Below are 230,686 nucleotides of genomic sequence, written 5' to 3' on the forward strand. Positions count from 1 at the left end.
CTGAATTGGGCATCGAGGCTATTGCGCCGACGACCTCCGTGGTGGCCGCTGAGAAGCGCCCGCCGCGCACCGCCGGCGAAGTTATTTCGGAGCCCAACCCGCAGGACGCAGCGAAGAAGATCGCTGACTTCCTGTCCGCAAAGAACTTGATTTAGGAGTAGATATGTCGCACGTTTACGTACTAGTTGAGCACGACGCGGACAACCTCCTTCCCGTTACCGGCGAGCTGATTACGGCCGCGCAGGAATTGGGTACGGTGTCCGCAGTGGTCGTCGGCAAGCAGGCGGATAAGTTCGACGCCGACCTTGCCGCCCTCGGCGCCGCACAGGTAGTTCAGGCAACGGCCGAGGATTATGACCAGCGGTTCCTCACCCCGGAGGTCGATGCCCTGCATGCGCTTGGCGCTGCGAACCCAGCGCCCATCGTGCTGGCCGCAACTCCGGCCAATAACGAGATTGCCGGCCGCCTCTCGGCTCGCCTCGCCTCTGGCGCGCTGGTCAATGTCAATGGCATCGCCGCCGATGGCTCCGCCAAGATGAGCATTTTCGGTGGTTCCTATGAGTCCACCTCTACCGCCGCTGGCCAGTGCCCGATTTACACCCTCCGCCCAGGCGCGGTTGAGGCTGCACCACAGCAGGTGGAGGCGCAGCCGGCGCCGATGCCGTTGCCGGCCGCCACGGGCAAAGACGTCAAGGTAACTTCCTTTACTCCGGCACAGAAGTCCGCACGACCGGAAATTACCGAGGCTAAGGCAGTCGTCGCCGGCGGCCGTGGCGTGGGCGACGAGTTCGGCGCCGTTGTCGAGCCGCTTGCCGACGCCCTCGGGGCCGCAGTCGGCGCCACCCGCGACGCCGTCGATGAAGGCTTTTATGACGCCGCCTATCAGATCGGCCAGACCGGTGTTACCGTCTCACCTGACCTCTACATCGGCTTGGGTATCTCTGGCGCTATCCAGCACACCTCTGGCATGCAGACTTCCGGCACCATTGTGGTGGTCAACCAAGACCAGGATGAGCCGTTCTTCCAGATCGCTGATCTCGGCGTCGTGGGTGACCTGCATGAAATCGCACCAGCCCTGACCGAGGAACTGAAGGCGCGCCAGTAATGCCGTACTACTTTGACTATGCCGCTACCCAGCCGATGCGCCAGAGCGCGATTGACGCGTGGGTGGCGGCGGCCGGCTCCCTCAACTCCGGCGCGCAGTATGGTTCCGGCCGCAAGGCTCGGTCCGTACTGGATGATGCCCGCGAAAAGGTCGCTTCCCTCCTCGGCTGCGAGCCCATCGAAGTCATCTTTACCTCTTCTGGCACTGAGGCGGACAATATCGCCATTCAGGGTCTCTACGCGGCTGGGCAAACAAACCGCATTATTTCTACCGATATTGAGCACCCGGCCGTGCGCGATACCGTCTCTAAGCTGGAGAAAACCGGAGCAACTGTCGATATCCTTCCCGTCGACCGTTCCGGGCACATTGCAGATCTGTCGGCCCTAGACACGCTTGCCGACGTCGCTACCTGCATGTGGGCCAACAACGAGACCGGCGCCATTCAGCCCATCGAAGAGATAGCCACACGTGCGAATGCGACAGGCACACCCGTGCACGTGGATGCGGTGCAGGCCGTGGGCAAAGTTCCCATCAATTTTTCCGATCTAGGGATCACCAGCCTCGCCGCCAGCGCCCACAAGTTCGGTGGCCCTCGCGGCATCGGTCTGCTTTTGGCCAAGCGCAGTCCTGCGCCCCAGCCGATTGCCTACGGCGGTGGCCAAGAACGGGGCATCCGCCCTGGCACCGTGGACGTGGCGGGCGCTTCCGGTCTAGCTGCGGCGTTGGAGGAATCCGTCTCCGAAATCGCCTCCCAGGGTGAGCGAATTGCTGCTCTCCGCAATAAGCTGCGCGACGGAATTCTCGCCACCATCGACGACGTAGTGGTCAACTCTGCCGAGCCGTGCTTGCCTTCCCACCTGCACGTCTCATTTCCCGGTGCTGATGGCGATAGCCTCATCATGCTGCTGGATTCCTTGCAGATCGAGGCCTCTACCGGCAGTGCTTGCAGCGCTGGCGTAAACCGCATGTCTCATGTCCTCGAGGCAATGGGCGTAAGTGAGGCGGAAGGAATCGGTTCCCTGCGTTTTACTCTCGGCAGGCTTACTTCGGAAGAGGATGTTGACTACGTCTTGGCTCATCTTCCGGAGGTTATTTCCCGAGCCCGTTCCGTCTAGCTATCATTCCTTTCTTTCGCCGCAGCTCGCCGGGCGGCGATAGCTTGGCCTACCGTTAGCGCCCAGTTCTTGTTCCTGGGCGCTAGCGGTCCTTGGGGCTCATCGTATTCCCAGCGGCCATCGTCAAAGAGCCATACTATGTCTCCAGTATGTGGATCCATGATGTAGAAGGCGCCACCATCAGTCTTGATGTTGTGATGGTGCTGGCACAGTGAGGCCAAGTTGCTTCCCGCCGTTTTTCCTCCCTGTGCATGGTCAATTCGGTGGTCCTTTTGGCAGTTCTCTGCCGGGCGATTACAACCTGGCCAGCGGCACACGCCATCGCGGCCTTCCACGTAGGCGCCAATGAGCGGGGGAGTAACGTAGCTTTCGCTTTCCATCCTTTTTGCAAGGTCCATATCCCGCGTCTGGGTGGGACGCAGACTGTCAGCGGTCTCAGGGCTTACCCATCCGAATCCCCGGATAAATGCGGGAGCAGCCTCCTGGTCGTGGGCTCGGTACATATGAAGAACCACTTTGGCCCGCGACTCAATTTCGCCCAGAATCAACTTGGCTAGGGCTTCAGCTTTCGTGAGGTTATGCTCTTCGGCTGCCTTACTAACGTGTTCATCGATGGCTAGCATGGTAACTTCATCGAATTCCACTGCTAGCCCGGCCTTCCCACCGAAACTGTGGTAGGTGAAATAGGAGTCGTTCCCTGCATCAGGCTCTCTATCTTCATTGGGGTGTGGGTCCTCTACAGCGATGAGGCCATTTAGTTTTCGCCGCAAATTCGTATTCGAAGGCAGTACCTGGCCGGGCTTGGTAGGGGTCAGGTAACGCGCAAGCTCTTGATCTATCCGCTCGAGAATTTCGGTCGGGATGTCGCCCAGCTTGCTAAGCACGGCGTCGATAGTAATAAGACGAGAGAAATCCAGGAAGTAATAGGTTTCCTGGAGCGCCTTTGTGAGTGGTAGCTCTGCGAGTCGATAAAGGGCCATGGTTATGTCCCGCGTGCGCCGCTCGCTTAAGCCCGTCCGAGCAGAAAGTGTGTGGCAGGAGATATCGAAATCGTCTTCTAGATCTGGCTTGACCTCTCTCCAGAATAGGTATTCTTGTTTCCTGATTTCTGTGGCTTTTACTGCTATCGGATCGTTGGTGTCATTGACTATGTAGTAGGCGTCCAAGATTAAATCCCCCGAATAGTAGAACTAGTGTGCGTAATTTCATGGTGTTTATTTTAAGTCGTGCCCTGCCGCTCCGCAAGGGTTATGGGCAAATATGTGTTCTAAAGGGATGTATTCCAAGAGGGGCGAAATGGAAGTAAAGAAAATTATTTCAAGTGGTGCGTGTTAAAGATGTGACAGAAGTGAAGGCGTTGCTAAACTCACGCGCATGACTTCAAAGAAAGCACTCCGAAAGAGCATTACTGCGGTAGTCACCGTGGCTGCACTAGCTGTAAGTGGTACCGCCATTGCCCAGGCGGTGAGCTTTGGTGCACCTAAGGGCATTGACGTGGCGGCGCACCAGCATCCGGGCGGTACGCCCATCGATTGGTCTAAAGTGCGTTCCGACGGACAGTCCTTTGCATTTGTGAAGGCTACCGAAGGCGGGGATTGGGTAAACCCCCACTACGTACAGGATATTCAGGCGGCTAATGCTGCTGGACTCAAGACCGGTGCATACCACTACGCACGTCCGGCTGGCGACGCCAAGACTCAAGCAGCGAACTTTGCCGCGCAGATCGCCCTTGCCCCGAATCAGACATTGCCTCCTGCACTTGATATCGAGGTGACGGAAGGGAAGTCTGCGGCACAGCTGGAGCAGTGGATTGAAGAATTTACTAGCGAGCTCAAGCGTCTTACTGGACGCACGCCAATGATTTACACTTACAAGTACTTCTGGATGGGGCAGATGAATAACTCCCAGAAGTTCTCGGATATGCCACTGTGGCTCGCGGCCTATCAGGACCAGGCGCCTGAAGCGGTGGGCGGATGGAACGAGCTATCTTTCTGGCAGCGTTCTGGTTCTGGCAAGGTAGCAGGCATTTCTACCGATGTTGACATGAACCTGTTTAATGGTTCCAAGCAGCAGCTGCGGTCTTTTAGCGACGGCAATTACGTTGACGTCGGCGGCGCGCTAGAGCAGCTGGTTGTGAGCGATGGGCTTGACTTGAGCTCCGATAGTACGCCGCTCATCGGCGCTATTTTGGCCCTGGCGGCGGGGCTGATTGCGATTCCGCAGCTTGCCGACGCCGCCGAAAAGTCCGGCCTCGATCCCGAAGCAGCGGAGGGCTTGGCTGCCTTCGTAAAGACCCTGCAAGACAAGGATGCCCTTCCAGTGGAGGACCTGGGTGATATGGCCAAGGGCAACTTCTCCGTCAGTGACCTAGCTATCCTGCTGGACAATGCCGGTCACGTGAACAACGTTAAGTCAGGCAACGTCTCCGAGTCGGAGGTATCGGAAGCTAAGAATGCCGCCAAGAACGCCGGCGCTGACGTACCCGATTTTGATGCGGGTCAGGTGGCTACGCTGCTTAATCGCGTACTGCAGTAGCACCGGTGAAAAACGCGCGGGTCCAGGCCTCGTCTTTGTAATGGGCGGGCACGGCCCCGCCAAGGAGTGTCTTTGCCAGCTGGGCGGCTTCGACGGAGCCCTCGGCTGGCATTTCTGTATCTGAGGCTACCAGGATGATGTTCCCGTAGCGCCGCCCCTTGAGCATCGGTGGGTCCGCGATGACGGCGAGGTGGTCAAATACTCGATCGAGGCCCGCCAGCTCGCTCTTTGCCAGCTGTAGATCGGAATGGTCGCCGCAGTTGGCTACGTAGAGACCACCCGGCGCCAGCGACTGCTTTGCAGCTTGAAAGAATTCCACGGTGGTGAGGTTGGCTGGTGTCTTGTCGCCAGCAAAGACATCGCGGATGATGATGTCGCGGCTGGACGAAAGGAACCCCTCGGTTTCTGTGCGGGCCTCGCCGGCACGGATTTTGACGGTGGGGGAACGGGGGACGTCGAAAAGCGTACGCACCAACTCGCCCAACTTGGTGTCGAGTTCGACCACCGTGTGGCGGCTGCCTGGAAGCTTGCTGGCGAAGTAGCGCGGAAGGGAGCATCCCGCGCCGCCTAGATGGGTCACGCGAAGCTTATTCGCGGGCCGAGAATTGAGGTGCTCTACCGCTGCCGCAATCCAGCGCATATACTCAAACTCCAGCTCCTCCGGCTCACCGAGCACAATGTGGCTGCTCGGCACGCCATTAACGTTGAGAATATAGGCGCCGTCGCGAAACTCATCCGGCACAACCTCGGCTGTGCCGGTAGAAATATCGTAGGTGCCGGTAATTCCCGGATCAGTGGAAGCTCGCTTTCTGCCCATGTCACACAAGCTTAGGGAATGGATTCGATTTAAACCGCGTTGGGGCTAGGGAGTAGACTTTCGGGCCTGTAGTCAAGGTGAAATGGGGAGCACAATGCGAGTATTGGTTGCCATGTCCGGCGGCGTGGACTCATCGGTTGCCGCCGCGCGTGCAGTAGAAGCCGGCCACGAGGTGATTGGCGTTCACCTCGCCCTGCACAAAGACGCGCAGCAGACCAGGGAAAAAGCCCGCGGATGCTGCTCATTGGAGGATTCGGCCGATGCCCGCCGCATCTGCGATAAGCTGGGCATTCCCTTTTATGTCTGGGACTTTTCGGAAGAATTCAAAGAAGAGGTCATCACGGACTTCGTGGATTCCTACGCCCGCGGCGAGACGCCCAATCCCTGCCTGCGCTGCAACGAGAAGATAAAGTTCCGGGCGCTGCTGCAAAAGGGCATGGCGCTTGGCTTCGATGCGGTTGCGACGGGCCACTACGCCACTATCGACGAGGACGGCTATATGCGCCGCTCCTTGGATGAGAAGAAGGATCAGTCTTATGTGCTCGGCGTGATTTCGGCCGAGGAGTTGGAGCACTGCTTTTTCCCCATCGGCGATACCCCCAAGCCGCAGATCCGTGAAGAGGCTGCCGCGCACGGTTTTTCCACCGCGAAGAAGCCGGATTCCTATGACATCTGTTTCATTCCAGACGGAAATACGCAGGCCTTTTTGGGCGCACGCATTGGGCTGCGCCCCGGCATGATCGTGGACCAAGAGGGTACGGAGCTCAAGGAGCACGATGGCGCGTGGAACTACACCATCGGCCAGCGTAAGGGCTTGGACATTAAGGCGCCGGCTGCCGACGGTCGCCCTCGCTACGTCACCGATATTGATGCTGCTACCGGCACGGTTACCGTCGGTGCCCGCGAGGACCTGGCCGTGACCTCTATCCAGGCCGATCGCCTGAAGTACCTCCACCCAGGCATGGATGGGGATTTCGAATGCGAGGTTCAGGTGCGCGCACACGGCTCCGTGGTGCCCTGTACCGCCCACGTTGATCGCGAGGCGGACGAAATGCGCCTCGAACTCAAGGAGCCGCTATCTGGTGTTGCCCGCGGCCAAGCGGCGGTGCTGTACTTGCCTTCGCCGGACGAGCTGGGAGACATCGTCATCGGCTCCGGCACCATCTGCGGAACTAATTAAGCACGCAGTTGGCGATGAGCCGATCTAGCGCTCGGACATCGATATTGGGTCCAATATTGATTTTGAATTCGCCGGCCTTGGTCCACAGCTGCAGTTCGGCATTGAAGTCAAGGAGCTTTCCGGCGTTTTCCGTGGACCACATGGTGATGGAGGAATAGGGCAGGGAGTACATCTCCACCTTTTTGCCTGTAAGGCCTTGCGCGTCGCGGATGATGAGGCGCCTATTGGTAAATACGGCGGCATCACGGACGGTCTTGAAGGCGCAGACAGGATATTCCTGTTCGGCCAAGACGGTGGAAATGTCCTGAGGGATTTCGCACTCGTTGTAGAAGGTCCAGCCGGAGTATTTTTCCACGCCCATAGTAAGGTTCCTTTCCAAGTGATACTTCGCGTATCGAATAGATAGTTCTGAGAAATAATACTAGCGCCGAGGTGAATATGGACGCTTTTGGCTTAGGCCCTATGCCGGGATACTCCATGAGTGAGGCTGCGGACATCGTGATGGGGGAGACGGGTGGTCTCCCGCACCTTCCGCAATTGCCGGACCGCGGGATTCACGCTGGGGCCATTGGGCGAACAGCGGGCTTGTTGGAAGCAGTCTCCATTGACCGCGGACCACGATCGTGGGTACTCAGGGATCGGCCGCAGCTCATCTCGCATCGGATCGGTGACCAGATGAGCCGGGACCTGGATGAGATTCAGGAGGTGTGGGGCGAGTCAGTTCCGCGCGTCAAGGTCCAAGCGGTAGGCCCGTGGAGTTTGGCGGCCGCTGTGGAGCTAGGAAACGGGCACCGCGCGATTACTGATTCGGGTGCTTTCCGGGACCTGTGTGGTGCACTATTGGCCGGAATTCAGGGACACAAGGCACAGGTGGCACAGCGCTTTGGGGCAGACGTGCGAGTGCAGCTGGACGAGCCCCTGCTTGCCGACGTCCTTTCGGGCACCCTTCCAGGCACCACCGATTTCGATACGATTAGGGCTGTTCCCGCAGACCAGGTCAATGCGACACTGGCGGAGTTTGGCGCGGACTACCTTCGGCTTCGCGATCCATTATGGGAAGTGGCGGCGAAGACGGTGCTGCTCGATTTTGCTGGTCTAGCCTCGTCCGAGCATCTCGATGGCTTGGGGCAGTGGATTGATGGCGGAGCTCGCGTCGGATTGGGCGTGGCAGGGCAAGACGCTCGCACGGAGGCTATTTCTATTGCACAGCACTTCGACCGCATGGGATTGTCGCGGGAGCGAATCCCAGGGCAGGTTGATATCTTCCCGTGGCCGGTGGAAAAGGCCGCGCACAGCTACTCCTTTGCTGCTGAGATGGCGGGCATCCTCATCCGCGACGCCGGCGATCTTTAATCAACGCGACCGCGGCTATCCGTGGTGGTGAAGTATTCGCCCATATAGGGGATGACGTAGCGCAGCTTGCCATGTGCGGTGGGTTCGATGAGGTCGGCGTCGATAAGCCGCTGGCGGGTGGCCGATAAGGAGCGCACCGTCCGGTCCATGTGGCCCGCGATGTCTGCGATGGCGGCGATGCCTTCGACTTCGACTGCGGCCATCGCTTCCAGGAACTCCCGCTGCGCCGGCGGCAGGGCTAGCGTCGCAGGTTGGTGCACCTGCGCGCCCATGATCGATATTGCATCAGGGGCGATGGTGGCAATTGTCTGCTGGGAAATGCCGCTTTCCTGGTTCCGGCGACTGCGCTCCCAGGCCAGCGAGCCCACCAATTGCACGAGGTAGGGGTAGCCGCGGGTGAGCGCGGCGGCGTCCGTAATCGCTTCGTGGCTAAACTCCAGACCTGAGCCCGAGGCTGTATGCTCGAGCGCCCGCTCGGCATTGGCCGGCGACAAGGGGCCGAGCACGAATTTCTGGGCCCGGCGCAGGAAGGTGACCCCGGGCAGGTCCAGCAAGTGGTTGACCCCCTGCGGCAGGCCAGCGGCCACCAAGGCGATATCGATTTCATCGCGCACCAAGTCTTGGTAGGCCACGGCGATGGTGGTGAGCTCTTCGACGTCGGCGTCTTGAACCTCGTCGATGGTCAGGAGGATTCCGGTTCCCCTTAGCTCGGCGGAAAGCTCGCGTAGGCGAGTATTCAACGTGGGGGTGAAGCGGTCTTCCTTCTGGTGGTCGAAGCCAATCGATCCTACGCCGCCGATGCCGATGCGGCTGACCTTCTTCTTATCGCTGGGCGAAAGCCGCTCGAGAAGCCTCGGAATCGTGGTGTTGACCAGTTCCTCCACCATGGTGGAGCGCCCGGAGGCGCGTAGCGTTACCCAACCGCGCGCTTCAGCAATGTCTTCCAACTCGTTGATGAGGACCGTTTTGCCGATGCCCCTAGCGCCGCTTAGCACCATGGAACGGGAGGCATTGCCTGCCGAACCATCGAGGGCGGTGCGGAAACTATCGAGCACGACGCCGCGGCCGACCCAGAACAGGGGAGGGGCGCCGAATGTCGGGCGGAATGGATTGTCCATGCGGCTAGTGTAACCGGTCTTGTCGGAGATTTGGGAGACTTTCGGCTCAATGTGGAGATTTGGGAGACTTTATCCGATTAGCGGCCACGCGGTCGAGACATCCGAGGCATCGCGGCCCTTGCCTTCCAAGTACTTTTTGAAGGCGACGCGGTCCTCGTACCACTTGACGGCTTGGAACTCCATGAGCTCATTTTCATCCATCTGCGCCAGGTTGGGGTAGTGCTGGCGAACCTGCTTCCAAGCCACGCGGGCGGCCGCGAGGGCGTCGGCAGTAGCTTCGTGAGCATTGCCAAGCTCAACGCCGTAGTGCTCGCACACGGCGCCGAGGGTGCGTTTTCCTTTACGCCACTTATCGCTGACACGGTCAATCACGTATGGGTCATAGACCGGTCCGGTCACCGTAAAATCTCCGGTCAGGCTGCGCAAGACGGTGAGATCAAATGCTGCGTTGTAGACGATCAGCGTGAGGCCATCCTCCCATGCGGCCTTGATTGCGTCGACCGTATCCTTCAGCACCTCCTCGTGCGGGCGGCCCTCGGCGCGAGCCTTTTCCGTAGTAATTCCATGGACATTGGTCGCTTCCTGCGGAATTTCGATTCCGGGATCGGCAAGGTGCTCTACTTTTTGCACATCGCGGCCGTCAATGCGGACTAGGGCAGAGGTAACAATGCGAGCTTCTTTAGGGTTGGCCGAGGTGGTCTCAAGGTCGAAGGCGAGCATGCGGGAGGCGTCGAAATTCATGATCCATACCTTAGTAGCTAGCCCCGACACGAGGGATAGCTACACTTGGGCAGCGTGACTAATCCAGTTGATCTGCACCGTGAATGGAATGACCTCGCGCAGGAAGTGCGCCGCCACCGCAACCTGTACTACAACGGTGAGCCGGCTATTCCCGACGCCGACTTTGATGCACTTTTTCAGCGCCTTCTTGCGCTAGAAGAAGAGCACCCAGAGCTTGCCGTGCCTGATTCGCCCACCCAGCAGGTGGGTGCTGCCCCGAGCGCCGGCGAGGATATTGAGCACCTTGAGCGCATGATGAGCTTGGACAATGTTTTTAGCGCTGGCGAGATGCAGGATTGGTTGGATAGAACACCGGCAAAAACTTATCTCACCGAGCTCAAGATTGATGGCTTGTCTATCGACTTGGTTTATCGCAATGGGCGCTTGACCACCGCTGCTACTCGTGGCGACGGCACGGTGGGCGAGGAGATCACCGCCAATGCCCGCGTAATCGAGGATATTCCGCACGAGCTTACGGGAACTGCTGAATACCCTGTCCCGGAGCTTATCGAGATCCGTGGCGAGGTATATATGCGCCCCGAGGATTTCGAGGAGATCAATGAGGAACGCGCGGCTGATGGCAAGGATAAATTTGCCAACCCGCGTAATGCCGCGGCCGGTGGACTTCGCATGAAGGACCCCGCCGAGGTGAAAAAGCGCCGCCTGAAGATGGTGTGCCACGGCTTGGGCGCGCGCGAGGGATTTTCGCCCACCTCACAGCACGATGCCTATAAGGCGATTGCGGCTTGGGGACTGCCCGTTTCCCCGTATACCAAGCAGGTGTACTCGGCCAAAGAGGTTCAGGACGAGGTGGCGCACTGGGCAGAACACCGCCACGACGCCATCTTTGAAATGGATGGTCTCGTGGTCAAGGTGGATGATTTGGCGTCGCAGCGAGCGCTGGGTGCGACTTCCCGCGCACCGCGCTGGGCCATTGCCTACAAGTATCCGCCGGAGGAAGTGACCACGAAGCTCAAAAACATTGAGGTGGGTGTTGGTCGCACCGGGCGAGTAACCCCGTACGCAGTGATGGAGCCAGTCTTCGTTTCCGGATCTACGGTGGAGATGGCTACCCTGCACAACCAATCCGAGGTCAAGCGCAAGGGCGTGCTCATCGGGGATACCGTCATCATCCGTAAGGCGGGCGAAATTATTCCGGAGGTCCTTGGGCCGGTGCGCGAGCAGCGCGATGGTAGCGAGCATGAGTGGACCTTCCCGGAGAACTGTCCTGCGTGCGGCACGAAATTGGCCCCACAGAAGGACGGCGACGCCGATTGGCGTTGCCCCAATACACAGTCCTGTCCGGCGCAGCTCTCGGCACGCCTGGAGTATCTGGCTTCCCGCAAGGCGCTGGATATTGAGGCCTTGGGCGAAAAGGGCGCGATGGATCTGATCGACAACGGCATCCTCGTCGATGAGTCGGAGCTTTTTGAGCTCACCGCGGAAAAGCTATTGGCCTCAGATGTCTATACCGCAAAGAAGGACACCAAAGACAAGCGCTCCAAGAAGGAGGGCAACGTCAAGGTCAATACGGCAGGTCAGAACTTGCTAAACAACCTGGAGGAGGTCAAGGGTCGCGACTTTTGGCGAGTCTTGGTCTCGCTGTCCATACGACACGTGGGCCCGATTGCGGCTCGGGCGCTTGCCTCCCGCTATGGATCCATGGATAAGCTGCGCGCTGCGAAGACGGAGGAGCTTGCAGAGGTCGATGGCGTCGGCATGACCATCGCGCAATCCTTCCACGATTGGTTCGAGGTGGATTGGCATCGCACGATTGTGGACAAATGGGCTGCTGCGGGCGTGGCCATGGAGGTAGCGGCCGAGGACCACAAGGAGCAGACCCTTGAGGGCTTGACCATTGTGGTTACCGGCAGCTTGGAAAACTTCACCAGGGATTCCGCGAAAGAAGCGATTGTCTCTCGCGGCGGCAAGGCTACCGGTTCGGTGTCGAAGAAAACTTCGTACCTCGTTGCCGGCGAAAAGGCTGGCTCGAAGGAGGATAAAGCTCGTGAGCTAGAAATCCCGATTCTCAACGAGTCGCAATTCCAGCAACTACTGGAGACCGGAGAAGCCTAATTCGCTTCAGTTACTTGAGGAAGCTGCCCAAGATAGTGCCGATGTGGCCCAAGTGCTCGACCTCGGAGGCGAGGTAGTCAGGGCCGCCGGTTCGCCCCATGGCGATGACCAATCCGGTATCGCCGAGTGGGGCGGCGGCGAGTGCGGAGTCAAGCAGGGACCAGCTTTCTGGCACCCACTCGTCGCGCTCGGGGTGGAGGACGCGGGCGCTTTCGACCTCAATGTCGTGAGGAACGGTGCCGTCATCTTCCGGGGCGGCGTTGGAGGAGGCCAGGCGGCGGATAGGCTCGTTATTATCAATGACGATGCACCAGGTGGAGGTGAGTGCCTTCGGGATGGCCGCGACGACCTCTTCCATGGCCGCAGTGACATTGGTGGCATTAGCTACACGCGCGAGCAGCTCGATCTGGCCGCGGCGGTCTACCCGGCCGCTAAACGGGCGGATGGAGTCAATTTCCACACCGTCGACGGAGGAGGCGGCGGTGATAAGCACATCGGCCATGGCGCCTTGGGGTAGCTCAATGACGATGTCATCCATAACGGTACCATCGGGGAAGTTTTCTACGATGTCGACCGATTGGATATTGCCGTCGACGAGTCCAAAGGCGTCGGCAAGCTGGCCCAGGCTGCCAGGGGCATCGGGGAGCAGTACACGGATCAAAAAGGACATGGTCTCGCACGCTTTCGGTAGCTTGTAGTCCCAAACATGATACGTGCGTCACAATGCGGGCTTCAAGCAACGCAAATTTGGGGTGACGCGGCAGCCGTCTCGGTAGGTGCAGTACCATGGGTCGTTAGCAATTCACATAGTACATGCATGGTGTGAATATTTTTCACCCGCATGTCGATTATGCAGATAAAGGATGGAGTTCGCGTGTCTGAGATTTCGCGTGATGAGGTAGCCCACCTCGCCAAGCTTTCCCGCCTGGCCCTCAGTGAGGAAGAGCTAGCCCAGTTTGCAACGCAGATTGATGAAATTGTTGATTCCGTTTCCGCTGTAGGAAACGTGGATACCGAGGGTGTGGAGCCGATGAGTCACCCGCACTCCGTGGACGCCCCGATGCGCGAGGACGTTATTGTGCGCACCCTTACTGCAGAACAGGCTTTGGATCAGGCGCCGGCCGTAGAAGATGAGCGCTTCGTTGTGCCACAGATTTTGGGAGGAGAATAAATGTCTAACCTGACCGTTCCTGCGGAGGGCTTGATCTCCCTGACCGCCGCCGAGTTGGCGGAAAAGATTCACTCCCGCGAAATTACCTCCCGCGAGGTTACTCAGGCCTTCCTGGATCGCATCGCAGAGACCAATGAGGAGCTTAATTCCTTCCTGCACGTGGGGGCGGAAGAAGCCCTCGCGGCTGCCGACGCCGTGGATAAGGCCCTCGATGCCGGCGAAGAGCCTGCTTCTGGTCTGGCAGGCGTGCCCCTGGCGCTGAAGGATTTGCTCGTTACCACCGATGCGCCGACCACCGCAGCGTCCAAGATGCTGGAAGGCTACGTTTCTCCCTACGACGCCACCGTGACCAAGCGTCTGCGCGAGGCCGGAATTCCCATCCTGGGCAAGACCAACCTGGATGAGTTTGCCATGGGTTCTTCTAATGAGAACTCTGCCTTTGGTCCGGCTCATAACCCTTATGACACCGAGCGCACTCCGGGTGGTTCTGGTGGCGGCACCGCTGCCGCACTCGCCTCCGGGCAGGCGCCACTCGGCATTGGTACCGATACCGGCGGCTCCATCCGCCAGCCAGCCGCGCTGACCAACACTGTGGGTGTAAAGCCCACCTATGGCACCGTGTCTCGCTATGGCCTTATTGCTGCCGCATCCTCCCTGGATCAGGCTGGCCCCTGTGGCCGTACCGTCCTCGACACCGCGCTCCTGCACGAGGTCATTGCTGGCCACGATGCTTTCGATGCGACCTCCGTGGATAAGCCGGTAGCACCGGTTGTCGCCGCCGCACGCGAAGGTGCCAACGGTGACCTCTCTGGTGTCAAGGTGGGCCTCATTAAGCAGTTTGAGCGCGATGGCTGGCAGGAAGGCGTGATGGAGAACTACCACGCCGCCGTTGAGCAGCTGCGCGAGCAGGGTGCGGAGATCATCGAGGTAGATTGCCCGCATTTCGATGACGCCTTGGCAGCGTACTACCTGATCATGCCGTGTGAGGTCTCGTCCAACCTGGCACGCTTCGATGGCATGCGTTATGGCCTGCGTGCGGGCGATGACGGCTCCCACTCCGCGGAGCAGGTCATGTCCCAGTCCCGTGCGGAGGGCTTTGGCCCCGAGGTCAAGCGCCGCATCATGCTGGGCACCTATGCGCTGTCCGTTGGCTACTACGACGCCTACTATTTGCAGGCGCAGCGCGTGCGTACCCTCATTGCACAGGACTTTGCCCGCGCCTTCGAGCAGGTCGACGTGCTCGTTTCCCCGACCACCCCGACTACCGCATTCAAGCTGGGGGAGAAGGCCGAGGATCCGATGGCAATGTATAACTTTGACCTGTGCACCCTGCCGCTGAACCTGGCCGGCCTGTGTGGCATGTCTGTGCCCTCCGGTTTGGCCAGCGATACCAACCTGCCCACCGGTTTGCAGATCATGGCTCCGGCTTTCGAGGATGACCGCCTCTACAAGGTGGGCGCTGCCTACGAGGCCGGCCGCGATAAGTAAAACGCCGCCTGTGGAGTCCCTGACGATTCCATAAGGATTTCTTTACCCCCGTTGAATTTATATTCGGCGGGGGTAAATTCTTGGGCATGCATTTCAAAAAGACCGCACTATTTTCGTTGTCCGCCGCTGCACTGATGGGCGCTGGTGCCGCCAACGCCGCGCAGGTCCCCGACATCGATCCGGGGTTTAGCATGACCGCGCCGACTCAGTCTGACCTGATTTCTTCGCTCCCAGAGGGCGCCGAGAAGCTGGAGCCTCACGTGGAGGGCCAGACTATCACCGGCGAGCTCCACTCCGTCAAGGAAGATGGCAAGCTGAGCGTCACCTTTGCCAAGGACCGCACCTTGGTAGTCAATGATGGTTGCAATATCTACACCACTACCTACGAGGTGGCTAAGGACGGCACTATCAGCGTGGGCGAGTTCAACTCCACCCGTGCGGCCTGCGACGAGCATACGCAGCAGCTTTCCGACGCCCTTCGTGGCCTCCTCGACTCCAACCCCTCCTTCTATAACCTCCCCGGCGGCACCGTTGCCTTGGGTAGCGAGGATGCGGCGGTTGAGTTCACTGTGGCCAAGTAGGAACCAACGGCAGTCAGGATAGAAGAAAGCGCACCATGTCGAGGGACGTGGTGCGCATTGGTGTGGGTGGGGACTATTTGGCGTCGGAAAGCGCATAAGCCGCGCCCGCCGAAGCTGCGGTGACGCTCAGTACCGCCGGCCACGCACCGATCTTCTTGGCCAGCGGGTGGGAGGCGCCGAATGCGCCCACGTAGAGTGCGCACAGGCCGGCAGTGGTAGCCGGGGTGGTTTTCTTGGCCCAAGAGCGACCCGCCCAGACACCGGCAGCGGCGAGGATTACGCCGCCCAGCGGGCGAATGCCGGTCTCGCGGGCGGTGACCCAGCCACCGATAAGGCCGAGGGTGACAGTAGTGGCGGTAGAAACGTCTTGGGGCTTTTTAATATCGATCATGGACATGTGACCAGTCTAGGTCGACATTTTTCGGCCCGCTAGACTCTAAGGCCATGACTGTGGAGACGCATCTGCCGCCCGAGCGCCAAGCATGGCGCGCCATGTTTGCATTGTCCCTCGGATTCTTTGTATCCCTGCTGGACCAATCCATGGTGGCGGTGGCGCTGCCTGACCTGCAACGCGAGCTGAACGCGGGGGTAAACCACACCATGTGGGTATCCGCGGCCTATTTGTTGGCTGTGGTGGTGCCGCTGCTCTTTTCCGGCCGCTTGGGTGATGTTTTGGGCCAGCGCCGGATGTTCTGTTTGGGTGTGGGAATTTTCGGACTCGGTGCGGTGGCGTGTGCCGTGGTGCCCACTGTGGAAGTGCTTATCGCGGCGCGTGCCGTGCAAGGCGTGGGTGCGTCCCTCCAGATGCCACAGACTATGTCCGTTATCAATCGCATCTTTGCGCGTGAGCGCCGTGGGCGCGCACTGGGCGTGTGGGGCGTCATCGGCTCGGTAGCTGCACTTGCCGGTCCACTCGCCGGGGGCTTTCTGGTCGGGCACTTTGGGTGGCAGGCTGCCTTTTGGGTACACGTTCCCTTCGTGGTGCTAGCCATTGTCTTCGCGCTGATGTGGGTACCTGAGCTCCCCACGACCGCGCAGTCCATCGATGCGCCCTCGGCCATCGTGTCGCTCATCGCCTTGGCGGCAATCGTCTTTGGTATTCAGCAGGGCCCGGTGCTTGGCTGGGGATGGACCATTTGGCTGATCCTGCTCGCCGGAGTTGTCGCTAGCGTCTGGTTTATTCGACTGCAGGCAACTGCCCAGGCCCGCGGGTCGAGTCCGCTGGTGCCGCTGGCGCTATTTAGTGACCGCAATTACCTGGCGGGCTCGGTAGGCATCATCGCAATGGGGTTTATGGCTGCCGCGGTGATGCTGCCCATCATGCTGTGGTTGCAGACCATGCAGGGCGTTCCTGCGGGCGAAGCCGGCATCATCGTGGCTCCTATGGCGCTGGTATCCCTCCTGATATCCCCGCTGGCTGGAATCATGGCGGATCACGTCAATCCGCGGATTCTTGGGGTGATGGGATTTTCTATCCTTATATTCTCGCTCCTTGCGGCATGGTGGGTCATGCAGGTCGACGCCCTTCCGTGGGTACTCGGGCTGCCCATCGCCGGCCTAGGTGTGGGACAGTCCTTCATTTGGGGTTCCAACGCAGCTACCACCTTGCGTGATATCTCACCGGAACTTATGGGCGCTGCCTCCGGTGTGTACAACACCTCCCGCCAGGTGGGATCCGTGGTGGGAGTTGCCCTGGTATCCGCAGTTATGCAAACGGGAAGCCCAGAGGCGGCAATTATTAATTCGCTGCTCGTCATTGTGGCTGCGCTGGTGGTGGGCCTGGTTTCTGCCCTAGGTTTTAGGGACACTCTGCAGGCCTAAAAATCGCGCGCTAGATTGGTAGGTATGCGTCTAGGTGTTTTAACGTCCGGCGGCGATTGCCCCGGTCTCAATGCTGTAATCCGTGCGGTAGTGCGTACCGCGTCCAATGAATTTGGAGATACCGTTGTAGGTTATGAAGACGGCTGGGTGGGCCTGATGGAAGACCGCCGCCGCGATCTTTATGACGATGCGGAAATCGACCGTATTTTGTTGCGCGGCGGCACCATCCTGGGCACCGGCCGCCTGCATCCGGATAAATTCAAGGCCGGCCTTGACCAGATTAAGTCCAACATGGCGGATGCCGGGGTAGACGCCCTTGTCGCCATCGGTGGTGAAGGTACCCTCAAGGGCGCAAAGTGGCTTTCTGATAACGGCGTGCCGGTAGTGGGCGTGCCGAAGACCATTGATAATGACGTTAACGCCACCGACTACACCTTTGGTTTCGATACCGCCGTTTCTGTGGCCACCGATGCTATCGACCGTCTGCACACCACCGCGGAGTCCCATAACCGCATCCTGATTGTGGAAGTTATGGGCCGCCATGTGGGATGGATTGCCCTGCATGCGGGCATGGCCGGTGGTGCGCACTACACCGTGGTACCGGAAGAGCCCTTCGATATTGCGGAGATTACGAAGGCGATGGAACGTCGCTTCCAGATGGGCGAAAAGTACGGCATTATCTGCGTGGCAGAAGGCGCCCTGCCAAAGGAAGGGACGATGGACTTCGAGGCCGGCGGCGTCGATCAGTTTGGGCACCAGACTTTCAACGGCATTGGCCAAGTAATCGGCGATGAAATCAAGGCACGCACCGGGTATGACGTGCGTACGACCGTGCTGGGGCATATTCAGCGCGGCGGCACGCCGACTGCCTATGACCGCGTGCTTGCTACTCGCTACGGCGTGCACGCAGCGCGCGCCATCCACGAAGGTGAGTCTGGCATGTGTGTTGCCCTCCATGGTGAGGATATTGACCTCGTCCCGCTGGAAGATGCTGTGGGTACGCTCAAGACGGTGCCGGAATCGCGTTATCGCAACGCCCAGGCGCTCTTTGGCTAGAGGCATTCCGCGTTCCGAATATTAAGATAGCGCTCCCACTGGGTGGGAGCGTATTCTTTTGGCTATGAGTATCGATAGCATGACAGATAATCGGGTGGAGGCGCCCGCTGCGCCTTCCTCAGCGCAAGACCGCCAAGCGCTCATTGCAGCGCTCGGCTTTCCCGTGCTGGTGATTATCGGCGGCGTGGTGGGATACCTCGCGCCAGAGACCGCAGCTTCCTTCGCCCCGCAGGTCACCCCGCTGCTGGGTATTGTCATGTTCGGTATGGGCCTAACCCTCAAGCCGGTGGATTTTGCCCTGGTAGCACGCCGTCCGCTGCCTGTTCTCATCGGAGTAGTAGCGCAGTTTGTCATCATGCCGCTAGTGGCGCTCCTGGTAGTCGCGGTGATGGATCTTCCCGATGCTGTAGCTGCCGGCGTTATCTTGGTGGGCTGCGCGCCCGGCGGCACGAGTTCCAACGTGGTGTCTTATCTTGCGCGCGGTGATGTGGCTTTGTCGGTGACCATGACGTCCATTTCCACCTTGTTGGCGCCGGTCCTCACGCCGTTGCTGACACTGTGGCTGGCAGGGGAGTATATGCCGGTCTCCGCCTCCGCCATGGCGTGGTCCATTGTGAAGGTCGTGCTCATTCCGGTAGTCGCCGGCATTCTCATCGGCATGCTGGTTCCGCGCGTGGTGGCAAAGATTAACGCGGCGCTGCCATGGATCTCGGTTGCGGCCATTTCGGCCATTGTGTGCATCGTGGTCGGCGGAGCGCACGACACCATCGCTACCGCAGGCGTACTCGTCTTTGCCGCAGTGGTAATCCATAACGCCTGCGGCTACGGCTTGGGCTACCTGGCCGGAATGCTGACCAAGCAGCCGGTTACCGCGCGGCGCACCATGGCCGTCGAGGTGGGCATGCAAAATTCTGGCTTGGCCACCTCCCTGGCATCGACCTATATGAACCCATTGGCCGCCCTGCCAGGAGCCGTCTTTTCGGTGTGGCACAACCTTTCTGGTGCGGTGCTGGCAGCCATCTGCCGCTATTCGGATTCCCGAAAGTAGGGGGATTCCGCTAGAAATTAATCGTGACCGCAGGATAGGACTCGTCTACAAACCAGGGCTCTTTCTGTACGGTGAGAGGTGGCTGGCCTTGCTCGAAAGAGAGGGTGTCGCCGTCTTTGACGGTGGCGCCTTGGAGCACGTGGTCTGCGATATTGGCCAGCTTGTAATAGAGATCGGTGGGATCCATGGATTTGGTGGCCGCCTGGATTTCGGGGTGTCCGGCTTGGACCAGCCCAACGGTATAACCCAAGATCTTGTTTTCTTTTTGGGTAAGCCACACCGGAGCGATGTGCATTGGAGCAAGGTTATCCCGAACGGCCTCGAGGAAAGTATTCGGCGCAATGGATACGTTTCCGCGGGGGTTGTGGACTATCAGGCAGTCGGGGTGCTCGGCTACCACCGCGGTGGCCTTGGAGAGCAGTTCAAGGTGTTCGCGGCGGGCCTCGCGGAATTGCTTCGCGCGATCATCTTCGGTCTCTTGGGGAAGCACGGATACGAGGATTTGTGCGGTGGCGGAATCGAGGCCGCGGGAATCCGCGCTCAAAATGGGGTGGAGGCCATAGCTATCGCGAGTGGGAGGGGTATCGACGGCTTGGTAGTGCAATAGGAAGGAATCATCAAGCTCGACCATGATGCTTCCCGGATTCTTGCCCGGCATGATATCTCCCAGGCGATCGCCAAAAGTGGTGGTCAGGCGTTCGCTTACCTCCTCAGGGGTAGGGGCAGTGCGGAAGACTGCGATGTTGATCAAAGGGGCATCGATAAGCGCGGCATCAACGCTATGTGGTGTAGTCATAATATTCAGCTTAGGGGCGTGAGCGCGCGGGCGCATCGACGTATTAAGATGGCACGCATGACTGCTGCGATGTATGACCTGATGGACTTCGATGAGGTCCTAGAAAAGTTCGAACCGGTAATGGGCATGGAAGTCCACGTAGAGCTGGATACGGAAACCAAGATGTTTTCTACCTCTCCTACGAACTTCAACGCAGCGCCTAACTCCAACGTTGACCCGGTCTCCCTGGGCCTGCCCGGTGCGCTGCCGGTAGTTAACTCCAAGGGCGTGGAGGGCGCCATCAAGATTGGCCTGGCGCTTAATTGCTCCATTGCGGAGTCCTCTCGCTTTGCCCGCAAGAATTACTTTTACCCGGACCAGCCGAAGAACTATCAGATTTCCCAGTACGACGAGCCGATTGCCTATGACGGCTACCTGGACGTAGTGCTGGAAGACGGCACCGAGTGGCGCGTGGAAATCGAGCGTGCCCACATGGAGGAAGACACCGGCAAGCTGACCCACCTCGGTGGTGCAGACGGCCGTATTCACGGCGCCACGGCGTCCCTGGTGGATTGCAACCGTGCGGGCATTCCTCTCATTGAGATCGTTACCAAGCCGATCATTGGCGCCGGTGAGCGCGCGCCGGAGGTGGCTAAGGCCTACGTTTCCGCGCTGCGTGAGCTCGTTGCAGCCTTGGGCGTTTCCGACGCCCGCATGGATCAAGGCTCCATGCGTGTGGACTCCAACTTGTCCCTGCGCCCGGTGGGCCAGGAAGAGTTTGGTACCCGCACCGAGACCAAGAACATTAACTCCCTGCGTTCCGTGGAGCAGGCGGTTCGCTTCGAAATGCAGCGCCAGGCGCAGGTGCTCGAAGACGGCGGCACCATTGACCAGGAAACCCGCCACTATCAAGAGACCGACGGCACCACCTCCAAGGGTCGTCCAAAGGAGACGGCGGAGGACTACCGTTACTTCAACGATCCGGACCTGCCGCCGGTCATCGCACCGCGCGAGTGGGTAGAAGAGCTGCGCCAGACCCTTCCGGAGCTGCCATGGGTTCGCCGTGCGCGCATCCAGGAAGAGTGGGGCATCAAGGATGAGGAGATGCGCGACTTGGTCAACGCCGGCGCCCTCGACCTCATCGTGGATACCGTTGAGGCCGGCGCGAAGCCGGACGAGGCGCGCTCCTGGTGGGTTTCCTACCTGGCCGGCAAGGCCAACGAGCAGGAGACCGATCTTGCTGGTCTGTCCATTACCCCGCAGCACGTGGCGCGCGTTATCGCGCTCGTCAATGAGGGCAAGCTGACCACCAAGCTCGCACGCAAGGCCGTTGATGGTGTGTTGGCGGGCGAGGGTGACGTCGACGAGGTCGTCGAAAAGCGCGGCTTGGAGGTCGTGCGCGATGACGGCGCCATCGAGAAGGCCGTAGATGACGCGCTGGCCGCCAACCCGGACATCGTGGAAAAGTACCGTGCCGGCAATAAGAAGGTCACCGGTGCCATCGTGGGTGCGGTCATGAAGGCCACCCAGGGCAAGGCCGATCCGGGCCAGGTCAATAAGCTCATCGCAGAGAAGCTGAACTAAGACCCCCACATAGCCAGCCGCGTTCATCCCTCTTCAACCGAAGGGACGTGGCTGGCTTTTTGGTTTTCCTCCCCTGTCGGAAACGGTGATAATTTTCGTTAGGCGAGGTCAGTGGGGTTAAGCGTAGGGTCGTGGGCATGACAATTAAGAGCAAAGTATTGCAAAAGGAAAGCCCTGAAGCTCCATTCAAGGTCGTAGAAATTGAGCGCCGCGATCCGCGCGAAGACGACGTGGTCATTGATATCAAGGCTGCGGGCATCTGCCACTCCGATATTCACACCATCCGCAACGAATGGGGTCAAGCCCACTTCCCGCTGACGGTGGGCCACGAGATTGCCGGCGTCGTGGAAGCCGTGGGCGATAAGGTCACGAAATTTAAAGTCGGCGACCGCGTTGGCGTTGGCTGCCTGGTCAACTCCTGTGGTGAGTGCGAACAGTGTCGCAACGGCCAGGAGCAGAACTGCATGAATGGCAATGTGGGCACCTATAACTCCGAAGACGTAGACGGCACCATTACCCAAGGCGGCTACGCCCAGAAGGTAGTCGTCAACGAAAACTTTGTGTGCACCATTCCGGAGGGTATCGACTTTGATGTCGCAGCCCCGCTGCTGTGCGCCGGAATCACCACCTATTCGCCGCTGGCTCGCTGGCAGGTCAAGGAAGGCGACAAGGTTGCCGTAGTGGGCCTAGGCGGCTTGGGTCACATGGGTGTGCAGATCGCTGCGGCAAAGGGCGCGGAAGTAACCGTGATTTCCCGCTCCCTGCGCAAAGAAAAGGAAGCCTATGAGCTGGGTGCGAAGCATATTCTGGCCACCGGTGAAGAGGAAGACTTCTTTGCCAACCACCGCGGCGAATTCGATGTCATCCTGTCCACCATTTCTGCCCAGTACTCCCTCGATGACTATCTGCAGCTACTGAAGCCGCGCGGCATCATGTCCGTTGTCGGACTTCCGCCGGAGGAGCTGGGGATCCATATGAGCAGCCTCGTCGGCGGCGGCAAGGTGCTTACGGGCAATAACATCGGCGGCATTGCAGAGACCCAGGAGATGCTGGACTTCTGTGCCGAGCACGGTATCGGCGCCGTCATTGAAAAGATCGGCGTTAACGATGTTGATGACGCCTATGAGCGCGTGGTGGCAGGCGATGTAAAGTTCCGCTTCGTGATTGATACCGCGACCTTCGACGACTAAAGCGTTAGGTTGATTTCGCCTAATCACCAAATGTGATTTATCACAACATCGGTATGTGTCAGTAGGTGTTTAACGGGTCACTTACGTACCATTCCTTAAGGAACGCATACCGGTGTTGTGGGACCCACGTGCTGGGGAGTGGGGGACAAGGGGCCGCGCGCACCAGTATGCGAGAGATATTCGCTACAAAAGTTAGGCAACCGTGTCTTCTAAAAACATTATCGCCATTGCCATGTCCTTCGTGGGCTTGTTGGTGGGCGCCGGCTTTGCCACGGGCCAAGAGGTGGTGCAGTACTTCACTGCCTTTGGTTCCTGGGGTATTCCCGGCATCATTATCGCCGCACTCATCATGACCCTTGCCGGTACCGTGTTCTTGCAGCTGGGCAGTTACTTCCACGCTTCTGAGCACAACACCGTTTTCCGCAATGTCACCCACCCGATCGTCTCCAAGTTGCTGGACATCGCGGTCATCATCACCCTCTTTGCTATTGGCTTTGTGATGTTGGCTGGCGCGGGTTCCAATATGGAGCAGCAATTTGGCTGGAAGACTTGGATCGGCTCCACGCTCATGCTGGTCTTGGTTTTGATTGTCGGCATGCTCGACGTGGACAAGGTATCCAAGGTTATTGGTGCCGTAACGCCGACCATCATCATTGCGGTCATCGGCGTGGCCATCTACACCGGCCTCAATATGCCGGATGACATCGGCGCAGCTATGGATGCCTCCAGCCAGATCGACACCCCGATTGGTAACTGGCTCATTTCCGCACTCAACTACAACGGCCTTGCCCTGATGCTCGCCGTGTCCATGTCCCTGGTCATCGGCGGCGACAATATCAGCCCGCGCGAGGCCGGCTGGGGCGGCGTTGTAGGCGGCGTCATCTACTCCATCATGATGGGCCTTGCCGGATTCTCCTTGCTGATGAACTCGGATAAGGCACAAGGTTCCGATATTCCGATGCTGTCCTTGGTAGATGACGTTAACCCGACGCTGGGTGCCATCATGGCGGTCATCATTTACATGATGATCTTCAATACCGCTATCGGCATGTTCTACGCGCTGGGCAAGCGCCTATCTGCCGGCCATGAGAAGCGCTTCCCGGTTATCTTCGTTATCGGCTGCTTGGCTGGTTTCGCCGTGTCCTTCGCCGGCTTCAAGACCCTGATGAACTACATCTACCCCGTCATCGGCTACATGGGCATCCTGATGGTGGCCATCCTGGTCTTTGCTTGGTTCCGCAGCCAGTCGCAGATCCAGGATGAGGCCGTGCGCCGTGAGCGCGTACGTGCCCTCATGCACCTGAAGCTGCACCCGGACAAGGCATATGATGCTGAGCGCTATGACGATGAAATTGGCCAGCACATCGAGGACTCCAATATGGACAATGAGGCCCTCTACGATGAGCTGGTGGAGGAAGTCACCGAAGAGCTCGATAGTGACGACGACGTGGACTTTGACAAGGAAAAGTACGAAGAAAATCGCCGCGACCACTCCTACTACACCGAGCGTGACGCGGTAGAAACTGACCGCACCCCGGAAGAAATTGAAAAGTGGGTCGAAGAAACCGGCGCATCCGGCGACCCGGAAGAAGATGAGGAGCTGCCAAAGGCTGACAATTCCAAGAATTAAGCGGACAATGGGTGTCATGAGCATTTATGCACCCGCATCTGAACGTTATGATTCGATGGAGTACCGCCGAGTAGGCAACTCTGGGCTGAAGCTGCCGGCCATTTCCCTTGGCCTATGGCAGAACTTCGGCGATGACCGTCCCCTGGCCACGCAGCGCGAAATCCTGCGCGCGGCGTATGACCGGGGGATTACTCATTTCGATTTGGCCAATAACTACGGCCCTGAACCAGGCGCCGCAGAGGACAACTTCGGACGCATCTTCGCCCGTGATTTTCGTCCCTTCCGCGATGAAATGATCATCTCCTCCAAGGCCGGCTGGGTAATGAATGATTCGCCCTACGGTTTCGGCGGCTCCCGCAAGTACCTGGTGAGCTCCTTGGACGCTTCTCTGAAGCGCATGGGCTTGGATTACGTGGACATCTTCTACCACCACCGTCCGGACCCGGATACCCCGCTGGAGGAGACCCTGTATGCACTGCGCGATATCGTAGCCTCCGGCAAGGCCCTGTATGTGGGCATTTCTTCCTATGGCCCGGAGCTCACCGATGAGGCCGTGGAGTTTATGGAAGATGAGGGCTGCCCGTTGCTGATTCATCAGCCCAGCTATTCCATTCTGAATCGCTGGATTGAGCGCCCGGGCGAAGACGGCGAGTCGCTGCTTGATGTCACAGCGCGCAGCGGCCTAGGCGTCATCGGCTTCGGCCCGTTGGCGCAGGGTATGCTGACGGACCGCTATATCGACGGCATCCCCGCAGATTCGCGTGCGGCGAAGAATAAGACCCTGGAAAAGGACTGGCTCAATGAGGAAAACCTTTCCATGATCCGCTCGCTCAACGAAATTGCAGGCCAGCGCGGTCAGTCGCTGGCCCAGATGGCCATCTCGTGGGTGCTGCGTGACCAGGGGGATCGCACGCTTACCTCGGCGCTGTTGGGTGCTTCTTCCGTGGAGCAGCTCGAACACAATCTGGGCGCGCTGGATCACCTTGACTTCAGCGCGGAGGAGCTGGCTGCGATTGACGACGCCGCCCATGACGCCGGCATCAACCGCTGGGCCGGCGCCACCGCCTCCCGCGTGCGAGGAAACTAGGCGGGCTGAATCCCGGCCCTAGAGCAGGAGCAACTTGAGCGTTAGGCCAATCATGATGACGCCGATGCCGAAGTTGATCCAGCGCCACACTGTGGGCCGGGACAGCACGTGGGAAAAGCGCGCGGCGCCAAAGCCAATAAAAGGGAACCAAGTGAAGCTGGCGCAGATTGCACCGACGGCGAAAAGCCAGCGCCCCGATTCGCCATATTGATTAGCAATGCTGCCGAGCATGACCACTACGTCCACGTAGGCGCCTGGGTTGAGCCACGTTAAGGCCAGGGCGGTCAATAGCGGCTTGACCCAGGAGGGGGATCGCTTGATCTCGACGCGAGTTGCGGTCTTGGTCGTGTTGCGTGCCCGAGAGCCATCGAAGGAGGCGACTTCCTGCGGTACCTTTGGCTGCGTGGATTCGACCTCGATGGCCTCGCCTTTGGTTTTGAATGCATCGCGGAAGCAAGTGAAGGTGAAGTACGCCAGGTAAGCGGCGCCAACATATTTCAGAACCTGCAGGGCGTTGGGGAATTTTTCAACCAAGTAGCCCACGCCGGCCGTGCCGGAGGTGATCAGGATGACGTCGGAAAGCGCGCAGACGACAATGATGAGGCCGATGTGGTCGCGGCGGATGCCGTATTTGAGCAGCATGGCATTTTGCGGGCCGACGGCCACGATGAGCGATAATCCCAGGAAGAAACCAGCAAGCACGATGGACATGCCTTCTAGTGTGAATTCCCGGCCTGAATTAGTCCAGTTAATGAATCTACAGTTGGTTTAGAATAGCTTCATGAACCCGGTGCACTTAGAAACATTGCTCGCCATCGTGGATGAAGGCAGCTTTGATGTCGCCGCTGCCGTACTCGGCATCTCGCCGTCTGCGGTAAGTCAACGCATCAAGGCGCTAGAATCGAGCACCGGTCGAGTGCTCCTTCGCCGTGCCACTCCGGTAACCGCGACAGAAGCGGGGGAGATCCTGGTGCAATCCGCACGCCGCATGGCGTTAGTACAGGCCGAGACGGACGCCCGCCTAGGCCACCGCCTAGCCCGCGTCCCGCTCTCAGTCGCAGTGAACTCGGATTCCCTAGCGACATGGTTTCGTAGGGTCCTTAGCGATACCGCGCGGCGGGGCGATGTCGCCCTGCGCATCCGGATTGAGGATGAGGCGCGCACCTTAGCCATGCTGCGGCGGGGCGATGTGCTTGGCGCGGTGACGAGGGAAGCCACACCGGTCTCTGGCTGCGAGTCGAGCTTTTTGGGCACGATGCGCTACTTCCCGGTGGCGGCACCACATATTGCAGAAAGCTTCCATAATGGCCACCTGACCTGGGAAACTATGCCCCTTGTTGGCTATGGTCCCAACGATCAAGTACTGGATGATGCGATGCGGGAGCGCTTCATTGATTCGGCCGTGGTCCGTGCGCGGGTGTCACAGATTCCCTCTTCCGAGGGCTACCTGGAGGCCGTACGTGTTGGCCTGGGGTGGGGGTTGCTGCCCCAAGCCCAAGCGCTGCCCCTATTGGCGGCGGAAGAGCTGGTGCTTCTCGACGACTCCCCGCTCGATATCGACCTCTACTGGCAGCGGTGGCGCTTGGAATCGGAGGTCTTGAGCGAACTAACGCGTTCGGTTCTCGAGGCTGCGAGCGACTTGGTGGCCACATAGCGCGCAAGCTCGTGCGGCGCGCCGTGGTGGGTACCACAAAAGTGCAGGCACGTGCCCTAAGTTGGAGCTATGAGCGATAAGCAGCAACCGGATAAAGCCAGCCCGTTTGATGAGGATATGGACGTGCCTACCTACAACGCGAAGCCCGCTAGTAAGGATTCTGTCTCCGGCCAGAAAAAGTCGAGGCCCGGCCTTTTCGAGCGCGCCGGCCGCGCTGAGCCGCAGGAGATCAAGCCTTCCCAGGCGCAGCAGGACCACCCTGAAACCGAGGTGCTGTCCTATTCCAGTGCCAATGAAGCCGCACGTCAGGACAGTGGCGCCGGCGAAGAGACCGTAGCCTTCGCGCAACCGGAGTCCACCACGCCGGCTAGCGTAGAGCAAGAAACGGCACTTGCTACTGCCGACGCCCCCGTGGACAGCACCCTCAGCACCGAAACCGCAGAGGAGCGCGAGGCGCGCCTGCAGGCGGAGCAGGAAGAAAAGGAAGGCTATCAGCGCTATGGTCGCCGCGGCACCATCGACTTCGGCCTGCTATTTATCCGTTTGGCGCTGAGTGCTTACCTCATCGTCGCGGGAGCAAAGACCTTCTTCACGCTTGGCGATAGCGAGGGCTTGTCCGGCCTGGAAGGCGATTTTGCCAACTATGCTTGGGATACTGCATTGTCCATCGCGGTGCCGACCATGCAGCTTATCGCTGGCGTGTTCTTGCTGCTCGGCCTCATTACGCCACTGGCGGCCATGATTGGCCTGGTAGTGACCGGCTTTACCGCCGTCCACGAGCTCGCCCAGGCCGATGCCGGCCTGGATGTCTTTAGCTGGCCGGAATCCGTATGGCTTTCCTTGGTCCTCTTTGTCATCGCAGTGGGCCTGCAGTTTACTGGCCCAGGCTTTATCTCTCTAGACTTCAAGCGCTCGTGGGCACGCCGCCCGCTGGGTACTTCCTGGGCCTTTGTGCTCATTGGCGTAGCTATCCTCGTCGCGCTTTGGTTCTTCGGCGCAGGCGTTAATCCGTTGAACTAGGCGCTAATAGATTGTCCGTCGCAATAGCGGCGGATTTTCTTTTCCCCTTGCTTTCTGGGGTGGAAAGTATGATACTTTCTAAAGTGGAAAACAACGAAAAGTCGAAGGCGAAAGGAACGGCGATCATGGACGAAAGCGTGAACGAGGCACTGTCCTTCAACGAGGAAGTGGAGAAAGGGCAAAACGGCAAGAGACGGACCGTGATTAATGCCTCGCTCGCAGTAGTTCTTGCAGGAAGCTATTTCGTTATGAGCCAGTGGGAAGATGATATTCCTCTGTGGGCGTTCCTCGGCTTCATGATGTTTGGCCTCGGAGCGGCAATGTGGGTGGGTAGCCATCAGGGTGATGTGCGTCCGAGCTATAGGCAGGATCCATTCAACCAGCCGGAGCCGGATAAGAAATACTATTTCGGAATTTTTCTAATGTTTGCCCCTACGTTCTTCCAGACCTTTCTCGAAGGGCACATGGTAATTGCGGCCATCGTATTCACGCTGTGGGGCGTGGGCGTGTTTTGGGCTCTCAATTCGGGAGCAATGGATATGTCCACGCGTGGCCATGAAGACGGCAAGCAGGCGAGCGGTGATGAGTGAGCTTGATCCAGTAATTCACCCGCTCAACCGATTTAAAATTTGTGCGGTGCTCAACGCGGCTGGCGCAGTGGAAGGCGCCATCAACAAAGAGATGCGCTTTGCTGCGATTCGGGACAAGGTGAATCAATCCGATGCCACGCTGTCTAAGCAGCTAAGCGCACTGGAAAAAGAGGGGTATGTCAGTCGTTTTCGTGAGTATGGATCCTCGCGTGGCAAGGACACGGTATGGGTGATGCTCACGGCTAAAGGTAAGGCCGCATTCGATTCGCACCTTGCGGCGCTTAAGACGCTAGCGGGGCAGGAGTAGCGGTATTCGCGTTCCGGCTATTGCGCTGGGAGGCATAGAAAGCGGCTGCGAAAAGTGCGACGGCCAGTATGGTTAGCCATACGAAGTCATCCACCCAGAACTTTTGGTAGCGCTCCATGGCGTGGACATCGACTTGATCGCCCCACCACCACTTAGGCGGAACTGTCAGCAGCATGGCTGCCCAGGCGATAAGGACGGTCAGGAGGCTGCCTGCAGCCCAACCTGACGGCAGCCAGGTCCAGGCGCGGTAGACAAAGACCGGGATGATGAGCGTGAGCCAGACCCAGTGGTGCGACCAGGAAACAGGGGAGATGAGGAGGAGGGTGAGGGCGGTGACCAATTGGGCGTCGACAAGCAAGTGCTCCTCGCACAGTCGCTTGATAAGCCACGCGGCAAAGACGATGACCACGAGGGAGGCTGCGAGCCACGCAAGGTTGATGGTCAGTCCATTGGCGTCCATGGCTTCCGTAGAGGAATACATGCGCTGAATGGCTCCCTTGATGGAGCTATTGGACTGGTAATCGGTTGCCACGCCGAAGTCGCCGCCAGAGCCCATATCGAGCAATTTAGAGCTGAAGAACTCCACGAATGCGTCCCAGCGGAAGGCTGCGGCGAGGAGAGTGGCTGCGACTGCGGAGAGGAAAGCCGTGGCAATCTGCTTCCATTCCTTGCGCACGAGGAAGTAGAGCAGCATCGCCAGTGGGGTAATTTTGATAGCTGCGGCCAAGCCAATCAGGATTCCTTGGGGCAAGAAGCGCTTGCGCGGAACGAGGTCGAGGATAACCAGCGCCATCACCACGATGTTGATCTGTGCAAAACCATTGTTGAGATCAACCGGTTCGAAGCGTAAGGCAATGGCCCAGGCAATGGTGGTAATTGGCAAGAGAAAATCCGGCTTCTTTAGCACCGCCTTGAAGACAAAGTAGAGGCAGACGAGCAGGAGTAGATCGGACAGGACGACCATGATGTCGCCCGCCATATCGTGGTCAATGCCGTCAAAGGCCGTGAGCGGAACCATGACGAGCGCGCCAAAGGGTGGATAAATGAAGGGAAGTTCAATGTCCCCGGCCAGCATGGGCTCGCTATAGACGGATCGGTGCTCAAGGAAGGCTTTGACGCCCTCGCGGTAGACCACCATGTCAATGGGAAAGTCCGTGATGCGGGTGTCTTGAATAATCTTGCAGGCGCCAAAAATGAGGCCCAGCAGAGCTAAGGCATAACGAAAAAGTGGGGTGCGCGCGAGTTTCATCGCAGTACACTTTATGCGATCTGCAGGTAAACGGGTGCGCACCCCACCGGGGTCACAGGGAGTTAGCAGTTAATCCTGGCTAATTCACATGGCCATCGACCGCGCGCACCGCGCCGCGATCGGCAGAGGTGGCCATGGCTGCATACGCGCGCAGCGCCTTGGTGATGGGGCGGTTGCGGTTCACCGGAGTCCACGGTTGCTCGCGCTGTTCCTGGGCGGCTCGGCGGCGCTCCAGCACGTCCTCGTCCACATCCAGGGTGAGTTGGCGCTGGTGGATGTCGATGGTGATGGTGTCGCCATTTTCGATGAGCCCGATAAGGCCCTGGTGGGCCGCCTCGGGGGAGATGTGGCCGATGGAGAGGCCGGAGGTGCCGCCGGAAAAGCGGCCGTCGGTAATCAAGGCGCATGCCTTGCCCAAGCCGGCACCCTTGAGGAAGGAGGTGGGGTGGAGCATTTCCTGCATACCCGGGCCGCCGGCCGGGCCTTCATAGCGAATGACCACCACGTCGCCCGGCTGAACTTCCTTGTTCAGGATTATCGATACGGCCTCCTCCTGGGATTCCACCACACGAGCAGGTCCAGAGAATGTCCACAGCTCTTCATCAACGCCCGCTGCCTTGACGATGGCCCCGTCTGGAGCCAGGTTTCCGCGCAGGACAACTAGGCCGCCGTCGGAAGAAAAGGCGTGATCGGCGTCGTGAATGCAGCCATGAGCGGCGTCGGTATCGAGCTCGTCCCAGCGGTTGGATTGGGAAAAGGGTTCGGTAGTGCGCACGCCGCCCGGCGCGGCGTAGTACAGTTCGCGAGCCTCATCCGTGGCGTGCGGGTTGCGGATATCCCAGTCATCGAGCCACTGCTCGGCGTTGTCATAGAGCGCCGTATGCACCTTCAAGTTCAGGTGCCCGGCGCGGCGAAGCTCTCCCAAGATAGCGGGGATACCGCCGGCGCGGTGGACATCCTCAATGTGGTAGGTGCCATTGGGCGCGACCTTGGACAGGCAGGGCACGCGGTAGGAGATGTCATTAATGTCATCGAGGGTGAAATCCACCTCGCCCTCCTGTGCGGCCGCGAGCGTGTGCAGGATGGTGTTGGTGGATCCGCCCATGGCCATGTCAAGCGCCATGGCATTGGTGAAGGCTTCCTTGGTAGCGATATTGCGGGGGAGAACGGATTCGTCCTCCTCGCCGTAATAGCGGCGGCACATATCGACGATGGTGGAGCCGGCCTTTTCAAAAAGGCTGCGGCGAGCCGTGTGGGTGGCCAGGGTGGTGCCGTTGCCGGGCAGCGCCAAGCCGAGTGCCTCGGTCAGGCAGTTCATGGAATTGGCGGTAAACATGCCAGAACAGGAGCCGCAGGTGGGGCAGGCGGATTCCTCCACCTGGGTCAAGCCTTCATCGGATACCGCGTCATTGGCAGAGGCGGTGATGGCGGTGATGAGGTCGGTGGGGGCGTGGGCTACGCCATCAACCACGACGGCTTTGCCGGCCTCCATCGGTCCACCCGAGACGAAAATGGTGGGAATGTTCAGGCGCAGTGCCGCATTGAGCATGCCCGGGGTGATCTTATCGCAATTGGAGATGCATACTAGGGCGTCGGCAGTGTGGGCATTGGCCATGTACTCGATGGAATCGGAGATGATTTCGCGCGAAGGCAGCGAGTAGAGCATGCCGCTGTGTCCCATGGCGATGCCATCATCGACGGCGATGGTATTGAATTCCTTGGGCACGCCGCCAGCCTCGCGCACGGCGTCGGCGACGATATCGCCAACGTTTTTGAGATGTACGTGGCCGGGGACGAATTGGGTGTAGGAGTTGGCGATGGCGACGATCGGTTTGCCAAAGTCATTTTCCTTGGTGCCGGTGGCCCGCCAGAGGGCGCGGGCGCCAGAGGCTTGGCGGCCGACGGTAGTTACTTTTGAACGCAGCGGGAACATGGTTTTCAGTCACCATTCCTTCAAGGATGTGGGGGGAGTGTAGGCGGCGTATTTAGTTTTCGGCCGAAGGCTTGAGCTCGGGGTGGCGCTCGAGGTAGTCCTCATACTCTTCTTTGCTGAGGAGGACTTGTTGGCCGTCACGGTGGACAATTACCACCTTGTCATCTGCCGCTTCACGGCCCTGGGTAAGGGCGTCAGGGATGCGGCCGCGGGAGGCCTCCGAAAGTCGCGGGAGCGAGTTAAAGGTAACGCCGGGCAGGCTGTGCTCCGCGCCGGCCTTGGTGCGGGCGAAGGTGCGGGCGCGTTGGAAGCCGATTCCGGCAAAATCGTCCCATGCGATCTGGATATTTTTCCGGAATGCGTAAGAGATAGCGATTCCAGATTCGGAGACTTTGGTGCGGGATTTTATGACCCACCACAATCCGAGGATGGGGATTATGAACAGCCATGCGAGGTATTTGGGGGCCCATCCGATGCTCAGCAGAGCAATGGCGGACAGGATGAGGATGCCCAAGATGTGGTCGCGGGATGGCTTGAAAACCTCTGCCTGGGTGGTGGACTGACGAGGTTGGTTGTCCTTAGGTGGTGGAGTCATAGTGTGCAAGCCTAATTCACTAAGGCCGGCAAGGGCGAACCTATTTTTCAGGCGTGTCCCACCAGGTGGGAATCGGATCCCAAAAGGGGGTAATTACCACGAGTGCAATACCTATCAATGTATAGTCAGGCCCATGATCATTATTCGACTTCAGGCAGTACCAACGCGGTGGTGACCGCGACGCTTCATGACGTCGACGCATTTCGCCTCCGCAGACAGAAAAGCCCGCGGGGGCTTTGTTCATATCTGGAGCCGGTGCCAATGATGATCAGGACCTGTAATAGACCATTCCAAGGAGCACATTAACCGTGGTTACGACAACTTCGCCCACGCCCGCTTCGGTGGCTGCAGCCTCACGCGCCCACGCTCCGGAGCGGATGAGTGGTGCCCACGCCATTGTCCGCACTCTCGAAGACTTGGGAACCGATCTCGTCTTCGGCATTCCAGGCGGTGCCGTGCTTCCTCTATACGATGCCTTGCACACCTCGACCAAGCTGCGCCATGTGCTCACCCGCCATGAACAGGGTGCCGGCCACGCCGCCGAAGGCTACGCTCAAGCTTCCGGCAAAGTAGGCGTATGCCTTGCCACCTCCGGGCCGGGTGCGACCAACTTGGTGACAGCGCTTGCCGACGCCAACCTGGACTCCGTTCCCATCGTTGCCATCACCGGCCAGGTGGGCAGCAACCTCTTGGGAACCGATGCCTTCCAAGAGGCCGATATTCGCGGCGTGACTATGCCGATTACCAAGCACAACTACATCGTGACGGAACCGAGCCAGATTCCAGCTGCCATTGCAGCCGCATTCCATCTGGCGTCTACGGGCCGTCCGGGGCCGGTCTTGGTGGATATCCCGAAGGACGTGCAAAACGGTGAATTGGAGTATTCCTTCCCGGCTACGTTTGATCTGCCTGGATATAAACCGACAACCAAGCCGCACCATCGCCAGATCGCGCAAGCGGTTGAGCTCATTGCACAGGCAGAAAAGCCGGTCATCTATGCCGGCGGCGGTGTTATCAAGGCGGAGGCGGCAAAAGAACTGCGCGAGTTTGCGGAATTTACCGGAATTCCTGTGGTGACCACGCTCATGGCCTTGGGCGCTTTTCCAGAGTCTCATCCGCTGCACATGGGCATGCCGGGCATGCATGGCACCGTCCCTGCAGTTGCGGCCATGCAGCGAGCTGACCTGTTGATTACTATCGGCGCGCGATTTGATGATCGAGTAACCGGCGATACCTCCACTTTTGCCCCTGGGGCCCAGGTAATTCATGCTGATATTGACCCGGCTGAAATTGGGAAAATCCGCGAGGTTGCCGTGCCAATCGTGGGCGATGCGCGCAACGTGTTGGCAGGTCTCTTAAAGGAGTACCGCAAGAACTCCGCGGTGAAATCTCCGGAATTAGGCCCATGGCGGGATTACCTCGATGGGGTCAAGGAACGGTTCCCCCGTGGCTATGATCCCACTCCGGATGGGCATCTCAATCCCCAATTTGTGTTGGAAAAGCTGAGTGAAACCGTAGGTCCTGAGGCTATCTACTGTGCCGGTGTGGGACAGCACCAGATGTGGTCGGCACAGTTCATTGACTTTGAACACCCACGCTCCTGGATTAACTCCGGTGGTGCCGGAACTATGGGCTATGCCGTCCCGGCGGCCCTTGGTGCCAAGGCAGCATGCCCGGATAAGGAGGTGTGGGCGATTGACGGTGACGGTTGCTTCCAAATGACCAACCAGGAGCTCACCACCGCCGTATTGGAAGGCTTTCCGTTTAAGGTTGCCGTCATCAATAACGGCAACCTCGGCATGGTCCGTCAGTGGCAGACACTGTTCTTTAATGAGAACTACTCCAATACCAAGCTGCGAGAACGAGATGTCTATACCCCCGACTTCGTCCGCCTGGCAGAGGCGCTGGGGAGCGAGGCTATCCGCGTCACCTGTGAGGAAGAAGTGGTGCCGGCCATTGAACGGGCCCGCGCAGTCAATGACCGCCCCGTGGTTATTGACTTCATCGTTGGTGAGGACGCTCAAGTCTGGCCAATGATCGGTGGTGGGGCGTCTAACGAAGAAATTCAATATGCCCGCGGCTTGCGCCCGCTGTTTGATGAAAATGAATCGGCAGCAGAAACTCCTGCCGATATCGACGAGACTATCCAGGAGGTATAGGCGTGGCCCCCAGTGACGTTTCCCGGCATACCCTGTCGGTCCTGGTAGAAGACGTAGAGGGAATCTTGTCGCGCGTGACCGGCATGTTTTCCCGGCGTGGTTACAGCATCATTTCGCTGGTTTCTGCACAAACGGAAAATCCAGGGATTAACCGGCTGACCATCGTGGTCGATGCTTCCGAAAGGATTATGGAACAGGTGACCAAGCAGCTCAACAAGATTGTGCCGGTCATTAAAGTGGTGGAGCTCGAAGCAGACTCGACCGTGGCGCGAGCCCTGATGCTGGTCAAGGTGGCTGCGAATAATGCCAACCGGCCGCAGGTGGTCGATGCCGTTAATATCTTCCGTGCCCGCGTGGTAGACGTGGCACAAGAATCAGTGGTGGTGGAGGCTACCGGTACCCCTGGAAAGCTGGCGGCGCTTCTCGATGTCCTGGAGTCATTCGGTGTGCTCGAGCTGGTGCAGTCTGGTGACGTGGCCTTAGGACGTGGTCCCAAGGCGATGGCACCTCCGCGAAATTAAATCCCACTATATGGTCACCGTGTCTCGCACAGTGGTATAGTGCTAGGTGGGCCGTTGATTCATTGAACTTACAATTATTACAGAATTGAGGACTACGAAATGGCTATTGAAACCTTCTACGACGATGATGCGGATCTGTCTATCATTCAGGGTCGCAAGGTAGCCGTTATTGGCTACGGCTCCCAGGGGCACGCGCACTCGCAGAACCTGCGCGATTCCGGCGTCGAGGTTGTTATTGGTCTGCGTGAAGGCTCCAAGTCGGCGGCGAAGGCCGAGGAAGCCGGTTTTGAGGTCAAGACCGTTGCAGAAGCTGCCAAGTGGGCAGACGTAATCATGCTGCTGGCACCAGATACCTCTCAGAAGCAGATCTTTGAAGATGAAATTGCCCCCAACTTGGAAGGCGGCAATGCGCTGCTGTTTGGGCACGGCTTGAATATCCACTTTAAGCTGATTGAACCACAGGCCAATGTCACCGTCGGCATGGTTGCCCCTAAGGGGCCTGGCCATCTGGTTCGCCGCCAGTTCGTTGACGGCAAGGGCGTTCCGTGCCTCATCGCTACCGAACAGGATCCTAAAGGCGAAGGCCATGATCTGACTCTGTCTTATGCTGCAGCCATCGGCGGTGCGCGTGCCGGCGTTATCCCGACGACCTTTGAAGCAGAGACGGTTACTGACCTCTTTGGCGAGCAGGCCGTCCTGTGTGGTGGCGTAGAGTTTCTGATTCGCACCGGCTTCGAGGTTCTGACTGAGGCTGGCTACGAGCCAGAAATGGCCTACTTTGAGGTGCTGCACGAGATGAAGCTCATCGTGGACCTGATGTTTGAGGGTGGCATCGCCAACATGAACTACTCGGTATCTGATACCGCCGAGTTTGGCGGCTACATTTCTGGCCCTCGCGTTATTGATGCCGATGCCAAGCAGCGCATGAAGGATATCTTGTCCGATATCCAGGATGGCACCTTCACCAAGCGCCTGCTGGCCAATATTGAGGGCGGCAACAAGGAGCTGGAGAGTCTGCGTGAGGAATTTGCGCAGCACGACATTGAAAAGACCGGCATCAAGCTGCGCGATTTGATGAGCTGGGTCAAGAACCCGCTGGATGCTACGGCCTAGGAATAAAAAGCGGCGTCTGCAGCGCACACCCACGGTGAACAGGCATGTTTACCGTGGGTTTTGCCTTATTTGTGTCAGGTAAAACTCCGGTGCGGGGAGTAGGATGAGGGCCATGGGCTTTACGACGCCAAGCTATGATCTCAAAGACCTTTTTGCACGAATTGATCGCGGGGATATCCAGTTACCTGACTTCCAGCGCAGCTATGCCTGGGATGAAGATCGTATTCGATCTCTTATTGTTTCCGTGCTGCGCGGTTATCCCATCGGCGCGCTCATGGCTCTTGACACCCGAAACGAAAAGATGCGCTTTCGTCCCCGTGCCCTTGCGGGCGCACCTGACACTGGCGTCGACCCCGGCTTGCTCCTTTTAGACGGGCAGCAGCGCCTGACCACCCTGTTTCACTGCTTCAACGGCGAGGGCTTCGTAGATACCACTGACTTCCGCAAGAAGAAGATTCACCGCCGCTTCTTTATCGATATTCGCGCAGCCGTACGCGGCAATCTTATGCCGGATGATGCCATCTTCGCGGTCAATCAAGACGGCAAGATTTGCTCGCACTTCGCACCGGCAATCGAGAGCGAAATCCTAACGCGCGAAGATGCGCTAGAGAATATGTGCATTCCCGTGGCTTCTCTGCTCAGTGAAGACGGCGTCGGTATGCTTTTTGAACTTGCGGCGACCAAGCAGGAATACAGCGCGGAACTGGCGGCCTTTAATAATCGCATCATTCGGCCATTGTCCGGTTATGACCTGCCAATGATTCGACTTTCCCGCGAGACGGAGCGAGCCGGCATCGGCTCGATTTTTGCCCAAGCGAACTCGGCCGGCTTGCAGATGGACGTATTCGATCTGCTCACTGCCGTCTTTGCCTCTGAGGACCCCAGCTTCCACTTGGCCGCTGATTGGCAAGAAGTGGAAAAGGATCTGCGTAAGTCCCCAGCCTTGGATGGAATTGGGCGCACCGAGTTCCTCTCTGCAGTATCGCTTCTGGTCTCCGGTGAAAAGGGCTGTGCAGGTGGCCAGCGCGAGGATATTTTGAAGTTGTCATTGGCGGAGTACAAGTCGGCAGCCAACGATCTGCGCATTACCTTCCGTGAGGTATCAGAGTTCTTGGCGGAGCGGTGCATCCTCAGCATGGATCAGGTTCCGTTTAATGAGCAGATTGTTCCCCTGGCAGTCATTATCGCCCGCTTGGCCAAGCGCGGGGGAGCGCTTTCTACCGAGCAGTCCTGGAACCGTATCAACCAATGGTTCTGGTGTGGCGTCTTTGGCGAGCTCTACGGCTCTTCTGCAGTGCAGCTGCGTGCAGCTCGCGACGTAGATGAGGTCACCGAATGGGTAGCCGGTGCAACGGACGAGACGCCGAAGACCGTCGCTGATGCCACCTTCCGTGAATCCCGGCTGCTTTCCGTAGATGGCAAAGATGGCGTATGGCACGGACTCTATGCCCTCCTTATGGCGCGCGGCGCGAAGGACTGGCGCACTGGAAAGGCCTTCACTCGGCATACCTTTGAAGAGCTCAAGCCAGGCTTTTTCCCTGTGTTCCCGCTAAATTGGTGCAAGCGTCACGGAGTTGATCCCGTCTTGGCTGAGTCGGTGATGAACTACACCCCGATGGGCAAACGAACCGAGGTAGTGCTCGACGGTTTCGCTCCCAACCGCTACCTACCTCGCGTTCAGTCCAAGTCCATCATGGAAGATGCGCAATTTGATGAGGTGCTAGCATCCCACGAAATGAACCTGGAATATCTGCGCGCATCGCAGCCGCGTGAATTCCTTGCGGACCGCCGTCACCGATTCTTGGGCATTGTGGAATATGCTTTAGGTAAACCCGTTATCCGCGATGTGGATGAAGCAAACCTTTTTGGTGGAGAGGAAGGTCCGCAAGCTTTTGATCGCTAAATCTGTGCGCTTGGCCGCTACAGTGCTTGTTGCTTCTCTTGCGCTAGCAGCCTGTGGCACTCCGGTCACAGAATCCAAGCTGGTCAGGCGTGGTCTGTCCGATCTGGATGAGTCCGAAATCGATCTCAGCAAGGCCAAGGCGGAAAACCAAAACCGTCTTATTGATCCGAAATTTGATGGCAAGTTGGTCATTGTTAATGACCCCATTGGAATTGAAGCCAGCCGACTATTTTTTGAAGATTCGGATTCGCTTGTCCTTTTTGCCCCGGACGATAAATCGATTCTTCGTGCAGCAACCTTGGCGGTAAACCAGCATTTGCCAGCGGTGCAGTATGACGATGCTAGGCGTTTGGAGATCCATAAGTTGCTCACGGACTTGGGAGTAAGTCGCTTGGTGGTAGTAGGTGACGTGCCGTGGACGAAAACCTCTGGTGAATTCAGCGTGATCAAGGATCCAGGAACGCATAAGGCACTAGGGGAGTTCACGGCATTCCAATATGGTTCTAAGGTGGTAGCTTCCCCGGAGCAGATGGTGAAGGATATTGCCCAGCTAGATAAGACTCCCCATATGGAGCTGCGTCCTGCCTGGGTGCCGTATGAAGGCGAACTTGATGCCGGAGAGGAAAAGAACCAACCCATCCCAGCACAGTCCCGCAGGGACGGCCAGATGGCGCCAAATATCGTTGCCACTAAGGATAGTCCCATCGCGAACGTTATTACTGCGGCAGCCTACGGTGGAAGAGTTTTGGTCGTGCCGACTGCCGATCCGCTAGCGGATAAGCACAGTATGGCTGCTGTAGCGGGCCTTGAGGACGGCGCCTTAGTAGCTTTGGGGCCGGAATTCGGTCGAGTGAAAGAATTTAAGGCAAAAATCAAGCAGGGCACTCCTGACTGAACTACACTTCCTTGACACGCGGGCGACTCGCGTGCACCGCATTTCACTTAAGCGAAGGAAGATATGTCGAAGCCGGTAGTCCTTATTGCCGATAAATTAGCCCAGTCCACGGTTACGGCCTTGGGGGATTTTGTTGAGGTCCGTTGGGTGGATGGGCCGAATCGTGCCGAGCTCCTCGCCGCGGTTCCGGAGGCAGAGGCTTTGCTGGTGCGCTCTGCCACAACCGTTGATGCAGAGGTATTGGAGGCGGCCACAAAGCTCAAGATTGTGGGCCGTGCCGGGGTGGGACTGGATAATGTCGATATTCCGGCGGCCACCGACAAGGGTGTCATGGTGGTCAATGCGCCAACATCGAATATTCACTCTGCGTGTGAACAGGCAATTGCACTGCTCTTAGCGACGGCGCGCCAGATACCAGCGGCCGACCAGTCCCTGCGCGAAGGGGAGTGGAAGCGCTCTTCTTTCAAGGGCGTAGAGGTCTACGGAAAGACCATCGGCATTGTTGGCTTTGGACACATCGGCCAGCTCTTTGCCCAGCGTCTGAAGTCCTTTGAGACAACTATTATCGCGCACGATCCGTACGCCAACCCGGCTCGCGCGGCAGCGTTGGGCGTGGAATTAGTTGAGCTAGAAGAGCTGATGTCGCGTTCGGATTTCGTGACCATTCACCTGCCAAAGACTCCGGAGACAACCGGAATGTTTGATAAGGAACTTTTGGCCAAGGCGAAGCCAGGACAGTTTCTCATTAACGCAGCGCGAGGCGGTTTGGTAGATGAAGCGGCTCTGGCTGAGTCTATCGAGTCGGGACATCATCGAGGTGCGGGCTTTGACGTTTATGCCACGGAACCGTGCACTGATTCTCCGCTCTTTAAGTTGCCGCAGGTTACCGTTTCCCCGCACCTAGGAGCCTCCACTGTAGAAGCGCAGGATCGTGCGGGAACGGATGTCGCGGAGTCTGTGCTAAAGGCACTCGCGGGAGAGTTCGTCCCGGATGCGGTCAACGTCTCCGGCGGGCCAGTGAGAGAAGAGGTTGCTGGTTGGTTGGACCTCGCCCGCAAGCTAGGACTCACTGCTGGCCGCCTTTTGGGACAAGCCCCCGTTGCCGTCGAGGTGGAGGCCTGTGGCGAGTTGTCTACCGAAGACGTGGAAGTGCTAGGACTTTCTGCCGTCCGGGGACTGTTTAGCGCTGTGACTTCGGAACCGGTGACCTTTGTCAATGCAATGCAGATCGCTAATAGTCGCGGGGTAGAGGTGGAGGTGTCTACCAATGCGGAGTCCAAGGGGCACCGCTCTTCCCTGCAGGTGAAGGTTATTGGTGCCGATGGCGAGACGTCCTCGCTCACCGGCGCGCTTATCGGCATCGATGGAACCGAAAAGTTCATTCGCATCAACGGCCGTGGCGTAGATATGCGTGCTACCGGCCGCAATCTCTTTTTCCGTTACGCGGACGCCCCAGGTGCACTAGGAACGGTGGGCACCAAGTTGGGTGCTGCGGGAATCAATATCGTCGCGGCCGCACTTACGCACGGTAAACAGGAATCTGATGCTGTGCTAATTCTGCGCGTGGAAGCCGAGGTGCCAGAGGAGCTCATCGCCGAAATTAATGCGGCCTTGGGCGCTGAATGCGAACAGCTGAACATGGATGCATAAGGCTGCGGACTGCAACAGAATCTCACCCCGCGTGGTGCTAGGTAACTTCCTGCGCCGCGCGGGTTTCTTTTGCTAAGGTAACTTGATATCCACTCTGTGAGAAAGGAATCCTACATAATGAAACTTGCGGTGATTGGCGGCGACGGAATTGGACCAGAAGTGACGGCCGAGGCGCTCAAGGTTCTTCGCGCCGTTCGCTCCGATATTGAAACCACTGAGTATGACCTGGGCGTGCGACGTTATCTGCGTAACGGAGAACTTCTCACGGATGCAGACTTGAAGAGCCTGCGCGAACACGATGCGATCCTGTTGGGGGCGATCGGCGCCCCAGGTGAGGTGCCGCCGGGCGTGCTGGAGCGGGGGCTGTTGCTTAAGATGCGGTTTGCGCTGGATCATCACGTGAACCTGCGTCCCTCTAAGCTCTATCCCACCGCTTCCTCGCCGCTCGCTGAACCGGGCGATATCGATTTCGTTGTGGTGCGCGAAGGTACCGAGGGTTTGTACTGCGGAAACGGCGGCACTTTGCGGGAAGGTACTGAGCATGAGGTAGCCAGTGAGGTATCGCAAAATACCCGCTTCGGCGTGGAGCGTGTAGTGCGCGATGCGTTTGCGCGAGCAGCGCAGCGCCATAAGCATCTGACCTTGGTGCACAAGAAAAATGTCTTGGTCAATGCTGGTGGTTTGTGGCAACGCACTGTTAATGAAGTCGCCGCCGAGTTTCCAGAGGTTGAAGTGGATTATCAGCATATTGATGCTGCAACCATTTATATGGTGACCGATCCGGCGCGCTATGACGTCATCGTGACCGATAACCTTTTCGGAGATATTCTCACCGATTTGGCGGGCGCGGTAACCGGCGGTATCGGCCTTGCTGCCTCCGGAAACATCGATGCCTCTGGCGCGAATCCTTCCATGTTCGAGCCGGTGCACGGTTCTGCGCCAGATATTGCGGGAAAGGGGATTGCAGATCCAACGGCGGCAATCTTGTCCGCCGCCATGCTGCTTCGCCACGTGGGTGATGAGTCCAACGCCCAGCGGATTGAGGATGCGGTGGCACAAGACGTTGCGCGCCGCGGTGCTGAACCAATAGACACCGTCGAAGTCGGTGACCGAATCGCCCAGCTTCTCGTCGCATAGAGACTGGCTTCTTGCGCTGGGCGCTTGCCGACGTCCTGAAACCTCCAGTGTTTCCTGGCGTAGTCCGCACTGGGGTTAGCAACGGTGATTAAAGGACAATGGGAATTTACTCAAATTAACTAATTAACACCGTACCCTTTGCACACATGTGAAGGAAGCGATTGAGTAGGATTGCCGCTATGCGTTTAGGACGAATTGCACACCCAGAAGGAATCTGTTTCGCCATTATCGATGGGCCAAAAGACGCCCCACTGGAAGAGCTAGTAGCCAAGGAAATCGCCGGCACGCCCTTCACCCCGCCGGAGCCAACCGGCCGTGAGTGGAAGCTTAACGAGGTTCGCCTCTTGGCACCGACCCTTCCCACCAAGGTGGTAGCGCTTGGACGCAACTATGCGGACCACGTTGCCGAGGTTTTCAAAAAGTCTGCTGATAGCCTTCCTCCCACCATCTTCATCAAGCCATCTACCGCGGTCATTGGCCCGGATGCTGCAATCAAGATTCCGGACTACGCCACCAACGTCGAGTTTGAGGGCGAGCTTGCCGTGGTCATTTCTAAGCCGTCGAAAAACATCAAGGCCGAGAACTGGAAAGACCACGTGCTGGGATACACCATCTGTAACGACGTTTCCTCCCGTGACCTGCAGTTTAAGGATGGCCAATGGGCTCGTGCCAAGGGCATTGACACCTTCTGCCCGCTCGGCCCGTGGATCGAAACCGATCTGGATAGCTTGAATCTAGACGATCAGAAGATTAATGCGTATCTGACGCACGAGGGTTCTCGCGAGCAAAAGCAGGATTCCAATACGGACCAGATGATCGTGAAGATGGGCGGCATTTTGGAGGAGATCTCCGCTGCCTACACTTTGCTGCCCGGCGATGTCATCACCACCGGCTCCCCAGCTGGTACCGCTCCTATGGTCCCAGGTGACACCATCGAAATCGAGATCCCAGGCCTCGGCACCCTGCGCAATTCCATCCACCGTGCATAACCCAAGCCACTAGGAGCACCGCGCCTGCGTACCCACCTCCGAAGAAATGGGGGAACACTACCAGAGTTCTGGGCGGGTGTGATCGGGCAACCCCAATGAGACCCTTGTCGAGTACGCCGCGGGACTTAACCCCGGCACCGCCCTCGGCATTGGATGTGGGGAAGGCGCGTGTGCGCACCACCAAAGCGATGTCGTGCTCGTCGCCAAGCGTGTGGGCTAGAGGCTAAGTGCCTTCAAAATGGTGCGCAGCTTGGCCGTGGTTTCTTCCAGCTCGGCATGGGCATCGGAATCGCCTACGATGCCACCGCCGGCCCACGCGCGCGCGGAAAGACCATCGCCGGCTACTTCTGCGCAGCGGATGGCTACCATGTACTCGCCGTCGCCGGAGCTATCGCACCAGCCGACCGCTCCGGCATAGAATCCACGGTCCGTTTCTGCAGTCTCAATGAGGGCTTGGGCGGCCTCTGCAGGGGTGCCACAGATGGCTGGTGTGGGGTGTGCTGCCAGGGCAAGCTCAAGAGCGGTCAAGTCTTTATCCTTGAGTGTTCCGGAAATTGGCGTGCCAAGGTGCCACATCTCATTGGTGCTAATAAGTTGCGGGGTGTCCGGAATGTCTAGCCGCTCGCACAGTGGGCTAAGCACTCGGCGCAGGTGTTCCACTACGAAGGAATGCTCGTGGAGATCCTTGGCGGAATGCAAGAGATCTTGACCTGCGATGTGGTCCTCAGCCGCTGAGGTGCGGCGCGGAGAGGAGCCCGCCAGGGGGAAAGCAGAAACAGTCGAGCCCTGACGCTTGACCAAAACCTCTGGGGAAGAACCAACCAGCATCGCGCCCGGCCGGCCAGCGGGGGAGAGATCGGCAATGAAGCCATCGCGGTTGGCGGAAAGATCGATAAGGCGCGCCGCCACGAGGCGTGGATCAATAGCCTCAGGGAATTCGATATCTACGGCGCGGGCCAAAACCACCTTGTCCAGTTTGGAGGTCTCGATCGTGCCGATAGCCGCCTCTACGCGGCGTAGGTGCTCTTCGGGTTCCGGATCGAATCCGACCACTCGCGAGTTTAGGCTTTTATTGCGGTAGTAGGCGTGCGGCTCCAAGGGGCCCTCTTCGCGGATGATGGCCTCCGGCACCGTCAGTGCAGCGGGCGTGTCAGAGTCGAACGGAATCGCGCCGACCACCATGTCTACATCCTTGCTACGCAGGGCGGAAATTGCCGCGTCGGTGTCATTAAAAGTGTGGCGCGCACCTTGGGTACGGACAGACCCCGTTGCTCGCGAAAGCAAAAAATCGGGGGCGGTGCTTGGTCTGTCTTCGTGCATGGGGATCTAGCTTAGTGCCTTGGGCTTTTCTTACAGAATTGAGTGTGCACTGGGCGTGTAAACAGTGAATCAAGTGAAGGATGTGGTTAATTTTAACCTTGTGGCTAATGTTACTAAGTTTCTTTATCGTTCCCTATACCTGATCCTCGCTGCTGCGCTGGCTAGCGCTGCGCTTGTGTGCGCCGCTCCTGCCCATGCTCAAGAAGGGCCACCTCCCGCACCCGCCCCTGGCCCTGAAAATGCACCACAGCCAGCACCAGCTCCAGCACCTGCTCCCGAAAATGCAAAGCCAGTTACCCCGCAGCCTGATGGGTCCCACCTAGTTCCAGAAGGTGTTAAGGAATCCACCCCGGCACCAGTAGAAGGTGGCAGCAGCGATGACAATGCAGCGCCTGGTCCTGAGGGATCGTCTCTTCCCGAGCCAGCGCCGCGGCCGCCAATGGTAGATACCAGCATCAATCCGAACCCGCCGTTTGCGCCGGGTTCCATGCAGTCCCTAGAGATGGAGCACGAGGGTAAGACTCGCAGGTACTTGTTGCGTATTCCAAACCACTATTCGCCGGAAAAGGCGGCGCCCGTTCTCTTCGGCTTTGGTGGGTGGGGAGATTCCCCGGAGAACTACTCCGGCTATGCACGCATGCAGACCACTGAGGCCAATAACGAGGCCATCATCGTCTATCCAGAGGGATTCGAGCGCGCCTGGGAGGCGGCGCCTTATGCTAAGACGCGCGATGGGGAGGATATCCGCTTTATCAAGCGCATTCTTGATTCGGTAGACAAGGACTACCACGTTGATCGAAACCGCGTATACGCCATGGGTATGTCTAACGGAGGCGGCTTTACCTCGGTGCTTGGCTGCCACGCACAGGACACCTTTGCCGCTGTAGCTATGGTTTCGGGTGCCTTCTACAACCCAGTTGAGGTCAACTGTGCTGATGCGCCGATGAATACCCTCATCATGCATGGCGTTAACGACAAGATGATGACCTATGAGGGCGGTGACCGGCACGAGGCTGGATACCTCCCTGTGCGTACGGTGCTCGGCGGCTACCTTAAGCGCAATCGCTGTGATATGACCTTTCAGTCCACTCCGGAAGCTGGCGGTTCAGAACGCTTGAGCTTTAACGGCTGCCAAAAGGATGTGCAACTGGTTAAGGTTCCGCAAGACCACACCTGGTTCTGGCAGCCAGATACGCCGAACGTGGTCTGGGACTTCCTGTCGTCTAAGACTCGGGTATAGAAGCATTAGCTCTTAGCCACCGCTAAAGCCCAGAGGAGAGATCCTCTGGGCATTTTGTTTTCTTAAGCCGGGCCTGCGCTAATCGACGCCCGGTATGTTCGCCGTGGCATCGTTGGTCTGGTGCTGGTGTGGTGTCTTCTTTTTGCGGAAGAACTGGACATAGACCAACAGCCCGATGCCGAGCGCTAAGGCGAATGCGCCCAGTCCGGCCAGGATCCCCGCCCAGAAGCTGCTTTTTGCGAGGGTAGAGGTATAGGCAGCGGCATCGGTCAGCACATTCTTGCTGTCCTTGTTCTCTGTGTCTGTTGCATCTGGAACATGCTGTGCACTGCGGGCGTCGGCGGACTTTGCTTTCGCACGGGACGAGGATTTTGTGCCCTTCGTACTGGCGGACTTCTTCGCAGTCGAGTGGGAAGAACCGCTGGTGGAAGCGGAGCGGTGCGAGCCAGATGACGTGCTCTTGCCTGATTTTGCGGTGGAGGCAGATTCGTTGACACGGCTAGCCGAGTGGTGGGTCGTAGTTTGTGAACCAGAACTGGACTTTTGCGCAGGGGCAGTGGATCGGGTTGATGTCGGAGCGTGGGACTTTTGTGGCGCTCCAGACTTTTCAGTATTCGCCGGCTTTTTGTGCGTTGAGTGCTTGTCCTTTTCGGTATCGTCAGGTGCTCCGCCGTCAAGGAATTTTTGGCCTTCCTGCAGGGTCTTCTCCAGTTCCTTGTCCAACCCGGCGATGGATTTGTCTACATCTTTGATGTCCTTTTCCAGTTGCTTGGGGCGGCTATCCGCGCCGTTGCCAGAACCAGTGGCCGCATCCGCTTCGGAATAGTCCACGTCGCACAGGTCCTTCGCCTCAGCCTGCTTTCCTACGAGGAAGCCGGCATGGAGGTGGTGGCGGGAGCCGTCGGGAAGCTCAAAGGTAAAGCTCACCGCGTAGGTTCCGGGCTTGGTAAACGCAAATGCCGGGTGGGAATGCGAATTGCCTGGGTAATCCCAGGCGGATCCATCTTCAGTGTCCATGAGCACCGTGGGTTCGCCTAGCTCCGCCTGGTAGGCCACAATGCGCCCATCTTCCGGGCCCTGTGCGATCGCCATGCTTAAGGTTGCGGTGTCATCAGCAGCGAGTAGGTCTTGGGATAGCTCCTGGGTGTTAAAGCCCAGCCAGGGAGCGGTGGGGTCTTGGGTTTGAGGCAGCACCCAGCCTTCTTCAGGAAGGGAACTATCGCCGAGCCCAGATAGTGGCTGTTTCAACCCATCGGATACCTCGATAACAAAGGTCTCAGAGTCATGCTTGATTCCCTTGTCATCGTCTTTGACCGTGAAGCTGAGGTCGCCGGAATCGCCGCTAAGCGCCATGTCTTGGTGGCCCTTGGTAATGAGATCGAAGTCGCTGGCGGAGCAGGCCGCGGCGGACTCTTCTGCGTGGGCGGAGGCGGGGGCTAAGGCAGCTACGCCCGTCCCTGAAAGTGAGCCGAGGCCGATGAGACTGGCAGCGCCTAGGGCCACCGTGGTGCGGCAGACTGGTTTCATGAGGTAACGGATTCCTTTCGTGGGGTGTCGGGACGTGGGGCGTCGGGACGTGGGGCGTCGGAAAGCGAGGCACCGGCGTGCTTGCGGGCGCCGAGGAGTGGATGGATGGCCCAAACGCTTAAGAAAATAACGGTGAGCGTGAGCACGATCGTGGCGCCGGCCGGAAGATCAATGGCCCATGCCAGGTAGATGCCGAAGAAGCTCGATAGCGCGCCGATGAGGGCGGAAAGCCACATCATGGTCGCAAGATGCGTGGTAAGCAGGCGTGCCGTCGCGGCCGGGGTGATGAGAAGCGCGAGGACCAAGATATTGCCAATGGTGCTCACAGAAATGACCACGGCGGCGGTGACACACAGGTACAACATGATGTCGAGCACAACAACGGGAAGCCCCATGGCGCGGGCGGTTTCCCGGTCCAGGCAGGTGGCGTTGAGCTGGGGGCCAAAAGCTACGACGACGGCGATAACCAGTGCGCACACACTGGCCGCGACGATGATATCGCTGCGGGATACGCCGGTGAGCGAGCCGAAGAGAAAGCTGGTCAGCGAAGCACTATAGCCATCGGTGCGCGAGATGATCACCATGCCTAAGGCAAAGGCAGCGGCGAAGAAGATGCCGATGATGGAATCTGCCCGTACGTGGCGGCGCTGCGAAAAGGCGGCGATGAGCAACGCCACAACCGCACCGGCCACCGCGCCACCAACGAGCACGGAGGCTTGCAAAGCGAAGGCTATGGCCAAGCCGGGAAAGACCGCGTGGGAGACGGCGTCGCCGATAAAGGCCATGCCGCGCAGCACCACGTAGCAGCCGACGACGCCGCAGACGATGGCCGCAAGCACAGAAATACCTACCGCGCGGGCGAGAAAATCGAGGTGGGGGTTAGCCAGGTCGCGGAGGAAATCGAGGAAGGAAATTTCTATCATGCGGAGACTCCAATGGCAGAAAGCAGGGGAGAACCGGCGCGTACGCCAAAGGTTTGCGTCCACGGAGCGGTCTGGTGAAGAAGGCGCGGAGCGGAGTCATCGGCCACCACGGTGCCGTTAAAGAGGACCAAGCGGTGGCAGGAGTGCGCCGCTTCAGACAGGTTGTGGGTGGACATGAGGATGGCCTTGCCGCGCTGGGAGAGCTCTTCGAATAGCTCGAGTAGTGATTCGGTATTGGGGGCGTCGAGGCCGGTGAAAGGCTCGTCGAGCAGCAGCACGTCTGGTTGCGTGGCGAGCGCTCGGGCGATGAGGACGCGTTGGCGCTGACCACCGGAGAGCTCCTCGATGGGGCGGGTGGAAAAATTCTCCATGTTTACCAAGCGAAGAGCCTCTGTCGCCGCGGCGTGGTCCGCGGCACGCGGCCGCTTGAGCCAGCCGATGATGCCGGTGCGCCCGCTGAGCACGGTGCGGTAGACATTGATGGGAAAGCCCCATTCCACCTCGTGCCGCTGGGGCACGTAGCCTACGATTCCCCCGATCTCTCGGGTACCGGAGGACGGGATGAGCCCTAAAATGGCGCGCATAAGCGTGGTCTTGCCCGCGCCATTGGGGCCTAAGAGCCCAATGAATTCTCCCGGGTGGACCTCTAGGTTCGCACCGGTGATTACGCGCCGGTGGGATAGCGATACGTCCAGGTCGGCAACGGAAATGAGCGGTTTAGCCACGGCTATCGCCCCGCTTGGAAGAGCGCAGTACTAGGCCAAGGGCCAGCAGGAGTACGACGGCACCCACGCCGGCGAGGATAAAGACCCAAGTGGGGATGGAAGAGCCTGTGGTCTGGGCATCGTCTGGATTCCAAGTAGTATCTTGGGCCGCTTGGACATCGGCATCATCGCCCACGGCAAAGGTGAGCACGCCATCGGTGCTGAAATCGGCGCCATCTTTGGTCTTGCCTTTGACCCTGATACCTACCTGATGGGTGCCTGGCTCTGTAAACGTCCAGTTGGCATGGGTGTGGGTATTGAGGTCTACCCAGAAGTCTTCGTCGCTTTTTTGCGCGGTAGACCACAACAGCTGTGGTGCTTCAAAACCGCCGTTTTGCAGGAAAAGGGAGAAATCGCCGGGCCCGGAGTGGCCGAGGAATTCCATGGTGACTCCGCGATCGGCGGCATCGACAAGCGAGGGCGCTTGGGTATTCCAACCCAGCCAGGGAACCCCGACCTGCTCGGTTTGGGGAACTACCCAGACCTTTTCGCCGGAATCGGCGCCTACAAAGCCAAAGTCATCGGTCTCCGGTAGGGTTTGCTGTGCCTTATCGCCCACGGCAAAGACAAGATCATCTAGGTGGCGCCAGACGGGCTTGTCGCCGGCATCATCGCGGGCCATGAGTTCGGAATCGGTGCCGTTGAGCAAAGCGCCAACGTCAACGTGGCCGGTGTCGATGACCTTGTCCTCGCCCTGTGGGGCGACCTGTTCCTCGGCGCCGACGACTTGTGCGAGGTCGCCGGCCCAGGCAGGGCTCGTAGAAAAAGCAAGGCCGGCAGTAAGGGCGCAGGCGGCGGTGCGAATAGCGGTACGGGTAGCGAATTTAAGCATTGTTTTCTCCATTAGTGGAATTGGGGTTCAGGCAACGCTGGAGTGAATCAGCGTTGAACTTCATGAGGTCGATATAGGAGCCGACGGTGTCGTCCAGCGTGTCGCCATAAATGGGGCACAGCGCCACGCCTTGTTCCGCGGCGGCCTGGGTAAGGGTGTCGGCGCTGGCCTGTTGTACGGGCTCGACAAAAACAGCAGGCAGATGCAGGTTCTCCAGCGTGCGGCGCAACGCTATGACCTCCCGCGGGGAAGGCTCGATGGCCGGGTTGGGCGTGACGAATCCTGCCACCGAAATGTCATAGCCCTGCTCGAGGTAGGCGTAGCCATGGTGCGTGGTCACTAGATGCCGGTTTTCAGCAGGGATAGAGGCAATGGCGCGGCTTACATAGTCATCCGTGTCCCGCAGGCGCTTGGTATAGGCCGCTGCCCGCTGCCGGTAGGCGGCACCGTGGGAGGGATCTGCTTGCGCCATCTCCTCCGCAATGACATCCACGTAGGCGATAGCGTTGTCCACGTTGTGCCATAAATGCGGATCCACCTCGCCGTGGATGTGCTTGCCCAGCACGGCCTGCGGCAAGAGGTAGGTATCCGAGCCCGGCGCGCCGAGGAAGCGGTAGGCAGGATCCGGCGGGATGGGCTGCAGCACTGACGAGGGGATAGATACCGCGGTGGTGGCGGGGTCAAAGCGCTTGTCTTGGTCGCGCAGGTCAATGCGGTGCTGCGCCAGGTTTGCCTCAGTATCCAGGTGCCCGGAATCAATGGCCTGCATTCCTTTAGGTGGGTTGACGCCCACGGCCACGGTGAGGTGCTGGACTTCGGTGCCGTCGGCCTGAAACCCAAGGCGGTAGATCCCAGGTTGGGAAAAGCCCCAAGAGACGTGGGTGTGGGCGTTGGCAGGAAGGGTTACTGCGTCTTCCTTGCCATCGACGCCATCGGCCGAGTTAAAGAGGACCTCCGGGGTACCGAAGGCGGAGACCACATAGGCCGCCACGTCGCCCGGCCCGTCGGCTGAGACCATGCGAAAGTCTACCCCGGAGGAGTGTTGCGCGGCGCCGCTGATGCGCAGTCCTAGCCAAATGGCATCCAAGGATACATCTTCTACCAGCGGCACCAGGGTGGCACCGCGGGTGGAGGCAGCGTCGGCGACCTCCACCACGGGAGCGTCGGTGGACTCGTGCAGCGTATCGATAAGAGCTTGCGGTTCCAGCAGGTAGCCGTTGCTAAGCGCCAGGTTGGCATTGGCAATATCGCGCACCGTGCGCAGCGTTGGCTCGAAGGTATGCGGATCCTTGCCGCTGGGGATGAGGCTTTTGACCTGGGCATCTTCTCCTGCCACGTTGCGCGCTAGGTCTGCCAGGATTGGGGTGGTGGCCACCACGCTGAATCCTTCTCCGGTCCCAGCATCATGTGCGGCTGAGGACGCACAACTAGCGGTGAGCAGGCAACTGGCCAAAAGTGCTCCTACGGTAAGGTGCCGGCGATTGTGGGAACATGAACGCCCCATTAGTCCGCTGCCTTAGCTACGGCCAGCCGCGCAATGCCCAGGCCGAGGAAGAGCATGCCAAGGCCCAACACCCCGATGCCGAGGGGCACGATGGGGGTCCCAGTATTGGCTAAAGAACCGCCCGTGCCTTGTGCCTGCGCCGACTGACCGTTGCTGGATCCGGTGGGTGAGGTAGAGCCGCTAGCGCTTGCCGACGCCCCACCTGCCGCCGCGCCATTCCCACAGTCGCCGCCGTCTGGATTCACGGCAGCTCCCAGGTCGAAGTGCCCGTTATCAAACGCCTTGGCCGGTTCATCGCCGCCGACGACGAAATGGAGAGTTGCCTCACCGGCAACCTGTTTTCCCTCACCGGTTTGAGCCACTTGGCGGATGGTGACGTCATAGGTTCCCTGGGCGCCAAAGACCCAGTTGGGGTGCACGTGAGTATTCGGGGCGATGGAATGGGTGCCTTCCGCCGCATCAGCGTTGCCGCGGAACCACTCCTCGCCAACGACCTTGCCCAGCCCGCCCTGGGAGTAGACCATCATCGGGCCGGGGCCCTTGAAGCCCACCAGCTCCCAGGTGACATCGCCGGGGATATTTTCGCGCATCGATGGGCTTTGGGTATTCGCCCCTAACCACGGAACACCGTCGACCTGGGTAGAACCAATCATCCAGGCCTTTCCTGCTGGCACTGGTCCTACTTCTTGGGGGAGATCCACGCTGGATTTATCGGAGAGGTAGAAGGTGGCACCATCGGCATCGCGCCACTCGGAGGGCGAGACCGTATCGTCCTTGATTTGCGGGGTCATGCCCGGGGTGCATTCTTCGCCTGTTGCTGCGCCGGACGTGCCCGAGCCTGCCGCGTCGCTCTTGCCTGCAGGTCGCTTTGTATTTGTATCTCCCTGGTCAGTGGTGCCATCGCCGGAGTCAGCCGCGCGATCCGCGGTGGAGGCATCGCCGCCGTCGCCTACCTCCCAGGTGTAGGTCACCGCATTGCTGGACTCGCCATTGGAATGGGCGCGCACCGTCATGGTGTAGGTGCCGGCCTCGCTAAAAGCCCAGTTGACATGCCGGTGAGCGGGATTGGGCTGGTTGATGACCTCACCGCTGGTGAGCTCCATGGAACCGGAATCGGTCACGGCATCGATGCCACCAAAACTGCTGGTTTCAAAGACATACACAGTGCCCGGGCCGGAGACCTCGGCAAATTCCAGATCAACGCTTTCGAAGCCGCCATCGCGGGCGGGTTGAGTATCCCAACCCGGCCAGATGATGCGCTGGTCTTGGGCCTGTGGCAGGAAATAGGTGGGTTGGCCGATTTCTGGCACGCCCTCGGTGGCATCGGACCAGGCATCCTCGACGACTTTCAGCACTACGTCATCGCCAGAGCGCGGAACGGCAGACCCCGTGATGTCTTCCTTCATCGAAAGGTGCAGCGTGCCATTAGGAGCCGTGACATAGAAGGCGTCGACGTGCCCAGAATCAAAGACCTCATCGAAGGCCAGTGCCGCGCCGGGGGAGAAGAAGGCTAAAGCTGCGGCAAAGGCAGCCGCAAGTACCGACATGAACCGACGCCACTGTGGAGCGCGCCGGGAGGCGGAAGTGTGGGATTGGTGCATTGTGGTGTCCCGTCTAGTCAGTTGGGTTGGGGTGGGTTAGAACTTGAGGCCGAAGCGCCGGCGGATGAGGTCTTCGTTATCGCGGAAGAAGTTATAGAAGGCCTTGAAGACCACCACGAGGACCGCTGGGAGGACTAAGCTCCACGGGCTTAACGAGGATCCCGTTGGCTCTTCGGGCTTAGCGGCATCGTCCGGCTTATCGGTCGGCCTCTCGCTGGGGGGCTCGCCCTCGGAGTCGTTAGGCTTGTGCGAGGAACAAGAATCTAGGGTTTTATCGCCCACGGCAAAGGTCAGAGTTTGTGGCTCGGACTTAAGTTCCTTGCCGTCCTTCCCCGTGGCCGTATAGGTGGCCTCGAAGGTATAGACACCGGGCTTGGAAAAGGCCCAGTGCGTGTGGGTGTGGGCCGCAAAGTTGGTCTCGATGGTGTAGTCCTCGGCCGCGGAGTTCGCTAAGACCGAAAAGCCCTTGCCATGGGAGGCGTCGATAAAGGCGCCCCACTCGGCCCCGTCTGGGGTGGAGGTGGGCTTCAGGTTGAGGTTGACGGCATTGTCTTTGGTCGCGGAATAATCCAAGTCCTGAGTGTTGTAACCCGGCCAGATAATGTGTTGATTCTGTGTCTGCGGCAGGTGATAGAAGCGCTCACCGGGTTTTCCGAGGAAATCGAACTCCTTGCCCGCAAGCTTCTCGTTGCGCCGGGTGAGCGCATTATCGTGTACGCCGAGCACCACGTCATCGAGTTTGCGGTCGACAGACTTCTTATCCACCTGTGCCGTGTCATCGCGCAGAACGGTAGTAAAGCCGCCTTCGGCAGGCTGAGCCTTGATGTCCACGTGCCCACGGTCCAGTAGGTATTTCTCGCTGCACTGGTGAGTGTCGGCTTCCGCTTCATTTGCGCCAGGCTGCGGCGCTTGCGATGGCGAGTCTTCCTTGCCGGGAGTGGTGTCCGGTTCCTCATTGGAAGTGGAGAACCGCCCCGTGGTTTCGTAGTTTTCGCCGAAGGCAAAGGACTCGGTAATTACGCTGCTTGCGTGCCCAGCTTTCACGGTGGAATGAGGAAAGAGATTGACCTTTGCATAAGAGCCCGTGAAGTATTCGCCCTCGTCAAAGGAAACCTCGCCGTGCCCGTTAGTAATAGGGGTTTCCAGATCCACGGTGGGGTATTTGGAATCCTTGGCATCATAAAGACCGCCGGTGAGAAGGCCGTTGAAGTTCTTATCGTCGGTATCGACCACAATCTTGGTGCCGCCCTTGCCCTGCTTGCGCATCCGGATGGTATAGCCCAGCTCCTGCAGCTCGGTTTCCTGGGTGGGGGCAAGCTGGCGCGGGTGGGAGGCTTCCTGCCACGTCTCGGCAGCGGAAGAAGAATCTGTCTGGACGGACGCGCCAGGCTGGACGTCAAGGGGATTAGAAATCCAGCGCGGGGCATCACCCTCTGGGGTAAATACGGCCTGGACCTTGGACGGATCTGGTCCCATGTACTCGTCCCACTGCGCGCGGCCATTCTTAACGGGGAGGTCGGTGAGGAAGTAGCCGTCGATAAGCAGCGTCAGGGTACCCTGCGCCTTATTTTTAGCGTCGAAGGAAATAGTGGTGAGCTTGTCATCGCCGTCTTTTTCGGGATTGTGCTTAGGGGCCATGCGCAGGCTGTAGCCGGCAGCGGCGGCGTCGCCAGTCGCGGACTGGGCAAAGCGTTCCTTGAGGCTTGGAGTCTTCTCATCCTTGGGCTTCTGGCCGCCTACTTGAATCGTTGTGGTCTGCGGTTCATTGGCGATGAGCTGGCCGTCTTTGCCGCGCGCACTGGTGCGGTAGGTCAGGCGGTAACGGCCAGGTTTGGTAAACAGCGTGGAGTTGTGGGTGTGCGTGCCGGCAACGAGATAGGCCGAATGCGGTGAATCAGGGAAGGAGCCGAGCATACGGTGCAGCTGGGTTCCGTCCTCATCATCTTTATTGGTGAAAAGCTCGACCTCGCCGGGGCCATCAACGCTCAGCAAGTCGAGGAAAGCTACGCCATCGCGGAATTTGTCAGTGGGCAGGGAGGTATCGGCGCCAAAGCCCAACCAGATGGGTGAAGTATTGCCGGACACTTGGTGCGGTGCGGTGTAGTACGTGGTGCCGGGCGCCCCAATATAGTCCTGAGTGCCATTTTTCGGCAGCGTATAGAGGTACTGATTGTGGCCGTCCATAGCGCTGTAGCCCCTGCCCACCCAGGCGACGGTGTCAGAGATCGGTGGTTCCTGGCCGCCAAATTCAGACTTCAGCACGAAGTCGTTGTTCTCCCAGAAAGACTTAGGGGAGTCAACATGGGTATCGGTGGCAATGTGCTTGCCATCATCGGGGCCGGCGACGGCCGTGGCGGGCGTGATAAGCGCTAGCGTGCTGAGCGCGGCAAGGAAGCGGATGCGTGGGGAAGCCACTGTTGGGGAGGCCTTTCTACAGTTCTCACAAGTTCACCAGAAACTATAGAAAATGAATCCCATAACCTGCTAGCCGTAATGGAAACCGATTTCACCGACCAGTAGCTTTGTAGTGAAACCCGTTTCCAATTACCCCAATTTGCGTGTAGGAATAGACTGCAAGCCGCTGCGCGCCGGGCAGGATTCAGGGGCGCTTGGGCTGGTGCGGACTGGAATCGGCGCCTCCACTACGATGGTGGGCATGACTGAAGTACGCGTTAGATTCTGTCCGTCCCCAACCGGCACACCGCACGTAGGCATGGTGCGCACCGCACTATTCAACTGGGCCTACGCCCGCCATACCGGCGGCAAGCTGGTATTCCGCATCGAGGACACCGATGCCGCCCGTGACTCTGAAGAGTCCTACCAGGCCATCATTGATTCCCTGACCTGGCTTGGGTTGGGCTGGGATGAAGGCATCGATGTCGGTGGCCCGCACGAGCCTTACCGTCAGTCCCAGCGCATGGACATCTACAAAGAGGTCCTAGACAAGCTTATCGACGGCGGATTTGTCTACCCGGCATACTCCACGGCTGAAGAGGTAGAGGAGCGCCACAAGGCTGCTGGCCGTGACCCGAAGCTGGGCTATGACAACTATGACCGTGACCTCACTCAGGAGCAGATCGACGCTTTTGAGGCGGAGGGCCGCAAGCCTGTCTGGCGCCTGCGCATGCCGGAGCAGGATTGGACCTGGACCGACCTGGTGCGTGGCGAGATGACCTTCAAGTCTGAGACCCAGCCGGACTATGTAGTAGCTCGCTCCAATGGTGCGCCCCTCTACACCCTGGTTAACCCGGTTGATGACGCCCTGATGCGCATCACCCACGTGCTGCGCGGTGAGGACCTACTTTCTTCTACTCCGCGTCAGCTCGCGCTTTACGACGCCCTGCAGAAGATCGGCATCGCCGAGTTTACCCCAGAGTTTGGCCACCTACCCTTCGTGATGGGCGAGGGCAATAAGAAGCTGTCTAAGCGCGACCCGCAGTCCAACCTGTTTAATCACCGCGATAACGGCATTATCCCTGAGGGCATGCTCAATTACCTGTCCCTGCTGGGTTGGTCCCTGTCCGCGGACCAGGACATCTTTAGCATGGATGACTTGGTAGAAAACTTCGACGTCCACGACGTGCTGGGTAACCCCGCACGCTTTGATCAGAAGAAGCTCGAGGCCATCAACGCGGACCACATCCGCCAGCTGGACCCAGAAGAGTTTGCCTTCCGTCTGCGTAACTACTTGACCGAGTACACGGACTTCCCGGCCGACTATGACGGCGAGAAGTTCGCCTTCGCCGCTGACCTTGTACAAACCCGCATCAAGACCCTGTCTGATGCCTATGGCCTCATGAGCTTTTTGGTGACCCCGGATGCCGACCTAAAGCTTGATGAGAAGGCAGCGAAGAAGAACCTCAAGGAAGAGGCCATTCAGCCGCTCGAGGTGGGTATCGAGACCCTCGAGGGCGTTGCGGAGTGGAAGACCGAGAATATCGAGGTGGCACTATCTAAGGCCCTTATTGAAGACCTCGAGCTGAAGCCTCGTAAGGCCTACGGAGCACTGCGTGTAGCCATTTCCGGCGCCCAGGTTTCCCCGCCGCTCTTTGAGTCCATGGAGCTGCTGGGCAAGGAGTCCACCCTGGCCCGCCTTCGTGCGGCCCGTGAAGTGACTCCCTACGTGCCGGCGGCACAGTAGGGGGAGTGCCTCCCGTGAGGCGGCGATAGATGTCTAATCCCGCCCTTCGATGCGGCGAATGGCAGCTGAACTACAGCGCTGTCATTCGCCGCATTTTTATTAACCTTCTACTGGCCTGAAAATGGGTCGTGCGCTGGCGATTTGGCAGTTTACGCGATGATCATTATAGTTATTACACGTTGCAGCGAGCAAGGGAGAACAGCCGAAAGGCGGTAAGCTTCCAGCGCAAGTTAGCAAATGGCCTATGGTGTAATTGGCAACACAGCGGTTTCTGGTACCGCCATTCTAGGTTCGAGTCCTGGTAGGCCAGCAGTGAAAATGCTTTAAACGGCAGGCTCACTAGTTCTAAGCCCCGTTCGTCTAGCGGCCTAGGACGCCGGCCTCTCACGCCGGTAACACGGGTTCAAATCCCGTACGGGGTACAAAGACCTCCAGCCCAAAGGCTGGAGGATTTTTCATATCCGGGGCAATGTCTTTTCCAGCGTCAGTCTGGGTTCCGACCACGACGCGAGCAAAACTGGTTATAACCTACCCCCAGACCATTAGCCTTATCTGCGCAGGCCGCAGCCTGCTGCCAATGAGACCAGGGCTAAGACCACCGCGAAGTTGTGCAAAACCCTTCCTGTCCTGCATGCGTAGGCATAGACTGCAAGTACAGCAGAAAACAAACAGAAAGGAGAGCGGGTGACAGAAAGCGAAACGCACCACAGCCAAGGCGCACAGCCCGAAAGCACAGCCAGGTAGTAACGCTATAATCCACAACTTCCTTCCCACCAACGTTTGTACGAAGTATAGGAGCCTGCAGCATATGCACTTCGACGCACAGCGCCATCCCGAGTCCTACTAGCACAGCGTTCTCGGCCACGGACTATCCACAGATTGCTTGCGGAATAACCACTGATTCGATCCGCACCTCGGCCACGAAGAACCCTCACTGCAGTACCGGGCTCGGGAATTTTTGCGTTTTCCTTCGCCTTCCCTCAAAACCGTCCTTGACCGTGCGATTTGTGCTGAATTAACCCATCGTTTACTCTTAACAAGTCCGCAACGCACAGTGTGCGATTGCTGCGAACGCGCCCCGTTCGTCTAGCGGCCTAGGACGCCGGCCTCTCACGCCGGTAACACGGGTTCAAATCCCGTACGGGGTACCAACGGAAAGCTGCGAGCCAGATGGCTCGCAGCTTTTTCTTTATTCAAAACCTGTGCGGTTTAGCGGCATGTAGGGGAGGCCTCGACGTCCAAGGGCTAACCGTCCTGCCCTCGGGACGGTTTGGGAGCCGAAGTAAACTGGGACGCAGACTCCCGTAGCGGTCTTTTAGTAGGGGCTCAGGTGGGCCGTAAGTGGTTTCGTGCTCGATAGCCGCGTTCGAGCGAATCTCTTAAGAAGGAGCTAGACCTAGCGATAGGAAGGGTATCCGAGTCCCTTTAGTGGATGCATATGCGGCTTTCTCTGCCCCTTCTAGGTCCTTGGGGCACTAGCGTGGGACCCGAACCATGAAAGAAGCCCACCAAGCCGTGAAAAAGGGCTTGGTGGGAGGTGTAGGAAGGGCGGAAGGGGAGACGTCGCCAAGCGCGGCTACGCCATGACCTTCGTCTTCTTAATCGCCTTCTTGAGGCGCTTGTGATAGGCATCCATTGCGCGGCGGAGAATGAGGCCGACGATGAGTGCCGGGATGGTAAACAGCAGTAGCATGCCCAACTCGCGCCAAATGTCACCGTGATAGATGCCCGCAATGGCGCTGCGGAAAGCATCAATGGCGTAGGTCGCTGGCAGCCACGGGCTCACGTTCTGGAACCACTCAGGCAGCAAGGGTAGCGGGTAGGCGCCGCCGGAGCCAGAGACTTGTATCACGAGCAACAACACCGCCAAGGCCTTGCCGGCACTATCGAGTGTGATGACAAGTGAATAGATGATCAACATAAACACCAGCGAGACTATCCATGCGGCGAACATGAGCATGAATGGGTGCGCGGGCTCGATCTGGACAAAGAAGATGAGGCTGAGGACCACCAAGGTGGCCTGCGCGAGGCCGACCAGGCCGAGTGTGGCAAAGCGGCCGAAGAACGCTTGACCACGGGTGAATTCGCTCTCGTCGTACTTTCCGTTTTCGTCCTTGCGCAAGTATTTACGCTCGGCGTTGGTATGCACCAGCACGCATGCCAGAAGGGCGCCTACCCATAGGGACAAGGCGAGGTAGAACGGCGTCATACCCACGCCAAAGGCAGCGACAGGGTAGACCGGCTGGCGGTCTACAGCCACGGGAGCGGCGATGCGAGAGGCAAGCAGTTCTGGATCGTTGCCGACGATATCCGCTAGCTTGTCTAAATCGCCGCCACGGCGCGCCTCGTCGATCTTGCGGCCCATGTCAGCAAAACGGCCGCTTTGCTCCCGCAGGGTGCTGGCAAGGCCGGCGGTGGTATCGCGGACGCGCGCCAGGCTTTGCTGTGGCGACCCGTCATCCTGAGAGACCGAGGAGCGAATGCCTGCGATGTCCTGCTTGACAGCATCAATATCGTCCGCGACCACCGAGACGCTCTGGTTGAGCTGATCTAGCTGCGGCTTGAGGTTCTCGTTATAGGAATTGCGTGCCTTTTCAGCAGCCTGCTTGGCATTGGCGATGGCATCCTTGGTGCGCTGGCGGGAGTCTTGGGACGTGCCACGGCCTTGCTCAAGGTCAGCGGCGGTAGATGCCAATGAATCATGCAGTGCGTTGCTCTGCGCAATGGAGGCATCAATCTGGCCCATCATCGCCTTATATCCACCCGCGACTGGAGCTGGTAGAGCTACCTTATCGGCTTGGTCCTTGATGGAAGCGCGAACTCCCTCAAAGGCCTTTGTCTGCTCGTCCACACGCTCAGCTGCGGTGCGGTACGTCTGCGCCGTTTGTGCGCTGGTGGTGCTTGCATTATTGAGCAACTCATCGACCTGAGCAGAGAGTGCATCGTAGCTTTGCGTTGTAGCCGCCAAGGAAGCATCAAGCGAACCAGCCGAGTCATTGAGGGTAGAGCGCAGAACGTCGATGGGGTTTTCGCCTTGGGCATTGTCGGTCTCCGTAGCCTGGCGGCCAGCCTCGGCGAGGATATTGTCCGCAGCCTGCGTAAGCGGCAGGGTGGAGTCGACCAGATTGCTTAGTGCACCTACGGTGCCAGCCGCAGCATCGAGGCGAGTGCTGACGTTATTGACGCGGTTGTGCAGGTTATTGAGTGCAGTCTGGGTATCGTCCTCATTAAGGTATTTATCAAAATCCGAGACGACGCCAAGGCCGACATTGGATACCACGCGGGTGAAGGACTCGTTGATTTTCTGGATGACGCCGTCCGCACTCTTTTGCGTGATGATGGTAGACAGCGCATTCTTCTTCTCATTGGTATAGAGGTTGAGCTTGCTTGGCTCGGTTCCTTCTACATAAAACGTGAGCAAATCCGCGCTGAAGTCCTTGGGCAGAACAATGCCGGCATAGTATTCGCCAGACTTCGTTCCTTCGACGGCATCGGCGCTATCAGTAATGACCCAATCGATATCTTGATTTCGGCTGAGCTGTGAGAGCACCTTATCGCCCAAATTCAGTTTCAGGGAGGCGAGGTCGCTTTCGTGGCCTTCATCCTCGCTGGCCACAGCGATCTTGAGTTGGTCGGTATTAGAAAAGGGATCCCAGCTGGCCAACACGTTGAAGGAAGTGAAAAGCAACGGGATGATGGCAAGGCCAAAGATGATGACCGCGGTCATTACATTGGTGCGAATGGCGTGGAGGTCATCGCGGAGAATGGTCAGGATGTTTTTCATGACTTACTCGCCTCCCTTTCCGGAGTCATCGCCATCAACGGCGGGCATTTCCTTGGTCTCGCTGGCATTAGAAAATGTGGATTCCTCGTCTAAGTCCTCTAGGAGGTAGCGGTTTGGGTGTTCCTGTCGGTGCTCGAGGTGCTCCTGGATTTCCTCATCACTGAGATCCGCCAGGCGGCTATCGTGCGCGATGCTCTGCTTGACGTACTCAAGGGAGCAGATAACGCCCACCGAAATGAGCGTCACCAGGCAGGCCAGGCCGAAGATGATGGCCTTTTCTTCAGGGTTAATGCGTGAGTAGATGCCCAAAGCGACGACTAACGCTAGGCCTACCGCGACGGTAATTTTCATCAGCTGGGAGTAATTCCTGCGGGCCATGCTCCACTTATCCTCCAAGCTTTGTTGGTACGCCTCGCGGTCATTCAAGGCATAGAGGAGGTCGGTAAAGCGGTACCGGCTGCCGACCAGGTGGACCTGCTCATTGATAACGAGACCGCCCTTATGCAGTTCGTCATTGACCAGCATGTTGACGTTGGACAGGCCGCGGCGCATCACAGTACCGATGAGGTAAGCGATCGCGGCCATGCCGATGAGCGCGGCAAGGTCGCGCGCATAGTGGTTGCCGTAGAAACCACCGACGGTCTCGCGCATGGCATCGATGCCGTAGGTAAAGGGCAGGAATGGATGCACCGCGCGGAAGAAGTCCGGCGTCATCTCAATGGGGTAGAGGCCGGATGCGCCCGGAATCTGGATGAAGGCGAAGACCACCGCGATGCCGCGGCCTACGTGTCCAAACGTAGAAACCAAGCTATAGGTAATGCTCAGGTAGCACAGGCCCACGATAACCGCGGTAGCGACGTAGGCCAATGCATTGGCATGTTCAACACCAATGGCCAGGTTGCCGATGGACACGATGAGTGCCTGGGCAATGGCAAAGAAGGAAAGCAAAAGGAAGCGGGCAAGGTAAGCCTTGGTAATGGTGAGGTCCTTGCGGCCCTGCGGGTCTACCTCAGCACGGAAGATGATGAGCAGCATGAACGCGCCGATCCACAGCGTGAGGTTGATAAAGAGCGAGGACATGCCGGAACCATAGTGCTTTACAGGGAATACGGCGTGGCTTTCCATCTCCGCAGGGGAGGCAAGGAAGGAAGACACCTCATCGGTGTTAAGGCCCTTGACAGACTGCAGGATGGAATTGTTATTGGCAGTATTGCTCAGCGCAATCACGTCGCTGCGGGAGGCACGAAGCCCCTCCTCAATGCCGTCGAGGTCCACAGAAAAACGCTCAACTACTTGCTGGGCCTGGCTTAGCTGCTCGTCGACGCCCCCCAAGAGCCCATCGGTTTGCCCGACCAGTGCCTGCTGGCTTTCGAGCGAGGCGGAAAGCTTGCCGGTGGTAGCAGTGACGTCGGAAAGCGCAGCGTTGAGCTTGGGTAGGCCTTCGGCTACATTATCGCGCAGCGCGTGGGAATCATCGCGCGTTTGGGCAGCCATCTCTTCCAGCATGCCCGTGGTCTTATTGAGCGAATCGATGGTGTCGTTCGTATCGCCGTTGAGAGTATCTAAGTCACCGAGAACGGCCTTATTTTGATCATTGCGTTTGCGGAGGTCTCCTACCTGATCCTTAATCTGTTGGGAAACCTGTGGGGGCAGGGCTGGTGAAGACGCAAGCTTATCGAGCTGATCGATTGCCCGGTCAGCTTCACCGACGATTCCTGACGCGCCCGCAGATGCGGCACCTACGCGGTTGAGTGCGCCGCGCAGCTTGCCGGAGACCGAGCCTACGGTGGCATTGGCGGAGGCGGTGCCGTCCGCCATGGCGGTCGTGCCTTCTACATAGGCGGCGGTGGCATCGTCCGAGAAAGAAGTGACTTCCCGCTGGACCTCTGCGGTTATAGCGTTCAGCTCATCCAAGGCGGTCTGGGCATCGTCGATGGTCTTTTGCACCGTGCCCAAAGACTTGCGGGCTTGCGCGATAGTTGGGCGCGCATCCTCGATGGTGGAATGCACGTCAGCAAGTTGGCTGCGGGAGTTAGCTACCGTATCTGCGGTCTCTGAAAAAGAATCCGCGGTCTTGCTTGCGGTACTGTTAATCTTCTGGCTCAAATCGCCACCGGAGTTCTTTAGCTCCGTAGCCACCGAATCCGCTACCTGCTCATTGAAGGTCGAGCTGATGGTGGTGTCTAGTGTCGAAGCGCCAGTATCAGTAATCTTCGGTGCAATGGCGTTGAGCTTCTCATTGACGTGATATTCCAGCGTGGGCTGAGAATAGGTACCTTTAAAAAGGCTCACGAAATCTGCCGAAAAGTCTTCGGGGACAATCACCGAGGCGAAGACGTCACCCTTCTTAACGGCGTCTTCGGCTTCCTGCCTGTCCATGAACTGCCAGCCCAGCTCGTCATTGTCATGCAGCTTGTCAATCATCTGCCCGCCGACGTCTAAGTGGCCAGTCATTTCCGAGGATGCGCCTTTGTCCTCATTAACTACGGCGACCTTGAGGTGTTCTGTGTTTCCGTATGGGTCCCAGAAACCGGAGATGTTTACCCAGGAATACAGGGCTGGGGTGATCATCAAACCAATGAGGATCACCCAGACCTGCGGGGTCCGCCACAAGCGGACAAAATCTTGAAGAAAAATCTTCCAACTAGTAATCACTCGAAAAATCGTAACACCCAACCGGAAAGAACTAATAGCCTGACTGTCAGTTTTAACAGAAATGAGAGAGCGCGTCCCGTCGAGCTTGCAGATATGTTTCTGGTGTGAATTTCGGGGACGATTTCAGCAGTAGGGTGGGCATAGAAAAAGCCGCCTGGGTCCTCAGTTCAAGGGACCTAGGCGGCAAGCACGTGGGGCTGGGCCCCGATAGGCGCTTAGTGCTCGTCGTAGTGATCGCCGTGGGCGGCGTGGCGGTGGCCGTCGTGCAGGTAGTCCACGTGGTCGCCGTGAGGGATTGCTACGTGGCCGCAGCCTTCACCATGGGTGTGGTCGGCGTGTGCCTCGGCTTCAACGTGCTCGGTGGTCTCGCACTCATCCCAGTGGCCATCATGCTCACGGTGAATGTGGCCCTCGTGGAGGTAGTCGGTGTGGTCACCGTGCGGGAAGGAAACGTGGCCGCAGTCAGCGCCGTGGGTGTGGGTATGGTCTTCGTGGGTGGTGTGGGTCATGATGCCTGATCCTCTCTGGTAGGGGACGTTCCCCGTCGTTTTCAGTGTGTTTTCATTAAACCGTATTTTCATTTCGGTTTCAATAGGTGTGGGTGTGTTTCTCTAATTTTTCCGGTTTGGAAATAAAAAGGGCCCGCCTCCCTGGGGCTAGGTGGAAGCGGGCGTCGTAAAGCTAGGGAGGGCCTTAGAGGCGGTTGCTCAATTCGCGTGCGGCGGAAGTGAGCATGTGGGCGTATTTCTGGGCCGGGGAAGGTTGGAAGCGCTCGGCAGATCCGGAAATCGACAATACTGCGAGGAAGGTGCCGGAACCATCGAAAACCGGCGCGGAGATGGAGGCTAAGCCGGCTTCGCGTTCCTCAATAGACTCGGAGTAACCTTGGTTTCTGGCCGCCTCAATGTCTTCTTGGGTAAACGAGGCATCTTCGATATTGATGTCTACATATGCGGCAATGATGCGCGCGGCAGAGCCGGAGCTAAGCGGTAGCTGGCGCCCGACTGGTACGACGTTGTGGAGGCCGGATTCCGGCTCCCTGGTGGCAATGCAGGTACGGGTATTTCCGGTGACCTCGTAGAGCTGGATGGATTCTCCGGTGTCTTCGCGCAGTTTCTCCATGATTGGCCCGGCTGCCTCGAGGAGATGATCGCGGTTGCCGGGGAGGGCAGGGTCGGCCTTCCACTTTCCATCGGGGGTGCGAACGAGGATGCGGTGCGCTTCGAGCGCGGTTGCTAAACGGTGTGCTGTCGCCCGAGGTAGTCCTGTGGTTTCGCATAATTCATTGAGGGTGGAGGGGTGGTTGGCGGCGGCCATCATAATGGCCATTGCTCGATCCAACACCTTGATTCCGGAAACTGCGCTATACTCTCCCATACAATGAAATCTACGTTCCAACTTATGAGATTTCAAGTGTGGAGAGACGTTTATGAACCAGAAGCTGACATTGGCAGAAAAAGTGTGGCGCGATCACGTCGTCCAACAGGGCGATGCTGGGGCGCCAGACCTCATCTTTATTGACTTTCAGCTACTACATGAAGTTACCAGTCCGCAGGCATTTGATGGCTTGCGGCTGGCCGGCCGCACGTTGCGTCACCCTGAGCTGCACTTGGCCACCGAGGACCATAACGTTCCCACGCAAGGCATCAAGTCCGGCAACCTCTTGGAAATCAAGGATGAGGTTTCACGCACCCAGGTATCGACCTTGCGCAAGAATTGCGAAGAATTTGGAGTGCGTTTGCACTCTATGGGTGATGTTCAGCAGGGCATTGTGCACACGGTTGGCCCGCAGCTGGGGATTACCCAGCCGGGTATGACAATCGTGTGTGGCGACTCGCATACCTCCACGCACGGCGCCTTTGGTTCAATTGCCATGGGTATTGGCACCTCTGAGGTAGAACATGTCATGGCCACGCAGACGCTTTCTTTGAAGCCATTTAAAGCCATGGCTATTGAGGTGACTGGCGAGCTGCAAGAGGGGGTATCTGCCAAGGACCTCATCTTGGCCATTATCGCCAAAATCGGTACCGGTGGCGGGCAGGGCCACATCATTGAATACCGCGGTGAGGCCATTCGCAAGATGTCCATGGAGGCGCGCATGACGATGTGCAATATGTCTATTGAGGCAGGGGCCCGCGCTGGCATGGTCGCTCCCGATGAGACGACCTTCGAGTATGTCAAGGGGCGCGAGTTCGCCCCCACGGGAGCAGACTGGGATGCTGCGGTTGAGTATTGGAAGACGCTTCCCACCGATGAGGGCGCGGAATTCGATACCGTTGTGGAAATTGATGGCTCCTCGCTGACCCCATTTGTTACGTGGGGAACCAATCCTGGGCAGGGCCTTCCGTTAGGGGAGAAGGTCCCAGATCCGGAAGACTGTGGTGACGATAATGAAAAGGCCACTGTGGCAAAGGCATTGCAGTATATGGACCTGCAGCCAGGTACTCCACTGCGTGATATCAAGATCGATATCGTCTTCGTCGGGTCCTGTACCAATGCCCGCATCGAAGACCTGCGTGCTGCGGCCGACGTGGTGAAGGGACGCACCATCGCTGCCGATACGCGGATGATGGTCGTGCCGTCCTCCACCCTGGTCAAGGCCCAAGCGGAGGAGGAAGGCCTCGACGAAGTCTTCCGACAGTTCGGTGCGGAGTGGCGTACCGCCGGCTGCTCGATGTGCTTGGGCATGAACCCAGATCAATTGGCTCCGGGCGAGCGCTCCGCCTCCACCTCCAACCGCAATTTCGAGGGCCGTCAAGGTCCTGGTGGGCGCACGCACCTTGTCTCCCCGCAGGTGGCTGCCGCGACTGCTGTGACCGGTTACCTGTCTAGCCCTGCAGACCTGGATTAAGCGCTAAGAAAGGCATTGACAATGGAGAAGTTTATTACCCATACGGGAACGGGCGTGCCCCTGCGCGCTTCCAATGTGGATACCGATCAAATCATCCCCGCGCGTTACTTGAAGTCGGTCAAGCGTACCGGCTTTTCAGAAGGCCTATTTTCAAATTGGCGCTCCGATGACCACTTTGTGCTCAACCAGGCGCAATTCAAGGATGGCTCAGTGCTTTTTGCAGGCAGTGATTTTGGCACCGGCTCCTCCCGGGAGCACGCAGTGTGGGCGTTGAGTGAATACGGCTTCCGCGCCGTGTTTTCTTCCCGCTTTGCAGATATTTTCCGCGGCAACGCTGGAAAGTCTGGACTGCTTACTGGATTGATGGAGCAAGAAGATATTGAGCTCATCTGGAAGCAACTGGAAGCGGGAGAAACTCAGGTCACCGTGGACCTGGAGGCGCGAACGGTCACGGTGGGAGAAAATGCCTACCGCTTCGATATTGATGACTACACCCGTTGGCGGTTGATGGAAGGCCTGGATGACATCGGCATTACCCTCCGCAATGAAGAGGCAATTGCTGCATACGAATCGCGTCGCCCCAGTTTCAAGCCCGCTGTTCACGCTCAATAACAGAAAAACCGCTTGAAATCGGTGGGCCAGCAGCGCCCCTACAGTCCTGCTACGCGAAGCGGCTGTAGGGGCGCCGTGCGTTCATACGTGAACCTCAAGCTTCCGCCTTGGGGTAGAGGTGGGGGTACAACTCCGTAACGTATAGGTAACAATTGCTTGCTCCAGTTTCCTGCAACAAAGTATCCCCCTAGCTTTAGACTTATGAGCAATCCCTATTCGAATAATGATGCCTTCAATTCAGGAAACAACGGGGCAGAGTATCCCGGAGCCGGCAATGAGTCTGCTTCTCATGGGCACGATGCGAATGGTCAGCCTGGCTACGGCCAACAGCACTTTGGTCAACAGCAGTTTGGCCAGCAACAGTATGGACAGCAGCAATACGGCCAACCCGGATATGCCGGAAGCCCGTATCCGGGAGACGATTCCCTGTTTGGGCGCGACGTAGACGCCATTCAGGTCATCGCGGATAGCTTCCGCTACTTCGGCCGCGGTTGGGCGCAGTGGATTTTCGGTCCACTGGTGCAGATCGTAATTGTCTCCATTCTCTATTTGCTGTTGACCCTCGTCCTAGCAGGCAGCGGTACATCCATTGATGCCCTAGCCAATAGTGGCTCGGGTTCCGATGCCGCACTTACTGGTGGGTTAATTGCGGTAATGTTCTTAGCTATTATCGCCATGTTCCTAGTGTTTATTTGGTCCATTAGCACCTGGTACAAGGCTGCTAATAAACAGGTTGATACCGGGTTGCTGGAGATAAAGGACTTTCTGAGCTTTAAAAATGTCGCCGGTCTCATGGCGGTGAATGTGCTTTCGTGGCTGGTTATTTCCCTGGGCTTCGTTCTCCTGATTATTCCGGGACTCTTCGCCGCCTTCTTCTTTACTTGGATGCCGGCTGTTAAGGCCGTACGTCCTGAGCTATCCGTTGGCGAGACCTTTGGGGCTTCCATCGAGGTAGCGAAGAAGAATGTCGGAGTGACCATCTTGGTAGTCGTCCTGAGTGCCGTCCTGTACGCAGTGTTGAGCTTTACCCTAGTCGGCATGTTTGTGTACCCAGCACTGAACACCCTCATTTTGGTCCTCTTCGTCCGTCGCACGCTCGGCTTGCGCGGTTAGAAAACCCCGCAGCCGCACGATAGTTGCGCAAATAAGGCCCTGCTCGTCCACCGCATGAGATGGAAGGCAGGGCCTTAATTGTTGGTCGGCGAGGAACCAGAAAACTAGCGCACCGGCAGTGGGCTAGCCAGGTAATCGGCACCGGTGAGCTCGCCATTGTTGAAAGACAAGACCCACACAGAAGCCTTCTTAAACTTCAGCTTGTCCACCGGCTTTTTCAGGAACTTTGGGGCGAGGTCTTCAATGATGCCAGGAATGGTGGCGCCTTGGCTGACGATGACGGGCACCCCGCCTTCGTTGACCACGCGGTGGAAGGCTTTCTTGGCCGCTTCTGGGTCGTTCTCCCAGGCCTCGTCGCCAAAGTTTTTGTTGATGGAAATGTCCTTGCCTAGTTCGTCGGCGAGCGGGGCAGCCGTCTGCTGGCAGCGCTGGGGCAAGGCCGAGTAAATCGCGGTGGGGTGGAAGGCACTCAGCATCGGCACCAGCATCTCTGCTTGGCGGCGGCCCTTTTTATCCAGTGGGCGCAGGTTGTCATCGCCTTGCCAGCTCACCCTGTCATGCGCGCGTGCGTGGCGCACATAAAGCACGCGGGTAGCGGGCGCGATGCGTAGGCGCTTAGCCGCCTTGGCCACTACCGCGGTATCAACGTCGTAGGACAAAAGGTCTTGCGCTTCGTCGATGGGCAGCCACCGTAGCTCATCGGTTTCACTATTGGCGGAATAAGTTCCGCCCAGGTACTTGGCCACCCAGTAGTAGACCACCTTAGTGCGGCCCTGGACTGGGTACGTTACCTTGCCGATGAGCTTGCCTAGACGCACGCTAAAGCCGGTCTCCTCCTGGATTTCCCGGGCTGCGGTTGTGGGCAGGGATTCGCCGGGATCGACCTTGCCCTTGGGCAGGGACCAATCATCGTAATGGGGGCGGTGGATGAGCGCGATTTCTGGGTCCTGCGGGGATCCGCGCCAGATTACGGCGCCGGCGGCAAGGGTAGTGCGGTGGAATTCCTTGGCGGGGTCCACCGGGATTTCTTGGTGGCGGCCGGAAATAAACTCCTCGTGCTGCTGATCCTTGTCGGTTTCGTGCATCTTTTTAATATTGGGCATCGTCTGCCTCCACGGGGCCTTTCCACAGAAATTGGGTGTTTGAAAACAACGTCTAAGCGCCCATTGTCCCACGGGTGAGGCGCGTTGTGCATCCTCGCCCCACGGGGGACGGGCATGCTTTAAGGTTGGGGCTATAGATTTGCACGTTTGGAGGAGACACCATGGTTAATGTTGCCGTGATGGGTGCTGGTTCTTGGGGCACTACCTTGGCCAAGGTCTTTGCGGACGCCGGAAATGACGTTCGCCTGTGGGCGCGCCGCGCGGAATTGGCGCAGGCCATCAACGAGACCCACACCAATCCGGACTATTTGCCTGATACCCGGCTGCCGGCCGCAGTGAGGGCCACCCACAATGATGCGGAAGCGCTGGCGCTTGCCGACGTCGTCGTGTTTGGCGTTCCCTCCCAAACCTTGCGCGCCAACGTGGAAAAGTGGGCGCCGCACTTGCCGGAAGACGCCACCTTGGTCTCCATTTCTAAGGGTGTAGAGACCGCCACGCTCAAGCGCATGAGCGAGGTCATTATGGATGCGGCCGGCGTGCCAGCAGACCGCGTGGCGGTACTGTCTGGCCCGAACTTGGCCAAGGAGATTGCTGCCGGCCAAGTGGCCGCCACGGTGATTGCCTGCTCCGATGAAGACCGCGCTCAGCGCGTGCAAGCAGCGGTCGCCGCGCCGTACCTGCGGCCCTACACCAATACCGATGTTATAGGCGCGGAAATCGGCGGCGCCTGCAAAAACGTCATCGCCTTGGCCTGTGGTATCGCCTCCGGCAAGGGGCTGGGCAATAACACTATGGCCACCATCATCACCCGCGGTCTGGCGGAAATTACTCGCCTGGGAGTGGAGCTGGGGGCGGATCCATTTACTTTTTCCGGCCTCGCAGGCATGGGCGACTTGGTGGCAACGTGCACCTCGACATTGTCGCGCAACCGCACCTTTGGCTACCGCCTGGGCCAAGGCGGCACGATTGAAGAGGCCAAGGCAGCCACCAATGGCCAGGTCGCGGAGGGCGTCTACTCCTGTGACTCCATCTATCGCCTCGCCCAGCAGGCCGGGGTAGAGATGCCTATCACGCACGCGGTTTATGGCGTGTGCTACGAGGGCATGGCGGTGGAAGATATGATCATCGCTTTGATGGGTCGGTCCAAGAAGTCGGAGTAGGTCGAGGGTAAAATCTGCGGGCATGACTGAAAAGACCCGCGTGGCCGTTATCTATGGCGGCCGTAGCACCGAGCACTCCGTATCCTGCGTATCCGCAGGCGCGATCATGAACCACCTCGACCCAGAGAAATTCGAGGTCGTGCCCATCGGCATTACCCGTGAGGGCACGTGGACGCCCGGCACCACGGAGGGCTTAGAAATTGTCGATGGTGTTATGCCGGAGGTCAGCCCAGGTGCGGAGCTGACCCTTTCTCTTGATCCCAATGCCAGGGGACAGTTCCACAACGTCACCGACGGCACGCTCTTTGCAGAGGTCGACGTGGTATTTCCCATTCTGCACGGCCCCTTCGGTGAGGACGGCACTATCCAAGGCCTCTTTGAGCTTTCCGGCTTGCCCTATGTAGGCCCAGGGGTCTTGGCGTCCTCGGTGGGCATGGATAAGGAATTTACCAAGAAGGTGCTGGCGGCCGCAGACCTGCCAGTAGCGCCCGAGGTCATCCTCAAAGGCCGCACCGAGCTAAGCGAGGACGAAAAGCAGCGACTAGGCCTGCCCGTCTTTGTTAAACCCGCACGCGGTGGATCCTCCATTGGCGTATCCAAGGTCACTACCTGGGAGGAATTCCCCACAGCCGTCGACCTGGCGCTAGAGGATGACGAAAAGATCCTGGTGGAGCCGGAAATCGTTGGCCAAGAGGTAGAAATCGGCGTGCTCCACTATGCCGATGGCACCTTGCTGGCCTCCGTCCCGGCGCTGCTCGCCGGGATCGATGATTCCGATGAGGGCTTTTATGGCTTCGACACCAAGTACCTCGACAATGTGGTCACTGCCGAAATCCCTGCGCCTTTCGCACCTGAGCTGACCGAGAAACTACGAGGCATGGCAATCCGCGCCTTCGAGGCTCTTAACTGTGAGGGCCTGTCCCGAGTCGACTTCTTCGTCACCGAGGACTCCGTGTACATCAACGAGATCAATACCCTGCCGGGCTTTACCCCGATCTCCATGTACCCGCAGGTGCTCGCGGCTTCCGGGGTGGAATACCCGGCACTACTTGAGGCGCTTATCGAGCAGGCCCTAGCCAAGTAGTCCTAAGCGCTGCCTACTTTTCGGTCGTGTGCTTTGCGAGAACGTCGCCGATTTCCACCAGTGCCGCCTGCGCGGCATCTTGTGGGGCGTGTAGCGCAAGGTAGTCCTCGCGGCCGAGGGCAAACCACGTGCCTGCGGTCGTGCCATGGGCCAAGGTGGTGTCCTCGAACCACGGAATATCGTTAACCTGCTGGAGCTTGACTCCCGCCCGGTAGTTCTCCGGCTTGGCTACGCCGCATCGTGCAACGATGTCTTCGCGGCCATCGGCGCTCCACACATAGGTATTCTTTTCCTCTACCTTGCGGCGGTTGTAACCCTCAGCCACCGAATCGGGCAGGGCCTTGTCCACCTCGGCGCACATCTGGTCATTGCCCGCCTTGAGCGCCTTGAGCGGCGCCTCGTGCGCGGTGGCTGGCTTTTCTTCGAGGGAAGAGAGGGCGTCGTTAAGCTCGCCCGGCTCTGCATCGGTGGAGGCAGTGACCGCGACAACGGGGAAGCGCTGCGGCGCATACCAAGTGGTGAGGTTCGAGCCAGGGGTGGCATCACGCACCTGGAACCACTGTTCGCCCTCGACGTCCTGGGTCTGGGAGTACTCGGTGTATTGGAAAGGCATATCCACGCCACAGCGCACGGTGACCTTATCGTCTGAGGTAGCGGCCCAAGCCGCGACACCGGAAGGTACGGGCTCGGCAATGTCTGCCCGCGGTTTATCCATCACCTTGTCCGGCAGGGCGTCGATAAAGCTGCGGCAGGCGTGCGAGTCTGCCTCCTTTGACTCCACGGGGGAGACCGCCACGGGTGCTTTGGCGACGTTATTGAATACGTATTTTGCGCCGAAAAGGACCGCCAGAACCATCACTATGGACAACCCAAGTGAAATGAAGATCGCGGTGCGGTTAAATTGGGATGTCATAAGGGCTCATAGTATCGAAAGGAAGCTGGTGAACTTAACTCAGACCCTCGCAGATGTGGGAGAACGCGCCGCCATCCGGGAAATTACCTCCGTGGCCTCGAGTAGGCTCAATGGAGACGATGCCGCGGTGCTGCCTAGTGCGCCGCCGAATTCCCGCACCGTGGCGGCCACCGATTTGATGGTGGAGGGGCGTCATTTCCTGCGCGAGTGGTCTACCCCGCGCGAGATTGGCAAGAAGGCCATCTTGCGCAATTTTGCCGATGTGGAAGCTATGGGTGCCCGCCCGGTTGCCGTCCTCCTTGCAATCGCCGCACCAGGCGATACCCCGGTGCCCTTCGTGCGCGGCATTGCTGAGGGAATTGCGGAGCATAGCTCTTTCTATAACGCCGAGTTGGTAGGCGGCGACCTTACGAAGTCCGATCTTTTGGTCATTAATATCACGGCCGTAGGCTTCCTGGGCGGCAGCCTTCCCGCCTTGACCTTGGACGGGGCGCGGGCAGGTCAGCAGGTGGTAGCGCACGGCAAGATCGGCCACTCGGCCGCCGGGCTGGCCTTGTTGGAGCGCTTCGGCCGGAACCTGCCTGCAGGGCATGAGCACCTGCAGCCGCTTATCGACGCCCACTGTGCCCCCTGGCTCAACCCCGGCCGCGGCGTCATTGCCCGCGCCGCCGGGGTCACCGCCATGACTGATAACTCAGACGGTTTGATTCAAGACTGCACGACGATGGCCGAGCACTCTTGCGTGCACATGGACTTGGATCCACAGGCCTTGCAACCAGAGGAATTGCTGTGCCAAGCCGCGGATTTACTCGACTGCGACCCGTGGGAATGGGTACTCAGCGGCGGCGAAGACCACACCCTCATTGGCACGACGGCAAAGGAAGCCCCCTCCGGATTCCGAAAGATTGGCACCGTAACCCGCGGCTGCGGGGTTACGCTGGGAGGCACGACACCGAGCTATCAGAAAGGCTGGCTGAGCTTTTAACCATGCACCCCACTTACCACCCTTCCTGGGAGCCGGTACTGGCGCCGGTAGTTGAAAAGCAATGGCCACAGATCTCCCATGCTCTTGAGGGGCAGGACTATTTGCCCCCGGCTGAGGACGTCTGCCGCGCGTTACAGATGCCGCTGGATGAGGTCCGCGTGCTCATTGTGGGCCAAGACCCTTATCCCACCCCAGGACACGCCATGGGCATGGCCTTCTCCACTCGCCCGGGTGTGAAACCGCCGCGTTCCTTGGTCAATATTTACCGCGAGCTGCACGATGATCTGGGTATCGACGGCCGGGAAGACGGGGACCTGAGCGCCTGGGCGGACCAGGGAGTGCTGCTGCTTAATAGGGTGCTTACCGTAGCCCCAGGCCAAGCCGGTTCGCACCGCCGCATCGGTTGGGAAGAGATCACCGAGGCTGCCATTCGCGCGCTCAACCGCAGCCCCATGGTCGCGATTCTCTGGGGCCGGGATGCGCAGGCGTGTGAGCGCTTTCTTCCCGACGTCCCCTGTATCAAGTCCCCACACCCCTCACCGCTTTCTGCCAGCCGCGGTTTCTTTGGCTCGAAGCCCTTTTCCCGGGCAAACGCCCTTTTGCGGGACCAAGGCGCACAGGAAATAGACTGGCGCTTGTAAACTATTGCGCATGTCCTACCCCAGCACGCTGGATTCCCACGGAATGCGCAATTGGGCCACCCGCGCCGTGGGGGAACTAGCCCATCGCCGCGATGAGATCAACGCGCTCAATGTTTTTCCTGTACCGGATTCCGATACGGGCTCGAATATGGCGCACACCATGGAGGCAGCGGTTGCGGAGCTCGACAACGGTGGCGATGTCGCCGATTCACTCGCGCTCGGGGCGGTGCGTGGTGCCCGCGGAAACTCGGGAATGGTGTTGTCGCAGGTTCTGCGCGGCGTGGCCGAGTCAACGGTGGACTCAGTTATCGACGGTGTCGTCTTTGTCCGTTCCCTCAAGCAGGCCGTGGAGCTGGTGGACCGGGCTATCGCCGAGCCGGTGGAAGGAACAGTTATTACGGTTTTGAAGGCAGCAGCCGAGGCTGCCGACGACGCTCAAGCGCAGTCAGGCGCAACCTTGCACAGTATTGTCAGCGCCGCAATCACTGCCGCGCGAATGGCCCTCGAGCGCACTCCTTCGCAATTACCAGCCCTGCGCGAGGCAGGAGTGGTGGATGCTGGCGGCGCCGGCCTCGTCATCCTTTTAGAGTCTCTCCTCGCAGAAATTGAAGGCTCGGCCGGACACACAGGCCTGCCTGAACCGGAGCCGGAAACTGAACTGGAAGTTGTCTTTTTCTTTGCGGGAGATATAGACACGCTCCAGGCAGCAATCGAACCGTTGGGAGACAGCCTCGTTATCGCTCGGGCCACCGAGGACAGCGCTAATGTACATATCCACTCCCGGCAGGCAGGCAAAGTCATTGAAACCGCCTTTGGTACAGGAAAGGTAACCAACCTCCACCTGGAGGTGTTGCCTCCTCACACCGAACCTGCCTCCGAAGAGCCGATTTCTCGTAGAGTGTTTGCCGCTGCACCAGCCGGGCCCATCAGCGATCTTCTGGCATCTGCGGGGGTTAGCGTTGTGTCTCCGGATGATCCCATTGCGGCTAAAGACGAGGACATCGTTCTTGCTACCGGCGTGAGTTCGCAGACCGCTGCTGGGCGAGTAGTGCCCGCGCAATCTCTGGCTGCAGCCTTAGCCGCGATCTCCGTCTATGAACCGGATAACCCAGATACTGGTGCCGTCGTTGCTGCCATGCGTGATGCTGCCAAGTCCATGCGGGTGGCTTACCCGAGCCAGGAAACCCCGCAATCAATCATTGCCACTTGCCGCGATCTCTTAGCAGAAGGCGGTGAGCAGGTCACAGTCTTAAGCGCCCTTGACCTAGACCAGGAGGACCTAGCTCAACAGCTTCGCGTGGACGTTATGGCACTGAAAGTACCGGATATCGCAACCGAAATCGGAGTGGAATAGCAATGCTCGGCTGGCAGGACAATCGCCCTTTGACAGAGGTGCTTGCGGCGAAAGACGCCGCGAAGATTACCAAAGCACTGGGGTATGAGACCTGCGGCGAGCTCTTAGCTCACTATCCGCGAGACTATATCCGCCACAACAAGGACGTCGGACTAGGAGATGCTGCGGAGGGCGATATCGTCACGGTTACCGGAACTATTACCGGATTCACCCGCCACGACTCGGGCAAGACCACCATCATCAATGTGCAGCTCGATGGCAGCATCATTGCGACTTTTTTCAATGCCAATTACGTGATGCGGATGTTGCACCGCGGACAGCGCGTCATGATGAGCGGCAAGCTCAAATTCTTCCGCAACCAACCTCAATTACAGCAGCCGGACTTCGTAGAGATCGATGCGTTCGGCCGCCCCGATGGCGAACTGGATGATTACCGCCAGCCAGCGGCCGAATCCGGCAAGAAGCACCGCCCAAAGGCCACCGGCTCGCTGCGGAACCTGTCGCAGTTTGGCAGGCTCGACCAGCTCCTCTTGGAACGTGAATGGATACCGGTGTACCCGGCCACGTCCAAGGTGACCTCGTGGTACATCATGGGCGCTATCCACTACGTCTTATCTAAGACCCCGCCGATTGAGGAACCGCTGGATTATCAGATGATCATCAGCCTCGATAAGGCAGTGCGGGAAATCCATGAGCCGGGGGAGGCAGGCCCGTACCGTGCGATTCAGCGGCTGAAGTACAACGAGGCTTTGTCTATTGGTTTGGTGATGGCATTACGCCAGCGAGATGCCGAAGCCCGCACCGCTTCTACCATGCCAGCTACCTTAGGCGGCTATCGCGAAGAATTGGTGAGCCATCTGCCCTTTGATCTGACTGAAGGGCAGCGGCGCGTCATCAGCGAGATTGAAGACGATCTGGCTCGTCCGCTGCCCATGATGCGCTTGCTGCAAGGTGAGGTTGGCTCTGGCAAAACCATGGTGGCTACCTGCGCTATGCTGCAGGCTGTTGACGCAGGAACGCAGGCCGCGCTGTTGGCGCCTACGGAAGTGCTCGCCTCCCAACACGCTGCCTCCATCGGGACCTCGGTTCCCGAAGGGGTCAAGGTGGTACTCCTGACCGGCTCCATGCGTACGGCGGACAAGCGGCAGGCATTATTGGATATTGTCTCCGGTGACGCGGACATCGTCATTGGAACCCATGCGATTATCCAAGACAGCGTGGAGTTCTTTAACCTGGGATTGGTCGTCGTGGATGAGCAACACCGGTTTGGTGTAGAGCAGCGCGATAGCCTGCGGTTAAAGGCGCGTGAGGGACTTAGCCCCCACGTGCTGGTGATGACAGCAACGCCGATTCCGCGCACCATTGCGATGACCGTCTTTGGCGACCTCGCCGTATCAACGCTGACCGAGCTGCCCGGTGGTCGCAAACCTATTCAGTCAGCAGTGGTGGCCGAGTGGCGGCCGACCTGGGTGCTGCGCGCACTCGAGCGGATACGCGAGGAGGTTGCCCACGGCCATCAGGCCTATATCGTTTGCCCGCGCATTGAAGGCAAAGGCGGAGTTCTAGAGCTTGCACAGCAGTTAGAAAACGGTCCCTTCAAGGGACTACGGATCGCCATTTTGCATGGGAAGATGCCCAATAAAGACGAGGTAATGACGTCATTTGCCAGGGGAGAGATCGATATCCTGGTCTCTACCACGGTCATTGAGGTGGGCGTGGATGTTCCCAATGCCACGGTGATGCTCATCCGCGAGTCCGAGCATTTCGGCGTTTCCCAGTTGCACCAGTTGCGTGGGCGTGTGGGACGAGGCGGCAATGCCTCCGTCTGCCTTTTGCACACGACGGCAGCCGATAACACTCCGTCCTTCCGTCGTATCACTCAGATCGCCCAAACGTCCTCGGGTTTTGAACTGGCCGAGCTTGATTTGCGCCAGCGCCAAGAGGGCGACATCTTGGGCACCATGCAGTCCGGAACGCACCGCACCTTGCGGCTACTGAACTTGGCGGATGACCAAGACATTGTGGAGCGCACCCACACGGATGCGCGCGCCATGGTGTTGCGCAATCCCGAGCTGGCTGAGGAACTCACGCGCAATTTGAGCGAAAGCGAACAGGAATACTTGGAGAAGAACTAAGACGGGTTAACCTAGAAGCATGAAAATTTACGCCCCCTTCGCGGGCATCGTCCGCTGCCATGTGAATGTGGGAGACACTGTTGATACCGGAGTACCGCTTGCGACCGTTGAAGCCACGAAGCTCGAGGCTCCCGTAGAAAGCCCGGGACCAGGAAAGGTCCACCGTATTGTGGTCTCTGACTTTAGTGACGTGGTGGGCGGAGACCTTTTGATGGAGATTGGAGAAGCATAAATGACGCGCATTATTGCCGGCGAAGCCCGCGGACGCACCATTAAAGTGCCTGCAGAAGGAACTCGGCCTACCGCAGACCGCGCCCGCGAAGGGCTGTTTTCGTCCCTCACTGCACGGTGGGGCTTTGCTGGATCTTCGGTGCTCGATCTTTTTGCTGGCTCTGGTGCCCTGGGCCTAGAGGCGGCGAGCCGAGGGGCAGAGGAAGCAGTACTGGTGGAATCTTCGGCCGATGCAGTGAAAATCATCCGGCACAACATGGGCGTCGTCAAGCATCCCGGCGTGCGCGTGCAAGAGATGAAGGTAGGCACCTACCTGGCTAGTGCCCCGCGCAAACACTTTGACCTGGTGCTTGCGGACCCGCCCTATGCTTTTGATGAGGTGGATGCACTCATTGCTGCCATCGAACCGGTGCTTACTGATCACGCAATGGTAGTAATTGAGCGCCACGTCGATTCCGCGGATACGGTGTGGCCTGCTGGTTTTGAGCCCACCGGCCAGAAGCTGAAGAAGCGCACCTTTGGCATCGCACGTATGGATATGGCGGTTTATACCCGTCCCGGCAGCGAGGACGCCGAAGACTAAACCCCTGAAAAGAAAGCGAAAGTAGCATGACTAAGGCCGTCTGCCCTGGATCCTTCGACCCCGTCACCTTAGGTCACGTCGATATCATCAATCGCGCTAACCAGATGTTTGATGAGGTCACCGTGTTGGTAACCGGTAATCCCGACAAGCCCTCAGGGCTCTTTAGCGTGGAGGAACGCATGGAACTTATCCGCCAGAGCGTGGATTCTTCCATCAAGGTGGATTATTGCTCCGGGCTGTTGGTGGACTACACCACGGAGCATGGGGCAGACGTCCTAGTGAAGGGACTGCGTAGCTCTCTGGATTATGAATATGAGCTGCCCATGGCGCAGATGAACCGGCGCCTTTCGGGAATCGATACTGTCTTCCTACTCACGGACGAGAAGTACGGCTATATCAGTTCCTCGTTGTGTAAGCAGGTAGCAAAGTTTGGCGGTGACGTAACGGGTATGTTCCCCGAATCCGTAGGCCGTGCGGTAAAGGAGAAATACCGGCAGTGAGCCTCGCACTGGTTATTTTCCTCGTCGTTGTCGTTGGTTCGACACTGCAGCGGGTATCCGGAATGGGGCTCGGTCTCATCGGCGGTCCCATCCTCATGCTCATTATGGGGCCGGTCGAAGGAATCCTCGTCATTAACGTTCTGGCCTGCATAAATGCGATTCTGACCACCTATTCCGTGCGTGAGAATGTGAGCTGGAAGAAGTTCGGACTTATAGCTCCAGTTATGGTGATTGGTTCCTTGGCCGCGGCGTTGCTCATTAGGCGTATGGACACGGCAGGGCTCATGATCGTAGTGGGCGCTGCGCTTCTGGCCGCATTGGCCGTAGTGACATTTGGAAAGAAGTTTGTCCCGCCGATGGAGGGCAAAGGCCCTGCCATCTCCGCCGGTATTCTCGGCGGCTTTACCAACACCTTGGCCGGCGTGGCCGGCCCGGTTATTACCGTCTACGCCCAGGCGGCAAAGTGGCCTCAACATGTCTACGCAGCTACGCTGCAGCCGATTTTTGTCGTAGGCGGATTCTTTTCCGTGATGACCAAGACGCTTACTGGTGCGGCGCATTTTGATGGCCTGCCTTGGGTGATGTGGCCCGCCGGAGTATTAGGTATGTTCGTCGGCATTTGGGCCGGCACCCGGATTGCTCGGCGTGTTCCACGAGAAAAGGCCCGCGTGCTCTCATTAAGCGTTGCCGGGTTGGGCGCGGCCAGCGCACTGATTCGGGGTATTTTGACGCTTTCGTAGGCGCGTGAGCCACGACAAAGCCCGCCGGTCCTCTTTGCTGAAGAGGCGGCGGGCTGAAGGCACTCTGCGGAGTGTAGTGGGGGCTATAGCAACGAAGCCAAAAAGTCCTTGGTGCGTGGTTGTTGCGGGTTATCCAAAACCTCAGCTGGGCTGCCGGACTCGATGACCACGCCGCCGTCCATGAAGAAGACCTTATCGGCTACCTCGCGCGCAAAACCCATCTCGTGGGTGACGACGAGCATGGTCATGCCTTCAGCTGCGAGGTCCTTCATAACGCGCAGCACTTCGCCGACGAGCTCGGGGTCGAGGGCGGACGTAGGTTCGTCGAAAAGCATAAGCTTAGGATCCATAGCCACCGCACGAGCGATGGCAACGCGCTGTTGCTGTCCGCCAGAGAGCTGCACCGGGTAGTTATTGGCCTTGGAGGCCAAGCCAACGTCCTCCAACAGCTCCATAGCGCGGGCGCGGGCGGTCTCTTCCGGAATCTTTTTCACCTGCACCGGTGCCTCGATGATGTTTTCAATCACCGTGCGGTGGGGGAAAAGGTTGAAAGACTGAAAGACCATTCCGATATCGGAGCGCTGTTCTGCGGCTTCCTTTTCGCTGATCTCATACAGGGTGCCGTTCTTTTCGCGGTAGCCAATCAGCTCGCCGTCGACGTAGAGTCGGCCGGCCGTCGCCTTATCAAGGTGGTTGACGCAGCGCAGGAAAGTGGACTTGCCGGAGCCCGAGGGGCCTAGTAGGCAGGCCACTTCGCCGGGCTGGACCTCAAGGTCAATGCCTTTGAGGACCTCGAGCTGTCCGAAGGACTTATGGACGTTCTGGGCGGAAATCATGGGAGTAGCCATTAGTTTTTAGCCTCCGAAATCACGGATACGTTGCGGGGGATGGTTCCTTCAGCGTCTGCCAGCGCAGCAAGTTGGCGGCCGGTGAGTTCGCGGGTGGCACCGCGCTCAAAGCGGCGCTCCAGGAAGTACTGACCCACCATCAGCAGGGAAGTAACCACGAGGTACCAGGACGCTGCGACCAGTAGCAGCGGGATGGGCTGGAAGAGGGCGGCGGAAATATCCGTGGAACGGCCGAAGATTTCCTCGGTATAAGGAATGGCCACCACGAGGGAAGAGGTCTTGAGCAAGGAAATGAACTCATTGCCTGTGGGCGGAATGATAATGCGCATGGCCTGCGGAAGGACGGTGCGACGCATGGTCATCCACCAGGACATGCCGAGCGCCTTGGAAGCTTCCTTCTGCCCCTCGGGAACGGAGGTGATACCGGAGCGCACAATCTCGGCCATATAGGCGGCTTCATTAAGCCCCAGGCCCATCACCGCAAGGAAGAAAGCGTTGGTGAGGATCGTCTGCAAAGATACCTCGGTAAAGCCCAAGTTGATGGATTGGTAGATGGCGGAGAGTAAGCCCCAGAACACCAGTTGCACATAGATCGGCGTGCCGCGGAAGACCCAGAGGAATATCCAGGAGACGCTGCGCAGCACCGGGTTGGGGGACATGCGCATAACCGCAAGTATGGCACCACCCACAACGCCGATGATCATTGACAAAATGGTGATGGCAATGGTGTGCAGGGAGGCAAGCGCAATGCGCTTATCAAAGAGATACTGGAAGTAGGTGTCCCAGCCAAAAGCCTCGTTGCGGGCGGAGGCGATGATGAACCACACGGCGAGCACGATAAGCAGGCCGGCGAATACCCAGCGCCACGGGTGGCGTAGAGGTCGCGCCTCGATCTTGGCGGGCTTTTCCTTAGGCTCTGCCGTAGCTGGCGTCGCCGCATTTTCATTAACCATTGATCGGCCTTTCATTAATCATTGCCTGGTCTATTAAGCCATCCTCGATGCCCCAACGGGACAAAATTTCTGCATACTCACCGGTTTCGATGAGGTGTTGCAGTGCCGCAGCTGAGGCCTTGCCCAAATCGGAATCCTTGGGTACGGCAAAGCCATAGGGCGATGCTTGGAACATATCGCCTACCTGCCGCATCTTTCCTTCGGAGCGATTGACCGCCCACGCCGTTACTGGGGAGTCTGCGGACAGGGCATCTGCGCGTCCCATAAGTACCGCCAGCGCGGCGTTGTCACCGGTGTCATAAGACAAGACTGTGAGATCGCCGTTGCACGCATCCTTCTTGGGCCGCACATCGTCGGTTTCAGATACCGTGGTGCGCTGCACCGCAACGGTCAAGCCGCAAGGATTATCCGGGTCAACCTTTTTAGGTCCGTCTACTCGTTCGGCCCACTGGATGCCGGCGTAGAGGTGATCTACAAAGTCGAATTCATTGCGGCGTTCGGGGTTATCCGTGAACCCGGATGCGCCCATATCAATCTGGCCCGATTGCACGGCCGGCAGGATCATGGAGAAGTCCTGTTCCACGGGCTGGAAATCGAGTCCCAAGACGCCGGCAACGGCGTGCGCAAGATCGAGTTCAACGCCCTGGAGCGCCCCGTGGGAATCCTTAAGCTGAAATGGGGCATAGGGTGGGTTAGTTCCGGCAGTGAGGACGCCATCGTTGTCGTCATACATGGCGGCAATTTCCGGCACCATTGCGGAATGGGGTTCTTCCCAGCCGTCCGGAGTGGAATCTTCCTCGTTGGTGACGCAGGCGCCCAGGCTCAACGTGGGGACGAGGACCGCGGCGAGAATTGTGCGGCGAGAAAACGAACGCGGCATTACTCTTGCGCCGTCCTTTCATCTATAGCGCGGGCTTTCTTCATATCTGCGAAGATGAACGCGGAGACGATGAGTGCACCGAGGATGAACATGCCGATGATGATGCCGCTAGAGGCATCCTGGTCAGCTCCCCACGGCCATAGGGCGCGCAGAGAACCGAGCATGAAACCTGCCATGGCCATCAGCGTGGGGGCGCGGTGGTGATCCAGCAGGAAATTTAATGCCTTGATGAATGCCGCGAGGCCACACAGGGCACCCAGCGCGAAGACGGCGATAGTGCCTAGGTCACGATCTGAAACCGCGCCAATGATGGGCTGGTAGAGGCCCATGGTCAGCAGGATGAGCGAGCCGGAAATGCCTGGCAGGATGAGTGCGCATACCGCGATGGCGGCGGCGAAGAAGACCACGATGAGGCTGGGGTTCTCGTGCGGTTCGGAGGTGAATCCGGTGATAAAGAAGATCGCAATCGTGGCAACGACGAACGCGATGATGGACGAGGGGCGCAGCCGTTCCTGCTTGGAGAGCATGGATAGCGGTACAAAAATGGACACAGCCACCATGCCCAAAAAGAGCGCTCCGGAAGCCGATACGTGATTTTCCACGAAGTTAGAAAGCACGGTGGACATCCCGAAGACGGCGATGAACATACCGATAGCTACGGAGAGGAGGAAGCTCCATTCGACCTTCTTGAAGCGGCCGGAGATGAGATCGTTGGCGTTGTGGACTGCGCGTTCATAAATGCCCACGATGAGCGCCACGGTGCCACCGGAGATGCCGGGTACGAGCTCGGCCATGCCGATGAGGGCACCGCGGATAGCGTTCAAAATGTACTGCATAAAATAAAAATTTACCTGGGAGGGGACTGGTGCGGAGGGCGACTGGCCTAGCAAGGCGGCAGAAAAGTGCCGAAGAGGGAGGCTAGGCGAACCACAGTGAAGCGTAATGCATATCTTTCATTAGAGGGCGGTTAGCTACCTGCCGCGGCAGAGGGGGATCTTCTCCCTAACCGTAGAGGTAAAACCGTATTCACGAATATTCTGTCAGTTTAATGCACCCCAATGCAACTATGCAGTTTGGGGCAGGATATACGGACTTGGCTCCAGGGGGATAGTCCATTCAGAGGAAACCATAAGTTTCCCATTATTCAGTCTCCTGTTTACGCGGGCGTCAACTAACTGCAAGCTTCGCACCCTAGAATTTCCCGCGTATTCCCGCTATTTCCCCTGTGCAAGCATTCCTTTCCAGTCTTAAAGGACTCTCTATGAAAAATCGTTTCGTCCTGCCTGCGCTAACTGCAACCGCGGTGGTGGGAAACCTCGTTGTTGTACCGGCCGCAAGTGCTGCGGATTTTGGGGCCGAGGGGGCGTCGCCAAGCGAGGGCTCTCGTTTCAGTATCGGCGTCTTACCGGATACCCAGTTCTACTCGCGCTATTCCACCCCGGAGACGGGCAACTTGGCCCAAGCTCGCTACGGAAGCGAACCCTATTTGGCCCAAACTCAATGGTTGGTAGATCACCAAGACGAGCTGAACATGGATTTTGTCACCCACTTGGGCGATGTCGTCGACCAATGGAACGTGGAGGGCGAATGGCAGGTAGCCGATAAGGCCATGCAGGTCCTCGATGATTCTGACCTGAACTACTCCATCCTGCCCGGCAATCACGACATGGACGTCGAGGGTGCGGCGGCTCACCCGTATGACAAGTGGTTTAGCGCCGATCGTGCCAAGAACGCTAATCCGGAGACCTTCCAAGAGCGCTACACTGCGGTCAATAATGACTCCGAGGCTCACATCTTTGAAGCCGAGGGGCAGAAGTACCTCAACCTTGCGCTGGGCTGGCGCGCCGATGAGAAGGCCCTTGCGTGGGCGCAAGGCATCATCGATAAGCACCCCAACCTTCCGGTCATTGTGACCACCCATGAGGCCCTCAACATCGACGGTGAGGGTAACGTTTTCTATTCCGATGACTATGGCAAGGGCCTGTGGGATAAGTTCATCAAGCGCAACGACCAGATCTTCCTGGTGATGGGCGGCCACCACCACGGTGCGGGCTACCGCGTGGATAAGAACGATGCCGGCCACGATGTCGTTTCCATCTTGCAGGACTATCAGATGGCCTATCAGGGCGGAAATGGTCTGCTGGGCGTGCTCGAGTTCGACCTTTCCGGCAAGCAGCTGGAGATGACCGCGCTCTCGCCGTGGGTGGCGCAGAAGCCGCACGAGGAGCTGACGCAGTTCGATAAGCTCACCCTGGATGATCAGGGCGATAGCTACGCCATTCCGTTCGACTTTGAGCAGCGCTTTTCCTCCTTTTCCCCGGATTTCACCGTGGGCGAGGGCCACCAGCCGGACCTAGCTCAGCGTGCGCGCGACATCGCCGCGGAAGGCTATAGGCCCTATACCATCGCGGAGGATGAGCTGCCCAAGGGCGCGGATGACTTTGCTAAGAACGACCACACGGTATTCCACTGGCGCCCGGGCCAGGCCCAGGACAAGGACGGGCATGCGCTTGCCGACGGCGCCCCTGCCGGCCGCGGCACCACCGTCCCCGATATTGCCAGCGATTCGGGCAGTGACCTGCATCGTTCTGGCGCCATGCTAGGTGATCGGGTGACCTATAGCTCCGATCACCACCCGCTATCCTCTGATTCCGGCTCGCTCTTCTGGTCTGACCCAGCGGGCAAGGTTGGCAATGCCGAGTTCCGCACCGACAAGGGCGCGGCGGCTAATAACGTGGATACCACCAAGGGGTACACCTTCGAATCCTTCGTCAAGATTCCAAAGGACTTCAATGGTGCCCAGCATGGCTGGGGAAGTGCGCTTAGCCGCGACTCTGCCATCAATAAGTTGGTTGACGGCTCCGAAGACACGGATCCCACCGTCATGTTTGGCATCTCTAACCTCCGCGAGCTGCGCTGGTGGGCGGAGCCGAAGCAGGGAAGCGGTTCTACCGTATGGTCCCACGAGGTGCCCAAGGACGAGTGGATGCACATTGCCGTGGTCAATGATCCGGAGCGCGATAGCGTGGAGATGTTCATCAACGGCGCACCCATCTTGCGCAATGCCGTAGGCGCCGAAGGCCTTCTCCCGCGCGACTTGCAGTGGGTCATGGGCGGTGGTTTTGATAACCAGCGCCCGCAGGACCCGTGGTATGGCTGGATCGGCGAGACCCGCCTGACCCAGGGTGTTCTGGGCAAGGAGGAATGGCTTACCGCCCGTGCACACGGGGACGGCAAGCCGGCCGATACTACGCAGCCGGCCGCGGGCAGCTCCGCATCGAGCAACGGCGCGAGCTCCAAGCCCGCCGTTCTGGGAGCAATCCTCGGCATCGCGGGCGTGGCTGGACTCATCGGCCTAGCCCTGCCGCAACTGAAGGCCTCGATCCCGCAAATCAACGCGCTGCTGCGCAAGTATCACCTGCCAACCCTGCCTGAACTGGGCTAAAGCAAAGACCTCGGTTTCCCTTATTTAGTGGAAACCGAGGTCTTATCTCGTTGTGCCCCTGGTGAGACTCGAACTCACACTGGACGGGTTTTGAATCCGTTGCCTCTGCCAATTGGGCTACAGGGGCGCACAGTGTAAAGGCGGACTGCCTTTGACTGTGAAAATAGTAGCGCAGGCACTAGGCGAATTCCTAATTGGGTTGGGGCAGTGGGGGAATGCGCACGTCATCCACAAAATCTGCACCGGGGTGTTCGGATGTCGGTGTGCTTCTCTAGGATGGGGCAGGTGACTACTAATCAGCCTCGACTTCTGCTCATTGACGGCCACTCTATGGCCTTTCGTGCCTTCTATGCCCTGCCGGTGGATAATTTCTCCACCTCAGGAGGTCAGCACACTAATGCCGTGTATGGCTTCTTATCGATGCTCTCTAATATCGTGGCGGAAGAGGCCCCCGACGCCATTGCGGTGGCATTCGACGTGGGGCGCAAGACCTTCCGCACTGAGATGTTCCCGGACTATAAGGCCCAGCGCGAGGCTGCACCGGAGGAATTCAAGGGTCAGGTAGACCTCATTCGCGAGGTGCTCGAGGTACTAGGAATTACCACCCTGTCTCGGGAGAACTTCGAGGCCGATGACATCCTGGCCACTCTCGCAACCGAAGCGCAGGACTATGAGACTCTCATCGTCACCGGTGACCGTGACTACCTCCAGTTGGTCAATGAGTCCACGACGGTGCTCTATCCCATGAAGGGCGTATCCACGCTCCACCGCTTCACTCCCTCCGCAGTAGAGGAGAAGTACGGTCTTACCCCCGCGCAGTACCCGGACTTTGCCGCGTTGCGTGGCGATCCTTCCGATAATTTGCCGGGCATCCCAAAGGTAGGCGAGAAGACGGCCACCAAGTGGATAGTCAAGTATGGAGACTTGGCATCCTTGGTAGAGCACGCCGAGGAGATTAAGGGCGTGGTAGGCAATAACTTCCGCGAGCGCATCGAGCAGGTGCAGATGAACCGCAAGCTCACCCAGATGATTACGGACATGGACCTAGGGGTCGGTCCAAATGACTTGGCCTTTAAGGAAGCCAAGGTCGCCGACGTTGCCGCCAAGTTCGACGACCTGGAGTTCGGTACCAACCTGCGCGATCGCGTACTCGCAGCCATTCCCAATGATGGTGCTGAGGCAGCCGAACAGACCGAGGAAGTCCAAGAGCTAGAGACGGTCATCGATGACGAGCCATTGTCCCAGTGGTTGCCCGGCCGAGAGCATGTCGCGGTGTATGTCCAAGGCGAGGGAAACCCGGGACAGGGCGATGCGTCTGCGATTGCTTTCGTGGACCAGGAACGCCACGGCCTGCAAGTGGAGCTGGGCGATCTTTCTGCTGAGGACGATAAGGCCCTAGCCCAGTGGTTGGCATCTGATGCGCCGAAGTATTTCCACGAGGCAAAGGCGGCCTTTCATATGCTTGCCGGTCGTGGGATAGAGCTGGCCGGCATTGCCCATGACACGGCCCTTGCTGCCTACCTGCTTCGCCCAGGTCAGCGCACCTACGCGCTTGCCGACGTCTACCAGCGCCACCTCCAAAAGACCCTCAGCGCCGCCACGGAGCAGCTGTCTCTCCTGGATGATTCCTCCCTGGTTGATCAGGCCGCGGCAATTATGGAGCTGGCAGAACGGCTCACTGCGGAGCTGCAGGAGATTGACTCTTTCGAGCTGTATACCGAACTAGAACTGCCGCTCGTGACAATTCTGGCGCGCATGGAGGCTACCGGAATCGCCGTAGACGTTGACATTCTCGAAACGCAAAAGGATGCCTTTGTTGAGCAGGTTGCCGAACAAGAACGCGCCGCCCGCGAGCTTGCCGGCGATGACAAGCTCAACCTTAACTCGCCAAAGCAGTTGCAAACCGTGCTCTTTGAGACCTTCGAGCTGCCCAAGACTAAGAAGACGAAGACGGGCTATTCCACCGCGGCCAAGGAGATTGAACAGCTCGCGGCTAAGAACCCTCACCCTTTCCTCGATCATCTCTTGGCACACCGCGAGTACCAGAAGATGAAGACCACCTTGGAAGGTCTCATCAAAACCGTGCAGCCTGACGGCCGCATTCACACCACGTTTAACCAAACCGTGGCCTCTACCGGCCGCTTGTCGTCCACCGAACCCAACCTGCAAAACATCCCCGTGCGCACCGAAGCCGGCCGCCAGATCCGTTCTGCCTTCATCGTGGGCGATGGCTTCGATGAACTCATGACTGCGGACTACTCCCAGATTGAGATGCGTGTCATGGCGCACCTCTCCGCCGATCCAGGCCTCATCGAGGCCTATAAGGAAGGCGAAGACCTGCACAACTATGTTGGCTCCCGAGTCTTTGACGTTCCCGTTGACCAAGTGACACCCGAGCTGCGCCGCCGAGTTAAGGCCATGTCTTATGGGTTGGTATACGGACTTTCCGCTTTCGGCCTATCCCAGCAATTGGGCATTCCGGCCGGGGAAGCAAAGTCCATCATGGAAAGCTACTTTGAGCGCTTTGGCGGGGTGAAGAAGTACCTCGATGAAGTCGTGGTCCAAGCCCGCAAGGATGGCTACACGGCAACGCTCTTCGGCCGTCGCCGCTACTTGCCAGAGCTCAACTCCGATAACCGCCTAGCACGCGAGAACGCGGAGCGCGCAGCACTTAATGCGCCCATTCAGGGCACTGCCGCGGACATTATTAAGGTGGCGATGATTCGCGTGGACCGCGCACTGCAGGGAATGAAGTCTCGCGTGCTGCTTCAGGTGCACGATGAATTGGTAGTCGAAGTCGCCCCCGGTGAGGCCGACACGGTTCGAGAGGTTCTCGAGCGAGAGATGGACTCAGCGATCGAGCTGAACGTGCCGCTGGAGGTCTCGGCTGGTGCCGGCAAGGACTGGGATGCCGCAGCCCACTAGCTCGGTTACTTTCTCCCGCCGAGAAAGGGCGCGCCTTAGGCTCGCCTCGCAAGGCCTAACCGTGCCGCGGTGGGAGAGTGCTGAGGAGGTGGTCCGCGCTTTTGGCCTCACGCAAGGCCAGGACCTGCATTCTGTGCACCGGTCGCTGGCTTTGCGGGCGAAAGACCACTCAGATGCCGGAAATATCGTGCGTGGATATCCCATGCGCCATACGCTTTTTGCAGCTTCTATCAAGGATATAGGCTGGATAACCGAACTGTGCGCTAAAGGGCGCAAGGGTGACGCAGAGTTGCTGGCAGCGGTTAACAAGCTCATTGATCGTCCCCTTTCGCGTGCCGAGCTTAAGGAACGGGCGACCACAGTGTTGCCTGAAGTGCCCTTCTGGCATGTTGTGCGTGTAGCAATGGAAAGCGGTCACGCCGTCTACTGTGGAGCCGAGCAGCTCATCACACCAGTGGAGCTGCCGGGATTAGACGAAGCTTTCAATGGAGACAAGGTCGCAGCTACCGCTGACCTAATGGTCCGGTATTTTCGCACTCATGGCCCAGCGACGCTGCAGGACTTTGCTTGGTGGACAAAGCTACCGCAAAGCCTAATAAGGCCAGCAGCTGAAAACCTTCCGCCGGATATCGTGCGGTGTGGGGAAGAATCCCAGGACCTTGTTTCGGCTGAGGTAGTGGAAATGGCCGAAGCACGAAAGAAGCAATCGGTATTGCTGCTGGGGGCATTTGACGAGTACATCTTGGGTTATCAAGACCGTCTATTTGCGATGACGAAGGAAGTCCACGAGACACTCGTTCCTGGAAACCGCGGGGTATTTCGCCGCGCCATCGTGGTGGATGGACAGGTCCGCGGAACGTGGAATAAACAAGCTATTGAGGACCTGGGCATGCCTGACTATGCAGTGCGGAAGGTTCAGAAGTTATGGCGGGATGAGAACTAAGTTTTTAGGTAGCCTCTTCTGTGCAGAAAAAGTTATGTGTGTAAGCCGAAAAGCCAAGAAGGGAATTGCCGAGCGGTGACCTTAGAAGACAAGACGAATAAGTGGACACTTCGCATTTTTGAAAGCCTCTGGGCCATTCAAGTTAACTTTCTTGCCATCGAGATAGCTGACCTCGGCCTCGAACAGTTCCTTGCAGAGAATAAGGCCTATGCCATCGTGTACGGAATGATTGCGGTGGGGTATTTTGTGGGCGCCATGACTCTCGCCAGTGTGGTGCCTAACTCGAAAATCAGGAGACTAACGGCCGCTGCGGTGATGGTTGTAGCTACGGCACTAGCATTCCTCTTCCCATCGCAGTGGATGTTTGCCGCGTTGGTTATTTTCGCACTTGCTTATTACCTCTGGCCACGCAAAGAAGGCGTATCCATCTGAGGTCGGCGCTCCACTAGGCAATTGGCCAGCATGTCGAAGGGCGTCTGGCCGAAAGCAAGGACGCAGAGACTTAATGCGCCGAGTAATAACGGCATGACTATCGGCAAACCGGTCAGCGTGAGCATGGAGAGTAGCAGCCAGGAATTGCGCAGGCTGGCTGCGCGCACGCCGGGGTGGGTAACGATGATCTCCAGCTTGAGCGACCATTTTCCCAGCGACGTCGCCTTGGTGGCTTCTGCCCATACGCGGTAGACGTAGAAGACTAGGGCGAGGGCCACGGCGTTGTACACCTCGAGGGCTTGGCCGGTTAAGGGGGCGTCGGCAAGTGCATTAATGGCCCAGCGCGCCACAACGATGACGGCCGCTGCCATGAAGGCGTCGATCCACCAGGCAAGGCCGCGGCGCAAGAGTAAGCCAATTCGATCCAAGACCATGCCCATAGATTAGCGGCAATTTCGGCAGACGAAAATAATCGTTCCGGGGAAGATATCGCCACGTTTTGGCGACCATTGGCCCCACGTAGTGGTGAGCTCCCTTGGCCATTCGGGCTCGATGATGCGCTCGATGAGGTACGGACCTTCACCCTGTAAGGCCTGAAACCAGTCGGCGATGGTGCGGTGGAACTCCGCATAGGTGAGGTTGCCATCGTGGTCTTGCTCCAGATAAGTGCGATCGAAATAGCTGATATCGGCGGTGAGATCGGTGGGATCATCAGGGAATATCCAGCGCATCGGGTGGTTGGCCGAAAGGACAAAGCGACCGGTTGGTTTAAGAACGCGGGAGACTTCACTTAAGGCTAAGTCAAGGTTGGCAAGGAAGGGAAAGGCTCCGAACGCCGAAAATGCGGCGTCGAAGGAGTCGGTGGCGTAGGGGAGTGAAAGCGCATCGGCCTGCGTTAAGGGGAGTCCGAGTGCAGCGTGGTTGAGCATGCCGCGGGAAATATCGAAGCCGGTGGCGAAGCGCGCGCGTGTCTGGAGCCATTGGGTACACGGGGCGGAGCCACAGCCAATTTCGAGGACCGAGGAATTCGAGACGTCGCCAAGCAGGTGCGCGTGGTCCTCGTGGAGCATTTCTGGGCACCAGTAAAAGGAAGAAAGGTAGTCGGGGTGCTCGGCGTGGTAATTGGCGGCGTCGCTATCCCAGTAGGCCTGGTTTGCGTGCGAGGGGGAAGTCACGGTGGAAGAAATTCCTTTGCGAAATAGTTGGTCCGTGTATTTGCCCTTTTAGCTGGACAGATGTAGTGTTGAACGGGCGTGTCTATGCCACGGGTTGTTCTAAGCCCCTGTAGGAAGGCTTTAAGCAATCACGAGGCGGGATCGATTATTTCTCTTTTTAGCTGCATTTGCGCAGCTTAGCAAGCTTTTTTCGAGAGACGCGCAATTGTCCAATTTCGATTTCCTACATTTATTCGGAGCATTTTTCAATATGCCATCTTCTAACACCCCGCAGGTTGCGATTAACGATATCGGAACCGCAGAGGACTTCCTCGCAGCTGTAGACGCCACCATCAAGTACTTCAACGATGGTGACATTGTCGAGGGTACCGTCGTCAAGGTTGACCACGACGAGGTACTGCTGGACATCGGATACAAGACTGAAGGTGTTATCCCTTCCCGCGAGCTGTCCATCAAGCACGACGTCAACCCGGACGAGGTTGTTGAGGTCGGCGATGAGGTTGACGCACTTGTTCTCACCAAGGAGGACAAGGAAGGTCGCCTGATCCTGTCCAAGAAGCGTGCGCAGTACGAGCGCGCATGGGGCGCCATCGAGGAGCTGCAGGCCAAGGAAGAGCCTGTCACCGGTACCGTTATCGAGGTTGTCAAGGGCGGCCTCATCCTGGATATCGGCCTGCGTGGCTTCCTGCCTGCATCTCTGGTTGAGATGCGTCGCGTCCGCGACCTGGAGCCGTACATCGGCCAGGAGCTGGAAGCAAAGATCATCGAGCTGGACAAGCAGCGCAACAACGTTGTCCTCTCCCGCCGTGCATACCTCGAGCAGACCCAGTCCGAGGTTCGCTCCGAGTTCCTGCACCAGCTGCAGAAGGGCCAGGTCCGCAAGGGCGTTGTTTCCTCCATCGTCAACTTCGGCGCCTTCGTCGATCTCGGCGGTGTCGACGGCCTGGTTCACGTTTCCGAGCTGTCTTGGAAGCACATCGACCACCCATCTGAGGTTGTCACCGTTGGTGACGAGGTAACCGTTGAGGTTCTGGACGTCGATCTGGACCGCGAGCGCGTTTCCCTGTCCCTGAAGGCTACCCAGGAAGATCCGTGGCGCGTATTCGCCCGCACCCACGCTGTGGGCCAGATCGTTCCGGGCAAGGTCACCAAGCTCGTTCCGTTCGGCGCCTTCGTTCGCGTCGAGGAGGGCATCGAGGGTCTGGTTCACATCTCCGAGCTGGCTCAGCGCCACGTCGAGGTTCCGGACCAGGTTGTCACCGTTGGCCAGGAGGTTATGGTCAAGGTCATCGACATCGATCTCGAGCGTCGTCGTATCTCCCTGTCCGTTAAGCAGGCAGACGAGGACTACACCGAAGAGTTCGATCCGTCCAAGTACGGCATGGCTGACTCCTACGACGAGCAGGGCAACTATGTCTTCCCTGAGGGCTTCGACCCTGAGACCAACGAGTGGAAGGAAGGCTTCGACGAGCAGCGTCAGGCTTGGGAGGCACGCTACGCAGAGTCCGAGCGTCGCTTCAACCTGCACACCGCTCAGATCGAGCGCAACCGCGCCGCAGCCGCTGAGGCTGCTGAGTCTGCAGAGTCCTCCAACTACTCCTCTGATTCCTCCGATGCAGCTCCGGTATCCGAGACTCAGGCAGAGGTTGGCGGCTCCCTCGCTTCCGACGAGCAGCTCGCCGCACTGCGCGACAAGCTTGCTGGCAACTAAAGCTTCCGCTTAGTTTCAACTAAGCCTTAGGGCTTTGCTCACCGCCGCGCCCACTTCATCACCTAGATGGGGTGGGCGCGGCTTTTGTGATCTTATAGACAATTTGTGCAAACGTTTGCCAGATTGTTTCCTGCCTCTAGGCGGTTGACCAGCGGTCAAGCAGAAGCAGGTAGGAAAAGTCCCTGGAAAGTCCACAAAACGGGCTTTTGTTCATGTGGGAATCCTCTTATACTCAAACGTGACGTTATAGCCAGTGCAGTACTGGTTATAAGTGGTATTGAATTGAGGAGTAAGAAGTGGCATCTATCAAGGACACTTCCACCCACATCGTTGAAAGTATTGGCGGCGCCGACAACATCACGTCGCTGACGCACTGTGCGACGCGCCTGCGTTTCCAACTTGTTGATGCGGGGAAAGTTGATCAAGAAAAGCTCGACAGCGACCCAGCGGTGCTAGGCACCGTGCCACAAGGCGCCCACGGCTACCAAGTAGTCATGGGCGGCGGCGTTGCTGACTACTACAACGAAATCATCAAGCAACCTGGTGTACACGCTTCCGGTGAGAAAACGGCGTCCTCCAAGAAGGAGTACGACGGTGTTCGCGGAAAGTATGACTGGGTAGATTACTGCTTCGAGTTCCTTTCTGATACTTTCCGTCCCGTCCTATGGGCTTTGCTGGGCGCCTCGCTCATCATCATGCTTCTCATTCTGGCGGACACGGCACACATCCAGGATTTCCGCGCACCGCTGGAGGAGCAACCAGAAGGCTTCCGTCTGGCTCATGCCATGTTCCAGTCGGTCTTCTATTTCTTGCCCGTAATGGTCGGTGCGACCGCGGCGCAAAAGCTGGGCGCGAATATGTGGGTCTCCGCAGCTATTCCCGCGGCACTTTTGACCCCCGAATTTATGTCGCTGGGTGAGCAAGGCGATACCGTCAACGTATTTGGCCTGCCGCTGGTCATCAATTCCTACGGCTCCCAGGTATTTCCGCCCATTTTGGCCGCAATCGGCCTGTACTGGGTGGAAAAGGGACTAAAGAAGATCATCCCGAGTGCAGTTCATATGGTCTTCGTGCCGTTCTTCTCCTTGCTCATTATGATTCCGGCAACGGCCTTCCTGCTCGGCCCGTTCGGCATTGGTGTAGGCAATGGCATTTCCTGGGTCCTGTACCAAATCAATGATTTCTCGCCTTTCATCCTGGCTATTGTCATTCCGCTGCTGTACCCATTCCTCGTTCCGATGGGCCTGCACTGGCCGCTGAATGTCATCATGATTCAGAACATCGCAACCTACGGCTACGACTTCATCCAAGGCCCGATGGGCGCATGGAACTTCGCCTGCTTCGGCGTTGTTGGCGCAGTCATGGTTATCTCCTTCAGGGAAAAGAACAATGCCATGCGCCAGGTTTCTATCGGTGCCTTCGCAGCGGGCATCCTCGGTGGCGTGTCTGAGCCTTCCCTCTATGGCATCTTGTTGCGCTTCCGCCGCAGCTACTACCGGTTGCTGCCAGGTTGTGCGGTAGGCGGCGCAATCATCGGTATCTTCGATGTCCGCGCTGAGGCCTTCGTCTTTACCTCTGCGTTGACCACTGGCGCTATGACGCCGCAGCTGGGCTACGTCCTTGGTATCACGGCTGCATTCCTTACCTCTTTCTTCCTGACCCTGTTCTTCGGCTACCGCACAGCAGAAGAAAAGCAGGCGGACTTGGAGCGCATTGCACAAGAACAAGGCGAGTCTGTTGAAGACGTAGCTGCTCGTTCGGAGTTTAAGTCCACCAAGGCCGACAACGGAGAGTCCTCGAATGCGGGTGGCGCCGTTGCTGCCAGCGCTGCGGGCACGGCTGCTACTGGTGTTGCCGCCAAGCAGGCTGGCAAGGCCGACATCGTGCTGGATTCCCCTCTAGAGGGCGAGGCAGTTGACCTTTCGGAAGTCCCAGATCCTATCTTCGCAGGTGCAAAGCTGGGGCCTGGCATGGCAGTGCAGCCAACTGGCAATACCGTCTATGCGCCTGCCGACGGCAAGGTGCTCACCGTGCAAAAGTCCGGACATGCGGTAGGCCTTAGCCTCGACAATGGCGTGCAACTGCTCATCCACGTAGGTCTCGACACCGTAGAGCTGGGAGGCGAAGGCTTCGAAGTTCACGTGGAAAAGAAGCAACGCATTTCCGCGGGCGATAAGTTGATTAGCTTTGACCCGGATTTCATCCGTTCCAAGGGCTATAACCTGATTACTCCGGTTGTGGTTACTAACGCCACCAAGTTCGGCGCGGTCTCCGGTGAAGCCGGCCCGGTTACCCCGAGTGATGACTTGCTCCGCATTCCGCCGAAGCCGGAGGAAGCAGCGGAATAAAGGATCGCTGACACTTATAATCGACAGAGGGGCCCACACCGTTTCATATGGTGGGGCTCCTTTTCGCGTAGGGTGGCTGCCATGAAACTCATTGGCCTTACAGGCGGGATTGGCAGTGGCAAGTCAACAGTTGCAACGCTCTGCCGCGAACGAGGGTGGCGTGTGGTTGACGCCGATGGCATTGCGCGCGACGTCGTCAAGCCCGGGCGGCCTGCGTTAGCGGAGCTGGCGGCAGCATTCGGAGAAGACATTATGCTGGCGGACGGCAGCCTCAACCGCAAGGAATTGGCTCGGCGAGCCTTTGCGGACAAGGAACACACTGAGTTGCTGAACTCCATTACCCATCCACGCATCCAAGCGGAAACGCAGCGCCAATTCGCGGAGGCACGTGAAGAAGGCTATGACTTTGCCGTTTACGATATGCCGCTTTTGGTGGATAACGGTTTAGACAAAGACATGGACTTCGTCATCGTGGTCGACGTGGCGGTAGAAGAGCGCGTCCGTCGCCTCGTAGCTTTACGCGGGCTGGAAGAGGACGATGCGCGCCGTCGCATAGCAGCGCAGGTAACGGATGAGGTGCGATTGGCCGCAGCCACGCACGTGATCGACAACAATGGCACGTTGGAGCAGCTGCGCTCGCGAGCGACCGAGGTCATGAACCGTATAGAAGCGGAGTCATAGACGCGGGGTCACCCAAACTTTAACCGTTGGGTGGTTAGAGTTTACGCAGTTTCGAAGTTGCGTTAACTTTCGCGTCTTAAGCTACTCGCCGTGGGAACGTGGGATACTGGGCCTTTTGATAATCACGCGGCGCGAGAACTGCTCGCTAGCTTGCGTGATGGCTCTTTCGATCTCAAAGCCTTTCAGAAGTCATGTGCCGAAGAGCCCATGGACTCCGATGACGCAGAAACCATGATCGCACTGGGCGCCTTGTTGAAGCTGAAAGCTGATGCGCTGCCGGAAGGAATCCACCGCGAGGATCTTGCGCCCCTGTATACGCCGCAGTCTAAAGCATGGCTGCGCCGTCGCATCAATAGTGCGATGCGCCCAGAGACGTCTTCTGTTTATGCGCTGTGGGAGACCACCGGCGAGCTGGAAGAGTGGCTGCGCACCGCGCAGGACTCCTTGCCGTGAACATAGCTAGCCGTGCCATATAAGCAGTAGAGTAGTGGGCATGGCTTTTGCTGCTGAACATCCTCTTATTCCAAATTCCGAGCACCGCGTCGTCAGCGAGGTCGAGCGCACCCCAGGTGAGTTTCAGGTTGTCTCTGAATACGAGCCGGCCGGAGACCAGCCAGCTGCTATTGCAGAGCTCAATGAACGCCTCAACCGCGATGAGCGCGATGTAGTACTCATGGGTGCTACCGGTACAGGTAAGTCCGCCACCGCTGCGTGGTTGATCGAAAAACAGCAACGGCCCACGCTGGTAATGGCACCAAATAAGACTCTGGCAGCGCAGCTAGCGAACGAGCTACGTCAACTCTTGCCGCATAACGCGGTGGAGTACTTCGTCTCTTATTATGACTACTACCAGCCAGAGGCTTATATTGCGCAGACGGATACCTATATTGAAAAGGACTCGTCCATCAACGAGGACGTAGAGCGCCTGCGCCACTCGGCTACCTCGGCCCTGCTGTCCCGCCGGGACGTGGTGGTTGTGTCCTCCGTGTCGTGCATTTATGGCTTGGGTACCCCGCAGTCCTATTTGGATCGCTCAGTCATTATTTCCGTGGACGAGGAGCTGGATCGTGACCGCTTCCTCCGTTTGCTGGTGGATATCCAATACGAACGCAACGATGTGGGATTTACCCGCGGTACATTCCGCGCCAAGGGCGACACAGTCGATATCATTCCGGCTTATGAGGAGCGCGCAGTGCGCATTGAATTCTTTGGCGATGATATCGATTCCCTCTACTACATTCACCCCGTCACTGGCGATGTCATCGAGGAAGTAGACGAGGTGCGTATCTTCCCCGCGACTCACTACGTGGCAGGACCCGAACGCATGGAAAAAGCTGTGGCTGCCATCAAGGAGGAATTGGCCGAGCGCCTGGAAGATCTGGAAAACCGCGGCAAGTTGCTCGAGGCACAACGACTTCGCATGCGCACCGAATACGATCTAGAAATGATCGAGCAGGTAGGTTTTTGCTCCGGCATCGAGAACTACTCCCGCCACGTCGATGGCCGTCCGGCCGGCTCCGCTCCGGCAACGCTGCTGGACTACTTCCCAGAGGATTTTCTCACCATCATTGACGAGTCCCACGTCACGGTCCCACAGATCGGCGGCATGTTCGAGGGCGATATGTCCCGCAAGCGCAACCTGGTGGAGTTCGGTTTCCGGCTGCCCTCCGCAGTGGATAACCGCCCGCTGACCTTTGATGAGTTTGAACAGCGTGTGGGACAAACCGTTTACATGTCCGCCACCCCTGGCGACTTTGAACTTACGTCCTCGGACGGTGAGTACGTGGAGCAGGTGATTCGCCCGACCGGTTTGGTGGATCCGAAGGTTACTGTCAAACCCACTAAGGGCCAGATTGATGACCTTATTGATGAGGTACGCACCCGCATTTCGCAGCAAGAGCGAGTACTGGTGACTACGCTGACTAAGCGCATGGCAGAAGACCTCACCGATTACCTGCTGGAGCAGGGGATTAAGGTGCGCTACTTGCACTCGGATATCGATACCTTGCAGCGCGTCGAGCTTTTGCGGCAATTGCGCCTTGGCGAGTTTGATGTCCTGGTGGGCATTAACCTCCTGCGCGAGGGACTTGACCTCCCCGAGGTATCGCTCGTTGCCATCTTGGATGCGGACAAGGAAGGTTTCTTGCGCTCTACCACCTCGCTCATCCAGACCATCGGCCGTGCTGCCCGTAACGTCTCTGGCGAGGTGATTATGTATGCCGATAAAATCACCGATTCGATGCAAGAGGCAATCGAGGAGACGGAGCGACGCCGCGAAAAGCAGATAGCCTATAACAAGGAACACGGCATCGACCCGCAGCCTTTGCGGAAGAAGATTGCCGATATCCTTGACCAAGTCTATGAAGACGGCGGGGACGAAGAGTCCAACTCTGACCCCTCTGCAGTGGTGGAGAAGCGGGATATTTCCAGCATGGCTACCGATGAGGTGCAGGCGCTTATCGACGACCTCTCGGCCCAAATGGGGGCCGCCGCACGCGAGCTCAAATTCGAGCTGGCTGGTCGTCTGCGCGATGAGATTGCTGATCTAAAGAAGGAATTGCGTGGATTGAAGGAAGCGGGAATTTAGTTTTCTCCCCCTGAAAGTGATGATTGGCTCCGCGGGTACTTCTCTTAAGGGCTGCGCTAGTTATACTGGATAAGTGCCAGAAGCGCCGTTTAGTTGTCACTGTGAAATAGTTCAACTGCAAGGAGAATAATGCTTACTTATAAAAACATTGCCGTCGGCACCGATGGCTCTGAAACCTCCCTGCGCGCGGTCCGCGCTGCGGCGTCCATGGCACGGGCGTACGACGCTAAGCTGATTATTATCTCAGCTTTTTATAACCACGCTGGATCCATGCTTGGTGCTCCGAGGGGCGACGAAGCCGGTCTGCCCGTTGTAAGTGAGGACATGGCCGGTACCTACCTAACCAATGCCACCCGTATCGCCGAGTCGGAGGGTGCGGAACACATTGAAATCGTAGGGAAATCTGGAGACCCAGTAAAAGCCTTGTTGGAAGTAGGTCAGGACTATGACGTGGACCTGTTCGTGGTGGGAAACCGCGGCGTGAATTCCGTTCGTGGTCGAGTCTTTGGTTCTGTCCCAACGGAACTAACCCACAAGTCAAAGGTAGACGTCGTCGTAGTTAATACCAGCGAGAAACGTTAATCTTTTTTCGTTGTTACACTGGCAGTAATGCCTCTGTAGGCTAAATAAACACTCCGGGTACACACCCACAAAGAAAGGTCATCATGAGCGACTACAACTCGATCGTTGTCGGTACTGACGGTTCTAAGTCTTCTCTCCTCGCTGTAGAGCGAGCAGCTAAGATCGCCGCCGCATTCGATTCCAATCTGATTATTGGTTGTGCTTACTACGAAAACCAGGAGCAGGCTTCCAAGACCCTGCGCCAGGATTCCGTAACCATTTTGGGCGATGAGAAGGCGGAGGCAAACCTCAAGGATGCTAAGGCACACGCTGAGAAGTTCGGCGCTTCCAAGGTCGAAACCGCTGTTCGCCCGGGCACCCCAGTGCAGGCCCTGATGTCCATCGTCAACGACAACGATGCTGACCTGCTTATCGTGGGCAACCGCGGCATCAACTCCCTGACCGGTCGCCTGCTGGGCTCCGTGCCGGCAGACGTTGCTCGCCAGTCCGACTGCGATGTAATGATCGTTCACACCGTCAGCTAAATGCGGTGATTAAAACCCGCCTTGGTCTTGTTGGAAGGCCAAGGCGGGTTTCGTCGTTAAGCGCTGTTTACTCCGCTGGGTGTGCAGCGTTGAATGCGGCGGCAATGGCGTCGCCGTTCGCGCCCTGAATCAAAGGGATAGAGAAGTGGCCCTCCTCATTTGCATCGGCCAAAGGGCTCAGGGAGCCGTGAGAGAGCAACTGCTCTTGCGGGCTCAGATTGCGGATGAGCACAGAGTGGATCCGGTCCGGATGCTCGTTAGCCACATCGCCGTAGGTGAGCGGATCATGCTGTCCGTCATCGCCAATGAGAATCCATTGCATATCCGGGTAGGCAATGAGTAGATTGCGCAGTTGAACACGCTTGTGCTCCTGCCCGCTGCGGAAAAGTCCCGTTTCCGTTGGGCCCCAGTCCGTCAGCAGCATGGGACCCGCGGGGAAACCATGGTGGGACAGGAATTTCTTGAGCGAGCCAAAGGTATTCCAAGCGCCCGTAGATAGATAAAACACTGGGGCTTGGGGGAAGCGTTGCTGTAGCTGAGCATAGAATTCAGCCATTCCGGGAACGGCCTGTCGCTTGCTAGGGCGCTTGGCCCAGGAATTCCACGCCGCCGTGAGCGCACGCGGCAGCCACGTGACAAGCACCGTGTCATCGATATCGCTAATGATGCCGATCTTGGCTGCCGGATCAACGATAAGCAGCTGAACCTCTACGGCTTTCGCGTTTGCGGCCTCGATTGTTGCCGTATGCCACCCGGGCTCTAGTTCGTGGTCATGGACTAGTAAGTCAATGTATCCGTTTCGATCGGTGGTGCCGGTGACAGTCTTTTCCCCAATAGTTACCGAAACATCGTGGTGTCCTACTTGAATGGTAAGAAACTGCTGGTAGCCGCGCTGACCCCACGTATCCTTCTTGCCTTCATCAGGATCGTGCATGAGTACGCGGCCGAAGATTCTCACCTGATCGGTGGTGCCATAGCCTGTATATCCCACAACCAGGGGCTGCCATCCACGCCGTTGGGAGCGCTTCAAAGTAATGAAGTTAAGTGAGCTTTCAGCTTTGCGCATGATGTCAGATAAGGCCATGGCATAAAGCTTACGGGAGCCTAAAGAACTTCGCCGCAGTCACCAACGAGCGTGAGGGATTGAGTGGCACGAGTGATGCAGACATAGAGGTTCTGCAATCCCTGTGGGGAGGCATCCACGATGCGCTGCGGATCGAGCACGACCACGTGGTCAAACTCGAGGCCCTTGTAGCGCTCCGCCGTGGCGGCGTCAATAACCGCTGTGAGCCTGCCGTCCTCTTCGCTGTGTACTCCAGGGACGTAGTTGCCCTGCTCAAGCCGGCGCACCTGCACCCCATCACGGATGGCTGTCGCCGGGATGGCATCAGGGTTAATCATTTCCAACAGGCCATTGGCCAATTCCGTAATGGGCTGCGGGGTGCGATAGTTGACGGTTAAGAAGTGGTGACGGAAGCGTTGGGCCACGAAGGGCTCGAGGGCCTCGCCCCAGTCATCAACACCTGCCGGGGAACCAGTCTGGGAGGTATCACCCACCAAAGTCATCCACCGCGAAGGGCAGCGGCGGAAGAGCATACGCCACTCCATAGGTGTTAATTCCTGGGCTTCGTCCACGATGATGTGACCATAAGCCCACGTATGATCTTCGCGGGCGCGTTGGGCAGTGGTGCGCTTATCGCGTACCTCCTGGCGGTGCGCCAAGGTTTCGGCGTCGATGACATCGTGGGCAGAGAGGATTTCTGCTTCAAACATGTCATCGTCATTATCTGTGGACTCGGAGGAGGACAAGATATCCAATGCGTCTTCCGCATCAGCCACTTGGTCGCGCCACGCCGCATCATCGGCTGCCTTCTTTTCTTCAGGGTTGGGTAGGCCGATGAGGACGGCAAGCTCGTCTAGCAAGGCCGCATCCGAACCCGTCCATGCTCGCCCCTCTGCGCGGTAGAGCGCTTCTTGGGTTTCCTCGTCATATCCGTGGGCGGCAGAAGCGATGCGCTCGCGTGAGGAGACTAGAGCAGCAAGTACATCGGTGGGGTGTAGTTCGGGCCAAAATTCATCGATCAAGGCTGTAACGGCCGCGTCCTCAGCAAGGTCATCGTGGAATTGATCGATATCAGCGCGCGAAAGAAGATTCTTTCCGCCAAGCGGATCGGCACCTACCTTTTCTGCCATTTGCTGGGCTAGGTCCTCTACGAGGTGCTCAATGAAGGCACCACGCGCTTCATTGTGTGGCTTGCGCGAGCGGCGTGCACGTGTGCGGGCGCTTTTCACCATCCTTGGCGTGACGCTTAAGGTAAGGCCGTCGACTGCTAGTGCGCGGGGGGCGTCGGGAAGCAGCTGGTAGTCCTTGACCGCGGTGGAGAGGATTTCCACCATGGCGTCGCTGCCCTTGATTTCCCGAGCCACGAGGTCTTCTTTGTGTTCCGGTTCGATTCCAGGGAAGAGTCCGCCGATGGTGGAGAGCACCACGCCGGTCTCGCCCAGTTCTGGGAGCACGCGCGAAATATAGTCCAAGAAGCTGCTATTGGGGCCAACGATGAGTACACCGGTGGTAGAAAGCAGCTCGCGGTGGGTATAGAGCAGATAGGCAACGCGGTGCAGCGCAACTGCGGTCTTGCCGGTGCCGGGGCCGCCTTCTACCACCATTACGCCGCGGGTGTTATCGCGGATAATCTCGTCCTGCTCCCGCTGAATGGTCTCCACAATGGAAGCCATGTGACCCGTGCGGGCTCGCTGCATAGCGTGGTAGAGAGCGGATTCGCTCGCTACGCCGGCCTCTTCTTCACGCACGCCGGGACCGGCAAGGACCTCATCATGAATGCCGGTGACGGTGCGCCCCTTGGTGCGGATTTGGCGGCGGGTGTGCACGCCTTCTGGTTGGGCGGTGGTAGCGAGATAGAAGGGCCGTGCCATGGGGGCACGCCAATCTAGAAGGAGCGTGCGATAGTCCTCTTCACGCGCATCGAGTCCCATGCGGCCGATGTAGCGGCGATCTAGGCCTTCCGCGGTGGGATTGTCACCGGGGGCGTCAATATCGATGCGGCCAAAGACCAATCCCATTTGGGCCACATTGAGACGATCCAGCTTGGCTTGGAGCCCGTGGTATTCCGTTTCGCGGCGTACCAAGGCATCTGCGTCCGGGGTGGAGGGATCTACGTCCGCCTGCACCTCATTGAGCCGTTCATTTGCTGCAGCCACCTCATCGTCGAGGCGGGAGAAAAGGCCGTCCACATAATCTTGCTCCGTAGCGATGGCTTCGCGCTCCGAGGAACCTGCGGCCGCCGCGTGCTTTTGGGATGCTGAGTTCACGTGACTCCTTGGTGATTGGACGTTGATGGGGTGGAAGGTGCCGGGCACGCTGTCCGGCGAGGGGGAGAGATGAGTTTAGACCCTGCTGTGACAAAGAACAACGGCCCAGCATAAGGCTGGGCCGTTGAGTCATCGCCGAGATACTCGGCCAAGGAAGATGTGGCTACTTAGAGCGCTTTTCCAGCTTCTTGATAGCTGCCTCAATCTTCTTATTTGCCTCCTGCTGCAGCTTGTCAGCGTGCTTGGAAGCCTTCTTGTTTGCGCGCTTGGACTTGGCGCCATCCAGCTTGGCGACGGCCTTGTCGGCACGTGCCTGAGCCTTGGTAGCTGCCTTCACAGCACGGGTACGGGCGATGTCGCGATTAGCCTGTGCGGTCTCGAGCCAGTCACCCTTATTGTCTTCAACGTAAGTCTTGGCGTTGTCGACCGAGTCCTCGATGAAGGACTTGGCGTTGCCCAGCAAGCCGCGGCCAGACTCCTGCCAATCGTCCTTGTTGTCCTCTACGTAGGTCTTCGCATCGTCAACATAGGACTTGGCGGTATCCAGCAGACCGCGGCCGGTGGACTGCCAGTCATCCTTGTTGTCGTCTACATAAGCCTGTGCCTTGGCAGAGGTCTCGTTGATCCAGTCGCCGGCCTTGGAAGACAGCTCGTTAGCACGGGCAGAGAGCTCTTCGCGTTTCTGCTCGGATTCAGATTTAGTAGGCAGCGCCTGCTGAATCTTCTTATTCGTGCGCTTGCCGGCCTTCTGTGCGCGCCAACGCAGGGAAGGCTTGCCCTCGGTGTCCTGGGTAGCGATAAATAGGGCGCCGAGCAAAGCGGTGTTGGTAACGAATCCGTTGCGGCGGGATTCCTTGTCTTCCTTGTTGTCTGCTGCCCAGAAGTTATTCTTGCCAATCAGGTTAGGCAGGGTTGCGGCGGCCAGTACCGCAGCGGAAGTGCGCGGTGCCTTGCCCAGAGCCAAGGTGGAGCCGGCGCCTACCTTAGCGCCGCCAATGGCGCGGGTAACTAGTTCTGGGTCATTGGGGATGTAGCCCTGGTACTCAGAAGGAACGGCCTTGCGCACGGTCTTGAGGAAACCCTCGGTCTCCTTGACATGCTCGGACGCGTTGCGCAGGTTGTCTACGCCTTCCCATACAAATACGGATGCCAGCATGGGGCGGGCAAGCTTGCGAATCATAGTCCTTAAAGCTCCTTAGCTCGTTGTTCTAGACCTATCGTGTGCTAGACCATTGTACGCGGAAAACCGCCTTTGGATCACCAGCGGCGTTCCCACCAGTCACCAAGCTTGGGTCGCTCCTCGCCCAAGGTCGTGGACTTGCCGTGTCCCGGGCGCACGATCGTATTGTCGGGGAACTCATCAAAGATGCGCGCGGTGACGTCCTTATATAGACGGACGAAGTCTCCCTCAGAGGTAGTCTTGCCCAGGCCACCGGGGAAGAGGGAATCGCCTACGAAGAGATTGGTGACGCCATCGATGCTTGCAACTAGGGCTGCACCGCCGGGGGTGTGGCCGCGCAAGATGATGACTGGCAGCTGAAGACCCGCGAACTCGATGGAATCGCCCTTGCGCAGCTCCACGTCTACCTCAGCCGGGATGGCGGGGGAATCAAGGAAGGAGGCGTAGTGAGTAGCACCCGTTTCGGACAAAATCTCCTCGAGTGCGCGCACGTGGTCCCAGTGGCGGTGGGTCGTGAGCACCGCGGTAATTTTCACTCCGGCCTTGCGGGCCATGTCGAGGATTGCGGGCGCGTCATCGGCGGCGTCGACAAGCAAGCCCTCTTCGCCCGCCTGAAGGAGGTAGCAGTTATTGTCCATCTCGGACACGGAAATCTGATGTAGCTGAAGCTCGTTAGTCATGTGTCCCAGCCTACGGGTACATTCGAGGGAAGATTGCAATCCCTAGTACTGGAGGTCTGAGCACAGTGGCTGATCGTTTGGTGGTGCGCGGTGCCCGCGAGCACAACCTCAAGGGCGTGGATATCGATATCCCCCGCGATAAAATGGTTGTTTTTACCGGCCTATCCGGCTCCGGTAAATCTTCGCTGGCCTTTGACACCATCTTCGCTGAAGGCCAGCGCCGCTACGTGGAATCCTTGAGTTCTTATGCCCGCATGTTTTTAGGGCAGATGGATAAGCCCAACGTGGAATTTATTGATGGCCTGTCACCCGCGGTGTCCATTGATCAAAAATCCACCAACCATAATCCACGCTCCACGGTGGGCACGATCACGGAGATCTACGACTACCTGCGCTTGCTCTTTTCGCGCGCCGGAACGCCGCACTGCCCAAAGTGCGATGCGGTGATTGAGCGCCAAACGCCGCAGCAGATCGTGGATGCGGTGCTAGATTTGGAAGAAAAGCTGAAGTTCCAGGTGCTTGCACCGGTAGTGCGTAAGCGCAAGGGCGAGTTTGTGGATCTTTTTCAGGATCTTTCGGCGCAGGGTTATTCCCGCGTGCGAGTGGATGGAGAGACCCATCAGCTCAGCGATCCTCCCAAGCTAAAGAAGCAGATCAAGCACAACATTGAGGTAGTGGTTGACCGCCTGCAGGTCAAGGCCTCGCAGAAGCAACGCTTAACGGATTCGGTGGAAACTGCCCTGCGTTTGGCCGATGGCCTGGTCACCATCGAGTTCGTAGATAGGGAAGAGCTCACCCACACGTACTCGGAAAAGGCCGCCTGCCCCAATGGCCACACCTTGACCATTGAAGAGTATGAGCCCCGTGCCTTTTCCTTCAATGCTCCGTTTGGTTCTTGCCCGGTGTGTGATGGTTTGGGTACCAAGCTGGAAGTCGATGTTGACCTGCTTATTCCGGATCCGGATGCCCCGGCGGTTGATGCGATTCAGCCGTGGCACTCCTCTCCCAACTCCCGCTACTTTGTCAAGCTAGTGGAGGGGCTGGGCAAGGCAATGGGCTTTGACCCTAAGACGCCAGTAAGTGAATTGACCAAGGAGCAGCGCCATGCGCTCATCTACGGCACGGACGAGGAGGTGCAGGTTCGGTACAAGAACCGCTATGGGCGCCAGCGCAATTGGACCGCGCCGTTTGAGGGTGCCACCGGTTTCATTCACCGCAAACTGGAAACGACCGATTCTCAGTCCCAAAAGGATCGCCTGCTGCAGTACACCCGCCGCGTGCCGTGTAGCACCTGTAAGGGCACCCGCCTGAAACCGGAGATCCTGGCCGTCCGCTTGGCCTCTACTACTCACGGTGAGCAGTCCATTGCGGGGCTGTGTGCGCTTTCGATTGAAGATGCCTCTGAGTTCCTGGACTCTTTGGTGCTGGGGCACCGCGAGGAAATCATTGCCGGTGCGGTACTCAAGGAAACCCAGGCTCGGTTGCGCTTCCTTCTGGACGTCGGTCTGAATTACCTGACCCTGGATCGCGGCGCATCCACGCTTTCGGGCGGCGAGGCACAACGCATCCGTTTGGCCACGCAGATTGGTTCCGGTTTGGCCGGTGTACTTTATGTGCTCGATGAACCTTCCATTGGTTTGCACCAACGCGATAACCAGCGGCTTATTAAGACGCTGCAGCGTTTGCGCGATATTGGCAATACCCTCATTGTGGTCGAGCATGATGAAGACACCATTCGGGAGTCCGATTGGCTCGTAGATGTGGGCCCGCGTGCCGGTGAATATGGTGGCGAGGTGGTCTACCAAGGCGAACCGGCGGGAATTGAAAAGGTAGAGGAGTCCTTGACTGGCCAGTATCTATCTGGCAAGAAGGTGCTCGCCGTCCCGGATCACCGCCGCGAGATCGACAAGGACCGCACCCTGAAAGTCGTGGGCGCGCGCGAGAATAACCTCAAGGGCATAAACGTCGAAATCCCGCTGGGAGTGCTGGCGTGCATTACCGGCGTTTCCGGCTCGGGTAAATCCACCGTGGTCAATGAGATTTTGGCCAAGACCTTGGCCAATAAGCTCAACCGTGCCCGCCAGGTCCCCGGCCGTGCCAAGCGCGTCGAGGGCGTGGAGCACCTAGATAAGCTGGTCCAGGTAGACCAGAGCCCGATCGGGCGTACCCCGCGTTCCAACCCGGCGACCTATACGGGCGTCTTTGACAAGATCCGAAACCTTTTTGCCGAAACCCAGGAGGCCAAGGTCCGCGGCTACAAGGCCGGCCGCTTCTCCTTCAACGTCAAGGGTGGGCGCTGCGAGGCATGCCAAGGCGATGGCACCATCAAGATCGAGATGAACTTCCTGCCGGACGTGTATGTTCCGTGTGAGGTGTGTGAGGGTGCTCGCTATAACCGCGAGACCTTGGAGGTGCACTACAAGGGCAAGAACATCGCCGAGGTTCTCGACATGCCAATTTCTGAGGCAGCGGACTTTTTCGAGCCCATCAACTCGATTCACCGCTATCTTGCCACGCTTGTCGACGTCGGCTTGGGCTACGTTCGCCTCGGCCAAGCCGCTACCACGCTTTCGGGCGGTGAGGCGCAACGCGTTAAGCTCGCCTCGGAGCTGCAAAAGCGCACCAACGGTAGGACCATCTACATCTTGGACGAGCCGACCACTGGTCTGCACTTTGAGGACATTCGCAAGTTGATGTTGGTTATCCAAGGCCTCGTAGACAAGGGCAATTCGGTGCTTGTCATTGAGCATAACCTCGATGTCATCAAGGCTGCGGACTGGATCGTGGATATGGGGCCGGAAGGCGGCGCCGGCGGTGGCACCGTAGTCGCCCAGGGCACCCCGGAAGATGTTGCGCAGGTGGAAGGCTCCTATACCGGAAGGTACCTAAAGGAAATGTTGAAGTAGGGACACAGTGAATAGTTACCGCCTCGGCGCCAGCCTGCTGGCAGCGCTCACTCTGTTTACGGTGAGTGCCTGCTCTAGCGATCCTGAGTCCGAGAACGTCTCAGCACCCGCGACGTCCTCTCCAGCGCCCGACCCAGACTTAGTGCGCACTCAGCTTGATCGTGCAGTAGACAAGACCGCAAAGAAGTACCACGCCAAGGTTGGGGTTGCTATTTCGGCCGGCGATGACACCATTGCTGTGGGCGATAAGGGCAAAGGCCCTGTTTGGTCGACCATAAAGGTCCCTATCGCCATCGCGGCGCTGAAAGACGGCGCAGATAAGAGCTTGGTCGACCTGGCAATCAAGGAATCCGATAACGATGCCGCCTACGCCCTATGGTCGCAGGTGAAATGGCGCGAAGGCTCCGCCGATAAGGCAGTAGAGGAATTGCTCGAAGACTATGGATCACACGCGGATATCCATGACACCGCTTTTGGCTACTCCACGTGGTCATTGAAAGACCAAGCAGTCTTCGGTGCTGAATTGCCTTGCATTGAGGAGGCGGACTACGTCCACAAGGTGCTCAAAGACATTGTGTCCTGGCAGAAAATTGGCCTGTCGAAAGAGAAACGAACCCGCGCTAAAAGCGGCTGGGGCTTGGACGAGGACGACAATGAGTACACCTACCGCCAATTTGGAGTTCATGAGGTTGCCGGCAAGCGCGTCGGCGTCGCGTTATCTGTGGTTACAGATGGCGAGGATTATGCCAAAGCCGAGCCAGCGGTAAAGTATCTCGCCCATGAGTTAGTGGACATCGTTGATAAAGGGGTAGAGAAGGGCAACATTGAACCAGTTGCTCAATGCAAGGACAGCTAGGCGAGTTGCGATTTGGTGGAAAGGGTAGAAGCTGCTATCCTCAAAGCCACTACCGCCCATGACGCCTTTTCGAGGTGCGTGGGTCACAAGCGGAGTCTCTCCCACCCGATGCCGCGAACACCGTTCGTAGGATAAAGGTAAAGGTAACCAAGCACTCGTGCTTGGCACTGTGAGAACTCCCGGCTGTCTTTGGCAGACCGGGTTTGATTCGTTTGTGGTCCCGGTAGGTGAACTACTTACTCATACACCCCCTAATCGAGGAGAACCACAATCAGCGCTGAAGCTCGCATCAATGAGCGTATCCGAGTACCCGAGGTCCGTTTGGTAGGCCCCGGTGGTGAACAGGTGGGCATCGTCCGTACCGATGATGCTCGCAAGCTTGCATACGAGGCTGACCTTGACTTGGTTGAGGTAGCCCCGAAGGCAAAGCCCCCAGTGGCCAAGATCATGGACTACGGCAAGTTCAAGTACGAGCAGGCTCAGAAGGCTCGCGAAGCCCGTAAGAACCAGCAGCAGACCGTGGTTAAGGAACAGAAGTTCCGCCCGAAGATCGATGATCACGATTATGAGACCAAGAAGGGTAACGTAGTTCGCTTCCTCGAGAAGGGATCCAAGGTCAAGGTGACCATCATGTTCCGTGGTCGTGAGCAATCGCGTCCGGAGCTGGGTTTCCGCCTCTTGGAGCGTTTGGCTGATGACGTCGCTGAAGTTGGCGTTGTTGAGTCCCGCCCCAAGCAGGATGGTCGCAATATGACCATGGTCTTGGGTCCGGTTCGCAAGGGCAAGAAGTAGACCAGATTCCACGTAGGATTTAAGGACTTAATACTCATGAAGCAGAAGACCCACAAGGGCACCGCAAAGCGTATCAAGGTGACCGGTTCCGGCAAGCTGCGCCGTGAGCAGGCTGGCCGCCGCCACCTGCTGGAGGGCAAGCCGTCCAAGCGTACCCGCCGTCTGAAGGGCACCGAGGCAGTCGCACAGCCTGACACCAAGCGCGTCAAGCGCCTGCTCGGCCGCGCATAATAGCGCCGAATCAACCCACATCCGCCATCACAATTTGAATTAAGGAAGTATCACTGTGGCACGAGTAAAGCGCTCAGTTAACGCAAAGAAGAAGCGTCGCGCGATTCTGAAGTCCGCTAAGGGCTACCGCGGCCAGCGTTCCCGCCTGTACCGTAAGGCGAAGGAGCAGTGGCTGCACTCCATGACTTACGCTTACCGCGATCGTCGCGCTCGTAAGTCTGAGTTCCGTAAGCTGTGGATCCAGCGCATCAACGCTGCTGCCCGCATGAACGACATCACCTACAACCGTCTCATCCACGGCCTGCGCCTGGCTGAGATCGAGGTTGACCGCAAGATTCTGGCTGAGCTTGCTGTCAATGACTTCGAGGCATTCTCCGCACTGTGCGAGGCTGCTAAGGCTGCTCTGCCTGAGGACGTCAACGCTCCTAAGGCTGCCTAGTTACTAGGAATACAACGCCCGTTTCTCCGGCTTATGTGCCGGGCGAAGCGGGCTTTGTTCGTTTTACACTCTATCTGTCTAGTGAGCTCGGTCTCGCATGCTACATTGAGTCCAGACCACGAGTGACCCCGAGACCAAGGAGCAGATTCCCTGTGACAAACCCAAATGGTAGCTACCAACCAGAAAATGGCGAGTATTCTAGCCAGTCCTATGACAACAACCAGGGGCAGCAGTACAACCCCTATAACCAGCAGGCCGGTTACCAGCCGCAGTACAACCAGGGCTATGCACCACAACCGAATATGGGTTCCTATCCGGTGCAGCAGCAGTATGTGGCGCAGGGACAGCAAAAGTCTTGGATCGCGACTTTGCTTCTGTGCTTCTTCTTGGGCTTCTTCGGCGCGCATAACTTCTATACCGGTCGCACGACCTTCGGCGTAACGCAGCTGGTGCTTAATATCTTGGGCTGGGCTACTTTCTGGTTCTTGCTTGGATTCGCATTTTGGGCCATCGTCGGAATCTGGGTCTTCATTGAGTTCATCATGATCATTGCCGGCGCCGGTGATTACGATAAGGACGCCCGCGGCGTGCCACTAGCTAAGTAGCACTCAACATTGTGATCCTGTTGCCATACCGGCAACAGGATTTTTTGTTTTGCCTACGCAGCTGGGTCTGAGTCTGGGGCTAGGCAACTAGTAGGTAGGGTAGGAGCCATGAATTTGGATTTTGACTCTGCCTTTACTGAACGCACCCCGCGCATTGTTAATGCAGCCAAGCTGCACCGCGCTGCTAACCGGAAGAAGGCGAAGCAATTCCTGATTGAGGGAGAAAACGCCGTAGATGCTGCGTTGTCTACTGGCGCTGCTGTCGATGTTTTCGTCACTGAAAAGGCCGCAGAACGCTTCGGTGACATTATTACCGCCTGTGGATACATGGGAGTGTACGTACATCCCATCACCGATAAAGCGGCTAAGCATTTATCTGATACCGCCACCACCACGGGGCTTTTCGCGCTGTGCAAGCCGGTCCTGTGGTCCGCGGGCAAAATCCTTAACGGCAAACCAAGCTTGGTCTCTGTTCCCGTGCTCACTTCGGAGCCGGGCAATGCAGGCACCTTGATTAGAACTTCCGACGCCATGGGAGCAGATGGAGTAATTTTTGCGGGCGAGACGGTCGATCCCCTCAGCTGCAAGGTAGCGCGCGCTTCGGCCGGCTCGCTGTTTCATGTCCCGGTAGCGCGAGACCCCAATATTAAGGACGTCTTGGGGCAGCTGCGTAAATCGGGCATGCAAATTGTGGCGACGGCCGCTGATGGCGAGGTAGACCTTGCCGAGGCAGACCTATCTCAGCCAACGGCGTGGCTTTTTGGCAACGAGGCCCACGGGTTGGGCGAGCTACTGGAAGAAGCCGATATGCGGGTGCGTATTCCGCTGCGTGGGCGAGCAGAGTCACTCAACCTGGCAACAGCCGCCAGCATTTGTCTTTATGAGTCCGCGAAGGCCCAAGAGCACAGCTAAGCAGATCTCCGAATGAAAAGGGGGTCCCTGGGGCGGTCGGGCTAGCCGGGACAGAGTAAGATTGCACGCGTTAGTTTTCGCGCGAGAAGAAGGTACGAAGTACGTGTCCGATACACCGCAGATCGAATTGACCGAAGAGGCTCTCGGGGCCGCGGCCGATAAGGCTATCGCAGCCTTCAACACAGCCGAAACGCTCGATGAGCTGGCTGCAGCCCGCCGCGAGCACCTAGGAGATGGCGGCTATATTCCGCAGGCGCGCCAGTCATTGGGGCAGCTGCCCAAGGATCAACGCAAGAGCGCTGGTAAGGCTGTCAACATGGCCCGCGGCAAGATGGAAAAGCGCTTTGCTCAGGTTAAGGATGTCTTGGAGCAAAAGGCTCGCGAGGAGCAGTTGCGAGCAGAGACCGTTGACGTCACCATTCCCACCACCCGCACCCAGACTGGTGCCCTTCACCCAATTACCGCACTCTCTGAGCGCATTGCGGATATTTTCGTCGGTATGGGCTGGGAAATCGCGGATGGCCCCGAGGTTGAGGCGGAGTACTTCAACTTCGATGCTTTGAACTTTAAGCCGGATCACCCAGCACGTACCTTGCAGGATACGTTCCACGTCTCCGGCGAGGGCTCTAAGCAGGTGCTACGCACGCACACCTCTCCGGTACAGGTGCGCACTATGCTGGAGCGCGATGTGCCGCTGTATATCGCTTGCCCAGGTCGCGTATTCCGCACCGATGAGCTGGATGCCACCCACACCCCGGTTTTCCACCAGGTAGAAGGTTTGGCCGTGGATAAGGGCCTGACCATGGCCCACCTGCGAGGCACCCTGGAGCACTTGGCCAAGGTGCTGTTCGGTCCGGAGACCACGACGCGCATGCGCGTGAACTACTTCCCGTTCACCGAGCCTTCTGCCGAGGTTGATGTGTGGTTCCCCAATAAGAAGGGTGGCGCTGGCTGGATCGAGTGGGGCGGCTGCGGCATGGTGAACCCCAATGTGCTGCGCGCCGTAGGCGTTGACCCAGAGGAATACACGGGCTTTGCCTTCGGTATGGGCCTCGAGCGCACGCTGCAGTTCCGCAATGGCTTGACCGATATGCGTGACATGGTCGAAGGCGATGTCCGCTTCACCCTGCCGTTTGGCGTACAGGCCTAAAACCCAGAAAGGATAGACACACTAATGCTTATTTCCCAAGACTGGGTCACCCGCATCCTGGGCGCTAAGAACCCTGGTTGGAACGTTTCCGCTGCCGATATGGACTCCGGATTCGTGCGCGTCGGTTTTGAAACCGAGGGCTATGCTGCCGTTCCGGAGAGCACCGGTCCGCTGGTCATCGGCCAGGTGGTAGAGATCGAGGAACTTACGCAGTTCAAAAAGCCCATCCGCTACTGCCAGGTAAATGTAGGCCAGGCTAATGGCACGGGCGAGCTGCAGGGCATCATTTGCGGTGCTCGTAATTTCCGTTTGAATGACTATGTCGTTGTGGCGCTTCCGGGCTCGGAGCTTCCTGGCGGCTTCAAGATTGCGGCGCGCGAGACTTACGACCACATCTCTAATGGCATGCTGTGCTCTGGCGCTGAGCTCGGTTTGGGCGCACAGGCTAACGGAATCATCGTCTTGGGCGATGACGTCGCCGATAAGGTGGGCGAGGATGCTTGCCCGATTATTGGGCTGCATGATACTGACTTTGACGTCAACATCACCCCGGATCGCGGATACGCCCTGTCCGCGCGCGGTTTGAGCCGTGAGATCGCTTCGGCTTTCGACTTGGACTTTGCCGATATTGCCGAGGATCCGTCAGTCGCTGGCATTGATACCTCTGCTGTTCCAGCGGCGCAGGGCTCGCTTATCGACGTCACTCTCACCCCCGAGACCAAGGCGCAGCGTTTCGGGCTCCGCAAGGTCAGCGGCATCGACCCGCAGGCACGCACCCCGTTCTGGCTAGAGCGCGAGCTCATGCTCTGCGGCCAGCGCAGCGTAAACCTGCCCACGGACATTACTAACTATGTGATGTTGCTTTTGGGCGCCCCAATGCATGCCTTTGACGCCAACGTTATCCAAGGAAATCTCGTTGTCCGTAATGCGGACGAAGGCGAGAAGTTTGAGACCTTGGATCACGTAAAGCGGGAGCTTTCTGCAGAAGATGTGGTCATCTGCGATGACAACGGCATCCAGTCGCTAGCCGGTGTCATGGGCGGTACTACCTCAGAAACCTCGGCGGAGACCACTGATGTTGTCTTCGAATCCGCTATCTGGGATCCGATCACCGTGGCGCGCACCTCCCGCCGCCATAAGTTGTCGTCCGAGTCCTCCCGCCGCTTCGAGCGCGGCGTGGACCCTGCGATTGTCGAGGTCGCTCTAGACACCGCATGTGCGCTCTTGCAGCAGCTGGCGGGCGGCACCATTGAGGAAGGCCGGACGCTTATCGGGGACGTCGCCAAGCGCGAGCCCATTGCCCTGCGCACCGCAAAGGCTAGCGAGTATGCCGGCGTAGACTACTCCCGTGAGACCGTTATTTCCCGCCTCGAGGAAGTCGGCTGCACTGTCGCCGATGAGGGTGACATGCTGCAGGTAACGCCCGCTACGTGGCGCACCGATATCTCCATGGATGTAGACCTCATTGAGGAGGTCCTACGTCTGGAGGGCTTGGAGGACATTCCCACCGTCTTGCCTACTCCGGCCGGCGGTCGCGGTCTGACCCCAGCGCAGAAGCGTCGCCGCGCTATTGGTCACGGCCTCGCCTATGCCGGTTATGCAGAGGTATTGCCGGCCCCGTTCGTAGCGAACGACACCTTTGATGTGTGGGGCTTGGACAAGGATGATGCTCGCCGCCGCACCGTAGAGGTGCAGAATCCGCTTGAGGCAGATAAGGCCATCTTGTCCACGACTCTGCTTCCGAACATGCTGGAGGCCATCGGCCGCAATGTTGCGCGTGGCCGCAGCGACCTCGCCCTGTATGGTCTGCAGCAAGTGGCATTCAAGCGCGCCGCGGCATCGCCCATGCCTTCTGTCGAGCAGCGACCTTCCGAGCAGGTTGTTTCCGAACTTCTAGATACCCTTCCTGAGCAGCCGCTGCACGTTGCAACGGTGGCCACTGGCAATATTGAGCATGAGGGACCGTGGGGCGAGGGTCGCGCATATAGCTACGCCGACGCTATCGAATCCGCCCGCCAGGTCGCTCGCGCCGCCGGCGTGGATATCGAGCTGGAGGCAGCGAACGTTCTTCCCTGGCACCCAGGTCGTTGTGCTGCCGTGAAGGTGGCAGGCACTGATGTGGTTCTGGGCCATGCCGGTGAGCTTCACCCGCAGGTTCTGGAAGCGCTGAACCTGCCGGCGCGTACTTGCGCTATGGAGCTGGACGTTACCGCTATGCCATTGGAAGAGAAGTTTCCTGCACCGGTACTATCCTCCTTCCCAGCATTGCACCAGGACATCGCGCTCGTGGTGGATGAAGATGTCCCAGCAGAGCGCGTGCGCGCCACCGTGGAAGAGGGGGCGGGCGAACTCATCGAGTCCGTCGAGCTCTTCGACATTTTCCGTGGTGAGCAGTTGGGTGAGGGCAAGAAGTCCTTGGCCTTCCAGCTTCTGTTCCGTGCAGCGGACCGCACGTTGACCGATGAGGAAGTCAACGAGCACCGTACGGCGGCAGCGGAGCTGGCTAAGCAGCGCTTGGGCGCAGAGATGCGCGCATAGCTTTCCCAAAAAAGGGGCGGTGAGATTTAGCTCACCGCCCCTTTTTCATACATTTTTCCGCTCCTGACGAAGCTTTAACCAGGCATTTTTCTAAATTGTATGAATAACATACGGTCGAGTGTATTTATTGCTATAGTCACCCCTATGACGATTTCAGTAGCAATTGCAGGCGCCACCGGATACGTGGATGCGGAATTTCTTGCGGAAGTTACCCATAAGGGTGACTATCTGCGGCAAGAGATTGAAAAATTGCCGCTTGTAGAACGCGTACGCGGCCGCGGCCTGATGCTCGGCATTGTTTTAGCACAACCGGTGGCTAAGCAGGCCGTGCGCGACGGGCTTGCACAGGGGCTCATCCTCAACGCACCCAGTGAGAATGTACTCCGCCTTACCCCGCCCTTGGTTATTTCCCACGATGAACTAGACACAGCACTGACAACATTCCGGACGATAGTGGAGGAACTGGCATGAACCTGCGACACTTTCTGGCTGACGACGATCTCAGCCCACAAGAACAAGTAACCGTTTTGGACCTAGCTGAAAGGCTCAAGAAGGATCCCTTTGCGGAGCGCCCACTAGAGGGGCCTAAGACTGTGGCGGTGCTCTTTGATAAAACGTCTACGCGGACCCGCTTTTCCTTTGAAACCGCAGTAGCGAATATGGGCGGCAAGGGCATTACCGTCGATACTTCTACGACTCAGATGGGCAAAGGGGAGTCCTACCAAGATACGGCCGCGGTGCTTTCGCGGTACGTGGAGGCAATCGTGTGGCGCACCTTTGACCATGACAACCTCCTCCAGATGGCGGAGACTGCGACCGTTCCTCTGGTCAATGCGCTTTCCGACGACCTGCATCCCTGCCAGATTCTGGCTGACCTGCTAACCTGTCGCGAGAATTTGGGTGACCTCAAAGGTAAAAAGGCCGTCTACTTGGGCGATGGTGATAATAATATGGCTAACTCCTACATGATTGGTTTCGCCACGGCCGGCATGGACGTCTCTATTATCGCGCCCGAAGGATTCCAGCCGCGCCAGGAATTCGTCGACCGCGCGCGCAAGCGGGGCAACATCACCATTACTGATGACGTGGATGAAGTTGAAGGTGCAGACGTAGTCATCACCGATACTTGGATCTCTATGGGGCAGGAGAATGATGGCCGCGATAGGCGTACGCCGTTCCTGCCATATCAGGTTGATTCGACCATAATGAGCAAAGCGCATAAGGATGCAATATTCTTACATTGTTTGCCGGCGTACCGTGGAAATGAGGTCACGGCTGAGGTAATTGATGGACCACAGTCGTGCGTCTTTGATGAAGCGGAAAACCGCCTGCATGCGCAGAAAGCGCTTCTCGTCTGGTTGCTCGAAATAAATAAGGAGATCAACTAAGTAATGAACACCCCGACCACCCGCAATGCTCGGCAGGCCAAGATCTTGGAGATTTTGGATCGCAATCGCGTCACTAGCCAGGTGCAACTATCCGAGCTTCTTCTCGCAGACGGCATCGACATCACGCAAGCCACTTTGTCCCGTGACTTGGATGAGCTGGGGGCGAAGAAGGTAAAGCGCGATGGTGGCCGTTCCTACTACGTGGTCGGCGGTGAGCTGGAGCAATTTGAAGACCAGGTGGGCGGCCCCCGTGAAAAGCTGCGCCGCATGCTCGATGAGCTGGTGGTATCCCATGATTCTTCCGGCAATATAGCTATGCTGCGCACCCCAGCCGGCGCGGCCCAGTACCTTGCCAGCTTTATTGACAGGGTGGGGCTGCACGATGTCATCGGTTGCATCGCCGGAGATGACACCATCTTCGTCTTGGCGCGCGAGGGCGTCTCGGGTGCAGATCTGGCAGTGACACTTACCACGCGGAATATTTAGACGGTGGTGGTGGCAATTCCCACCACCAGCGTATATTATGTACTTAAATGAATTGTTTACAATAGAACAAGGAGCTTAACCATGTCCGCACGCGTAGTCTTGGCTTACTCTGGTGGGCTTGATACTTCCGTTGCCATCCCATACCTAGCAAAAATGACCGGTGGTGACGTTGTCGCCGTTTCCCTGGATTTGGGCCAGGGTGGCGAAGATATGGAATCGGTTCGCCAGCGTGCACTTGACTGCGGTGCCGTAGAGTCCATCGTTATCGATGCCAAGGATGAGTTTGCAGAGGAATACTGCGTTCCCACCATCAAGGCAAACGGCATGTACATGAAGCAGTACCCGCTGGTATCGGCTATTTCTCGTCCCCTCATTACCAAGCACTTGGTGAAAGCGGCGCAGGAATTCGGCGGAACCCACGTCTCTCATGGCTGCACCGGCAAGGGTAATGACCAGGTACGCTTTGAGGTTTCCTTCCGCGCCCAGGATCCTTCCCTTGAAATCATCGCCCCTGCACGCGATTATGCGTGGACCCGCGATAAGGCCATCGCCTTCGCGGAAGAGATCAACCTGCCGATCGAGCAGTCCGCTTCCTCGCCATTTTCTATCGATCAGAACCTGTGGGGCCGCGCGGTAGAGACCGGTTTCCTTGAAGATCTGTGGAACCCGCCAACAAAGGATCTTTACGCCTATACCGAGGACCCAGGCCTGGGTAATGCCCCGGATGAAATCATCATCTCCTTTGAGAAGGGCATCCCGGTGGCAGTCGATGGCCAGAAGATGTCCCCGCTGCAGATTATTGAAGAGGTCAACCGCCGCGCCGGTGCGCAGGGCATTGGCCGTCTGGATATGGTGGAGGACCGCTTGGTAGGCATTAAGTCCCGTGAGGTCTATGAGGCTCCGGGCGCCATGGTCCTCATCCAGGCCCACGCGGCGCTGGAGGATGTCACCGTGGAGCGCGAGTTGGCTCGCTACAAGCGCTTGACCGATGCCCGCTGGTCCGAGGAGGTCTACGACGGCCTCTGGCACTCGCCGCTGAAGCGTTCCTTGGATGCTTTCGTTGAGGAGTCCCAGGAAAACGTCACCGGCGATATCCGCCTGAGCATGCATGCCGGTACCGCCACGGTCACCGGTCGCCGTTCCGGCCAGTCGCTGTACTCCTTTGACCTGGCTACTTATGACACTGGCGATACCTTCGACCAGACCGCAGCTAAGGGCTTTGTGCAGCTGCACGGCCTGTCCACCCAGATCTCCAACCAGCGCGACCGCGACGGCGGTTTCCCCACCAGCGCGCAGAAGTAGGAGCACATGGAACCGCATAAGACTAATGAGGGTGCCCTTTGGGGTGGCCGCTTCTCCGGCGGCCCGTCTGAGGCAATGTTTGCCCTCTCTGTATCCACTCACTTTGATTGGGTGCTGGCGCCATATGACGTACTAGCCTCCAAGGCGCATGCCAAGGTGCTGCACAAAGCGGGCCTGCTTTCCGACGTCGACTTGGACACCATGCTCTCCGGCCTCACCGAGCTAGGGGAGAAGGTGGCCTCCGGTGAGTTCCGCCCAGCACCAACGGACGAAGACGTCCACGGTGCGATGGAGCGCGGGCTCATCGAGATTGTAGGCCCAGAGGTAGGCGGTCGCCTGCGCGCTGGTCGTTCCCGTAATGACCAGGTCGCGACCCTGTTTCGCATGTGGGTACGTGATGCCATTCGCGATACCGCGGCTCAGGTGAGTGACTTGGTGGATGCCTTGGCTGATCAGGCAGCAGCACATCCGGACGCCATTATGCCGGGCAAAACTCACTCGCAGGCGGCACAGCCAATTCTGCTGGCGCACGAGCTTTTGGGGCATGCACAGCCACTTCTGCGCGATATTGAGCGTCTGCAGGACCTGGATAAGCGCTTGGCTGTATCGCCCTACGGTTCTGGCGCTCTAGCCGGTTCCTCCTTGCAGCTAGATCCGGAAGCCATTGCGGAGGAACTCGGCTTTGATGCCGCCGCGGAGAACTCCTTGGATGGCACTGCGGCTCGTGACTTCGCCTCCGAGACGGCTTTCGTCTTGGCGCAGATTGCCGTCGACATGTCCCGACTTTCGGAAGAAATTATCTACTGGTGCACGCCGGAATACGGCTACGTCACCCTGGATGATGCATGGTCGACCGGCTCGTCCATCATGCCGCAAAAGAAGAATCCGGACGTTCCGGAGCTTACCCGCGGCAAGACTGGACGCCTTATCGGTAACCTCACTGGCCTCCTGTCTACGCTGAAGGCACAGCCGCTGGCCTATAACCGCGACCTGCAGGAAGATAAGGAGCCCATCGTTGATTCGGTGGCGCAGCTTAACCTGCTGCTGCCGGCAATGACCGGACTGGTGTCCACGCTGACTTTCCACGAGGACCGCATGCGCGAACTTGCCCCGCGCGGGTTCACGTTGGCTACCGACTTGGCCGAATGGATGGTTCGCCAAGGCGTTCCTTTCCGCGAGGCGCACGAAGCGTCCGGCGCCTGCGTGCGCATCGCTGAGGAGCGGGGAGTTGACCTAGTGGAGCTCACCGATGAGGAGTTGGCGGGCGTCGACAAGCGGCTGAAGCCTAGCGTCCGTGAAGTGCTCACTATCGACGGGGCAGTGGCCTCTCGTGCCACCAAGGGCGGCACCGCTGGTGTCCGCGTGGCTGAGCAGCGCGAGACTGTCCGCCAGCGTGCCGCGGCTGCTCGCACGTGGGCGCAGAAGCCGCTGCGCTAGTTCTCGGTGCGCTTTAAGAACCGCATGGTCTACGGCCATGCGGTTCTTTTTTGTCTCGCTGCGGGGGTGGGAGATTGACCCCCATTCCCAACCTGTCAACTGGGTTGTTGAACACAGTGGGGGTAGTGGTGACATGGGTAACAGTGTGGTGCGTTAGTATTCTTGCAGGGAATGTGACCTAACAGACTCATTCACCGTAATGAAAGGACGATCTCTCCTATGACAGTAAATTCTCCGCCCACCCCAGCTGGGCCACACGAGAATGAAAAGGCGGTCTACGCCTCGGAAGACCATGGCTTGCAAAAGGGAATGGGCAATCGCCAGTTGCAGATGATTGCCATCGGTTCCGCAATCGGTACCGGCCTTCTCCTGGGCACCGGCGGCCGCCTGCAGGACGCAGGCCCCTTCCTCGCCGTGCTGTACCTCGTATGTGGCTTCTTCGGCTACATCATCTTGCGCTCACTTGGCGAGCTCATCGTCTATCGCCCCAGCTCCGGCTCCTTCGTGTCTTATGCTCGCGAGTTTTATGGCGAGAAGACCGCTTTCGTCACCGGTTGGTTGTACTGGGGAAACTGGGCCATGACTCTAGTGGCGGATGGCACGGCCGTCGCCATTTACATCAAATGGTTTAGCCAATACACCGCGTGGCTCGATTCCGTCCCGCAGTGGCTACTTGCGCTCGTGGTCATCTGCGGCATCCTCGTATTTAATATGCTCTCGGTGAAGATCTTCGGCGAGCTGGAGTACTGGTTCTCCTTGATTAAGATCGTCGCGCTGATCATCTTCATGTTGGTAGCCATCGGCGTCCTCATCTTTGGCCACCCGAGTGGCGACCCGACCGGCTTTAGTCTCATTTCTGACACCGGCGGCTGGTTACCTAATGGCTTGATGCCAGCCGTGATCGTCGTCCAGGGCGTCGTCTTCGCCTATGCCGGCATTGAGCTCGTTGGTACCACCTCCGGCGAGACCAAGAATGTAGAAAAGCACATTCCGCGTGCAGTCAACAACGTGCTGCTGCGCATCCTGATTTTCTACTTCGGCTCCGTGCTGCTGCTCACGCTCGTGCTGCCGTACACCGACTACGTCGCTGATGTTTCCCCATTCGTGACCTTCTTTGAGTCCCTTGGCGTAGGAGCGGCAGCGCCGATTTTCCAGCTTGTCGTTATCACCGCTGCGATTTCCTCGCTCAACGCCGGCCTGTATTCCACCGGCCGCATTATGTACAACATGTCCACTTCCGGCTCCGGCCCGAAGTTCGGCGCTCGCATGTCCAAGTCTGGCGTGCCCTACGGCGGCATCGTCATGGCGGCCATGGTGGGCTTGGTAGGCGTCTTCCTCAATTATGTGGTGCCGGAGATGGCGTTTGAAATCGTGCTCAACCTGGCAGCCTTGGGCACATTGGCGTCCTGGGCGGCAGTTGCGCTCTCACACCTCAAGTTTGTGCGCCTGGCCAAGAGCGGAAGCTACACCCGACCGGGATACCGCTCGCCGTTTGGCGAAGGCGGAGACTGGGCAGTGCTCATCTTCATTGGCCTAGTCATTATCTTGATGGCCTTTGATTATCCAATCGGCACCTTTGCACTTGCATCGACCCTGCTCCTCGTTCCGGTCTTTATGGCAATGTGGTACGCATGGCGCGACCGCATTCGCGCCATCGCGGAAGAGAGGAAGGCCAAGCACCTGCCAACCTCCAGCTTCCCGGCTGCACCGCAAACAGACCTTCACCCAAAGAAATAGAAAGGAACTTTTATGAACCACGCAGTTAAGTTCGTAGATGTAGAGAATATGGCGCGCTGGATTCAACGCGAAGGCGTAGAAAACATCATTACCGGAATGGTTGACTACCTCGAGGCCGACTACCGCGAGTGGGAGCGCTTTGACAAGATTCCGCGCGTTGCCTCCCACACCCCGTTCGGCGTTATCGAGCTCATGCCTACCTCCAATGGCAAGGAGTACTCCTTCAAGTACGTCAACGGTCACCCATCCAACCCTGCTCGCGGCTTCCAGACCGTTACTGCCTTTGGCGTGCTTGCCGACGTCGACAATGGTTACCCCACCTTCGAGGCCGAGATGACGCTGCTTACCGCACTGCGTACCGCCGCGACCTCCGCCATGGTGGCAAAGCACTTGGCACGCAAGGACTCCAAGCGCATGGCCATGGTTGGTGCGGGCTCCCAGTCCGAGTTCCAGGCGCTTGGCTTCCGCGGCGTTATGGGAATTGAGGACATTACCATCTATGACATCGACCCTGAGGCGGTAGAAAAGTTCAAGCGCAACTTGGAGCCACTGGGCTTTAATATCACTGCTTGTTCCAGCGTCGACGAGGCGGTTTTGGGTGCAGACATCATCACCACCTGTACCGCAGACAAGGCTCAGAACCAGATTCTGGCTGAGCGCCACGTCGCCCCGGGCGTCCACCTCAATGCCGTTGGCGGTGACTGCCCGGGCAAGACCGAGCTGGAGAGCTCCATCCTGGACAAGGCCAAGGTCTTCGTAGAGTTCCCAGAGCAGACCCGCATCGAAGGTGAAATCCAGCAGAAGCCGGAAGACTTCCCGGTTGTCGAGTTCTACCAGGTGCTCACCGGTCAGGCCACCGGCCGCGATGATGACGAGCAGATCACGCTTTTCGACGATGTCGGATTCGCTATCAACGACTTCTCCGCCCTGCGTTACCTGCGCGATTCCGTCAAGGGCACCGACTTGGAGTCCGAGATCGACATCATCGCCAACCCGGATGACCCGAAGGATCTCTTCTCCCTGGTTGCAAACGTTCCATCCCTGCTCTAAGTCGAAGGTGGGGTAGAGGGATCCAACTTCTTCCTCTACCCGCTAAGATAAGACGCATGAGTCTTGACCCGAAGTTGCTAGAGGTCCTTGTCTGCCCGCAAGACAAGGGCCCTTTGACATATCTGGAAGATAAACAGGTCCTCGTCAACGAGCGGCTGGGCATTGCCTATCCCATTGAGGATGACATCCCAGTCATGCTTGTAGACCACGCCCAGAAATGGCCAGCTTAACTTCGACTTTTAGAAAGACCCCCATGAATATCATCGATGAACTGCAATGGCGCGGACTGATCAATCAGTCCACCGATCTTGAGGCCCTGCGCGAGGCATGTGAGAACCCCATCGCGCTGTACTGTGGGTTCGACCCCACGGGCGACTCCCTCCATGCAGGCCACTTGGTCCCACTTATCATGCTGCGCCGCTTCCAAAACGCCGGCCACCACCCAATCGCATTGGCGGGTGGCGCAACTGGCTTTATTGGTGATCCGCGCGACGTCGGCGAGCGCTCCATGCTGAGCGAGGAAGACTTGGCCCATAACCTCGAGGCCATCAAGGGGCAGCTGCGTCGGTTCATCGATTTCGACGGCGAGCAGGCTGCCACCATGGTCAACAACGCCGATTGGACCATGAACATGTCCGTCATCGACTTTTTGCGTGACGTAGGAAAGAACTTCTCCCTTAATACGATGCTGGATCGCGATACCGTCAAGCGGCGCCTCGAGGGCGACGGCATTTCCTACACCGAGTTTTCCTACATGCTCCTGCAGTCCAATGACTTCGTGCAGCTCCGGCGCGAGCGCGATTGCGTATTGCAGATCGGCGGCGGTGATCAGTGGGGCAACATCGTCTCTGGCGTCGACCTTAACCGTCGTATCGATGGCGCCAAGGTACATGGCCTTACGGTGCCGCTGGTTACCGACGCCTCCGGACAGAAGTTCGGCAAGTCCACTGGCGGCGGAAAGCTTTGGCTCGATCCGGAGAAAACTTCCGCATACTCCTGGTACCAGTACTTCCTCAATGCAGGAGACTCTGTAGTCATCGACTACCTGCGCTGGTTCACCTTCCTGACGCAGGAGGAAATCGCCGAATACGAGCGTGCGGTAGAAGAAGAGCCTTATAAGCGCACCGCTCAGCGCCGCCTGGCGCAAGAGATGACCGATCTGGTTCACGGTGAAGAGGCAACCAAGGCTGTCGAGCTTGCCGCTCAGGCGCTATTCGGCAAGGCCGAACTTTCCGAGCTGGATGAGAAGACCCTTGCCGGCGCGCTCTCTGAAACCACTGTCGCCGAAGTTGCCGCCGGCGAACCGCGCACCATTGTCGACCTGCTGGTAGCTAGCGGCTTGGCCGATTCCAAGGGTGCTGCCCGCCGCACCATTAAGGAAGGCGGTGCCTATGTGAATAACCAGCGTATCGAATCAGCAGAGTGGGAGCCGTCTGCAGAAGACCTCCTGCATGGCAGCTGGCTGGTGCTGCGCCGAGGCAAGAAGAACTTCGCTGGCGCTAAGTTGAGCTAAAAAGCTGTAGATGACGTCCGTTCCATTTGTTGGAAGGGCGTCATTTTTCATTTTTGTACGCTGTCCTGCGGGTTTGTGTTGTTTGGCGGAGTTGGACTACATTAATCCAAGTCGCCGCGAGGTAGCCGGGAGGTTACTTCCTAGCGAATTTTGTACGGACTTGGTTCAATGATTTGACAGGGTTCATTGAGTTGAGTAAGTTTGTACGAGCCGCCAACGAGAGGTTAACGGTAGGTTAATTTTTTGTGGTGTGTGGATGATGTTTGAGAACTCAATAGTGTGCCAATGTACTTTTTATTTTTTGTGTGCATGGTTGTGTGTTGATTGGTTTGTCTGCCAATAGACCTAGGTGGTTTGTTGGTTGGTGTGTGCCGGTTGGGTATGTGAAACGCGTACCTATTTGAATGCTGTTTGGTGTTTCGGCTGCATTGAGATGGATTGGTTGGCATGTGATTGTGTTCAACTTTTTTGGTTTCCTTATTTTTGACCCCGTCGGGTTGAGGGAACTGTATTTTTTCTTTGTAGTAATTTTTTGGACGCCAGCACAGGCTTTTGTGGTTTGTGGTGGTTTGTTCTTTTGTTGGGTTTCGGGCTTTTCACGGCCTGTTTCGGATTTGTTCTGAAATTTTTTTTGTGGAGAGTTTGATCCTGGCTCAGGACGAACGCTGGCGGCGTGCTTAACACATGCAAGTCGAACGGAAAGGCCCTGCTTGCAGGGTACTCGAGTGGCGAACGGGTGAGTAACACGTGGGTGATCTGCCCTGCACTTCGGGATAAGCCTGGGAAACTGGGTCTAATACCGGATAGGAGCCATTTTTAGTGTGATGGTTGGAAAGTTTTTTCGGTGTAGGATGAGCTCGCGGCCTATCAGCTTGTTGGTGGGGTAATGGCCTACCAAGGCGGCGACGGGTAGCCGGCCTGAGAGGGTGGACGGCCACATTGGGACTGAGATACGGCCCAGACTCCTACGGGAGGCAGCAGTGGGGAATATTGCACAATGGGCGCAAGCCTGATGCAGCGACGCCGCGTGGGGGATGACGGCCTTCGGGTTGTAAACTCCTTTCGCTAGGGACGAAGCTTTTTGTGACGGTACCTAGATAAGAAGCACCGGCTAACTACGTGCCAGCAGCCGCGGTAATACGTAGGGTGCGAGCGTTGTCCGGAATTACTGGGCGTAAAGGGCTCGTAGGTGGTTTGTCGCGTCGTCTGTGAAATTCCGGGGCTTAACTCCGGGCGTGCAGGCGATACGGGCATAACTTGAGTACTGTAGGGGTAACTGGAATTCCTGGTGTAGCGGTGAAATGCGCAGATATCAGGAGGAACACCGATGGCGAAGGCAGGTTACTGGGCAGTTACTGACGCTGAGGAGCGAAAGCATGGGTAGCGAACAGGATTAGATACCCTGGTAGTCCATGCCGTAAACGGTGGGCGCTAGGTGTGAGGGTCTTTTCACGACTTTCGTGCCGTAGCTAACGCATTAAGCGCCCCGCCTGGGGAGTACGGCCGCAAGGCTAAAACTCAAAGGAATTGACGGGGGCCCGCACAAGCGGCGGAGCATGTGGATTAATTCGATGCAACGCGAAGAACCTTACCTGGGCTTGACATACACCGGATCGGGCTAGAGATAGTCTTTCCCTTTGTGGCTGGTGTACAGGTGGTGCATGGTTGTCGTCAGCTCGTGTCGTGAGATGTTGGGTTAAGTCCCGCAACGAGCGCAACCCTTGTCTTATGTTGCCAGCATTTGGTTGGGGACTCATGAGAGACTGCCGGGGTCAACTCGGAGGAAGGTGGGGATGACGTCAAATCATCATGCCCCTTATGTCCAGGGCTTCACACATGCTACAATGGTCGGTACAACGCGCAGCGACACTGTGAGGTGGAGCGAATCGCTGAAAGCCGGCCTTAGTTCGGATTGGGGTCTGCAACTCGACCCCATGAAGTCGGAGTCGCTAGTAATCGCAGATCAGCAATGCTGCGGTGAATACGTTCCCGGGCCTTGTACACACCGCCCGTCACGTCATGAAAGTTGGTAACACCCGAAGCCGGTGGCCCAAACTTGTTAGGGAGCCGTCGAAGGTGGGATCGGCGATTGGGACGAAGTCGTAACAAGGTACCCGTACCGGAAGGTGCGGGTGGATCACCTCCTTTCTAAGGAGCTTTTATTTTTCGGGTGCAGTTGCACCCTTGGTTGGTTGAGTATGCGAGTGTCATACTGCCAACTTTTATTATTGAAAATTGTCCGGGTGAAACACACACCTGATGAGACAAGACCAAGTGTTTGAATGGCGCTTTGTGACACACGTTGTCCATGCACAGTTGAACAAGAAATAATGTTGTTTGTATGTTGGTGCATTGTTGGGTGTCTGGGGCATTATCCCCTTTTTTGTGCCTGACCATAAGGCTTGTTGACACGGTTCGTGTTGGCAGGGTGTGGTTGGGGTGTTGTGTGAGAACTGTATAGTGGACGCGAGCATTAAACACAGATGAATGGGCCGTGTGGTTTGTTTGTGTGTGTTTGTGTGATTTCTTTTTTCTTTAATCAATTTTTTGTCAAGTTCACTTGTGTGGCCACCCGCATGTTTGTGTGTGGTGGTTTGTGTGTTCGTTATTAAGGGCGCATGGTGGATGCCTTGGCATGCTGAGCCGATGAAGGACGTGAAAGGCTGCGTTAAGCCTCGGGGAGTTGTCAATTAAGCGTTGATCCGAGGATGTCCGAATGGGGAAACCTGGCCCTGGTTATGTGGGGTTACCCTTCAGTGAATTCATAGCTGTTGTGGGGGTTTACGCGGGGAAGTGAAACATCTCAGTACCCGTAGGAGGAGAAAATAATAATGATTCTGCTAGTAGTGGCGAACGAACGTGGATGAGGCTAAACCGTGTGCATGTGATACCTGGTAGGGGTTGTGTGTGCGGTGTTGTGGGCCCCAATTGACGGTGACTACCATCATCGTGCTCGTGTGTTGTTGTTAGGTGAAGTGGTTTGGAATGGCCTGCCGGAGAAGGTGAGAGTCCTGTAGTTGAAGACAATGGCATGTGGGTTGTTGGGTTGCCCGAGTAGCAGCGGGCTCGTGGAATCTGCTGTGAATCTGCCGGGACCACCCGGTAAGCCTAAATACTCAGTGTGACCGATAGTGTATGAGTACCGTGAGGGAATGGTGAAAAGTACCCCGGGAGGGGAGTGAAATAGTTCCTGAAACCATGTGCTTACAATCCGTCAGAGCACCGTGTGTGTGTGTGATGGCGTGCCTTTTGAAGAATGAGCCTGCGAGTCAGCGGCATGTCGCGAGGTTAACCCGTGTGGGGTAGCCGTAGGGAAACCGAATCCTAATGGGGTGCAAAGTGGCATGTCCTGGACCCGAAGCGGGGTGATCTACCCATGGCCAGTGTGAAGCAGCTGTAAGAGGTTGTGGAGGCGCGAACCCACGTAGGTTGAAAACTGCGGGGATGAGCTGTGGGTAGGGGTGAAAGGCCAATCAAACTCCGTGATAGCTGGTTCTCCCCGAAATGCATTTAGGTGCAGCGTCGTATTATAGCTTGGTGGAGGTAGAGCGACTGGTTGGTTGAGCGGGACTACAATCTTAGCAATGTCAGCCAAACTCCGAATGCCACTAATTGTGTTGTACGGCAGTGAGACTGTGGGGGATAAGCTTCATAGTCGAGAGGGAAACAGCCCAGATCGCCGGTTAAGGCCCCTAAGGGTGTACTAAGTGGAAAAGGATGTGGGATCGCGAAGACAGCCAGGAGGTTGGCTTAGAAGCAGCCATCCTTGAAAGAGTGCGTAATAGCTCACTGGTCGAGTGGTTCTGCGCCGACAATGTAGTGGGGCTCAAGTACACCGCCGAAGCCGCGGCAAACATTTTTTGTTTGGGTAGGGGAGCGTCGTGCATGGGTTGAAGCGTTACCGTAAGGAGGCGTGGACTGTGTGCGAGTGAGAATGCAGGCATGAGTAACGAATTGATAGGTGAGAATCCTATCCGCCGGATGACTAAGGGTTCCTGGGTCAAGTTCGTCTTCCCAGGGTGAGTCGGGACCTAAGGCGAGGCCGACAGGCGTAGTCGATGGATAACCAGTTGATATTCTGGTACCCGTACATGCGCGCCCATGATAAAGCACTGATACTAACCACCGCGGATGCACTGCTAGTCTTCTTTGAAGACTGGTGGTGCTGATGTCGTGGGGCCTGATGTGTGGTTCAAGTGATGGGGTGACGCAGTGAGGTAGCCACGCCACTTATTGGATTGGTGGTGTAAGCGTGCAGATCGTGTGGTAGGTAAATCCGCCACACATTTGGTTGAGACGTGATGCGTAGACCCACAAGGGTTGATGGTGGTGATCCTGTACTGTCGAGAAAAGCCTCTAGCGATGTGTGTGTATGGCCCGTACCCTAAACCGACACAGGTAGTCAGGTTGAAAATACTAAGGCGTTCGGGTGAACTGTGGTTAAGGAATTCGGCAAAATGCCCCCGTAACTTCGGGAGAAGGGGGGCCTCACGACGTGAAGGTCTTTACGGCTGGAAGCGTTGTGGGGTCGCAGAGAATAGAGGGAAGCGACTGTTTATCAAAAACACAGGTCCATGCGAAGACGTTAAGTTGATGTATATGGACTGACGCCTGCCCGGTGCTGGAAGGTTAAGAGGACCGGTTAGTAGTCTTTGACTGCGAAGCTGAGAATTTAAGCCCCAGTAAACGGCGGTGGTAACTATAACCATCCTAAGGTAGCGAAATTCCTTGTCGGGTAAGTTCCGACCTGCACGAATGGCGTAACGACTTCTCTGCTGTCTCAACCACAGGCCCGGTGAAATTGCACTACGAGTAAAGATGCTCGTTACGCGCGGCAGGACGAAAAGACCCCGGGACCTTCACTATAGCTTGGTATTGGTGTTTGGTTCGGTTTGTGTAGGATAGGTGGGAGACTTGGAAGCTATCACGCTAGTGGTGGTGGAGTCGTTGTTGAAATACCACTCTGATCGGATTGAGCATCTAACCTTGGCCCATGATCTGGGTTGGGGACAGTGCCTGGTGGGTAGTTTAACTGGGGCGGTTGCCTCCCAAAATGTAACGGAGGCGCCCAAAGGTTCCCTCAGCCTGGTTGGCAATCAGGTGGTGAGTGTAAGTGCACAAGGGAGCTTGACTGTGAGACAGACATGTCGAGCAGGGACGAAAGTCGGGACTAGTGATCCGGCACCTACTTGTGGATGTGGTGTCGCTCAACGGATAAAAGGTACCCCGGGGATAACAGGCTGATCTTCCCCAAGAGTCCATATCGACGGGATGGTTTGGCACCTCGATGTCGGCTCGTCGCATCCTGGGGCTGGAGTAGGTCCCAAGGGTTGGGCTGTTCGCCCATTAAAGCGGCACGCGAGCTGGGTTCAGAACGTCGTGAGACAGTTCGGTCTCTATCCGCCGCGCGCGTTGAAACTTGAAGAAAGCTGTCCCTAGTACGAGAGGACCGGGACGGACGTACCTCTAGTGTGCCAGTTATCCCGCCAGGGGTATCGCTGGTTGGCTACGTACGGAAGGGATAACCGCTGAAAGCATCTAAGCGGGAAGCCTGTTTTAAGATGAGGTTTCGTTAAGGTCCCCTAAAGACGATAGGGTAGATAGGCCAGACCTGGAAGCACTGTAAGGTGTGAAGGCTACTGGTACTAATTGACCACAACAAACACCAACACACATTGGTGTAACTCAACAAAAAAGTAAGAAGAAGAAACAGTCACTGTCGTGACCGCGTCCACTATGCAGTATCTGACACAACACCCGAAAGCACACCTAAGGGTTGGAATGCTTCGTATGTTTGTCGGTGGTCAATAGCTGCAGGGAAACGCCCGGTCCCATTCCGAACCCGGAAGCTAAGCCTGCACACGCTGATGGTACTGCAACCGGGAGGTTGTGGGAGAGTAAGTCACCGCCGACACCAAACAAAACAAACAACAAAATACCGTAATGATGAAGCCGTAGAAGACAGCGCACCACTAAGTGCCAAAGCCTCTACGGCTTCATTTGTCGTTTTACCGCGATTGTCTGTGAGGCCATCTTGAAGGCTATTCCGAATGGTGTCCTGAAGAGCAAACTTTTTCATTGCATCTTCGCTACACTTATCCACTCAATAGTTTGGGAGGAAACTCATGTGGTTCGACGGCTATCATCGGCAGTTTGGAAAACGCCTAGAAGAGTTTCACGCGGTTGCGATTCCTTCGATGCTCGCGGAGCTATCGCCGGAGCAGGAAGAACAAGTCACCCAGGGCTCTAAAGAGTTTCCGTTCGACGCGGTGCTAGACGTCTTAAATTCCAAGGACAGCTACGAAGACAAGGTGTCCCGAATACTGGCTATCAGCGGTACATGGATGAATGCTGCTTCCGGTAGCCAGTGGGCTCTAGGCCCATTGAGCAGCACAGCTTACTCTGAACGGGTAGGCATAGGCGTTAGATGGGGTGAGATTGCATTCTCACCACTATTGAATGTCGCAGAGAACCTTATTGATGCGTATCCGACTTGGCCGGGTGTGCTCAAGGAATTCGCTGACAAGCAAGAATTTAACCGTGACTATTTTTCGCAGCGGCTTAAGGAGATTTAGCGGTGTCTTCTTTCTCTTCTGAAAGACCGTTAGATGTTTCTGGAACTAGGGTCTTATTCGGTATCGGCACTGCGCTGCCGGGATCTTTGCTCTTGTCTATTTCGTGTGAAGGTGGCAGTGAGGGCTGGTGGGACGCTGCGACTGGCGCGGTCTTGATTCTGATCGCAGTGATTCTTCTCGGTTGGGCTGCATTGAGGAAGGCGGTGCGTCGTCAAGCGCTGTGGGGCCTGCTATTTGTTGTCTACGGGGCTCTAGGCGCGCTACTTGTTCCTGGTGGTAGCATCCGGTTCGTCACGGTGTGCCTCTGGGTTGGTTTGATGAGTAATGTTTGGGTAGCGCTGCGGCAGCCCGTCAGGATCTAAATTCCGGCTTTTGGTTTGCGGGTTGTAGAATAGGGCCGGTATTTCTGTGCTAGTTCCAACCAAGAAAGGGTAGGGCTGAATGTCGGAGCGCAATCACAATGGGCGAGGCGGACGTGACCGTAAGCCACGCAATAACAAGGGCCGTGATTTTAAGGGCGATTCCCGGAAGAAGAAGTCTTTTTCGCCGCAGCGCTCCGGTTACCGTGAGGAACGCATTAACCGTCGCATGAGTGACCCAGACATCCCGGCAGAGGTAGATGTCAACGACCTGGACCCGATGGTGCTGCAGGACCTGAAGTCGCTATCGAAGGAGAACTCCGAGGCCGTCGCTAAGCATATGATCATGGCTGCGACGTGGATGGAAGATGATCCTAAGCTCGCATTGCGGCATGCGCGTGCCGCCAAGGACCGCGCTGGCCGCGTCGCAATTGCTCGTGAGGTCAATGGCATTGCTGCGTATCGTGCGGGCGAGTGGAAGGAAGCCCTTGCTGAGCTGCGTGCCGCGCGACGCATTTCCGGTGGCCCCGGAATGCTTGCAGTAATGGCTGATTGCGAGCGCGGTTTGGGCCGCCCGGAGAAGGCGCTGGAGCTAGGTCGTGCGGAGGAAGCATCGGAACTTGATGAAGAGTCCAAGATTGAGCTGGCGATTGTTCTGGCCGGCGCCCGCCTAGACATGGGGCAAGCCGAGTCCGCGGTTGTCACCATTCAGCGCGCACATCCTGATCGCGATGCCCGCGGGGTAAGCGCGTGCCGTCTTGCTTATGCCTACGGTAATGCTCTGCTTGAAGCAGGCCGAAAGGACGAGGCTCGGGACTGGTTTGAGCACGCAGTTTCTATTGATGAAGGCGACTGGACTGATGCTGCCGAGCGCCTTGAGGAGTGCAAGTAGTGACGGTTCTCAGCAAGCACGACGCTCTTCTTCTTGATCTCGATGGCACTGTGTGGGAAGGCGGTCGCCCGCTTTCTAACGTGGTGGACGTCATCAACACCTGCGGAGTGCCGGCAGTGTATGTGACCAACAATGCTTCGCGCAGCCCACAGGCAGTGGCGAAGATGCTAGCGGACATCGGTCTCACCGCGGGTACGGAACAGATCGTTACCTCTGCGCAAGCGGTTCTACAACTAGCAGCCGAAGAGGTCCCAGCTGGGGCAAAGCTGCTTATCATCGGTGCCGATTCCCTCCGTGACTTGGCCCGGGAGATGGGCTTCAAGGTAGTCTCCAGCGCCGATGACAAGCCTGCTGCCGTTGTGCAAGGCTTTGACCGCTCGGTTGGCTGGGAACACTTGACTGAAGGTGCCTTGGCCATCCGCCAGGGAGCCAAGTTCTTTGCCTCTAACCTTGATACCTCTCTGCCAATTGAGAGAGGTCTTGCTGTGGGAAATGGTTCTCTGGTTGCTGCCATCCAGTCAGCCACTGGTGTAGAGCCGGTATCTGCTGGCAAGCCTGAGCCGGCCATGTTTACTTTTGCCGCAAAGCAAATCGGCGCGAAGAAGCCACTTGCTGTGGGCGACCGTCTGGATACTGATATTGCAGGTGGCAACTCTGCAGCAATGGATACCTTCCATGTGCTCACCGGCGTTTCTGGTGAGTTGGAGCTGATTGAGGCACCCGTGGAGGCACGCCCTAACTTTATCGGCGCAGGAATGCACGAGCTGGCCCTTCCTGTCTCTGTCGCTCGTCCTGGAGCACAGGGTGGATTTACGGCGCGGTGCGATGGCCATGACCTTCTGCTCGAGGGCGGCGACGAAAAGTCTACCTCCGTTCAGGCATTGCGCACCGTGTTGGAAGTTGCATGGGCCATGCCGTCGCCGCCGCGCTATATTCAGCCGCGTAGCGAGCGTGCGGAAAAGGTTGTTGCGCAATGGCGGTAAAGCCGCACGACTTTCGAGCCGTCAAGGAGCCGGCAGAGATCGATGCGGAAGTAGCGGAGATCCTTGGAGAAGATGCAGCGGATTTGGCCGCTGAAGTAGAACAGCTTGATCGCGCTCACAATGTGCTGCGCGATGCATTGCAGGAGAATTAATGCCCCCACAACGTCGTAGGTTAGATGCGGAGCTGGTGCGCCGAAAGATTGCGCGGTCACGTGAGCAGGCTCGGGAGATGATTAAATCTGGCCGTGTCACGGTTGGTGGCTTCAAGGCGCAAAAGCCGGCGTCGATTGTAGAGCCCGAGGTTTCCATCAAGGTAGAGGAAGCCGAAGAAGACAAGTGGGCTTCACGTGGCGCCCACAAGCTTTTGGGCGCCTTGGCGGCGTTCGACGTTGACATGAACGGTCGCATCCTCGATGCCGGCGCTTCTACCGGTGGCTTTACGGACGTGTGCTTGGAATATGGTGCGCAGGAAGTGCTGTCTGTCGACGTGGGCTATGGGCAGCTGCTCTGGCGCCTGCAAAACGATGACCGCGTAACCGTTTTAGACCGCACCAATATCCGGAATTTAACGCTGGAGCTTACCGACGGCCCCTGCGACGGCATGGTAGGTGACTTGTCCTTCATTTCCCTCCGCTTGGTATTGCCGGCCATTGTGGATTGCCTGAAGGACGGCGCTTGGTTGTTGCCTATGGTGAAGCCTCAGTTTGAAGTGGGCAAAGAGCGCCTTGGAAGCGGTGGCGTGGTTCGTTCACCGGAGCTGCGCAAAGAAGTAACCAAGGAAGTCGCTGAATTTGCGTTGTCGCTGGGGCTTAGTATGCATGGGGCTGTGGCATCACCGCTGCCTGGGCCAAGCGGCAATGTGGAGTACTTCCTGTGGCTGAAAAAGGACGGCCAGTCCACAGATCCGGCTAAAGTGGAAGAAATGATTGACCGCGCAGTCGAGGAAGGCCCGCAATGACACGTGAGATCCTGTTGGTGCCTCATGCCAACCGCCAGCAGAACCTGGAAGCGACCTCGCGTGCGGCAGAGCTTTTGCAAGATGCGGGAATTACCGTACGAGTGTGCGCGGACGAAAAGGTACTGCCGGGATTGAAGCATGTACCTCACACCGAAGATGCGGCCGCGGGCTGCGAATTGGTACTGGTTTTAGGCGGCGATGGAACCTTCCTCCGCGCCGCCGACATGGCGCGTGCCGTAGATATTCCGGTGCTTGGCATCAACCTAGGACACGTGGGATTCCTCGCCGAGTGGGAGGTCGAGTCCCTCGACCAGGCCTTGGTGCGCGTGATTGAAAAACGCTACCGCATTGAAGATCGCCTCACCATTGATGTGTCCATCTTTGATGAGGAGGGAACCCTTCTTAATCGCAGCTGGGCTTTGAATGAGGCTTCGGTAGAAAACCAAAACCGCTCCGGCGTGCTAGATGCAATCTTGGAAGTCGACCGCCGGCCAGTGTCGTCCTTTGGCTGCGATGGGGTGCTGATTTCCACGCCCACTGGATCGACCGCCTATGCGTTTTCCGCAGGTGGTCCGGTGTTGTGGCCCTCTCTGGATGCAATCTTGGTAGTGCCGAATAATGCGCATGCGCTGTTTACCAAGCCATTGGTTGTATCGCCCAATTCTTTAGTAGCCGTCGAATCGACGATGCGCACGACTCCCGCCACCGTGATATTAGATGGCTTCCGCGAATTTGCGATGCCAGCAGGGGCACGTGTGGAAGTAGTGCGAGGCGAGCGTCCGGTGCGGTGGGTACGCTTGGATGACCAACCTTTTACTGACCGTTTAGTCTCGAAGCTGCGCCTGCCCGTAGAAGGGTGGCGCGGGCCGAAGGAGAAGTAGTGCTCGTCGATATTTCCATTAATGATCTTGGCGTCATTAGCCAGAGCTCTGCGGAACTATCCGCGGGCCTTACCGTGCTTACCGGTGAAACCGGTGCGGGTAAGACCATGGTGGTTACTGGTTTAAGGCTCTTAGCCGGTGGTCGCGCGGACGCCTCTCGAGTGCGCGATGGCGCGAAGAAGGCTGCAGTGGAGGGGCACTTTTCTTCGTCGAAAGAATCCATCCGTGAGTTGGTGGAGTCGGTCGGCGGCGATGCTGACGAAAATGGCGAGTATATCGTTTCACGCACGGTCTCTGCCGCCGGAAGATCGCGGGCCTATTTAGGCGGCCGTGCGGTGCCGGCTGCAACTCTGGGCGATTTCGCGCGCGAGCTTATAACGGTCCACGGGCAAAATGATCAGCTGCGTTTGCTCGCGCCCGAGGAACAACTGGGTGCGGTAGACCGTGCGGATCCGAAATTGGCGCGTGTGCGAGAGCGCTATACCGAGGCCTTCAAAGAGTGGCGCAGCCTTGCCAAGGACTATAAGCGGCGCACGGAGCAGCGCCGCGAGCTGGCGCAAGAGGTTGACCGCCTGCAATTCGCTGTCGATGAGATCGATGGCATCGCCCCAGAACCCGGCGAGGATGAAGAACTGGTGCAGCTGGTTCGCAAGCTGCAAGACGTCGATGGGCTGCGCGAGTCCGCGGAAGTTGCGTTGGCTTCCATCGACGGCACCGAGGAACTGGAAGAGGCTGCCTCGGCACTGCTAGGCCGGGCGGTTTCTGCCTTGGCGGGGTCCACCGATAAGGAACTGGCGGCCTTGGGCGAACGGCTCAGCGAGATCTCGACGCAGTTGGGCGATATCTCCGGCGAGCTCGGTGGGTATCTAGCCGGGCTGCCGGCGGAGCCACACCTGTTGGAAAAGTCCCTCCAGCGGCAGCAGGAATTGCGCACGTTGACCAGGAAATACGCCGGGGATATTGATGGCGTGCTCGCCTGGCGCAATGAGGCAGCGGCAAAACTGGAGTCCATGGATACCTCCACAGAAGCCCTGGAGGAGCTGAAAAAGCAGGTCAAAGACGCTGAATCGGTGATGATTGAGCGGGCAGGGGAGCTGACAAGGGGGCGTCGGAAAGCGGCGAAGGCCTTGGGCGAGCAGGTAACGCAGGAGCTCCACGGCTTGGCCATGCCGAATTCGACCTTGACGGTCGAGCTTACGCAGGCGAAATATTCTAAGTCCGGCGCAGACGCGGCCGAGCTGCAGTTGAATGGTAAGCCGATTGCCTCTGCTGCCTCGGGCGGCGAGCTTTCCCGTGTCATGCTGGCCTTGGAAGTCGTGCTGGCGGACGAGGACGGCGCCACCTTGGTCTTCGATGAGGTCGATGCCGGCGTGGGCGGGCGCGCAGCGGTAGAAATCGGCCGCCGCCTGGCGCGCTTGGCGGTGCATAATCAAGTGATTGTGGTAACGCACCTGCCGCAGGTGGCCGCGTACGCGGATGCGCACCTACACGTATCGAAGGAGAAATTTACCTCTGGCGTGGCCGAGCTGTCACAGGAGGAGCGCGTAGAGGAATTGGCTCGCATGCTGGCGGGGTTGGACGATACCGAGACCGGCCGCGCGCACGCGCAGGAGCTTTTTGACCGCGCACAGGAAGAAGCTTCCGCGCGCCTCACCCACTCGAAACCATAATCACGCCACAATAGGGCCCATGGCTCTGTTTTCCCGTAACCCCGAGCAGCCTGGTGCACTGCGCGATTGCACTCCAGGCGCTAAGGGGATGAAAAAGTTTAGTGAAGGCGACGTCGCCGTAATTGATGCGGCCAATATCTCTCGCCACGAGGCTCAGACCCTCGTAGACCTTAAGCCCTCCGCAGTCATTAACGTGGCGGAATTTTCTACCGGCACGGTCCCTAATTATGGCCCGCACATGTTGCTTGACGCCGACATTACCCTCCTTGAAGGCGTTGGCCAGTCCTTTGTTTCCGAGTTCAAAGAAGGCAAGAAGGCGCGTATCGGGGAGGACGGCACCGTCTTTAGCGGCGATAAGGCGCTCGGTACCGGCCGCGTGGTAACCCGTGAGCGAGCAGAAAAGAACTTCACCGCGGCGCAGGGCGCACTGATTGACCACATGGAATCCTTCTTTGGCAATTCCATCGATTTCATTAACTCGGAGGGGCCTCTGCTTATCGACGGACTCGGCGTCCCCGCCTCCGGCTCCGAAATCGCCGGCCGCAAGGTTGTCCTCTTTTCGCCTACCGATAGGCACCGCGAACAGCTCAAGCAGCTGCGCAACTTTATCCGCGAGTATGAGCCGCTGCTGATTGCAGTGGGAGCAGCAGCAGATTCCTTGCTGGCTCAAGGGTATAAGCCGGATTTCATTATTGGGGATCCCAATAGCGTGAGCGATGAAGCTCTGCGTTGCGGCGCCCGCGTAATCGTTCCTGCGGACCCGGAAGGTGAGGTAGAAGGCCTCGACCGCATTCAGGACCTGGGCATCGGTGCGATGACCTTCCCCGCAGCAACGCATTCCGGTACCGACTTGGGCCTGCTCTTTGCCGATTACCACGGCGCGGACCTCATCGTGCAGGCCGGCGGTGGGGTAGACCTCGATGACATCTTTGCTGACCGCACCAACCCCTCGGCCGTGCTGTCCCGCCTCAAGGCCGGTACCAAGGTGGTTGACGCTGATGCGGTGATCAATCTCTATAGTGCGCCTTCCTCCAACCTCGGCTGGCTGTGGGCAGTACTGGGAATCCTCGTTGCCATTGCGGCGGTCATCCTCATCGTCGGCTTCGGCGGCAGCCAAGACTTTGCTAGCAACCTTAGCGAAACCTGGTCTAGCCTCTTTGGGGGCGCATAAGGCATGGCAAAGACTGAGCTTGTAGCAGGCTTGGGCTTCGGCGCGGCCGTGGGCGTAGCCTTAGGTGCCTTGGTGATCGCGCCGAACCTGACCACCAGCATGGCAGACGACGATCCGATCCGCGAGGAGCACCGCAAGGTGGTCCAAGACAATAAGATTCTGCAGACCCAAAATGACGCCAGTGACAAGATCGTGGCCGATTCTGGGGCGGAAATGGTTGATGGAGCCTTGTCGCAGCGCCCAGTGCTCATTGTGACCACCGATGACGCCAACGGCGGAGACGTGGACGCGATCCGGAAGCTCTTGAAGTCTTCCGATGCCACCGAGGCCGGCGAGATTAAGCTGACCAAAGACTTCTTGCGCCCCGAAACTAAGGACAAGCTGCTTCCCATCTTGAAAGATACTGCGCCTAAAAAGGCAGATATCAAGGACTTGGATTCGGCCGGAGCCCTTGGTGGTGAGGTGCTAGGCACTGCGCTGTCTATGGATCCTGAGAGCACGAAGCCTTTGGCCTCGGTAGACGAGCGTGCAGACGTGCTCCATAAGCTGCGCGACGAGGGCTTTATTGATTACGAAGATGGAACCATCGTTCCTGCCCAGGCCATTATCGTGGTCTCTGGCAATGGCCTGCGTGGTTACCCGTCCAGCGCGCTGGCGGAATTTGCCACCGGGTTGGATGATGTCAATGGGTCCGTGGTGTTAAGCGGGCGCACCAAGCAGACTCAAGATGATAAGGCGCTAGCCCAGGTGCGGGATCAGGACGCGGAGCTGTCTACGGTCGATAGCACCGAACGGGCAGTGGAGCGCATTGCGGTCATTCTGGCCACCCAGGAACAACTTGATGGTGGCCAGGGCGACTATGGCGCCACCGAAACTGCTGACTCCGCCTTGCCGGGAAAGGAATAGCCCATGGCGCATGATTTCAAGGTGCTTGATTCGCAGCTGCTTGTCGAAGCCCCCATTCTCGCCCTCCGCCGCGACGAGGTAGTCATGCCCGGCGGCGTTTCTGCCTCCCGGGAAGTAGTCGAGCACCTAGGTGCTGTGGCCGTCGTAGCAGTGGACTCAGACGAGCGTATTGCGATGGTGTATCAGTACCGCCACAGCGTGGGAAAGCGCCTGTGGGAACTGCCGGCGGGATTGCTCGACGTTCGCGGTGAGGATGAGCTAACCGGCGCGCAGCGTGAGTTGCAGGAAGAGGCCGGTTTGAGCGCACAGACCTGGTCCGTGCTGACGGACCTTGTCACCTCGCCGGGTTTCTGCGAAGAGGCGGTTCGCGTATTCCTTGCCTCGGAGCTTTCCGACGTCCCCCGGATGGAGGCTACGGGGGATGAAGAGGCCGATATGGAAGTCGCCTGGGTGGGCCTCGACGAGGCCGTCGACAAGGTGCTGCGCGGTGACATCGTTAATTCCATCGCCTGCAGCGGCATCTTGGCGGCCTACGCTGTGCTGCGCGGCGGCAAGCAGACCCGCAGCGTGGAGGAGCCGTTCGACCTTCGACCGACCTCGATGAGCTCCCGCCGCACGGGCGCGGACCTAAAGCAGCTGTGAGTGCGCTAGAAAACATAGCGCAGACCTGGCTTAATCACCTAGCAGTCGAGCGCGGCGTTTCTGCCAATACCTTGAGCAACTATCGCCGCGATGTCCGCCGCTACCTTTCGTGGCTGGGGGATAACGGGGTAGAGGATCTGCGGTCGGTGACGCGACCGATGGTGGAGGCTTATCTTAAAGACCTGCGCTCACACATGGCTGTGTCCTCAGCCAACCGAGCGCTCATCGTTGCTCGCGGACTGCATAAATTTGCCGTGTCAGAAGGCGTAGTGGACGTCGATGTCGCGGTTGAGGTAACCCCTCCGTCAACCGGGCAGCATTTGCCGGAGACATTATCGGTAGATGAGGTCACCGCCCTCATTGAAGCGACTCCTACTGAAACTCCAGTAAATGTGCGCGACCGTGCCCTGCTGGAGATGCTCTATGGCACCGGCGCGCGAATCTCGGAAATCATCTCTCTGAACGTTGATGACGTGTCCTCCGCGCAGGAGGTAATACGCTTGCGGGGCAAGGGAGACAAAGAACGGATTGTGCCAGTGGGCTCGCATGCCCGCCAGGCTCTCGATGCCTACTTGGTGCGGGCGCGACCGGCGCTGAGCAAAGGTAAGACGCCGGCGTTGTTTCTCAATACCCGCGGTGGGGCTCTATCGCGTCAAAGTGCGTGGACTGTGTTGAAGACTGCAGCGCAGCGGGCGCAATTGGGAAAGTCCATTTCTCCGCACACCTTGCGGCATTCTTTTGCGACGCACCTGCTTGAAGGCGGCGCAGATGTGCGCACCGTGCAAGAATTACTGGGACATTCTTCGGTGACGACAACGCAAATATATACTCACGTCACTGCCGATTCCTTGCGCGAGGTCTGGCGCACTGCGCACCCCCGTGCCTAAGAAAGGACCTATATGTTTTCAACTCGTGTAGCTGGTGCGGTGCTATCTACCGCATTGATTTTCCCAGCGGTGGCACACGCCCAGCTGCCGCCGGAAGTAGAGGCTGCTATTGCCGCTCCCATTTCGGTTCCTGCCGGCCAGACCACGACTGTAAGCTTGCCCGTGCCGGCCGAAGCCAACTACTCCGGCGATGGGTGGAACGTGTCTGCCTCAGGTACCTCCGCTACCATCACCGCCCCGGCAGATGGCGGCCAAATCTCGGTTCCTGTCTCCGCCCAAGGCATGAATGCAACCCTGACGCTGGTAGCCGATGGGTCGGTCGCACAGGAGGACATTCAGGAAGAAATTGACGGCGCGGAAGGCGGCCCGAACCCAGCGCCAGCGCCGGATCCGGGCTCGGATAAGCCGGCACAAGGCGACAAGGCGCCAGCCGGAAACGATGCCGAGGGCGGAGATGACAGGCCCGTGCCGGCGAAAGAAGATAGCAACTTGCCGGTTGTTCCAGGTAAAAAGCCGGAGCGCAAGCCTGCTGGGGAAGCCAACCTTGAAGGTGCGGAATACGTCAATCTCGAATCCAAAATCGAAGGCAATACTATTACCGCGAAGATGGGCCTCAAGCAGGCCTATGACCTCTACCAGCAGTTCAAGGACACGCAAGAAAATGACGTCACGCTGCGCTACCTCGATGGCGAGGGCAATATTATCCAAGGCGTAGAGCGTGACGTGGATGCCTCTTCTCGAACCCTCACCTTGACCTATCCGGAGGGCGAGGCGCCTGATAATCCCTTCATCATGCAGTTGCTGCGCAATGACGGTTCCGGGGCCGCACTCATCGTCACGTTGCAGGACCCTAACTATCAATCCGCCGCGGAAAACCTCGATGAGCGCCAGCAAAAGGACCCCAAAGAAGAAGACGGCGGCTCACATTTGGGCTGGATTATTGGAGGGGCAGCCGCGGCGGTACTCATCGCACTCATAGCCCTGGTGGCAATTCTCAAACGCCGTTTTAGTCAACGCTAAACGCTTGATATAGGCTAAGTCTCGGTACTTTTAACCTGTAACGGGTACGCTTTAATGACAACGTTGTAATCAACCCTAAGCCAAGTGTCATGGTCCGGAACTTGGCGTCAAGGAAGCAGGTGTGACTGTGAGCGAAGAGGGTCTATTTTCTGCCTCTGACGTAGAGGTGGGGCTGACCGGTCGTCCTATCCGTGAGCTACCGGAACCCGCACCCTTGGAAAAGCATGGGCCGGCCACCATCATTTCGATGTGTAACCAAAAGGGTGGCGTAGGTAAAACCACCTCAACCATCAATATGGGTGCCTGCTTGGCCGAGTACGGCCGTAAAGTCCTCTTGGTTGACCTTGACCCCCAGGGTGCGCTTTCGGCGGGACTCGGGCTCACGCATGACGATATCGAGGACACCATCTATGACGTGATGCTCGATAGCCACACCTCTATTCATTCCGCTATCCAGCACACCGGGGTATCGGGCTTAGATCTGGTGCCGGCGAATATCGACCTTTCCGCTGCGGAAATACAGATGGTCAATGAAGTCGGTCGCGAGCACACCCTTGCCCGCGCCCTGCGTCCCGTGCGCCGCGATTATGATTTCATCATTATTGACTGCCAGCCCTCCTTGGGCCTGCTCACCGTCAATGCCCTTGCTTGCTCACAGGGTGTGATCATCCCTATGGAGTGCGAGTTCTTCTCTCTGCGCGGTTTGGCGCTGTTGACCGATACCGTGGAAAAGGTTTCTGATCGCATTAACTTTGACCTTGAGGTCATGGGAATTCTAGTGACCATGTTTGATCGCCGGACCAAGCACGCCCGGGAAGTTATGTCCCGAGTGGTGGACTACTTTGGCGATAAGGTCTTTGACACCGTCATTACCCGGACCGTTCGGTTCCCAGAGACTTCGGTAGCCGGCGAGCCGATTACTACCTGGGCGCCAAGCTCCCCGGCCACGCAGCAGTACCGGAACTTGGCCAAAGAGGTCATTGAGCGCTCGACCGTTTAAGGTATCGTGACCCAGCCGGAGATTACGGGCTTTCGCATTGCACTGCGGAATTTTGAAGGCCCTTTTGACCTGCTTTTGCAGCTTATTCAGTCCAAGAAGATGGACGTGACTGACGTTGCGCTGTCAGAAGTAACGGACGAATTCGTGGCGTATACACGCCAGCTGGGAGAGTCCGCTGATCTGGATGAGACCACTGATTTTCTATTGGTGGCAGCTACGCTTTTGGATTTGAAGGCAGCGCGGCTTTTGCCGCGCGGTGATGTCGACGATATTGAAGACTTGGAACTGCTGGAGTCGCGCGACCTCCTTTTTGCCCGCCTGTTGCAGTACAAGGCTTATAAACAAGCAGCGGACCAATTCGCCGTGTGGCAGCGCGAGGCGCAGCGGAGCTATCCGCGGGCGGTTTCCATCGAGGAGAGGTTTGCTGAGCTTTTGCCTCCAGTTTCGCTCGGTCATACGCCGGCCAGCTTTGCCGAGCTAGCGGCGGGCGTGTTCCGTCCCAAGCCACCGGAGGAAGTGGCAACCGGCCACGTGCACGCCGTAGCAGTATCGGTGCCAGAGCAGGCCGGCAAGATTTTGGAAACACTCAAGCTTCTCGGCGCAGGTCAATGGACCAGCTTTGGTGCACTAACCCGCGACTGTACGGTTTCTATGCAGGTAGTGGGGCGTTTCTTGGCCCTGTTGGAGTTGTACAAAGCCAAAGCGGTTGATGCACAACAAGAAGAAGCGCTGGGTCAGCTGGACCTATCGTGGACAGGCCTGGATGTTGACCCAGCGGTAGTTGCCGCAGCGAACTGGGACTAAGGGCGCTGCTGGATGAATTTCAGCGTCTCGGGGGAGAGCTCGCGGTCGGAGTAGACGCGTACGTCTGGTTCCTCGGGGTTGTCCTCGGTGCCTATGCGGCGCCCTTCCCATACCTGATTGAGCCCTTGCTTTTCGATGACCCGGATGGCCGCCGGGTGATTTGTTGTCACGCGAGCGGTAATGGGGGAGTTGGGGTCCACCTGGCGGATGCTCTTCACCGCCTCGGAGGTGATTTCGGTGGCAAAACCGGCACCCCAATGGGCGGGGCGCAGGCGGTATTTGATGTCCCAGAAGTTTGCCTCGTCGACGAAGATGGCACCACCGACGCCGACGAATTCCGAAGGGTTGTGGCGCATATACGCGGCCCAAGGGCCGAAGTGGTGAGCGTCCCACGACTGGGAGGATGCTTGTGCGAGTGCACGCGTGGTGCGGATATCGGCAAAGCGCCCATTGGGACGGTGGCTCCAGATGCGTCCGTCGCTGTAGACCTTGTGGGTCTCTTCGGTATTAGCGGCGGACAGCGGGATGAGGATGAGTCTGTCGGTGCGAGTGATGGTTTCCATGACAATATGTTAGACGAGTCACAGTGGTGAGCGAAAGTGATTTGGGAATTTTCTGCGACTTTTTCCTCTGCAGTAAACTCGGGCGCTATGGATCTTCCCCTCATCTCGCAGCTGCGCTCCCGTCTTGAGTCCATATTGCTCGTGCTCGACTCCCCGGCCTCTGTGGAGGCTTTGGCGCGTGCGCTAGGGGCAGAGAGGGACGTCGTCAGTGATTGCTTGCGTTCTATTCAGCGGGAGTTGGATAGTCGCGGTTCTGGTATTGACCTGCGCGAGACTCAAGAGGGGTGGCGCTTTTATACGCGCACCGACAATGCCGGCGCGGTAGAAGAATTTCTCTTGGATGGCGCCCAAACCAAACTTTCTCGCGCCGCCCTGGAGACTTTGGCGGTAGTGGCCTATCGCCAGCCCGTTACTCGCCAGCAGGTGGCGGCGGTTCGCGGCGTCAATGTCGATGGCGTAATGCGAACCCTTAACCTGCGCGGATTGGTCCGGGAGCTGCCGCAGGATGATTTTGAGGGCGCCGCGCACCGGTATGAGACGACGGAATTATTCCTCGAGTTATTGGGGATCGATTCTTTGGAGCGCCTGCCAGACTTGGCGCCGCTGTTGCCTGACGTCGAGGCGATCGACGAAGAGTACTAGCGTGGGGTAGGATTGCCCAGGTAATTTCATATCTTCGAGAGAAAAGGACACGTACGTGACTCCTCCCGCTCGCCGTGACGGCACACCGGATAAGAAGCAGCGAGACAGTGACATCATTGTCTCCAATGCCAAGCCGGCCCGTCACCAGCATGTGTCAAAGAAAAAGCAGAAGGCTACTGCAGAATCCGTAGCCCGCGAATTGGGTGCCGATTGGCTGGTCGATGAAGACAAGCCCAAGGGAGAGCGCCTCCAAAAGGTGCTCGCCAAGGCAGGGGTCGCTTCCCGTCGCCACGCAGAAATCCTCATCGATGCCGGCCGAGTTGAGGTCAACGGCAAGATCATCGCCAAGCAAGGCGTCAAGGTAAACCCCTCCGTCGACGTCATCCGAGTGGACGGCGTGCGCGTCAACGTCAATGAGGAGCACGAATATTTTGTGCTCAATAAGCCGCGCGGCATGCAGTCCACCATGTCCGATGACCTGGGGCGCCCGTGCGTGGGTGACGTGGTGTCAGAAAAGGTCGCAGCTGGCCAACGACTCTTCCACGTCGGCCGTCTCGACGCCGATACGGAAGGCCTGCTCATCCTCACCAATGATGGCGAGTTGGCCAACCGCTTGATGCACCCTAAGTACGAGGTGACCAAGACCTACCTCGCCACCGTATTGGGTGAGGCCGATAGGAAGCTCGTGCGACAGCTCAAGGAAGGCATCGAGCTGGAAGACGGATTGGCAAAGGCCGACTTTGCACAGGTAGTTGATACCAACCAGGGTTATTCCTTGGTGCGTCTTGAACTGCATGAAGGCCGCAAGCATATCGTGCGCCGCATGTTGAAGGAGGCCGGCTTCCCCGTGCAGCGCCTGGTGCGCACCAAGCTGCATACAGTCCAGCTGGGCGATATGAAGCCTGGAGGTCTGCGTGCCCTTAATTCCAGCGAGCTGACTAGCCTGTACAAGGCGGTGGAGATGTAATGATTTCTAATATGCCGAATGAGGGTCTCATCCTCGCCGTGGATGGCCCATCTGGAACTGGAAAGTCGACCACGTGCCGTGCGCTGGCCAAGCAGCTGGATGCAAAGTACGTCGACACTGGTGCTATGTACCGAGTGGCAACGCTTGCTGTGCTGCGTGAAGGCGTCGACCCTGCTGATACCGCCGCGGTTATTGCGGCTACGGCCAATCTGCCCTTGGGAGTATCCGATGACCCGGACTCCACTGAAGTTCTCCTCGGCGGCGAGGACGTCTCGCGCGTTATTCGCGAAGACGAAGTCACCCGTAATGTTTCCGCCGTATCAGCCATTCCGGAGGTGCGCGAGAATCTGGTAGCGCTGCAGCGCAAGCTTGCCCGCCAAGCGCACCGCGCGATTGTAGAAGGGCGCGATATTGGCACTGTGGTGCTTGCCGACGCCCCCGCTAAGGCATTCATGACTGCCTCTGCCGAGGTCCGCGCGCAGCGCCGCCAAACCCAGAATGAAAAGGCGGGCATCGCTTCGGATTACGAGACGGTGCTCGCAGATGTCCAGCGCCGTGATGCGGCGGATTCTTCCCGCAAGGCCTCACCTTTGCGCCCAGCGGAAGACGCAACCCTAGTCGATACCTCCAATATGAGCCCAGAGGATGTGCTGGAAGCTCTGATTAACGTGGTAAAGGAGTCTGTCAATGACTAATCACGATCCCCAGGAAGAGTCGGAGACTCAGTTCCATTACCCAGCCGGTAAGTTCGATGACGAGGTGGTAGAAGCCTCTCCTGGTTGGGCCGCCGATGATTTCAATACCGAGGAATTCGACTATGACTTTGATGACTCGGAATTTGGTGAGGCAGATTATAGCGACGATGCGCACGCAGAAGAGCCTCTGAGTGAAGAGGAGTGGGAAGAACTCTCCCGTGCCTTCGGCGTGGAATCCGATGATCACACCGAAGAAGCTTTGTGCACGGTGGCCGTTGTCGGTCGCCCAAATGTGGGTAAGTCCTCCTTGGTTAACCGTTTCCTTGGCCGCCGTGAAGCGGTGGTAGAAGACCACCCAGGTGTTACCCGTGACCGAATTTCCTACGTTGCAGACTGGAACGGTCAGCGCTTTTTGGTACAGGACACCGGTGGCTGGGATCCCAACGTGAAGGGTATCCATGCGGCGATTGCCCGCCAGGCAGAAGTAGCCATGGAAACCGCCGATGTCATCGTTATGGTGGTGGACACCAAGGTGGGCATCACGGAGACGGATGAGGTCATGGCCCGCCGCCTGCAGAAATCGCCTGTGCCGGTGATTTTGGTATCGAATAAGTTCGATTCCGATAATCAGTACGCGGATATGGCGGAATTTTATGCCTTGGGCTTGGGCGATCCGTGGCCCGTATCCGCCCAGCATGGTCGCGGTGGTGCGGACGTGCTCGATGAGATTTTGCGGGTCTTCCCTGAAGAACCCCGACAGACCGCGATTACCTCTGGCCCTCGCCGCGTCGCTTTGGTGGGCAAGCCTAACGTGGGCAAGTCCTCGCTGCTGAATAAGCTCACCAGCGAGGAGCGCTCCGTGGTCGACAACGTCGCGGGAACCACCGTGGATCCGGTGGACTCTCTAGTGCAGCTGGATGAGCAGCTGTGGAAGTTCATTGATACCGCGGGCCTGCGCAAGAAGGTAAAGAATGCGCAGGGGCATGAGTACTATGCGTCCTTGCGTACCCGCGGCGTTATCGATGCGGCCGAGGTCTGCATTATGCTTATCGACGCCTCTGAGGAAATCTCCGAACAAGACCAGCGCGTGCTCAATATGGTGCTCGAGGCGGGTAAGGCCCTGGTGATCGCGTTTAATAAGTGGGACCTCATGGATGAGGATCGCCGCTACTACCTGGACCGAGAGATTGATCAGCAGCTGAGCCACTTGCCGTGGGTCACGCGCGTGAATATCTCTGCGGAAACGGGCCGCGCGCTGCAGAAGCTGGAGCCGGCCATGATTGAGGCACTGGAAAGTTGGGATCAGCGTGTGTCCACGGGCCAGCTGAATAACTGGTTGCGTGAGGCTATCGCGGCTAATCCGCCGCCGATGAAAAATAACCGCCTGCCGCGCGTATTGTTCGCCACGCAGGCCTCGACTCAGCCGCCGACCATCGTCTTGTTTACGACGGGCTTCTTGGACGCGGCATACCGCCGCTACCTTGAGCGCAAGTTCCGCGAGCGGTTTGGTTTCCACGGAACGCCTATCCGCATCGCAGTGCGAGTGAGGGAAAAGCGCGGCAAGAAGCGCTAGCAGTATGCCCGTTACGCTGGGATTATAGCACTCAGGCGAGCGATCATTGCACCGGACACGGTGTGAGAATTCGCTCGCCTTTCCGTTTATGTCCGGTCATGTGGGTCTGGATAGGATATAACCAGTCAAATATTCTCTCGTGATGGAAGGCTCAGCATGCTAGCCAGCGTAATTGCGCCAGATTCAATTCTGGCCATCGTGCTCCAGGTCATCATCATCCTCAGCGCCCTGCTATTGGGCACTCGCTATGGTGGTATCGGATTAGGACTTATTTCCGGCATCGGTTTGATGCTCATGGTCTTTGTCTTCGGCCTCGCCCCGGGTGAGCCGCCGGTATCCGTGATGCTGACCATCATTGCGGTCATCGGTTGCGCCGCCACCTTGCAACAGGCGCGCGGCCTAGAAGTGATGATGCAATTTGCCGAGAAATTTCTCCGCGCCCACCCAGAGCGCATTACCATCCTCGCGCCGCTAACCACTTGGTTCCTGACGGTCCTGTGCGGTACGGGCCACGTGGTCTACACGATGTTTCCGATCATCGAGGACATTGCCCTGAAGAAGGGCATCCGCCCAGAGCGCCCCATGGCCGTGGCATCAACGTCGGCTCAGATGGGTATTACGGCCTCGCCAGTATCTGTGGCCACCGTATCCCTAGCGTCCATCATCGCGGAAAACGCCGGTGCTATCGATCACGCCTATTCCATTCCGCAGATCCTCATGGTGGCTATGCCCGCCTCGCTTGCCGGTGTCATTCTTGCCTCGCTGTGGTCGCTGCGCCGCGGTAAGGACCTGGACGAGGACCCGGCATTCCAGGAGCGCATGAAGGATCCGGAGTTTGCAGAAAGCATTCACCAGTCCACCGGATCGCTGATGGATGAAGAATTTTCGCCGGAAGCAAAACGAGCAGTGGTTATCTTCCTCGTGGCTATCGCCAGCGTGGTCGCGCTCGGTGCGTTCGAATTCCTGCGCCCACTCGTCCCAGGCGATGATGGCGAGTTGAGCCCGCTGTCGATGAACCTGGTTATCCAGATGGTCATGCTTGTTGCCGGCGCAATCATCTTGCTTAGCTGCAAGGCTGACCCGAAGAAGATCGCGTCCACGCCAGTCTTTAAGGCCGGTATGACCGCAGTATTCTCGGTCTTTGGCGTGGCATGGATGGCAGATACCTTCTTCGAAGCCCATATCGATGTCCTAGAATCCAACCTCGGGTCCGTGGTCGAGGCCGCCCCGTGGGCCTACGCGGTGGTACTGGTCATCGTGTCCAAGCTGGTTAACTCCCAGGCCGCCGCCCTGGTTGCCATCGCTCCGATTGGCCTGCAGCTCGGCATCGATCCCGCTATTATCGTCGGTTTCTACGGCGCAGCGTATGGCTACTTCATCTTGCCAACCTACCCTTCGGACCTAGCCTGCATCGGCTTCGACCGCACGGGCACCACTCACATTGGCAAGTTCGTCATCAACCACTCCTTCCTTGTCCCTGGCGCCATCTCGGTGTTCACCTCCTGCGTGGTGGGCTCGCTACTGGCGCAGGTCCTGCTCTAATCCGAATCCCGTACCAGCACGAAGGCATCCGTGCGGTACGGGATGCGTAGTTTTTGCCCCGGCTTAAATCCCATGTGCTCGTAGAGGTACCAATCCAGGTTGTGGGTCATACGCTCATGGATGGCTTCGCCATTGCGCAGCCAATAGGAGCGGGTATGCATCAATTGGTGAAGCTGCTCCGGGGTAAGTTCGTTCTCCCAGGTCAAGCGCAGCTCTCGGTCCAAAGACCACGGCGCCGTATAGTCCGGGTAAAAGCCTGGCTTATGTACATCGCCGGAGTGCATGATGCGAGATAGCCGCAGGATCCAGGGGTCCGCGTTGACATCGAGCGTGTTCCACACCAGGAGAATCTTCCCGCCCGGCGCGAGGACGCGGTCAAGCTCTGCACAGGCGGCTGGCACGTCGACCCAGTGCCAGGTTTGGGCGAGGCAGGCGGCGTCTAAGGAGGCGTCGGCAAGCGCGGTGTTTTCGGCCGTAGCACGAAGGACGGGCAGGCGGAGGTGGGCTGCGAGGATTCCGGCCATATCAGCGGAGGGCTCCAGAGCCACAACCCGGGCATTGGGTAGGGACTCGGTGAGTTTTCCAGTACCGGCGCCAATATCGGCAACGGTATGGGCGTCAGCAATAAGGGCAGAAACCTCGTCCGGATAGCCGGGGCGCACATCATGATAGGTGCTCGCGCCGCGGCGGAAGGCCTGGGCGGAAGCGGTGCGTTGCGCGGCATCGCGGAAGCCGGGGCCTTGTCTAGTGGAGGCCTTGCGGTAGCTAGGGAAGTGGCTGGGATCGGGGTGGCGAGTCGACATAGCCCATCTAACCTACCGCGAATTAGAATGGCAGCCTATGAAGACACTTCCTGCACCATCAGATCCCAGGTGGCTGCTAAAGACCGTCTTTTCTCGTCCATCCCTCACTGTGCCGGCCGCGCTCTGCATGGCTGTCTCTTTTCTGCTTAACGGATCGACTCCAGTGATCGTGGGACATGCCATTGATGAAGCTGTGTCGAAAGGATCCGTTGACCGACTAGGCATGTGGCTGGTGGTATTGGGGGCAGCTTTTGGTCTGAATACCATAGCCGCATGGTTCGGACGCGGCCTCAACGCGCGAGCCATGCTAGTAATTGGGCACGATGTCCGCATGGCCATCACGGATAGGATTCAGGATCCGCGGGGCCTTGCGGGCAGGCCTCGCACCGCCGGCGAGCTACTGGCCATCGCCTCCACGGACGCACGGCGCGTGCAGAATGCCGTCATGATGACGGTCTTTCCCGTCGCTGAGATCACCGCCATTGTGTATGTGGCGATTATGGCTAGCCGTATTAACCTGCCTTTAGGCATAGCCATTTTGTGCGGCGGGCCGCTCATGGTGTGGGGCTCAGTGCGCGCGGCAAAGCCTCTGCGTACGCGTTCCGGAATCCGCCAAGCGGCGTTGGCCAAAGCCAGCTCCATGACCACCGATGTGGTCCAAGGCCTGCGGATCCTTAAGGGCCTGGGCGCTGTAGCCACAGTGAGTAGGCGTTATTCCGCGGTGTCTGGTGACGCCTATGCGCGAACGGTAGAAGCCAATGGTGCCCAAGCCCGACTTAATGCGACTACGGAGATTTTGGGCTCGGTATATGTCATTGCAGTGGGTATTGGTGCAGGAATGATGGCTATGCGCTCCATGATGAGCGTAGGTGAACTCATTACGGTCATCGGCCTTACGCAGTTCATTATCACCCCGATGACGATGCTGGGCCGAAATATTGCCTCGCGGTGGGCGGCAGCACAGGCAAGCGCTGAGCGCATTACCGCCCTCCTTGCCGCCCCCGGGGTGGAAAAGAGCGAACCGCAGGTTCCAGCCCCCGCTCCTGGGGTCAACGTGGTACCCGAACCTGTTCCAGAGGATCTCGTCTTTTTGCCGCGCGAGCGATTCCTGGTTGTTCCACACGAAACTATGCTTTTCGAGGGGACCGTGCGGGACAATATTCATCCGGATAGCGCGAGTGCACAACGAGCCCTCTTCGTAGCTGCAGGGGAAGATATCCCGGGCGGGTTGGACCGTGAGGTGGGAGAAGGCGGCCGAAACCTTTCTGGTGGACAACAACAGCGCGTGGCGCTTGCACGAGCCATTGCTGCCGACGCAGAAATTTTAGTTTTGGCCGACCCAACTACCGCGGTGGATTCGGTGACCGAGCAGGAAATTGCCCAGCGGGTGGCGCATCACCGCGGTTCTAAGCCCACGCTTGTCTTCACCACTTCGCCGGCGTGGGCAACAGTGGGGGCGGAGCTATGATGCGTTTTCCCACGGCCTCTTGGCCCCAAGTGCGTAAGGAAGTGGGCCGCCAGCTTTCCGACGTCCCCGGTGCCCGCCCCCAAGCCGCAGCGGCCTTGGCCTTGCTTACCGCAGGCGCCGGCAGCAATGTAGCGATCCCCATCCTATTGGGAAAGATCGTTGACGCTGTCATTGATCACGGCGACATTGTGCCCATCGGTATCTCGCTGGTGCTGGTGGCTGTGGTCTCCGCGCTGTTTTCCGCGACGGGGTTCTATGTCCTTTCGCGCCTGAGCGAGCGCGTGATCTCCGCTTTGCGGGAAGATATGGTCTCTACCGCTCTCCGCCTGCCTACCCACCGTGTGGAGGAAGCCGGCACTGGGGATTTGGTCTCTCGCTCGACCGACGACGTAGCAGAACTATCGGCAGCCGTAACCGAGACCGTTCCTGTGCTGGCGAAATCCGTCTTCGCCATCGCAACCACCGGGGTGGCACTAGTCAGCCTCAATTGGCAATACTTACTGGTAGTAGGCGCAGTTACGCCGTTATATTTCATTGCTGCGCGCCAGTACCTGCAGCGCGCTCCACAGCGCTATACCGACGAACGCGCTGCCATGGCGGAACGGGCACGCAGGCTCCTGGAGGCAATTCGCGGGCGAGAGACTGTGCGCGCCTTTGGCATGGAAGACCAGATGCATGCCGGTATTGAACGTGCCTCCGCACAGGTGGTGGACAAGGGCTACGCTGCGCGAAGGACAATGATGGTCCTGCAGCTATGGATGACGGTCATTGAGCTAGTCATGCTGGTCTGCGGTCTGGTCGTTAGCTTTTGGGTGGTGCAGTCTGGGGCCCTCACCGTTGGCGCAGTCACCGCGGCCATGCTCCTTCTTATTCGCTTGCGCGGTCCGCTCATGGGATTGATGCGAGTCATCGATACCGTTCAATCCGGCTATGCCTCCCTGTCACGGATAGTTGGGGTGGTCATGGATCCGCCACGGGCGGTGCCAGACTTCGGCGCCCCGACCCCAGGTGGAGTTGCCGAATTAAAAGAAGTGAGCTTTCGCTACGATGACGGCGGCTGGGCTGTGCAAGACGTAAACCTTAAGCTTCCCGCTGGACACACCGTAGCTTTAGTGGGAGCCTCTGGTGCGGGAAAGACCACGGTCGCTGCTCTTCTAGCCGGACTGCGGGTGCCTGCTGCCGGAACAGTCGTGGTCGATGGAGTAGAGGTATCGGCCCTTTCTGATTCCGAACGGGTGGCGCGTTTAGCGATGATTTCCCAAGAGGTTCACGTATTCTCAGGAACCCTGCGCGAAGATTTGTCCTTGGCTGCCCCGCAAGCCTCAGACGCACAAATGGAAGATGCACTACAGCGCGTCGGCGCACAGTGGTATGCGCAGTTAGAAGAGGGCCTAGATACAGTCATTGGCGCTCGGGGGATCCACCTAGACCCAGTAGCAGCGCAGCAACTTGCGTTGGCGCGAATATTGCTTTTAGATCCCAAGATCGTCATCATGGATGAGGCCACCGCAGAGGCCGGATCGGTGGGGGCAGAATCTCTGGAAGAAGCCGCCACAGAGGTCACCCGTGGGCGTACCGCACTGGTAGTGGCGCACCGACTAGACCAAGCCGCACGAGCCGATAGCATCGCCGTGATGGATAACGGGCGGGTGGTGGAGCAAGGCAGTCACCACGAACTGTTAAATTATGGTGGCCGCTACAAGCAATTATGGACCGCATGGCAGAAGGGACGACAAAGATGAACGCGAGGTCGCTACGGGTCGTGTTAGGCGCAGTAGCAGTGAGTTTCCTTGCGGTTGCCGGCGCATCATGTTCGGCCGATTCGCCGGACTCCGCGCCTCAAGCAGTCCCAACTGAGACGAAAAACCTAGGTATTCCAACCTCCGCACCGCTGAGCGGACCCGAGCCGGGAAGCTATACAACAGTTAATCTGCCCTCGGGGCGTTCCTTTATCCTCAGCGTGCCCAAAGACTACACTGGGGAGAAAAAGTGGCCCATCGTCCTGGCCTTTCCAGGCTGGGGACAATCTGCCGAAAATCTCCGCGGCTATTCTCGCCTCGATGCCGCTGATGCCATCACCGTTTTCGCAGAAGGCAAAAAGAAGGCTTGGAGCCCTGCTCCCTATGCCAAGACGTCAACGGCAGAAGACAAGAAATTTGTTCGCGACATCATTGATGCCGTTCGAGCAACGTATCGGGTAGATGACTCCCGGATTTTTGCTACCGGGATGTCGAACGGTGGCGGGTTTGCCGCCTACCTGGCTTGTCAGATGCCCGATGTCTTTAAATCCGTGGCTACAGTTTCCGCCGCCTACTACAAAGATATTCTCAAAGACTGTGCTCATTCACCCGTGGGCCGATTGGATATGCACGGCACTGTGGACCCCGTGGTGGGCTACTACGGTGGAACGCGCCATAAGACCAAGTACTATTCCGTGGAATCCGTGCTGGAACAAGACCGTAAACGCAATGGTTGCTCTACCAATGTCGATACGACCCGCCTGGTCAACAATGCACTCGATATGAAGTGGAGCGGCTGTACCGCACCGCTTGAACACATCCGTATCGCCGGAGGCTCACACGTATGGCCCGGTGGTACAGCAGATGCACACAATGAGGTAGGAAAATTCTTCGCTACCGACCGCGTCCTAGACTTCTTCGGCATTCCCGGTCGCCCGTCTGGTACCGCACAGACTTAGTCCTGGCGATAGACCTGAAAGTTAGCGCCTGGAACCTTGCGCACCCTTTCAATGCAAATATCTGCAATGGTAGAAAAGCCCGCGCGATGAGCAGCGCTACGCGGGGAGGTTGGCTCTGGAATTTGCACAAGGTGAAAAGACCGAGTGCCCCCATCGTCGTTATTGAGTTCCACTACCGCCTGGGCAGTGGTGCCGGAGCCCGCAAAAAAGTCAAGGACGCGCGCATCCTTTCCACCCGCAATGGAAATGAGGTGCTTTATCAAGCGCACCGGCTTGGGAAACTCGAAAACGCCCTCTATCCCCATGACGTCTTCAGCATCGCGCCTGCCAGTGCGGGTGACCCCAAAGCGCTCCCCGTCCAAAATTGAGCGCGGGCGTGCACCAACTTTCTGATAGTTCTTGGTGTAGACAAAACCTCGCCGGAAGACGAGCTCATCGAAGCGCTGTTCAACCTTATCCCGGCCCCAGCGCCAACGGGCGACCTTTTCTTTTCCCACCGGCTGGTCCGGCCAATATTCCTTGCCGTCGGGCCCAGAGATAGGGAAGTCGAGGGAGGGAAGATACCCAAGGGTCTTAGAGTCCAAACGCACCAAGGAGTACTTCCCTTTGTCATCCTCATGGTTGTATTTGGTAGAAGTGTGACCTTGGAGATCGACATTGAACCCCGGATTGTCGGGAGTACGGGCGTAACACAGAATATATTCGTGTTCTACCACCGCGTACTTAGAATCGTTCTTGCCGGTGCCGGCCTTTTTCCAAATCAATTGGCCGGCAAAGCACTCCTCTCCAAAAACTTCATCGAGTACCTTGCGCGTATTGGCCACTTCGTCTTCTCCAATGGAGACAAAAATGAAACCTTGTGCGGAAAGTACGTCTCGGGCCAAGATGAGTCGGGGAAGCATCATCGACAGCCATTGCGAGTGCCATTCTGCATAGCTTCCGGAACGCATCTGGCGGCGCAATCGGTAGTTATCGCGGTAGACAAAGTCTTTGCCCGTGTTATAAGGCGGGTCGATATAGATAACGTCAAAGAGTTCTCCGCGGGAGGCGAGCCTTTGCAGAACCGGAAGATTATCTGCCGCAATAATCGCGTTGTCCGTGTCGCAGGCTGTGCTGAGCGCGGAATCACGCGTGAAACGTCGGCTCAGCGGCGATCTGGCAGCTGCTCGGGCAGCCTCTTTACCTGGCCATACTAAGCCAAAGAATTCCGTGCCCGGTTCCGGGGTGGACGGTGGCACTGAGGTAGGTGAAGCCATGGTGCGAAGCCTTCGTTGGTAAATCGTCGATACCGTCTTACGCTATCACTTGCAAGATTGAGGAAATTTGGCCTGAAGCTAAATTGTGCACCCTGATTTTGCTTATACTTCGCTAGGGTAGGGCTAAAGCGGCAGGCCTTATTGGGTGCTCGATAGGCTGCGGGGGTGTCTGGATGCCCCTGAGAACAATCGCGGTGCGGGGCGGTAAAATTTGTTTGGTCTAGTGACCGAAGACTTGGGCCTGACCCCCGGAAAGTGGACACGTCGGGGGTTAGCTATGCTGCTCTAGTCAGTGTAGCTGAATTCTCGGCTTCAAAGACGTCAGGAGCTGAAAGATTGCACCAGGAGTGCCGTCGGCGTGTGTTGTAGCGCATGCACCACCGGAAGACTTCTTGGCGGCAGGAGATCGGATTGTCAAAGACTTTCCTGTCACGCAAGATTTCCCGCTTGAGCGTGGCGTTAAACGATTCTGCTAGGGCGTTATCAGCACTCGTTCCTACCGCTCCCATAGACTGGCGCACACCCAACGACGAGCAATAGTTCCTAAAGGCTTGTGAGGTGTACACGCTGCCGTGATCAGAATGGAAAATTGCCCCTTTAAGGCTTCCGCGGACTTTCCTGGCATGGGACAAAGCTTCGATAACCAGTGATACCCGCATGTGATCGGCGAGTGCATGTCCGACAAGTTTGCGCGAGTAGACGTCGATGACCGTGGCCAGGTACATGTTCTTGCCGCCCTTACACGGCAGGTACGTAATGTCGCCTACATAGACGTGGTTTGGCCTGTCAGCTGTGAATCTGCGGCCTACTAGATCTGGCATGACGCGGTGACCAGGCTTACGCCTGGTAGTGACGCATCGGCGGCGTTTGGTAAAGCCTTTAAGTCCCATGGATTTCATGATTCGTGCGACTTTCTTGTGATTTATCGGGCCAAAGCTCGTATCGGCTTTAAGGCTTGCAGCGATGCGTTTAGCACCATAAAGCCCGTATTCATCATCGAAGATGGTCTTGATTCTTGCACCAATAAGAGCATCCGAACACGTCTTTAACCTGCGTTCTTCGCGGGTTTGCACCCATTTGTAGAACGAGGAGCGATTGAGCTTTAACACCTGGCACATCCGCTTAACCGAGAATTCGGTTCGGTGGTCATAGACAAACTGGAAGCGGATCACCAGTGAGTCTCTTCGGCAAAATATTTCGCGGCCTTGCGCAGGATGTCACGTTCTTCGCGCAGCTTTGCGTTCTCTTTTTCTAACTGGCGGATCCGTTCGGAATCATTCGCTGCTTGGACCTTGTCGCGCATGCTTTTTGTGCGGGCACGTTTGCCGGTGCCGTACTTCTTGATCCAAGAATGCAGCGAGGCACGGTTGATACCGAGCTCTGCTGATGCTGAGTTCAGTGAGAGGTCCTCATTGTTTTCGTAGAGGGCCACGGCATCGCGTTTGAACTGTTCGGAGTACCTGGACATGGTGGTAGATTACCTTTCTTCCAGCCCGACTGGGCTGGATATCAGGTGTCCACCAAACAGGGGTCAGGTCCCTTTTCGGTGGCATGTTGGCTCAATTGTCGGTACGTTGGGGTGTGTTGCCGGACACGGCAGCTTTTAGATAAAGCTAGAACTAGAAGAAAGGATAACCACATGGGTATCTTCGATAAGGCAAAGGACGCACTGAACTCCGACAAGGGCGAAGAGCTCAGCGACAAGGGCTTGGACAAGGCAGCTGACGCAGCTAAGGGCAAGCTCGGCGAGGACAAGGCTGACCAGATCGACAAGGCTCGTGACGCAGCTGACGGCAAGCTCGGTAACGAGTAAATAGCTTCGCCCGCTTGAAGGGTGAATGGCTACTTTCTATTTTGGCCCCCAGCCCGTAAGGGCTGAACTGCTCCCCATTAGTTGGACTGAGAAATCAGTTTCCGATTAGTGGGGAGTAGTTTTCATTGAGAGCTCGAAGTTTGGTGAGTGAGCATCAGCGGGAGCAGTTGGTTGAACTATTTGAGCAAGGCGTGGGCTATCGTGCCGCTGCTACTGCTCTTGGTGTCTCCACATACGCCGCCCGTATGCTCTGTCGTCGGTTTAAGCTGCATGGCAGACTATGTCTTGTGGAAAAACCGACTAAGCAGCAGTATTCGTTCGAAATCAAGACCGAAGTTGTCCAACGCCACCTTTCTGGTGAGACAGCGATGGATCTTGCGCGCGAGTTTGGCCTGTCATCAGAGCACTTGGTCGGCGGATGGTCGAGGAAATGGCGTAAAGGTGGCGATGAGGCACTAAAACCGAAGCCGAAGGGCAGGCCCAAGGGTTCGGGCACGCCGAAGCCGCTTTCGGAGGAAGCGAAGCTGCGTCGCCAGATCGCGCGGTTGGAAGCGGAAAACGCATATCTAAAAAAATTGCGGGACTTGAGGAATCAGGGACACGCCTGAAGGTCCAGGCGATTGTCATCCTCAAGTCACGGCATCGTCTGCACTACCTTTTGGATGCGGCCGGCATGGCACGGTCGACATTCTTCTATCACCAGAAACGACTCAGCGATCCGGATAAGCACGCTGCGCTCAAAGACGCGATCTGGGAAAGCTTCGAGCGCAACAAGCATCGCTATGGCTACCGACGAGTGCTACTTGACCTGCGCAACCAGGGGTGGGTGGTCAATCACAAGCTCGTCTACAAACTCATGCGCGAGATGGGGCTTCGAGCCAAGGTCCGCCAGCGCAGGCGATATGTTTCTTATAACGGGACGATCAGCCACATTGCCGACAACACACTTGACCGCAAGTTCACTCCAGATAAGCCAAATACCGTCTTTGTTAGCGACGTCACCGAGTTCAGGGTCGCAGGCCGCAAGGTCTACCTGTCACCGGTGATGGATCTGTTCGACCGTTCAATCGTTGCCCACACCGTGGCTACATCGCCGTCGACAGCGTTTACCGCCGATTCTTTAACTAAGACGATTAAAACGTGTGCGCCTGAGCCTGGGTGGATGATGCATACCGATCAAGGTTTCCAGTACAAGCATTCGTCCTGGCGCAACCTGATTCATGACAACGGTGGTGTTCAGTCAATGTCGCGTAAAGCCAACTGTTACGACAACGCGGTCATGGAGAATTTCTTCGGGCACTTGAAAACCGAGATGTACCACGGAGAAGTCTTCGACACCGTCGCAGAGTTCAACCAGGCCATCGACGAGTACATCCAGTGGTACAACACCGAACGCATCCAACAACGACTCAAGGGTCTGACCCCGATGCAATATCGAAATCAGACCCTTGAAGCCCTAACCGCCTAGAATTAAACCAGTCCAACTTTCGGGGGCCAGTTCAGGCAGGGGGCCAAAGTTATATGAAGACCAGTGGTACAACGCCGGGAAAGGTCTATATTGGTGCTCCCACCTGTTTGTGGGTGACTCAACTAATAAAGTGAACGTATCCCAAGCAAATTTGCATGAAATCGCTAGGATTATATTTGTGAACAATCTTGAAGGCACCGTTTCCCCTGCGGGCTCCACTAAGCAGCGCTTGCTGGAGCAGAGTGCCCGTATCCTGGCTAAGGGTGGGCGCGACGCTTTAAAGGTTTGTGCTGCGGCGGAGCAGATCGCTGTTCCAGTCGATGAAGCTAAGTCTTTCTTTGAAGATGACCACGACCTTTACATTCAGACCAGCCGGTTCTTGGATGAGCGTCTCCGAGTAGCTGCCTACGAGGCGCTCGATAAACTGCCAGATGACGCGACCGCGATTCAGAAACTTCGCGAGTCTGCCAAGGTCTACTTCAACTTGGCTCTTGATAACCCCACCTACTTCGCCGCCTATAACAACTGCGAGACGGCAACGAGCTTTCCCAACTTTGAGGACGGCATCGAAGAGTCGAAAAGCTTTGATGCCTTCCCACCCACTTTCCGCTGGATGCTTGAACACATGCGGGAAGCCGCCATTGCAGCACGCGGCGATTTTGATCACCGTTTGGTAGTGATCCAAGCACTTACTTTCTTGTCTGAGTTGCAGGGCATTACTCACTTGGCCACGTTCGGCATTATGCGTCATCTCTCGCCCACGGCGAAGAAGCAGACCTTTAATGCTTGCATTGAGACTTTGTTCTCTGGCTTGGAAGATAGCTTGCGTGACGGGGAGATTGCGCCCTTTGAACCACAAGCACTCGTTGGCGATCCAGCGGAACCGTTTACTACAGCAGCAAAGGACATGCCAAAGTCTACGATTGAGGAAAAGCGTGCAGCCATCTTCCGTGGTGCGGCCGAAGAGATTGTCTATAACGGTCTTCCTAGCTTGCATCTCGGCTCTGCTGCTGCGCGAGCGGGCGTAGATTTGGCAGACGCGGAGCATCTTTTCGACGGTAATTCTCACCTGCTGCGCTCTTTGGAAGAGTCTTTGGATGAAGCCAATACGCTAGCAATCATGCGCCAGAACCAGGCCGTGCCGGAAGGATCCCACGGGCTGGCTTATATTAAGGCAACCGGCTTCGGGTATTTGGAGTATGCGCTAGAAGACCCCGTCGGCTTTGTCGCCCTCATTGAGGTTTCGAGCCGCTCGATCGTGCCCGTCTCTTTCGATGAGTCCGGCGATAGTGAGCAGCCATTTGATATGGGTAAGGCCTTTACCTTCATCATGAATCTGGTGCGCGATGCCATTTCTGAGTCGAATGGACCTCGATCGCCATGGATTCTTTTTACCCAGATTGCGGCGCTGTGGGCCTGCATCCACGGCCTCTCGCAGTTGAGTACTGTAGGAGCCCTGCGCTATCACTCGGCTAATTTCTACTTCAACCTAGCTTCCAAGGTGATGGACGTGGTTCTTCAGGGCATGGTCAATGTCCTTGAGCTAAAGAAGCCAGAATAGGAAGTCAAGCAATAAAGGGGACCCGCAGCGGGCTCCTCTTTTTTCTATATCCACCCTTGTGCCTGCGCTGTGGTTGCTGCCTCATAGCGGTTCCCAGTTCCTGTCTTGGCGATGAGCGAAGAGACAATATTGCGCACTGTGCCAGTGCTCAGGTGAAGGTGCCCGGCAATCTGGCGGGTGTCGCTCCCCTCCAAGACATGACGTGTGACCTCCTTTTCGCGTGTGGTTAGTGGATTGTCCGGCGTGAAAATAGTCTCCTGGGCCAATGCAGGGTCGATGACCTTTAGACCGGCGTGCACTCGCCTAATGGCTTCGGCAAGTTGTTCGGGTGGGGTGTCCTTGACTACGAAGCCAGCTACGCCCGTTTCCAAAGCACGTTTGACGTAGCCACTGCGCCCAAAGGTCGTGACAATCAGGCTGCGGCAACCCGTGCCCTCTAGTTCAGCGGCCGCATCAAGACCGTTCTTAACGGGCATTTCAATATCGAGTAGGGCAACATCGACGCCATGCTTGGCGACGAGCCCTGCAACTTCCGCGCCCGTTGCGCACTCAGCCACAACGCTGATATCCGGCTCTGTGTCCAAGAGGGCAACTAGCGCCCCACGCACCAATGATTGGTCCTCAGCAATGAGAACTCGGATGGGATCAGTCATTGCCTGAGCCTCCGACGGTAGTAAGAGGAAGAAAATCCGTGTCACCATTCATAGTAACCAAGGCCAGAGTACAGCCATTGCGGCGCGCAAAGAGCAGCTGTCCGCCAGCATCTATTATGCGTTTGCGCAAACCGACAATCCCACCGTGGGCACGAGAAAGGCTTTCGTCAGCGTCAAACCCGCAGCCATCGTCCACCACCTGGAGTTGGTGGTCTGTCACCTGGACCCAACAGTGCGCTGCGCCTGAGTGGCGGACTACGTTTGTGGTCAACTCGCGCAGCGCCCAGGAAAATTCGGCGTCGTAAAGCCCAGCGCTTTTGGCCGCTGGGGGCAAGTACGACACAATGCCGGCAGTGTCGAGAGCCCTGTAAGCCGCGTGGATTTCCCCTTCAAAAGTGGGCATGCGCATCCGGGTTACTGTGGAGCGGACTTCCGCCAAGCCTCTCCGAGAAAGCGCGCTCACCTCCTGGAGCTCCTGCTGCGCCCGTTGCGGATCCGAATCTATTAGACGGCGGGCAAGCTCTAATTTGAGGTTGATAACGGTTAAAGAGTGGCCCAAGAGATCGTGAACATCGGTAGCGATGTCCTCGCGTTGGCGTGCCAAGTCCAATTCATGTTCCAATTCAGCGCGGCTATCTTCGCGCTGGGAAAACGTACCTAACAGTACTAGTAGTATCGGCCAGGCGAAAAGGACTATCAGGGCCCAGCCGGTGCTTTCAGGAGCGAAGAACCACGAGGTGGTGGCGAGCACGGTCCCCATTAGCAGGGTGAGCGCTAATGCTCGGCGTAGCGGAAGGTTAAAGCCGAGCAGCGCCGCCAGGTAAGGCACAAACGTGACGGCTATAATCCCGAAGAAACCAATTGATGTCGCTGCGATGGCCGCGAGTGACACCCAATAAAGCCCGATCCGCTGTCCTAACCGCCATCCGCGTGGGTAGTAGCCCACAGCGCCAAAAGAAAAGAAGTAGACAGCACTAAACGCTAGAACGCACGCAGAAGCCCCAATTCGTCCAGCGAGCGTCGTGCCCGGCGCGGCAAAGGTCATCACCAACCCGGGAATGAGGAAGACCAACCATACGCTGGCGAAAAGCGCGCTATTGAGGCTAAAACCGCGCCACGGCTCGTGAAAGGGGCCCATTAACGGCGCGCCTTGTCGCGGGAGCGCAGCACCAGGCAAGCGGTGAGAAAGATGGTCGTCCATACCGCGAAGTTTAACCATGCGGCCCACATGGGGTGCGACACGGTGCCTTCCTCCCCGTTAAGAAACTGCATGCCTTCTGCAAGGGGCCACTGGGCGAGCACAACCGGGCCAAAGAGGGGAGTGAAGCGGCCCAATTCCATCAGCGGCTCGGTAAGGGGAGTGAATACATTGGCGGCAAAGAGGAAGAGGACAACGGAGGTCGAGGCGATTGCGACAGAATTGTCGGTGGGCAAAGCCATGGCCCACACCAAGCCATAAAAGCCAAAGGGAATGGAAACTAGGACGCAGGCGATAATGGCTAAAACCCATTGGTGTGGTTGCATTGCAGCTTGTGTCATGGCACCGGCGATAAACACCGCGGTGATGGGAAGCAGTGCCTGAAAGCCGATGGATATCAGGTTTGCCCACAGAATCTGCCGTGGATGCAGGGGAGTAAGTGCTAATTGGCGCGCCCACCCAGTCTTGGTATCTGTCACGGCGGAGCCAGCGGCGGAGACGGAACCAGCGACGCCGCCGTAAAGGGCCATGCTGATCATCTCTAAGGCGGCGAAGTTTCCGCCTTTAAAGGAGGCATTACCAAAATCCATCATGGTGCCAAAGAGCAGGTAGAAAAATACCGGCAAGAACGTGCTGAAAAACAGCGGGGTAAGGTTACGGCGAAGGCGCAACAAGTTATGGATGGCAAACCCGAAAGTGCGCGCACTGGTTGTTGCTGACTGTGCAGTCATTGAATATTCCTTTCACGAAGTAGCCAACGGAGAGACGGGTTAGGACTGGGATGACGTCAAAGCAAGAAATGCGTCCTCTAAGGAATGTGTGCGAATAGTCAGGTCATGGGCCGAGGTGTGATTGAGAAGATAATTCGCAAGTACATCGGAGTCACGGGTGGTCATCCGGACGTAGCCGTTAGACAAGGAAACCTCGGTGACGGTGGGTAGCTCTTTCGCATTTAAAGGTGTGCCGTCGAATTTCGCCTCGACTATGCGCTTGCCCGACTGTTCGCGTAGTTCTGTGGCCTTAGCATCTGCGCGCAGCTTTCCTTCATGCAGGAGAATTATTCTTTCTGCAAAATTGTCTGCCTCTTCGAGGAAGTGCGTAGCGAAGACAATGGTGCGTCCCTGGTCTGCTTGTCTGTGCATGGTGGACCAGAACTCGTGGCGCGCTTGAGCATCCATGCCAGCTGTTGGCTCATCGAGCAATAGGATTTGGGGATTGCCCACAAGAGCTAGGGCGAATCGCACACGTTGTTGCTCGCCACCAGAGCATTTGCCCACTGGGCGGTGCAGGATAAGGTCTAGGCCGGCCTGTCTGGAAACTTCCTCGACAGGCAAGGGTTCAGGAAAGATAGAGGAAATCATCTTCAGGGTGTCCAGGACTGTGAGCTCAGGTAGCAGGCCACCGGTTTGCAGCACGGCTCCAATCTGCGCCGCGCGGATCGCAGCGTGCGGTGTGTGTCCGAGCACGGAAATGTTGCCGGAGGAGGGTGTGGTGAGCCCGAGGATGAGATCGAATAGGGTGGTTTTGCCTGCTCCATTGGTGCCTAATAGGCCTACGATCTCGCCTTGGGCGATGCTGAAGGAAATATCCCTGAGCGCATGGACGGGATGGGAGGATCTCGTGGCAAAGGCTTTACTGACTCCGGATACGTCTATAGCTGGCGGTTGTCCGGTAGATGGATCTGTAGTTCTCATACCTGGAAAGTATCCGTAGCCAGCAAAGATGATGAATAGGATCTGTCAACACATTTTCATGACAAGTGTCATGCCGCGATAAGGTAGGAAAGTGCTTACTACTCTCGCAGCGGCTACTGGACTATTCGTGGCCACCAATATCGATGACATTGTGGTGTTGTCCCTCTTCTTCGCCCGTGGTGCTGGGCGCAAGGGCACGACGCCCGCGATTCTGGTAGGTCAGTATGTGGGGTTTCTCGGCATACTAGCGGCCTCTGCCATTGTCGGACTGGGCTTTAATGCTGTTTTACCTGAGGATTTGATTCGCTACTTTGGTCTCATTCCATTGCTTTTAGGCCTATGGGCAGCGTGGCAGGCATTCCGGGGTGAGGATGACGATGAGGACGTTTCGGGCAAAAGGCTGAGCGCACTTGCGGTAGCCGGGGTGACCTTCGCCAACGGTGGCGACAATATCGGCGTCTATGTACCAGTGTTTACCACCTCTGCGCCGGCTGAGGTAGCGATCTATTGCGTGGCCTTCTTAATCCTCGTGGCGCCCCTAGTGTGGGCAGCGCGGTTTGTGGCCACGCGGCCGGGCATTGCAGAAGCACTGGAGAAATGGGAAAGCGTACTGTTTCCCGCGGTTTTAATTCTGTTAGGAATTGCGATCTTGTTTGCGGTGTAAACCGCAGAATAGAAAAAGCCGGCACCTTCACGGTGCCGGCTGAACTTTTTGTCGGGCTAACAGGATTTGAACCTGCGACCCCTACACCCCCAGTGTAGTGCGCTACCAAACTGCGCCATAGCCCGCCGTCGAACTGTGCGACTTGTCTAGATTACATCAGTAGGATTCTACTGTGAAATTTGGGGTGTAACCTGCGCTAAAACTCGCCGCTGGAGTAGACCCAAGCGCCGCCCACGCGGCGAAACGAAGAACGCTCGCGTTGTGAGCCAACGGCCGCGCCTTTATAAAAGGCCTCAAACTCCACCACGCCGGAATTATCGAGCAATCCGCCTGCTTGGGTGTCTAGGATATCAAGGCGGTAAAACCGGACGGGAGAATCAGCCAAGTCGAGTGTTGCAGGGCGAGTATCGGGATCCCACGTACGGAGCAGATAAGCTTCGTCGCCAGTAACAAAGGCGCTAAAGCGCGAGCGCATGAGCGCCTCAGCGGTAGGCGCATTGGTGCCGGCATGGTACTTGCCGCAGCACTCTCCGTAGGTCAGGCCGGTGCCGCACGGGCAGCGGCGCGAGGAATCAAAGGCTGCCATTAGTGCGCGTCCACGTCCACGATGGTGACGTTGCCGATCATGCGCTCCACATCGGTGTCCTTCGCGGCAGAGCGCAGCGTGGATTCTTCTGATGCAGACAGGTTCCCTTTAAGCTCGATGCGGCGCTCAAAGCTGGCGGGGCCGGTTTGGGTGATGCTCACGTGGACGTCGTCAAGCGCAAGCTTCTTGCCGGCATCCTTGATTGCTTGGGTCGCGGCCGTAGCCAGAGCAGACATAATAAGACCCTCGGCGGTAAAGCCCTTACCCTTGCCGCCATTCTTCTTCGTGCGGTCGGCACTGAGGCTGTGGTCATTGTGGCGGACGACCACGCCGAATCTGGTGCCGGTGGCCGGCTGCGCAACGGCGGCGTCGGTTCCTACTTCTTCTGGCCGGTAGTCAGGAACGATGAACTGCTCGGCCCACGCACCGATGAGATCCGCAGCGCGGGCTGCCGTGCCCTGCTTCGTGAGCAGATGATCGGTCTTGTCCAAAGAAACCAAGGACTTGGGGTAGCGCGTGAGCAGGAAGATATTTTGCGCATTGTCAATACCCACCGTCTGGTCAATGGGCGAGTGCAATACCATCAATGGCTTGCGGAGCTTGGGCAGGTATTCCTCGGGGTTAGTATCCGCCAAGTCCTCGAGGAACTTGCGGGAAATGATAAGGCCGCGGCCGCCGAGGATGACTTCCACCTCGCCGTTGGCGTCGACCTCGCCGATCTTGTCCGCATAGTGAAGCACGGAGTGGGCAGGATCAAAGGGGGCGCCAATGGTGGCTACAGCCTTAAGAGATTTCATGGTAGTGGCCGCCTTCAACGCAGCGGCGCCACCCAGCGAGTGGCCCATGAGCAATTGTGGGGCAGAGTAATTCTCCGTCAGCCAGGCGGCAGCGGCATGGATATCGTCAACGTTTTGGCTAAAGGTAGTATCGCCAAATTCACCGGCGGACTGGCCAAGGCCGGGAAAATCGAAACGCAAAGTGGCGATGCCGAACTCGGTGAGCTGCTTCGCGGTGCGGGCAGCACCGGGAGTGTGGCGGGAGCCGGCGAAGCAATGGGCAAAGATGGCGTAGGCGATCGGGGGAGAGTCCGGGAAGTCGATGGTTCCGGCCATCTCGGTACCCCGGCTCGAAGGCAGCTTAACGTTGACGGATTGCATGAGAACTAGAATAACGGGCCTCTTACCCGCAAGCCATACCAGGTTGACTACAGTCGATAGGAGCAATCCAAATAAGGAGGATGAGGTATGGGCGCGTTCGATTGGTTCTGGAAGGCAATGGGCTCGCAAAGCGAGCGTAACGATAAGAAATCCAAGGCCATCGTGGGTTCAGCCGATGAAGCGGCCAGGGCATTGGGCCAGCAGGACGACGCAGCTGTAGCCCAAGCCGCACGCGATGCCGTAAAAGGCGGCGAGATCGCCGATAAGGCGCAGTTCCTCGCGGCCTTAGCAGTAGCGTGTGAGCGCACCTTGGGCATGAATCCCTTCAACGTGCAATCCCAGGCAGTCCTGCGCCTGCTCACCGGAGACGTCATCCAAATGGCAACCGGCGAAGGCAAGACTTTGGTGGGCGCCATGGCGGCTACAGGTTTCGCGTTGACTGGCAAACGCGTCCACGTTGTCACCGTCAATAACTATCTCGCCGCCCGCGACGCCGAATGGATGCGCCCTGTCGTGGAGTTCTTTGGCTTAAACGTTGCCTCGGTAACAGAGGGCATGACACCGGACGAGCGCCGCGCTGCCTACGCGCAGGATATTATCTACGCACCGGTCAACGAACTGGGCTTTGATTTGTTGCGCGATAATCAAATTACCGACCGCTCCCACACGGTGCAGGCCGCTGGCGACGTTGCCCTCGTAGATGAAGCCGATTCCGTCTTGGTGGATGAGGCCCTTGTGCCCCTAGTGCTGGCCGGTAATCGGCCGGGTGAGGCCCCCACCGGGCACATCACCAATGTGGTTTCCCGCCTGCGCGAGAAGCTGGACTACTCCATCTCTGAGGACGGCCGCACCGTTCAGCTGACCGAGACTGGTGCACGCCGCGTGGAGCAAGAATTGGGCATTGATTCACTCTATTCGGAGGAGAATATCGGCACCATCTTGGTGAAGGTCAACCTCGCCCTGCATGCCAAGGCCCTGCTCATCCGGGACATCCACTACATCGTGGTCGATGGCAAGCTGCAGCTTATCGACGCCTCCCGGGGCCGCGTTGCCGACCTCCAACGCTGGCCCGACGGGCTCCAGGCGGCAGTAGAAGCCAAGGAAGGCCTAGAGGTTTCCGAAGGCGGGCGCATCCTCGACACCATCACGCTGCAAGAACTTATGCGGCGTTACCCACTCGTGTGCGGCATGACTGGTACCGCGGTGGAGGCGACCGATCAGCTGCGGCAGTTCTATGGTCTTCATGTATCCGTGATCGACCGCAATAAGCCGCTGCAGCGCTTTGACGAGCAAGACCGCATTTTCGCGACAGTCGATGATAAATCCGCCGCCATCGTGGAGGAAATAGCCACCATTCACGCCACGGGGCAACCCATCCTCGTGGGCACGCAGGATGTAGCTGAGTCGGAAGATCTGGCGGATGCCTTGCGCGAGCGCGGCATTGACGTCAATGTGCTCAACGCCAAAAATGATGAGCAGGAGGCACAGATCGTCGCCGAGGCCGGCGATATTGGACGCGTCACCGTCTCTACCCAGATGGCCGGACGCGGCACCGATATTAAGTTGGGCGGCGCTAACGAAGCTGACCATGATGCAGTAGCGGAGCTGGGTGGCTTGGCGGTTATCGGTACCTCCCGCCACCGCACCGCCCGCTTGGATAACCAATTGCGCGGCCGTGCAGGCCGGCAAGGTGATCCGGGCCTGTCCCTATTCTTCGTCTCCCTTGAAGACGATGTAGTCCAGCAAGGCGGCGACGGCGAGACAGTGCGTGCCCAACCAGCAGAAGACGGGCGCATTGAATCCAAGCGAGTGAGCGATTTCGTGGCCCACTGCCAGCGCGTGACCGAGGGCCAACTACTCGAAATTCATGCCCAGACCTGGAAGTATAACCAGCTTCTGGCGGATCAGCGCATTATTATTGATGAGCGCCGAGCCAAACTATTGGATACTGATCAAGCCTGGCAGGAACTATCCCAACGCGCTCCGGAGCGCGCAGCAGAGCTACGGGAGGTCCCTGAGGAAGCACGCATTAAGGCCGCGCGCGAAGTTATGCTCTATCACCTGGACTTGGCCTGGGCCGACCACTTGGAGCTTATGGACGATGTGCGCGAGTCGATCCACCTGCGCGCCATCGCACGTGAGACGCCGATCGACGAGTACCACCGCATTGCGGTGAGGGAGTTTAAGGACTTGGCTCAGCGGGCCGTCGACAAGTCTGTGGAGACTTTCCGCACGGTGCTTATCGACGCCGCTGGGGCGCACCTCGATGACGCCGGCCTCGCTCGTCCGAGTGCTACATGGACCTACATGGTGTCCGATAACCCCCTTGCGGGCAAGGGAAATTCCGTGCTGAGCGGCATCGGAAACATTTTCCGGTGAAATTATTCCCCGCGAAGGGGCCACGGACTCACGTGAGTCGCTAGTATTGTTATAAGTAACTCGTAACTAATCCCCGGAGGTAACAATGAGCGAGAACACCGGAACCCCGGAACCACAGGTAGAGACCACATCTGTATTCCGCGCAGACCTGCTCAAGGAGATGGAAAACGGCGCGAATGGCAATGATGCTACCGCTGCCGGCACCGACAACTTGGCGGAAGGTCAGGCCCTCCTCGTGGTAAAGCGTGGCCCGAACGCGGGTGCCCGCTTCTTGCTGGATCAGGCGACTACTACCGCCGGCCGCCACCCTGAGGCAGACATCTTCCTCGATGACGTTACGGTGTCCCGCCGCCACGCGGAGTTTCGCAAGAATGATGACGGCAAGTTCGAGGTAGTTGATGTGGGATCCCTCAACGGAACCTACGTGAACCGCGAACCCCGCAACTCCCAGGTGCTCGAGGTAGGAGACGAAATCCAGATTGGCAAGTTCCGCCTGGTTTTCATCGCTAACCAGAGCTAATTATTTTCGTAGACTAGCCGCACTTCCTTACAAGGAGGGGCGGTGTCGTCTACTTATGTCACGATAAGAACTTTCAGTACCCCTAAGAGATAGACACAGTGAGCGCAGCAGATTCCTCGGCCGCAGCAGTACGCCGCACCAGCCCTAAAGCTAAGAAGCCAAAGACCATGTCCATTGGCGTGGTTTTGGAGACGCTGAATCAGCAATTCCCTGACGTCACGGTGTCCAAGATTCGCTTCCTCGAATCTGAGGGGCTCATCAGTCCACAGCGCACGGCCTCGGGCTACCGCCGCTTCACCCAGGAGGACGTGGACCGACTGCGGTATATTCTCACCACTCAGCGCGATAACTATACGCCGCTGAAGGTTATCCGCGAGCAGCTAGAAGCCATGGATTCCGGCCAGGTGACCGCCATCGTTTCCGCAGGAAATGCGGAAACCCTGCTCTCGCCGCAGCAGTTTAAGGCCCCTGTGGTCACCCGCCTGACCGATGTAGAGGTGGCTACCCAAGCTAGTGCCAGCGAAGATGATGTAGCCTCCTTGGTTAAATATGGCCTCATCCGCCCGGATGTCGCAGGCTTTTTCAATACCGACGACGTAGCCATTGTCTCGGCCGCGGTGGCACTTAAGGCATTTGGTTTCGGCTCCCGTGAACTCAAGTCCCTGCGCAATAACGCCCGCCGACAGGCAGACCTGATCTCCCAGGCAGCGGCTCCAGTGGCGCACTCAAATTCCGATACCGCGCATCAGAAGGCGGAGGAAATCTCCCAGCAAATGACCGCGCTCGTGGTGTCCTTGCACGCAACTCTGGTGAAATCGGATCTGCGCGACGAATACCACTCCTAATACACACACGCTCCCGTCTTTGTGGGAGAGTGGTAGTTATGAGTGATGTATCCCTAGAGTTCCACGGTATCCACCAGGTCGGCCCCGAAGACGATGTGTGCGCTTTGCTGCGCTGGCCGGAAGAGAACCGGTTGATCCCCGTGTGGATCTCCCCGATTGAAGGCATGCAACTAGCTGCCGCTTTAGACGGCCACCAGCCAAATCGTCCCACCTCGCACGATCTAATCTGCGAGGTACTAGAGGGCACTGGCGGGGTAGATGCGATTGAAATTGCCAATTACCACCAGGGAACCTTCATGGTAGATATCAAGGCTCCGAACGGAGAGGTTTATGACTCTCGGTTAAGCGACGCACTTGCAGTGTCCGAATATTTCAACGTCCCGATTTCAGCCGAAGCAGATCTCCTTGCCCAGGTGTCCGTTTATGCCAGCGATGCGGATGTGAAAGAGTACTTCGACCTGGAAATTTCCACCCCCGCCGCAGGCGATAATCTATCGACCAGCGAAAACAATGATTCCTCGACCTCGGCGTCAGGAAATGCGCAGGCAGATGCAGATTTTGAAGCCATGATGAGGTCTTTGGGTATGGACGAAAAGGATTTCCTTTCGGGGGATGACGACGAAAAAAGTTAATGACACGCGTGTGACTAATGGTGACAATGGGGTTTGAGAAGTCTAAAGTTGTACTTGACAGTTGAGCAAGCAGCGCTTGACGGGCGTATGTGCTTGGCTTTTAATTGATCTTTAGAACTTCCAACAAACCCCATTGGAGTAATTACGTGAGCATTAACGAGGACTCCCAGTCCGAAACCACCTACGTACAGGAATCGCTTTTCGACGTCGGACCCGACGAAGAGGTGGGCTACCGCGTTCCCATCGCTTGCCAGGTAGCCGGCATCACCTACCGCCAGCTGGACTATTGGGCTCGCACCAACCTGGTCAACCCTTCCATCCGCACGGCGCGCGGCTCCGGCTCCCAGCGCCTGTACTCCTTCAAGGATGTGCTGGTACTCAAGATCGTGAAGCGCCTGCTGGATACTGGTATTTCCCTGCAGAATATCCGTTTGGCAGTTGAATCCCTGCGCGATCGTGGCGTAAATGACCTGGCAAAGCTGACCCTTGTCTCCGATGGCACCACCGTGTACGAGTGCCGTTCCAACGATGAGGTCATTGACTTGCTCGCTGGCGGCCAGGGCGTCTTTGGCATTGCGGTTCCGGGCATCTTGAAGGAGCTGTCCGGCACCATTTCTTCCTTCCCTTCGGAGCGCATCGATGACTTCGCCGAGGACAACGTGGTCGGCCTCGACGAGTTGGCTGCTCGTCGCAAGCGCAAGAGCTCCTAAGCTCGACCACATAGAATCCACCCTCCTTCCCAGCTCACGGGGAAGAAGGGTGGATTTTTGATCTCTATCGTCTTGAGACAACAATGCAAGACAGTCCTTTTCCGCGCTGTGTGGCTCGCGGGATCGAGGTCGAGCTCTGCCTTAGAACCCGTGCCGGCCTTGAGCTTAAATTGGGTGGAGTGCCCGTGGGTGGGCTGTGTATGAGAGCTCTAGTCTTTTTAAGGGCAAAAAATTAAAGCACCGTACGAGACTTCGTACGGTGCTGGGAAAAATCGGTTCCTCGTTAAATGCCGACGGCCTTGTTGATTGCTCCCGAAAGCTGGGTCTCATCGGTGGAATCAACGGAAGTGAAGCTATCAGCCGCGGACTTCAGTGCGGCATCGACATTGCCTTCACCGACATGAACGACGCTGAGAGAAACGTCCTTGGAGGCGGCGTCGTCAAGAGCGGACGTGAATTGAGCATCATCCATGTCTTGCTCGGTGCCAGTAGTTACGACGAGCACGCGTGCCTTATCGCCGCTGCCTGCAGCTTGGTCGGCGGCATTGGCTACTGCCGCTACCACTGCGCTGCGCGTTTGCGGAACACCGCCAGTTCCAAAGCCACTGAGCGTGCCGGATACAGCGTTGCCATCGCCAAAGCCCAGGTTTTGTCGGAACCCAACCGTGGCGGTTTCAGAGATAGGAGAGGAGTAGTTCCACAAAGAAACTGCTCCGCCGTCAGCGGCTAGGTCAGAAGCAGTGGTGCCCAAGGCTTTGGATACAGGGCCGTACATCGGCGCCATGGCCGTAGAGGTATCCAAGAGCAGGAGCGTATTTGCCGCCATCGTCACATCGGGCTTGGGAGCTGCTGCGGAACTCGTCGCTGGAGCGGAGCTCTTCGAGGAAGAAGAGCTCGTGGGCGCATCGGACGTGGAAGCACTGGAAGCAGCTGCCGTGCTGGTTTCCGGTGCAGCCTCGGTGCTGGTTTCCACTGCGGCGGGTGCGGCGGAGTCTTCGCCGTCGTCGTTGCCCGCGCCGCGTAAAAGGAAGGTAACCAGGGCGATTATGGCCAGCAGCGCGATAATAGCCACCGCAATAACCCATCCCGCTACTGCGAAGCTATTTTTCCCGTTTGAATGCCGTGCCATGTGGTGTTTTCCTCCCAAGCAAACTGCCGTTGTTAGTGGCTCATTCTAGCGGGGCAAGTGCCTGATCTATCACAGCGACAAGCCGTTCTCGCAGTGGTTCAGCTTTGTGCGCCAGCGTTCTTTGCCTCGAGACGTATTCGGCCTTGCCCTCAGGTGTTTCGATGGGCACGACGCCAAGTCCCCAATCACGGCAGTCATAAGGGGACGCCTCCATGTCAAGAATGCGCGCTTCAATCGCCAGATCCAGGCACTCAAGGAAAAGTTCGCCTGGAACCAGTGGTCCCAGCTTCCAGGCCCACTTATATAAATCCATTGTGACGTGTACGCAGCCTGCCTGGTCATTGTCGGGCTGATCCTCACGATGCAGGACAGTGAGGTTAAGAGGGCGAGCGGGAGGAGTAAAGAACCGGAAGGCATCATAATGAGAACACTTAATTGAGTGCTCATCGACAACCCGATTGGTCCCGTCCGCACCAAGCCGCAAGGGCAGCGAATGTCGCGGGGAATCCGTGTGGTAGACCATTGCCCATTCATGCAGACCGAAGCAGTCAAAGTGGGCCGGATTGGTAGCGGAACGCCGAAGCAGATTAGAAATATACCGAACCGAGTCACCACGACGCTCTAGAAAGCTGCCGATGTCGACGGTGATGCCGTCTGAGGTGGCGTGGTAATCCCGCCATTCAGCGTGCGGAGGAGTGCCCGTTAGCGCAGTTCCTACACCTGGGTGCCAGCGCTTTAGGTGAGAAGGGCGTACGGGGTAGTACTCAAAGAGAAAATCGAAAACAGGGTGGTAGCTGCCAGGATGTCGGAAGCGCTCCAAGCGGTCGGTGGCTTGCTTTTCGTGTTCATGCTGTTGAGCACTCCATTCCTCAGGGCTCAAGATACGCATGAGAGTTAACCTCCTTGACTTAGCGGCGTCGGCGGCGGGCGACTTTGCCGCCTGAGCGACGGCGTTGGAAATTGGATTTCTTGACAGATTTCGCTGGTTTCTGGGGTACGGCCTGCCCGGGCGGGGGAAGGGCAGGGCCATTGGGCTTGCGAGCACCCGTAATCTCCTTAAGTACCGGCGCACCTGCAGGATTGTCACGGTGAGAAATATCGTGCTCCGTAGCTGTGACCCCGGCTTTCTTAATTAGAGCGTCTACTTCTTTGCGTTGTTCATCCATGACCAAAGTGATCACGGTACCCGCAGCACCGCCGCGTGCCGTGCGGCCGGCGCGATGGAGATAGGCTTTGTGCTCCGCGGGCGGATCGACGTGAACAACGAGTGAAACGTCCGCAATATCGATGCCGCGGGCGGCAATATCGGTGGCGACCAAGACTGGGATGCTGCCATCGGCGAAGCCTTCGATTGCGCGGGTACGGGCGCCTTGGCCTTTATCGCCATGCAGCGGGTACGCGTTGATGCCAGCGCGCCGCAACTTCTTGACCTGCCTGTCCACGCCGTGCTTGGTGCGCATGAACATGATGGTTTTGCCTTGGCGGGCAGCGATGCGCAGCACCACCTCGTTGCGGGCGGGGCGATCACCAACGAAAAAGAGGTGATGGGACATGGAATCCACTGCAGCTTGCACCGGCGCAGTGGTGTGGACCACCGGTTCGTGGAGGAATTGCTCCACCAGCTTGTTGACGTCGCCGTCAAGCGTCGCCGAAAACAGCAAGCGCTGGCCTTTAGCCGGAGTTAGGCGCAGCAGCTTGCGTACCTGGGGCAAAAAGCCCATATCGGCCATCTGGTCGGCTTCATCCAGTGCAGTAATCTGGACCGCATCCAAATGCAGCTTGCCCTGGTCAATTAGATCCTGGGCACGGCCAGGGGTAGCGACAAGTACATCAACGGGGCGGGCGAGGGAGCGGATATGGTGATTGATATTTACCCCGCCCACGACAGCGAGCACTCTTAAACCCAGCGTTGCCGCTGGTTCATCAAGGCGCAGGTGAATCTGAGTGGCCAACTCACGGGTCGGGGCGAGGATAAGCGCACGGGGATGAGCAGGCTTGGATGCACCTGTTCCGGCAAGGCGGGCAAGTATGGGCAAGCCAAAGGTATAGGTCTTGCCCGACCCGGTAGGGCCGCGGCCGAGTACGTCTTTGCCGGCGAGGGCGTCGGGAATCGCGGCTTTTTGAATAGGAAACGGGTCGGTAATGCCTTCGTTGTGCAGAACGTGCACCAAGCGCTGGGGAAGGCCGAGATCGGCAAAGGTAGTCATCGTTTTCCCATCTTATCGGCAGCGAGTCGAATCGCCGCATTCGAATCAACACGCCTGTTAGAAAAGTGAAAGGGGCCCCGAAGGGCCCCAATCAAGTCAATGCGAACCTAGTCGGTCTGGGTCAGGCTGCGGTCACCGGACCACTCAATGTGGAAGGTACCTGGTTTGTCGGTGCGCTTGAAGGTGTGGGCGCCGAAGAAATCGCGCTGGCCCTGAATGAGAGCGGCCGGCAGGCGCTCGGCACGCAGGCTGTCGTAGTAGGAGAGGGATGACGCAAAGACCGGTGCCGGCAGTCCCAGCTGGGTAGCGGCGACGACCACGCGGCGCCAAGGGTCGATGAGGTCTTCCAGCTCGCCCTTGAAGTAGGGATCGAGGATGAGGGCGGGCAAGTCCGCATTATTGTCATAGGCTGCGCGGATGCGATCCAAGAACTTGGCGCGGATGATGCAGCCGCCGCGCCAGATGGTTGCTAGATCGCGCGGGTCAACGTCCCAACCGAATTCTTCGGACCCAGCCTTAATCTCGTCAAAGCCCTGGGAGTAGGCAATGAGCTTGGCAGCGTAGAGCGCGCGGCGCACATCCTCGATGAACTCCGCCTTGTCCACGTCCAGCTCCTTGATGGTGCCGGCTGGCAGCTGGCCTTCTTGGGCGGCAGCGCGCTGCGCGGTGGAGGAGGACAGCGCGCGGGCGAAGACGGATTCGGCAATACCAGTAATGGGAACGCCGAGTTCCAATCCATTGATGGCAGTCCAGCGGCCGGTGCCCTTCTGGCCGGCGGCGTCCACGATGATGTCGACCAGCGGGGCGCCAGTCTCCGGATCCTTTTGGGCCAGAACCTCGGCGGTGATTTCAATGAGGTAGGAATCAAGGTCGCCGGAGTTCCATTCGCGGAATACCTCTGCGATTTCGGCCGGTTCCATGCCCGCGCCATAGCGCAGCAGCTGATAAGCCTCGCCGATGACCTGCATATCGGCATACTCGATGCCATTGTGGACCATCTTGACAAAGTGGCCGGCGCCGTCTGGACCAATGTGGGTGACACACGGAGTGCCGTCCACGTTGGCGGCAATGGACTCAAGAATCGGGCCGAGGGTCTCCCACGATTCCTTGGGGCCGCCAGGCATGATGGCCGGACCGTTGAGCGCGCCCTCCTCGCCGCCGGAGATTCCGGCGCCGACGAAGTGCTTGCCGCGGGCGGCTACGTCCTTCTCGCGGCGAATGGTGTCAGTGAACAAAGCATTGCCGCCGTCGATGATGATATCGCCCTCATCCATGGCCTCGGCCAGCTGATCGATGACGGCATCGGTGGCCTTGCCAGCCTTGACCATGATGATTGCCTTGCGCGGGCGCTCCAAGGAAGCCACAAAGTCCTCGATGGTTTCCGAGGGCACGAAGTTGCCTTCCTCACCGTGGGCCTTAATGAGCGCATGAGTCTTTTCAGGGCTGCGGTTATACACCGCTACGGTATTGCCGTTGCGGGCAAAGTTACGGGCCAAATTAGAGCCCATGACCGCCAATCCCACGACGCCAATCTGAGCAAGTTCATTCTTATCAGTCATGCTGCCTATACTACGTCACTAGCGCGCAGCGCTGGCATCAACCGTTAGGCTGGTGGACTATGTCGGATACGCAAAAACTCAATGACTTGCTCCACGTCGCGCATACGCGGGTGCTCAACGCAGAAGAACTGGAGTCTCTCAATGCCTTAAACGGCGGCCTTGCGGAATTGCTAGGACTGCAGTTCACCCACGTGGGCCCGCGCGAGGCCCGTGCGAAACTGCAGGTGCTGCCGGAGCATCACCAACCCTGGGGAGTAGCCAACGGCGGGTTGTATTGCTCAATCGCAGAAACCGTGGCCTCCATTGCCAGCGTTGCGGCTGCCGACGCCCCCGCAGTCGGCGTCAATAACTCCAGCGACTTCATTCGCTCCACAGGTGAGGGCGAGTTAGAAGCCGTGGCTACGCCCGTGCAGCTAGGCGGCCGCACCCATCTGTGGAGCGTCGAGATGCGGCAAGGCCGCGAGCTTATCGCCCGCACCACCTTGCGCACTATGATTCTGCGCTAGTTCATCCGAGCGGCGGTAAAAGACATGCCGTGGGCGGAAAGCCGCTGCAGATAGGGCTTTCCAAGTCCGGTGGCCGGGGTGAGTACGCCGCCTGCGTGGCTAGTACCGGAGCGCGAATCGAGCAAGCAGAGAGCAGCCTGGCTCAGCATCATTGCGGTGACTTCATAGCCTGGGTCGCCTTGTGCCGACACAGTTGCTCGCCAGCGTTGGCCATCTTCGGTAATGCCGTGGTGGCTGACCTGGAAATGTGCACCGCTAGGTCCGGGGGTGGGCAGGACCTTTTCCACCAGTGGGCGCAGGCGCGACTGAGTGCCATCAAAAAGTAGCTTGGTGGCGAGCGCCAGCCCATAGGCGCGTGCGCGACCGGAAAGTCCGGTGCCAGCCCACCATGCTTCCTTGTAAAACAGGCGTGTGCCCCACGCGCGCCCTAGCAGAGCGTTAGAGCGGCGCACCACGCGGGTATTGAACATGGACATGAAAAAGGGGCCTACCCAGCCCACGCCGTCGACTTCTTTAATTTCGAAGTCTTTTTGGAGGCCGTCTAAGCGTGGCCCGGCCTTGGGATCCGGGTCCAGCGAGTAAGGATTGTGCAGGTTACGGGCTACCTCTTTGTCCGCGTGCGCGGCATGCGAGACCTGCAGGGAAGACTCGATGGTGCCCGGTGAGATTCCCCCTTTGAGCTTGTCGACGACCATCTGCACCCGTGCAAACGGCTTTCCTGCCGCCTGATAGAGATTAAGCATGCCCATATCCGAGGGCACGGAATCAAAGCCGCAGGAGTGAACGATGCGCGCACCCGTGGATTGGGCAGTGGCGTGGTGGGAGTCGATGCTCCGGCGAATAAAGGGAACCTCACCGCAGAGGTCAACATAGTCCACACCATGGCGCGCGCAAGCGGCAACGACGTGGCCACCATACAGGCTGTAGGGGCCGACCACGGTGATTAGCACCTTGGTACCTTCCACCATGCGCTCCACAGCGGCGGCATCATCGGCGGCGGCGATGGCGATGTCCCAGTGCGGATTGAGTTCATCGCGCAGCGCGGCTAACACCGGTCGGTTCCGGCCGGCCAGAGTCACAGAGGGCGCGTTAATCGAGGCAAGGTAGCGCGCCACCAATTGGCCGACCAGCCCGGTAGCGCCGTAAACAGTGATATCGCTCATAATGCACGAGCGTACCGGAGGGATTAGAGCCAGTGGTTCTTTCGGAACCAAGCCCACAGGCCCACAACGACCAAGATCATAATGATAATCGCCGTGGGGTATCCCAGCGCCCAGTGCAGCTCCGGCATAATGTCGAAGTTCATACCGTAGATACCCGCCACCAGGGTAGGCGCGGCCCACATACCAACGACCGCGGAAATGGTGCGCATATCCGAGTTCTGTTGCATCGTTACCTTGGCCACGGAGGCGTCGATAAGCGAGGTAAGGCGCTCATCGAAGCTGGATACTTGGTCCTTGACCACGAGCTCATGGTCGTTGACATCGCGCAGGTAGGAGCGCAATTGCTTGGAAATTAAATCCTTGTGGTCAGAGACCATGGATTTCAGTGCCACCGAAAGTGGGTCAATGGCATGCTTCATCTCCAGCACCTCACGCTTGAACATGTAGATGCGGTCTACATCAAATTTGAGGTTCGGGGTGAAGATTTCTTCTTCCAGCTCATCGACCTCGATGCTGATAAGACGGGAAATCTCCGAGTAGCGGTCCACCATCATATCCAGGATCTTCCAGGCCATGGCCACCGGGCCAAGCTCTACCAAGTCCTGCTCATCTTCTACCGTATAAGCCAGGTTGGGCAGCTTTGCGCCGTGGCGGACGGTGATGATGAAGTTGGAGCCCATGATCATCTGGATCTCGCCGGTGGAAATGATCTGGCGCTTATCCGTGACCTCATCATGATCGCGGTAGTTCACGGAACGCGCGACCACGAAGAGCTGATCATCGTAGCGCTCGAGCTTAGGGCGTTGATGGGCCATAACGGCGTCTTCCACGATAAGTTCGTGGATGCCAAACTGGGAGGCCACCTTAGTCATCTGGGATTCATAGGGCTCATGCAGGCCCACCCAAATAAATCCGCGGCCGTACTCCTCAATGGCTTCCAGCGCGGAGCTGGTGGAATACTCTCCAGGAAGCGCCTCGCCATCCACAAAGACGCGGCAATGTTCAATGGCTCGCTCCGGTGGTACCGGCAGGGAAGTGGGCTTACTAGGAGGCTCGGGTTTCTTGCGGCCCCTAAAGGGTGAAGGTACGGATGGCATCTTTTCAGCCTCCTTTGCGCGGTAGTGCGGGTATTTTCCCAATGGGCAGGCGGCGATTTTACGCAGCGGGTAAATCTTACACCGAAGCCGGGTAATATAATCGAATCTATGCCTACGTGGAAAGAAGTAACCGACGCTAATCCCGAGCACTCCCATAACTTTGCTCGCAAATGGAAGGTGCTGGCCGCACAGGGTAAAGACATCAACGGCGAGGCCCGGCTTATCGACGCCATGGTGGAACGCAACTCCACCATCCTCGATGCCGGCTGTGGCACCGGCCGCGTGGGCGGCGAGCTGCTTCGCCACGGCCATAGCGTTGTGGGCGTCGACGTAGACCCCATTCTTATCGAGCACGCTGAGCACGATTTCCCAGAGGGGCAATGGTTCGTGGGAGATCTGTGCGAGGAAGAGGTGCCAGAAGGCCCCTTTGATATCGCCGTATCCGCAGGCAATGTCATGGGCTTTCTAGCAAAGGAAGGCCGCGAGCCCGCGCTGCGCAATATCTATAATTCCCTCAAGCCCGGTGGCCGCCTCGTCACCGGCTTTGGCGAGGGCCGTGGGTGGGAATTTTCTGATTTCCTCGACATGGCGCAGAAGGTGGGCTACCGAGTCGACTTCACTTTCTCCTCGTGGGACATGAAGCTCTTCTCGGAGCATTCCACCTTCCTCGTCGCCGTTCTTTCGCGCCCTGGGTCAGACTTACTGGCCTAAAAGCGCCTATCGGCTTGGTCGAAGAAGTCGACCTCATGGTGGCTGGCGGTGATATAGGCGCGCTCGGCCCGCAGGCGAGTGCGCTCATCCGCCTCGGAGAGAGCTTGTTCGACGATGTCGAGGCTAGCGCGAACCCCGTTGAGGAAGTCCTCGCCGCCGTACATGGAAAGCCATGAGTGATAGGGGTGTTCGGGGGAATCAAACTCTGCGAGGTGGAGGCCTACCTCTGCATATAACCAGTAGCAGGGCAGTACCGCCGCAGCGCCCACCACGTAGTCATCCGTATGCGTCGAGCGGATCAGGAAATCCGTATAGGCGCTGGTTACCCGGGAGGCTGCGGTCGTGATATCGCTTTCGAGCCACCCGCGGTGCAGCTCGGCCTCCACCGCCAAGCAATCATGCGCGCCTTCGGCCCAGTGCAGCTGCTGTGCCGCTTCTGGGGCTTGGCTGGCGAGGCGAGCCAACGCCTTGGAATAAGCGTTCAGGTACTGGGCATCTTGGTCGAGGTAGAAGCCAAAGGCATCCTTTTCCAACGCCCCCGTGCCCAAGGCCCGAATAAAGGGCAGAGCCTTGATGGCCTCCCAGTGATCCCCAGCTAGGTTCCACAGGCGTTGCGTGTGTGGGCCGGCCGCGGGAACGCGGGGCTGGTCGACGTTTTCCGGTTCTACCAGGTTGCCGGATAAGTACGGCTGGGGCAGGGTAGAGGCAGCCTGCATGAGGCGCTGCGAGCGATGCAGGTGGTCCACGGGTCCGTGTCCCTTGCCCACGTGAAGCGCATCCGCATTAGCAATTGCCTCATGCAGCCACTGGGTTGACCACGTTAGAGCTGCCGCGGGACTATCGCCGGCTCCCAGGCGAGTGGCTAGGGCAGAGGAAAGGGAACAGCCAGTACCATGCGTATTCTTCGTGTCCACACGGCTGGAAGCAACGCGGTGCACAGCCCCATCCGCATTAACCACCGCATTGTCGGCGATGTCAGCATCGAGGTGCCCGCCCTTGACGACGACCGCGGTACCAGCACCCTTCGCCCATTCCTTCGCCGTGGCAATGGCCTCTTCTAGGTCGCTCGCCTCGTCCGTCTGGGTAAGGACTGCCAATTCCTTCAAGTTGGGAGTGATGAGGTCCACCTGGGAGCAGAGATCGCGCACGGCCTGTTCTGCTTCCTTTTCCAGCAGGCGATCCCCGCTGGTAGCCACCATGACCGGATCAAGCACCACGGGGACATCCTCCGGCAGGTGGCGCAGGAAGTCTGCGACCTTGGCGGTAATGGCGGCGTCGGCAAGCATGCCAATCTTTACCGCATCAATCTCCACATCATCGATGACGGAGTCTAGCTGCTCCTGCAGAAAGTCCACCGGCGGTACGTGGACGCTGCGAACACCCTGGGTGTTTTGAGCCACCAACGCCGTCACGACGCTCATTCCGTAGCCGCCTGCGGCAGAGATGGATTTCAGATCGGCCTGAATTCCTGCTCCGCCGGTGGGATCGGTTCCGGCAATGGACAGTACTCGAGGATAGATGCCTTTAGCCATGGAAAGCCTCCTTAAGGTGGGCGGCGGCTGCTGCGGGGTCCTCGGCCGCCATGATGTCGCTGACTACGCAAACTCCGGCAAAGTCGCTGCCCGCCAGCTCGTGCGCATTATGGGTCTTGATTCCGCCGATGGCGACGGACTCGATGCCACGCTCACGTGCGGCGTGGGCGAGTGCTGCGGCCGCAGCCGTACCCATGCCGGCTGGGGCGTTTTTCTTCGTTGCGGTCGAATGCACGGGCCCGATGCCGATGACATCCGGCAGTGCATCGTCCGCAATAGCAGCAAGCTCCTCGTTACTGCCGATGGATAAGCCAATAAGCTGGCCCTCACCTAGCTTCTCCCGGGCCTCGCGAAAGGCCATGTCATCCTGCCCAATGTGTAGGTGGCAGCCGAGTTTTGCGGCCACTTCTACGCGGTCATTGATGAATAGCGGGACATCGCCTAATACGCCAAGCAATTCGCGGGCCGTGCGCTCAATCTGTTCATCGCTAGCTTCCTTGTCCCGGAGCTGGACGACGGTAACGCCGCCGCGTACAGCCTCCTGCACGATGGAGACCACGTTGTCTCGCCCGCCAGCCAGATCTGGATCGGTCACCAGGTAGAGCGTCCAGTCAATAGCCATCTAGATCCCCTCCACGTCAGTGAGCTTGACCAGGCCCTCAATATCCGCCGTCGGGACATCGTAGAGCGCATCCAGCCATGCAACGGCAAAGGAGCCGGGGGCGTGGTGCTTCTCGGCGGCCACGCTACCCGCCGCGCCAACGTGCGCGTGCGCAGCGATGATCGCTTCGAAAGGATCCTCCCACGCGGCCAGATATGCGGCGCAGATAGCGCCAAGCGAACAGCCAGTACCAATGACGTTCTGGAGCATCGGGTGCCCCGATTCGAGGTAGACGGCACGCGTTGTATCGCCGACGTGGACGATAAGGTCCCGCGGGCCGGAAATGGCCACGACGGCGCCGGTATCCCGGGAAAGCACCACTGCCGAATCCAGGGCGGCTTCCACGCCATCGGTGGATTCGACGCCTCGGCCGCCCTGCCCGGTACCTGCGAGGGCAATGATTTCTGACGCGTTGCCACGAATTGCGCCCGGGCCAAGTGGCAGCACCTCGCGCATGAACTCCGTGCGGTGGCTCAGGCCGCCGGCGCCTACCGGATCGAGTACCCAGGGGGTGTGGGCGGAGTTCGCCCCGGCGATGGCCTCGCGCATGCCGCCGTATTGCTCGGAGCTGGGCGTACCGCAATTGATGAGTACGCCGCTGGCTACCTGCGCGAATTCGCGCGATTCCTCCGGCGTATCGACCATCGCCGGGCTGGCCCCGATAGCCAGCAGAGCATTGGCGGTGACGTTGCTGACGACCTTATTGGTCAAACATTGAATAAGCGGCGTGGACTCGCGCACAGCGTCGTGTGCGCTCAGAAAAGCATAATCCACAACTATCCCTTCGCTAGTTCTAACTGAGTGCAGGTTCGATGGGTATTTCTCAGCCGCACCGCGTGCGGCACCCCATGTTGCGTGTCTCAGCCTAACAAAGGTCACGGAAACTATGTGCGAAAATCGACGTTCGGGCTCCCCAGTAGCGGAATCGCCGGCGCTAGCAACAGGTAGCCAGGGAAAATAAAAATCGCCGCCCAGAGCCTGCTTTCCAGCAGGTGGGGCGGCGATGTGAGCGAGGAGGTATTACTTCTCGTTCTTGTTAATGATATTGCGTGCGATGCGCTGCTGGGTGGTGATCTCAAGGTTGCCGCGATCGCGGGAGAGGATATTGGTTGCCCAGTTAACCAGCACGGCCAAGCGGCTGCGCAGACCAATGACGTAGGTCAGGTGCAGGCCGAGCCATGCAACCCAGCCTGCAAAGCCACCGAACTCGGTCTTGCCCAGCTTAACGACGGCGTTGAAGCGCTTCACGATGGCCATGGAGCCCTTGTCAAAGTAGTCGAAGGCTTCTTTCTCATTTGCGGTCGATTCCTCGTCCACCTTGGCCTGGATGAGCTTTGCGACGTGCGCGCCACCCTGGATAGCAACCTGTGCCAGACCCGGCAGGCGGTTGAGGGAGATCATGTCACCGACCATGTAGACGTTGTTGTGCTCGCCCACGGTCAGGTCCTCGTTGACGGAGACGCGACCTGCGCGGTCGGCCTCGACGCCAGCCTGCTCTGCAACCATCTTGCCCAGTGGGGAAGCGGCCACACCAGCGGACCAGATCTTGGTAGCACCCGTCAGGGTGGTTTCCTCCTCGGTCTTCATGTCCTTGTAGGTGACGGTGTCCGCGGTTACATCGGTCACCATGGCGTTCAGGTGAACCTGTACGCCTTCCTTTTCCAAGGTGCGCTGAGCCTTGCGGCCCAGGCGCTTGCCAAATGGCGGCAGTACCTGTGGGGCACCATCGAGCAGGTAAATCTTGGCCGAGGTGGTGCCGTAGTTGGAATAGACATCGTTGAGGGTACGGTTTGCCAATTCGGCAATCTGGCCGGTGAGCTCAACGCCGGTTGGGCCAGCACCAACGATGATGAAGGTAAGCAGGCGCTCGCGCTCCGCGGGGTCGTCGGTAAGCTCTGCCTTCTCAAACGCCGAGATGATGCGAGAGCGCAGCTCCAGGGCATCGTCCAAGGTCTTCATACCCGGGGCAAACTCAGCGAAGTGGTCGTTGCCAAAGTAGGACTGACCGGAACCCGCGGCGACAACCAGAGAGTCATAAGCATAGGTACGAGAGAACTCGTCCTGCTCAGCGGTAACCGTCTGATCCGCCAGGTTGATATCAGTAACCTCAGCGTTAACGAAGTGGACGTTGTCCTGATCGCGCAGCAGCTGGCGGGTGGAAGGGGCAACCTCACCGGCGGAAATCATGCCGGTTGCTACCTGGTACAGCATCGGCTGGAACAGGTGGTGGTTCTTCTTATCGATGAGGGTGATTTCCACATCGGCGTTCTTCAGCTTCTGAACGGTGTTGAGACCACCGAAGCCGGCGCCAACCACGACGACGTGGTGGCGGCCACCGTTGGGGCGATAAGGGGTATCAGTCATGGATTTAATGCGACCTTCCTTAAGAAAGCTAATGTTTAGTACCCGTACAGTCTAAACACTTCAAACAGAACGCGCATACTTAATGACTGATAAACTTCCGCCGCTGCGTTGCGGTTTTCGTGGGAAGAACCGGCGCGGCTGTCCGGAGCGCCTCAACCGGGGTGCGCACAAAGCTGACTAAGGTTGTTCCGGATAGTGACTTCCTCCGCCCATCAAGGAGCGCACCTGGCATTATGACTTTTACCCGCCCTGAGCATTTGAGCTCTATCGATGCAGAATCCTGGCCCAATGTGGCTACGGTTCCCGCACCTCGTTGGCCTGGAATGAAAGCCCGCCGGGCAGAGGCTGAGTTTGCCAAGGCCTGCGATGATGCCGGACTAGAACTAGACCTAGAAGCCGAAGGCGGACCAGATCTCAAGGTGGGGCATGATGCCTTGTTTGAGCGCATTGCCGCTAGCGGTTGGCTGGGATTTGCGGAAAGTTATATGGCAGGAGAGTGGACCGTTACTTCTTCCTCGCAGCTGGTAAAGGTCCTCGGCCGCCTATTGGGGGTGGGTTACCTCCCCAAGGCCAAGATGCTGGGTGCCGGTAAGTCGGAGCCAGGGGAGCTGCCACTGGAATTGGTTCGGCTCTATGCCGGCGATGGATTAAGCCATGTAGGGGGGATTTTTTCCAGTGGCGTACCGACCACCATTAGGGAAACGGTGGAAAGCTATAGCCCCAAGGCTGGCCGCAAGGAGCCGAAGAGCCACTTCGTCGATGTCACGACGCTGAGTGAGCCCACGAGTGTGGACAGGGATGATCTGGGAGATGCACAGCGCCGCGCGGCGGATTGGCTGCTTGACGTCACCCGTACTGGCGCCGGAACCCACCTGTTGGTGTACCCGGCTGCCGGAATGCAGCCAGCGATGCGGGCGACTAAGCGGCGCGCAACGGTGGACGTTTTGACCAGTGATGTGGACCAAATGAGCCACATGCGCGAGGCCCTCGTACTAGAGGGGGCAGACGATTCCATCCATGTCGAGCGCATTCCCGGCGTCGTCCCGAACCCCAAGCAGTGGCACGGGCACTATGACGCCATCGTCACCGTAGAAAAGGTAGAACAACTCAGCGCTAGCGAGCGCAAAGAGTATATCCGCGCAGTCGACCGGTTCTTAACGCCTAATGGGCGGGCAGGAATCCAGTCCATCGTGGCGACCGAGTCGATGACGGAGGCCGGTAAGGCCTCGCTTCAGGCCTTGCGAGCCTATGTGTGGCCGGGGTTGGACTATCCGCGCACCACGGAGATGCACCAGCTAGTGGATAAGAATTCTAACCTGCGCATCGTGTCCGAAACCCACGTGGGCACCCATTACTTGGAATCCCTGCGTCAGCAGCGATCCTTTTTTGACGGGCACCTGCGAGAAGCAGCGGCCGCTGGGTTCGACCCAGTCTTCCGTCGCTTATGGACCTTCCAATTTGCCCTCCGTGAGGCCCTTATGACGCTCGGGATGATTGACTCGGTGCAATTTGGGTTGGCTCACCGCAACCGCGGGGGCCGGCGTTAGGCGGCCGGCCGTAAGGCGGGCGGCCGTAAGGCGGGCGGCCGTAAGGCGGGCGGCCCTTAGGCCGGCGGCAGCTCGTCGAAGTTCTTCATCAGATCCGCACTGGGCACAAAGAAGTTGGTGCCAGTAAGCGCGGTGGAGAAGTCCAAGATACGGTCGTAGTTTCCCTCCGGCTTGCCAATGAACATATTGCGCAGGCGTTCCATGACGTTTTCGGGGTCCTTGGCATAGCCGATGAAGTAAGTGCCCATCTCACCCGCGGCGAAAGAGCCGAAGACCATGTTCTCACGGTAAATATCTTCCTCTAGGTCATTGAGGGCGACGTGCGAGTTAGTGGGCTTGGTATCGTCATCCAACTCGATATCGTCGGCCTTGGTGCGGCCGATGACCTTTTCTTGCTCCTCGGTGCTCAGCTCGTTCCACTTGGCCAGGTCGTGGATATATTTTTGGACGGTGACGTAGGAGCCACGAGGGTAGTCGGCGTTGTCGCCAAGCAGCACGGTATCTAAGGCCTCTTCGGCGAGGGGATTGGCGGTGCCATCCACAAAGCCTAGTAAATCGCGCTGGTCCAAGTACTTAAAGCCGTGGGTCTCATCGATAACCCTGGCGGCATCGCCCAGCTGATCCAGTACCTGGCGGGCCATCTCATGGCACAGGTCATAGGTATTCGCACGGAAGTGGAGAAGAATATCGCCCGGCGTGGCCGGGGCCTTATGCGCGGCATCGATTGCCTCAAATTCCTTCAGGCGTTCCGGCATAGGCGCGCTGGTCAAACGCGGCCACATGGAAGCACCAATGCCGACTACGGTATAAAGCTCGCCTTCGTTGTAGCGGAAGTTAACGGACTTAAACAGTCCGGCAAACCCCGTGAGCATATCGCGAGTGGCCTGCTCGCCACCGTCCTTGATTTCAAGGACGAGGAAGAGAGCTGCGCGGGAAGGCTTATCTACTACGTGCTGAATCGTCATGTTGTCGATTCTACGCACCCTGTGGAGATGAGGTACGTTCGCCGGCTTGGAATCGCTCCTGATAGAGACCTGCTTGGCCGTTATATGCGCTAGTGTGCATTTTGGTTGAAAACTAACCGATAGCCGGGTGAGAAGATGTGGACATGGATACGAAGAAGTAGAAGAAAAGGAACCGCGCGGCTCTTCGTATTGTTTGCGCGGAATGACGATTCATATGATGAGTCTTTTGCAGGAGTTGCGCTGACGCGCGCTCAAGAAAAAGCGATGGGACAATGTGTAGACCGCTCAGGGGTAACCTGTTGGACTGAAGAGGCACACCTGCGTGGGTGGAAAGGTCCACTGGATGTAGAACACCATCCGGAAGTGGTTTATATCGTATTTAGCGGTGGACACGCGCAGGGATCGGATCCGTCGAACGCTGAATTCGATCCAGAGCTTAAGGCCGCATGTGCTACGAGAGGCCTAGCCGAGAAAGAAGTCATCCGCCGTATGAGAAATGACGAGAGCCCAATTGTCGTGAAGGAATGGCACATCTGGGAAGCTTCATTCGGGCGCGTGTTGTCAGGAGCGAACGACAGAAGCGAGGTGCAGGTATCGATGTATGGAGTCAGGAGCTAAAAGGGGGAATGCCACCCCTGGTTAAAATGACATAATGTACATTATCGGACAACTACTGATATCTAAAGGACCTTCATGTGTCGCCCTCAATCAATCGCGCCCGGGCGCTAGCACATCTTCCCGGCCCATCTATTGGGCTCCGATTCAGCTTCGTTAAACCTCCACGCGAGATTACGGCGCTTTGCTTGGCGACGCCCCGCGGCCTCTGCCGCGCCACCCGCCACCCGCCGGCCGCCAGACTCAGGCGCAGGTATCGATTCCGGCTGCAGCTCATTGGAGTTCGGATTTGCGGCAGCCAACCCCATCTGTCTTTCGGAACTTCTTCATTCCGGGTTCAACCGTTGGCACCGGTGTTTCGCTCGGCGGCCGAAAAACCTGATATCGGTCGAAAATAGGCCCTACTGGCAGGACTAACTACACCACTATATAAAGTCACACTGACGTTAATCGAGGACGTGCGCCCCAACACCGTGAAGGTCTAATTAGCGATTCCGGTAAGCACCCCACAGCTGCCAGATAGTCAACAGCGCCAAAAGGACCGAGATTGCCACAATGACCCACATCTGTTGAACGGCTACGAAAATGGTAAAGCCGATGACGACGACGAGGCGCAGCCACATAAACGGGATAATCTGACGGGAATTCACTGGCTTGACCATCGCTAGTTTTTCTCAAAGGAAATGCGGAGATTTACCTCGCCCTTTTCCTCGACTTTCGCGGCGAGCATCTCCGGGGTCTCCACGCCATAATCAAGGCGATCAACTGGCACGGTGCCGCCGATGACGATCTGATCGCCATCGCGAAGAACGTCGAAGTCTTGGGAAATCTCGTGCGTTTCATCCTTGATAGTCAGATCTCCGGTGAGCTTGACTGTGCCAATGGTGCCGTCATCCGGGACGTCGGCAAGCGAAGCAGGCTTAGTCAGCTCAAAGGATGCCTCTGGGAAAAGCTGGGTCTCAAAGAGCTTGGACTTCATGTTCTGATCGCGGACCTTCTTGTCCGTGGTCAGCTCGTCCATATCAACAGTGACCGCGGCGGTTTTCAGGGTGGAATCAGAAATATCCGCCTGGCCGGTGACCTCCGTGGTTGAACCCGATGTGGTGGTCTTTTCCGCAGGTAGAACCTCATTAAAGGTAAAACCAACCGAGGTATGGTTATTGGCGCGTCCCTTGGCTACCTCCCAGGTGCCATCGAGCTCCGTTGATGCGGCCTTTGCGCCGTCGGCGGAAACTGGTTCGGTCTTTACTCCGGCGCCCTTGAGGAGCGAATACACCATCGGGCCAATGGCCACGGCGGTGAGCAACACAATCAGCACCACAAAGATGGTGATGACGAGCTTGCGGTTATAAAAAAGCTTTTTCATCTGCTATCGAAGTCCTTCTAGGCGTCGCGCCAGGGCAACAAGCTCTTCGCACAAACCGGCAAGCTCCTGCGCACTAGCGCCTTCCTCCGCGGCGGTATTGATATCTTCTGCGGAACAACGTAGTTCAAAAAGTCCGTCGCGCAAACTCTCTGCCTTTTCTGGAGTAAGGATCACGGCATTGGCGGGAATCCCCGTGCCACTGACGTTATTTCGCTGCTCATAAGCGCGCTGCTTGCAGGAGGCGCTGCAAAACTTCCGTGGCCGTCCCCTACCGCCTTGGTCAATGTCCTTCCCACACCATTGGCAGGAACCGACGTTGCGTTCACGACTAGCTGTACGGATCACCCGATACACTTTAGTCCATTTTGGGCGGGCTGGGAACAAAGACGCGTGGGTGTTCGTTATAATTAGTAGCTCTTAGGCGAAGTTTTGCTTCGCACTCAATCAGGGATCTCTTTGAAAAGGATGATGTTGCATGGCAGATCGCGTACTCCGTGGCAGCCGTATGGGCGCAGTCAGCTACGAAACCGACCGCGACCACGACCTCGCACCGCGCCAGATGGTGAAGTACCGCACCGAAGACGGCGAGATTTATGAGGTGCCTTTCGCGGATGATGCTGAAATCCCTGAAGAATGGATGTGCAAGAACGGCAAGCTGGGCCACCTAGTAGAAGGTGAAGGCGTTGAGTCTAAGCCCGCTAAGCCACCACGCACCCACTGGGATATGCTGCGTGAGCGCCGCTCCATCGAGGAGCTCGATGAGCTGCTTGAAGAGCGCATTAACCACCTGCGCTCCCGCCGCCGTTCCGCAGCTCGCCTCTTGAAGGAACAGCAGGAGCAGCAGCAAAATAACTCTTAAAGTTCTGCGGCAGCAAAAAGGCCCGTACCTCCCTAGTCTGACTAAGGGACGGTACGGGCCTTATGCGTTGCGGTGGCGCCTACTTCTTCAGCTGCGCAATCTGGTGCTTTGCCAGATGGCCAATCTCGCTGGCGAAGTCAGAAACCCAGCCGGCGCCCTTACGGGCCTGAACGCCTAGGTCATGAATGGAGCCGTCCTTGACTTCACGGTTGACCAACTTGGACACCGCGCCGCCAAAGTCCTGCAGCTGCTCAGCGCGATGAGCAACGCCCCACTTGGTGACCTCGAGCAAAGAATCCTTCACGAAGGAACCATCCAGCTTGGACTCGCCATATTCGCGCTCGGTGAAGGTAATGGGAACTTCGCGAACGTCAAAGCCAGCCTTGACAGCACGGAAGGCCAAATCGACCTGGAAGATGTAGCCGGCCTTGGACAGCTCATCAAAGTCGATGGACTCGAGCAGCTCGCGGCGGAACGCACGGTAGCCGGCGGTCATATCGGACAGCCCAGCGCCCAGCGCTACGGAGATGTAAATATTGCCCAAGCGGGAGAGGTACTCACGAGAAGCCGGCCAGTTGACGGTCTCGCCACCCGGAATGTAGCGGGAGCCGATAACTAGGTCCGCGCCCTTGTCCACCTCTTCCAACAACAGGTGAAGCTGTTCCGGCGCATGGGAGCCGTCTGCATCCATCTCACACAGCACCTGGTAGTCGCGCTCCAATCCCCACTCAAAGCCGGCGATATAAGCGCCTAGCAGACCGCCCTTGCCCTCGCGGTGAAGAACGTGGATGTGGTCATCCTGTGCTGCGAACTCATCGGCCTTGTCACCAGTTCCATCGGGAGAGTTATCGTCCACGATGAGGATATGGACCTCTGGGACGGCCTCACGGACGCGTCCAGTAATGAGAGGAAGATTTTCGATCTCGTTATAGGTCGGGATGATGACCAAGGTCGAGGATTCAAGCGTGCTCACAGTGTTTATGCTCCTACGTATGTATCTGTGCCGGAGCGGCGCGGGGTGCGTCGCAGGCGGTTTGTGCGCAAAGCTACCAGTGCGCAGACTGTTCCAATAATAACCATGAGCCATTGCAGGGGCGAACCAAACCTCACGGAAAAGGTCTCTCCGCTACGCAAGGGCAACTGCTCTACTAACGCGTCCGGCGTGAAAATCTCCGTGGACTGGCTAACGTGGCCATCTGGGTGAACAATGGCGGATACTCCAGAGGTCGCCGCCACCACCACGGCTCGGTCCGTCTCCATGGCGCGCAATCGGCTCATGGCCAATTGTTGGTAGGTCATATCGGAATAGCCAAAGGTGGCGTTATTGGTGGGAGTAGTCAGTAGTTGTGCACCATTTTTCACCGACTCCCTAAAGGCGTTATCGAAGGAGACCTCGTAGCACGTTGCCACGCCTACCGGCACTCCCGCCATGGAGACAACGCCTGGGCCGTCGCCGGGTTTGAAGTCACCGGCTAGATTCACATAGTCAGAAAATTTGGCAAAGAAGTCCCGCATGGGCATGGTTTCACCGAAGGGCTGCAGGTACTTCTTATAGTGGTGGTCTCCTACCGTATGCCCGGGAGCAAAGACCTGCATTGTGTTGCGGGCTCCCACCTCATCCCGCGTAGCGGTGCCAACCAAAACAGGTGCGTCTATCGCATCGACGGCGCCACTGATCGCCGAGGCTGCCTTGCCGTCACGGAATGGGTTGATATCAGAGGAGTTTTCGGGCCAGATGACTAGGTCAATGTCCTTGTCGCGTGCGGCCAGCTTCTTTGTCTCAGCCACGTGGTTGTTAAGGACCGCTTGGCGTTGCCCGGCAAAGTCTAGGCCCATGCGTGGTACGTTTCCTTGGATAGCGGCAACCTTTGCTTCCCCGACAGTGGAATCGTCTCGGTTGATTCCCAGACCTGCCACCGTTGCGCTTGCAAGGGGAAGGATAGCTGCTAAGAATGCGGCGCTTTTGGCTTTCCATCCGCGTTGAATCAGCAGTGCAGCGAGACCGCAACCGCACAGAACCGTGGCTGCGGTAATGAGCGAGGTTCCACCCCACGGAGCCAGGTTGGCTAGCGGTCCGTCGATTTGTCCCCAAGCCAATTTCACCCAAGAAAAACCGCCGAAAGGTACCGAAGAACGCAGCACCTCCACTGCGAGGTAGAAGAACGGGAAGGCAATAAAACCGTATTTCCACCGCGCTACTGCTGCGCCGCCAAGGCCCAGCACAATGGCATATACCGAAAGCCATACGGCCAAAGCGATGTACGGCCCGCTGCCCACCAATTCGCCGATCCATGGCAGCGTCAGCAGATACAGCACGAGCGAATGTGTTACTGCAAGAAGCGCGCCCGCACGGGCGGAAACGTGCCTAGTTCCCCACGGCAGCAAACTCGCGTACAGCAAGCCCACGCCCACAACGGCAGCCCACCACCAACCACGGGGCTCTATGGCGGCATACGTGAGCAGACCAGAAAGGCCCGCCACAACGAGCCGGGCAAGAGTCAGCATCACTAGCTTTTTCCGCCCTTGGACTCGCCACCGGAGGGTCCAAAGTCATCTGGATCCAGGTTCTCGCTCCAGCGGCGGATCTCTTCCTCATCCAACACCTCATGCGGGCCAGCATCCTGCGTGCTGGGGTGCCCACTTTGTGTTGCTTGGCCACGACCAAAGGAGCCAAAGTCGCCATAAGAGTCGTGCTGCTGCGCCATTGGGGAGGCCTCGTAGATCTTAACGCCCATTTTTTCGATCTTGCGGTACAAGGAGGCTGCCATCACCGTGCGGAAGACGGCGCGGGTTGGCGAGAAAATAAAGAGGGCTCCGAGGATCGTCGTCAAGAAGCCCGGCAAAGAAAGCAACATGCCGCCTACCAAGGTAAGGCCCACATTGCTGGCGGTCTTGCCCACATTGCGGCCGCGAACGACGTATGTACCGTCCCCTGTGCGTTCGACCTGCTTTCCCATCAAGCGGCGCACTTCAATGCCAGCGATGGACATTCCGAAGAACATGGTGACAAAGAGGGCGATAAGCGCCCAGCCAACACCGATCCACTGAGAAACGGCCCAGAAGGTCAGGGTCTCTGCGACCATGTAGAGAGCAAAATACATAAACGGCATGGCCTCAGTCTAACGAGGCAGACTGATAAAGTGCTGGCAACACTCATGCGCGAAGGTGCAACCGCGGCAGGTTAGACTAGTGCGCATGTTTACTCCTGCGCTTTTTGAAGACCCCCAATACGGCACGTGCATCCGCATCCACGTTGCCGGCGGCAGCACCTACGCCCAGGACTGGGTCACTTTGGCGCAGTGCGCCAGTGCTGTTGCGGATGGGTATGTCTACATCGACCGGTTCTCCGCAATCGAGCTGCGCGGCATTAAGGATGCGGAGGCACTCAATCAGCAGCTCCAGGAGTTGCAATTGTGCGCCACGGCGATGCCGGTGCTGGCTTCACCTTTGTCGGCGGCGGCCAAGCAAACGGCCCAGGACATCGCGGCTGAGCTGGGCGCGGCGGAAGGCGGTCCCGGATTGGCAGTTATCGCCCACGACGACGTACCAACCGGCGCGGCCGCAGTCAGCCTTAGCATCGACGGAGAGGGAGCCCTGCGCCTTGAGCGTTCCCCGCTTGGCGACGCCCCCTCGGCCCCACTGACTCCACGCGCTGCCGCCCACCACTATGAGGAGGCGCTCAAAAGCGCCGAGTCCCTAGAGCATGATGCCTCGGCCCTGGTTGAACCAGGCCCTATTGGCTGGCTGGATGATCATTTGCCTGCGGGCGTAGTTGACCTTGGCGCGGGCGTGCACCGCGGCGCCATCCCTGCCGAGTTTGCGCAACTTATCGGCCAGTTAGAGGTAGACATCACCGTCACCCCGTGGGGCGGATTAGTCTTTCACAATATTGCCGAGGGTGACGCCGAAGTGGTACTGCGCGTACTCGCCCCACGCGGTTTTATCTTCGACATCAACTCTCCCCTACTACGCGCAGAGTGAAAGGAACGCAGAGTTTAGCGCGGCATGTGCCGCCAGAGTGGGCGCGGTACAAGCCGCATGACCCACGCTAGGCCCTGCAGAGACCGAGGAATCCACATGGTGCGCGAACGCGGTTTTCCACGCCGTGCATCTCGGGCAATGCAACCAACAACTGCCTCAGCCACGTCTGACGGACGCACGGAAAGTGGTGCCGGCTTCATTCCTTCGGTCATGCTGCCGATGACAAAGCCAGGGCGCGCGGTAATAAGGCCTACCTGGCTGCCGTGCAGCTTGTCCGCCAGCCCCTGACAAAAGGCATCAAGACCGGCCTTGGTAGATCCGTACACGTAGTTTGCCCGGCGGGCCCTCCAGCCTGCTATCGAGGAAAAGGCGACGATATGGCCGCGGTGCATACGCTGGGAAACGAGTGTAAGCAGTGAAATCTGCGCGGCATAATCGATTGTGGCGATGTCGACCGCGTGGGAAGCATCGCGTTCTGCCCGCTGCTGATCACCCAAGATGCCAAAGGCGACGACAGCTAGCTCAAGGGGGCCTACGAGCTCTATGGCGCGATCAACCACACCGGCATGGGACGGAAAATCCGTGGCGTCGAAATCAAGCAGATGCACGCTGCGCGCACCCGCCTCCCGGAGCCGATCTACCACGCCTTCCATACCGTGGGTGCCACGAGCGGCGAGCACAATATCTTGGCCAGGGGCTACCCTACTAGCGATTTCTCCGCCGATATCGCTACGGCCGCCTAGAATCAGTACGCCAGCCATTAACGGACATCACGCGGAGCTTGGTTCAGGGACTCGTAGTCATCGTTGGTTAGCACCACGATGTCTTCCAAACGCATGCCCCACTTGCCTTCCAAGTAGATGCCCGGCTCAATGGAAAATGCCATGCCCTCCTCCAAGGCGAGATCGTTGCCTTCCATAATGAAGGGCTCCTCGTGCGTGGACAGGCCGATGCCATGGCCGGTGCGGTGGACAAAATAGTCGCCCCAGCCGGCTGCCGAGATCGCCTGGCGGACGATGGCATCGATGTCTGCGGCGGTGCTGCCAGGGTGGGCTGCAGCTCGGCCGGCGGCTTGGGCGTCGGCAAGCACGGCATAGGCATCCTGAAAATCCTGCGGGGCCGTGGAAACATCCCCGCCCACTACGTAGGTGCGGGTGCAATCGGAGTGGTAGCCGGAAGGCAAAGTACCGCCGATATCGACGACGACTGGCTCGCCCTCAGCCAAAACGCGATCCGAAAAGCTATGGTGCGGGTTCGCGCCGTTCGGGCCCGAGCCGACGATGACGAAATCGATAACGGAGTGCTCCCGCAAGATGAGCTTTTCGAGTTCGTGGGCTACCTCGGCCTCAGTACGACCGGCCTGCAAAAGCTGCGGTACCTGCGCGTGGACTGCGTCGATAGCACGGCCAGCCTTGCGCAGCTCAGCAATCTCAGCCTCGTCTTTGCGGGTAAAGAGCTCGGCCAATGCATAAGTGGCCAGTTCATAGCTGGCGTGTGGAAGCAGCGCTTGGAAACGCAGCACGTGGTCTGCAGTCAGCGACTGTCCCAGCGCTACCTTGCCTAGTCCGTCGCCTGCGCCACGCAGTGCAAACTCATAAGGATTTTCTCCGTCATTCCAGCCACGCAACTCTACATCCAGCTCACCTACTGGAGCAGCCTTGATATCGGTGATATCGGTATTGGGCGCGGCGATCCATGCATTGCCCTGCTGAGGCACGACCAAGACCGTAAGGCGTTCGTGGGAAGAGACCCAGGAGCCGGTGAGGTAGGCAAAGTCTGGTCCCGTGCCAATGAGGAGCAGATCGATGCCCTTGTCTGCAGCTGCCTTTTGAGCGGCGCGCAGACGCTGGGCGTAGACATCAGCGGAAAAAGTCTGAGTATCAGTCATGCCCCAGAGTCTACTCGTCCGCGCCGCGGATTTTAGGCGCCAATGGCTACGACACCGCGCTGAATTGCGTCGATGGCCCGGCGGGCGTTGCGTTGAATTTCGCCGTCGTACCCCGTCTTCGCCACTTGTTGGAGCAGGTCGATAACTTGGCGGCACCAGCGAACAAAATCACCGGGGGTGAGCTCGGCGCCGGCTTCATTGGCCGCAGCCATGCAGTAGCCCAAGGGCGCCCCAGCCGCCCATTGGTGTACGGCCAAAGCGAATCCGGCCTCTGGTTCACGGGTGGGCGGCAGCCGATGGCGCTGCTCATCAGCGGTAAGTTCGGTGTACACGCGCCACGTGGCATTCATAGCGTCAGCCATGCGCTCGGTGGCCGCTTCCGGTTGCCCACTGGTGGCCTTGCGGTTTTCGAAACAGCACAGGGAGGCAACGCCGGCAAGCTCTGCGGGATCGAGTTCATCCCAAATTCCGCGCTTGAGGCATTGGGCCACCAGCAGATCGGATTCGCTGTGAATTTTGGCAAGGCGCTCGCCTTCTTCGGTGATGACCGGCGTGCGGTCCGCGCCAGCCCCGGTGAACTCGACGTAGTCCATCTCTGCGAGGAGGTCCACAATGCGCTCGAAGGTGCGGCCCAAAGTATCCGTAGCCTTATTGACCTTGGATTGCAGCTTGTCCCGATCGCGCTCGCGCCGTGCAAGCTTTTGTGCCAGGCCCGCCAGCTGTTCGCGGTCAGTTGCCGGCCAATCGTGAGCAGGATGGGCACGCAGTGCATCGCGCAACTGCCCCACTCGCTTATTGGGCCGAGCGCGAGTCTGCGATTTCATGCGCTTAGGCCGGTCAAAGTGTTCGCGGTGCAAGACATCCTGCACATATCGGGTATTGCGGCGCGGGTTCTTGCGCACCGGCTTGGGGATCTTGATGCTACCGACCTGGATGGGTGGATTATTGATCCCGGCTGCATCGATACGTCCCGACCAACCGGACTCAGTGGTAATCCACGGGCGGGGATCCGCAGTTTGGTTAGCCGGGGTAACAACTGCTGCGAGAATAGGGCGCTTCTTGCCGGGCATGGCAATAACATCGCCCAGCTGCAGCCGCCCCAGTACCGCGATCACCTCTTGGTTGCGCTGGTTGGCACTATCGATTTTTGATTGCTTTTCCTCGGCTGTGAGCTCGCGGCGCAGGCGGACATAGTCCATGAGAACCTCGGCGGGATCTTCCCCGTCTTTAGCAGGTGGTGCAAGCGACGCCACGGCATCATCGAGCTGGTTGCGCAGTTCTCGCACGCGATGCTCGGCGCGTTCAATCTCGCGAGTTTCCTCCACGACGGAGCCATCGGCCTGGAACTGTGCAAAGGACTTTTCCAAAAGGCGGAGGGATTCCTCGAAGCCGAGCATTCCCAGCAGGTTGATCGCCATATTGTAGCCCGGTGCAAAAGTGGAAATGAGTGGATACGTGCGGGTAGAAGCAAGGCCAGCTACTTGACGCGGATCCATGGCGGGGGCCCATTGCACGACTGCATTGCCCAACGTATCGATGCCACGGCGTCCTGCCCGGCCAGTCAGCTGCGTGTACTGGCCCGGGGTGAGATCGACGTGCGCCTCACCATTGAACTTGATGAGCTTTTCTAGCACCACGGTGCGCGCCGGCATATTAATGCCAAGAGCAAGCGTTTCAGTAGCAAACACGGCTCGGACTAGCCCGCGTACGAATAGGTCTTCCACGATATGCCGGAAGGCGGGCAGCATGCCCGCATGGTGTGCGGCAAAGCCACGGGACAGGGCTTCGCGCCAGCGCTTAAAGTCGAGGACCTGCAGATCTTCTTCAGGGATACCTTCCACACCCGCATCGACGATGTCTTTAATCTGCTGTGCCTCCTCCTGGGAGGTCAGCACCATGCGGCTGCGCAGGCACTGATAGAGAGCGCCGTCGCAGCCGGCACGGGAGAAAATGAAGGTGATCGCCGGAAGCATGTCCTGCGATTGCAAAACCTTCAATACCTCTGGGCGGCCCAAGGGGCGATAGCGATCCTGCTGTCGGGCAGCGCCGGAGCGTCCCCTTCCCTTACCGTGGAATTCGCTGCGCCCGCCACCCTTGTGACGCGCACGCGCACGAAAGCCCTTGCCAGACTTATAGTCCGCGCGACCATCATCGGTATCGCCAGCTTCCAGGCGCTGGATCCTACGCTCTAGCTCGGCGTTGACCTGGCCGCCAGATTCTGGCTCGAAGAGCGGATAAATCTTGCGCCCCAGCATCATCCACTGGTCGAGAGGAACTGGACGGTGTTCGGAGACAATGACGGTGGTATCGCCGCGCACGGTAGACAGCCAATCGCCGAATTCTTCCGAATTGGACACTGTGGCAGAAAGGCCGATGATGGAGACATGGTCTGCGAGGTTGAGGATGACCTCTTCCCACACTGCGCCGCGGGAAGCGTCAGCCAAAAAGTGAATCTCATCCATGACCACGTGGGTCAAGCGATCGAGGGCCGCGGATTCTGCGTAAATCATATTGCGCAGCACCTCTGTGGTCATGACGACGATCTCTGCATCAGAGTTGATCGATACGTCACCGGTGAGCAGGCCTACGGCTTCTTCGCCATGCTCTTCCACCAGGTCGTGGTACTTCTGGTTGCTCAAGGCTTTAATCGGCGTCGTATAAAAGCACTTGGTTCCCCGGCTCAGCGCCAAAGAGACAGCAAATTCGCCCACGATGGTTTTGCCGGCGCCGGTCGGCGCGCAAACCAGTACGCCGTGACCGTCCTCCACGGCTTGGCAGCCCTTTACCTGGAACTCATCCAACGGGTATGGCAGGGCTGCGGTAAAAGAATCCAGATGAGTTTCAGTCATGACTCCCCAGGCTACCCGTGCCTAGAGGACATCGTCGAAAAAGCCGCCGCTGGTCGACGAAGTCCCACTGGCGCCGGTGCTCCATGTCTGCTGCGGCTGCTGCTGTGCCTGTTGTACTGGCTGTGAAACGGGCTGAGAGGGTCCTGGTGAAGGGTTTACTCTGCTCGGGGCCTCGACAGGGGTTGGCCCGCCTATGGCTCCTGGTCCAGCGCCAAGCGGCGAAGCAGTCTCATCATCGAGATCCATCCACTCGGGGCGTTCGCGTTGCATGCGCTTGTCGTGGAGGCGGCAGAACTGGAATGCGATCTCGATGAGCAAGATGAGTGAACCAGCCAGTACCACCATCGAGAAAGGATCCTGGCCTGGGGTGACGAAGGCGGCGAAAATCATCACGATGACGATGGCGAGACGTCGCTTATCCTTGACATGCTCGTATTCGAGTACGCCAATAAGGTTCAGTGACACGATAAGCAGTGGGATCTCAAAGCTAATGCCGAAGATGAGTAGTAGCGCCAGTAGGAAGTAGAAATAGCGCTCACCGGTCAGGGCCGCTGTTTGATACTCGGCGCCGATACCCATGAGGAATTCCAAACCCACGGACAAGATGAAATAAGCCAGCACGGCACCGGCAACGAATAGGCCCACCGCGGCGCTGACAAAACTCAACGTGTAACGGCGCTCGTTCTTATGGAGACCTGGCACAACGAAGGCCCAGACCTGATACAGCCACACCGGAGAAGACAATACGGTGCCAGCCAAGGCACCTACTTTTAGGCGCAACAGGAGCATTTCAAACGGGCTGGTGGCCAATAGCCGGCACTCGCCGTCCGCACTGAAGGATGCTCGCTTATCGGGGGGAAGCGCACAATACGGCTCTCGTAGAATTTCGCCCAACGGAGACAGCCCGAATGGCGCTCGTTGGTACCAAATGAACCCAATGATGGCCCCGACGACAACCGCTAACACGGAAATAATGATGCGGCGGCGCAGCTCCTGCAGGTGCTCCACCAAGGTCATCTCCCCGGTAGGGTTCTTCTGCTTGCGCGAAAAGCGCAGCTTACCCTTCACGCTCTTGCTTGCCTTCTGGGGAGATAGAGGCTGTGACTGTGACGACATCAGTGTGGCTCTTTCAACGCAAAGAAGCGAACACTTCCCTACTGCACGGATTGCGAGGACATATCCGTGCGCCGCAGGGGTGTTCGCGCAACGATAGGATTGGGGCGTTTACTGCTGAGTGTTGGTGTTGTTCTGCTGGCCCGGCTGCATGTCTGGACGGTTCCAGAATTCCTCATCGGACTGCTGCTTCTGGTTCAGCTGCGCTTGAGACTGAGAGCGCTGGGCATCCTCGGAGTGCATCTCATTGACCTCAGACTTGAAGATGCGTGCGGAACGGCCAATAGAGCGTGCCAATTCCGGCAACTTCTTTGCACCGAATAGCAAGACGATGGCAAGAACGATCAGGCCAATTTCCATAGGTCCTAGGCTCATGGAGAAACCTCTTTCAACTAGTGCACCAGCATGCCGGGAAGCATCACCGCCAACTTATCTGCCGGCGGGCGGGCGCAGTGAACGGGCAAGTAACTGGCTACTGAGTATAGCCGCTCAACGCGGTGTTTCCTCGCTCCGCAATGAGATTTACTACGGATTGAGGAGCCACTACCCGCAACCTATCAGCTTGACCGAGGGCAAAGCGAATAAGCCAATCCACTGATCCCATTGGCATCGTTGCAGCTACTTCCCCATTTCCTAAGTCTTCACCCAGGCGCATATCGTAATACTCAGCCAGCCACGTGAATTCTTGGTTAATTGCTAGTTGCACGGTGTCCCCATCGCCCAAATTAAAGGGTGAAGAGGCATCAAAGTCGAGGTCTTTCAGGTGCGGTTGGGATTCTTCCTCCACGATGCGAGCCTTACTAATGCGGTCGATGCGGAAAGTGCGATGCGCTTGCTTTGCTTCCTCCCAAGCGGCCACGTAGGGCTCGGAATCGACGATGAAAATGCGGGCTGGATCCACCACCCTCTCGGATTCAGCATTTGAGGAAGCGCTCCAGTAACGCAGCCGTACCCGCTTTCTTTCATTGACGGCTTGGGTCAAAAGCGCCTGGATATCAGTCTCTTCAGGGGCGGGAGTAGACAGCGACTCATAGATGGCGACTGTCTTTTCATCCATGATGTCGCGCAGCTTAGTGGCGGCGGATTCGACCGCGCGGGCGTCGATTAGCCCTGGCATCGCCTGCAAGGACTCCAGGGTAAGGAGCAAAGCACCGGCTTCCGTCGGGGTAAGGCGCAGCGCTTGACTCAAGCCCTGATCGTTGTGAATGGTTACCCCATCGCGATAACTGAAGGTGAGATCAATGAGATCCTCGGTATTGCGCCCCGTGCCTGAACAAAAGAGCCGGTCAAGAGCATCCTTCAGTTCGCCAGGATCCATACCCAAATCTTTGGCCGCTTCCATAGGCGTCTTGTCGGGATGGTTTTTAAAGTAGGGAATCAGGTTCAAAGAGCGCACCAGCGCTTGGAGCTTTAGCGATCCGTCAGCCATGTCTAGCCTTCCTCCTGCGATTGCGACACCCTGCGTAAAAGGGAGATGACCTCTTGGCGTACCCCGACTGGTTCGAGCACCTGTACTTCTGGGGCGTAGCCGGCCGCGGTGCGCACGACCCAATCCTTATCTACCTTCTGCAGTAGCACCGTGCCATCGGGTTGTTTCTCGCCAGCATCCATGAGCTCCCTCGCCTGCCCCTCTGGGATGACAAGGCGCGCATCGACTTTTTCCCCTCGGTGCAGTGCACGCTCTACCAATACCTGCAAATCTTCAGTTGGATTGGGGTGCTCCGCGGGATCGTGCGAGCGTTTGATGTCAGAGACGCGGAGGGCGCGAAAGACGCGCGGTTCGTTGCGGTCCACATCGAATCCCACGAGGTAGATGCGACTGTCCCGGTTGACCACTCCCCACGGGTCCATGACACGGCGTACCGGCTCAGTAGCCGGATTAGCACGGTAGGAAAACGTAATGCGCAGCTGATTGCGCACCGCAGCGAGCACCGCGGTGATGATTTCTGGGGCGAGTCGCGTGATGTCATTGACCGCCGTGTAAACCGGTGCGCCTGCGAGGTTGCGCGAGGCGCCGTTGGCAGCAATCTTCGTCCATCCCGACAGGGAAAAATCGCTTAAGCCGCCGGTGGTACCCACGCCTCCTGCAATACCTAGAACCATGGCCTCCTCAGGAGAAAACTCCACCGGAGGAAGCTGGTAGCTGCTCGAGTCAAGGCGATAGCGCGCACCATCTTCGCTACCGGAATGAACAATGGGCACCCCGGCGCGCTGGAGGGTTGCGATATCTCGTGCCAGCGATTTGGCAAAGGCTTCGTCTGATTTATCGCCGTATCCTGCTACATGACGGCGAATCCAGGCGGCGGTGCGGTCCGGGCTACCGCCGGAGTTGGCGGCGCCCTGTAGCGCGAAAGAGAGGTTGGTGAGTCTTTCTACCGCCTCATCATGCCGTTTCGGCGCGGGGTTGTGCGTTGCCACGTGTTGTGTTGTCTCCCTGGTACGGCTCGTGTGCTTCTAGCTGTGGTGTAGACGCATATAGTCTAGCAACGCCTCGACCCGATCATCGTCGGCCACGAAGGGGTCTAGGAGCTCTTCGGTACGCGGCTCCGGGCGGTTGACCTTGAGGCGCGTCCAGTCAACGGTGACGTTGGTCCCGAGGCTACGCGCAGCGGCGAGGAACTGGCCGCGCAGCGCAGCACGGGTGGTGGCAGGCGCTGTGTCCATGGCTCGTTCGATTTCGGAGTCCGTGATCCAGCGTTCGATAAGGCCCTTGCGCAGCAAGACATGGTAGAGCCCGCGGCTCGGCCGGATATCGTGGTAGGTCATATCGATCTGGGCGAGCTTGGGGTGGTCCCAGTGACCGCCCAGCCGTGCACGGTAGCGCTCGAGCAGTCCCAATTTAATGACCCAGTCGATTTCTCGGTCCACGCCGGAGAAGTCTTGAGTCTCGATGGCGTGCAGCGTGCGCTGCCAGAGATCCACCACGCGCCGCATTTCTGCCGTGGGAGTACCGGCGTCTTCGCGTTCTTCCAACCATTGGGTTGCGCGCTGGCATAGTTGCTGCTGGACCTCGAGGGCGGTGACGGATCCCCCTCCCGCGAGTGGTAGTTCGGTCAAACCCGTCATATCGCGCGCGATGGCGCGGATATGGTGAATGGGTTTTTCGATGTCGAACTCCGGCAACTCAAATCCGGCCTCCAGCATTTCCAAGATGAGGAGCGTGGAGCCAACCTTTAGCGCCATGGTGGGCTCGGCCATAGTGGAGTCACCCACTATGACGTGCATGCGGCGGAAGCGTTTGGAATCGCCGTGCGGCTCATCACGGGTATTGATGATCGGACGCGAGCGGGTGGTGGCCGAAGATACGCCCTCCCACACCTGGTCCGCGCGCTGCGAGAGCAGGAATTGGGCGGGTTTATCGCCCTTTGCGGGCTGCACCATGCCGGCGCCGCAAATGAGCTGGCGGGTAATAAGGAACGGAAGGAGCGCCAGCCCCAAATCCTTGAGCACCATGTGGCGGCTGATGAGGTAGTTTTCGTGGCAGCCAAAGGAATTTCCGGCTGAATCCACGTTGTTCTTCAAGAGGTACACCGTGCGCGGGTGACCCTCTGCGGCAAAGGACTGCTCTGCTTGTTCGCCCAGCCGGTTGACTATTGCATCGCCGGCGCATTCATAGGCTAGAAGCTGGCTCAAGCTATCGCATTCGGCGGTGGCTACCTCGGGGTGGGATCCGACGTCGAGGTACAGGCGGCTCGCGTTGGTGGAAAAGATATTAGAGGAAGAATGTTCCTGGACGATGGGCCGGAAAAGCACGCGCGCCACTTCATCGGGGCTCAGGGCGCGTTCTCCTGGGCCCGCGCTGGTGGTTAAGCCATATTCCGTCTCGATGCCCATGATGCGACGGGCGAAGACGGGACGCTGGTCACTCACCCTTACTGCCCGCCCTTTTGGACATAAGAGCGCACGAATTCCTCGGCGTTGTTTTCTAGCAGCCCATCGATCTCATCGAGCAATTCATCGGTGCCGGTGGTGTTGATGCTCAGCTGCGTAGAGGTAAATTCCTCATCTCCGGTGGAGTCATCGCCGCCATTGCCGCCAGTGACCTGGGACTGGTGAGTAGACATAGGGAGGAAGTCCTTTCTTTGGCTTCTGCCTAATTGCTTGGTTATCAATTACGGTACTCGGGCTGGATACCGCTGTCAGTGAGTCCCTGGAGGAGATCCTCCACCGTACGTGCGGTGTCGATGATCTCCTCGCACTGGGCGCGGGTCAGGCCGGTGGTCTCATCCATCGGAACCGTGGCCCAGGGTGCCGCGGTTGTCTCGCCTACCCGCACCGTGAGGCTTTGCCAGCTCGCGGCGATGATGTCCTCGCCGAATTTCTGCGTCACTCGGCCGCGGAAATACGCGCGGGTATCCTCCGGAGGGGTGCTGGCGGCGTCTTCAATTTCTGCAGCGCTAAAGAGCTGCCGCATCTGGCCTTTACGCACCAGCGCGTGATGGAGCGATTTGGCAGGATCAATCTCCGCATACTGCAGGTCAATGAGCCGCAGCTTTGGGTCTGCCGGATCGATACCGCGGTCGAGGTAGCCCTTGATCAGGCGATACTTCGCCACCCAATCCAGAAGGTGCGCCGCCTGCATCGGATCTTCCGCAAGAAGCGCGACTGTCTCGTCCCAGGCCGCGAGCACCTTGCGCTCCGCGTCGGTGCGTGGGATGACGCGGTCTCGGTATTCGGCGAGGATTTCTAGGGCGGTGAGCTGGCGGGCGTCGGCAAGCTCGAGGCGATGCTGAAGGGAGAGATCGCGGCTGACGCGCGGAACTTCCGCCACGGCATCCTGCAAGCGGAGATCGCTAAAGTCCACACCCTGCTCAATCGCATCGAGCACCAGCGAGGTCATGCCCAGTTTAAGCAGCGTGGAAGTCTGCGACATATTCGCATCCCCAATGATGACGTGGAGGCGCCCAAAGTCCGCGTGCACCGCATGCGGCTCATCGCGCGTATTGATGATGCCGCGATTAAGGGTGGTCTCCAGCGAGATTTCCTGCTCAATATAGTCAGCGCGCTGGGAGATCTGGAAGCCCGGCTCCTCGCCAAACTCGCCGATCCCCATGCGCCCGGCGCCGATGACTACCTGGCGGGCCACGAAAAACGGGATAAGGGCCTGCGCCATAGTGTCAAAGTCCGTGGCACGGGAGTACTGATAGTTCTCGTGCGAGCCATAAGACGCTCCCTTGCCGTCCACGTTGTTTTTATAGAAACGCAAGGCAGGGCACGGGTCATGATTGGCGAGGACGGACTTTCCTTGCTCAGTAAGCCCCGCTACGGACGCGGCGGCTTGCAGGAGCGTGGCGTCACCTGCGGCGTCGTAAAGCGTGGCGTCCCACGCATTAGTGCATTCCGGCGCGGAATATTCTGGGTGCGCGTGGTCGACATAGAAGCGCGCGCCATTGGCCGTGACTACATTGGCCACCCCGATGGCGTTGGGATCGACCACGGGAACTGTCTGGTAGCGCTTGAGATCGAAACCGCGGGAATCGCGCAGCGGGTGTTCCTCGGCAAAGTCCCAGCGCGAGCGCGCCCCAGTGTGCAGCGCGGCATACGCTACCACCGCGTGCGTGGACGAAATGATGGGCGAATACTCCGGCAGCTCCGGGGTGGCGATTCCGTACTCGGTCTCGGTACCTACAACGCGGCTCATGCGCTCCTCCTAGCGGTCAGTAGCTCCACCCGCTCAACGCGGGCACCTGCATGGTCTTGGGAGATGATCTTGGTCCATTCCTCGGGGTTGGTAGAGGTGGGCACGTACTCGGATTCGGCGCGCTCGGCCGCGATGGCCTGGAGCAAATGCTGCTTGGCGATGCCCCCGTGGCCCCCGCCTATCCCCTGCTCACTGCCCGCGCGCTGCTGCAGTTCGTCCTTGATAGCCAGCTTCTTGGCGCGGGAGAGGATATTGGCAATCATCGCGCCGGAGACAAAGTCCCGGTAGTGCAAAATTTCACGCTCGCCGCTGGAAAAGTGCAGCTGCACAAAGGGGCGATCGGCATAAAGCTCGTCCACCGCGGCGCCGATAAGCTCCTCTAGCGCGCCCTGGTGCGGCACGGATTCTGCAAAGTGGCGTGCAAAGATCTCGCGGGCGCCCTCTTTATTCGGCCGGTTGACCCGGATCTTAATATCCAGCCGGCCGGGGCGCATGATGGCGGGATCGATGAGCTCCTCGCGGTTGGTAGCGCCAATGACGATCACATTGGATAGGCTTTCTACTCCGTCGAGCTCCGTGAGCAGCTGCGGCACCACCGTGGTTTCCATATCCGAAGACACGCCTGAGCCACGGGTGCGGAAGATGGATTCCATCTCATCAAAGAAGATGACCACCGGCCGGTCAGAACTCAGCCGGGCTAGTTCGCGGGCGCGCTCAAAGATGAGGCGGATGCGGCGTTCCGTCTCACCTACATACTTATTGAGCAACTCTGGGCCCTTGATATTGAGGAAGTAGCTCGGGGCGTCGCCGCCCAGTTGCTGCGCCAAGGAATGGGCCACGGCCTTGGCGATGAGCGTCTTTCCGCACCCAGGCGGGCCATAGAGGAGGACGCCCTTAGGCGGCTGCAGCTCGTAGTGGTGATAGAGGTCCGGATGGATAAACGGCAGTTCCACGGAATCGCGGATCTGGGAAATCTGCTCGTCTAGTCCGCCAATATCCTCGTAGCCCACATCGGGGACCTCCTCAAGGGAGAGCTGGGAGACTTCCGTCTTTTCCACCTTTTCCAGCGCGATGGCAGCCTTGGGATCAACGAGCACTATCTCGCCTGCTGCCACGCGGGTTTCTTCGCGCAGTGCCTGCGATAGCAGCACCACTTTTTCCTCGCCGGAGGAATTTGCCACGATGAGGCGTTGTTCTCCTAAGCGCTCTACCACGGTAGCGAGCTCGCCTGTGCGCTCGGGTGCGCACCCTTCCACCACTACGAAGCCATCGCCCAAGCGAACCTGCTGGCCTGCCACTAGGCTGCCTGGTTCCACATTGGGCGAAACCTTAAGCTGCATCACGCGGCCGTTGGTGTAGACCTCCGCGGTGGTTCCCACCTCGCTGTGGGAAGAAGAATAGCCTAAGAAAACGCCGTAGGTCGATGCCGGCTCAGCCAGCGCGTTAAGCTCCGTAAAAAGCTGCTCGAGCTTCCCACGCGATTCCTTTAATAAGCCCGCCAACTTCTGATTGCGGGCAGCAAGCTGGCTGATCTGCCGCTTATAGTCCGTGGCTTCATCCATGCCCACTACTCTAACGCGGCCCAGCCGGCGAAAGAGGGCAGTTGCGCTTTAAATTCTGGGCGCTGAGGTGAACCTATTTCCAGCTCTACTTGCGGGCTCGGCGCTGCGGGCGCGGAGGGGTCACGCCATCGGCCAGGCGGCGGGTCCAGATAAGGAAGGCGGTATGCGCATTCATACGGTGCTCCGGGCGGGTAGCCAGGCCTTCCACCTTCCATTCGCGCACCAGAGATTCCCAGGCCTTAGGCTCGGTAAAGCACTTGAGCTCGCGAATTCCTTCCATGACCTTCATCAACTGCGGCACCGTTGCCACGTAGGTCATGAACACTCCGCCAGGGATCAGAAGATCGCGCACGGTCTCCAGGTGCTCCCAGGGCTCGAGCATATCGAGGACCACGCGGTCTACCGGCCCACCCAAGTCCTGAGCGGTGACATCGCCCAAATCGCCGAGGCGCGGCGACCACCACTCGGGCTGCTCGCCAAAGTATTCCTTGACGTTATCTACCGCATACTCCAGGTGATCATCGCGCACCTCATAGGAATACACATGCCCCTCTGGGCCCACGGCGCGCAGCAGGGACATAGACAGCGCACCGGAGCCAGCGCCGGCCTCGAGCACGCGCGCACCCATGAAGATATCGCCCTCTACCAAAATCTGCGCCGCATCCTTGGGATAGATCACCGCGGCACCGCGCGGCATGGACAGCACGTGATCCACCATCAGGTGACGGAAGAGGAGGAAGGAGGAGCCAAGCGTGGACTCAATAACCGAGCCCTCGTCCATACCCACGATGTCATCATGGTTAATGATGCCCTTGTGGGAGTGGAACTGGCCTCCTTCTTCCAAAATGACCGTGTAGTGGCGCCGCTTGGCGTCGGTAAGCTGCACGCGGTCGCCATAAGCAAAGGGGCCGGAATAAGCCATGTCTCAAGACTCCTCGAGGTTGCGGTTACTATCCCACCAAGTATGCCTCAAGTGCCTGCGCGAGCCATACTTGGTCCCGCTCGCCCACCATTTCACGCGCCGAGTGCATGGACAGCATGGGCACGCCCACATCCACAGTATCGATGCCCAAACGCGTCGCCGTAATGGGACCAATGGTCGAGCCACAGGGCACATCATTATTGCCCACAAACCGCTGCGCCGGCACGCCTGCCTTCTCGCATGCTGCTTCCCATAACGCCACCGTGGTGGCATCGGAGGCATAACGCTGGTTGCCGTTGATCTTGGTCACCGGGCCCTTGCCGATGATCGGGTGGTGCGTGGGATCGTGCTTGCCCACGTAGTTTGGGTGCACCGAATGCGCGGCATCGGCCGAGACACAGCTCGAGCGGGAGAACATCTGGAAGCGTTCCTCCTCATTGGCCCCCAGCGCCCGCGCCGTGCGGGTCAGCACATCCGCCAGGATGGGACCGCCCGCGCCGTACCGCGAGCTGGAGCCTACCTCTTCGTGGTCAAAGGCCATCATGACCAAGATGTCCTTGCCCTGATATTCCTCGGCGGCCTTCTTCATCGCTGCCAACGAGGCATGTACGGAAGAAAGGTTATCCATGCGTCCTGCCGCGATGAACTGCTCGCCCGCTCCAAAGACTTCGCCGCGAGCGGCATCGGCCGTAATCAGGTTGAAGGAAGCAATATCCTGCTTGGCGACGCCCACCTTCTCCCCCACTACCTGCAATATGGACGCCTCCGGGTCACCCACACTCAAAACCGGCTGCATGTTGTGCTGGCGATCCGGCTTGAACTCGTCCTTGCGGTAGAGGTGAATTGCCAGGGACGGAAGGCGCAGTACCGGGCCAGTATTGACTAGGTGCCGCGTGCCGTCCCTGGTGACAATCTGCCCGGCCACGGTCAGCTCCCGGTCAAACCAGGTATGCAGCAGCGCACCGCCATAGATCTCCACTGCCACCTGCTGCCAGCCGGCTGCGGAAAAGTCCGGCGTGGGCTTAAGAACCAAGCCCGGCGAGTCCGTATGCGACCCCACGATGCGGAAACCAGAATTCTTATCCGCGCCCTCTGGCACGTACCACGCCGCTACCGCGCCGCCGCGCACCATGACGTGGCCGCCAGGCGCAGCGGACCACTGCGTTCCCTCATCCTGTACCTCAAATCCCGCCTCGCGCAGCTGGCGGGATACCTCATCGGAAGCGTGGTACGAAGAAGGAGAAGCAGCAATGAAATCTAGGAAACCTGCGGTATAACTCATACCTTCTAGCTTGCCACGAATCGCGCGGCGATAGGCTAGATACACCATGGCTACTTCATCTACACCCCGCCCACTCGCCTTGTCGCCCTCGCGCGCCTCCGACTATAAGCAGTGCCCGCTGCTCTATCGCTTCCGCGCCATTGACAAGTTGCCCGAGCCCAAGACCATCGCGCAGGTCAAAGGAACCCTCGTGCACGCAGTCCTGGAAGAAATGCACAAGCTACCCCGCGACGAGCGCACCTATCCTGCCGCGGTGAAGATGATTAAGCCCTCCTGGGCAGAGATGACCGCCAAAGACGAGGAACTTGTAGAGCTCGTGCCAGAAGAAGACACCTACGACTTCTTCGTCGCTGCCAGGGAACTGCTCAAAGGATATTTCCAGATGGAAAACCCACAAGGCTTTGATTGCCAAGAAACCGAGATGTACGTCAACACGGTCCTGCCCAATGGCGTCCCCGTCCGTGGCTTCATCGACCGCGTGGACCGCGCCCCAACCGGCGAGGTCCGAGTCGTGGATTATAAGACCGGCAAGAAGCCACTTCCCCGCTATTCCCAGGATGCACAGTTCCAGATGCGCTTTTATGCGCTGGTCTACTGGCGCATTCTAGGCACCATTCCCCACCAGTTGCGCCTGATGTACCTCAAGGTGTTGGACTCGATGTTTCTTATGCCTAACCGAGAGGAGCTCGAATACTTCGAGCGCGATCTCGGCGAGCTGTGGGCCAAAATTGAGGCCGATGGGCGCGCCGGGGACTTCCGTCCGAAGCCATCCAAGCTCTGCGGCTGGTGCGCCCACCAGGATCTCTGCCCGGAGTTTGGCGGCACTCCGCCGCAGTACCCGGGCTGGCCGGGTTCCGCGGCGGATACAAAGGACTAGCGCCGCACCAGCCTAGAAGAGGCCCGAAATAGTGCCCTGCTTATCGACGTCGATATTATTGGCCGCCGGCTTCTTCGGCAGCCCCGGCATCGTCATGACGTTGCCTGTGAGCACGACGATAAATCCCGAACCGGTACGCGGCAGCAATTCGCGCACGTGCAGCGTATGGCCTTCCGGCGCCCCCAGGGCGGAGGCATCGTCGCTGAAGGAGTACTGCGTCTTGGAGATGACCACGGGCAGCTTGTCCCAGCCATTGTCCTGGATGTACTTAAGATCCTTGAGCGCCTTTGCCCCGTATTCCACACGGTCTGCGCGATAGATCTCGCGCGCGATGGTCTCGATGGAAGCCTCGATTCCCGCCTGCGGATCGTAGAGCTGCTTGGCGCCGCCCTGCAGGTTCTCCAGCAAAGTCTCTGCCAGCGTGGTAGCGCCCGCGCCGCCCTCGGACCATACATTGGCTTCCTCCAAGGCCACTCCGAAGTCTTCGGCCCACTGCCGCATGAACTCGCGTTCTGCTTCGGTATCGGACCAGAAGAGGTTGAGCGCTACAACTGGCTTGATCCCGAACTTGCGCAGGTTTTCTACGTGTCGCTCTAGGTTGACTATGCCCGCCTTGAGGGCATCCAGGTTTTCCTCGGTGAGCTTATCCTTGGCCACACCGCCGTTGTATTTCTGCGAGCGGATGGTGGCAACGACCACGGCGCCAGCAACATCTAGGTCGCCAAAGCGCGCCTTGATGTCGACGAACTTTTCTCCGCCTAGGTCGGAACCGAACCCAGCCTCGCTTAAGACGATATCGCCGAATTGCAGTGCGGTGTGGGTTGCCAGCAGGGAGTTGCAGCCGTGCGCAATATTGGCGAATGGCCCACCGTGCACCAAGGCCGGCACGCCGCCAAGGGTCTGTACAAGGTTGGGGTTGAGGGCATCACGCATGAGCGCTGTGAGCGCACCTTCCGCATTCAAATCACGCGCAGTAACAGGGCGCTGATCATAAGTGAAGCCGATGGTGATATCGCCGAGGCGCTTCTTTAGGTCCTCGAGGTTCGTGGCCAAGCACAAGATGGCCATGATTTCGGAGGCCGCGGTAATGGTGAAACCGGTTTCTGCAGGCACACCGTGAGCTGGCCCGCCCAGACCGGTCACCACGTTGCGCAGGGCACGGTCGTTGACGTCCATGCACCGCTGCCATGTCACGCGCCGCGGGTCGATGCCCAGGGCGTTGCCTTGGTGGATGTGGTTATCAATGATGGCGGCCAGGGTGTTGGTTGCAGAGGTAATGGCATGAAAATCGCCGGTGAAGTGAAGATTGATGTCCTCCATGGGGACAATCTGTGCATAGCCGCCGCCAGCCGCGCCGCCCTTAATACCCATCACTGGTCCTTGGGAGGGCTCGCGCAGGGCAACGATGGCCTTCTTGCCCAACTGATCTAGGGCGTCGGTAAGGCCGATGAGTACGGTGGACTTGCCCTCGCCGGCAGGTGTGGGCGATACGCCGGTGACAAGCACCAGCTTGCCCTGGTTTTCCTTGGAATAGTCCACCTTGGTGATATCTACCTTGGCTTTGGTGGTGCCGTAGGGAATCACGGCGTCGGCAGGAATGCCCGCCTTGGCCGCAATCTCCGCGATTGGCTGGACGTGGTGGGCTTGGGCAATTTCAACATCGGATGGCTGAGTAGTCATGTTCTTAGCCTACCGAGCTCGCAAGTTAAATAACCCGCATTTTTCCAAGAAAGTGAAGTGAATCAATTTGCCCGTCCTTGCTGCGATCCAAGAAGGCGCCCTACAGGGCGCCTTGTGGGTGGACTCGGTGGCTTTCTTTTAAAGGATGACCAGGCCGAATGCGTAGCCCAAGAGGACAGAAACCACGATGCTGACCGTGCCTGGGATAAGGAATGGGTGGTTGAATACAGCCTTGCCGATTCGAGTCGAGCCGGTATCGTCCATCTCCACCGCTGCCAGCAGCGTTGGGTAGGTCGGCAGGATAAATAGTGCCGAGACGGCTGGGAAAGCAGCGACTGCGGTAAGGGGGCTTACGCCCAGAGCCAGGGCTGCTGGCATCAGGGCCTTGGTCGTAGCGGCCTGCGAGTACAGCAGCGCTGCGGCGAAGAACAAGACCACCGCGAGCAGCCACGGCGAGGACTCAATAACGCTGCCAGCCATGGACTGAATATCGTCCATGTAGTGGTTAATAAGGCTAGTACCCAACCAAGCAACGCCGAGCACACAAATACATGCGGACATACCGGACTTAAATACCGGGGTATTGAGAACATCCCCCGCCGGGATCTTCGTCATCATGACGATGATGGTGGCCGCGGTGAGCATAACCGTCATAATGGCCTCATTACGTGGCAGGGTTGGTTCGGCGATGAGCCCGACCTGCTCCGAGGTCAGCGTGGCCCATGCCATCACGATGACGATGGCTACCAGGAAAACCAGAACAGAGGCCTTGGCGCCCTTCTGCGGCTGGAAGTTTTCAGCGCCAAGTGGCTCCTTAACCAGGCCTTGCGCCTTGCGCTCCTGGTACACCGGGTCATCTTCCAGCTCCTTGCCAAACTTATTAGCAATCCACGCAGCTGGGAAAATAGAAAGGAACGTTGCCGGAATGACGACCGCCAGTACCTGCAAATAGCCCGCTCCGGCCGGCTCCAACAGGCTGGCTAGGAGAACCACTGCGGCAGAAATAGGCGAGGCACAAATTGCCATCTGGGAGGCAACTACCGCAATGGAAAGCGGGCGTGAGGGGCGAACCTTGCCTTCTTTAGCTACCTCAACAATGACCGGCAGCGTGGAAAACGCAGTGTGGCCGGTACCGGCCAGCACCGTCATCAACCACGTAACGATGGGCGCGTAGAACGTAATCCGCTTCGGGTTCTTGCGCAGAAACTTTTCTGCGATGTGCACCAGGTAGTCCATGCCACCAGCCCGCTGCATTGCGGCAATGGCGGCAATAACGGTCATGATGATACCGATGACGTCGAACGGGATGTCTTCCCTAGTAATGGGGACACCGGTGAGACCAAGGGCCAACACACCGAGGCCGCCGGCCATGCCGATACCAATTGAACCAATCCTCGCGCCCAAGAAAATGGCGGCGAGAACGATGACTATATGAACAATAACCATGGACATACTCCATACGCTCTGTATGCAAACTAAGGGCACGCATCTCCACACAGAGTGCATGCCGTCCTCAACATCTTCTATTTTGCACCTGTCACGTCGATTTATTCACTCGAATTGTCCGTTTGTGTTGATTCCCACATGTATTATGCGTCTCGCTATAAGATGGTCGGTATCCTTCTCCGCATTCGCCCAGCACAGGGACGTAAAAGGAAACTAGCTACCGCCAATTCCATGCAGTCAAAAGACCCCCACAGCCTTCGCCAGTTTTCCTTCTCATGAAGTGAAAGTGGCAAAGACCGCGGGGGCCTAAGATGCGGGGCGCTATGCCCTACTGCTTCTCAAAAGCCGCGACTTTAGTCCTCGTCGATGAAGAGCTGACCGCGGAACTCTGGGTGCATGAGGTTTTCAACGGACAGAACCTTGTTCAAGGTTGCTTCATCCAGCAGGCCCTTCTCCAGGACGAGTTCCTTGACGCCCTTGCCGGTCTCCAGGGACTCCTTGGCAATCAGGTCACCGTTGTGGTGGCCGATGAACGGGTTGAGGTAGGTGACGATACCGATGGAGTTTTCCACGTAGGCACGGCAGACATCCGGGTTGGCGGTGATTCCGGTGACGCACTTTTCCTGCAGGGCATCGACGGCGTTGCCCATGATGCGAATGGACTGGAACAGTGCCTCGCCGATGACCGGCTCCATGACGTTGAGCTGCAGCTGGCCAGCCTCAGCGGCCATGGTGACGACGTGGTCATTGCCGAAGATCTTGAAGCAGGTCTGGTTCACAACCTCCGGGATAACCGGGTTGACCTTACCCGGCATGATGGAGGAGCCGGCCTGACGGGCAGGCAGGTTGATTTCAGCCAGGCCAGCGCGTGGGCCGGAAGACAGCAGGCGCAGGTCATTACAGATCTTGGCGAGCTTCATCGCCGCGCGCTTGATGGTGGCGTGCAGCAGCACGTAAGCGCCACAGTCAGAGGTTGCCTCAATGAGATCGCGGGCGGTCTTCATCTCCAGGCCGGTGACCTCAGACAGAGCTGCGGTGACCTGGTGGCGGTAGCCGGCCGGGGTGTTCACGCCGGTGCCGATTGCGGTTGCGCCCAAGTTGATCTCGAGCAGGCGGCGCTGTGCATCGCGCAGCAATGCCTGCTCCTCGTTCAGGTTATTGGCAAAGCCCTTGAACTCATCACCCAAGGTCATCGGAACTGCATCCTGGAGCTGAGTACGACCCATCTTCAGGATGTCCTGGAACTCATTGCCCTTGACCTGGAATGCGGCACGAAGGCCATCCATGCGCTCAATGAGGTGATCAACTGCTGCGTGCAGGCCCAAGCGGAAGCCGGTCGGGTAAGCATCGTTGGTGGACTGGGACATGTTCACATCATCATTCGGGTTGATGATGTCATAGGAGCCCTTCTCCTCACCGAGGTACTCCAGCGCGAGGTTGGCAACAACCTCGTTGGTGTTCATGTTCAGCGAGGTACCAGCGCCACCCTGGAAAACGTCCAGCGGGAACTGATCCATGCAGCGGCCCTCTTCCAGGATCTGGTCGCAGGCCCAGATGATGGCTTCAGCCTTCTTCTTGGGCAGTACGTGCAGGCGGCGGTTTGCCATGGCGGCCGCCTTCTTGACCTGGACCATTCCGCGAATGAAGTGCGGGATGGTGTTGATGGTCACGTAAGAGATCTGGAAGTTCTCCATGGCGCGTACGGTGTGCACACCGTAGTAAGCGTCAGCGGGAACTTCCAAAGAGCCAAGAAGGTCGGTCTCGGTGCGAGTCTTCTTGCTGGAGTTCTTAGGTGCCTTTTGTTCGGCCACCTTCTGCTGTGCGGCGTGAGTGGAAGTGTCAGCTTCCTTCTTCTTCACGTCCTTTGCTGCAGACTTGGTGTCCTTTTCTTCTTTCTTAGAGGACTTTGCCATGATGGCTCGGCTCCTTTGCCTGTCGAGACTTATATTCGAATGAGTAACCTCAAGCGCTAATGTTAGCCACGACTGAATCTATTTGGGCCGACCCAGAGAAATTGCTCCCCCTAAAAGCGGGCGATGCGCAAATCGGAAGCCAAAATTGCTTCCGCTCCAAGTTGGGAAAGTCGGTCCATGACTTGGTTAGCTTGCTTCTTCGGAACCATCGCTCGCACTGCCACCCAGTCCTCACGGGCCAAAGGCGACACCGTAGGACCGGTCAATCCTGGAGTAATACCAGCGGCTGCATCGAGGTTGGATTGAGCGATGTTGTAGTCGATCATCAGATAGGTGCGAGCGTGCAGAATTCCCTGAATGCGGTCGAGCACTACCTGCTCTTCCTCAGTGACCTCTACCCCCGTGCGCTTAATGACTACCGCCTCGGATTCAATGATCGGCTCCCCGAATGGTGCTAACCCTTGCTGGCGCAAAGTAGTACCAGTTGACACGACATCAGCAATAACATCGGCAACCCCTAGCCGGATGGAGATCTCTACGGCGCCGTCCAATCGAATAACATCGGCCTCAATCCCATGTGCGGCGAGGCTTGCGCGGACAAGATTGGGGTACGACGTCGCGATCCGCCGCCCAGCTAGTTGAGAGATATCCCACTCCTCCCCCTGCGGGGCTGCGTACCGGAACGTGGACCCACCAAAGCCTAAAGGCAGCACTTCATCAAAGTTCGCTTTAGAGTCAAGCGCCAAGTCCCGGCCCGTAATGCCTAGGTCTAAGACGCCGCGGGCAACATAGATGGCGATGTCTTTTGGTCGCAGGAAAAAGAACTCAACTCCGTTATCGGAATCCACTACGTTGAGCGCCTTGGAATGCCCGCGGCCCTTATAACCGGCCTCTGTAAGGATCTCCACGGCAGCTTCTGACAACGTGCCCTTATTCGGTACAGCAATCTTGATCATGCGGATCCTTCCATCCTGTGGGGTGTTGCCTAGAGGTACTTATAAAGGTCTTCAGGGGTAAGTCCGCGCTTAAGCATCATGACCTGAGTCCAATAAAGCAGCTGGGACATCTCTTCCGCCAGCTCATCGTCGGACTGATATTCGGCGGCGATCCATACTTCCCCGGCTTCTTCGATGATCTTTTTACCGATGAAATGCTCGCCTTTATCTAGCGCGGCAACGGTGTCAGAACCAGCTGGACGCTGGTCGGCCTTCTCGGCTAATTCGGCAAAAAGAGTCTCAAAGTTCTTCACGTCTACCTATGGTTCCACAGGTAGTTAGAGGATGTAGGGGAACTCTAAATTTCTATTGCCGCACCGAAATCTTAGCGAACCACTCATATACGTCGGTGGCCTTAGCCCCAGCGAGATGCCGCGAATCGCGGAGGCGAGAAATTTCGGTGATCTCTGGCGCTATCTCAACCTGGTTATCTTCTGGCAGCCCGATCACCGCACAGCCGGCATCGACTGCGGCGCGCATGCCGGTTGCGGAATCTTCGAAAACTAAGCACTCTGCGGGATCTGCTCCGATGCGGCGGGCGGCTTCGCGGTACATATCCGGTGCTGGTTTGCCGGCAGGAACCTCATCCCCGCAGATAGTATCGACGAAATACTGCCGCCCCAACGCAGTGATAGCAGCATCGGCAACATTACGTTCGGTATTCGTCGTGACCATCATGGGCACCCCATCCGCTTTCAGCTCCTGGAGCAAGGCAGGAATTCCCGGAAAGATCTCCAACTTGCGAGCAAAAAGACCCTTGACATAGTCAAACATCTGGGTGCGGTAACGCTCGCTGTCACCGGGTTGCAGCGTCACTCCCGCATTATCCGCGCAGATTCCCAAGGTGGTATCAAAGGTCGCGCCCACAGTAGCCAGGCGCTGGGTGGGAGTGAGCCGTTTGCCCAGCAGTTCTGAAAGATAAAACGTTGCCTCCGCCCAGAGGGGCTCCGAATTGGTGAGGGTGCCATCCATATCCCAGAAGATGGCGGCGGGCTTAGTCCGGCTGGAAGCGGCGGTGGAGTTCGACACGGGAATAAAGCTAGCTTTCTCTATCAGGAAAAGTGGCACCGTCCACGTTGGAGGCACACGGCGGTGAGCGCTAGGCTGCGCGGATGGCGCAAACTAGCACTCACTAATGCGGAAGGAAAGGACCTAGAAGTCCAGTTCCGGAATCTGCGACAGGGCTTCGTCGTCTGCTCCGGTGGCCGCGCTGGCGTTATAGATAAGCTCAGAGAGCTCTTCCTTTTCCTCTGGCTCGAGAACGGCATCGTGCTGAGCGCGATTAAAATCTGCCAACTTACGAACGGTCTTGGACAAGACGGTGACCAACTGTGGTCCGTCTGGATCGTCCGGAAGAGCATCCAGCCCATCGAGCATCTGCTCAAGGTGGCCGCGCAGCTCTGGGAGGACGTTGGCGTCAAACGGTGCCTCCCAGAACTCCTTTTCCTCTTCCTTGAGGTAATCGCCGGTGGCGAAGGACTTCAGGTCACTAATGAACTCATCTACGGTGGGCTGGAAATCGGCGCGAATGCTCATGCTGTAGATACTGCCCTATCTTGCCTAAGCCTGCACGCCGAGGAGCGAATTTAGTGCGGTGCGAACCAAATCGGCCGCGCCGTCCTCGTCCGTGCCACGGTCGGCCTCTGCCCACTCATCCACGGCAGCGAGCGCGGCCGGGGTATCAAGGTCGTTCGCGATTGCGGCACGCAGCTTGGCGACGACCCCTTCGGCTCCTGCCATGCTTCCCGGCTGCGCCAGGGCCTCCCGCCATGCGGCGAGGCGGCGCTTAGCGGCGTCGAGCGCCTCGTCGGACCAGTCGCGCTCGTCGCGGTAATGGCCTGCGAAGACGCCCAAGCGGATAGCGGAGGGATCTTCACCCGCTCCTACGAGCTTGTGGACGAAGACGAGGTTGCCCAAGGACTTAGACATCTTGACCCCGTCGAGGCCGATCATGCCGGTATGCACGTAGAACTGTGCCATGCGCTCAACGTTGAGGGCGGCCTCGGCGTGGGCAGCGGAAAACTCATGATGTGGGAACTTCAGGTCGCTGCCGCCACCCTGGATATCAAAGGTTGATCCCAAGCGGTTGGTAGCGATGGCGGAACATTCAATATGCCAACCCGGGCGACCAGGCCCAAAGGGCGAATCCCATGCCGGCTCGCCCTCGCGGTGGGCACGCCAGATGAGTGCGTCGAGCGGATTCTTCTTCCCTGGGCGGTCGGGGTCGCCGCCGCGCTCGGCAAAGAAGGTGCGCATCTCTTCGGCAGAGTAATTGGACTCATAACCAAAGCGCTCGGTGGCCTCGATGGAGGCGTAGATATCTGGGTGCTCAGGGTCGTCTACGACGTAGGCCGCCCCGACATCAAGCAGCTTTTGCACCATCTCCACGACCTCATCGACGGCTTCCATGGCGCCGATATAGTCCTGCGGCGGGAAAACGGAGAGCAGCTCCATATCGGAACGGAAGAGATCAATTTGAGAAGTGCCGAGCTCACGCCAATCTACACCGTCGCGTTCAGCACGTTCGAATAGCGGATCATCGACGTCGGTGATGTTTTGGACGTAGTGAACCTTCTTCCCGGCATCCAGGAATGCACGGTAGATGAGGTCAAAGGTCAGGTACGTGGCGGCATGGCCCAAGTGGGTGGAGTCATAGGGCGTGATGCCACACACGTACATGGTGGCGGTATCCCCTGCGACCTCTACGGGAGCGATGGTTTGGTTCGCGGAATCGTACAAGCGCAGCTGTGCCGCATCACCTGGCACAGGGCGGAAGGAAGGTGTTGGCCAAGAATGCATAGCCACCATACTAACGCGGCGTGCCTTAGAGCGGCTGCAGGACTCCCAATGCCAGGAGGATCATGACGAGCACGCCGACCGGGATGCGGTAAGCGGCAAACCAAGAGAAGGAGTGGTTACCCACAAACTTCAGCAGCCACGCAATGGAGGCGTAGCCCAGTACAAAGGCGATGCCAGTGCCGACCAGAAGCTGCAGGCCGGAGGCGGCTTGGCCTGATTCGGGAGAAAAGGCGTCGGGAAGCGAGAAAAGGCCCGAAGCCAGCACGGCTGGAATGGCGAGCAAGAAGCTAAAGCGAGTGGCCACCTCGCGGTCCAGCCCCAGGAATAGACCACCGGAAATGGTGCCGCCGGAGCGGGAAACGCCCGGAATGAGCGCCAAGCATTGGCACAGGCCCATAATAATGGCGTCTTTCATGGTCAACTGGTCAAAACCGCGTTCCTTCTTGCCCACTTTTTCTGCGGCGATGAAGACGAAGGAAAAGAGGATGAGCATAGCGGCGGTGATCCACAGGTTGCGCAGGGCGCCGCGGATAGCGTCCTCGAATGCGAAGCCGATGATGCCGATGGGAATGGAACCCACGATGACCATCCACCCCATGCGCCAGTCCTGGCCACGAGAGGCTTTATCGGTCCAGCCACGGAACCAGCCGGAGAGAATCTGCCAAATCATTGGGGCGAAATAGACCAACACAGCCAGCTCCGTGCCCAGCTGGATAACTGCGGTGAAGGACGCGCCGGCGTCGTTGCCCCAAAAAAGCTCGGAAACAATGCGCAGGTGACCGGAGGAACTTACCGGAAGAAACTCGGTAAGCCCCTGCACGATGGACAAAACAATGACCTGCGCCCAAGAAACAGCGTCAGTTGCGGTATTAGAAATCACCCGCTTCACACTACAGCCGCGCTGGGCTTCGAGTTTTTACAACGCGCGCTGTTAGGATTAGTAGCCGTGAAATCTCAATCTGGCTCCGCACTTATCCTTTCCAGTTTGCTGGCGCTGAGCGCCACCGCGTTGGCTGCCTGCCAGCCCGACGTGGGCGTGGGCGCCGATCCAGAGACCGCGGTCAAGGGCAATGCCACCCCAGCGGCCTCCCCGGCTAAGGCGGATGCGGAAGGCACTGTGGTCGACCTTAAGGCAGACATCACTGACCTTGTCGCCTTTGATGACTCGCTGGCAGTGCGCACCAAGGACGAGCTTCTCATCGGTAGCCAAAAGGATTTTGAAGAGAAGAAGGCTACCTCGCTAGACATTTCTGCGGAGTGTGGTGACCTCAGTTCTTCGGAGTCGGGCTTCGTCCTCGCCTGCCCGGATAAGGTTCTCCTCATCGATCCTGCATCCCCGGATTCTCCCCAGGAGGTCCACATGGAGGAGGACTCCCCCGTTACCGCCGCCACCCAGCTATCCAGCGGCGAGATCTTTGCCACCTCGGCCGATTCCACCACGGTAGGCATCTATAAAGACGGAAAGCGCGACGGAGATATCGAGGTAGAGGCCGGCTCGGACCAGCTATTGGCCGTGCCCAATTCCTCAGGCGATGACGGAGTGGTGCGCATCCACCGAGAGGATTCCACCATCCAGAACGTGGACTGGACGAATGATCGCGCGGGCGGCCGACTGCGCGTTGGCCAGGGAGTCGGCAGCATCGCGGTGGGCGATAACGGCGTGGTCCTCGCCTCCGATACCGAGGGCGGCCGCTTGGCCGTCTACACCTCAGATGACGTCGTCCGCCTGCATCAATACGGCAACGTTGAGGGCACCCCATGGGGCGTAGCCTGGGATAATAAGCGCAATCTGGCGTGGGTGAGCGCCACCGATACCAATAAGGCTTATGCCTATGAAATTGGCAAAGGCGTACCAGAGCTGCGCGGAGATCTCTCCACCGTGCCGGATGCGCAGAATATTGCCCTGCTTGGCGACGGCACCTTTGTCGCCGCCTCCGCCACCGGCCACGGGCTGCAGTTCGTGGACGCCCCGCACCTGAAGAAGGAGTCTTAACACTATGACCAGCACTATTGACCAATTGCGCGCGCAGGCTTACCAGCTTGCCTTGCGGGGCATGTTTAAACTGAGCCCGGAGCGCATCCACGAGATTATCAACACTGCGCTCAGCGGACTCCAAGCCGCCGGGCCAGCCAACCGAGCCCTGGCAAAGATCCTGCCGGTCAACGATCCAGTGCTGCGCCAAGAGGTCTTCGGAGTAGAATTCCCCCGCCCGCTGGGACTTGCCGCCGGGTTTGATAAAAACGCCGCGGCTGCTGATACGTGGACTCCCATTGGCTTTGGTTATGCAGAGTTGGGCACCGTCACCGCCCAAGCACAGCCCGGCAATCCTGCTCCGCGACTCTTCCGCCTGAAGGCCGATAAGGCCATCTTGAACCGGATGGGCTTTAACAATAAAGGTGCAGCGGCCGCCGCGGAAAACCTGCGCAAGCGTCGCTACAGCGATGTCATTGGCATCAATATTGGCAAAACCAAAGTCACCCCTGCCGAGCATGCTGTAGAAGACTACCGCCGCTCCGCGTCGGTGTTGGGCGACTTGGCAGATTTCTTGGTGGTCAACGTTTCCTCGCCGAACACCCCGGGCCTGCGCGACCTGCAAGCAGTAGAATCGCTGCGCCCCATTCTCTCCGCCGTGCAAGAATGCACCGCGGTTCCGGTGCTGGTGAAAATTGCCCCAGACCTTTCCGATGCCGACGTTGACGCCGTGGCAGACCTAGCCCTTGAACTCGGGCTCGACGGAATCGTAGCGACAAATACCACCATTTCCCGCGAGGGCCTTAAGACCCCAGCTGCCGAGGTAAAGGACATGGGTGCCGGTGGCGTATCCGGCCCTCCGGTAGCCGAGCGCTCCCTAGAGGTACTGCGCCGCCTCAATGAGCGAGTCGGCGGCCAGCTCACCCTCATCTCCGTGGGCGGCATCTCCACGCCAGAACAGGCATGGGAGCGCATCACTTCCGGTGCTTCCCTACTGCAGGGCTACACCGGTCTCATCTACGGCGGACCGGACTGGATCCGCAATATCCACCGCGGCATTGCCGCCCAAATCCGTGCCCACGGTTTGAGCAATATTTCCCAGGCCGTAGGCTCCGGCCTCCCCTGGAAGCCCTTGGATTAGTCCAGCCCAAGGCTTTTCAACACAAGGTCCGCCTACTTCTCCTGCTGCACGCAGAGGAAGTAGGCGGACGCTTTGTCTTTGCTGTGCTGACTAGGTCTGCGCCATAACGCTGCGCCTGAGAACCAGTGCGCACAACACCGCAAAGCCGGCGTAGAACACGACCCAATACTGTGGTTGAGTGAATAGGATATCGCCGGGTACAAAGCGGCTGGCTGCAATGATCACAATGGCGATGACCAATGCGGCAACCTGCGCGCGACTTCCCGCCTGACTTTTGCTCATGGTGCTGAAGGCCCCGACGATGACCGCGGCGACAATAATCGCCACTTTGGAATACGTCCATTCGAAATCGGCACCCCAACCATCCGTGAAGACGGAGATTAACGCAAAGAGCACCAGCACGAATGCGACCACCATGAAGGCGCCGCCCACCCGCAGCGCCGTCGGCGGGCTAGGCTGCGATGAAGTAGAGCTACTCGCCATTACTTCGCCTCGTACCAGCCCCACAAAATGGCGCGGCCAAGGGCGTGGAAATGCAGGTTGAACCCAAGCACGGTCGGCGAAGCATCTGGGTCGATGTCGAGCTTTTCTACGTCAACTGCGTGGACGGCATAGAGGTAGCGGTGCGGGGCGTGTCCGGCAGGCGGGTTAGCGCCGAAGTAGGTGCGCTCGCCGGAATCGTTGCGCAAGCTGATGACGCCGTCAATGCCCAAGTCCTCCGCGGCGCCGGCATTGGTAGCCAGCTCGCTTACCTCGACGGGGATATTGAACGCCGCCCAGTGCCAGAAACCAGAAGCCGTTGGTGCATCTGGGTCGAAACAGGTCACGGCCAGGGACTTAGTGCCTTCCGGCAGTCCGGACCACGCTAGCTGAGGCGATACACTCTCCGGGGCGCGGAGCTTTTCCTGCAGCTCGTCTCCTTCCACCACATCGGTAGACGAGAGAACGAAGGAAGGAACATCGCGTAGCGGTGCGTAAGGATCTGGTCCAGGAAAGCGGGAATCATCTGCATAAGAAGTCATAGACCCCTTTGTACCCCACCTCACAAGCCGCTGTCGATGTGGTGTAACCGCCGCACCCTGCATATATTTTGCCGCACACATGGAAAGCCCCCAACCAGACTTACAACCATGTATTTCCACACGCCGTTAACGGTAGCTTTTTCACGCCACACGCTGGCGATTTGTAAAGCAAGCCTCGAGCAGGATACAGTATCGGAGTGCCCAGCCGAGAGGCTGATAAACACCCTGCCCGGGTGGCGGAATGGCAGACGCGCTAGCTTGAGGTGCTAGTGTCCTATTAACGGACGTGGGGGTTCAAGTCCCCCCTCGGGCACAATGTGAAGTCTCGAGACATCGTTCCGGTCGATGCCTCGAGATTTTTCGTTTTCAGTTGCCCTGTTGGGGGTCAAGTTCGTTGTCTTTCTTGTTGTAATAGATCTTTTCTTCGGCGAGTGTGTAGGCGGCGATTTGTGCCCCAGTGGTGGTTATTTTGATGCTTACGCGGTTGTCGATGCAGACCATGGTGATTGGTTCGCCGCCCCATCGGCGCCCGATGTAGAGGCGGCGTAGTTTGCCACCCCATCGCAGGGTTGTCTTGCCGTTGGTGCCTACTTTGTCAGTGCGTAGGCGGTAGTCGTGGTCTGGTTTGATGTCTGCTGGGAGAGCTTTGGGCAGTGCTGTGTAGGCTTCTGCGGGGGTGGTTCTGTTTAGGGCTCTATGGGGGCGTTTGTGGTTGTAGTATTCGATGATTTCTTTTAGCTGAGAGTTGAGTTCATCGAGACTTTGAGCTGGTATTTTGCTTGCTAGGGCTAGTTTAAGGGTGTAGTGGAAGCGTTCAACTTTTCCTTGTGTCTGGGGGTGGTAGGGTTTACCGTTTTTCTGCTTGATTCCTAGGTCTATGAGCAGTTGCTCGAATCCGTTTCGCGCGGGGTTTGTCCGGTCTGTGCTGGTTGTGAATGCTCGGCCGTTGTCGGTGAGGGTGGACTGGGGGTAGCCGTGTGTCTGGCCTGCATTAATGAAGCTTTCTATGACGTTTCCCACGGTGGCATTGTTGTAGGCACAGCAGGAGATGATGAACCGGGAATGGTCGTCCAAGATGGTGAGGATAGCTACTCGCTTGTGACCTGCGATGGTCCAGTCACTGTAGTCCATTTGCCATGTTTCGTTGGGTTGATCTGCTTGAAATCGTATCCATGAGCTGCGAGGACGCTTTTGTGGTTGGGCGATGACGTGACCGTTGTTTGCGAGCACTCGGTGGATTGTGGATGGTGCTGGTGGTGGGTCGATTCCCTCTTGCTGCAAGTGCCAGCGAATTGTATGGGCTCCGGCGTTAGTGCCGCGTTCTGTGAGGTCCTGGCGCAGTTTAAGTATGCGGTCGACAGTGCTGGGGTTGAGCGCTCGGGGATTAGTGCGCGGGCGTTTAGAGCGTGGTTCTAGGCGGTTGATTCCGCCTTCTCGGTAGCGGGCTTGAAGTGTTCGGATCCATCTGGTGCTGACGCCGAAATGGTCAGCTGCTTCGGCTTGAGTCATGCCGGTAGCAAGCATGGTTTCGATGATGATTTTTGGGCTTGGTTTTGATTTCTGCTCCATTTTTAAAGCATGGAGGATCGATGTCTCGAGACATCACTTTTTGTCGCGGCCGGGCAAATTTAACTTCAGAGTTTTCTACCGGATCGATGTAATGAGACATTAGTGCTGGTTAGACCGGAACTATCTCATAAGACATGCGGAACGATGTCTCCGAACCAGACACCCCCTCGGGCACAACCGGACCGGCGGTTACCACTAAGGTAGCCGCCGGATTTTTCTATTCAGTACTCCCACAAGGACTACGATCTCCCCCATGACCACACTTTTGAGTTGGGCGCGCAGCTTCGGCCATTTCCTCAAATCGCTCGCCTGGTCCGCTTGGCGGTCAATTCTCCAGTGGTCGATGCGTCGTTGGGTAGCCGTCCTCGCCGCCATCGTCACCGGCGTCACCCTCCTTTACTTCTTCGATCTGCCGGACGTGTCCCAGCTGCGCGACGCTTCCACCCGCTATGGCGCGTGGTTTCCTCTCCTTTTCACCCTAGGTTATGTCATATTTACGCAGCTTCCCTTTCCCCGGACGTTGTGGACGGTAGCCGCAGGAATACTTTTTGGCCCATGGAAGGGCCTCGCCCTCTCCTTGTGCGCCTTGACGGTGTCTGCGGCCCTGTCGCTCCTCATCGTCCGCACGCTCCTTGGAGACTGGATCCGTCCGCACCTGACCCACCCCGCAGTGTTTAAAATCAATGCCCACTTAGAGCGGCGCGGCTGGCTGGCCATCGCTTCGCTGCGAATGGTGGCCGGCGTCCCCTTTAGCCTCCTAAACTACGTTGCCGCCCTAACTCCGGTGAAGCTTAGCCACTTCACCGTGGCCACTCTCCTCGGTTCCATCCCGACTACTGCCCTCGGCGTCTTCTTCGGCGATGCCCTCACCGGCCACACGTCGCCCGGCATCATTGTCGCCATGGTAGCTTTTGCCGCGATTGGTATGGGCGGGCTGTATATGGATTCGCGCCTACCCACTCGCCCATAAGTCAAGTACGAGCGGTAGACTATTTCGCAATTGGTTCCTTAAGGAGGATTTCTGTGCTTGCTGTCCACGCCCGCTACCGGGGCCGCTCCGTGCGTCGCGCAGATTTGGTCCAACGTTCTGCAACGGCTCTATCCACCCTCAACGGTGTGGGCGAGTTCCACGTGCTCGGCGTGGAAGATATTTGCGCCGTAGTTGATTCAGCAACTGCCGTGTGCGACGTGGTCATGGCCTTGCTTGCCGACGGCGACTGGGCTATCGGCATCGGCATTAGCCCCGGCAACCAGGAAGATGAGGAAGGCGCGCGCCAGGTAGCAACCGCCGCATTGCGGAAGTCCGCCCGCATGGGGCAGGTCTACGCCAAACTCAATAAGCGCGGGCGCGCCTCGGAGGCAAGTGATATTGCAGCCACCTTTGCCCTGCTTGGGTACGTTCTGCACAAGCGCACCATCGAAGGGCGCGAAGCAACCTCGCTCGTCCGCGCAGGACTCAACCAGAATGAGGCCGCCGAAGAGCTAGGAATTTCCAAGCAAGCCATGTCGCAACGCCTCCAGGCGGCCGGCTGGAGTGCGGAGATGGCGGGGTGGCAGTTGGCCGTCAACCTCATTGAACGCGCCAACCTTGCCCACCCCTAGAGCAAGTCGGACTTGCTCAACTCAGGTGTAGTAACGAAGTCCACGAGGCGCTCCACGGCGCCGATCAGGCTGGAGTCCAGGTCACGGAAGGAATGCACGGAGTTATAGACATGACGCCACCCATCCTTCGGGTCGCTCCACCCTACGCGGCGGCAAATACCGGTTTTCCAATCCTCGCCGTAGGGCACATCTGGCCATTCGCGCAGGCCTACGCGCTGCGGCTTTACCGCCGCCCAGATATCGATGAAGGGGTGTCCAGTGACCAGGACATGCTCTCCCACGGTTTCCGTTAATCGGGTTTCCTTGGAGCCTTGAACCAAGTGATCGGCCAATACGCCGACCCTGCGGCCCGGCCCTGGCTGAAATTCTGCGAGGCGCGCCTCCAAGTTGTCCAAACCCTCGAGGTATTCGACGACCACGCCTTCCACACGCAGGTCGTGACCCCACACTTTCTCCACAATGGCGGCATCATGCACGCCCTCCACCCAAATGCGCGATGGCGCGGCAACCTTTGCCTCCACGTTTTCTACGCGGCGGGAGCCGGAGTTGGATTTGCGGGGAGCCTGCTTTTCGACGTACCGGGTAAGCGTTACCGGCTTTCCTTCCACTAGGAACCCGCCTTTAACCAGGTTAAAGACCCGTTCTACGCCATGGCGATCCTCAAGGCGTACCACCTCACCGAAAACGGTTTTATCCACGCCCATAACAGCCCCCACAAAGTCATCGCCGCGCACTTCCACTACCATTCCGGGCTCGGCTGGTACTTCCGGGTACTGGCGCGGCTTCGACCGCGAGTGGCCAGCAAAAATATCTCCGCCATAAGGATCAAAACTCATGGCCCGTTAGTCTATCTACTAGACTGGCTCGCCATGGATATGCGCGCCGAAGTATGGTCACCTTTACAAAACACCGCCGTCTGGCTTGGCTCGTGGCTGTGGGGACATGAAACCACCGATGACTTGCTGGACGCGCTTACTGAACTAGGCGGACGTCCAGAATGCTTGGACGAATCCCCCTTCGTCGATGTGTTAGCCATGCTGCGCGCGGAGACCTCCGAGCTTACCGCTCATCGCGGTGTACGTGCAGAACCTATCGTGCGCCTCGCACTGTCCGGGCCAGGCGAGCCACCCGCATTGCCGGCAGGATCGGAGTCCTATCGCGCGGCCGCACAAAGTTCTGCCGGGGCAATCATAGTTCGCACCAATGATCCCTTGCGTAACTTAGTCCTCGTCCCCCACATTCGCCACAGCCATACAGCGTGGCAAGTGGTCGTCGAAAAGCAGCAGCTCCCCGCGCCCGCCTGGCTAAGCCCCGGTGAAGCTGATGCCCTCCTCTCTCAGGCAACCAATGAGTCCGCCGATCTCATCGCCGCAACCGGGTATAGCACCGAGGCCTTGCCCAACCCACGCCTCACCGTGGGAACCCTGAGCGACTTCTATGACACACCCGGACTTCCCCGTTCAACGCCAGCTCGAGCAGCCAAGCTCTTTGCCCGTGCCGACCGAGTGGCCGCGATCATCGAAACCGTCACTGACCGCATCAATGACCACAGCCTTGATCCACAATTGCTTCGCTTGTGGCGCCACATCCGCCAGGCCCGCATGACGGGCGTGTCTTATGCGCTTGGAGAGTTTGCCCGTTAACGCGACCAGATATCGCAGCACCCCGCCGCGCACGGCTCACCATTGACTGTGCACCCTTGCACCGTGACGCTCCCGCTGGTCTCCCACTCGCGGCCCTGCTCTAGCTCATCGATGAGATCAACGACCACCTCCGCAAACCGTGGAGTCGGACCCGCTGTACGAGTGCGCAGGACCTTGACGCCCATCTCTTCGGCTGCCTTCTGCAGCTCGGAATCGAGATCCCAGATGACCTCCATATGGTCTGAGATGAAGCCAATCGGACACACCACTACCGTGTCGATACCTTCGTTGTGGTGGATATCAGTGGTGTGATCAATAATGTCAGGCTCGAGCCACGGAGTGCGTGGATTGCCCGAACGTGACTGCCATACAAGGTCATAATCAGAAATACCGGCCCGTGCGGCCACCAACCGCGACGCCTCTGCCACCTGGCGGGAGTAAAGGTTTTTATCCCCTTCTGCGCCGCCCACGTTATCGTGCGCGACGGGAACCGAATGGGCGGTAAACAGCAAGCGAGTGGATTCCTTCTTTTCTTCCGGAACCTGTCCCCAGACCTCCGTGACAGCGGCTGCCATTTCGGCCACGAACTTCGGATGGTCGAAGAATTGGCGAATCTTAGTAAATTCAATGTCCGGCAGACCCTGCTCCGCCAGATGCTCGCGCATCCGCTGAATATCCTCATCATATTGCCGGCATGCGGAGTACCCACCCCATGCAGAGGTAGCGAAGACAGCTACCTTGCGCACCCCGTCCTGAGACATCTTCTCCGCAGTCTCACTGGCAAAGGGGTGCCAATTTCGATTGCCAAAGTAGACAGGTAGATTATGTCCGCGTTTTTTCAGCTCCACTTCGAGGTGATCGATGATTTCGCGGTTAAGCGCATTGAGCGGACTTACCCCTCCGAAGTGGTAATAATGCTCGCCCACCACTTCTAGCCGCTCGCGAGGGATACCTCGACCTCGGGTAACGTTCTCCAAAAAAGGAACGACCTCCTCGTTTCCTTCCGGGCCACCGAAAGAAAGAACGAGGAGGGCGTCGAAGTTTTGGGCATTCTGTTGTGCGTCAGTCATGCCCTAAACCATACCAACCAAAAGTTGGAGATTAGAGAAGGCGCACAACATCGGGAGTAGCGCCACCCCAGCGAACTGGAACTACTGAAACAGTCTGACCAGACTGTGGCGCTTCAATCATTTGGCCGTCGCCTAGGTAGATAGCTACGTGCTGGCTTCCACCAGCTCCGTAGAAGATAAGGTCACCGCGCTGTGCATTCGCACGAGGAACCTTCTTACCCTGCTGGTACTGCGCACCAGTGTAATGAGGAAGGTCCAGGCCGGCTGCCGCGTAGGCGTACTTGACTAGCCCCGAGCAATCGAAGCCAGACTGACCGAAGTCACCGAAGGAATCAGCCACGCCACCATCGCGAAGCCCACCAGTAGGACCATTATTATCGCCGCCACCCCACACATAAGGGACACCAACCTGGGACTCGGCGCGAGAAATCACGGCCTCGATCTGAGCGTCTCGGCCCGCATCTGCACCAGTGGTGGTTTCCTCCGACTCAGTTACCTCATCCACCTCGGGAGCGTCAACACTGGCGGCAGGTGCAGTGTTCGGACTGCCCAAACCAAGCAAGTCAGATGAACCTTGCATGAGGGTGCGCACATCGTCCTCATCAACGGCTGCGGCGATATCATTCGCAAGTCCGAGCGCATCGTTCACGGAGGATCCAGTGCCAAAATCGACGTTCTGGAACGTCGGCGTTGTACCCTTGTTGAGGGCGTTTCCGAAGTCCGCTTCTGGAGTAGTCTTCTCCTGCTCAGCAACGGATGGAGCCTCCGGATTATCGGCAACGTCCGCACTGCCAGGAGCCTCAAGCGAGCCCCGATCTACTACCTCATCTGTAAAGCCCTGAGACTTGTCCTCGGAAGTCAAGTCTTCAGAGTTGACCGTAAAGGCGTTAGTCGAAGCTGCAGAATCAAGATTATCAACTTGATTTGGCGAGGTTGGAAGAGAATCCTGCTGCGAGAGCTGTATCCCGCTTGCTGCCCCCTCTTGGGGCGCAGCCTGCTGCTGGCGGGCAAAAGTGGCCTCCGCAAACCTTTGGGTAGCGTTTAGTCGAGCTTCATTCTGGGCCAGCTCTCGACGCTCCTGCGCGACCCGACTCTCGGCTTCTCGCTTTTCCTCCCCCGCCTGGCGCAGCTCATCTTCCAAGCTGGCAACATACTCTTCATTAGTGCCCGGCTCGCCATTCACTTGTTCCAATTGGGTTCGAATCTGAGCAATACGGTCTTCCGCTCCGGAAACATCCGCTTCCGCGCGACCTAGCTCTGCCCGGGACTCCTCTACAGCGGCCTGCAGTGAATCTGCATTGGCAACCGCACGGTCAATTGCTACGTGGTCTGAGTTTTGATCCTGGACCGTACCCGGGTTTGGCGTCGATACTTCATCGGCGCCCGCTGGGGCTACGGTGGAAAGCGTTGAAATAGCTGCGGTACCTGCTACTGCAGCAATGAAAGCGCGAACATGTCGAATGCGCGGAAGGCGAATGGTGGCCACTGAAATACTCCTAGTTTGGGCCCACGCTGCTCGTTTAGTGAGAGTCCATGAAGACTCCGGACATAGGTATGCCCGGGATCCCCGCCTGTATATTTCGCACAAACACAGGCGTTATCGCATGCCTTATTGGGCGGCCTAGAGGTTCGCCTTGGGTAGATATCAATAGATACGCGAAGCTAACCCCCTGGTGCCCGCAGACACTAGAGCGGTAATTGTTGATAGACTGCCTACTTCGGCTGAGACTTCACTCCGGGTGTGCACATTCTGTGGACGCTCAGCAGACTTAGGGCTTTCATGTTGGAACTAGAGACAGTTGAGGACGATTACTGCGCCGATACTGGACGACTCTAACCGCTACTGTTTCCCCACAACAGCGATATCCAGACAACTTGCACTCTGGCAAGAGAGCCTAAAGGTCTACTTGCGTGAGTCCGACAAGTCGGCCACAAATGGTCCACAACTATTCCCTGTTCAAACAAAGTCCCACGACTGCGAAATCCACTTCTATTCTTCGCTGTGCGCGACATACGCTCCAGGGTGCGTTTTACAACCCGCGATTCCGTATGCCCCGATCACGTCTTCGTTGCACTGAGCACCGTGAGAACTGCTCTACGGGTTCTGGCAGACCTCGCCGCGGCGCCAACTGGAGTCCAAAAGGTCTAACCTTTTGAGCACTACCGAGCCGTCGAGGGCAAGCAGCCACAAACCATGAACAGGCCGCACGAAGCTGACCCTTGTGGAGTGATTCGGCGTTCCCGGACCCTATCCCTATGGACCTCTCCGTACGCACCTTCTGTAACAACAGGCTTTTAGCCTTAGCCATATAAAGGTTCGCACCAAAATTTCCACACGGTGGAGTTCTAATGAACCCGTCTCACCTCATAAACGGAAGGTGGGTTGATGTGTAATTTTTCGAACATTGTAATCGCTCAAGTTCTTTGCCTGCGTTCCCAATCGCTATCGAAAGGTCCCGGTTCATTGACTTCCAAGAACGGCCACTCGACGTTCTAACTTTCGCTCGAGGCGTGCT

Annotated in this window: 206 protein-coding genes, 6 tRNA genes, 3 rRNA genes and 1 pseudogene (1 of these 216 cut by a window edge); 123 read left to right on the top strand and 93 right to left on the bottom strand. The window is 58.1% G+C overall.

Features of this window, described 5'->3' with window-relative positions; genetic code table 11:
* The 3 genes in view from BJ985_RS01635 to BJ985_RS01645 are tightly spaced (at most 8 nt apart) and all read left to right on the top strand, a layout consistent with a single transcriptional unit that may run on beyond the window.
* Window positions 1-155: the final stretch of an electron transfer flavoprotein subunit beta/FixA family protein gene (locus BJ985_RS01635; RefSeq protein WP_179386392.1), read on the top strand. The gene continues 628 nt to the left of window position 1, outside the view; 155 of the gene's 783 nt are visible here — the last part of the coding sequence; its start codon lies beyond the left edge, outside the window; it ends in the stop codon at window positions 153-155.
* Window positions 156-163: 8 nt separating this feature from the next.
* On the top strand, window positions 164-1,105 hold the full coding sequence (locus BJ985_RS01640; RefSeq protein ID WP_179386393.1) for an electron transfer flavoprotein subunit alpha/FixB family protein: 942 nt from the start codon (window positions 164-166) through the stop codon (window positions 1,103-1,105).
* Window positions 1,105-2,220, top strand: coding sequence for a cysteine desulfurase family protein (locus tag BJ985_RS01645; protein WP_179386394.1), 1,116 nt, complete (start codon window positions 1,105-1,107; stop codon window positions 2,218-2,220). The genes BJ985_RS01640 and BJ985_RS01645 overlap by 1 nt, the downstream gene beginning before the upstream one ends.
* Here BJ985_RS01645 and BJ985_RS01650 read toward each other — a convergent pair.
* Entirely contained in the window at window positions 2,217-3,386 is a 1,170-nt protein-coding gene (locus BJ985_RS01650; RefSeq protein ID WP_179386395.1) for an HNH endonuclease signature motif containing protein, read from the bottom strand. The two genes, BJ985_RS01645 and BJ985_RS01650, sit on opposite strands and share 4 nt — an antisense overlap.
* Before the next feature lie 208 nt (window positions 3,387-3,594).
* On the opposite strand from BJ985_RS01650, the gene BJ985_RS01655 reads away from it, so the two are divergent.
* Window positions 3,595-4,755, top strand: coding sequence for a glycoside hydrolase family 25 protein (locus tag BJ985_RS01655; RefSeq protein ID WP_179386396.1), 1,161 nt, complete (start codon window positions 3,595-3,597; stop codon window positions 4,753-4,755).
* On the opposite strand, the gene BJ985_RS01660 is transcribed toward BJ985_RS01655, so the two are convergent.
* On the bottom strand, window positions 4,736-5,572 hold the full coding sequence (locus BJ985_RS01660) for a spermidine synthase (protein ID WP_179386397.1): 837 nt from the start codon (window positions 5,570-5,572) through the stop codon (window positions 4,736-4,738). The two genes, BJ985_RS01655 and BJ985_RS01660, sit on opposite strands and share 20 nt — an antisense overlap.
* A 94-nt stretch (window positions 5,573-5,666) precedes the next feature.
* On the opposite strand from BJ985_RS01660, the gene mnmA reads away from it, so the two are divergent.
* The gene (mnmA, locus tag BJ985_RS01665) at window positions 5,667-6,752 is read left to right on the top strand and encodes a tRNA 2-thiouridine(34) synthase MnmA (RefSeq protein ID WP_179386398.1); all 1,086 of its coding nucleotides are present in this window, start codon (window positions 5,667-5,669) and stop codon (window positions 6,750-6,752) included.
* Here the strand turns inward: mnmA and BJ985_RS01670 are convergent.
* Window positions 6,745-7,113 (bottom strand): PH domain-containing protein, encoded by a 369-nt coding sequence (locus BJ985_RS01670; RefSeq protein WP_179386399.1) that lies wholly within the window; start codon window positions 7,111-7,113, stop codon window positions 6,745-6,747. The two genes, mnmA and BJ985_RS01670, sit on opposite strands and share 8 nt — an antisense overlap.
* Window positions 7,114-7,190: 77 nt before the next feature.
* On the opposite strand from BJ985_RS01670, the gene BJ985_RS01675 reads away from it, so the two are divergent.
* Window positions 7,191-8,105 (top strand): uroporphyrinogen decarboxylase/cobalamine-independent methonine synthase family protein, encoded by a 915-nt coding sequence (locus BJ985_RS01675; protein WP_179386400.1) that lies wholly within the window; start codon window positions 7,191-7,193, stop codon window positions 8,103-8,105.
* On the opposite strand, the gene BJ985_RS01680 is transcribed toward BJ985_RS01675, so the two are convergent.
* Together BJ985_RS01680 and BJ985_RS01685 are read right to left on the bottom strand one after the other, a co-directional pair.
* Window positions 8,102-9,223: an ATP-binding protein gene (locus BJ985_RS01680; protein WP_179386401.1), complete on the bottom strand. Its 1,122-nt coding sequence runs from the start codon at window positions 9,221-9,223 to the stop codon at window positions 8,102-8,104. The genes BJ985_RS01675 and BJ985_RS01680 overlap by 4 nt on opposite strands.
* Before the next feature lie 69 nt (window positions 9,224-9,292).
* Window positions 9,293-9,964: a 3'-5' exonuclease gene (locus BJ985_RS01685; RefSeq protein ID WP_179386402.1), complete on the bottom strand. Its 672-nt coding sequence runs from the start codon at window positions 9,962-9,964 to the stop codon at window positions 9,293-9,295.
* Between the two features lie 45 nt (window positions 9,965-10,009).
* Here BJ985_RS01685 and ligA point away from each other — a divergent pair, with 45 nt between their 5' ends.
* A complete protein-coding gene (gene ligA, locus BJ985_RS01690) occupies window positions 10,010-12,079 on the top strand; it encodes an NAD-dependent DNA ligase LigA (protein WP_218840665.1) in 2,070 nt (689 codons plus the stop codon).
* A gap of 10 nt (window positions 12,080-12,089) precedes the next feature.
* Here ligA and BJ985_RS01695 read toward each other — a convergent pair whose 3' ends face one another.
* Window positions 12,090-12,749, bottom strand: coding sequence for an ACT domain-containing protein (locus BJ985_RS01695; RefSeq protein WP_049377149.1), 660 nt, complete (start codon window positions 12,747-12,749; stop codon window positions 12,090-12,092).
* Between the two features lie 180 nt (window positions 12,750-12,929).
* Between BJ985_RS01695 and gatC the strand changes: the two genes are divergently transcribed.
* From gatC to BJ985_RS01710, 3 genes are all read left to right on the top strand, one after another.
* Window positions 12,930-13,250 carry an Asp-tRNA(Asn)/Glu-tRNA(Gln) amidotransferase subunit GatC gene (gene gatC / locus BJ985_RS01700; protein ID WP_218840749.1) on the top strand — a complete coding sequence of 107 codons (321 nt, stop codon included), beginning with the start codon at window positions 12,930-12,932 and terminating at the stop codon, window positions 13,248-13,250.
* Window positions 13,251-14,738: an Asp-tRNA(Asn)/Glu-tRNA(Gln) amidotransferase subunit GatA gene (gatA, locus tag BJ985_RS01705; RefSeq protein WP_179386404.1), complete on the top strand. Its 1,488-nt coding sequence runs from the start codon at window positions 13,251-13,253 to the stop codon at window positions 14,736-14,738.
* A gap of 86 nt (window positions 14,739-14,824) precedes the next feature.
* On the top strand, window positions 14,825-15,319 hold the full coding sequence (locus BJ985_RS01710) for an META domain-containing protein (RefSeq protein WP_005323345.1): 495 nt from the start codon (window positions 14,825-14,827) through the stop codon (window positions 15,317-15,319).
* A gap of 73 nt (window positions 15,320-15,392) precedes the next feature.
* Here BJ985_RS01710 and BJ985_RS01715 read toward each other — a convergent pair whose 3' ends face one another.
* Entirely contained in the window at window positions 15,393-15,716 is a 324-nt protein-coding gene (locus tag BJ985_RS01715) for a hypothetical protein (RefSeq protein ID WP_005323344.1), read from the bottom strand.
* Between the two features lie 47 nt (window positions 15,717-15,763).
* Between BJ985_RS01715 and BJ985_RS01720 the strand changes: the two genes are divergently transcribed.
* The 3 genes from BJ985_RS01720 (at window position 15,764) to BJ985_RS01730 (ending at window position 19,244) form a co-directional block, all read left to right on the top strand.
* Entirely contained in the window at window positions 15,764-17,140 is a 1,377-nt protein-coding gene (locus BJ985_RS01720; RefSeq protein ID WP_179386405.1) for an MFS transporter, read from the top strand.
* Window positions 17,141-17,164: 24 nt separating this feature from the next.
* On the top strand, window positions 17,165-18,196 hold the full coding sequence (locus tag BJ985_RS01725; protein ID WP_005323342.1) for an ATP-dependent 6-phosphofructokinase: 1,032 nt from the start codon (window positions 17,165-17,167) through the stop codon (window positions 18,194-18,196).
* Window positions 18,197-18,275: 79 nt separating this feature from the next.
* Window positions 18,276-19,244: a bile acid:sodium symporter family protein gene (locus tag BJ985_RS01730; RefSeq protein ID WP_050780311.1), complete on the top strand. Its 969-nt coding sequence runs from the start codon at window positions 18,276-18,278 to the stop codon at window positions 19,242-19,244.
* Window positions 19,245-19,254: 10 nt separating this feature from the next.
* Here the strand turns inward: BJ985_RS01730 and BJ985_RS01735 are convergent, their stop codons facing one another.
* Entirely contained in the window at window positions 19,255-20,040 is a 786-nt protein-coding gene (locus BJ985_RS01735) for a DUF4261 domain-containing protein (protein ID WP_179386406.1), read from the bottom strand.
* Window positions 20,041-20,097: 57 nt separating this feature from the next.
* On the opposite strand from BJ985_RS01735, the gene gatB reads away from it, so the two are divergent.
* The 4 genes from gatB (at window position 20,098) to BJ985_RS01755 (ending at window position 25,510) form a co-directional block, all read left to right on the top strand.
* Complete coding sequence (gatB, locus tag BJ985_RS01740; protein WP_040425024.1) at window positions 20,098-21,603, top strand: Asp-tRNA(Asn)/Glu-tRNA(Gln) amidotransferase subunit GatB; 1,506 nt, start codon at window positions 20,098-20,100, stop codon at window positions 21,601-21,603.
* A gap of 137 nt (window positions 21,604-21,740) precedes the next feature.
* Window positions 21,741-22,793, top strand: a complete 1,053-nt coding sequence (locus BJ985_RS01745) for an NAD(P)-dependent alcohol dehydrogenase (protein ID WP_040425022.1) — start codon at window positions 21,741-21,743, stop codon at window positions 22,791-22,793.
* A 202-nt stretch (window positions 22,794-22,995) separates the two neighbouring features.
* Window positions 22,996-24,423 (top strand): YkvI family membrane protein, encoded by a 1,428-nt coding sequence (locus BJ985_RS01750; RefSeq protein ID WP_179386407.1) that lies wholly within the window; start codon window positions 22,996-22,998, stop codon window positions 24,421-24,423.
* 7 nt (window positions 24,424-24,430) lie between these two features.
* Window positions 24,431-25,510 (top strand): aldo/keto reductase, encoded by a 1,080-nt coding sequence (locus tag BJ985_RS01755; protein WP_179386408.1) that lies wholly within the window; start codon window positions 24,431-24,433, stop codon window positions 25,508-25,510.
* Window positions 25,511-25,528: 18 nt separating this feature from the next.
* On the opposite strand, the gene BJ985_RS01760 is transcribed toward BJ985_RS01755, so the two are convergent.
* Window positions 25,529-26,221, bottom strand: a complete 693-nt coding sequence (locus BJ985_RS01760) for a LysE/ArgO family amino acid transporter (protein WP_179386409.1) — start codon at window positions 26,219-26,221, stop codon at window positions 25,529-25,531.
* 70 nt (window positions 26,222-26,291) lie between these two features.
* On the opposite strand from BJ985_RS01760, the gene BJ985_RS01765 reads away from it, so the two are divergent.
* The 4 genes from BJ985_RS01765 (at window position 26,292) to BJ985_RS01780 (ending at window position 29,081) form a co-directional block, all read left to right on the top strand.
* Complete coding sequence (locus tag BJ985_RS01765; RefSeq protein WP_179386410.1) at window positions 26,292-27,164, top strand: ArgP/LysG family DNA-binding transcriptional regulator; 873 nt, start codon at window positions 26,292-26,294, stop codon at window positions 27,162-27,164.
* A gap of 69 nt (window positions 27,165-27,233) precedes the next feature.
* Entirely contained in the window at window positions 27,234-28,184 is a 951-nt protein-coding gene (locus tag BJ985_RS01770; protein ID WP_179386411.1) for a DoxX family protein, read from the top strand.
* Window positions 28,185-28,195: 11 nt separating this feature from the next.
* Window positions 28,196-28,774, top strand: a complete 579-nt coding sequence (locus tag BJ985_RS01775) for a hypothetical protein (protein WP_236587079.1) — start codon at window positions 28,196-28,198, stop codon at window positions 28,772-28,774.
* Window positions 28,767-29,081 (top strand): transcriptional regulator, encoded by a 315-nt coding sequence (locus BJ985_RS01780; protein WP_034668152.1) that lies wholly within the window; start codon window positions 28,767-28,769, stop codon window positions 29,079-29,081. Before BJ985_RS01775 ends, BJ985_RS01780 begins: the two co-directional genes overlap by 8 nt.
* On the opposite strand, the gene BJ985_RS01785 is transcribed toward BJ985_RS01780, so the two are convergent.
* The 3 genes from BJ985_RS01785 to BJ985_RS01795 form a co-directional block, all read right to left on the bottom strand.
* The gene (locus tag BJ985_RS01785; protein WP_179386412.1) at window positions 29,056-30,330 is read right to left on the bottom strand and encodes a glycosyltransferase family 87 protein; all 1,275 of its coding nucleotides are present in this window, start codon (window positions 30,328-30,330) and stop codon (window positions 29,056-29,058) included. The genes BJ985_RS01780 and BJ985_RS01785 overlap by 26 nt on opposite strands.
* A 79-nt stretch (window positions 30,331-30,409) precedes the next feature.
* On the bottom strand, window positions 30,410-32,263 hold the full coding sequence (gene ilvD, locus BJ985_RS01790; RefSeq protein WP_179386413.1) for a dihydroxy-acid dehydratase: 1,854 nt from the start codon (window positions 32,261-32,263) through the stop codon (window positions 30,410-30,412).
* Between the two features lie 52 nt (window positions 32,264-32,315).
* Entirely contained in the window at window positions 32,316-32,858 is a 543-nt protein-coding gene (locus BJ985_RS01795; protein ID WP_005323328.1) for a PH domain-containing protein, read from the bottom strand.
* A 308-nt stretch (window positions 32,859-33,166) separates the two neighbouring features.
* Between BJ985_RS01795 and BJ985_RS01800 the strand changes: the two genes are divergently transcribed.
* The 8 genes from BJ985_RS01800 to BJ985_RS01835 all read left to right on the top strand — a co-directional run bounded on the left by BJ985_RS01800 (window position 33,167) and on the right by BJ985_RS01835 (window position 43,225).
* The gene (locus BJ985_RS01800) at window positions 33,167-35,017 is read left to right on the top strand and encodes an acetolactate synthase large subunit (protein WP_179386414.1); all 1,851 of its coding nucleotides are present in this window, start codon (window positions 33,167-33,169) and stop codon (window positions 35,015-35,017) included.
* A 2-nt stretch (window positions 35,018-35,019) separates the two neighbouring features.
* Window positions 35,020-35,538, top strand: a complete 519-nt coding sequence (gene ilvN, locus BJ985_RS01805; RefSeq protein WP_179386415.1) for an acetolactate synthase small subunit — start codon at window positions 35,020-35,022, stop codon at window positions 35,536-35,538.
* A 99-nt stretch (window positions 35,539-35,637) separates the two neighbouring features.
* Window positions 35,638-36,651, top strand: a complete 1,014-nt coding sequence (gene ilvC / locus BJ985_RS01810; RefSeq protein ID WP_005323324.1) for a ketol-acid reductoisomerase — start codon at window positions 35,638-35,640, stop codon at window positions 36,649-36,651.
* 112 nt (window positions 36,652-36,763) lie between these two features.
* Window positions 36,764-38,554, top strand: a complete 1,791-nt coding sequence (locus BJ985_RS01815; protein WP_040425014.1) for a GmrSD restriction endonuclease domain-containing protein — start codon at window positions 36,764-36,766, stop codon at window positions 38,552-38,554.
* Window positions 38,544-39,449, top strand: a complete 906-nt coding sequence (locus BJ985_RS01820; protein WP_236587080.1) for a hypothetical protein — start codon at window positions 38,544-38,546, stop codon at window positions 39,447-39,449. The genes BJ985_RS01815 and BJ985_RS01820 overlap by 11 nt, the downstream gene beginning before the upstream one ends.
* A gap of 63 nt (window positions 39,450-39,512) precedes the next feature.
* Window positions 39,513-41,099 (top strand): phosphoglycerate dehydrogenase, encoded by a 1,587-nt coding sequence (gene serA, locus BJ985_RS01825; protein ID WP_179386416.1) that lies wholly within the window; start codon window positions 39,513-39,515, stop codon window positions 41,097-41,099.
* Window positions 41,100-41,216: 117 nt separating this feature from the next.
* Window positions 41,217-42,236: a 3-isopropylmalate dehydrogenase gene (locus tag BJ985_RS01830; RefSeq protein WP_179386417.1), complete on the top strand. Its 1,020-nt coding sequence runs from the start codon at window positions 41,217-41,219 to the stop codon at window positions 42,234-42,236.
* Between the two features lie 179 nt (window positions 42,237-42,415).
* Window positions 42,416-43,225: a fumarylacetoacetate hydrolase family protein gene (locus tag BJ985_RS01835; RefSeq protein ID WP_179386418.1), complete on the top strand. Its 810-nt coding sequence runs from the start codon at window positions 42,416-42,418 to the stop codon at window positions 43,223-43,225.
* A gap of 216 nt (window positions 43,226-43,441) precedes the next feature.
* On the opposite strand, the gene BJ985_RS01840 is transcribed toward BJ985_RS01835, so the two are convergent.
* Window positions 43,442-44,545 (bottom strand): isochorismate synthase, encoded by a 1,104-nt coding sequence (locus tag BJ985_RS01840; protein ID WP_179386419.1) that lies wholly within the window; start codon window positions 44,543-44,545, stop codon window positions 43,442-43,444.
* 100 nt (window positions 44,546-44,645) lie between these two features.
* Here BJ985_RS01840 and BJ985_RS11630 point away from each other — a divergent pair, with 100 nt between their 5' ends.
* Window positions 44,646-45,785 carry a CE1 family esterase gene (locus BJ985_RS11630; RefSeq protein WP_236587081.1) on the top strand — a complete coding sequence of 380 codons (1,140 nt, stop codon included), beginning with the start codon at window positions 44,646-44,648 and terminating at the stop codon, window positions 45,783-45,785.
* A 78-nt stretch (window positions 45,786-45,863) separates the two neighbouring features.
* Here the strand turns inward: BJ985_RS11630 and BJ985_RS01850 are convergent, their stop codons facing one another.
* The 7 genes from BJ985_RS01850 to BJ985_RS11675 all read right to left on the bottom strand — a co-directional run bounded on the left by BJ985_RS01850 (window position 45,864) and on the right by BJ985_RS11675 (window position 55,351).
* Window positions 45,864-47,312, bottom strand: coding sequence for a choice-of-anchor M domain-containing protein (locus tag BJ985_RS01850; RefSeq protein ID WP_179386420.1), 1,449 nt, complete (start codon window positions 47,310-47,312; stop codon window positions 45,864-45,866).
* A complete protein-coding gene (locus tag BJ985_RS01855; protein WP_179386421.1) occupies window positions 47,309-48,235 on the bottom strand; it encodes an anchored repeat-type ABC transporter permease subunit in 927 nt (308 codons plus the stop codon). The genes BJ985_RS01850 and BJ985_RS01855 overlap by 4 nt, the downstream gene beginning before the upstream one ends.
* Window positions 48,232-48,966, bottom strand: coding sequence for an anchored repeat-type ABC transporter ATP-binding subunit (locus BJ985_RS01860; RefSeq protein WP_370633408.1), 735 nt, complete (start codon window positions 48,964-48,966; stop codon window positions 48,232-48,234). Before BJ985_RS01860 ends, BJ985_RS01855 begins: the two co-directional genes overlap by 4 nt.
* Window positions 48,953-49,831 (bottom strand): choice-of-anchor M domain-containing protein, encoded by an 879-nt coding sequence (locus BJ985_RS01865; RefSeq protein WP_005327743.1) that lies wholly within the window; start codon window positions 49,829-49,831, stop codon window positions 48,953-48,955. The genes BJ985_RS01860 and BJ985_RS01865 overlap by 14 nt, the downstream gene beginning before the upstream one ends.
* Window positions 49,824-51,335 (bottom strand): anchored repeat ABC transporter, substrate-binding protein, encoded by a 1,512-nt coding sequence (locus tag BJ985_RS01870; protein ID WP_179386423.1) that lies wholly within the window; start codon window positions 51,333-51,335, stop codon window positions 49,824-49,826. Before BJ985_RS01870 ends, BJ985_RS01865 begins: the two co-directional genes overlap by 8 nt.
* Window positions 51,335-52,882 (bottom strand): choice-of-anchor M domain-containing protein, encoded by a 1,548-nt coding sequence (locus BJ985_RS01875; RefSeq protein WP_236587082.1) that lies wholly within the window; start codon window positions 52,880-52,882, stop codon window positions 51,335-51,337. Before BJ985_RS01875 ends, BJ985_RS01870 begins: the two co-directional genes overlap by 1 nt.
* Before the next feature lie 90 nt (window positions 52,883-52,972).
* A complete protein-coding gene (locus BJ985_RS11675) occupies window positions 52,973-55,351 on the bottom strand; it encodes a choice-of-anchor M domain-containing protein (protein WP_179386425.1) in 2,379 nt (792 codons plus the stop codon).
* A 232-nt stretch (window positions 55,352-55,583) separates the two neighbouring features.
* Here BJ985_RS11675 and gltX point away from each other — a divergent pair, with 232 nt between their 5' ends.
* The 4 genes from gltX to BJ985_RS01900 all read left to right on the top strand — a co-directional run bounded on the left by gltX (window position 55,584) and on the right by BJ985_RS01900 (window position 58,228).
* Window positions 55,584-57,077, top strand: a complete 1,494-nt coding sequence (gene gltX / locus BJ985_RS01885; protein WP_179387558.1) for a glutamate--tRNA ligase — start codon at window positions 55,584-55,586, stop codon at window positions 57,075-57,077.
* Between the two features lie 238 nt (window positions 57,078-57,315).
* Window positions 57,316-57,387 (top strand) — tRNA-Gln (locus tag BJ985_RS01890).
* A gap of 39 nt (window positions 57,388-57,426) precedes the next feature.
* Window positions 57,427-57,499: transfer RNA gene (locus BJ985_RS01895), tRNA-Glu, on the top strand.
* 653 nt (window positions 57,500-58,152) lie between these two features.
* Window positions 58,153-58,228 (top strand) — tRNA-Glu (locus tag BJ985_RS01900).
* A 425-nt stretch (window positions 58,229-58,653) separates the two neighbouring features.
* Here the strand turns inward: BJ985_RS01900 and BJ985_RS01905 are convergent.
* From BJ985_RS01905 to BJ985_RS01920, 4 genes are all read right to left on the bottom strand, one after another.
* Window positions 58,654-60,861: a YhgE/Pip domain-containing protein gene (locus BJ985_RS01905; RefSeq protein ID WP_049358506.1), complete on the bottom strand. Its 2,208-nt coding sequence runs from the start codon at window positions 60,859-60,861 to the stop codon at window positions 58,654-58,656.
* A gap of 3 nt (window positions 60,862-60,864) precedes the next feature.
* Window positions 60,865-63,516, bottom strand: a complete 2,652-nt coding sequence (locus tag BJ985_RS01910) for a YhgE/Pip domain-containing protein (RefSeq protein WP_049358505.1) — start codon at window positions 63,514-63,516, stop codon at window positions 60,865-60,867.
* Window positions 63,517-63,731: 215 nt separating this feature from the next.
* Complete coding sequence (locus BJ985_RS11685; RefSeq protein ID WP_234447205.1) at window positions 63,732-64,025, bottom strand: hypothetical protein; 294 nt, start codon at window positions 64,023-64,025, stop codon at window positions 63,732-63,734.
* A 184-nt stretch (window positions 64,026-64,209) separates the two neighbouring features.
* Window positions 64,210-64,893, bottom strand: coding sequence for an IclR family transcriptional regulator (locus tag BJ985_RS01920; RefSeq protein WP_179386427.1), 684 nt, complete (start codon window positions 64,891-64,893; stop codon window positions 64,210-64,212).
* A 52-nt stretch (window positions 64,894-64,945) separates the two neighbouring features.
* On the opposite strand from BJ985_RS01920, the gene leuC reads away from it, so the two are divergent.
* The 3 genes from leuC (at window position 64,946) to BJ985_RS01935 (ending at window position 68,092) form a co-directional block, all read left to right on the top strand.
* Window positions 64,946-66,367: a 3-isopropylmalate dehydratase large subunit gene (gene leuC, locus BJ985_RS01925; protein ID WP_179386428.1), complete on the top strand. Its 1,422-nt coding sequence runs from the start codon at window positions 64,946-64,948 to the stop codon at window positions 66,365-66,367.
* A gap of 21 nt (window positions 66,368-66,388) precedes the next feature.
* Window positions 66,389-66,979, top strand: coding sequence for a 3-isopropylmalate dehydratase small subunit (gene leuD / locus BJ985_RS01930; RefSeq protein ID WP_179386429.1), 591 nt, complete (start codon window positions 66,389-66,391; stop codon window positions 66,977-66,979).
* A gap of 201 nt (window positions 66,980-67,180) precedes the next feature.
* Entirely contained in the window at window positions 67,181-68,092 is a 912-nt protein-coding gene (locus BJ985_RS01935; protein WP_179386430.1) for a hypothetical protein, read from the top strand.
* Between the two features lie 104 nt (window positions 68,093-68,196).
* Here BJ985_RS01935 and BJ985_RS01940 read toward each other — a convergent pair whose 3' ends face one another.
* Window positions 68,197-69,195, bottom strand: a complete 999-nt coding sequence (locus BJ985_RS01940) for an NUDIX hydrolase (RefSeq protein WP_179386431.1) — start codon at window positions 69,193-69,195, stop codon at window positions 68,197-68,199.
* 161 nt (window positions 69,196-69,356) lie between these two features.
* On the opposite strand from BJ985_RS01940, the gene BJ985_RS01945 reads away from it, so the two are divergent.
* Both BJ985_RS01945 and BJ985_RS01950 read left to right on the top strand, forming a co-directional pair.
* Complete coding sequence (locus BJ985_RS01945) at window positions 69,357-70,355, top strand: NAD(P)H-dependent glycerol-3-phosphate dehydrogenase (RefSeq protein WP_179386432.1); 999 nt, start codon at window positions 69,357-69,359, stop codon at window positions 70,353-70,355.
* A 22-nt stretch (window positions 70,356-70,377) separates the two neighbouring features.
* Window positions 70,378-71,439, top strand: coding sequence for a D-alanine--D-alanine ligase family protein (locus BJ985_RS01950; protein ID WP_179386433.1), 1,062 nt, complete (start codon window positions 70,378-70,380; stop codon window positions 71,437-71,439).
* Window positions 71,440-71,452: 13 nt separating this feature from the next.
* Here BJ985_RS01950 and BJ985_RS01955 read toward each other — a convergent pair whose 3' ends face one another.
* Window positions 71,453-72,352, bottom strand: coding sequence for a DUF3515 domain-containing protein (locus BJ985_RS01955; protein WP_236587083.1), 900 nt, complete (start codon window positions 72,350-72,352; stop codon window positions 71,453-71,455).
* Between BJ985_RS01955 and BJ985_RS01960 the strand changes: the two genes are divergently transcribed.
* The 8 genes from BJ985_RS01960 to BJ985_RS01995 are packed head-to-tail and all read left to right on the top strand — an operon-like array spanning window position 72,300 to window position 79,521.
* On the top strand, window positions 72,300-73,337 hold the full coding sequence (locus tag BJ985_RS01960) for a thiamine-phosphate kinase (RefSeq protein ID WP_179386434.1): 1,038 nt from the start codon (window positions 72,300-72,302) through the stop codon (window positions 73,335-73,337). The two genes, BJ985_RS01955 and BJ985_RS01960, sit on opposite strands and share 53 nt — an antisense overlap.
* Before the next feature lie 2 nt (window positions 73,338-73,339).
* Complete coding sequence (locus BJ985_RS01965) at window positions 73,340-73,978, top strand: uracil-DNA glycosylase (RefSeq protein WP_179386435.1); 639 nt, start codon at window positions 73,340-73,342, stop codon at window positions 73,976-73,978.
* Between the two features lie 10 nt (window positions 73,979-73,988).
* Window positions 73,989-75,332, top strand: coding sequence for a DAK2 domain-containing protein (locus tag BJ985_RS01970; RefSeq protein WP_179386436.1), 1,344 nt, complete (start codon window positions 73,989-73,991; stop codon window positions 75,330-75,332).
* A 2-nt stretch (window positions 75,333-75,334) separates the two neighbouring features.
* Complete coding sequence (locus BJ985_RS01975) at window positions 75,335-77,467, top strand: ATP-dependent DNA helicase RecG (RefSeq protein ID WP_005327801.1); 2,133 nt, start codon at window positions 75,335-75,337, stop codon at window positions 77,465-77,467.
* Between the two features lie 19 nt (window positions 77,468-77,486).
* Window positions 77,487-77,699: a biotin/lipoyl-containing protein gene (locus tag BJ985_RS01980; RefSeq protein WP_005327804.1), complete on the top strand. Its 213-nt coding sequence runs from the start codon at window positions 77,487-77,489 to the stop codon at window positions 77,697-77,699.
* On the top strand, window positions 77,700-78,281 hold the full coding sequence (rsmD, locus tag BJ985_RS01985) for a 16S rRNA (guanine(966)-N(2))-methyltransferase RsmD (RefSeq protein ID WP_005327807.1): 582 nt from the start codon (window positions 77,700-77,702) through the stop codon (window positions 78,279-78,281).
* 26 nt (window positions 78,282-78,307) lie between these two features.
* A complete protein-coding gene (gene coaD, locus BJ985_RS01990) occupies window positions 78,308-78,781 on the top strand; it encodes a pantetheine-phosphate adenylyltransferase (RefSeq protein ID WP_005323291.1) in 474 nt (157 codons plus the stop codon).
* Window positions 78,778-79,521 (top strand): sulfite exporter TauE/SafE family protein, encoded by a 744-nt coding sequence (locus tag BJ985_RS01995; RefSeq protein ID WP_179386437.1) that lies wholly within the window; start codon window positions 78,778-78,780, stop codon window positions 79,519-79,521. Before coaD ends, BJ985_RS01995 begins: the two co-directional genes overlap by 4 nt.
* Before the next feature lie 83 nt (window positions 79,522-79,604).
* On the opposite strand, the gene BJ985_RS02000 is transcribed toward BJ985_RS01995, so the two are convergent.
* Genes BJ985_RS02000 through BJ985_RS02015 form a run of 4 tightly spaced genes read right to left on the bottom strand, consistent with a single transcriptional unit; the run spans window position 79,605 to window position 83,038 of the window.
* Window positions 79,605-80,369: an amino acid ABC transporter ATP-binding protein gene (locus BJ985_RS02000; protein WP_005323289.1), complete on the bottom strand. Its 765-nt coding sequence runs from the start codon at window positions 80,367-80,369 to the stop codon at window positions 79,605-79,607.
* Window positions 80,369-81,322 (bottom strand): amino acid ABC transporter permease, encoded by a 954-nt coding sequence (locus tag BJ985_RS02005; RefSeq protein ID WP_005323288.1) that lies wholly within the window; start codon window positions 81,320-81,322, stop codon window positions 80,369-80,371. Before BJ985_RS02005 ends, BJ985_RS02000 begins: the two co-directional genes overlap by 1 nt.
* Complete coding sequence (locus BJ985_RS02010; protein WP_179386438.1) at window positions 81,315-82,202, bottom strand: ABC transporter substrate-binding protein; 888 nt, start codon at window positions 82,200-82,202, stop codon at window positions 81,315-81,317. The genes BJ985_RS02005 and BJ985_RS02010 overlap by 8 nt, the downstream gene beginning before the upstream one ends.
* The gene (locus BJ985_RS02015; RefSeq protein ID WP_179386439.1) at window positions 82,202-83,038 is read right to left on the bottom strand and encodes a DUF368 domain-containing protein; all 837 of its coding nucleotides are present in this window, start codon (window positions 83,036-83,038) and stop codon (window positions 82,202-82,204) included. The genes BJ985_RS02010 and BJ985_RS02015 overlap by 1 nt, the downstream gene beginning before the upstream one ends.
* Before the next feature lie 425 nt (window positions 83,039-83,463).
* On the opposite strand from BJ985_RS02015, the gene BJ985_RS02020 reads away from it, so the two are divergent.
* A complete protein-coding gene (locus tag BJ985_RS02020; protein WP_179386440.1) occupies window positions 83,464-85,647 on the top strand; it encodes a LamG-like jellyroll fold domain-containing protein in 2,184 nt (727 codons plus the stop codon).
* Window positions 85,648-85,700: 53 nt separating this feature from the next.
* Here BJ985_RS02020 and BJ985_RS02025 read toward each other — a convergent pair.
* Window positions 85,701-85,774 (bottom strand) — tRNA-Leu (locus BJ985_RS02025).
* A 149-nt stretch (window positions 85,775-85,923) separates the two neighbouring features.
* Between BJ985_RS02025 and polA the strand changes: the two genes are divergently transcribed.
* The 3 genes from polA to BJ985_RS02040 all read left to right on the top strand — a co-directional run bounded on the left by polA (window position 85,924) and on the right by BJ985_RS02040 (window position 89,947).
* Entirely contained in the window at window positions 85,924-88,572 is a 2,649-nt protein-coding gene (polA, locus tag BJ985_RS02030) for a DNA polymerase I (protein ID WP_179386441.1), read from the top strand.
* 88 nt (window positions 88,573-88,660) lie between these two features.
* Window positions 88,661-89,515 (top strand): DNA glycosylase AlkZ-like family protein, encoded by an 855-nt coding sequence (locus BJ985_RS02035; RefSeq protein WP_308936794.1) that lies wholly within the window; start codon window positions 88,661-88,663, stop codon window positions 89,513-89,515.
* Window positions 89,516-89,590: 75 nt separating this feature from the next.
* Window positions 89,591-89,947: a hypothetical protein gene (locus BJ985_RS02040; RefSeq protein ID WP_150850368.1), complete on the top strand. Its 357-nt coding sequence runs from the start codon at window positions 89,591-89,593 to the stop codon at window positions 89,945-89,947.
* On the opposite strand, the gene BJ985_RS02045 is transcribed toward BJ985_RS02040, so the two are convergent.
* Both BJ985_RS02045 and BJ985_RS02050 read right to left on the bottom strand, forming a co-directional pair.
* Entirely contained in the window at window positions 89,911-90,381 is a 471-nt protein-coding gene (locus BJ985_RS02045; RefSeq protein ID WP_236587084.1) for an RDD family protein, read from the bottom strand. The genes BJ985_RS02040 and BJ985_RS02045 overlap by 37 nt on opposite strands.
* Before the next feature lie 9 nt (window positions 90,382-90,390).
* Window positions 90,391-91,122, bottom strand: coding sequence for a class I SAM-dependent methyltransferase (locus BJ985_RS02050; RefSeq protein ID WP_179386444.1), 732 nt, complete (start codon window positions 91,120-91,122; stop codon window positions 90,391-90,393).
* A gap of 250 nt (window positions 91,123-91,372) precedes the next feature.
* On the opposite strand from BJ985_RS02050, the gene rpsA reads away from it, so the two are divergent.
* The 7 genes from rpsA (at window position 91,373) to BJ985_RS02085 (ending at window position 99,555) form a co-directional block, all read left to right on the top strand.
* On the top strand, window positions 91,373-92,833 hold the full coding sequence (gene rpsA / locus BJ985_RS02055) for a 30S ribosomal protein S1 (RefSeq protein ID WP_179386445.1): 1,461 nt from the start codon (window positions 91,373-91,375) through the stop codon (window positions 92,831-92,833).
* A 296-nt stretch (window positions 92,834-93,129) separates the two neighbouring features.
* Window positions 93,130-95,181, top strand: a complete 2,052-nt coding sequence (locus BJ985_RS02060; RefSeq protein ID WP_179386446.1) for a glucose PTS transporter subunit IIA — start codon at window positions 93,130-93,132, stop codon at window positions 95,179-95,181.
* Between the two features lie 81 nt (window positions 95,182-95,262).
* Window positions 95,263-95,862, top strand: coding sequence for a dephospho-CoA kinase (gene coaE, locus BJ985_RS02065; RefSeq protein ID WP_179386447.1), 600 nt, complete (start codon window positions 95,263-95,265; stop codon window positions 95,860-95,862).
* Window positions 95,863-95,952: 90 nt separating this feature from the next.
* Window positions 95,953-96,315: a DUF4259 domain-containing protein gene (locus tag BJ985_RS02070; protein WP_005323276.1), complete on the top strand. Its 363-nt coding sequence runs from the start codon at window positions 95,953-95,955 to the stop codon at window positions 96,313-96,315.
* Window positions 96,316-96,355: 40 nt separating this feature from the next.
* Complete coding sequence (gene uvrB / locus BJ985_RS02075) at window positions 96,356-98,449, top strand: excinuclease ABC subunit UvrB (protein ID WP_179386448.1); 2,094 nt, start codon at window positions 96,356-96,358, stop codon at window positions 98,447-98,449.
* Between the two features lie 129 nt (window positions 98,450-98,578).
* Complete coding sequence (locus BJ985_RS02080; protein ID WP_005323274.1) at window positions 98,579-99,031, top strand: universal stress protein; 453 nt, start codon at window positions 98,579-98,581, stop codon at window positions 99,029-99,031.
* Window positions 99,032-99,114: 83 nt separating this feature from the next.
* Window positions 99,115-99,555, top strand: a complete 441-nt coding sequence (locus BJ985_RS02085; protein WP_005323273.1) for a universal stress protein — start codon at window positions 99,115-99,117, stop codon at window positions 99,553-99,555.
* 67 nt (window positions 99,556-99,622) lie between these two features.
* Here BJ985_RS02085 and BJ985_RS02090 read toward each other — a convergent pair whose 3' ends face one another.
* The 4 genes from BJ985_RS02090 to BJ985_RS02105 all read right to left on the bottom strand — a co-directional run bounded on the left by BJ985_RS02090 (window position 99,623) and on the right by BJ985_RS02105 (window position 104,745).
* Entirely contained in the window at window positions 99,623-100,639 is a 1,017-nt protein-coding gene (locus BJ985_RS02090) for an App1 family protein phosphatidate phosphatase (RefSeq protein ID WP_179386449.1), read from the bottom strand.
* A 20-nt stretch (window positions 100,640-100,659) separates the two neighbouring features.
* Window positions 100,660-102,885, bottom strand: a complete 2,226-nt coding sequence (locus tag BJ985_RS02095; protein ID WP_179386450.1) for a HelD family protein — start codon at window positions 102,883-102,885, stop codon at window positions 100,660-100,662.
* 163 nt (window positions 102,886-103,048) lie between these two features.
* Window positions 103,049-104,065 (bottom strand): DoxX family protein, encoded by a 1,017-nt coding sequence (locus BJ985_RS02100; protein ID WP_005323270.1) that lies wholly within the window; start codon window positions 104,063-104,065, stop codon window positions 103,049-103,051.
* A gap of 77 nt (window positions 104,066-104,142) precedes the next feature.
* Window positions 104,143-104,745 carry an MBL fold metallo-hydrolase gene (locus BJ985_RS02105; protein WP_005327847.1) on the bottom strand — a complete coding sequence of 201 codons (603 nt, stop codon included), beginning with the start codon at window positions 104,743-104,745 and terminating at the stop codon, window positions 104,143-104,145.
* 65 nt (window positions 104,746-104,810) lie between these two features.
* On the opposite strand from BJ985_RS02105, the gene uvrA reads away from it, so the two are divergent.
* The 36 genes from uvrA to BJ985_RS02285 all read left to right on the top strand — a co-directional run bounded on the left by uvrA (window position 104,811) and on the right by BJ985_RS02285 (window position 142,835).
* On the top strand, window positions 104,811-107,651 hold the full coding sequence (gene uvrA / locus BJ985_RS02110) for an excinuclease ABC subunit UvrA (RefSeq protein WP_179386451.1): 2,841 nt from the start codon (window positions 104,811-104,813) through the stop codon (window positions 107,649-107,651).
* Between the two features lie 7 nt (window positions 107,652-107,658).
* Window positions 107,659-108,507, top strand: coding sequence for a serine hydrolase (locus BJ985_RS02115; RefSeq protein ID WP_179386452.1), 849 nt, complete (start codon window positions 107,659-107,661; stop codon window positions 108,505-108,507).
* Between the two features lie 270 nt (window positions 108,508-108,777).
* Complete coding sequence (infC, locus tag BJ985_RS02120) at window positions 108,778-109,299, top strand: translation initiation factor IF-3 (protein WP_080970442.1); 522 nt, start codon at window positions 108,778-108,780, stop codon at window positions 109,297-109,299.
* Window positions 109,300-109,335: 36 nt separating this feature from the next.
* Window positions 109,336-109,530: a 50S ribosomal protein L35 gene (gene rpmI, locus BJ985_RS02125; RefSeq protein WP_005323265.1), complete on the top strand. Its 195-nt coding sequence runs from the start codon at window positions 109,336-109,338 to the stop codon at window positions 109,528-109,530.
* A gap of 55 nt (window positions 109,531-109,585) precedes the next feature.
* Window positions 109,586-109,969 carry a 50S ribosomal protein L20 gene (gene rplT / locus BJ985_RS02130; RefSeq protein ID WP_005323264.1) on the top strand — a complete coding sequence of 128 codons (384 nt, stop codon included), beginning with the start codon at window positions 109,586-109,588 and terminating at the stop codon, window positions 109,967-109,969.
* 152 nt (window positions 109,970-110,121) lie between these two features.
* Window positions 110,122-110,574 carry an NINE protein gene (locus tag BJ985_RS02135; protein ID WP_179386453.1) on the top strand — a complete coding sequence of 151 codons (453 nt, stop codon included), beginning with the start codon at window positions 110,122-110,124 and terminating at the stop codon, window positions 110,572-110,574.
* Window positions 110,575-110,682: 108 nt separating this feature from the next.
* On the top strand, window positions 110,683-111,486 hold the full coding sequence (locus BJ985_RS02140; RefSeq protein ID WP_179386454.1) for a TrmH family RNA methyltransferase: 804 nt from the start codon (window positions 110,683-110,685) through the stop codon (window positions 111,484-111,486).
* 103 nt (window positions 111,487-111,589) lie between these two features.
* Window positions 111,590-112,636 carry a phenylalanine--tRNA ligase subunit alpha gene (gene pheS / locus BJ985_RS02145; RefSeq protein WP_179386455.1) on the top strand — a complete coding sequence of 349 codons (1,047 nt, stop codon included), beginning with the start codon at window positions 111,590-111,592 and terminating at the stop codon, window positions 112,634-112,636.
* Between the two features lie 24 nt (window positions 112,637-112,660).
* The gene (gene pheT, locus BJ985_RS02150; RefSeq protein WP_179386456.1) at window positions 112,661-115,174 is read left to right on the top strand and encodes a phenylalanine--tRNA ligase subunit beta; all 2,514 of its coding nucleotides are present in this window, start codon (window positions 112,661-112,663) and stop codon (window positions 115,172-115,174) included.
* A gap of 144 nt (window positions 115,175-115,318) precedes the next feature.
* On the top strand, window positions 115,319-115,645 hold the full coding sequence (locus tag BJ985_RS02155; RefSeq protein ID WP_236587085.1) for an aminotransferase class III-fold pyridoxal phosphate-dependent enzyme: 327 nt from the start codon (window positions 115,319-115,321) through the stop codon (window positions 115,643-115,645).
* On the top strand, window positions 115,642-116,562 hold the full coding sequence (argF, locus tag BJ985_RS02160; protein WP_179386458.1) for an ornithine carbamoyltransferase: 921 nt from the start codon (window positions 115,642-115,644) through the stop codon (window positions 116,560-116,562). The genes BJ985_RS02155 and argF overlap by 4 nt, the downstream gene beginning before the upstream one ends.
* 3 nt (window positions 116,563-116,565) lie before the next feature.
* The gene (locus BJ985_RS02165; RefSeq protein ID WP_179386459.1) at window positions 116,566-117,048 is read left to right on the top strand and encodes an arginine repressor; all 483 of its coding nucleotides are present in this window, start codon (window positions 116,566-116,568) and stop codon (window positions 117,046-117,048) included.
* An 81-nt stretch (window positions 117,049-117,129) separates the two neighbouring features.
* Window positions 117,130-118,350: an argininosuccinate synthase gene (locus BJ985_RS02170; RefSeq protein ID WP_179386460.1), complete on the top strand. Its 1,221-nt coding sequence runs from the start codon at window positions 117,130-117,132 to the stop codon at window positions 118,348-118,350.
* A gap of 6 nt (window positions 118,351-118,356) precedes the next feature.
* Window positions 118,357-119,787: an argininosuccinate lyase gene (argH, locus tag BJ985_RS02175; protein ID WP_179386461.1), complete on the top strand. Its 1,431-nt coding sequence runs from the start codon at window positions 118,357-118,359 to the stop codon at window positions 119,785-119,787.
* Between the two features lie 219 nt (window positions 119,788-120,006).
* A complete protein-coding gene (locus BJ985_RS02180) occupies window positions 120,007-121,524 on the top strand; it encodes an amino acid permease (protein WP_179386462.1) in 1,518 nt (505 codons plus the stop codon).
* A gap of 12 nt (window positions 121,525-121,536) precedes the next feature.
* Entirely contained in the window at window positions 121,537-122,574 is a 1,038-nt protein-coding gene (ocd, locus tag BJ985_RS02185) for an ornithine cyclodeaminase (RefSeq protein WP_179386463.1), read from the top strand.
* Window positions 122,575-122,630: 56 nt separating this feature from the next.
* Window positions 122,631-122,804 (top strand): Trm112 family protein, encoded by a 174-nt coding sequence (locus tag BJ985_RS02190; protein ID WP_005323252.1) that lies wholly within the window; start codon window positions 122,631-122,633, stop codon window positions 122,802-122,804.
* A 23-nt stretch (window positions 122,805-122,827) separates the two neighbouring features.
* Window positions 122,828-124,087, top strand: coding sequence for a tyrosine--tRNA ligase (tyrS, locus tag BJ985_RS02195; protein WP_179386464.1), 1,260 nt, complete (start codon window positions 122,828-122,830; stop codon window positions 124,085-124,087).
* Between the two features lie 630 nt (window positions 124,088-124,717).
* Window positions 124,718-126,235: ribosomal RNA gene (locus BJ985_RS02200) — 16S ribosomal RNA — on the top strand.
* Window positions 126,236-126,685: 450 nt separating this feature from the next.
* Window positions 126,686-129,755 (top strand): 23S ribosomal RNA (locus tag BJ985_RS02205).
* A gap of 128 nt (window positions 129,756-129,883) precedes the next feature.
* Window positions 129,884-130,001, top strand: a 5S ribosomal RNA gene (gene rrf / locus BJ985_RS02210).
* Together the 16S, 23S and 5S rRNA genes form the textbook arrangement of a ribosomal RNA operon.
* 211 nt (window positions 130,002-130,212) lie before the next feature.
* On the top strand, window positions 130,213-130,662 hold the full coding sequence (locus tag BJ985_RS02215) for a hypothetical protein (RefSeq protein WP_179386465.1): 450 nt from the start codon (window positions 130,213-130,215) through the stop codon (window positions 130,660-130,662).
* 2 nt (window positions 130,663-130,664) lie between these two features.
* A complete protein-coding gene (locus tag BJ985_RS02220) occupies window positions 130,665-131,024 on the top strand; it encodes a hypothetical protein (RefSeq protein WP_179386466.1) in 360 nt (119 codons plus the stop codon).
* Window positions 131,025-131,103: 79 nt separating this feature from the next.
* Window positions 131,104-131,913, top strand: coding sequence for a tetratricopeptide repeat protein (locus BJ985_RS02225; protein WP_236587086.1), 810 nt, complete (start codon window positions 131,104-131,106; stop codon window positions 131,911-131,913).
* Window positions 131,913-132,896: an HAD-IIA family hydrolase gene (locus tag BJ985_RS02230; RefSeq protein ID WP_005329477.1), complete on the top strand. Its 984-nt coding sequence runs from the start codon at window positions 131,913-131,915 to the stop codon at window positions 132,894-132,896. The genes BJ985_RS02225 and BJ985_RS02230 overlap by 1 nt, the downstream gene beginning before the upstream one ends.
* Window positions 132,887-133,048: a hypothetical protein gene (locus BJ985_RS02235; protein ID WP_005329480.1), complete on the top strand. Its 162-nt coding sequence runs from the start codon at window positions 132,887-132,889 to the stop codon at window positions 133,046-133,048. The genes BJ985_RS02230 and BJ985_RS02235 overlap by 10 nt, the downstream gene beginning before the upstream one ends.
* Window positions 133,048-133,854, top strand: a complete 807-nt coding sequence (locus tag BJ985_RS02240; protein WP_005329481.1) for a TlyA family RNA methyltransferase — start codon at window positions 133,048-133,050, stop codon at window positions 133,852-133,854. The genes BJ985_RS02235 and BJ985_RS02240 overlap by 1 nt, the downstream gene beginning before the upstream one ends.
* The gene (locus BJ985_RS02245) at window positions 133,851-134,735 is read left to right on the top strand and encodes an NAD kinase (protein ID WP_005329485.1); all 885 of its coding nucleotides are present in this window, start codon (window positions 133,851-133,853) and stop codon (window positions 134,733-134,735) included. The genes BJ985_RS02240 and BJ985_RS02245 overlap by 4 nt, the downstream gene beginning before the upstream one ends.
* Entirely contained in the window at window positions 134,735-136,405 is a 1,671-nt protein-coding gene (gene recN / locus BJ985_RS02250; RefSeq protein ID WP_179386467.1) for a DNA repair protein RecN, read from the top strand. Before BJ985_RS02245 ends, recN begins: the two co-directional genes overlap by 1 nt.
* A gap of 19 nt (window positions 136,406-136,424) precedes the next feature.
* Window positions 136,425-137,576 carry a putative cytokinetic ring protein SteA gene (gene steA / locus BJ985_RS02255; protein WP_034668711.1) on the top strand — a complete coding sequence of 384 codons (1,152 nt, stop codon included), beginning with the start codon at window positions 136,425-136,427 and terminating at the stop codon, window positions 137,574-137,576.
* Between the two features lie 3 nt (window positions 137,577-137,579).
* Window positions 137,580-138,482, top strand: coding sequence for a copper transporter (locus BJ985_RS02260; RefSeq protein ID WP_179386468.1), 903 nt, complete (start codon window positions 137,580-137,582; stop codon window positions 138,480-138,482).
* Window positions 138,483-138,485: 3 nt separating this feature from the next.
* Window positions 138,486-139,124, top strand: a complete 639-nt coding sequence (locus tag BJ985_RS02265) for an NUDIX domain-containing protein (protein WP_005324666.1) — start codon at window positions 138,486-138,488, stop codon at window positions 139,122-139,124.
* Window positions 139,121-140,011, top strand: coding sequence for a site-specific tyrosine recombinase XerD (gene xerD / locus BJ985_RS02270; protein ID WP_179386469.1), 891 nt, complete (start codon window positions 139,121-139,123; stop codon window positions 140,009-140,011). Before BJ985_RS02265 ends, xerD begins: the two co-directional genes overlap by 4 nt.
* Before the next feature lie 12 nt (window positions 140,012-140,023).
* Entirely contained in the window at window positions 140,024-141,031 is a 1,008-nt protein-coding gene (locus tag BJ985_RS02275) for a hypothetical protein (protein WP_179386470.1), read from the top strand.
* A gap of 127 nt (window positions 141,032-141,158) precedes the next feature.
* On the top strand, window positions 141,159-142,031 hold the full coding sequence (locus BJ985_RS02280; RefSeq protein ID WP_040425292.1) for a ParA family protein: 873 nt from the start codon (window positions 141,159-141,161) through the stop codon (window positions 142,029-142,031).
* 6 nt (window positions 142,032-142,037) lie between these two features.
* On the top strand, window positions 142,038-142,835 hold the full coding sequence (locus tag BJ985_RS02285) for a segregation and condensation protein A (RefSeq protein ID WP_150850796.1): 798 nt from the start codon (window positions 142,038-142,040) through the stop codon (window positions 142,833-142,835).
* On the opposite strand, the gene BJ985_RS02290 is transcribed toward BJ985_RS02285, so the two are convergent.
* Window positions 142,832-143,398, bottom strand: coding sequence for a GNAT family N-acetyltransferase (locus tag BJ985_RS02290; protein ID WP_150850797.1), 567 nt, complete (start codon window positions 143,396-143,398; stop codon window positions 142,832-142,834). The two genes, BJ985_RS02285 and BJ985_RS02290, sit on opposite strands and share 4 nt — an antisense overlap.
* Window positions 143,399-143,485: 87 nt before the next feature.
* On the opposite strand from BJ985_RS02290, the gene scpB reads away from it, so the two are divergent.
* The 5 genes from scpB (at window position 143,486) to BJ985_RS02315 (ending at window position 148,817) form a co-directional block, all read left to right on the top strand.
* Entirely contained in the window at window positions 143,486-144,040 is a 555-nt protein-coding gene (scpB, locus tag BJ985_RS02295) for an SMC-Scp complex subunit ScpB (RefSeq protein ID WP_179386471.1), read from the top strand.
* Between the two features lie 55 nt (window positions 144,041-144,095).
* A complete protein-coding gene (locus BJ985_RS02300; protein WP_005324678.1) occupies window positions 144,096-145,007 on the top strand; it encodes a pseudouridine synthase in 912 nt (303 codons plus the stop codon).
* Window positions 145,007-145,702: a (d)CMP kinase gene (cmk, locus tag BJ985_RS02305; RefSeq protein WP_179386472.1), complete on the top strand. Its 696-nt coding sequence runs from the start codon at window positions 145,007-145,009 to the stop codon at window positions 145,700-145,702. The genes BJ985_RS02300 and cmk overlap by 1 nt, the downstream gene beginning before the upstream one ends.
* On the top strand, window positions 145,695-147,275 hold the full coding sequence (gene der, locus BJ985_RS02310) for a ribosome biogenesis GTPase Der (RefSeq protein ID WP_179386473.1): 1,581 nt from the start codon (window positions 145,695-145,697) through the stop codon (window positions 147,273-147,275). Before cmk ends, der begins: the two co-directional genes overlap by 8 nt.
* A 156-nt stretch (window positions 147,276-147,431) precedes the next feature.
* Entirely contained in the window at window positions 147,432-148,817 is a 1,386-nt protein-coding gene (locus tag BJ985_RS02315) for an anaerobic C4-dicarboxylate transporter (protein ID WP_179386474.1), read from the top strand.
* Here the strand turns inward: BJ985_RS02315 and BJ985_RS02320 are convergent.
* The gene (locus BJ985_RS02320) at window positions 148,814-149,620 is read right to left on the bottom strand and encodes a class I SAM-dependent methyltransferase (RefSeq protein WP_179386475.1); all 807 of its coding nucleotides are present in this window, start codon (window positions 149,618-149,620) and stop codon (window positions 148,814-148,816) included. The two genes, BJ985_RS02315 and BJ985_RS02320, sit on opposite strands and share 4 nt — an antisense overlap.
* A 37-nt stretch (window positions 149,621-149,657) precedes the next feature.
* On the opposite strand from BJ985_RS02320, the gene BJ985_RS02325 reads away from it, so the two are divergent.
* The 3 genes from BJ985_RS02325 (at window position 149,658) to BJ985_RS02335 (ending at window position 153,786) form a co-directional block, all read left to right on the top strand.
* Window positions 149,658-151,088, top strand: a complete 1,431-nt coding sequence (locus BJ985_RS02325; protein WP_179386476.1) for an ABC transporter transmembrane domain-containing protein — start codon at window positions 149,658-149,660, stop codon at window positions 151,086-151,088.
* Entirely contained in the window at window positions 151,088-152,830 is a 1,743-nt protein-coding gene (locus BJ985_RS02330; RefSeq protein WP_179387562.1) for an ABC transporter ATP-binding protein, read from the top strand. Before BJ985_RS02325 ends, BJ985_RS02330 begins: the two co-directional genes overlap by 1 nt.
* Window positions 152,831-153,018: 188 nt before the next feature.
* Complete coding sequence (locus BJ985_RS02335) at window positions 153,019-153,786, top strand: CE1 family esterase (protein ID WP_257020402.1); 768 nt, start codon at window positions 153,019-153,021, stop codon at window positions 153,784-153,786.
* On the opposite strand, the gene BJ985_RS02340 is transcribed toward BJ985_RS02335, so the two are convergent.
* Both BJ985_RS02340 and BJ985_RS02345 read right to left on the bottom strand, forming a co-directional pair.
* Complete coding sequence (locus BJ985_RS02340; protein WP_179386478.1) at window positions 153,783-155,042, bottom strand: site-specific DNA-methyltransferase; 1,260 nt, start codon at window positions 155,040-155,042, stop codon at window positions 153,783-153,785. The two genes, BJ985_RS02335 and BJ985_RS02340, sit on opposite strands and share 4 nt — an antisense overlap.
* 275 nt (window positions 155,043-155,317) lie before the next feature.
* A protein-coding gene (locus BJ985_RS02345) for an IS3 family transposase (RefSeq protein ID WP_100067808.1) occupies window positions 155,318-156,510 on the bottom strand; the annotation gives its coding sequence in 2 pieces (ribosomal slippage) (window positions 155,318-156,231 and window positions 156,231-156,510; 1,194 coding nt in all).
* 171 nt (window positions 156,511-156,681) lie between these two features.
* Between BJ985_RS02345 and BJ985_RS02350 the strand changes: the two genes are divergently transcribed.
* The 3 genes and pseudogenes from BJ985_RS02350 to BJ985_RS02360 all read left to right on the top strand — a co-directional run bounded on the left by BJ985_RS02350 (window position 156,682) and on the right by BJ985_RS02360 (window position 159,884).
* Window positions 156,682-156,855, top strand: a complete 174-nt coding sequence (locus BJ985_RS02350) for an antitoxin (RefSeq protein WP_179386479.1) — start codon at window positions 156,682-156,684, stop codon at window positions 156,853-156,855.
* 171 nt (window positions 156,856-157,026) lie between these two features.
* Window positions 157,027-158,323, top strand: a pseudogene (locus BJ985_RS02355) (IS3 family transposase).
* Between the two features lie 178 nt (window positions 158,324-158,501).
* On the top strand, window positions 158,502-159,884 hold the full coding sequence (locus BJ985_RS02360; RefSeq protein WP_236587088.1) for a hypothetical protein: 1,383 nt from the start codon (window positions 158,502-158,504) through the stop codon (window positions 159,882-159,884).
* Window positions 159,885-159,928: 44 nt separating this feature from the next.
* Here BJ985_RS02360 and BJ985_RS02365 read toward each other — a convergent pair whose 3' ends face one another.
* From BJ985_RS02365 to BJ985_RS02380, 4 genes are read right to left on the bottom strand one after another with little or no spacing between them, the layout of a single operon-like run.
* Window positions 159,929-160,537, bottom strand: coding sequence for a response regulator transcription factor (locus BJ985_RS02365; RefSeq protein WP_179386481.1), 609 nt, complete (start codon window positions 160,535-160,537; stop codon window positions 159,929-159,931).
* Window positions 160,530-161,675, bottom strand: a complete 1,146-nt coding sequence (locus BJ985_RS02370; protein WP_005324713.1) for a sensor histidine kinase — start codon at window positions 161,673-161,675, stop codon at window positions 160,530-160,532. The genes BJ985_RS02365 and BJ985_RS02370 overlap by 8 nt, the downstream gene beginning before the upstream one ends.
* The gene (locus BJ985_RS02375) at window positions 161,675-162,466 is read right to left on the bottom strand and encodes an ABC transporter permease (RefSeq protein ID WP_179386482.1); all 792 of its coding nucleotides are present in this window, start codon (window positions 162,464-162,466) and stop codon (window positions 161,675-161,677) included. Before BJ985_RS02375 ends, BJ985_RS02370 begins: the two co-directional genes overlap by 1 nt.
* Window positions 162,467-162,505: 39 nt before the next feature.
* Window positions 162,506-163,429, bottom strand: a complete 924-nt coding sequence (locus tag BJ985_RS02380; RefSeq protein ID WP_179386483.1) for an ABC transporter ATP-binding protein — start codon at window positions 163,427-163,429, stop codon at window positions 162,506-162,508.
* A 91-nt stretch (window positions 163,430-163,520) separates the two neighbouring features.
* Here BJ985_RS02380 and BJ985_RS02385 point away from each other — a divergent pair, with 91 nt between their 5' ends.
* Entirely contained in the window at window positions 163,521-164,093 is a 573-nt protein-coding gene (locus BJ985_RS02385) for a cadmium resistance transporter (RefSeq protein ID WP_179386484.1), read from the top strand.
* Between the two features lie 51 nt (window positions 164,094-164,144).
* Here the strand turns inward: BJ985_RS02385 and BJ985_RS02390 are convergent.
* From BJ985_RS02390 to BJ985_RS02400, 3 genes are all read right to left on the bottom strand, one after another.
* Window positions 164,145-164,218 (bottom strand) — tRNA-Pro (locus BJ985_RS02390).
* A 71-nt stretch (window positions 164,219-164,289) separates the two neighbouring features.
* A complete protein-coding gene (locus BJ985_RS02395; RefSeq protein WP_179386485.1) occupies window positions 164,290-164,679 on the bottom strand; it encodes a YchJ family protein in 390 nt (129 codons plus the stop codon).
* A complete protein-coding gene (locus BJ985_RS02400; protein ID WP_179386486.1) occupies window positions 164,679-165,836 on the bottom strand; it encodes an alpha/beta hydrolase family protein in 1,158 nt (385 codons plus the stop codon). The genes BJ985_RS02395 and BJ985_RS02400 overlap by 1 nt, the downstream gene beginning before the upstream one ends.
* 87 nt (window positions 165,837-165,923) lie before the next feature.
* Here BJ985_RS02400 and secA2 point away from each other — a divergent pair, with 87 nt between their 5' ends.
* From secA2 to BJ985_RS02425, 5 genes are all read left to right on the top strand, one after another.
* Window positions 165,924-168,215: an accessory Sec system translocase SecA2 gene (gene secA2, locus BJ985_RS02405; protein WP_179386487.1), complete on the top strand. Its 2,292-nt coding sequence runs from the start codon at window positions 165,924-165,926 to the stop codon at window positions 168,213-168,215.
* An 85-nt stretch (window positions 168,216-168,300) separates the two neighbouring features.
* On the top strand, window positions 168,301-168,735 hold the full coding sequence (gene odhI, locus BJ985_RS02410) for an oxoglutarate dehydrogenase inhibitor Odhl (RefSeq protein WP_005324732.1): 435 nt from the start codon (window positions 168,301-168,303) through the stop codon (window positions 168,733-168,735).
* A 98-nt stretch (window positions 168,736-168,833) separates the two neighbouring features.
* Complete coding sequence (gene ftsR / locus BJ985_RS02415) at window positions 168,834-169,580, top strand: transcriptional regulator FtsR (protein ID WP_005329550.1); 747 nt, start codon at window positions 168,834-168,836, stop codon at window positions 169,578-169,580.
* A 38-nt stretch (window positions 169,581-169,618) separates the two neighbouring features.
* On the top strand, window positions 169,619-170,212 hold the full coding sequence (locus tag BJ985_RS02420; protein ID WP_179386488.1) for a bifunctional nuclease family protein: 594 nt from the start codon (window positions 169,619-169,621) through the stop codon (window positions 170,210-170,212).
* Window positions 170,213-170,358: 146 nt separating this feature from the next.
* Window positions 170,359-170,922: a MerR family transcriptional regulator gene (locus BJ985_RS02425; RefSeq protein WP_179386489.1), complete on the top strand. Its 564-nt coding sequence runs from the start codon at window positions 170,359-170,361 to the stop codon at window positions 170,920-170,922.
* A gap of 283 nt (window positions 170,923-171,205) precedes the next feature.
* On the opposite strand, the gene BJ985_RS02430 is transcribed toward BJ985_RS02425, so the two are convergent.
* The 4 genes from BJ985_RS02430 to gnd form a co-directional block, all read right to left on the bottom strand.
* Window positions 171,206-172,051, bottom strand: a complete 846-nt coding sequence (locus BJ985_RS02430) for a hypothetical protein (RefSeq protein WP_005329568.1) — start codon at window positions 172,049-172,051, stop codon at window positions 171,206-171,208.
* Between the two features lie 40 nt (window positions 172,052-172,091).
* Window positions 172,092-172,940, bottom strand: a complete 849-nt coding sequence (locus BJ985_RS02435) for a hypothetical protein (protein WP_005329571.1) — start codon at window positions 172,938-172,940, stop codon at window positions 172,092-172,094.
* A 19-nt stretch (window positions 172,941-172,959) separates the two neighbouring features.
* Window positions 172,960-174,258: a DEAD/DEAH box helicase gene (locus tag BJ985_RS02440; RefSeq protein ID WP_179386490.1), complete on the bottom strand. Its 1,299-nt coding sequence runs from the start codon at window positions 174,256-174,258 to the stop codon at window positions 172,960-172,962.
* 107 nt (window positions 174,259-174,365) lie between these two features.
* Window positions 174,366-175,817, bottom strand: a complete 1,452-nt coding sequence (gnd, locus tag BJ985_RS02445; RefSeq protein WP_179386491.1) for an NADP-dependent phosphogluconate dehydrogenase — start codon at window positions 175,815-175,817, stop codon at window positions 174,366-174,368.
* 59 nt (window positions 175,818-175,876) lie between these two features.
* Between gnd and BJ985_RS02450 the strand changes: the two genes are divergently transcribed.
* Window positions 175,877-176,323, top strand: coding sequence for a PaaI family thioesterase (locus BJ985_RS02450; RefSeq protein ID WP_179386492.1), 447 nt, complete (start codon window positions 175,877-175,879; stop codon window positions 176,321-176,323).
* Here the strand turns inward: BJ985_RS02450 and BJ985_RS02455 are convergent.
* Both BJ985_RS02455 and BJ985_RS02460 read right to left on the bottom strand, forming a co-directional pair.
* On the bottom strand, window positions 176,320-177,486 hold the full coding sequence (locus BJ985_RS02455; RefSeq protein ID WP_005324748.1) for a saccharopine dehydrogenase family protein: 1,167 nt from the start codon (window positions 177,484-177,486) through the stop codon (window positions 176,320-176,322). The genes BJ985_RS02450 and BJ985_RS02455 overlap by 4 nt on opposite strands.
* Before the next feature lie 23 nt (window positions 177,487-177,509).
* Complete coding sequence (locus BJ985_RS02460; protein ID WP_005324749.1) at window positions 177,510-178,583, bottom strand: magnesium and cobalt transport protein CorA; 1,074 nt, start codon at window positions 178,581-178,583, stop codon at window positions 177,510-177,512.
* A 108-nt stretch (window positions 178,584-178,691) separates the two neighbouring features.
* On the opposite strand from BJ985_RS02460, the gene BJ985_RS02465 reads away from it, so the two are divergent.
* On the top strand, window positions 178,692-179,294 hold the full coding sequence (locus tag BJ985_RS02465) for a class I SAM-dependent methyltransferase (RefSeq protein ID WP_179386493.1): 603 nt from the start codon (window positions 178,692-178,694) through the stop codon (window positions 179,292-179,294).
* Here BJ985_RS02465 and BJ985_RS02470 read toward each other — a convergent pair.
* The 4 genes from BJ985_RS02470 to BJ985_RS02485 all read right to left on the bottom strand — a co-directional run bounded on the left by BJ985_RS02470 (window position 179,291) and on the right by BJ985_RS02485 (window position 183,851).
* A complete protein-coding gene (locus BJ985_RS02470; protein WP_179386494.1) occupies window positions 179,291-180,826 on the bottom strand; it encodes a bifunctional hydroxymethylpyrimidine kinase/phosphomethylpyrimidine kinase in 1,536 nt (511 codons plus the stop codon). The genes BJ985_RS02465 and BJ985_RS02470 overlap by 4 nt on opposite strands.
* Complete coding sequence (thiE, locus tag BJ985_RS02475; RefSeq protein WP_179386495.1) at window positions 180,819-181,448, bottom strand: thiamine phosphate synthase; 630 nt, start codon at window positions 181,446-181,448, stop codon at window positions 180,819-180,821. The genes BJ985_RS02470 and thiE overlap by 8 nt, the downstream gene beginning before the upstream one ends.
* Window positions 181,449-182,261, bottom strand: a complete 813-nt coding sequence (gene thiM, locus BJ985_RS02480) for a hydroxyethylthiazole kinase (RefSeq protein ID WP_179386496.1) — start codon at window positions 182,259-182,261, stop codon at window positions 181,449-181,451.
* 246 nt (window positions 182,262-182,507) lie between these two features.
* Window positions 182,508-183,851 (bottom strand): NAD(P)/FAD-dependent oxidoreductase, encoded by a 1,344-nt coding sequence (locus BJ985_RS02485; protein ID WP_005324756.1) that lies wholly within the window; start codon window positions 183,849-183,851, stop codon window positions 182,508-182,510.
* A gap of 233 nt (window positions 183,852-184,084) precedes the next feature.
* Between BJ985_RS02485 and BJ985_RS02490 the strand changes: the two genes are divergently transcribed.
* Entirely contained in the window at window positions 184,085-185,398 is a 1,314-nt protein-coding gene (locus BJ985_RS02490; protein ID WP_179386497.1) for a class I SAM-dependent methyltransferase, read from the top strand.
* 56 nt (window positions 185,399-185,454) lie between these two features.
* On the opposite strand, the gene BJ985_RS02495 is transcribed toward BJ985_RS02490, so the two are convergent.
* The 4 genes from BJ985_RS02495 to BJ985_RS02510 form a co-directional block, all read right to left on the bottom strand.
* Window positions 185,455-186,363: a Dyp-type peroxidase gene (locus BJ985_RS02495; RefSeq protein WP_005324758.1), complete on the bottom strand. Its 909-nt coding sequence runs from the start codon at window positions 186,361-186,363 to the stop codon at window positions 185,455-185,457.
* Window positions 186,364-187,463: 1,100 nt separating this feature from the next.
* Window positions 187,464-187,628, bottom strand: a complete 165-nt coding sequence (locus BJ985_RS02500) for a hypothetical protein (protein ID WP_179386184.1) — start codon at window positions 187,626-187,628, stop codon at window positions 187,464-187,466.
* A 14-nt stretch (window positions 187,629-187,642) separates the two neighbouring features.
* On the bottom strand, window positions 187,643-188,344 hold the full coding sequence (locus BJ985_RS02505) for a YceI family protein (protein ID WP_150850619.1): 702 nt from the start codon (window positions 188,342-188,344) through the stop codon (window positions 187,643-187,645).
* 3 nt (window positions 188,345-188,347) lie between these two features.
* On the bottom strand, window positions 188,348-188,689 hold the full coding sequence (locus BJ985_RS02510) for a hypothetical protein (protein WP_034655353.1): 342 nt from the start codon (window positions 188,687-188,689) through the stop codon (window positions 188,348-188,350).
* A 130-nt stretch (window positions 188,690-188,819) separates the two neighbouring features.
* On the opposite strand from BJ985_RS02510, the gene BJ985_RS02515 reads away from it, so the two are divergent.
* The gene (locus BJ985_RS02515) at window positions 188,820-189,203 is read left to right on the top strand and encodes an RNA polymerase-binding protein RbpA (protein WP_005324763.1); all 384 of its coding nucleotides are present in this window, start codon (window positions 188,820-188,822) and stop codon (window positions 189,201-189,203) included.
* A 79-nt stretch (window positions 189,204-189,282) separates the two neighbouring features.
* Here BJ985_RS02515 and BJ985_RS02520 read toward each other — a convergent pair whose 3' ends face one another.
* Genes BJ985_RS02520 through BJ985_RS02530 form a run of 3 tightly spaced genes read right to left on the bottom strand, consistent with a single transcriptional unit; the run spans window position 189,283 to window position 192,313 of the window.
* The gene (locus tag BJ985_RS02520; protein WP_005324764.1) at window positions 189,283-190,176 is read right to left on the bottom strand and encodes a polyprenol monophosphomannose synthase; all 894 of its coding nucleotides are present in this window, start codon (window positions 190,174-190,176) and stop codon (window positions 189,283-189,285) included.
* Between the two features lie 5 nt (window positions 190,177-190,181).
* Entirely contained in the window at window positions 190,182-191,708 is a 1,527-nt protein-coding gene (lnt, locus tag BJ985_RS02525) for an apolipoprotein N-acyltransferase (protein WP_218840671.1), read from the bottom strand.
* A 2-nt stretch (window positions 191,709-191,710) separates the two neighbouring features.
* Window positions 191,711-192,313 carry an FxsA family protein gene (locus BJ985_RS02530; protein WP_179386499.1) on the bottom strand — a complete coding sequence of 201 codons (603 nt, stop codon included), beginning with the start codon at window positions 192,311-192,313 and terminating at the stop codon, window positions 191,711-191,713.
* An 85-nt stretch (window positions 192,314-192,398) separates the two neighbouring features.
* Here BJ985_RS02530 and BJ985_RS02535 point away from each other — a divergent pair, with 85 nt between their 5' ends.
* Window positions 192,399-193,184: a precorrin-3B synthase gene (locus BJ985_RS02535; RefSeq protein ID WP_179386500.1), complete on the top strand. Its 786-nt coding sequence runs from the start codon at window positions 192,399-192,401 to the stop codon at window positions 193,182-193,184.
* A 14-nt stretch (window positions 193,185-193,198) separates the two neighbouring features.
* On the opposite strand, the gene BJ985_RS02540 is transcribed toward BJ985_RS02535, so the two are convergent.
* From BJ985_RS02540 to BJ985_RS02600, 13 genes are all read right to left on the bottom strand, one after another.
* Window positions 193,199-193,945 (bottom strand): SDR family oxidoreductase, encoded by a 747-nt coding sequence (locus BJ985_RS02540; RefSeq protein WP_179386501.1) that lies wholly within the window; start codon window positions 193,943-193,945, stop codon window positions 193,199-193,201.
* Window positions 193,945-195,072: a M24 family metallopeptidase gene (locus BJ985_RS02545; protein ID WP_179386502.1), complete on the bottom strand. Its 1,128-nt coding sequence runs from the start codon at window positions 195,070-195,072 to the stop codon at window positions 193,945-193,947. The genes BJ985_RS02540 and BJ985_RS02545 overlap by 1 nt, the downstream gene beginning before the upstream one ends.
* A 32-nt stretch (window positions 195,073-195,104) precedes the next feature.
* A complete protein-coding gene (locus tag BJ985_RS02550; RefSeq protein ID WP_179386503.1) occupies window positions 195,105-197,921 on the bottom strand; it encodes a DEAD/DEAH box helicase in 2,817 nt (938 codons plus the stop codon).
* 21 nt (window positions 197,922-197,942) lie between these two features.
* Window positions 197,943-199,037, bottom strand: a complete 1,095-nt coding sequence (tatC, locus tag BJ985_RS02555; protein WP_373366766.1) for a twin-arginine translocase subunit TatC — start codon at window positions 199,035-199,037, stop codon at window positions 197,943-197,945.
* 108 nt (window positions 199,038-199,145) lie between these two features.
* Window positions 199,146-199,409: a Sec-independent protein translocase subunit TatA gene (gene tatA / locus BJ985_RS02560; protein WP_005324774.1), complete on the bottom strand. Its 264-nt coding sequence runs from the start codon at window positions 199,407-199,409 to the stop codon at window positions 199,146-199,148.
* Window positions 199,410-199,506: 97 nt separating this feature from the next.
* Window positions 199,507-200,463 (bottom strand): helix-turn-helix transcriptional regulator, encoded by a 957-nt coding sequence (locus BJ985_RS02565; protein WP_179386504.1) that lies wholly within the window; start codon window positions 200,461-200,463, stop codon window positions 199,507-199,509.
* 2 nt (window positions 200,464-200,465) lie between these two features.
* Window positions 200,466-201,452: a helix-turn-helix transcriptional regulator gene (locus BJ985_RS02570; protein ID WP_179386505.1), complete on the bottom strand. Its 987-nt coding sequence runs from the start codon at window positions 201,450-201,452 to the stop codon at window positions 200,466-200,468.
* 36 nt (window positions 201,453-201,488) lie between these two features.
* The gene (pafA, locus tag BJ985_RS02575; protein ID WP_179387564.1) at window positions 201,489-202,868 is read right to left on the bottom strand and encodes a Pup--protein ligase; all 1,380 of its coding nucleotides are present in this window, start codon (window positions 202,866-202,868) and stop codon (window positions 201,489-201,491) included.
* A 38-nt stretch (window positions 202,869-202,906) separates the two neighbouring features.
* On the bottom strand, window positions 202,907-203,098 hold the full coding sequence (locus tag BJ985_RS02580; RefSeq protein ID WP_005329640.1) for a ubiquitin-like protein Pup: 192 nt from the start codon (window positions 203,096-203,098) through the stop codon (window positions 202,907-202,909).
* 44 nt (window positions 203,099-203,142) lie between these two features.
* Entirely contained in the window at window positions 203,143-204,675 is a 1,533-nt protein-coding gene (gene dop, locus BJ985_RS02585; RefSeq protein WP_150851328.1) for a depupylase/deamidase Dop, read from the bottom strand.
* A complete protein-coding gene (gene arc / locus BJ985_RS02590; protein ID WP_179386506.1) occupies window positions 204,672-206,237 on the bottom strand; it encodes a proteasome ATPase in 1,566 nt (521 codons plus the stop codon). The genes dop and arc overlap by 4 nt, the downstream gene beginning before the upstream one ends.
* A gap of 85 nt (window positions 206,238-206,322) precedes the next feature.
* Complete coding sequence (locus tag BJ985_RS02595) at window positions 206,323-207,159, bottom strand: tRNA (adenine-N1)-methyltransferase (protein ID WP_179386507.1); 837 nt, start codon at window positions 207,157-207,159, stop codon at window positions 206,323-206,325.
* Between the two features lie 28 nt (window positions 207,160-207,187).
* Window positions 207,188-208,441: a M18 family aminopeptidase gene (locus BJ985_RS02600; protein ID WP_179386508.1), complete on the bottom strand. Its 1,254-nt coding sequence runs from the start codon at window positions 208,439-208,441 to the stop codon at window positions 207,188-207,190.
* Window positions 208,442-208,487: 46 nt separating this feature from the next.
* On the opposite strand from BJ985_RS02600, the gene BJ985_RS02605 reads away from it, so the two are divergent.
* Window positions 208,488-209,318, top strand: coding sequence for a RecB family exonuclease (locus tag BJ985_RS02605; protein WP_179386509.1), 831 nt, complete (start codon window positions 208,488-208,490; stop codon window positions 209,316-209,318).
* Window positions 209,319-209,330: 12 nt separating this feature from the next.
* On the opposite strand, the gene BJ985_RS02610 is transcribed toward BJ985_RS02605, so the two are convergent.
* The 9 genes from BJ985_RS02610 to BJ985_RS02650 form a co-directional block, all read right to left on the bottom strand.
* Window positions 209,331-210,998, bottom strand: coding sequence for a formate--tetrahydrofolate ligase (locus BJ985_RS02610; protein ID WP_179386510.1), 1,668 nt, complete (start codon window positions 210,996-210,998; stop codon window positions 209,331-209,333).
* Window positions 210,999-211,136: 138 nt separating this feature from the next.
* Window positions 211,137-212,444, bottom strand: coding sequence for an anaerobic C4-dicarboxylate transporter (locus tag BJ985_RS02615; protein ID WP_179386511.1), 1,308 nt, complete (start codon window positions 212,442-212,444; stop codon window positions 211,137-211,139).
* A gap of 353 nt (window positions 212,445-212,797) precedes the next feature.
* Window positions 212,798-214,357 (bottom strand): aspartate ammonia-lyase, encoded by a 1,560-nt coding sequence (gene aspA / locus BJ985_RS02620; protein WP_005329649.1) that lies wholly within the window; start codon window positions 214,355-214,357, stop codon window positions 212,798-212,800.
* Between the two features lie 110 nt (window positions 214,358-214,467).
* Window positions 214,468-215,313, bottom strand: a complete 846-nt coding sequence (gene hisG / locus BJ985_RS02625; protein WP_179386512.1) for an ATP phosphoribosyltransferase — start codon at window positions 215,311-215,313, stop codon at window positions 214,468-214,470.
* Between the two features lie 29 nt (window positions 215,314-215,342).
* Window positions 215,343-215,606 carry a phosphoribosyl-ATP diphosphatase gene (locus tag BJ985_RS02630; RefSeq protein WP_179386513.1) on the bottom strand — a complete coding sequence of 88 codons (264 nt, stop codon included), beginning with the start codon at window positions 215,604-215,606 and terminating at the stop codon, window positions 215,343-215,345.
* 52 nt (window positions 215,607-215,658) lie between these two features.
* Entirely contained in the window at window positions 215,659-216,324 is a 666-nt protein-coding gene (locus BJ985_RS02635) for an HAD family hydrolase (RefSeq protein ID WP_179387565.1), read from the bottom strand.
* A 180-nt stretch (window positions 216,325-216,504) separates the two neighbouring features.
* A complete protein-coding gene (locus BJ985_RS02640) occupies window positions 216,505-216,888 on the bottom strand; it encodes a hypothetical protein (protein ID WP_005324796.1) in 384 nt (127 codons plus the stop codon).
* A 24-nt stretch (window positions 216,889-216,912) separates the two neighbouring features.
* Window positions 216,913-218,151, bottom strand: a complete 1,239-nt coding sequence (gene mshC / locus BJ985_RS02645) for a cysteine--1-D-myo-inosityl 2-amino-2-deoxy-alpha-D-glucopyranoside ligase (protein ID WP_179386514.1) — start codon at window positions 218,149-218,151, stop codon at window positions 216,913-216,915.
* Between the two features lie 25 nt (window positions 218,152-218,176).
* The gene (locus BJ985_RS02650; RefSeq protein ID WP_005329655.1) at window positions 218,177-219,031 is read right to left on the bottom strand and encodes an undecaprenyl-diphosphate phosphatase; all 855 of its coding nucleotides are present in this window, start codon (window positions 219,029-219,031) and stop codon (window positions 218,177-218,179) included.
* A 66-nt stretch (window positions 219,032-219,097) separates the two neighbouring features.
* Between BJ985_RS02650 and BJ985_RS02655 the strand changes: the two genes are divergently transcribed.
* Entirely contained in the window at window positions 219,098-220,144 is a 1,047-nt protein-coding gene (locus BJ985_RS02655) for a YncE family protein (protein WP_005324803.1), read from the top strand.
* 4 nt (window positions 220,145-220,148) lie between these two features.
* Window positions 220,149-221,264, top strand: coding sequence for a quinone-dependent dihydroorotate dehydrogenase (locus BJ985_RS02660; RefSeq protein WP_005329660.1), 1,116 nt, complete (start codon window positions 220,149-220,151; stop codon window positions 221,262-221,264).
* A gap of 90 nt (window positions 221,265-221,354) precedes the next feature.
* On the opposite strand, the gene BJ985_RS02665 is transcribed toward BJ985_RS02660, so the two are convergent.
* Together BJ985_RS02665 and BJ985_RS02670 are read right to left on the bottom strand one after the other, a co-directional pair.
* Complete coding sequence (locus BJ985_RS02665) at window positions 221,355-221,747, bottom strand: hypothetical protein (protein WP_150850323.1); 393 nt, start codon at window positions 221,745-221,747, stop codon at window positions 221,355-221,357.
* A complete protein-coding gene (locus BJ985_RS02670; protein ID WP_179386515.1) occupies window positions 221,747-222,286 on the bottom strand; it encodes a YbhB/YbcL family Raf kinase inhibitor-like protein in 540 nt (179 codons plus the stop codon). The genes BJ985_RS02665 and BJ985_RS02670 overlap by 1 nt, the downstream gene beginning before the upstream one ends.
* Window positions 222,287-222,513: 227 nt before the next feature.
* Here BJ985_RS02670 and BJ985_RS02675 point away from each other — a divergent pair.
* Window positions 222,514-222,599: transfer RNA gene (locus BJ985_RS02675), tRNA-Leu, on the top strand.
* Window positions 222,600-222,652: 53 nt separating this feature from the next.
* On the opposite strand, the gene BJ985_RS02680 is transcribed toward BJ985_RS02675, so the two are convergent.
* Entirely contained in the window at window positions 222,653-223,855 is a 1,203-nt protein-coding gene (locus BJ985_RS02680) for an IS481 family transposase (RefSeq protein ID WP_005323622.1), read from the bottom strand.
* Between the two features lie 253 nt (window positions 223,856-224,108).
* Here BJ985_RS02680 and BJ985_RS02685 point away from each other — a divergent pair, with 253 nt between their 5' ends.
* Window positions 224,109-224,825, top strand: coding sequence for a TVP38/TMEM64 family protein (locus BJ985_RS02685; protein WP_005328372.1), 717 nt, complete (start codon window positions 224,109-224,111; stop codon window positions 224,823-224,825).
* Window positions 224,826-224,878: 53 nt separating this feature from the next.
* Window positions 224,879-225,457, top strand: a complete 579-nt coding sequence (locus tag BJ985_RS02690; protein ID WP_005328374.1) for a hypothetical protein — start codon at window positions 224,879-224,881, stop codon at window positions 225,455-225,457.
* On the opposite strand, the gene BJ985_RS02695 is transcribed toward BJ985_RS02690, so the two are convergent.
* On the bottom strand, window positions 225,454-226,293 hold the full coding sequence (locus tag BJ985_RS02695) for a DUF3097 domain-containing protein (RefSeq protein ID WP_005324809.1): 840 nt from the start codon (window positions 226,291-226,293) through the stop codon (window positions 225,454-225,456). The genes BJ985_RS02690 and BJ985_RS02695 overlap by 4 nt on opposite strands.
* A gap of 33 nt (window positions 226,294-226,326) precedes the next feature.
* On the opposite strand from BJ985_RS02695, the gene BJ985_RS02700 reads away from it, so the two are divergent.
* Window positions 226,327-227,100, top strand: a complete 774-nt coding sequence (locus BJ985_RS02700) for an Rv1486c family protein (RefSeq protein ID WP_005328378.1) — start codon at window positions 226,327-226,329, stop codon at window positions 227,098-227,100.
* On the opposite strand, the gene BJ985_RS02705 is transcribed toward BJ985_RS02700, so the two are convergent.
* Together BJ985_RS02705 and BJ985_RS11830 are read right to left on the bottom strand one after the other, a co-directional pair.
* A complete protein-coding gene (locus BJ985_RS02705; protein WP_179386516.1) occupies window positions 227,097-228,170 on the bottom strand; it encodes a ferrochelatase in 1,074 nt (357 codons plus the stop codon). The genes BJ985_RS02700 and BJ985_RS02705 overlap by 4 nt on opposite strands.
* A 31-nt stretch (window positions 228,171-228,201) precedes the next feature.
* The gene (locus BJ985_RS11830) at window positions 228,202-229,656 is read right to left on the bottom strand and encodes an NlpC/P60 family protein (protein ID WP_005328380.1); all 1,455 of its coding nucleotides are present in this window, start codon (window positions 229,654-229,656) and stop codon (window positions 228,202-228,204) included.
* Window positions 229,657-230,686: the final 1,030 nt, after the last annotated feature.

It is taken from the genome of Corynebacterium tuberculostearicum (assembly GCF_013408445.1).
Taxonomy (GTDB): domain Bacteria; phylum Actinomycetota; class Actinomycetes; order Mycobacteriales; family Mycobacteriaceae; genus Corynebacterium; species Corynebacterium tuberculostearicum.

Excerpts from the sequence above, each read along its gene's own strand:
- BJ985_RS01640 (WP_179386393.1), top strand. The coding sequence starts at position 164 with ATGTCGCACGTTTACGTACTAGTTGAGCACGACGCGGACAACCTCCTT.
- BJ985_RS01645 (WP_179386394.1), top strand. The coding sequence starts at position 1,105 with ATGCCGTACTACTTTGACTATGCCGCTACCCAGCCGATGCGCCAGAGC.
- BJ985_RS01655 (WP_179386396.1), top strand. The coding sequence starts at position 3,595 with ATGACTTCAAAGAAAGCACTCCGAAAGAGCATTACTGCGGTAGTCACC.
- BJ985_RS01660 (WP_179386397.1), bottom strand. The coding sequence starts at position 5,572 with ATGGGCAGAAAGCGAGCTTCCACTGATCCGGGAATTACCGGCACCTAC.
- mnmA (WP_179386398.1), top strand. The coding sequence starts at position 5,667 with ATGCGAGTATTGGTTGCCATGTCCGGCGGCGTGGACTCATCGGTTGCC.
- BJ985_RS01670 (WP_179386399.1), bottom strand. The coding sequence starts at position 7,113 with ATGGGCGTGGAAAAATACTCCGGCTGGACCTTCTACAACGAGTGCGAA.
- BJ985_RS01675 (WP_179386400.1), top strand. The coding sequence starts at position 7,191 with ATGGACGCTTTTGGCTTAGGCCCTATGCCGGGATACTCCATGAGTGAG.
- BJ985_RS01680 (WP_179386401.1), bottom strand. The coding sequence starts at position 9,223 with ATGGACAATCCATTCCGCCCGACATTCGGCGCCCCTCCCCTGTTCTGG.
- BJ985_RS01685 (WP_179386402.1), bottom strand. The coding sequence starts at position 9,964 with ATGAATTTCGACGCCTCCCGCATGCTCGCCTTCGACCTTGAGACCACC.
- BJ985_RS01695 (WP_049377149.1), bottom strand. The coding sequence starts at position 12,749 with ATGTCCTTTTTGATCCGTGTACTGCTCCCCGATGCCCCTGGCAGCCTG.
- gatC (WP_218840749.1), top strand. The coding sequence starts at position 12,930 with ATGCAGATAAAGGATGGAGTTCGCGTGTCTGAGATTTCGCGTGATGAG.
- gatA (WP_179386404.1), top strand. The coding sequence starts at position 13,251 with ATGTCTAACCTGACCGTTCCTGCGGAGGGCTTGATCTCCCTGACCGCC.
- BJ985_RS01710 (WP_005323345.1), top strand. The coding sequence starts at position 14,825 with ATGCATTTCAAAAAGACCGCACTATTTTCGTTGTCCGCCGCTGCACTG.
- BJ985_RS01715 (WP_005323344.1), bottom strand. The coding sequence starts at position 15,716 with ATGTCCATGATCGATATTAAAAAGCCCCAAGACGTTTCTACCGCCACT.
- BJ985_RS01720 (WP_179386405.1), top strand. The coding sequence starts at position 15,764 with ATGACTGTGGAGACGCATCTGCCGCCCGAGCGCCAAGCATGGCGCGCC.
- BJ985_RS01725 (WP_005323342.1), top strand. The coding sequence starts at position 17,165 with ATGCGTCTAGGTGTTTTAACGTCCGGCGGCGATTGCCCCGGTCTCAAT.
- BJ985_RS01730 (WP_050780311.1), top strand. The coding sequence starts at position 18,276 with ATGACAGATAATCGGGTGGAGGCGCCCGCTGCGCCTTCCTCAGCGCAA.
- BJ985_RS01735 (WP_179386406.1), bottom strand. The coding sequence starts at position 20,040 with ATGACTACACCACATAGCGTTGATGCCGCGCTTATCGATGCCCCTTTG.
- gatB (WP_040425024.1), top strand. The coding sequence starts at position 20,098 with ATGACTGCTGCGATGTATGACCTGATGGACTTCGATGAGGTCCTAGAA.
- BJ985_RS01745 (WP_040425022.1), top strand. The coding sequence starts at position 21,741 with ATGACAATTAAGAGCAAAGTATTGCAAAAGGAAAGCCCTGAAGCTCCA.
- BJ985_RS01755 (WP_179386408.1), top strand. The coding sequence starts at position 24,431 with ATGGGTGTCATGAGCATTTATGCACCCGCATCTGAACGTTATGATTCG.
- BJ985_RS01760 (WP_179386409.1), bottom strand. The coding sequence starts at position 26,221 with ATGTCCATCGTGCTTGCTGGTTTCTTCCTGGGATTATCGCTCATCGTG.
- BJ985_RS01765 (WP_179386410.1), top strand. The coding sequence starts at position 26,292 with ATGAACCCGGTGCACTTAGAAACATTGCTCGCCATCGTGGATGAAGGC.
- BJ985_RS01770 (WP_179386411.1), top strand. The coding sequence starts at position 27,234 with ATGAGCGATAAGCAGCAACCGGATAAAGCCAGCCCGTTTGATGAGGAT.
- BJ985_RS01780 (WP_034668152.1), top strand. The coding sequence starts at position 28,767 with ATGAGTGAGCTTGATCCAGTAATTCACCCGCTCAACCGATTTAAAATT.
- BJ985_RS01785 (WP_179386412.1), bottom strand. The coding sequence starts at position 30,330 with ATGAAACTCGCGCGCACCCCACTTTTTCGTTATGCCTTAGCTCTGCTG.
- ilvD (WP_179386413.1), bottom strand. The coding sequence starts at position 32,263 with ATGTTCCCGCTGCGTTCAAAAGTAACTACCGTCGGCCGCCAAGCCTCT.
- BJ985_RS01795 (WP_005323328.1), bottom strand. The coding sequence starts at position 32,858 with ATGACTCCACCACCTAAGGACAACCAACCTCGTCAGTCCACCACCCAG.
- ilvC (WP_005323324.1), top strand. The coding sequence starts at position 35,638 with ATGGCTATTGAAACCTTCTACGACGATGATGCGGATCTGTCTATCATT.
- BJ985_RS01815 (WP_040425014.1), top strand. The coding sequence starts at position 36,764 with ATGGGCTTTACGACGCCAAGCTATGATCTCAAAGACCTTTTTGCACGA.
- serA (WP_179386416.1), top strand. The coding sequence starts at position 39,513 with ATGTCGAAGCCGGTAGTCCTTATTGCCGATAAATTAGCCCAGTCCACG.
- BJ985_RS01830 (WP_179386417.1), top strand. The coding sequence starts at position 41,217 with ATGAAACTTGCGGTGATTGGCGGCGACGGAATTGGACCAGAAGTGACG.
- BJ985_RS01835 (WP_179386418.1), top strand. The coding sequence starts at position 42,416 with ATGCGTTTAGGACGAATTGCACACCCAGAAGGAATCTGTTTCGCCATT.
- BJ985_RS01840 (WP_179386419.1), bottom strand. The coding sequence starts at position 44,545 with ATGCACGAAGACAGACCAAGCACCGCCCCCGATTTTTTGCTTTCGCGA.
- BJ985_RS01850 (WP_179386420.1), bottom strand. The coding sequence starts at position 47,312 with ATGAAACCAGTCTGCCGCACCACGGTGGCCCTAGGCGCTGCCAGTCTC.
- BJ985_RS01855 (WP_179386421.1), bottom strand. The coding sequence starts at position 48,235 with ATGATAGAAATTTCCTTCCTCGATTTCCTCCGCGACCTGGCTAACCCC.
- BJ985_RS01865 (WP_005327743.1), bottom strand. The coding sequence starts at position 49,831 with ATGCTTAAATTCGCTACCCGTACCGCTATTCGCACCGCCGCCTGCGCC.
- BJ985_RS01870 (WP_179386423.1), bottom strand. The coding sequence starts at position 51,335 with ATGGGGCGTTCATGTTCCCACAATCGCCGGCACCTTACCGTAGGAGCA.
- BJ985_RS01875 (WP_236587082.1), bottom strand. The coding sequence starts at position 52,882 with ATGTCGGTACTTGCGGCTGCCTTTGCCGCAGCTTTAGCCTTCTTCTCC.
- gltX (WP_179387558.1), top strand. The coding sequence starts at position 55,584 with ATGGTGGGCATGACTGAAGTACGCGTTAGATTCTGTCCGTCCCCAACC.
- BJ985_RS01905 (WP_049358506.1), bottom strand. The coding sequence starts at position 60,861 with ATGAAAAACATCCTGACCATTCTCCGCGATGACCTCCACGCCATTCGC.
- BJ985_RS11685 (WP_234447205.1), bottom strand. The coding sequence starts at position 64,025 with ATGACCCACACCACCCACGAAGACCATACCCACACCCACGGCGCTGAC.
- BJ985_RS01920 (WP_179386427.1), bottom strand. The coding sequence starts at position 64,893 with ATGGGAGAGTATAGCGCAGTTTCCGGAATCAAGGTGTTGGATCGAGCA.
- leuC (WP_179386428.1), top strand. The coding sequence starts at position 64,946 with ATGAACCAGAAGCTGACATTGGCAGAAAAAGTGTGGCGCGATCACGTC.
- leuD (WP_179386429.1), top strand. The coding sequence starts at position 66,389 with ATGGAGAAGTTTATTACCCATACGGGAACGGGCGTGCCCCTGCGCGCT.
- BJ985_RS01935 (WP_179386430.1), top strand. The coding sequence starts at position 67,181 with ATGAGCAATCCCTATTCGAATAATGATGCCTTCAATTCAGGAAACAAC.
- BJ985_RS01940 (WP_179386431.1), bottom strand. The coding sequence starts at position 69,195 with ATGCCCAATATTAAAAAGATGCACGAAACCGACAAGGATCAGCAGCAC.
- BJ985_RS01945 (WP_179386432.1), top strand. The coding sequence starts at position 69,357 with ATGGTTAATGTTGCCGTGATGGGTGCTGGTTCTTGGGGCACTACCTTG.
- BJ985_RS01950 (WP_179386433.1), top strand. The coding sequence starts at position 70,378 with ATGACTGAAAAGACCCGCGTGGCCGTTATCTATGGCGGCCGTAGCACC.
- BJ985_RS01960 (WP_179386434.1), top strand. The coding sequence starts at position 72,300 with ATGGACAACCCAAGTGAAATGAAGATCGCGGTGCGGTTAAATTGGGAT.
- BJ985_RS01955 (WP_236587083.1), bottom strand. The coding sequence starts at position 72,352 with ATGACATCCCAATTTAACCGCACCGCGATCTTCATTTCACTTGGGTTG.
- BJ985_RS01965 (WP_179386435.1), top strand. The coding sequence starts at position 73,340 with ATGCACCCCACTTACCACCCTTCCTGGGAGCCGGTACTGGCGCCGGTA.
- BJ985_RS01970 (WP_179386436.1), top strand. The coding sequence starts at position 73,989 with ATGTCCTACCCCAGCACGCTGGATTCCCACGGAATGCGCAATTGGGCC.
- BJ985_RS01975 (WP_005327801.1), top strand. The coding sequence starts at position 75,335 with ATGCTCGGCTGGCAGGACAATCGCCCTTTGACAGAGGTGCTTGCGGCG.
- BJ985_RS01980 (WP_005327804.1), top strand. The coding sequence starts at position 77,487 with ATGAAAATTTACGCCCCCTTCGCGGGCATCGTCCGCTGCCATGTGAAT.
- rsmD (WP_005327807.1), top strand. The coding sequence starts at position 77,700 with ATGACGCGCATTATTGCCGGCGAAGCCCGCGGACGCACCATTAAAGTG.
- coaD (WP_005323291.1), top strand. The coding sequence starts at position 78,308 with ATGACTAAGGCCGTCTGCCCTGGATCCTTCGACCCCGTCACCTTAGGT.
- BJ985_RS02000 (WP_005323289.1), bottom strand. The coding sequence starts at position 80,369 with ATGGCTACTCCCATGATTTCCGCCCAGAACGTCCATAAGTCCTTCGGA.
- BJ985_RS02005 (WP_005323288.1), bottom strand. The coding sequence starts at position 81,322 with ATGGTTAATGAAAATGCGGCGACGCCAGCTACGGCAGAGCCTAAGGAA.
- BJ985_RS02010 (WP_179386438.1), bottom strand. The coding sequence starts at position 82,202 with ATGCCGCGTTCGTTTTCTCGCCGCACAATTCTCGCCGCGGTCCTCGTC.
- BJ985_RS02015 (WP_179386439.1), bottom strand. The coding sequence starts at position 83,038 with ATGCAGTACATTTTGAACGCTATCCGCGGTGCCCTCATCGGCATGGCC.
- BJ985_RS02020 (WP_179386440.1), top strand. The coding sequence starts at position 83,464 with ATGAAAAATCGTTTCGTCCTGCCTGCGCTAACTGCAACCGCGGTGGTG.
- polA (WP_179386441.1), top strand. The coding sequence starts at position 85,924 with ATGGGGCAGGTGACTACTAATCAGCCTCGACTTCTGCTCATTGACGGC.
- BJ985_RS02045 (WP_236587084.1), bottom strand. The coding sequence starts at position 90,381 with ATGGTCTTGGATCGAATTGGCTTACTCTTGCGCCGCGGCCTTGCCTGG.
- rpsA (WP_179386445.1), top strand. The coding sequence starts at position 91,373 with ATGCCATCTTCTAACACCCCGCAGGTTGCGATTAACGATATCGGAACC.
- coaE (WP_179386447.1), top strand. The coding sequence starts at position 95,263 with ATGAAACTCATTGGCCTTACAGGCGGGATTGGCAGTGGCAAGTCAACA.
- uvrB (WP_179386448.1), top strand. The coding sequence starts at position 96,356 with ATGGCTTTTGCTGCTGAACATCCTCTTATTCCAAATTCCGAGCACCGC.
- BJ985_RS02080 (WP_005323274.1), top strand. The coding sequence starts at position 98,579 with ATGCTTACTTATAAAAACATTGCCGTCGGCACCGATGGCTCTGAAACC.
- BJ985_RS02085 (WP_005323273.1), top strand. The coding sequence starts at position 99,115 with ATGAGCGACTACAACTCGATCGTTGTCGGTACTGACGGTTCTAAGTCT.
- BJ985_RS02090 (WP_179386449.1), bottom strand. The coding sequence starts at position 100,639 with ATGGCCTTATCTGACATCATGCGCAAAGCTGAAAGCTCACTTAACTTC.
- BJ985_RS02100 (WP_005323270.1), bottom strand. The coding sequence starts at position 104,065 with ATGATTCGCAAGCTTGCCCGCCCCATGCTGGCATCCGTATTTGTATGG.
- BJ985_RS02105 (WP_005327847.1), bottom strand. The coding sequence starts at position 104,745 with ATGACTAACGAGCTTCAGCTACATCAGATTTCCGTGTCCGAGATGGAC.
- rpmI (WP_005323265.1), top strand. The coding sequence starts at position 109,336 with ATGAAGCAGAAGACCCACAAGGGCACCGCAAAGCGTATCAAGGTGACC.
- BJ985_RS02140 (WP_179386454.1), top strand. The coding sequence starts at position 110,683 with ATGAATTTGGATTTTGACTCTGCCTTTACTGAACGCACCCCGCGCATT.
- pheT (WP_179386456.1), top strand. The coding sequence starts at position 112,661 with ATGCTTATTTCCCAAGACTGGGTCACCCGCATCCTGGGCGCTAAGAAC.
- BJ985_RS02155 (WP_236587085.1), top strand. The coding sequence starts at position 115,319 with ATGACGATTTCAGTAGCAATTGCAGGCGCCACCGGATACGTGGATGCG.
- argF (WP_179386458.1), top strand. The coding sequence starts at position 115,642 with ATGAACCTGCGACACTTTCTGGCTGACGACGATCTCAGCCCACAAGAA.
- BJ985_RS02165 (WP_179386459.1), top strand. The coding sequence starts at position 116,566 with ATGAACACCCCGACCACCCGCAATGCTCGGCAGGCCAAGATCTTGGAG.
- BJ985_RS02170 (WP_179386460.1), top strand. The coding sequence starts at position 117,130 with ATGTCCGCACGCGTAGTCTTGGCTTACTCTGGTGGGCTTGATACTTCC.
- argH (WP_179386461.1), top strand. The coding sequence starts at position 118,357 with ATGGAACCGCATAAGACTAATGAGGGTGCCCTTTGGGGTGGCCGCTTC.
- BJ985_RS02180 (WP_179386462.1), top strand. The coding sequence starts at position 120,007 with ATGACAGTAAATTCTCCGCCCACCCCAGCTGGGCCACACGAGAATGAA.
- ocd (WP_179386463.1), top strand. The coding sequence starts at position 121,537 with ATGAACCACGCAGTTAAGTTCGTAGATGTAGAGAATATGGCGCGCTGG.
- BJ985_RS02190 (WP_005323252.1), top strand. The coding sequence starts at position 122,631 with ATGAGTCTTGACCCGAAGTTGCTAGAGGTCCTTGTCTGCCCGCAAGAC.
- tyrS (WP_179386464.1), top strand. The coding sequence starts at position 122,828 with ATGAATATCATCGATGAACTGCAATGGCGCGGACTGATCAATCAGTCC.
- BJ985_RS02215 (WP_179386465.1), top strand. The coding sequence starts at position 130,213 with ATGTGGTTCGACGGCTATCATCGGCAGTTTGGAAAACGCCTAGAAGAG.
- BJ985_RS02225 (WP_236587086.1), top strand. The coding sequence starts at position 131,104 with ATGTCGGAGCGCAATCACAATGGGCGAGGCGGACGTGACCGTAAGCCA.
- BJ985_RS02235 (WP_005329480.1), top strand. The coding sequence starts at position 132,887 with ATGGCGGTAAAGCCGCACGACTTTCGAGCCGTCAAGGAGCCGGCAGAG.
- BJ985_RS02240 (WP_005329481.1), top strand. The coding sequence starts at position 133,048 with ATGCCCCCACAACGTCGTAGGTTAGATGCGGAGCTGGTGCGCCGAAAG.
- BJ985_RS02245 (WP_005329485.1), top strand. The coding sequence starts at position 133,851 with ATGACACGTGAGATCCTGTTGGTGCCTCATGCCAACCGCCAGCAGAAC.
- steA (WP_034668711.1), top strand. The coding sequence starts at position 136,425 with ATGGCTCTGTTTTCCCGTAACCCCGAGCAGCCTGGTGCACTGCGCGAT.
- BJ985_RS02260 (WP_179386468.1), top strand. The coding sequence starts at position 137,580 with ATGGCAAAGACTGAGCTTGTAGCAGGCTTGGGCTTCGGCGCGGCCGTG.
- BJ985_RS02265 (WP_005324666.1), top strand. The coding sequence starts at position 138,486 with ATGGCGCATGATTTCAAGGTGCTTGATTCGCAGCTGCTTGTCGAAGCC.
- BJ985_RS02275 (WP_179386470.1), top strand. The coding sequence starts at position 140,024 with ATGTTTTCAACTCGTGTAGCTGGTGCGGTGCTATCTACCGCATTGATT.
- BJ985_RS02290 (WP_150850797.1), bottom strand. The coding sequence starts at position 143,398 with ATGGAAACCATCACTCGCACCGACAGACTCATCCTCATCCCGCTGTCC.
- scpB (WP_179386471.1), top strand. The coding sequence starts at position 143,486 with ATGGATCTTCCCCTCATCTCGCAGCTGCGCTCCCGTCTTGAGTCCATA.
- cmk (WP_179386472.1), top strand. The coding sequence starts at position 145,007 with ATGATTTCTAATATGCCGAATGAGGGTCTCATCCTCGCCGTGGATGGC.
- der (WP_179386473.1), top strand. The coding sequence starts at position 145,695 with ATGACTAATCACGATCCCCAGGAAGAGTCGGAGACTCAGTTCCATTAC.
- BJ985_RS02315 (WP_179386474.1), top strand. The coding sequence starts at position 147,432 with ATGCTAGCCAGCGTAATTGCGCCAGATTCAATTCTGGCCATCGTGCTC.
- BJ985_RS02320 (WP_179386475.1), bottom strand. The coding sequence starts at position 149,620 with ATGTCGACTCGCCACCCCGATCCCAGCCACTTCCCTAGCTACCGCAAG.
- BJ985_RS02325 (WP_179386476.1), top strand. The coding sequence starts at position 149,658 with ATGAAGACACTTCCTGCACCATCAGATCCCAGGTGGCTGCTAAAGACC.
- BJ985_RS02330 (WP_179387562.1), top strand. The coding sequence starts at position 151,088 with ATGCGTTTTCCCACGGCCTCTTGGCCCCAAGTGCGTAAGGAAGTGGGC.
- BJ985_RS02340 (WP_179386478.1), bottom strand. The coding sequence starts at position 155,042 with ATGGCTTCACCTACCTCAGTGCCACCGTCCACCCCGGAACCGGGCACG.
- BJ985_RS02350 (WP_179386479.1), top strand. The coding sequence starts at position 156,682 with ATGGGTATCTTCGATAAGGCAAAGGACGCACTGAACTCCGACAAGGGC.
- BJ985_RS02365 (WP_179386481.1), bottom strand. The coding sequence starts at position 160,537 with ATGACTGATCCCATCCGAGTTCTCATTGCTGAGGACCAATCATTGGTG.
- BJ985_RS02370 (WP_005324713.1), bottom strand. The coding sequence starts at position 161,675 with ATGGGCCCCTTTCACGAGCCGTGGCGCGGTTTTAGCCTCAATAGCGCG.
- BJ985_RS02375 (WP_179386482.1), bottom strand. The coding sequence starts at position 162,466 with ATGACTGCACAGTCAGCAACAACCAGTGCGCGCACTTTCGGGTTTGCC.
- BJ985_RS02380 (WP_179386483.1), bottom strand. The coding sequence starts at position 163,429 with ATGAGAACTACAGATCCATCTACCGGACAACCGCCAGCTATAGACGTA.
- BJ985_RS02395 (WP_179386485.1), bottom strand. The coding sequence starts at position 164,679 with ATGGCAGCCTTTGATTCCTCGCGCCGCTGCCCGTGCGGCACCGGCCTG.
- BJ985_RS02400 (WP_179386486.1), bottom strand. The coding sequence starts at position 165,836 with ATGCAATCCGTCAACGTTAAGCTGCCTTCGAGCCGGGGTACCGAGATG.
- secA2 (WP_179386487.1), top strand. The coding sequence starts at position 165,924 with ATGGGCGCGTTCGATTGGTTCTGGAAGGCAATGGGCTCGCAAAGCGAG.
- odhI (WP_005324732.1), top strand. The coding sequence starts at position 168,301 with ATGAGCGAGAACACCGGAACCCCGGAACCACAGGTAGAGACCACATCT.
- BJ985_RS02420 (WP_179386488.1), top strand. The coding sequence starts at position 169,619 with ATGAGTGATGTATCCCTAGAGTTCCACGGTATCCACCAGGTCGGCCCC.
- BJ985_RS02430 (WP_005329568.1), bottom strand. The coding sequence starts at position 172,051 with ATGGCACGGCATTCAAACGGGAAAAATAGCTTCGCAGTAGCGGGATGG.
- BJ985_RS02435 (WP_005329571.1), bottom strand. The coding sequence starts at position 172,940 with ATGCGTATCTTGAGCCCTGAGGAATGGAGTGCTCAACAGCATGAACAC.
- BJ985_RS02440 (WP_179386490.1), bottom strand. The coding sequence starts at position 174,258 with ATGACTACCTTTGCCGATCTCGGCCTTCCCCAGCGCTTGGTGCACGTT.
- gnd (WP_179386491.1), bottom strand. The coding sequence starts at position 175,817 with ATGACTGATAAGAATGAACTTGCTCAGATTGGCGTCGTGGGATTGGCG.
- BJ985_RS02450 (WP_179386492.1), top strand. The coding sequence starts at position 175,877 with ATGTCGGATACGCAAAAACTCAATGACTTGCTCCACGTCGCGCATACG.
- BJ985_RS02455 (WP_005324748.1), bottom strand. The coding sequence starts at position 177,486 with ATGAGCGATATCACTGTTTACGGCGCTACCGGGCTGGTCGGCCAATTG.
- BJ985_RS02460 (WP_005324749.1), bottom strand. The coding sequence starts at position 178,583 with ATGCCATCCGTACCTTCACCCTTTAGGGGCCGCAAGAAACCCGAGCCT.
- BJ985_RS02465 (WP_179386493.1), top strand. The coding sequence starts at position 178,692 with ATGCCTACGTGGAAAGAAGTAACCGACGCTAATCCCGAGCACTCCCAT.
- BJ985_RS02470 (WP_179386494.1), bottom strand. The coding sequence starts at position 180,826 with ATGGCTAAAGGCATCTATCCTCGAGTACTGTCCATTGCCGGAACCGAT.
- thiE (WP_179386495.1), bottom strand. The coding sequence starts at position 181,448 with ATGGCTATTGACTGGACGCTCTACCTGGTGACCGATCCAGATCTGGCT.
- BJ985_RS02485 (WP_005324756.1), bottom strand. The coding sequence starts at position 183,851 with ATGACTGATACCCCTTATCGCCCCAACGGTGGCCGCCACCACGTCGTC.
- BJ985_RS02490 (WP_179386497.1), top strand. The coding sequence starts at position 184,085 with ATGACTTTTACCCGCCCTGAGCATTTGAGCTCTATCGATGCAGAATCC.
- BJ985_RS02495 (WP_005324758.1), bottom strand. The coding sequence starts at position 186,363 with ATGACGATTCAGCACGTAGTAGATAAGCCTTCCCGCGCAGCTCTCTTC.
- BJ985_RS02505 (WP_150850619.1), bottom strand. The coding sequence starts at position 188,344 with ATGAAAAAGCTTTTTTATAACCGCAAGCTCGTCATCACCATCTTTGTG.
- BJ985_RS02515 (WP_005324763.1), top strand. The coding sequence starts at position 188,820 with ATGGCAGATCGCGTACTCCGTGGCAGCCGTATGGGCGCAGTCAGCTAC.
- lnt (WP_218840671.1), bottom strand. The coding sequence starts at position 191,708 with ATGCTGACTCTTGCCCGGCTCGTTGTGGCGGGCCTTTCTGGTCTGCTC.
- BJ985_RS02530 (WP_179386499.1), bottom strand. The coding sequence starts at position 192,313 with ATGCCGTTTATGTATTTTGCTCTCTACATGGTCGCAGAGACCCTGACC.
- BJ985_RS02535 (WP_179386500.1), top strand. The coding sequence starts at position 192,399 with ATGTTTACTCCTGCGCTTTTTGAAGACCCCCAATACGGCACGTGCATC.
- BJ985_RS02540 (WP_179386501.1), bottom strand. The coding sequence starts at position 193,945 with ATGGCTGGCGTACTGATTCTAGGCGGCCGTAGCGATATCGGCGGAGAA.
- BJ985_RS02545 (WP_179386502.1), bottom strand. The coding sequence starts at position 195,072 with ATGACTGATACTCAGACTTTTTCCGCTGATGTCTACGCCCAGCGTCTG.
- BJ985_RS02550 (WP_179386503.1), bottom strand. The coding sequence starts at position 197,921 with ATGACTGAAACTCATCTGGATTCTTTTACCGCAGCCCTGCCATACCCG.
- tatC (WP_373366766.1), bottom strand. The coding sequence starts at position 199,037 with ATGTCGTCACAGTCACAGCCTCTATCTCCCCAGAAGGCAAGCAAGAGC.
- tatA (WP_005324774.1), bottom strand. The coding sequence starts at position 199,409 with ATGAGCCTAGGACCTATGGAAATTGGCCTGATCGTTCTTGCCATCGTC.
- BJ985_RS02565 (WP_179386504.1), bottom strand. The coding sequence starts at position 200,463 with ATGGCTGACGGATCGCTAAAGCTCCAAGCGCTGGTGCGCTCTTTGAAC.
- pafA (WP_179387564.1), bottom strand. The coding sequence starts at position 202,868 with ATGGGCATCGAGACGGAATATGGCTTAACCACCAGCGCGGGCCCAGGA.
- BJ985_RS02580 (WP_005329640.1), bottom strand. The coding sequence starts at position 203,098 with ATGTCTACTCACCAGTCCCAGGTCACTGGCGGCAATGGCGGCGATGAC.
- dop (WP_150851328.1), bottom strand. The coding sequence starts at position 204,675 with ATGAGCCGCGTTGTAGGTACCGAGACCGAGTACGGAATCGCCACCCCG.
- arc (WP_179386506.1), bottom strand. The coding sequence starts at position 206,237 with ATGGATGAAGCCACGGACTATAAGCGGCAGATCAGCCAGCTTGCTGCC.
- BJ985_RS02595 (WP_179386507.1), bottom strand. The coding sequence starts at position 207,159 with ATGGCTTATTCCGGCCCCTTTGCTTATGGCGACCGCGTGCAGCTTACC.
- BJ985_RS02600 (WP_179386508.1), bottom strand. The coding sequence starts at position 208,441 with ATGAGTTATACCGCAGGTTTCCTAGATTTCATTGCTGCTTCTCCTTCT.
- BJ985_RS02605 (WP_179386509.1), top strand. The coding sequence starts at position 208,488 with ATGGCTACTTCATCTACACCCCGCCCACTCGCCTTGTCGCCCTCGCGC.
- BJ985_RS02610 (WP_179386510.1), bottom strand. The coding sequence starts at position 210,998 with ATGACTACTCAGCCATCCGATGTTGAAATTGCCCAAGCCCACCACGTC.
- BJ985_RS02615 (WP_179386511.1), bottom strand. The coding sequence starts at position 212,444 with ATGGTTATTGTTCATATAGTCATCGTTCTCGCCGCCATTTTCTTGGGC.
- aspA (WP_005329649.1), bottom strand. The coding sequence starts at position 214,357 with ATGGCAAAGTCCTCTAAGAAAGAAGAAAAGGACACCAAGTCTGCAGCA.
- hisG (WP_179386512.1), bottom strand. The coding sequence starts at position 215,313 with ATGATCAAGATTGCTGTACCGAATAAGGGCACGTTGTCAGAAGCTGCC.
- BJ985_RS02635 (WP_179387565.1), bottom strand. The coding sequence starts at position 216,324 with ATGGATGGCACCCTCACCAATTCGGAGCCCCTCTGGGCGGAGGCAACG.
- BJ985_RS02640 (WP_005324796.1), bottom strand. The coding sequence starts at position 216,888 with ATGAGCATTCGCGCCGATTTCCAGCCCACCGTAGATGAGTTCATTAGT.
- mshC (WP_179386514.1), bottom strand. The coding sequence starts at position 218,151 with ATGCATTCTTGGCCAACACCTTCCTTCCGCCCTGTGCCAGGTGATGCG.
- BJ985_RS02660 (WP_005329660.1), top strand. The coding sequence starts at position 220,149 with ATGACCAGCACTATTGACCAATTGCGCGCGCAGGCTTACCAGCTTGCC.
- BJ985_RS02665 (WP_150850323.1), bottom strand. The coding sequence starts at position 221,747 with ATGGCGAGTAGCTCTACTTCATCGCAGCCTAGCCCGCCGACGGCGCTG.
- BJ985_RS02670 (WP_179386515.1), bottom strand. The coding sequence starts at position 222,286 with ATGACTTCTTATGCAGATGATTCCCGCTTTCCTGGACCAGATCCTTAC.
- BJ985_RS02680 (WP_005323622.1), bottom strand. The coding sequence starts at position 223,855 with ATGGAGCAGAAATCAAAACCAAGCCCAAAAATCATCATCGAAACCATG.
- BJ985_RS02685 (WP_005328372.1), top strand. The coding sequence starts at position 224,109 with ATGACCACACTTTTGAGTTGGGCGCGCAGCTTCGGCCATTTCCTCAAA.
- BJ985_RS02695 (WP_005324809.1), bottom strand. The coding sequence starts at position 226,293 with ATGAGTTTTGATCCTTATGGCGGAGATATTTTTGCTGGCCACTCGCGG.
- BJ985_RS02700 (WP_005328378.1), top strand. The coding sequence starts at position 226,327 with ATGGATATGCGCGCCGAAGTATGGTCACCTTTACAAAACACCGCCGTC.
- BJ985_RS02705 (WP_179386516.1), bottom strand. The coding sequence starts at position 228,170 with ATGACTGACGCACAACAGAATGCCCAAAACTTCGACGCCCTCCTCGTT.